This window comes from Anaerobacillus sp. 63XJN7_4_ISO-PGPR-S23-413 (assembly GCF_056173725.1).
Window position 1 is genome coordinate 2,184,897 of record NZ_CM149688.1, and the last position, 230,686, is coordinate 2,415,582.

The 230,686-nt window shown below is 37.5% G+C and carries 211 protein-coding genes, 1 other RNA gene, 2 pseudogenes and 3 riboswitches (1 of these 217 running past the window's edge); of the genes and pseudogenes, 86 read left to right on the plus strand and 128 right to left on the minus strand.

Annotated features, from left to right (window positions below; genetic code table 11):
• Together nagA and AC0VYO_RS11660 are read left to right on the plus strand one after the other, a co-directional pair.
• On the plus strand, positions 1–690 hold the 3' portion of the coding sequence (gene nagA / locus AC0VYO_RS11655) for an N-acetylglucosamine-6-phosphate deacetylase (protein ID WP_194221734.1). It extends 498 nt beyond the left edge of the window; the window shows 690 of its 1,188 coding nt (coding positions 499–1,188); its start codon lies beyond the left edge, outside the window; the stop codon is at positions 688–690.
• A gap of 43 nt (positions 691–733) precedes the next feature.
• Positions 734–5,440 carry a carbohydrate binding domain-containing protein gene (locus AC0VYO_RS11660; RefSeq protein ID WP_475367568.1) on the plus strand — a complete coding sequence of 1,569 codons (4,707 nt, stop codon included), beginning with the start codon at positions 734–736 and terminating at the stop codon, positions 5,438–5,440.
• A gap of 65 nt (positions 5,441–5,505) precedes the next feature.
• Here the strand turns inward: AC0VYO_RS11660 and AC0VYO_RS11665 are convergent, their stop codons facing one another.
• The 3 genes from AC0VYO_RS11665 to AC0VYO_RS11675 all read right to left on the minus strand — a co-directional run bounded on the left by AC0VYO_RS11665 (position 5,506) and on the right by AC0VYO_RS11675 (position 8,762).
• Positions 5,506–6,807 carry a nucleobase:cation symporter-2 family protein gene (locus AC0VYO_RS11665; RefSeq protein WP_048309418.1) on the minus strand — a complete coding sequence of 434 codons (1,302 nt, stop codon included), beginning with the start codon at positions 6,805–6,807 and terminating at the stop codon, positions 5,506–5,508.
• Positions 6,804–7,391 (minus strand): xanthine phosphoribosyltransferase, encoded by a 588-nt coding sequence (locus AC0VYO_RS11670; protein ID WP_475365249.1) that lies wholly within the window; start codon positions 7,389–7,391, stop codon positions 6,804–6,806. The genes AC0VYO_RS11665 and AC0VYO_RS11670 overlap by 4 nt, the downstream gene beginning before the upstream one ends.
• 105 nt (positions 7,392–7,496) lie before the next feature.
• Positions 7,497–7,598, minus strand: a riboswitch (purine riboswitch).
• 150 nt (positions 7,599–7,748) lie between these two features.
• A complete protein-coding gene (locus AC0VYO_RS11675) occupies positions 7,749–8,762 on the minus strand; it encodes an LLM class flavin-dependent oxidoreductase (RefSeq protein WP_303533331.1) in 1,014 nt (337 codons plus the stop codon).
• Between the two features lie 201 nt (positions 8,763–8,963).
• On the opposite strand from AC0VYO_RS11675, the gene AC0VYO_RS11680 reads away from it, so the two are divergent.
• Both AC0VYO_RS11680 and AC0VYO_RS11685 read left to right on the plus strand, forming a co-directional pair.
• A complete protein-coding gene (locus AC0VYO_RS11680; RefSeq protein ID WP_475365250.1) occupies positions 8,964–9,221 on the plus strand; it encodes a hypothetical protein in 258 nt (85 codons plus the stop codon).
• 450 nt (positions 9,222–9,671) lie between these two features.
• The gene (locus tag AC0VYO_RS11685; protein ID WP_475367569.1) at positions 9,672–11,147 is read left to right on the plus strand and encodes an extracellular solute-binding protein; all 1,476 of its coding nucleotides are present in this window, start codon (positions 9,672–9,674) and stop codon (positions 11,145–11,147) included.
• Positions 11,148–11,210: 63 nt separating this feature from the next.
• Here AC0VYO_RS11685 and AC0VYO_RS11690 read toward each other — a convergent pair whose 3' ends face one another.
• A complete protein-coding gene (locus AC0VYO_RS11690; protein ID WP_475367570.1) occupies positions 11,211–12,854 on the minus strand; it encodes an L-lactate permease in 1,644 nt (547 codons plus the stop codon).
• Positions 12,855–13,018: 164 nt separating this feature from the next.
• Here AC0VYO_RS11690 and AC0VYO_RS11695 point away from each other — a divergent pair, with 164 nt between their 5' ends.
• The 4 genes from AC0VYO_RS11695 to AC0VYO_RS11710 all read left to right on the plus strand — a co-directional run bounded on the left by AC0VYO_RS11695 (position 13,019) and on the right by AC0VYO_RS11710 (position 15,797).
• Positions 13,019–13,249, plus strand: coding sequence for a hypothetical protein (locus tag AC0VYO_RS11695; RefSeq protein ID WP_194221742.1), 231 nt, complete (start codon positions 13,019–13,021; stop codon positions 13,247–13,249).
• Positions 13,250–13,389: 140 nt separating this feature from the next.
• Positions 13,390–13,992, plus strand: a complete 603-nt coding sequence (locus tag AC0VYO_RS11700; RefSeq protein ID WP_475367571.1) for a CPBP family intramembrane glutamic endopeptidase — start codon at positions 13,390–13,392, stop codon at positions 13,990–13,992.
• Positions 13,993–14,212: 220 nt separating this feature from the next.
• Positions 14,213–15,280 (plus strand): dual-specificity RNA methyltransferase RlmN, encoded by a 1,068-nt coding sequence (rlmN, locus tag AC0VYO_RS11705; protein WP_226613275.1) that lies wholly within the window; start codon positions 14,213–14,215, stop codon positions 15,278–15,280.
• Between the two features lie 136 nt (positions 15,281–15,416).
• Positions 15,417–15,797: a hypothetical protein gene (locus AC0VYO_RS11710; protein WP_475365253.1), complete on the plus strand. Its 381-nt coding sequence runs from the start codon at positions 15,417–15,419 to the stop codon at positions 15,795–15,797.
• A gap of 19 nt (positions 15,798–15,816) precedes the next feature.
• Here AC0VYO_RS11710 and AC0VYO_RS11715 read toward each other — a convergent pair whose 3' ends face one another.
• Both AC0VYO_RS11715 and AC0VYO_RS11720 read right to left on the minus strand, forming a co-directional pair.
• A complete protein-coding gene (locus tag AC0VYO_RS11715; protein ID WP_475365254.1) occupies positions 15,817–16,311 on the minus strand; it encodes an S-Ena type endospore appendage in 495 nt (164 codons plus the stop codon).
• 213 nt (positions 16,312–16,524) lie between these two features.
• The gene (locus AC0VYO_RS11720) at positions 16,525–16,962 is read right to left on the minus strand and encodes a hypothetical protein (protein WP_475365255.1); all 438 of its coding nucleotides are present in this window, start codon (positions 16,960–16,962) and stop codon (positions 16,525–16,527) included.
• A 264-nt stretch (positions 16,963–17,226) separates the two neighbouring features.
• On the opposite strand from AC0VYO_RS11720, the gene AC0VYO_RS11725 reads away from it, so the two are divergent.
• The 22 genes from AC0VYO_RS11725 to AC0VYO_RS11830 all read left to right on the plus strand — a co-directional run bounded on the left by AC0VYO_RS11725 (position 17,227) and on the right by AC0VYO_RS11830 (position 41,179).
• Positions 17,227–19,260, plus strand: coding sequence for a bifunctional 2',3'-cyclic-nucleotide 2'-phosphodiesterase/3'-nucleotidase (locus tag AC0VYO_RS11725; protein ID WP_283154196.1), 2,034 nt, complete (start codon positions 17,227–17,229; stop codon positions 19,258–19,260).
• Positions 19,261–19,381: 121 nt separating this feature from the next.
• Positions 19,382–20,371, plus strand: a complete 990-nt coding sequence (locus AC0VYO_RS11730) for a DUF3895 domain-containing protein (RefSeq protein WP_475365256.1) — start codon at positions 19,382–19,384, stop codon at positions 20,369–20,371.
• Positions 20,372–20,463: 92 nt separating this feature from the next.
• Positions 20,464–20,573: riboswitch (SAM riboswitch) on the plus strand.
• A gap of 79 nt (positions 20,574–20,652) precedes the next feature.
• Positions 20,653–21,702 carry a homocysteine S-methyltransferase family protein gene (locus AC0VYO_RS11735; protein ID WP_475365257.1) on the plus strand — a complete coding sequence of 350 codons (1,050 nt, stop codon included), beginning with the start codon at positions 20,653–20,655 and terminating at the stop codon, positions 21,700–21,702.
• Between the two features lie 440 nt (positions 21,703–22,142).
• Positions 22,143–23,066 (plus strand): UDP-N-acetylmuramate dehydrogenase, encoded by a 924-nt coding sequence (murB, locus tag AC0VYO_RS11740; RefSeq protein ID WP_194221750.1) that lies wholly within the window; start codon positions 22,143–22,145, stop codon positions 23,064–23,066.
• Positions 23,067–23,224: 158 nt separating this feature from the next.
• Positions 23,225–23,800, plus strand: coding sequence for a YdhK family protein (locus AC0VYO_RS11745; RefSeq protein ID WP_283154193.1), 576 nt, complete (start codon positions 23,225–23,227; stop codon positions 23,798–23,800).
• 124 nt (positions 23,801–23,924) lie between these two features.
• On the plus strand, positions 23,925–24,899 hold the full coding sequence (locus AC0VYO_RS11750; RefSeq protein WP_475365258.1) for a F510_1955 family glycosylhydrolase: 975 nt from the start codon (positions 23,925–23,927) through the stop codon (positions 24,897–24,899).
• 164 nt (positions 24,900–25,063) lie between these two features.
• Positions 25,064–25,393, plus strand: coding sequence for a four-helix bundle copper-binding protein (locus AC0VYO_RS11755; protein ID WP_194221753.1), 330 nt, complete (start codon positions 25,064–25,066; stop codon positions 25,391–25,393).
• 130 nt (positions 25,394–25,523) lie between these two features.
• Positions 25,524–26,909 carry a sensor histidine kinase gene (locus AC0VYO_RS11760; protein WP_430245384.1) on the plus strand — a complete coding sequence of 462 codons (1,386 nt, stop codon included), beginning with the start codon at positions 25,524–25,526 and terminating at the stop codon, positions 26,907–26,909.
• Position 26,910: 1 nt separating this feature from the next.
• On the plus strand, positions 26,911–27,594 hold the full coding sequence (locus AC0VYO_RS11765) for a response regulator transcription factor (RefSeq protein ID WP_475365259.1): 684 nt from the start codon (positions 26,911–26,913) through the stop codon (positions 27,592–27,594).
• 147 nt (positions 27,595–27,741) lie between these two features.
• Positions 27,742–29,742, plus strand: a complete 2,001-nt coding sequence (locus AC0VYO_RS11770; protein WP_475365260.1) for a heavy metal translocating P-type ATPase — start codon at positions 27,742–27,744, stop codon at positions 29,740–29,742.
• Positions 29,743–29,908: 166 nt separating this feature from the next.
• Positions 29,909–30,124, plus strand: coding sequence for an SHOCT domain-containing protein (locus AC0VYO_RS11775; RefSeq protein WP_475367572.1), 216 nt, complete (start codon positions 29,909–29,911; stop codon positions 30,122–30,124).
• Positions 30,125–30,201: 77 nt separating this feature from the next.
• The gene (locus AC0VYO_RS11780; protein ID WP_475365262.1) at positions 30,202–31,728 is read left to right on the plus strand and encodes a multicopper oxidase family protein; all 1,527 of its coding nucleotides are present in this window, start codon (positions 30,202–30,204) and stop codon (positions 31,726–31,728) included.
• Between the two features lie 136 nt (positions 31,729–31,864).
• Complete coding sequence (locus tag AC0VYO_RS11785; protein WP_475365263.1) at positions 31,865–32,146, plus strand: hypothetical protein; 282 nt, start codon at positions 31,865–31,867, stop codon at positions 32,144–32,146.
• 250 nt (positions 32,147–32,396) lie between these two features.
• Entirely contained in the window at positions 32,397–32,786 is a 390-nt protein-coding gene (locus tag AC0VYO_RS11790; protein WP_194221757.1) for a VOC family protein, read from the plus strand.
• A gap of 200 nt (positions 32,787–32,986) precedes the next feature.
• Positions 32,987–33,838, plus strand: a complete 852-nt coding sequence (locus AC0VYO_RS11795; protein ID WP_475367573.1) for a MurR/RpiR family transcriptional regulator — start codon at positions 32,987–32,989, stop codon at positions 33,836–33,838.
• 26 nt (positions 33,839–33,864) lie between these two features.
• Complete coding sequence (locus AC0VYO_RS11800; RefSeq protein WP_475365265.1) at positions 33,865–35,244, plus strand: YjiH family protein; 1,380 nt, start codon at positions 33,865–33,867, stop codon at positions 35,242–35,244.
• A gap of 18 nt (positions 35,245–35,262) precedes the next feature.
• On the plus strand, positions 35,263–36,381 hold the full coding sequence (locus AC0VYO_RS11805) for an amidohydrolase (RefSeq protein ID WP_475365266.1): 1,119 nt from the start codon (positions 35,263–35,265) through the stop codon (positions 36,379–36,381).
• A 17-nt stretch (positions 36,382–36,398) separates the two neighbouring features.
• Positions 36,399–37,220, plus strand: a complete 822-nt coding sequence (locus AC0VYO_RS11810) for a GNAT family N-acetyltransferase (RefSeq protein ID WP_475365267.1) — start codon at positions 36,399–36,401, stop codon at positions 37,218–37,220.
• On the plus strand, positions 37,210–38,322 hold the full coding sequence (gene menC, locus AC0VYO_RS11815; RefSeq protein ID WP_475365268.1) for an o-succinylbenzoate synthase: 1,113 nt from the start codon (positions 37,210–37,212) through the stop codon (positions 38,320–38,322). Before AC0VYO_RS11810 ends, menC begins: the two co-directional genes overlap by 11 nt.
• Before the next feature lie 539 nt (positions 38,323–38,861).
• Positions 38,862–39,080, plus strand: a complete 219-nt coding sequence (locus AC0VYO_RS11820) for an LAGLIDADG family homing endonuclease (protein ID WP_475369057.1) — start codon at positions 38,862–38,864, stop codon at positions 39,078–39,080.
• A gap of 92 nt (positions 39,081–39,172) precedes the next feature.
• Positions 39,173–39,403 (plus strand): hypothetical protein, encoded by a 231-nt coding sequence (locus AC0VYO_RS11825; protein ID WP_475365269.1) that lies wholly within the window; start codon positions 39,173–39,175, stop codon positions 39,401–39,403.
• A gap of 879 nt (positions 39,404–40,282) precedes the next feature.
• A complete protein-coding gene (locus tag AC0VYO_RS11830) occupies positions 40,283–41,179 on the plus strand; it encodes an alpha/beta fold hydrolase (RefSeq protein WP_475365792.1) in 897 nt (298 codons plus the stop codon).
• A 1,315-nt stretch (positions 41,180–42,494) separates the two neighbouring features.
• On the opposite strand, the gene AC0VYO_RS11835 is transcribed toward AC0VYO_RS11830, so the two are convergent.
• Positions 42,495–42,944: a DUF3888 domain-containing protein gene (locus tag AC0VYO_RS11835; RefSeq protein ID WP_475367574.1), complete on the minus strand. Its 450-nt coding sequence runs from the start codon at positions 42,942–42,944 to the stop codon at positions 42,495–42,497.
• A gap of 292 nt (positions 42,945–43,236) precedes the next feature.
• Between AC0VYO_RS11835 and AC0VYO_RS11840 the strand changes: the two genes are divergently transcribed.
• From AC0VYO_RS11840 to AC0VYO_RS11870, 7 genes are all read left to right on the plus strand, one after another.
• Positions 43,237–43,668 (plus strand): DUF1572 family protein, encoded by a 432-nt coding sequence (locus AC0VYO_RS11840; protein ID WP_475367575.1) that lies wholly within the window; start codon positions 43,237–43,239, stop codon positions 43,666–43,668.
• A 185-nt stretch (positions 43,669–43,853) separates the two neighbouring features.
• Positions 43,854–44,405 carry a GNAT family N-acetyltransferase gene (locus tag AC0VYO_RS11845; protein WP_475367576.1) on the plus strand — a complete coding sequence of 184 codons (552 nt, stop codon included), beginning with the start codon at positions 43,854–43,856 and terminating at the stop codon, positions 44,403–44,405.
• 471 nt (positions 44,406–44,876) lie between these two features.
• The gene (locus tag AC0VYO_RS11850; protein WP_475367577.1) at positions 44,877–45,545 is read left to right on the plus strand and encodes a Type 1 glutamine amidotransferase-like domain-containing protein; all 669 of its coding nucleotides are present in this window, start codon (positions 44,877–44,879) and stop codon (positions 45,543–45,545) included.
• 277 nt (positions 45,546–45,822) lie between these two features.
• On the plus strand, positions 45,823–46,197 hold the full coding sequence (locus AC0VYO_RS11855) for a DUF120 domain-containing protein (protein ID WP_475367578.1): 375 nt from the start codon (positions 45,823–45,825) through the stop codon (positions 46,195–46,197).
• Positions 46,198–46,665: 468 nt separating this feature from the next.
• The gene (locus AC0VYO_RS11860) at positions 46,666–47,202 is read left to right on the plus strand and encodes a GNAT family N-acetyltransferase (protein WP_475369058.1); all 537 of its coding nucleotides are present in this window, start codon (positions 46,666–46,668) and stop codon (positions 47,200–47,202) included.
• Between the two features lie 94 nt (positions 47,203–47,296).
• On the plus strand, positions 47,297–47,824 hold the full coding sequence (locus AC0VYO_RS11865) for a GNAT family N-acetyltransferase (protein ID WP_475367579.1): 528 nt from the start codon (positions 47,297–47,299) through the stop codon (positions 47,822–47,824).
• A 187-nt stretch (positions 47,825–48,011) separates the two neighbouring features.
• Complete coding sequence (locus AC0VYO_RS11870; protein WP_475367580.1) at positions 48,012–48,272, plus strand: hypothetical protein; 261 nt, start codon at positions 48,012–48,014, stop codon at positions 48,270–48,272.
• A gap of 53 nt (positions 48,273–48,325) precedes the next feature.
• On the opposite strand, the gene AC0VYO_RS11875 is transcribed toward AC0VYO_RS11870, so the two are convergent.
• Positions 48,326–49,522 carry an MFS transporter gene (locus AC0VYO_RS11875; protein ID WP_475367581.1) on the minus strand — a complete coding sequence of 399 codons (1,197 nt, stop codon included), beginning with the start codon at positions 49,520–49,522 and terminating at the stop codon, positions 48,326–48,328.
• Between the two features lie 428 nt (positions 49,523–49,950).
• Here AC0VYO_RS11875 and AC0VYO_RS11880 point away from each other — a divergent pair, with 428 nt between their 5' ends.
• The 3 genes from AC0VYO_RS11880 (at position 49,951) to AC0VYO_RS11890 (ending at position 51,630) form a co-directional block, all read left to right on the plus strand.
• The gene (locus AC0VYO_RS11880) at positions 49,951–50,430 is read left to right on the plus strand and encodes a VOC family protein (RefSeq protein WP_475367582.1); all 480 of its coding nucleotides are present in this window, start codon (positions 49,951–49,953) and stop codon (positions 50,428–50,430) included.
• Positions 50,427–51,110: a VOC family protein gene (locus AC0VYO_RS11885; protein ID WP_475367583.1), complete on the plus strand. Its 684-nt coding sequence runs from the start codon at positions 50,427–50,429 to the stop codon at positions 51,108–51,110. The genes AC0VYO_RS11880 and AC0VYO_RS11885 overlap by 4 nt, the downstream gene beginning before the upstream one ends.
• A gap of 172 nt (positions 51,111–51,282) precedes the next feature.
• A complete protein-coding gene (locus tag AC0VYO_RS11890) occupies positions 51,283–51,630 on the plus strand; it encodes a DUF4260 domain-containing protein (RefSeq protein ID WP_475367584.1) in 348 nt (115 codons plus the stop codon).
• A gap of 383 nt (positions 51,631–52,013) precedes the next feature.
• Here the strand turns inward: AC0VYO_RS11890 and AC0VYO_RS11895 are convergent, their stop codons facing one another.
• On the minus strand, positions 52,014–52,526 hold the full coding sequence (locus tag AC0VYO_RS11895; protein WP_475367585.1) for a hypothetical protein: 513 nt from the start codon (positions 52,524–52,526) through the stop codon (positions 52,014–52,016).
• 329 nt (positions 52,527–52,855) lie between these two features.
• Between AC0VYO_RS11895 and AC0VYO_RS11900 the strand changes: the two genes are divergently transcribed.
• The 5 genes from AC0VYO_RS11900 to AC0VYO_RS11920 all read left to right on the plus strand — a co-directional run bounded on the left by AC0VYO_RS11900 (position 52,856) and on the right by AC0VYO_RS11920 (position 55,896).
• Positions 52,856–53,206 (plus strand): hypothetical protein, encoded by a 351-nt coding sequence (locus tag AC0VYO_RS11900; RefSeq protein WP_475367586.1) that lies wholly within the window; start codon positions 52,856–52,858, stop codon positions 53,204–53,206.
• Positions 53,207–53,337: 131 nt separating this feature from the next.
• A complete protein-coding gene (locus AC0VYO_RS11905) occupies positions 53,338–53,904 on the plus strand; it encodes a hypothetical protein (RefSeq protein WP_283153682.1) in 567 nt (188 codons plus the stop codon).
• Positions 53,905–54,040: 136 nt separating this feature from the next.
• Complete coding sequence (locus tag AC0VYO_RS11910) at positions 54,041–54,493, plus strand: YoqH family protein (protein ID WP_475367587.1); 453 nt, start codon at positions 54,041–54,043, stop codon at positions 54,491–54,493.
• Positions 54,494–54,878: 385 nt separating this feature from the next.
• Positions 54,879–55,436, plus strand: a complete 558-nt coding sequence (locus AC0VYO_RS11915; RefSeq protein ID WP_475367588.1) for a cysteine hydrolase family protein — start codon at positions 54,879–54,881, stop codon at positions 55,434–55,436.
• A gap of 277 nt (positions 55,437–55,713) precedes the next feature.
• Positions 55,714–55,896, plus strand: coding sequence for a hypothetical protein (locus AC0VYO_RS11920; protein WP_273853259.1), 183 nt, complete (start codon positions 55,714–55,716; stop codon positions 55,894–55,896).
• 621 nt (positions 55,897–56,517) lie between these two features.
• Here the strand turns inward: AC0VYO_RS11920 and AC0VYO_RS11925 are convergent.
• A complete protein-coding gene (locus tag AC0VYO_RS11925) occupies positions 56,518–57,162 on the minus strand; it encodes a hypothetical protein (RefSeq protein ID WP_475367589.1) in 645 nt (214 codons plus the stop codon).
• Positions 57,163–57,343: 181 nt separating this feature from the next.
• Here AC0VYO_RS11925 and AC0VYO_RS11930 point away from each other — a divergent pair, with 181 nt between their 5' ends.
• The 10 genes from AC0VYO_RS11930 to AC0VYO_RS11975 all read left to right on the plus strand — a co-directional run bounded on the left by AC0VYO_RS11930 (position 57,344) and on the right by AC0VYO_RS11975 (position 71,817).
• Complete coding sequence (locus AC0VYO_RS11930) at positions 57,344–59,242, plus strand: ATP-dependent nuclease (RefSeq protein WP_475367590.1); 1,899 nt, start codon at positions 57,344–57,346, stop codon at positions 59,240–59,242.
• Positions 59,232–61,031, plus strand: a complete 1,800-nt coding sequence (locus tag AC0VYO_RS11935; RefSeq protein ID WP_475367591.1) for a UvrD-helicase domain-containing protein — start codon at positions 59,232–59,234, stop codon at positions 61,029–61,031. Before AC0VYO_RS11930 ends, AC0VYO_RS11935 begins: the two co-directional genes overlap by 11 nt.
• A gap of 110 nt (positions 61,032–61,141) precedes the next feature.
• Positions 61,142–61,795, plus strand: coding sequence for a Tn7 transposase TnsA N-terminal domain-containing protein (locus AC0VYO_RS11940; RefSeq protein ID WP_475367592.1), 654 nt, complete (start codon positions 61,142–61,144; stop codon positions 61,793–61,795).
• Positions 61,783–63,726 carry a hypothetical protein gene (locus AC0VYO_RS11945; protein ID WP_475367593.1) on the plus strand — a complete coding sequence of 648 codons (1,944 nt, stop codon included), beginning with the start codon at positions 61,783–61,785 and terminating at the stop codon, positions 63,724–63,726. Before AC0VYO_RS11940 ends, AC0VYO_RS11945 begins: the two co-directional genes overlap by 13 nt.
• Before the next feature lie 16 nt (positions 63,727–63,742).
• A complete protein-coding gene (locus tag AC0VYO_RS11950; protein ID WP_475367594.1) occupies positions 63,743–64,735 on the plus strand; it encodes an AAA family ATPase in 993 nt (330 codons plus the stop codon).
• Between the two features lie 128 nt (positions 64,736–64,863).
• On the plus strand, positions 64,864–66,255 hold the full coding sequence (locus AC0VYO_RS11955) for a hypothetical protein (RefSeq protein WP_475367595.1): 1,392 nt from the start codon (positions 64,864–64,866) through the stop codon (positions 66,253–66,255).
• A gap of 809 nt (positions 66,256–67,064) precedes the next feature.
• Entirely contained in the window at positions 67,065–67,931 is an 867-nt protein-coding gene (locus AC0VYO_RS11960; protein ID WP_475367596.1) for a hypothetical protein, read from the plus strand.
• Positions 67,932–68,262: 331 nt separating this feature from the next.
• Complete coding sequence (locus AC0VYO_RS11965) at positions 68,263–68,883, plus strand: YecA family protein (RefSeq protein WP_475367597.1); 621 nt, start codon at positions 68,263–68,265, stop codon at positions 68,881–68,883.
• A 176-nt stretch (positions 68,884–69,059) separates the two neighbouring features.
• Entirely contained in the window at positions 69,060–69,818 is a 759-nt protein-coding gene (locus tag AC0VYO_RS11970) for a hypothetical protein (protein WP_475367598.1), read from the plus strand.
• 781 nt (positions 69,819–70,599) lie between these two features.
• Positions 70,600–71,817, plus strand: a complete 1,218-nt coding sequence (locus AC0VYO_RS11975) for a hypothetical protein (RefSeq protein ID WP_475367599.1) — start codon at positions 70,600–70,602, stop codon at positions 71,815–71,817.
• A gap of 404 nt (positions 71,818–72,221) precedes the next feature.
• Here the strand turns inward: AC0VYO_RS11975 and AC0VYO_RS11980 are convergent, their stop codons facing one another.
• The gene (locus AC0VYO_RS11980) at positions 72,222–72,710 is read right to left on the minus strand and encodes a hypothetical protein (protein WP_283154184.1); all 489 of its coding nucleotides are present in this window, start codon (positions 72,708–72,710) and stop codon (positions 72,222–72,224) included.
• Between the two features lie 276 nt (positions 72,711–72,986).
• On the opposite strand from AC0VYO_RS11980, the gene AC0VYO_RS11985 reads away from it, so the two are divergent.
• Positions 72,987–73,526, plus strand: coding sequence for a 2'-5' RNA ligase family protein (locus tag AC0VYO_RS11985; RefSeq protein ID WP_475367600.1), 540 nt, complete (start codon positions 72,987–72,989; stop codon positions 73,524–73,526).
• A gap of 61 nt (positions 73,527–73,587) precedes the next feature.
• Here AC0VYO_RS11985 and AC0VYO_RS11990 read toward each other — a convergent pair whose 3' ends face one another.
• Positions 73,588–74,760, minus strand: coding sequence for a MalY/PatB family protein (locus AC0VYO_RS11990; protein ID WP_475367601.1), 1,173 nt, complete (start codon positions 74,758–74,760; stop codon positions 73,588–73,590).
• Positions 74,761–74,969: 209 nt separating this feature from the next.
• Between AC0VYO_RS11990 and AC0VYO_RS11995 the strand changes: the two genes are divergently transcribed.
• A complete protein-coding gene (locus AC0VYO_RS11995) occupies positions 74,970–75,548 on the plus strand; it encodes a hypothetical protein (protein ID WP_475367602.1) in 579 nt (192 codons plus the stop codon).
• 41 nt (positions 75,549–75,589) lie between these two features.
• Here AC0VYO_RS11995 and AC0VYO_RS12000 read toward each other — a convergent pair whose 3' ends face one another.
• The 5 genes from AC0VYO_RS12000 to AC0VYO_RS12020 form a co-directional block, all read right to left on the minus strand.
• On the minus strand, positions 75,590–76,255 hold the full coding sequence (locus tag AC0VYO_RS12000; RefSeq protein ID WP_475367603.1) for a TVP38/TMEM64 family protein: 666 nt from the start codon (positions 76,253–76,255) through the stop codon (positions 75,590–75,592).
• A gap of 70 nt (positions 76,256–76,325) precedes the next feature.
• Complete coding sequence (locus tag AC0VYO_RS12005; RefSeq protein WP_430245409.1) at positions 76,326–76,820, minus strand: metal-dependent hydrolase; 495 nt, start codon at positions 76,818–76,820, stop codon at positions 76,326–76,328.
• 157 nt (positions 76,821–76,977) lie between these two features.
• Positions 76,978–79,404: a DNA topoisomerase IV subunit A gene (gene parC, locus AC0VYO_RS12010; protein WP_475367604.1), complete on the minus strand. Its 2,427-nt coding sequence runs from the start codon at positions 79,402–79,404 to the stop codon at positions 76,978–76,980.
• 2 nt (positions 79,405–79,406) lie between these two features.
• On the minus strand, positions 79,407–81,377 hold the full coding sequence (parE, locus tag AC0VYO_RS12015; RefSeq protein ID WP_430245413.1) for a DNA topoisomerase IV subunit B: 1,971 nt from the start codon (positions 81,375–81,377) through the stop codon (positions 79,407–79,409).
• Between the two features lie 316 nt (positions 81,378–81,693).
• Positions 81,694–82,086 (minus strand): hypothetical protein, encoded by a 393-nt coding sequence (locus AC0VYO_RS12020; RefSeq protein ID WP_475367605.1) that lies wholly within the window; start codon positions 82,084–82,086, stop codon positions 81,694–81,696.
• Positions 82,087–82,451: 365 nt separating this feature from the next.
• Between AC0VYO_RS12020 and AC0VYO_RS12025 the strand changes: the two genes are divergently transcribed.
• A complete protein-coding gene (locus AC0VYO_RS12025; RefSeq protein WP_430245417.1) occupies positions 82,452–83,033 on the plus strand; it encodes a biotin transporter BioY in 582 nt (193 codons plus the stop codon).
• 81 nt (positions 83,034–83,114) lie between these two features.
• On the opposite strand, the gene AC0VYO_RS12030 is transcribed toward AC0VYO_RS12025, so the two are convergent.
• Positions 83,115–84,290, minus strand: coding sequence for an MFS transporter (locus tag AC0VYO_RS12030; RefSeq protein ID WP_475367606.1), 1,176 nt, complete (start codon positions 84,288–84,290; stop codon positions 83,115–83,117).
• A 164-nt stretch (positions 84,291–84,454) separates the two neighbouring features.
• On the minus strand, positions 84,455–85,444 hold the full coding sequence (locus AC0VYO_RS12035; protein ID WP_430245421.1) for a sodium:calcium antiporter: 990 nt from the start codon (positions 85,442–85,444) through the stop codon (positions 84,455–84,457).
• Between the two features lie 148 nt (positions 85,445–85,592).
• Positions 85,593–85,697, plus strand: a riboswitch (TPP riboswitch).
• A 149-nt stretch (positions 85,698–85,846) separates the two neighbouring features.
• Between AC0VYO_RS12035 and AC0VYO_RS12040 the strand changes: the two genes are divergently transcribed.
• Entirely contained in the window at positions 85,847–87,121 is a 1,275-nt protein-coding gene (locus AC0VYO_RS12040) for an acetylornithine deacetylase (protein WP_475367607.1), read from the plus strand.
• 230 nt (positions 87,122–87,351) lie between these two features.
• Here AC0VYO_RS12040 and AC0VYO_RS12045 read toward each other — a convergent pair whose 3' ends face one another.
• The 3 genes from AC0VYO_RS12045 to AC0VYO_RS12055 all read right to left on the minus strand — a co-directional run bounded on the left by AC0VYO_RS12045 (position 87,352) and on the right by AC0VYO_RS12055 (position 92,271).
• Positions 87,352–89,634, minus strand: coding sequence for an ATP-dependent DNA helicase (locus AC0VYO_RS12045; RefSeq protein ID WP_475367608.1), 2,283 nt, complete (start codon positions 89,632–89,634; stop codon positions 87,352–87,354).
• An 8-nt stretch (positions 89,635–89,642) separates the two neighbouring features.
• Positions 89,643–90,923 carry a cytochrome P450 gene (locus tag AC0VYO_RS12050; RefSeq protein ID WP_475367609.1) on the minus strand — a complete coding sequence of 427 codons (1,281 nt, stop codon included), beginning with the start codon at positions 90,921–90,923 and terminating at the stop codon, positions 89,643–89,645.
• Between the two features lie 124 nt (positions 90,924–91,047).
• Positions 91,048–92,271 carry an aminopeptidase gene (locus AC0VYO_RS12055; RefSeq protein WP_475369059.1) on the minus strand — a complete coding sequence of 408 codons (1,224 nt, stop codon included), beginning with the start codon at positions 92,269–92,271 and terminating at the stop codon, positions 91,048–91,050.
• Between the two features lie 126 nt (positions 92,272–92,397).
• On the opposite strand from AC0VYO_RS12055, the gene AC0VYO_RS12060 reads away from it, so the two are divergent.
• Positions 92,398–93,045 carry an SIMPL domain-containing protein gene (locus tag AC0VYO_RS12060; RefSeq protein WP_475367610.1) on the plus strand — a complete coding sequence of 216 codons (648 nt, stop codon included), beginning with the start codon at positions 92,398–92,400 and terminating at the stop codon, positions 93,043–93,045.
• 20 nt (positions 93,046–93,065) lie between these two features.
• Here the strand turns inward: AC0VYO_RS12060 and AC0VYO_RS12065 are convergent, their stop codons facing one another.
• Together AC0VYO_RS12065 and AC0VYO_RS12070 are read right to left on the minus strand one after the other, a co-directional pair.
• Positions 93,066–93,479 carry a CoA-binding protein gene (locus AC0VYO_RS12065; protein WP_194221780.1) on the minus strand — a complete coding sequence of 138 codons (414 nt, stop codon included), beginning with the start codon at positions 93,477–93,479 and terminating at the stop codon, positions 93,066–93,068.
• Between the two features lie 73 nt (positions 93,480–93,552).
• The gene (locus tag AC0VYO_RS12070) at positions 93,553–93,981 is read right to left on the minus strand and encodes a hypothetical protein (protein ID WP_475367611.1); all 429 of its coding nucleotides are present in this window, start codon (positions 93,979–93,981) and stop codon (positions 93,553–93,555) included.
• Positions 93,982–94,218: 237 nt separating this feature from the next.
• Here AC0VYO_RS12070 and AC0VYO_RS12075 point away from each other — a divergent pair, with 237 nt between their 5' ends.
• Positions 94,219–95,430, plus strand: a complete 1,212-nt coding sequence (locus tag AC0VYO_RS12075; RefSeq protein ID WP_475367612.1) for an MFS transporter — start codon at positions 94,219–94,221, stop codon at positions 95,428–95,430.
• Between the two features lie 224 nt (positions 95,431–95,654).
• A complete protein-coding gene (gene cspD / locus AC0VYO_RS12080) occupies positions 95,655–95,855 on the plus strand; it encodes a cold-shock protein CspD (RefSeq protein ID WP_048309367.1) in 201 nt (66 codons plus the stop codon).
• A gap of 42 nt (positions 95,856–95,897) precedes the next feature.
• Here cspD and AC0VYO_RS12085 read toward each other — a convergent pair whose 3' ends face one another.
• From AC0VYO_RS12085 to AC0VYO_RS12095, 3 genes are read right to left on the minus strand one after another with little or no spacing between them, the layout of a single operon-like run.
• Positions 95,898–96,209 carry a hypothetical protein gene (locus AC0VYO_RS12085; RefSeq protein ID WP_475367613.1) on the minus strand — a complete coding sequence of 104 codons (312 nt, stop codon included), beginning with the start codon at positions 96,207–96,209 and terminating at the stop codon, positions 95,898–95,900.
• Positions 96,210–96,266: 57 nt separating this feature from the next.
• Entirely contained in the window at positions 96,267–96,800 is a 534-nt protein-coding gene (locus AC0VYO_RS12090; RefSeq protein ID WP_475367614.1) for a hypothetical protein, read from the minus strand.
• 30 nt (positions 96,801–96,830) lie between these two features.
• A complete protein-coding gene (locus AC0VYO_RS12095; protein WP_475367615.1) occupies positions 96,831–97,856 on the minus strand; it encodes a GNAT family N-acetyltransferase in 1,026 nt (341 codons plus the stop codon).
• A 260-nt stretch (positions 97,857–98,116) separates the two neighbouring features.
• Here AC0VYO_RS12095 and AC0VYO_RS12100 point away from each other — a divergent pair, with 260 nt between their 5' ends.
• Together AC0VYO_RS12100 and AC0VYO_RS12105 are read left to right on the plus strand one after the other, a co-directional pair.
• Positions 98,117–98,335: a hypothetical protein gene (locus AC0VYO_RS12100; protein WP_475367616.1), complete on the plus strand. Its 219-nt coding sequence runs from the start codon at positions 98,117–98,119 to the stop codon at positions 98,333–98,335.
• A gap of 351 nt (positions 98,336–98,686) precedes the next feature.
• Complete coding sequence (locus AC0VYO_RS12105) at positions 98,687–100,054, plus strand: YjiH family protein (RefSeq protein ID WP_475365285.1); 1,368 nt, start codon at positions 98,687–98,689, stop codon at positions 100,052–100,054.
• Positions 100,055–100,219: 165 nt separating this feature from the next.
• Here AC0VYO_RS12105 and AC0VYO_RS12110 read toward each other — a convergent pair whose 3' ends face one another.
• Positions 100,220–101,161, minus strand: coding sequence for an NADP-dependent oxidoreductase (locus AC0VYO_RS12110; protein WP_475367617.1), 942 nt, complete (start codon positions 101,159–101,161; stop codon positions 100,220–100,222).
• 67 nt (positions 101,162–101,228) lie between these two features.
• Positions 101,229–102,122 (minus strand): hypothetical protein, encoded by an 894-nt coding sequence (locus tag AC0VYO_RS12115; RefSeq protein ID WP_475367618.1) that lies wholly within the window; start codon positions 102,120–102,122, stop codon positions 101,229–101,231.
• A gap of 142 nt (positions 102,123–102,264) precedes the next feature.
• Here AC0VYO_RS12115 and AC0VYO_RS12120 point away from each other — a divergent pair, with 142 nt between their 5' ends.
• Positions 102,265–103,185 (plus strand): ketopantoate reductase family protein, encoded by a 921-nt coding sequence (locus AC0VYO_RS12120; RefSeq protein ID WP_475367619.1) that lies wholly within the window; start codon positions 102,265–102,267, stop codon positions 103,183–103,185.
• Positions 103,186–103,226: 41 nt separating this feature from the next.
• On the opposite strand, the gene AC0VYO_RS12125 is transcribed toward AC0VYO_RS12120, so the two are convergent.
• The 23 genes from AC0VYO_RS12125 to AC0VYO_RS12235 all read right to left on the minus strand — a co-directional run bounded on the left by AC0VYO_RS12125 (position 103,227) and on the right by AC0VYO_RS12235 (position 127,533).
• Entirely contained in the window at positions 103,227–104,225 is a 999-nt protein-coding gene (locus AC0VYO_RS12125) for a phosphotriesterase family protein (RefSeq protein ID WP_475367620.1), read from the minus strand.
• A gap of 1 nt (position 104,226) precedes the next feature.
• A complete protein-coding gene (locus AC0VYO_RS12130) occupies positions 104,227–105,894 on the minus strand; it encodes a long-chain fatty acid--CoA ligase (RefSeq protein ID WP_475367621.1) in 1,668 nt (555 codons plus the stop codon).
• Positions 105,895–105,919: 25 nt separating this feature from the next.
• On the minus strand, positions 105,920–107,158 hold the full coding sequence (locus AC0VYO_RS12135; protein WP_430242841.1) for an ABC transporter substrate-binding protein: 1,239 nt from the start codon (positions 107,156–107,158) through the stop codon (positions 105,920–105,922).
• Positions 107,159–107,187: 29 nt separating this feature from the next.
• Entirely contained in the window at positions 107,188–107,895 is a 708-nt protein-coding gene (locus tag AC0VYO_RS12140; RefSeq protein ID WP_194221791.1) for an ABC transporter ATP-binding protein, read from the minus strand.
• Entirely contained in the window at positions 107,873–108,652 is a 780-nt protein-coding gene (locus AC0VYO_RS12145) for an ABC transporter ATP-binding protein (protein WP_430242845.1), read from the minus strand. Before AC0VYO_RS12145 ends, AC0VYO_RS12140 begins: the two co-directional genes overlap by 23 nt.
• On the minus strand, positions 108,652–109,659 hold the full coding sequence (locus tag AC0VYO_RS12150; protein ID WP_283154167.1) for a branched-chain amino acid ABC transporter permease: 1,008 nt from the start codon (positions 109,657–109,659) through the stop codon (positions 108,652–108,654). Before AC0VYO_RS12150 ends, AC0VYO_RS12145 begins: the two co-directional genes overlap by 1 nt.
• A complete protein-coding gene (locus AC0VYO_RS12155) occupies positions 109,659–110,522 on the minus strand; it encodes a branched-chain amino acid ABC transporter permease (RefSeq protein WP_194221794.1) in 864 nt (287 codons plus the stop codon). Before AC0VYO_RS12155 ends, AC0VYO_RS12150 begins: the two co-directional genes overlap by 1 nt.
• A gap of 116 nt (positions 110,523–110,638) precedes the next feature.
• A complete protein-coding gene (locus AC0VYO_RS12160; protein WP_194221795.1) occupies positions 110,639–111,430 on the minus strand; it encodes an enoyl-CoA hydratase/isomerase family protein in 792 nt (263 codons plus the stop codon).
• A 22-nt stretch (positions 111,431–111,452) separates the two neighbouring features.
• Positions 111,453–112,223, minus strand: a complete 771-nt coding sequence (locus tag AC0VYO_RS12165) for an SDR family NAD(P)-dependent oxidoreductase (protein WP_475367622.1) — start codon at positions 112,221–112,223, stop codon at positions 111,453–111,455.
• A gap of 15 nt (positions 112,224–112,238) precedes the next feature.
• Positions 112,239–113,987 (minus strand): acyl-CoA dehydrogenase family protein, encoded by a 1,749-nt coding sequence (locus tag AC0VYO_RS12170; RefSeq protein WP_475367623.1) that lies wholly within the window; start codon positions 113,985–113,987, stop codon positions 112,239–112,241.
• On the minus strand, positions 113,968–114,720 hold the full coding sequence (locus AC0VYO_RS12175) for a 2-phosphosulfolactate phosphatase (RefSeq protein ID WP_226613382.1): 753 nt from the start codon (positions 114,718–114,720) through the stop codon (positions 113,968–113,970). Before AC0VYO_RS12175 ends, AC0VYO_RS12170 begins: the two co-directional genes overlap by 20 nt.
• A gap of 8 nt (positions 114,721–114,728) precedes the next feature.
• On the minus strand, positions 114,729–115,793 hold the full coding sequence (locus tag AC0VYO_RS12180; protein WP_475367624.1) for a phosphotransferase family protein: 1,065 nt from the start codon (positions 115,791–115,793) through the stop codon (positions 114,729–114,731).
• Between the two features lie 56 nt (positions 115,794–115,849).
• Positions 115,850–116,254 carry an acyl-CoA thioesterase gene (locus AC0VYO_RS12185; protein WP_475367625.1) on the minus strand — a complete coding sequence of 135 codons (405 nt, stop codon included), beginning with the start codon at positions 116,252–116,254 and terminating at the stop codon, positions 115,850–115,852.
• Between the two features lie 18 nt (positions 116,255–116,272).
• Complete coding sequence (locus AC0VYO_RS12190; protein WP_194221801.1) at positions 116,273–117,049, minus strand: enoyl-CoA hydratase; 777 nt, start codon at positions 117,047–117,049, stop codon at positions 116,273–116,275.
• The gene (locus AC0VYO_RS12195) at positions 117,049–117,933 is read right to left on the minus strand and encodes a 3-hydroxyacyl-CoA dehydrogenase family protein (RefSeq protein ID WP_475367626.1); all 885 of its coding nucleotides are present in this window, start codon (positions 117,931–117,933) and stop codon (positions 117,049–117,051) included. Before AC0VYO_RS12195 ends, AC0VYO_RS12190 begins: the two co-directional genes overlap by 1 nt.
• An 82-nt stretch (positions 117,934–118,015) precedes the next feature.
• Positions 118,016–118,585 carry a TetR/AcrR family transcriptional regulator gene (locus tag AC0VYO_RS12200; protein ID WP_475367627.1) on the minus strand — a complete coding sequence of 190 codons (570 nt, stop codon included), beginning with the start codon at positions 118,583–118,585 and terminating at the stop codon, positions 118,016–118,018.
• A gap of 76 nt (positions 118,586–118,661) precedes the next feature.
• On the minus strand, positions 118,662–120,278 hold the full coding sequence (locus AC0VYO_RS12205) for a long-chain-fatty-acid--CoA ligase (protein ID WP_475367628.1): 1,617 nt from the start codon (positions 120,276–120,278) through the stop codon (positions 118,662–118,664).
• Between the two features lie 18 nt (positions 120,279–120,296).
• The gene (locus AC0VYO_RS12210) at positions 120,297–121,049 is read right to left on the minus strand and encodes an SDR family NAD(P)-dependent oxidoreductase (protein ID WP_475367629.1); all 753 of its coding nucleotides are present in this window, start codon (positions 121,047–121,049) and stop codon (positions 120,297–120,299) included.
• A gap of 12 nt (positions 121,050–121,061) precedes the next feature.
• Positions 121,062–122,231 (minus strand): thiolase family protein, encoded by a 1,170-nt coding sequence (locus AC0VYO_RS12215; protein WP_475365296.1) that lies wholly within the window; start codon positions 122,229–122,231, stop codon positions 121,062–121,064.
• 18 nt (positions 122,232–122,249) lie between these two features.
• The gene (locus tag AC0VYO_RS12220) at positions 122,250–123,023 is read right to left on the minus strand and encodes an SDR family oxidoreductase (protein WP_194221807.1); all 774 of its coding nucleotides are present in this window, start codon (positions 123,021–123,023) and stop codon (positions 122,250–122,252) included.
• 15 nt (positions 123,024–123,038) lie between these two features.
• The gene (locus AC0VYO_RS12225) at positions 123,039–124,247 is read right to left on the minus strand and encodes an acyl-CoA dehydrogenase family protein (protein ID WP_475367630.1); all 1,209 of its coding nucleotides are present in this window, start codon (positions 124,245–124,247) and stop codon (positions 123,039–123,041) included.
• A gap of 102 nt (positions 124,248–124,349) precedes the next feature.
• Positions 124,350–125,888 (minus strand): acyl-CoA carboxylase subunit beta, encoded by a 1,539-nt coding sequence (locus AC0VYO_RS12230; RefSeq protein ID WP_475365297.1) that lies wholly within the window; start codon positions 125,886–125,888, stop codon positions 124,350–124,352.
• Between the two features lie 13 nt (positions 125,889–125,901).
• Entirely contained in the window at positions 125,902–127,533 is a 1,632-nt protein-coding gene (locus AC0VYO_RS12235) for a class I adenylate-forming enzyme family protein (RefSeq protein ID WP_475365298.1), read from the minus strand.
• Positions 127,534–127,675: 142 nt separating this feature from the next.
• On the opposite strand from AC0VYO_RS12235, the gene AC0VYO_RS12240 reads away from it, so the two are divergent.
• Positions 127,676–128,122, plus strand: a complete 447-nt coding sequence (locus AC0VYO_RS12240; RefSeq protein ID WP_430242888.1) for a hypothetical protein — start codon at positions 127,676–127,678, stop codon at positions 128,120–128,122.
• A gap of 40 nt (positions 128,123–128,162) precedes the next feature.
• On the opposite strand, the gene AC0VYO_RS12245 is transcribed toward AC0VYO_RS12240, so the two are convergent.
• Positions 128,163–129,686, minus strand: a complete 1,524-nt coding sequence (locus tag AC0VYO_RS12245; protein WP_475367631.1) for a carboxypeptidase M32 — start codon at positions 129,684–129,686, stop codon at positions 128,163–128,165.
• 164 nt (positions 129,687–129,850) lie between these two features.
• Between AC0VYO_RS12245 and yppF the strand changes: the two genes are divergently transcribed.
• Complete coding sequence (yppF, locus tag AC0VYO_RS12250) at positions 129,851–130,057, plus strand: YppF family protein (RefSeq protein ID WP_475365300.1); 207 nt, start codon at positions 129,851–129,853, stop codon at positions 130,055–130,057.
• Between the two features lie 96 nt (positions 130,058–130,153).
• Here the strand turns inward: yppF and AC0VYO_RS12255 are convergent, their stop codons facing one another.
• Both AC0VYO_RS12255 and AC0VYO_RS12260 read right to left on the minus strand, forming a co-directional pair.
• On the minus strand, positions 130,154–130,429 hold the full coding sequence (locus AC0VYO_RS12255; RefSeq protein WP_283154157.1) for a hypothetical protein: 276 nt from the start codon (positions 130,427–130,429) through the stop codon (positions 130,154–130,156).
• Between the two features lie 28 nt (positions 130,430–130,457).
• The gene (locus AC0VYO_RS12260) at positions 130,458–130,766 is read right to left on the minus strand and encodes a hypothetical protein (RefSeq protein WP_475367632.1); all 309 of its coding nucleotides are present in this window, start codon (positions 130,764–130,766) and stop codon (positions 130,458–130,460) included.
• 116 nt (positions 130,767–130,882) lie between these two features.
• On the opposite strand from AC0VYO_RS12260, the gene AC0VYO_RS12265 reads away from it, so the two are divergent.
• Positions 130,883–131,128, plus strand: coding sequence for a hypothetical protein (locus tag AC0VYO_RS12265; protein ID WP_371017220.1), 246 nt, complete (start codon positions 130,883–130,885; stop codon positions 131,126–131,128).
• Positions 131,129–131,217: 89 nt separating this feature from the next.
• Here AC0VYO_RS12265 and AC0VYO_RS12270 read toward each other — a convergent pair whose 3' ends face one another.
• The 12 genes and pseudogenes from AC0VYO_RS12270 to AC0VYO_RS12325 form a co-directional block, all read right to left on the minus strand.
• Positions 131,218–132,360 carry a THUMP domain-containing class I SAM-dependent RNA methyltransferase gene (locus AC0VYO_RS12270; RefSeq protein WP_194221817.1) on the minus strand — a complete coding sequence of 381 codons (1,143 nt, stop codon included), beginning with the start codon at positions 132,358–132,360 and terminating at the stop codon, positions 131,218–131,220.
• Positions 132,361–132,568: 208 nt separating this feature from the next.
• Positions 132,569–132,964, minus strand: an RNA gene (gene rnpB / locus AC0VYO_RS12275) — RNase P RNA component class B.
• Between the two features lie 147 nt (positions 132,965–133,111).
• Positions 133,112–133,432 carry a cell division regulator GpsB gene (gene gpsB, locus AC0VYO_RS12280; protein ID WP_048309322.1) on the minus strand — a complete coding sequence of 107 codons (321 nt, stop codon included), beginning with the start codon at positions 133,430–133,432 and terminating at the stop codon, positions 133,112–133,114.
• A 90-nt stretch (positions 133,433–133,522) separates the two neighbouring features.
• A complete protein-coding gene (locus tag AC0VYO_RS12285; RefSeq protein WP_430242902.1) occupies positions 133,523–134,098 on the minus strand; it encodes an SLOG family protein in 576 nt (191 codons plus the stop codon).
• 55 nt (positions 134,099–134,153) lie between these two features.
• Entirely contained in the window at positions 134,154–134,684 is a 531-nt protein-coding gene (locus AC0VYO_RS12290) for a CotD family spore coat protein (protein WP_194221819.1), read from the minus strand.
• A gap of 417 nt (positions 134,685–135,101) precedes the next feature.
• Positions 135,102–135,809 (minus strand): 3'-5' exonuclease, encoded by a 708-nt coding sequence (locus tag AC0VYO_RS12295; RefSeq protein WP_475367633.1) that lies wholly within the window; start codon positions 135,807–135,809, stop codon positions 135,102–135,104.
• Positions 135,810–135,826: 17 nt separating this feature from the next.
• Positions 135,827–137,731: a DUF294 nucleotidyltransferase-like domain-containing protein gene (locus tag AC0VYO_RS12300; RefSeq protein ID WP_475367634.1), complete on the minus strand. Its 1,905-nt coding sequence runs from the start codon at positions 137,729–137,731 to the stop codon at positions 135,827–135,829.
• A gap of 15 nt (positions 137,732–137,746) precedes the next feature.
• Positions 137,747–138,988 (minus strand): ribonuclease H-like domain-containing protein, encoded by a 1,242-nt coding sequence (locus tag AC0VYO_RS12305; protein WP_475365305.1) that lies wholly within the window; start codon positions 138,986–138,988, stop codon positions 137,747–137,749.
• Positions 138,972–141,269, minus strand: a complete 2,298-nt coding sequence (locus AC0VYO_RS12310; protein WP_475367635.1) for a DEAD/DEAH box helicase — start codon at positions 141,267–141,269, stop codon at positions 138,972–138,974. Before AC0VYO_RS12310 ends, AC0VYO_RS12305 begins: the two co-directional genes overlap by 17 nt.
• Positions 141,270–141,603: 334 nt before the next feature.
• Positions 141,604–143,478 (minus strand): thioredoxin domain-containing protein, encoded by a 1,875-nt coding sequence (locus AC0VYO_RS12315; protein WP_475367636.1) that lies wholly within the window; start codon positions 143,476–143,478, stop codon positions 141,604–141,606.
• A 40-nt stretch (positions 143,479–143,518) separates the two neighbouring features.
• Positions 143,519–143,677: pseudogene (locus tag AC0VYO_RS12320) on the minus strand (DUF255 domain-containing protein); the annotation flags it as partial.
• Positions 143,678–143,806: 129 nt separating this feature from the next.
• On the minus strand, positions 143,807–144,874 hold the full coding sequence (locus AC0VYO_RS12325) for a hypothetical protein (RefSeq protein ID WP_475367637.1): 1,068 nt from the start codon (positions 144,872–144,874) through the stop codon (positions 143,807–143,809).
• 137 nt (positions 144,875–145,011) lie between these two features.
• On the opposite strand from AC0VYO_RS12325, the gene AC0VYO_RS12330 reads away from it, so the two are divergent.
• The gene (locus AC0VYO_RS12330) at positions 145,012–145,950 is read left to right on the plus strand and encodes a restriction endonuclease (RefSeq protein ID WP_475367638.1); all 939 of its coding nucleotides are present in this window, start codon (positions 145,012–145,014) and stop codon (positions 145,948–145,950) included.
• Positions 145,951–146,084: 134 nt separating this feature from the next.
• On the opposite strand, the gene AC0VYO_RS12335 is transcribed toward AC0VYO_RS12330, so the two are convergent.
• The 6 genes from AC0VYO_RS12335 to AC0VYO_RS12360 all read right to left on the minus strand — a co-directional run bounded on the left by AC0VYO_RS12335 (position 146,085) and on the right by AC0VYO_RS12360 (position 151,793).
• Positions 146,085–146,759, minus strand: coding sequence for a hypothetical protein (locus AC0VYO_RS12335; RefSeq protein ID WP_475367639.1), 675 nt, complete (start codon positions 146,757–146,759; stop codon positions 146,085–146,087).
• Complete coding sequence (locus tag AC0VYO_RS12340; protein WP_475367640.1) at positions 146,759–146,992, minus strand: hypothetical protein; 234 nt, start codon at positions 146,990–146,992, stop codon at positions 146,759–146,761. Before AC0VYO_RS12340 ends, AC0VYO_RS12335 begins: the two co-directional genes overlap by 1 nt.
• A gap of 6 nt (positions 146,993–146,998) precedes the next feature.
• Positions 146,999–147,478: a hypothetical protein gene (locus AC0VYO_RS12345; RefSeq protein ID WP_475367641.1), complete on the minus strand. Its 480-nt coding sequence runs from the start codon at positions 147,476–147,478 to the stop codon at positions 146,999–147,001.
• Between the two features lie 16 nt (positions 147,479–147,494).
• Positions 147,495–147,893, minus strand: a complete 399-nt coding sequence (locus AC0VYO_RS12350) for a hypothetical protein (protein WP_475367642.1) — start codon at positions 147,891–147,893, stop codon at positions 147,495–147,497.
• Between the two features lie 15 nt (positions 147,894–147,908).
• Positions 147,909–148,136: a helix-turn-helix transcriptional regulator gene (locus AC0VYO_RS12355; RefSeq protein WP_475367643.1), complete on the minus strand. Its 228-nt coding sequence runs from the start codon at positions 148,134–148,136 to the stop codon at positions 147,909–147,911.
• 2,235 nt (positions 148,137–150,371) lie between these two features.
• Positions 150,372–151,793: an ApeA N-terminal domain 1-containing protein gene (locus AC0VYO_RS12360; RefSeq protein ID WP_475369060.1), complete on the minus strand. Its 1,422-nt coding sequence runs from the start codon at positions 151,791–151,793 to the stop codon at positions 150,372–150,374.
• A gap of 703 nt (positions 151,794–152,496) precedes the next feature.
• On the opposite strand from AC0VYO_RS12360, the gene AC0VYO_RS12365 reads away from it, so the two are divergent.
• Entirely contained in the window at positions 152,497–153,399 is a 903-nt protein-coding gene (locus AC0VYO_RS12365; RefSeq protein ID WP_475367644.1) for a hypothetical protein, read from the plus strand.
• Positions 153,400–154,015: 616 nt separating this feature from the next.
• Here AC0VYO_RS12365 and AC0VYO_RS12370 read toward each other — a convergent pair.
• The 10 genes and pseudogenes from AC0VYO_RS12370 to hutU all read right to left on the minus strand — a co-directional run bounded on the left by AC0VYO_RS12370 (position 154,016) and on the right by hutU (position 164,602).
• Positions 154,016–155,311 carry a hypothetical protein gene (locus tag AC0VYO_RS12370; protein ID WP_475367645.1) on the minus strand — a complete coding sequence of 432 codons (1,296 nt, stop codon included), beginning with the start codon at positions 155,309–155,311 and terminating at the stop codon, positions 154,016–154,018.
• 186 nt (positions 155,312–155,497) lie between these two features.
• Positions 155,498–157,009, minus strand: coding sequence for a recombinase family protein (locus AC0VYO_RS12375; RefSeq protein WP_475367646.1), 1,512 nt, complete (start codon positions 157,007–157,009; stop codon positions 155,498–155,500).
• Between the two features lie 85 nt (positions 157,010–157,094).
• A pseudogene (locus AC0VYO_RS12380) lies at positions 157,095–157,271 on the minus strand (DUF255 domain-containing protein); the annotation flags it as partial.
• Between the two features lie 82 nt (positions 157,272–157,353).
• On the minus strand, positions 157,354–157,917 hold the full coding sequence (locus tag AC0VYO_RS12385; protein ID WP_430242915.1) for a DUF6241 domain-containing protein: 564 nt from the start codon (positions 157,915–157,917) through the stop codon (positions 157,354–157,356).
• A 163-nt stretch (positions 157,918–158,080) separates the two neighbouring features.
• Entirely contained in the window at positions 158,081–158,347 is a 267-nt protein-coding gene (locus tag AC0VYO_RS12390) for a hypothetical protein (protein WP_475367647.1), read from the minus strand.
• Between the two features lie 151 nt (positions 158,348–158,498).
• Complete coding sequence (hutH, locus tag AC0VYO_RS12395; protein ID WP_475367648.1) at positions 158,499–160,016, minus strand: histidine ammonia-lyase; 1,518 nt, start codon at positions 160,014–160,016, stop codon at positions 158,499–158,501.
• Positions 160,017–160,121: 105 nt separating this feature from the next.
• Positions 160,122–160,547, minus strand: a complete 426-nt coding sequence (hutP, locus tag AC0VYO_RS12400) for a hut operon transcriptional regulator HutP (protein ID WP_475367649.1) — start codon at positions 160,545–160,547, stop codon at positions 160,122–160,124.
• A 116-nt stretch (positions 160,548–160,663) separates the two neighbouring features.
• Entirely contained in the window at positions 160,664–161,650 is a 987-nt protein-coding gene (locus AC0VYO_RS12405; protein ID WP_430242923.1) for an agmatinase family protein, read from the minus strand.
• Positions 161,647–162,921: an imidazolonepropionase gene (hutI, locus tag AC0VYO_RS12410; protein ID WP_475367650.1), complete on the minus strand. Its 1,275-nt coding sequence runs from the start codon at positions 162,919–162,921 to the stop codon at positions 161,647–161,649. Before hutI ends, AC0VYO_RS12405 begins: the two co-directional genes overlap by 4 nt.
• 13 nt (positions 162,922–162,934) lie before the next feature.
• Positions 162,935–164,602 (minus strand): urocanate hydratase, encoded by a 1,668-nt coding sequence (gene hutU / locus AC0VYO_RS12415; protein WP_475367651.1) that lies wholly within the window; start codon positions 164,600–164,602, stop codon positions 162,935–162,937.
• A gap of 387 nt (positions 164,603–164,989) precedes the next feature.
• On the opposite strand from hutU, the gene AC0VYO_RS12420 reads away from it, so the two are divergent.
• On the plus strand, positions 164,990–165,880 hold the full coding sequence (locus AC0VYO_RS12420; protein ID WP_475367652.1) for a fructose bisphosphate aldolase: 891 nt from the start codon (positions 164,990–164,992) through the stop codon (positions 165,878–165,880).
• Between the two features lie 79 nt (positions 165,881–165,959).
• On the opposite strand, the gene AC0VYO_RS12425 is transcribed toward AC0VYO_RS12420, so the two are convergent.
• From AC0VYO_RS12425 to xylA, 7 genes are all read right to left on the minus strand, one after another.
• A complete protein-coding gene (locus tag AC0VYO_RS12425) occupies positions 165,960–167,450 on the minus strand; it encodes a helix-turn-helix domain-containing protein (RefSeq protein WP_475365312.1) in 1,491 nt (496 codons plus the stop codon).
• Between the two features lie 241 nt (positions 167,451–167,691).
• Complete coding sequence (locus tag AC0VYO_RS12430; RefSeq protein WP_475365313.1) at positions 167,692–168,228, minus strand: hypothetical protein; 537 nt, start codon at positions 168,226–168,228, stop codon at positions 167,692–167,694.
• A 114-nt stretch (positions 168,229–168,342) separates the two neighbouring features.
• Entirely contained in the window at positions 168,343–168,831 is a 489-nt protein-coding gene (locus tag AC0VYO_RS12435; protein WP_194221835.1) for a hypothetical protein, read from the minus strand.
• A gap of 45 nt (positions 168,832–168,876) precedes the next feature.
• Entirely contained in the window at positions 168,877–169,569 is a 693-nt protein-coding gene (locus AC0VYO_RS12440; protein ID WP_194221836.1) for a MerR family transcriptional regulator, read from the minus strand.
• 514 nt (positions 169,570–170,083) lie between these two features.
• Positions 170,084–170,248: a hypothetical protein gene (locus AC0VYO_RS12445; protein WP_475367653.1), complete on the minus strand. Its 165-nt coding sequence runs from the start codon at positions 170,246–170,248 to the stop codon at positions 170,084–170,086.
• 494 nt (positions 170,249–170,742) lie between these two features.
• Positions 170,743–172,230, minus strand: coding sequence for a xylulokinase (xylB, locus tag AC0VYO_RS12450; protein WP_475365314.1), 1,488 nt, complete (start codon positions 172,228–172,230; stop codon positions 170,743–170,745).
• A 50-nt stretch (positions 172,231–172,280) separates the two neighbouring features.
• Entirely contained in the window at positions 172,281–173,612 is a 1,332-nt protein-coding gene (gene xylA / locus AC0VYO_RS12455; protein WP_475365315.1) for a xylose isomerase, read from the minus strand.
• 754 nt (positions 173,613–174,366) lie between these two features.
• On the opposite strand from xylA, the gene AC0VYO_RS12460 reads away from it, so the two are divergent.
• Both AC0VYO_RS12460 and xylE read left to right on the plus strand, forming a co-directional pair.
• Complete coding sequence (locus AC0VYO_RS12460; protein WP_475365316.1) at positions 174,367–174,987, plus strand: YesL family protein; 621 nt, start codon at positions 174,367–174,369, stop codon at positions 174,985–174,987.
• 161 nt (positions 174,988–175,148) lie between these two features.
• Complete coding sequence (gene xylE, locus AC0VYO_RS12465; RefSeq protein ID WP_475367654.1) at positions 175,149–176,558, plus strand: D-xylose transporter XylE; 1,410 nt, start codon at positions 175,149–175,151, stop codon at positions 176,556–176,558.
• A 105-nt stretch (positions 176,559–176,663) separates the two neighbouring features.
• On the opposite strand, the gene AC0VYO_RS12470 is transcribed toward xylE, so the two are convergent.
• From AC0VYO_RS12470 to AC0VYO_RS12485, 4 genes are all read right to left on the minus strand, one after another.
• The gene (locus tag AC0VYO_RS12470; RefSeq protein ID WP_475365318.1) at positions 176,664–178,775 is read right to left on the minus strand and encodes a glycoside hydrolase family 52 protein; all 2,112 of its coding nucleotides are present in this window, start codon (positions 178,773–178,775) and stop codon (positions 176,664–176,666) included.
• A 28-nt stretch (positions 178,776–178,803) separates the two neighbouring features.
• Positions 178,804–179,625, minus strand: coding sequence for a carbohydrate ABC transporter permease (locus AC0VYO_RS12475; protein ID WP_475365319.1), 822 nt, complete (start codon positions 179,623–179,625; stop codon positions 178,804–178,806).
• A gap of 13 nt (positions 179,626–179,638) precedes the next feature.
• Positions 179,639–180,517 carry a carbohydrate ABC transporter permease gene (locus AC0VYO_RS12480; protein WP_430242945.1) on the minus strand — a complete coding sequence of 293 codons (879 nt, stop codon included), beginning with the start codon at positions 180,515–180,517 and terminating at the stop codon, positions 179,639–179,641.
• A 204-nt stretch (positions 180,518–180,721) separates the two neighbouring features.
• A complete protein-coding gene (locus AC0VYO_RS12485; protein WP_475365320.1) occupies positions 180,722–182,023 on the minus strand; it encodes an extracellular solute-binding protein in 1,302 nt (433 codons plus the stop codon).
• Between the two features lie 138 nt (positions 182,024–182,161).
• Here AC0VYO_RS12485 and AC0VYO_RS12490 point away from each other — a divergent pair, with 138 nt between their 5' ends.
• Complete coding sequence (locus tag AC0VYO_RS12490; RefSeq protein WP_475367487.1) at positions 182,162–183,343, plus strand: ROK family protein; 1,182 nt, start codon at positions 182,162–182,164, stop codon at positions 183,341–183,343.
• 469 nt (positions 183,344–183,812) lie between these two features.
• Here the strand turns inward: AC0VYO_RS12490 and AC0VYO_RS12495 are convergent, their stop codons facing one another.
• The 5 genes from AC0VYO_RS12495 to AC0VYO_RS12515 all read right to left on the minus strand — a co-directional run bounded on the left by AC0VYO_RS12495 (position 183,813) and on the right by AC0VYO_RS12515 (position 188,686).
• Positions 183,813–184,133 (minus strand): hypothetical protein, encoded by a 321-nt coding sequence (locus tag AC0VYO_RS12495; protein WP_475367655.1) that lies wholly within the window; start codon positions 184,131–184,133, stop codon positions 183,813–183,815.
• 624 nt (positions 184,134–184,757) lie between these two features.
• A complete protein-coding gene (locus AC0VYO_RS12500) occupies positions 184,758–186,251 on the minus strand; it encodes a peptide MFS transporter (RefSeq protein ID WP_475365322.1) in 1,494 nt (497 codons plus the stop codon).
• A gap of 661 nt (positions 186,252–186,912) precedes the next feature.
• Entirely contained in the window at positions 186,913–187,095 is a 183-nt protein-coding gene (locus AC0VYO_RS12505) for a hypothetical protein (protein ID WP_430242953.1), read from the minus strand.
• A gap of 244 nt (positions 187,096–187,339) precedes the next feature.
• A complete protein-coding gene (locus AC0VYO_RS12510; protein WP_475367656.1) occupies positions 187,340–187,798 on the minus strand; it encodes a nucleoside deaminase in 459 nt (152 codons plus the stop codon).
• 312 nt (positions 187,799–188,110) lie between these two features.
• Positions 188,111–188,686 (minus strand): hypothetical protein, encoded by a 576-nt coding sequence (locus tag AC0VYO_RS12515; protein WP_475365323.1) that lies wholly within the window; start codon positions 188,684–188,686, stop codon positions 188,111–188,113.
• 798 nt (positions 188,687–189,484) lie between these two features.
• Between AC0VYO_RS12515 and AC0VYO_RS12520 the strand changes: the two genes are divergently transcribed.
• Positions 189,485–189,934, plus strand: coding sequence for a DUF1569 domain-containing protein (locus AC0VYO_RS12520; protein WP_475365324.1), 450 nt, complete (start codon positions 189,485–189,487; stop codon positions 189,932–189,934).
• A 221-nt stretch (positions 189,935–190,155) separates the two neighbouring features.
• Here the strand turns inward: AC0VYO_RS12520 and ytxJ are convergent, their stop codons facing one another.
• The 10 genes from ytxJ to AC0VYO_RS12570 all read right to left on the minus strand — a co-directional run bounded on the left by ytxJ (position 190,156) and on the right by AC0VYO_RS12570 (position 197,194).
• The gene (gene ytxJ / locus AC0VYO_RS12525) at positions 190,156–190,500 is read right to left on the minus strand and encodes a bacillithiol system redox-active protein YtxJ (RefSeq protein WP_475365325.1); all 345 of its coding nucleotides are present in this window, start codon (positions 190,498–190,500) and stop codon (positions 190,156–190,158) included.
• 31 nt (positions 190,501–190,531) lie between these two features.
• Positions 190,532–190,642 carry a glycine zipper domain-containing protein gene (locus tag AC0VYO_RS12530; protein WP_475365326.1) on the minus strand — a complete coding sequence of 37 codons (111 nt, stop codon included), beginning with the start codon at positions 190,640–190,642 and terminating at the stop codon, positions 190,532–190,534.
• A 237-nt stretch (positions 190,643–190,879) separates the two neighbouring features.
• On the minus strand, positions 190,880–191,428 hold the full coding sequence (locus tag AC0VYO_RS12535) for a GNAT family N-acetyltransferase (RefSeq protein ID WP_475367657.1): 549 nt from the start codon (positions 191,426–191,428) through the stop codon (positions 190,880–190,882).
• A 527-nt stretch (positions 191,429–191,955) separates the two neighbouring features.
• Positions 191,956–192,699, minus strand: a complete 744-nt coding sequence (gene map, locus AC0VYO_RS12540) for a type I methionyl aminopeptidase (RefSeq protein WP_475365328.1) — start codon at positions 192,697–192,699, stop codon at positions 191,956–191,958.
• Positions 192,700–193,097: 398 nt separating this feature from the next.
• Positions 193,098–193,595 carry a P-loop nucleotide/nucleoside kinase family protein gene (locus AC0VYO_RS12545; protein WP_430242963.1) on the minus strand — a complete coding sequence of 166 codons (498 nt, stop codon included), beginning with the start codon at positions 193,593–193,595 and terminating at the stop codon, positions 193,098–193,100.
• Positions 193,596–193,940: 345 nt separating this feature from the next.
• Positions 193,941–194,147 (minus strand): helix-turn-helix transcriptional regulator, encoded by a 207-nt coding sequence (locus AC0VYO_RS12550; RefSeq protein WP_430242964.1) that lies wholly within the window; start codon positions 194,145–194,147, stop codon positions 193,941–193,943.
• Positions 194,147–194,548 carry a hypothetical protein gene (locus AC0VYO_RS12555; RefSeq protein WP_430242966.1) on the minus strand — a complete coding sequence of 134 codons (402 nt, stop codon included), beginning with the start codon at positions 194,546–194,548 and terminating at the stop codon, positions 194,147–194,149. Before AC0VYO_RS12555 ends, AC0VYO_RS12550 begins: the two co-directional genes overlap by 1 nt.
• 795 nt (positions 194,549–195,343) lie before the next feature.
• The gene (locus tag AC0VYO_RS12560; protein ID WP_475365329.1) at positions 195,344–195,955 is read right to left on the minus strand and encodes an ABC-2 transporter permease; all 612 of its coding nucleotides are present in this window, start codon (positions 195,953–195,955) and stop codon (positions 195,344–195,346) included.
• The gene (locus tag AC0VYO_RS12565) at positions 195,936–196,817 is read right to left on the minus strand and encodes an ABC transporter ATP-binding protein (protein WP_430242969.1); all 882 of its coding nucleotides are present in this window, start codon (positions 196,815–196,817) and stop codon (positions 195,936–195,938) included. Before AC0VYO_RS12565 ends, AC0VYO_RS12560 begins: the two co-directional genes overlap by 20 nt.
• Positions 196,817–197,194, minus strand: coding sequence for a GntR family transcriptional regulator (locus tag AC0VYO_RS12570; protein ID WP_206894689.1), 378 nt, complete (start codon positions 197,192–197,194; stop codon positions 196,817–196,819). The genes AC0VYO_RS12565 and AC0VYO_RS12570 overlap by 1 nt, the downstream gene beginning before the upstream one ends.
• Positions 197,195–197,772: 578 nt before the next feature.
• Between AC0VYO_RS12570 and AC0VYO_RS12575 the strand changes: the two genes are divergently transcribed.
• Complete coding sequence (locus AC0VYO_RS12575; protein ID WP_475367658.1) at positions 197,773–198,228, plus strand: hypothetical protein; 456 nt, start codon at positions 197,773–197,775, stop codon at positions 198,226–198,228.
• A 470-nt stretch (positions 198,229–198,698) separates the two neighbouring features.
• Here AC0VYO_RS12575 and AC0VYO_RS12580 read toward each other — a convergent pair whose 3' ends face one another.
• The gene (locus tag AC0VYO_RS12580) at positions 198,699–199,985 is read right to left on the minus strand and encodes an IS110 family RNA-guided transposase (protein WP_475365330.1); all 1,287 of its coding nucleotides are present in this window, start codon (positions 199,983–199,985) and stop codon (positions 198,699–198,701) included.
• Positions 199,986–200,450: 465 nt separating this feature from the next.
• Here AC0VYO_RS12580 and AC0VYO_RS12585 point away from each other — a divergent pair, with 465 nt between their 5' ends.
• Entirely contained in the window at positions 200,451–202,835 is a 2,385-nt protein-coding gene (locus tag AC0VYO_RS12585; protein ID WP_475365331.1) for a penicillin acylase family protein, read from the plus strand.
• Positions 202,836–202,876: 41 nt separating this feature from the next.
• Here AC0VYO_RS12585 and AC0VYO_RS12590 read toward each other — a convergent pair whose 3' ends face one another.
• Positions 202,877–203,944 carry a branched-chain amino acid aminotransferase gene (locus tag AC0VYO_RS12590; protein WP_475365332.1) on the minus strand — a complete coding sequence of 356 codons (1,068 nt, stop codon included), beginning with the start codon at positions 203,942–203,944 and terminating at the stop codon, positions 202,877–202,879.
• A 379-nt stretch (positions 203,945–204,323) separates the two neighbouring features.
• Here AC0VYO_RS12590 and AC0VYO_RS12595 point away from each other — a divergent pair, with 379 nt between their 5' ends.
• Positions 204,324–204,947, plus strand: coding sequence for an acetate uptake transporter (locus AC0VYO_RS12595; protein ID WP_255622575.1), 624 nt, complete (start codon positions 204,324–204,326; stop codon positions 204,945–204,947).
• Between the two features lie 607 nt (positions 204,948–205,554).
• On the opposite strand, the gene AC0VYO_RS12600 is transcribed toward AC0VYO_RS12595, so the two are convergent.
• From AC0VYO_RS12600 to AC0VYO_RS12625, 6 genes are all read right to left on the minus strand, one after another.
• Complete coding sequence (locus AC0VYO_RS12600; RefSeq protein WP_475365333.1) at positions 205,555–206,085, minus strand: RNA polymerase sigma factor; 531 nt, start codon at positions 206,083–206,085, stop codon at positions 205,555–205,557.
• Positions 206,082–208,097, minus strand: a complete 2,016-nt coding sequence (locus AC0VYO_RS12605) for a DUF6449 domain-containing protein (protein ID WP_475365334.1) — start codon at positions 208,095–208,097, stop codon at positions 206,082–206,084. The genes AC0VYO_RS12600 and AC0VYO_RS12605 overlap by 4 nt, the downstream gene beginning before the upstream one ends.
• A complete protein-coding gene (locus tag AC0VYO_RS12610) occupies positions 208,072–208,974 on the minus strand; it encodes an ABC transporter ATP-binding protein (RefSeq protein ID WP_430242983.1) in 903 nt (300 codons plus the stop codon). The genes AC0VYO_RS12605 and AC0VYO_RS12610 overlap by 26 nt, the downstream gene beginning before the upstream one ends.
• On the minus strand, positions 208,967–209,341 hold the full coding sequence (locus AC0VYO_RS12615; protein ID WP_194221853.1) for a GntR family transcriptional regulator: 375 nt from the start codon (positions 209,339–209,341) through the stop codon (positions 208,967–208,969). The genes AC0VYO_RS12610 and AC0VYO_RS12615 overlap by 8 nt, the downstream gene beginning before the upstream one ends.
• Before the next feature lie 275 nt (positions 209,342–209,616).
• Entirely contained in the window at positions 209,617–209,967 is a 351-nt protein-coding gene (locus AC0VYO_RS12620) for a DUF2200 domain-containing protein (RefSeq protein ID WP_475365335.1), read from the minus strand.
• Between the two features lie 96 nt (positions 209,968–210,063).
• Positions 210,064–210,429: a nuclear transport factor 2 family protein gene (locus AC0VYO_RS12625; RefSeq protein ID WP_475365336.1), complete on the minus strand. Its 366-nt coding sequence runs from the start codon at positions 210,427–210,429 to the stop codon at positions 210,064–210,066.
• 318 nt (positions 210,430–210,747) lie between these two features.
• Here AC0VYO_RS12625 and AC0VYO_RS12630 point away from each other — a divergent pair, with 318 nt between their 5' ends.
• A complete protein-coding gene (locus tag AC0VYO_RS12630) occupies positions 210,748–211,179 on the plus strand; it encodes a helical membrane plugin domain-containing protein (RefSeq protein WP_430242989.1) in 432 nt (143 codons plus the stop codon).
• A gap of 30 nt (positions 211,180–211,209) precedes the next feature.
• A complete protein-coding gene (locus AC0VYO_RS12635; RefSeq protein WP_283154090.1) occupies positions 211,210–212,391 on the plus strand; it encodes an NAD(P)/FAD-dependent oxidoreductase in 1,182 nt (393 codons plus the stop codon).
• Positions 212,392–212,572: 181 nt separating this feature from the next.
• Here the strand turns inward: AC0VYO_RS12635 and AC0VYO_RS12640 are convergent, their stop codons facing one another.
• Complete coding sequence (locus tag AC0VYO_RS12640; protein ID WP_475367659.1) at positions 212,573–213,628, minus strand: PQQ-dependent sugar dehydrogenase; 1,056 nt, start codon at positions 213,626–213,628, stop codon at positions 212,573–212,575.
• A gap of 39 nt (positions 213,629–213,667) precedes the next feature.
• Positions 213,668–214,015 (minus strand): VOC family protein, encoded by a 348-nt coding sequence (locus tag AC0VYO_RS12645; protein ID WP_475365340.1) that lies wholly within the window; start codon positions 214,013–214,015, stop codon positions 213,668–213,670.
• 190 nt (positions 214,016–214,205) lie between these two features.
• Here AC0VYO_RS12645 and AC0VYO_RS12650 point away from each other — a divergent pair, with 190 nt between their 5' ends.
• On the plus strand, positions 214,206–214,520 hold the full coding sequence (locus tag AC0VYO_RS12650; protein ID WP_475367660.1) for a hypothetical protein: 315 nt from the start codon (positions 214,206–214,208) through the stop codon (positions 214,518–214,520).
• 156 nt (positions 214,521–214,676) lie between these two features.
• Here the strand turns inward: AC0VYO_RS12650 and AC0VYO_RS12655 are convergent, their stop codons facing one another.
• Together AC0VYO_RS12655 and AC0VYO_RS12660 are read right to left on the minus strand one after the other, a co-directional pair.
• Positions 214,677–215,264, minus strand: coding sequence for a YdeI/OmpD-associated family protein (locus AC0VYO_RS12655; protein WP_475369061.1), 588 nt, complete (start codon positions 215,262–215,264; stop codon positions 214,677–214,679).
• 265 nt (positions 215,265–215,529) lie between these two features.
• Entirely contained in the window at positions 215,530–216,657 is a 1,128-nt protein-coding gene (locus AC0VYO_RS12660; RefSeq protein ID WP_475367661.1) for an NAD(P)/FAD-dependent oxidoreductase, read from the minus strand.
• Between the two features lie 184 nt (positions 216,658–216,841).
• Between AC0VYO_RS12660 and AC0VYO_RS12665 the strand changes: the two genes are divergently transcribed.
• Both AC0VYO_RS12665 and AC0VYO_RS12670 read left to right on the plus strand, forming a co-directional pair.
• A complete protein-coding gene (locus AC0VYO_RS12665) occupies positions 216,842–217,276 on the plus strand; it encodes a VOC family protein (protein WP_475367662.1) in 435 nt (144 codons plus the stop codon).
• 152 nt (positions 217,277–217,428) lie between these two features.
• The gene (locus AC0VYO_RS12670; RefSeq protein ID WP_475367663.1) at positions 217,429–218,220 is read left to right on the plus strand and encodes a DUF817 domain-containing protein; all 792 of its coding nucleotides are present in this window, start codon (positions 217,429–217,431) and stop codon (positions 218,218–218,220) included.
• Positions 218,221–218,307: 87 nt separating this feature from the next.
• Here the strand turns inward: AC0VYO_RS12670 and AC0VYO_RS12675 are convergent, their stop codons facing one another.
• From AC0VYO_RS12675 to AC0VYO_RS12685, 3 genes are all read right to left on the minus strand, one after another.
• Positions 218,308–218,916, minus strand: coding sequence for a trimeric intracellular cation channel family protein (locus AC0VYO_RS12675; protein ID WP_194221863.1), 609 nt, complete (start codon positions 218,914–218,916; stop codon positions 218,308–218,310).
• A 110-nt stretch (positions 218,917–219,026) separates the two neighbouring features.
• Positions 219,027–220,514, minus strand: a complete 1,488-nt coding sequence (locus AC0VYO_RS12680) for a UDP-N-acetylmuramoyl-L-alanyl-D-glutamate--2,6-diaminopimelate ligase (protein ID WP_475367664.1) — start codon at positions 220,512–220,514, stop codon at positions 219,027–219,029.
• Between the two features lie 196 nt (positions 220,515–220,710).
• Positions 220,711–222,012, minus strand: coding sequence for an acetamidase/formamidase family protein (locus AC0VYO_RS12685; RefSeq protein WP_475367665.1), 1,302 nt, complete (start codon positions 222,010–222,012; stop codon positions 220,711–220,713).
• 199 nt (positions 222,013–222,211) lie between these two features.
• Here AC0VYO_RS12685 and AC0VYO_RS12690 point away from each other — a divergent pair, with 199 nt between their 5' ends.
• Together AC0VYO_RS12690 and AC0VYO_RS12695 are read left to right on the plus strand one after the other, a co-directional pair.
• A complete protein-coding gene (locus AC0VYO_RS12690) occupies positions 222,212–223,285 on the plus strand; it encodes a DUF3900 domain-containing protein (protein ID WP_475367666.1) in 1,074 nt (357 codons plus the stop codon).
• Positions 223,286–223,647: 362 nt separating this feature from the next.
• Positions 223,648–224,643, plus strand: a complete 996-nt coding sequence (locus AC0VYO_RS12695) for an aldo/keto reductase (RefSeq protein ID WP_475367667.1) — start codon at positions 223,648–223,650, stop codon at positions 224,641–224,643.
• A gap of 170 nt (positions 224,644–224,813) precedes the next feature.
• Here the strand turns inward: AC0VYO_RS12695 and AC0VYO_RS12700 are convergent, their stop codons facing one another.
• From AC0VYO_RS12700 to AC0VYO_RS12710, 3 genes are all read right to left on the minus strand, one after another.
• A complete protein-coding gene (locus AC0VYO_RS12700) occupies positions 224,814–225,731 on the minus strand; it encodes an HNH endonuclease (protein ID WP_430243008.1) in 918 nt (305 codons plus the stop codon).
• 161 nt (positions 225,732–225,892) lie between these two features.
• Entirely contained in the window at positions 225,893–226,030 is a 138-nt protein-coding gene (locus AC0VYO_RS12705; RefSeq protein WP_475365348.1) for a hypothetical protein, read from the minus strand.
• A gap of 86 nt (positions 226,031–226,116) precedes the next feature.
• A complete protein-coding gene (locus AC0VYO_RS12710; protein WP_475367668.1) occupies positions 226,117–227,112 on the minus strand; it encodes an LCP family protein in 996 nt (331 codons plus the stop codon).
• Between the two features lie 458 nt (positions 227,113–227,570).
• Between AC0VYO_RS12710 and AC0VYO_RS12715 the strand changes: the two genes are divergently transcribed.
• A complete protein-coding gene (locus AC0VYO_RS12715) occupies positions 227,571–228,299 on the plus strand; it encodes a GH25 family lysozyme (RefSeq protein WP_475365350.1) in 729 nt (242 codons plus the stop codon).
• Positions 228,300–228,439: 140 nt separating this feature from the next.
• On the opposite strand, the gene fbp is transcribed toward AC0VYO_RS12715, so the two are convergent.
• Positions 228,440–230,371 (minus strand): fructose-1,6-bisphosphatase, encoded by a 1,932-nt coding sequence (gene fbp, locus AC0VYO_RS12720; RefSeq protein ID WP_475365351.1) that lies wholly within the window; start codon positions 230,369–230,371, stop codon positions 228,440–228,442.
• Positions 230,372–230,686 lie beyond the last annotated feature (315 nt).

Genomic DNA, 230,686 nt, shown 5'->3' on the forward strand with positions numbered 1-230,686 from the left:
GCAAATGATTTAATAAAGCTTGTCACACTTGCTCCTGAACTTGATGATCAAACAGAATTAACGAGGTATTTATATGAAAACGGGATGATCGCTTCAGTTGGTCATTCCGAAGCTAATTTTGTACAACTATCTCACGCTGTTAACTCAGGTATTCGTCACGCAACACACCTTTTTAATGGAATGAACGGTCTTCATCACCGGGACCCAGGTTCGGCTGGTGCCATTCTATTGAATCAAAACATCTTAGCTGAAATCATCGTAGATGGGATTCATGTTTCTAAAGAAATGGTTGATTTAACTTATCGGCTTAAGGGAGCAGAAGGACTTCTTCTAATAACAGACGCGATGAGGGCTAAATGCTTAAACGAGGGCATTTATGATTTAGGTGGTCAGGAAGTGGAAGTAAAAGATCATAAAGCCATACTAAAGAGCTCTGGTAGTTTAGCTGGAAGCATACTAAAAATGAACGAAGCTGCCCGAAACATGCTGGAATTTACTCATTGTTCCATGTATGACCTTATGAAGATGACATCTGAAAACGCAGCGAAAGAATTAGGGATTTGGGAGAGAAAAGGAAGTATAGAAGTGAATAAGGATGCAGACTTACTCGTACTTGATGAACATATGAATGTGCAATTAACGATATGTAGAGGACAAATAGCAAATCGATCACTTCAAGAGAGCAAATAGCATAAGTTGATCCGTCAACCAATCCACTAATTGGGAGGATATTATGCAGAAACCGTTTGGATACTCTTTACTAGCCGTCTTGACCTTAGTTATCTCCTTACTTGTTTCATCATCGCTTCATGCAGAAGAAAACAACATGATTCGTAATGGTAGCTTTGAAGATTCGAATGGTTCATTGAACAAATGGGGAGTATGGAAAGCCTCTGGAAACCCAACGATTGAAGCTATTACTGACTCGTCGATTGATGGAAGTCACGCACTATCCATTCAAAGCCCTGATGAAAATGCTCGCGCCTCGGTGTATCAAGATATTCTTGTGGAGCCAGGGGAAAGTTATCAAATTTCTGAATGGATTAAACTTAACAATGTTCAATCCTCTTCAAAGGGAGCCTATATAAGAGTATCCTTCTATAAAGCGGATGGGCAAAGAAGTAAAGAATTCACGCTGTTTGAAGGGAAGGGAACAACCGATTGGGAGCAAGCCTCCCTGACGCTTGATATCCCTTCAACCATCACAAAAATACGCATCGAGAATTTTCTTGAAAACGGGACAGGGCAAATATTGATCGATGACGTTCAAGTTGTACCAACTACTAATATACTTCCAACAAAACTAGAATTGAATACTTCTTATAAAGCAATGGAAATTGATGAAACATTCCAAGCTGAAGCCACTGTATTACCTGAGAACGCTACAAATAAGGAAGTTACATGGACTAGTTCTGACAACACTGTTGCAGAAGTTAATCAAACAGGACTAGTTAAAGGATTAAACAATGGTTTCGCAACGATTACAGCCACAACAGCATCTGGCGCGTTAACCGCCGCATTTACAGTAGAGATCGGTCAGGCTAATTATGTTCTTAATGGAGCATTTGAGGATGGTGATCCTGGCTCCGTCCCTCCCAAGTGGAGTACGTGGAAGCCGAAGGGAAATGGAGAAATTAAGCTTGTTACAGATCAGGTGAAGGAAGGAACACAATCTGCTTATCTACACAATACAAATCCTGATGATAGAACGTCACTCGTTCAAAGAGTTCCCATACAAGCGGAAACAACCTATGCACTATCTTATTGGATGAAGACGGAAGATATTAATGAAGGTACAGGGTCTATGGCCGTACGCATTCAATTCAAAAATGAAGCATGGCAAAATACGTCAGGTATGATTTTAGTTGGAGCAATGGAAGGTTCAAATGAATGGACAAAAATAACTAAACTCCTGAACGTCCCGAAAAACACGGTTACATTATCCATCGAACCAATGATGGATAGTCGAAATGGGGAAGCGTGGATTGATGATATGCAATTAGTAAAAGTGAACTATGATGAGCCACCTGAAATCAGTGCGTTTCAAGCAACGACAATCACAACAGGAGCTGTCAAGTTAAAATGGGATGTCCCTCCCGGATATAATGACCTTTTAACATATAACATTTATCGAAGCACAGAAGTTGAGTTTCCACTTGATGAGGAACATCTATTAAATAAGAGTGAAACAAACGAATGGATCGACTCGAGAACTTCCTTAGGTGCTACCTATTTTTATAAGATAGAAGCAATAATGAAAGCCACAAAGGAAAGTAGTCAATCCAATACTGCATCAGTTGAAATCACAAACGTCGAACCACCATCTAAGCCAGAGGCATTTAGCGTCCTTACTCATATAGAAAATGGCGCTGTAGGAACATGGGGATTATCTCCGGAATCGCGCCTTGAGTTCATCAGAATTTATTCTTCTCCAAATAAAATTGAAAATTTAAACGAGGCCACTCTTGTAGCCGAAGATCAAGCTCAGCATCCTTCACTTTGGATGGATGAAGACATTACTGATGAGTATTTCGCTATGACTGTCGTTGATGCGGAAGGAAATGAGAGCGATTTCATAACTGCTAAACAAAAAGATATTCTCCCTAAAGTCCAAGATGAACCAATAAGTCTTGATCATCCTTATTTGTATTTTAGTGAAAATGACATAGACGAACTAAAAGCTAAAATAGAAACAGAAGCATATGCAGAAGATGCATTTAAAGACTTACAGAAAAACGCAGATGAAGCAGTCCAACGAACCACAGGGGAATTTTCACTCCCGCCTACTAAGAATAACCTTCACTTGCATTTAGGAGAAATCGCAAGAGATGCCGGACTCGTTTATTGGATAACAGAGGATGATAAATACAAAGAAGCTGCCATTACGATAATGAAAGAATACGCAGATCATTACCCCGATTATCCCCTGACAGGAAGTTATGATGGGAGACTTACAGCACAAACTCTTGAAGAATCGGAATGGTTGATCAATATAGCTTGGGTATACGATATGATGCATCCTTTTCTAAATGATAATGAGAGATATAAAGTAGAAGAGAATGTATTGAAAAACGCAATAGAAGTAATTGATCGCTACCAACGAGGTCTCTCCAATTGGCAGGTCTGGCATAATGCTGCGATCGGTAATGCAGCACTCGTTTTGAAAGACATGTCACGTCTAGATCAAGTTATCAATGATCAAAAACATGGGGCGATTAGGCAGCTTTCGGAAGGAATCCGCCAAGATGGGCTATGGTGGGAAGGTCCAAGTACGTATCATGAATATGCCATTAAACCCCTTATGTATCTTTCTGTTCCACTCTATCAATCGAATCAAGACTTATTTCATGTAAAAAATGGTGAACAATATGCTATTAAAGAAATGCTCGATTCATTAATGAATTATACGTTTGGAAATATGGCTCGCCCTGCAATCGGGAACGCTGCATATAAAACATTACAATCAAAAATGATATATGAAATTGGCTTCCATTACTATCAAGACCCAAAATACGCCTGGCTGATTAAACAATCCGTTGGAGAAAATCGTGAAGGTTCACTCACAGAGCCTTGGGCGATATTATTTGCAGATAAAGATCTTTCTTCTGCTGATTTTTCTATTGGTACAAATGACTTTGCTCCAGAAGGGGAAAATAAGAACGGGAGCACCTTTTATCGAGATTCTGGTTTAACAATTATCCGTAATCATAAACCGGCTGAGGAAGCGATGAATGTTAGTCTTTTTTATAGTCCTCCCGGAACTCCCAACGGACACCTTCATGCAGATAAATTAGGCATTATGATGTATGCTGATTCGAAAATGTGGCTGAAAGATGCTGGCTCCCTTGGGTATGACAATCCTATGCATGTGAGCTGGGCGAAACAAACGCTAGCCCATAATACACTCGTTGTTGATCAAACGAGCCAGTATCCGCAGGGGGACTCAACATATTTATGGCAAGCTGATGAACCAGGAAACCCTTCTTCAGGTTACTTAGAACATGACTTCATTGGTCCAGTTGTGAAGCAAACCCGTGCAATAACTGAGGCAGTTTATGAAGGGGTTGCCATGGAACGCACCACTACGATGTTAGATGAGTATGTGCTAGATTGGTTTCATGCTGAAAGTGAAGACAATCATACGTACGATCTTCCTTTCCATATAGATGGAGACTTAAAGGATATCACTGTTGACGATCGAAGTAATGTCGATCAACTTCGAGATAAAGGCGGCTATCAACATTTGAATAGTTTGGAGAAGGGGATATCAGACGAGCTATGGGAAGCAACCTATCAAAAAGACGAACAGTTTTTTACCCTTACGATGCTAGGTGAAGAACAAACATCTATCTATACCGGAAATGTCTTCACTGAAATGTTGATGCCACGTAGATCGGCAAGAAAAACTGATTTTGTTTCTGTCATTCAACCTTACGAGGAAGAAAATGAAAAAGTAAATGTCATGGAAGCCCCTGTAGTGAGCGATCAATTTGCTAAAGGTGTTACTGTTTCTAGTTTGGATTTTGAAGATGCCATTATCATTGGAAACAAATTAGAACAAAAGAAAATGAACGAAATGGAATCCGACGGTGCTTTCGCTATGACAAGACATTCATTAAATGATCATAAACTAATAGGGCTTTCACTTCAGGAAGGAACTTATCTTAGTTTGGATGAAACCAATCTAACACTAGATCAAGAGGGAAGTATCGAACTTAGTAAGATAGAAGAAAACTTTCGAATCGACTATCAAGGTTCTGAGAATGTGATCACTCTTTCAGGTGATTTGATAAAGCCACAGACAAAAGTATGGATGTATGATGAAGAAAAAGAGAAAATGAAAAAGTTGAAAATGAATCAGAAAAACCAACTTACTATACCCGTTAAAAATAATGATCAATTTATTTTGACAGATGGCGGGAATCCGAAAGAAGTAGCACAGCTTTATTCACATGTAGAACCTATCTTTAAAGAGCAGCAAACAGAACCAGAAGTCACTGGAGAAGTTTCCATAACCTCTGCAGAAGAAGGAGTTATTGTTGAGGGGGAAGATTTTGTTGATCAGGGGGGTGGAGAGGTCGTCATCACTCCAAAAGCCGGAGCATCAGAAGGATTAGCTCTGAAAAACTGGGATCATGAGAACCACTGGTTGAAATGGAAAATCACGGTTTCAGATGGAGGAACTTACAAGGCGATTGTACGCTATTCCACTGATATGCCGAATGCTTATCGAGAATTTAAGGTAGACGAAGGCCAATCGAATAGCTTTCATTTTCCTTCCACATATGGATGGGAGAATTGGGAAGATGTACGATTGGATGCTTTAGATAACCAGCCGCTTCTATTTGAACTTGAAGCAGGTGAACATGTCATTTATATGAACAACTTACTTTCCCCTTTAAATATTGACTATATTAAATTAGTAAAGAAAAATAGCTAAAATTTCATCATTATCAAAAAGCAAGCCTGGATTCGAATGAGTTATTCGAATCCAGGCTTGTTGTTTTATGAGGCTTTGGATTGAACGAGAGCAGCGGAAATTGTTTTTTCTTTTCCAAATACGTGAAAAACAATATTTAATGTAATTGCCGTTAAACTACCTGCTACAATCCCATTATCTGTTAATATTTGGAGGCTTTGTGGCAGTTTTTCAAAAACAGATGGAGCCGCTGTAACACCTAGACCAACTCCAATCGAACAAGCAATGATAAAGAGGTTCTCTTGAGATTGAAAGTCTACGCGAGAAAGCATTTTAATGCCATAAGCCATTACCATACCAAACATAACAATCATAGCTCCACCAAGGACTGGTGGCGGGATAATAGTTGTGACAGCACCGATTTTTGGCACTAAACCGATCAAAATCAGCATTGAACCAACGAGATAAATAATTTGCTTCTTCTTGACACCAGATAGTTGAATTAACCCCACATTTTGTGAATAGGTAGTATAAGGAAATGCGTTAAACAATCCACCTAATACAATCGCTAGGCCTTCTGCTCTGTAGCCGTTTCTCACATCTTTCTCCGTCAGTTTTTCATCACAAATATCACTTAAAGCAAAGTATACACCTGTAGATTCTACAAGGCTTACAAGAACAACGAGAATCATCGTCAAGATAGCCGTCCATTCAAATGTAGGTACCCCAAAATAGAGCGGTTGAATTAAATGAAACCAGCTAGCTTCTTTAATAGGTGTTAGGTCAACCATCCCCATGAATCCGCCAACGATCGTACCAACTGCAAGTCCTATTAGGATGGCAACTGAACGGATAAACCCTTTAAAGAATCGAGTCAATAACACAATAAAGAGAAGCGTACCAAATCCAAGACTAATATTCTGTAATGATCCAAAATCAACCGAACCTTCCCCACCTGCTATATTCCCCATAGCAACGGGAATCAGGGTGATTCCGATGATGGTGACGACTGAACCAGTCACAACCGGTGGAAAGAATGCTATTAATTTGCTGAAAATAGGTGAGATTAAGATCACGAATAAACCTGCAGCGAGAATGGCTCCGTAAATGGCAGTAATACCATATGTTCCACCGATCGCAATCATTGGACCAACTGCGGTAAAGGTACAACCAAGTACTACCGGCAAGCCAATACCGAAGAAACGATTTTTCCATACTTGTAGAATACTAGCCATTCCACACATAAAAATATCAATCGAGACAAGATAAGTGAGTTCCTTTCCACTTAACCCCAGGGCACCTCCTACAATGAGTGGTACAACGACAGCTCCTGCATACATGGCAAGAACATGTTGAATGCCTAGAGACAAATATTTCAGGCTATTCATACGAAACTTTCCTCATTCACAAAGGTGACTTTTCCAGCTTCTAGTTTAGCGATTTTCGCTAACGATTCCACCCTAATCCCTTTTGAACGAAGGCTTTTCCCGCCATCTTGAAATGCCTTTTCAATAACAATACCAATTCCAGCTACCGAAGCACCTGACTTAGAAACAACTTCTATGAGACCTTCAGCAGCTTGGCCATTTGCAAGGAAGTCATCAATAACAAGAACGTGATCTTCTTCATTTAAAAATTTACTCGAAATGGTGATTGTATTCGTTTCTTCTTTAGTGAAAGAATATACATCTGCCGTTAACAAGTCCTCCTGTAATGTGAGCGACTTTCGCTTTCGAGCAAAAATAAGCGGTACATTAAGGGTGAGGGCAGCAAAAACAGCTGGTGCAATACCAGATGATTCAAGTGTAACGACTTTTGTAATGGAGTCTCTTTGAAATTTACTCGCAAATGTCTCACCAATTTCCTTCATAAGTACTGGATCCACTTGATGATTTAAGAATGAATCTACTTTTAAGACAGCGTCAGATAAAGCTAAACCTTCCTGACTAATTTTGTTCATTAAATTTTCCATATAAATTCCTCCTTCAATACAAAAACCCGAAGAACATCGTTGCTCACAGAAGAGTGAGCAACATGCCTCCGGGAATATAGATAAAGAAAGAGTCTACAGTAATTAAACTGATGGTTGCTCACTCATAGTCGAATCATTTACGGTGATCCGGTAGAAACTTGCAAGCCATATTCTTGCGGTTATATGAGTGATGTTCTTATTCAGGTTATGATTGGTATTATAAACCAGCATTCAAATCAATGTAAAGACAAATCTTAACAATGACTTACTATTAATTAAACTTCGTTCGGGTTTCAAAGAAATAACGTTATTTGCAAACACCAGAACATTTTAACTCACGTGTTATAGGAGAATTGATTAATCAGTCGTTAATTCTGATAACAACTTATAGGACTTTTTCCGCTTTTCATAATCATATACAGAAGAGATCACCATCATTTCATCCGCTTGCGTTTCATCAAGAAATTCCTGCATTTTTCGTTTGACTGTTTCAGGACTACCAACAATAGAAGTAGCTAGCTGCTGATCAAGTGCCGCAAGCTCATATTCACTCGCATTTAGCTTTTCAACAGGCGGTTGAATAGGCGCTTCATGATTACGAATCAAATTTAAAAATTGCTGTTGTAAAGTCGTAGACAGATAATTTGCTTCTTCATCTGTATCTGCCACAATCACGTTTACACCTACCATCGTATAAGGTTTATCGAGTGCTTTCGAAGGCGTAAAACTTCGGTGATACGTTTGGAGCGCACTAACTGTATTTTTAGGAGAAAAGTGACTTGCGAAAGAATAGGGCAACCCTAGTTTTCCAGCAAGCTCTGCACTGTATAGGCTAGATCCTAATAACCATGTTGGTACGTTAAGACCTTTACCAGGAATAGCTCGTACTGGAGATGATCCCGGGCTCATAGAAGGATCAAAATATGAGCGAAGTTCAGCGACTTGTTCTGGGAAATCCTGAGCCATGCTTCCAGTGCCTCGTCTTAATGCAAATGCTGTACGCTGATCAGTTCCAGGAGCTCGTCCAAGTCCCAAATCAATCCGTCCAGGGAATAGCGATTCTAGTGTTCCAAACTGTTCAGCAATGACAAGAGGGGAATGGTTTGGAAGCATGACTCCACCAGATCCAACACGAATGGTTGAGGTACCCGCAGCAACATGTCCAATCACAACTGATGTAGCAGAGCTTGCGATGTAGGGCATATTGTGGTGCTCAGCTAGCCAGAAACGATTGTAGCCAAGTTTCTCTACGTGCTGAGCGAGATTTCTTGTTCGTTCTAAAGCATCGGATATAGTTTCTCCATCCATAACAGGAGCTAAATCTAGTACTGAGTATTTAATATCAGATAATTTTTTTTGACTAGTTGACATAATTTCATCTTCTTTCTCTATTCAGAGTGTAAAAGGGAGATTTTCTTTCAAGAAAAACCCATATTCAATTTTATCAGCAGGTATACTAATTGAAAAACAATATGCTCTAACACTCCTGTCTTGACTCGCTACTCGTAAAAGAGAGGTTTGCTTATCTACTATTTTGTACATACTGATAAAAAAATAGTAGGAGAGAATAATATGAGCGAAGCACGATATCGCATTATGTTTTCGTATCGAATGAGGAGCGTTGGATTTCTATGTATACACTGCTTCGATACACTTGATAAACAAATTGTGACTATTCCCATTTACTCGAGTTATGAAGGAATTGACGTCCATCACGAGACTTTTAAGAAGCTTCCGGAACTGTTGCAAAACACCCTATTAGAAGAGAAAAAAAAGCTTGATGCTGGATTCTATTCAATTCGTACTTGGAACATCGAAAACTTAGGATAATCCTTTAAACGTTCTCACAGAGAGAACGTTTTTTGTAAATTCAAAATTACAAATGGGGGGGTAAACTACTAAACTATCAATCCAAGAGTATCTCTATCCATATTTTGGTTGAAATAAAGTATAAATAAATGACTCTATATTCTATTCTCATAAGCTTGTATTATTTATATACTTAATTTAGAAAATTTAGAAAAATAAAAGCTAAACAGATTAAAGGGGGTAAAACACAAGTGGTTAAGGTGAGAAGTGAAGGCGCTAGTTTACCTTAAAAGCGAAGGTAGAAGAGGATTTAATTAAATAATCAGAGCTTTATTTTTCCGTTGAGTTGACCCGACAACCCTATCAATTCAAAGCAGAAATGATTCATTATTATGATAAACTAGAAAAGATTAGTTTCAGGAAAAAGTGAAATGAACTTCATCTATTACGATTGAAAAAGGAGAGGTTTTTATGAAAAGCAAAAAGTTGCGTAATGTCCTTATACCTGCGTTATCTCTTTCATTATTGCTTTCTGCTTGTAACTTATCGTCTGGAGCTGACAGCGAATCTGGTAGTGAGGAAGTAGAAGTCATTCGACAAGGGGTAAACTTACCTGACCCAGAAAATGACGTTATTAAGCAAGAACTAGATGAGGCACTTGGTTTTCCAGTGAATCTCTCCGTTAATCCTAATGACTATGAAAACAAATTAAACGTTCGTTTATCGGCAGGGGATTATCCTGATTTGTTTCAAGTTAGTCGAGCTGCTCTAGTAGAATATGCTAACAAAGGTTTACTACTAGACCTTGACCCTTATATGGACGACCTTAAGGAAGTTCAGGATTTTATTGGAGAAGATAATGTTGAAAAAGCGAAGGTAAATGATAAAGTTTATGCGGTGACTGTTCCTGCAAGCATACCTTTCTATACGTACTGGGTTAGGAAAGATTGGTTAGAAGCATTGAACATGGAAATGCCTAAAACAGTAGATGATTTATATGAAGTAGCAAAAGCCTTTCGAGAAGATGATCCAGATGGGAATGGGCAAAAAGATACTTATGGTCTTACCGGATCAGGAGTAAGCGCTTTCCAACCGATACTTGGTGCTTATGGTGTAGGAATGCCAAAAAGCTTTTATAAAGAAGACGGTGAATTAGTGAACTCATTTCATGATCCTGATATGAAAGAAGCTCTCACTGCTGTTACGAAGTTTGTTGAAAACGATGTAACGGACCCTGAAATTTTCAGTAATACAGGTAACGAGCCTCAACAAAAAGCGTTTCAAGGTAAATTTGGGATTTTATTTGATGGATGGGCGAATTTAACGAGTGATGCTTATATTGAACAATACAAAGCAGTAGATCCAGATGCTGAGTGGGTACAGCTTACGGCAATTGAAGGACCTGCAGGAAAATCAGCAGGTACGTGGGATATAGGTCAAGCTAATGGCTTTTATGCTATTCCGAAAGCACTTGAAGACCAACCAGAAAAGCTTGAAAAAATATTTAAACTTCTTAACTATGTAGCATCTGATGAGGGATCTAAACTCGTTCAATATGGTATAGAAGGAGAACATTATAACAAAGAAGACGGCAAGATTGTCCCAACGGACAAACTGGCTGAAGAAGGTGGCTACTTCTGGCTTTACCAATTCACTGGTCGACCTGAAATGGAGTACCTATCAACGAAATTCTCAAAACAAACGGAATATATCGAAGCTTCCGCAGATGCTCCGCGAATTGAATCTCTAAATGGGTATATTGATTATCCAGAGGGCTATAATTCGGCAGATGCTGATCGATTCTCTGAAGAAGAAATGATTAAATTCATAAGTGGACAACGTGACCTTAGTGAGTATGATGAATTCTTGAATAAATTAGATACAACATTTAATTATCAGATGATGCTTGATAAAGCAGAAGAAGATATTAAGAAACTAGATCAATAATTATACTACCAAAGAAACAGCGCCATCTCTATTAATTGAGAAGGCGCTGTTCTTTAGTGAGACTTAAAGCAGCATAATTGTAATCCATCCAATCACTCCTGTTGCAATAGCATAGAACAACATAGGACCAAGTGTCATTCGGATAATGGTTCCTTCTTTTCCAACCATGCCAACAACAGAAGCAGCTGCAACAACGTTTAATACACAAATCATATTTCCCGCGTTTGCTCCAAGTACTTGAAGTGAGAGAACGAGCTGTTCATTCATTTGAAGCTGATCCGCTACGCTAAATTGAAAAAGTGAAAACATCATGTTGCTAAATGTCGCACTACCAGAAATGAATGAACCGAGAGCACCGATAAACGGGGCAACAAGTGGCCACGCATCCCCTACGGCATTTGCAACAAGTGTCGCTAGCTCCATTGGCATACTCATGAGATCAGCACCATTAATTCCAGAGTTAATAAAAATCCGAACCATCGGAACAGCTGTCCCAAGTGCTACGACAGTCCCAATCATCGTTTTCAATGAATCCAGTACCGTTTTCTGGACAGCCGTTCCGCTCATTTTATGGAGAAATACTGTTATCACTATTACCACAATGAAGATGGTGCCAGGTAAATATAATGGTTCAAAGGAAGTGCTGATTTCTGTACCAAGAATTTGGTTCCAGCCAACTTTAACTGATCTTAGCCATCCCTTTACCGGAAGGAGGTCCAAACGCGTTAGCACTAATAATAACGCAACAAGTAAATAGGGAATCCAGGCCAGCCACAAAGGTAGGGTCATTTGAGTGTTTACATTAGGTTCGTTTGTCTTTTTAAAATCCCACGGCTCATTAGGAAGGAGAAAACCCCTTTTGGCTGCAGGGACGACAATCGAAAGTCCCACGAGACCTCCAATAATAGACGGGAATTCCGGGCCCAATAAGGTTGCTACGATAAAAGCCGGCAGTGTGAAGCTGAGTCCGGCAAATATAGCGAACTTCCATAAAGAAAGACCTTCCTTCCAAGAATGGTTTTCACCAAAAAAACGTGTTAACATCATGACTAAAATAAGCGGGATAAAAGTACCTACGAAAAGATCAATCATGACAGCACTTTGAGTGACTGCCTGCAAATATTCAGGCATCGATTGCTGTCCAATGGAAGCTGTTACTTGATCCGCGACAGCTGAACCCTGTCGGAGTCCTTGATCTACACCGACGATAATTGGTGTTCCAACGGCGCCAAAAGAAACAGGGCTGCTGTCAGCAATAAGGGCCATCGCAACCGCGGCAAGTGGAGGAAATCCTAATGCCACAAGAAGTGGCGCTCCAATTGCTGCTGGCGTTCCAAATCCTGCTGCCCCTTCAATAAATGCCCCAAATAACCAGGCGATAATAATTAGCTGAACCCTTCGATCCATGGATATTCCCATAAATCCCGTGCGAATTGCGTCAATCGCTCCGCTATTTCGTAGCGTGTTTAATAATAAAATCGCTCCGAATACAATCCAAATAATCGACAAAGCTATGATTAACCCTTCAATGAATGCTGCTGTCATTTGTATCATTGGTATTTTCCATATAGTATTGGCCATTAATGCGGTGAGGAGTAAACTTCCCGGCATAGCTTTCGTTGCAGGTAAACGCAAAAGAACAAGTAAGATAAACACCGCTAAAATAGGAGTTAATGCTGTAAAAAGTTGAAGTCCGTTCATTTTCATCACCTTTTCTCGTATATGCTTATATGTGACGTCTTTCACATATAAGCATATACGAAATACAGTTCCCCATATGTGATAAAAGTCACTCTTCTAGTAAACCATTAAACCTAACAATAAAAAATCTGGTAAAATAACTGTGAAGCAATAATGAAGGAGCTGCTAATATGCTAAAAAAGGTAGATTATTTTTTCTATCCAGTCGAAGTTACTCAGCCCACTGGAGCAGAGGTGACGTATTACTGGGAAATTAGCGTGGCGGAATACGAAGGCAAAATCTATGCTTATGCAAAGGCAGATGAATTCGGAAGAAAAATCCGCTGGCATCAGAGTGATCAGCCTGACAAAGAAAGTGCTCTTGCTGTCATTCAAGAAAAGTGCAAATCGCAAAGCAAATAGCCTAAAAGCTAACGAAGCATATTTCGTTAGCTTTTTACTTTTAGCACATCATTACATATTCAAGCTGTTCAATTTAACATGCGTTCGATACATTCAGGGTAGGATGATAAAAAGAGGCAACAAGATAGGGTGATGAAACTATGAATCAGAAAATCATAATCCTTAGCACACTTTTATTAGCTCATATTCTGCTTTTTTTAAGCTTTGTTCGGTTCCCAGGAACATTTTGGCCTGTTTTTACATTAACACTAGCTATCTTAATTTTCTTAAGTGTTAAAGCAGGCGCACTTAAGTTCAAAAAAATCACGTTCAAACATTGGCTTTATATCGTCATTAGTGCCCTATTTCTATATATACTTTCCTATGTTGGGATAGAGGGAATCAAGTGGGTTTATCCCTCTTTATTCGAAGAGATGGAGCGGTTTTATGATGTGGTCCAACCAGTTAAAGCCTGGCATTTCATTAGTCTTGTTCTGATCGTCATTCCTGGAGAAGAAATCTACTGGCGAGGATATATTCAGCAACAGTTAAAGAAGTACAAAGAGGGAGACACCATCCTTATAGCGACCATTTTATATGCGACGGCTCATCTTTATTCCGATGCGTATTTATTAGTACTAGCTGCAATCGGAGGTGGAATGGCCTGGGGATGGCTTTATGAAAAAACAAAGAACTTCTGGGTGCCATTATTATCACATATCCTCTTTGATTTACTCATTTTAGTTATTATTCCATTACTGTAAGTAACACGACTAAAGACTTTTCCAGAAGTGAGAGGTCTTTCTTTGTTTTATAAACGTAGTCACTATATGTTACAGTCTAATAGGTAAACGAGCGAAGCTTCTTGAAAACATACGCTATTTTAAACAATGCACTTCACTATTCTGGACTAAGCGGTTGCGACTTGGTTATACTTCTAGTAGTATTAGACTGAATGGCTAAGAATTGAAAAGAGGGTTATAAATGAAAGAATCTATATACGGATTAACGTTTGATCAGCTAACTGAATGGTTGCTAGAACGTGGTCACAAAAAATTCCGTGCCTCCCAAGTATGGGATTGGCTTTATAAAAAGCGTGTTAAAGAATTTTCTCAAATGAATAACGTAAACAAAGACTGTATCAAACTTTTGGAAGAAAACTTTGCGATCCAGACATTAACTCAAGAAATCAAGCAGGAATCTTCTGACGGTACGATTAAGTTCTTGTTCAAATTACAAGACGGGAACGTTATTGAAACGGTACTCATGCGTTTCCATTACGGTCAATCTGTCTGTGTAACGACACAAGTAGGGTGTAATATCGGTTGTTCTTTCTGTGCAAGTGGACTTCTTAAGAAGAGCCGTGACCTTACAAGCGGTGAGATTGTTGAGCAAATCATGAACGTGCAACACGCACTTGATGAAAAGGCGAAAGAAGAACGCGTAAGCCATATTGTTATTATGGGAATCGGTGAACCTTTCGATAACTATGATAATATGATGGACTTCCTTCACATCGTTAATTCTCAAAAAGGACTTTGTATTGGCGCGCGCCACATTACGGTTTCAACAAGTGGTCTTGCGAAGCAAATTTACGACTTTGCCAATGAAGATCTTCAGGTGAACCTTGCGATTTCTCTACATGCTCCTAATGATGAGCTGCGTACGAAGATTATGAAAATCAATAAGGCTTATCCACTTGGAAAATTAATGCCTGCGATTGATTACTATCTTGAGAAAACCAACCGCAGAATTACGTTTGAGTATATTATGTTGAGAGACGTCAATGATCACGTAGAAGAAGCGAAACAACTTGCGAATCTTCTCGCTGACAAACGTCATCTTTCTTACGTAAACTTGATTCCATACAATCCAGTTGATGACCACTCTTATCAGCGTAGTGAAAAAGAATCGATTCTTGCGTTCTATGATACGCTTAAGAAAAACGGTATTAACTGTGTGATCCGTCATGAGAACGGAACAGATATCGATGCTGCATGCGGTCAGCTTCGCAGTAAACAAGTAAAGAAACTTGAAAATGCAGGTAAATAATTCAATTAAGACGCACCTTTAACGGTGCGTCTTTTTTATGTATAGTAGGTGACACACTCTCAAACGGGGGAAGCATACACTGTAAACAAAAACGTTTATTTTTAGAAAATAGATGTTTATATATGGGAGATGAATTATGAAAGGATTTATTATTGTCCTTTGTTTTCTCTTTTTATGGATTACTTCAGGTATTTCTTCCGATTATAACCGCTCAAATCCACCTTTTGAATTAAGTGGTGAGGAAGCAAGCGTAAGATCTGGTTACAATTATCTTCACGTCATAATGACGAACGATCAATTATCAAGATTGGACGTTTATGATCAAAATGGTGATCTTGTGAAGGTTTATCATGAGGAAAGCTTAAAAGAGCTCTATCCATCTGCTACCTATCTCAATGCAGAAATTGATGATGATAAATTGTATCTCATTTTTGAAGAAGAGAACGGTCAAATCATTTCAAAAAGGATTGTCGTGGGGGCGAGAGGATCTTTATCGTTTATGCCTGAAAGAAAATAGAAAGGGCTGATAGAATAGATCAGCACCCTCCATGACACTCTTTGTTCACACAGTCTTGTTTCTTATGTGACTTCTTTTTATATCCATTTACATGGTAATAAATAGTTAGACAATAGCGTCCCGTACAGACGGAGTGCTTCTTATGTCCATGGGAGTGGTGAATAGAACCGGTTTCTTTTCGACGATCTCTTGCAACAATCGTTACTTGACACAGTTGTTGATATGTTCTCGTTCTCGTATTCCCCTCTGGCACATAAAATGCGGGTTCATGACAGTGATCTATTAATACCTCGACTTCCTCACAAACCCCACCATCGTAATAAATTGATAGAGTTCCTGATACTGGTCCTATATCTCCAACCGCCTCCCATATTGGGGCATAAGGGTTGAGAAGTGGATCAATTCGAAAGACACCACAGATATTTTCTTCCACCAGCTCTCCCTTTGATTGATGGGGGCGACGCTTTTCACATAAGGGGTGATCTTCTTTAAACAACGATTTACTTCTTGACATAAGAGCACATCCTTAAACTTCCTTTTATATAGTAAATGCATGGACATTTGTTTTGTATAGATAAGCGTCCAAGTCCATCTAAAAATAAGTATGACAGAAATCATTATTCCTTTTTATTGAAATAGCCAATTTAGCTTACGTTGTTCATTTTTAAACGAAATTAACGAAATAAAAAAGCACTCTCCATCGTGAGACTTCATTGAGTGCAATATATTATAGTCCTGCAGTATATTGAAGATCCATTTCAACAGTAGCTGTACAAAAAACATCTGGAGTTGGAGGTGCAGCTGAAGTACACTGAATTTGAATCAACGTTACGTTCGTTAGTTCTAATACTAAAGAAGATTGTGCATCAATCGTATACTCCGTTGCAGCGCCAGTATCGTCCGTTACAATAAGAGTCATAACGCAATCATTTGCTACTGAACTAGTGTTTATAATTGATAAAAATCCACTAGCTAGTGAAGGTGCTGGAGTGCCTATTGGAGCAACTAACAGATCAACTGGAACTGGTGCTGCCTCATCTTGACATATAGTACGAATTGGAAGACATCTTTTAATAGCCATTAACGTTGGGTTGTTACCAAAGAAGTTCGGAGTGGAACAAGGGGCAGGACAGCAAAATGATGAAGATGAACTTGAATTACACATAAAGTATTTCCTCCTGAAGATTTTTATTTTTTCTTTACATCCTCAATGTATGTCCCAGGATATGTACATGTATAAACGGATGTCCAAGTTTTACGAATTAAGTTGATTAAACTTGAAAAAATGTTTAATTAGGTCCATTCACCCGTGTCTCCTGAAGCATTTTCTACTATTTTCAAACTTTTTATTTGAATTCCAAACATTTATTAACAATTGTAGGTAAACTAATATTGGGTAAAATGCTTCAATACTTAAGGGGGAATACATATGAATAACAACAAGTTTCGTAAAACACTTATTGCTGCGCTATCAATCGGTTTAATTGCCGTACCTATTGTTCAAACTCCAGCTCAAGCAGAAGCCTCAAATGCGAATGTTCACCTACGCCTCATGGAAACGACTGATATTCATACGAATATCGTAAATTATGATTATTATAAGGATCAGCTTACGAATGAGTTTGGACTCGCCAAAACAGCCACATTAATTAACAAAGCTCGTGGTGAAGTTGAGAACAGTTTATTATTCGATAACGGCGATTTACTACAGGGAAATCCGCTTGGTGACTACGTTGCAAAAATCAACCCTCTAAAGAAAGGGGAAACTCACCCTGTATACAAAGCCATGAACCTTCTGAATTATGATGCAGGGAACATTGGAAATCACGAATTTAATTTTGGTCTCGATTTCCTTCAGACAAGCCTAGCCGGCGCAAACTTCCCATACATAAATGCGAACGTGTATGTAGATGACCACGATGATGATCCATCAAATGATCAAAACTATTTCACTCCTTATCAAATTCTTGATAAATCCGTGAAAGATGACTCAGGAACGGAACATCAACTGAAAGTAGGCGTGATCGGATTCGTTCCACCACAGGTGATGCAGTGGGATAAGGCTAATCTTGAAGGGAATGTGATCGTAAAGGATATTGTTGCAACAGCTAATAAATACGTGCCAGAAATGAAGGCAAAAGGGGCCGATATTATTGTCGCCATACCTCATTCTGGCTTTGAGAAGGCAGCACCACAGGGAAATGACGAGAATGCCGTTTACTACTTAAGCGAAGTGGAAGGCATCGATGCCATTTTATTTGGACATGCCCACAAAGTATTCCCTGGAGATAACACCTTTCAAGGAGTTGATGGAGTGGATAATACAAAAGGAACCATTAATGGAGTCGCTTCCGTCGAGCCAGGTTACTGGGGAGATCACCTAGGGGTAATCGACCTATCTTTAACGGAAGATAACGGGGAATGGTCAGTGAAGGATTCCAAATCTGAAGCTCGTCCAATCTATGATAAAGTAACGAAAACACCACTTGTTGAAGCAGACATTGATATCGTCAATGCAGTGAAAGAGGATCATGAAGCGACAATTGATTATGTGCGAACAGCTGTCGGTGAAACAACAGCTCCCATTAACAGTTACTTTGCGCTCGTTAATGATGATCCGTCCATCCAGATTGTAACCAATGCACAAAAATGGTATGTAGAAAACAATATTCAAGGTACCGAATATGAAGGTATTCCAGTCCTATCCGCTGGGGCTCCATTTAAAGCGGGTGGTCGAGGAGGTTCGTCCTACTATACAGATATTCCTGCTGGGGACATCGCGATTAAAAACACAGCTGATCTTTACGTTTATCCCAATACACTGAAAGCGGTTCTGTTAAATGGTGACGAACTGAAGGATTGGCTTGAAATGTCAGCAGGCCAATTTAATGTAATCAACAAAAAAGATAAACAGGAACAGCCTTTAATTAATCCTGATTTTCCTTCTTATAACTACGATGTTATTGATGGCGTTACCTATCAAATCGATGTTACAGAATCTGCGAAATATGATATGAGTGGGAGTGTAGTAAATGCTGATGCTAATCGAATTAAATCGCTAAAATACAACGGAGAAAAGGTAACGAAAGACATGTCCTTTATCGTTGCTACAAATAATTACAGAGCGACAGGCGGAGGGCACTTTCCGCACTTAGATGGTTCTAATATTGTTATTGATTCCCCTGATGAAAATAGACAAATTTTAATTGACTATATTCTTGAAAACAAAACAATTAATCCAACAGCTGATCAGAACTGGTCATTTCACACAGTTAATAAGAAGAAACTGAACGTCACTTTTGAATCCTCGTTACAAGCCAAAACCTATGCGGAAAGCATTAAAACGATTCATTTTGTTGATGAAACAGAAAATGGTTTCGCTAAATATACACTCGACTTAACGAAACAGAAAAAAGAAAAGCATCATCATAATCATAAGAGCGAGCACGGCCGCCATCGTTAAGAACGAATTCACGCCAATTCATCAGAATTGGCGTTTCTTATTTTAAGAATTTATCCGATGCAAACAATATTGGAATATTTACTGATATAATGGCATTACTATCGTACAGAAAGGGATTTATATGACACAAAGCCTGACAAGCACCCAAAGAGATGAGCTTTTTTCAGATCTGACAATTGAGCAACAAACGTATGTAATGAATTTTCTTAAACGCGGTAAAAAAACGGCTTTTGCGAATGTAATTGCTAGAAGTAAAGGGCGGATGATTCCAAGTGGGGCAACGGATGAAGAAATCAGGATGCTGCTTGATGATTGGATACTAGAAGATTACATCGATGCGGGCTTCGTTTCAGATGATTTAAAATGTGAGTGCGGTCGCTCTTTACGGTATCAGTATGTTGTTCGACATGCAAAAACAGGAGAAACACGGCGTTTCGGGATAAATCATTTCGAAGAGCATACCGGATTACCCGCTTCCATTGTGAGAGAAGTTGTGAAGGGATTTATGGAAATAGATTATGAGTTGGATGAGCTACTGTTGAAAAGACAGAACGGCTATCCTACATACGACATTCCTGAAGGATTGAACCTTCCACTAGACATTGAACAGCCACTTTCATTAAATCTTCCATTACTAGATCTACAAGAAAAAAGGCTAAACAGTTTAATCAGATCTTATCGTGAAGAAAAAGAAGCTCTTCAAAGAGGAAGCAACACTGTAGAACAAGTAGTCAACCCGAAAAGCAACCAGGAAGAACCGAAACCAGAAGAGGAATTACAAGGCGCTTTTGATTTGTTCGCGGAAGATGTTCAAGAACCTTTACAAGAAAAGACAAGCGAGAAACCTAAGGAAACCTATTTTGTAGGGGACCTTTCATTTACAACACAGGAAGAGGTAGACTCTTATATTCAGCAAGGTATGGAAAGTGCTCTGATGATTTGTGAGCTTTTGATTAAGGAAGGAAAGGTACAAGACAAGAGATACTCCACAAAGAAACCAAAAATTTATTATGCTGTTTGTACCTACCTCGATTCATTTGTTGCATCTGGATCAATGTCAGTCGAGCCGATAGGGCGTGAAGATCGCATCTATCGATTGAAAAGCAAGTGATTATCCTAACATTTCGTAATTATCAGATAAGTGATTGACATTTCCAGTTAACCGGTCTATAATTTCACACATGTTCAAAAATTAAATCAACACTCTTATCAAGAGCGGCGGAGGGAATAGGCCCTATGATGCCCGGCAACCTTTCAACTACAGTTGAAGCTGGTGCCAAATCCTACAGGTGATATCACCTGGAAGATAAGAGGAGGATTATGTTAGCAAACCCTCTTCTTATTGTTTAAGAAGAGGGTTTTTTATTTTATCCAGAAAAGGAGCTGTTACACATGAAAAGAACACTTGAAGAACGATTGCAAGATGGTCCAGTTATTTGCGGGGAAGGTTATCTATTTGAACTAGAGCGTCGTGGTTATTTACAAGCAGGATCATTCGTACCCGAAGTTGCCCTAGACAACCCTGAAGCGCTAAAACAAACGTATCGTGATTATATGCTTGCAGGTTCAGATGTCGTACTTGCTTTTACGTATAATGGTCATCGAGAGAAAATGAGGATTATTGGAAAAGAAGATTTGTTAGAACCGCTCAATAGACAAGCCATCCGCCTGGCTAAAGAAGTCGCGAAGGAACACCCTGAAGAAGAAGCGCTAGTTGCTGGAAACATTTCAAATACAAACTTATTTGATCCTGAAGATGAGGAAAGTAAGGAACAAATTCGGTCAATTTTTGCTGAAATGGTGAAATGGAGCAAAGAAGAAGGCGTAGATTTCATCAACGGCGAAACCTTCTACTTCTATGAAGAAGCAAAAATAGCGCTAGAAGAGATTCAAAAGCAGGATCTTCAAGCTGTAATTACACTCGGACTTATGAGTGAGAACATTTTAAGGGACGGCTATACCGTTGAGGAAGCTTGCCGTTTATTAGAAGAGCAAGGTGCACTAGTTGTTGGCATGAATTGTTTTAGAGGACCTGCCACAATGCAGCCTTACATTGAAAAAATTAGACAGTCTGTTAACGGCTATGTTGGTGCTCTTCCAATCCCTTATCGTACAACAGAAGAACACCCAACATTCTTTAACTTACCAGACGGTGGCTGTGCGTGTACATTGCCAACAGAGACGACCTTTCCAACCTCTTTAGACCCGCTTTATTGCAATCGCTATGAACTAGCGGAATGGGCTAAGAAAGCAAAGCAGGTTGGCGTCAATTACTTCGGACTCTGTTGCGGGGCTTCTCCAAGTATGCTGCGAGAGGTGGCTGAAACAGTTGGCAGAACAACTGTAAACTCGGTATATTCTCCAAATATGGAAAAGCACTTTTTATTTGGAACTGATGAGACATTGAAAGATAACAATACGGCTTATCGAACAAAAGCTTAATTCATAACAACAACCGGAGAACTTAATTTCTCCGGTTGTTGTTTTTTTACCAAAAACCCTATCTGTACACCTGTACTACAGTATTAAAATACATTTTTACATAGGATATTATATCTACTACATTTTTTCTATAAGCTGATTATTTTTGATAACGTTGGCGATGATTAGTAACAGTATCTGTAGAAGAGTAACGAATACAATGATTTATGCATTTGATAGGATAACAGCATTTTTCCAATCACGAAGTCTGAGATTGATTTTTCCGCTATATAAGTTGCTTTCCAAGTAACATTCTTTTCGAATTAAAGGCTTCTTTTATGAAAAACATCATATTTATCAAGTAGTTGTGTTATTATTTTAAATGTGTTTGAATATGTCCATGAAACATTATTGAACTCAAACCACAATGAAAACGAACTGTTTTATAAGCGAGGTAGCCTATGAATAATCAAAATGTATTAAATGAACTCCGCTCCATTTTACCCAGTGCGGAACTGAAGATAAATGAGCCATTAAATGCACATACGTATACAAGAATGGGTGGATGTGCGGATGTCCTTGTGTTTCCTAACACGCTAGAGGACGCACGAGCAGCAGTTGAGTACGCCTATCAATCTAACTATCCATTAACCATTTTAGGAAAAGGCTCTAATGTTATTATTCAAGATGGAGGCATTAGAGGAATTGTCCTGAATCTTTCGTCACTAAAAGCCATTCAAAAAGAAGAAGAAAAAGTTATTGCTCAAGCTGGTGCACGTATTATTGATGCTTCTGAATTTGCTCGTGACAGCAAACTAAGTGGGCTCGAATTCGCATGCGGAATCCCAGGATCTGTCGGCGGAGCTGTTTATATGAACGCAGGAGCATACGGTGGAGAAATCGCGGATTGTCTCGAAAGCGTTCTTGCTGTAACAAAGGAAGGAAAGCTCGTTAAATTGACAGCTGATGAACTTGATTTATCTTACCGTCATAGTAATGTAGAAGAAAATGGTCTTCTTGTCCTTGAAGCTACTTTCAAGCTTAAAGTTGGAGAGTATGAGGATATTAAAGCAATCATGGATGACTTAACGGAAAAACGTGAAACAAAGCAACCGCTAGAATACCCTTCATGTGGCAGTGTGTTTAAACGTCCTCCTGGCCTTTTTGCTGGTAAGCTCATTCAGGACTCACAGCTTCAGGGTACACGAATCGGTGGAGCTGAAGTCTCCAAAAAGCATGCTGGCTTTATTGTAAATATCGATAATGCGACAGCGACTGACTATCTGGACGTGATTCATCATGTGCAGCAAACAGTAAAAGAAAAGTTTGATGTCGATCTTGAACGTGAAGTTCGCGTCATAGGGGAACCACCTGAAAAACCATAATTCACATGACAGCCGCTCTTACAGAAAGAGCGGCCTTTTAGTGTTCTTTCACCGATATTCGATAAATCTGTGAACAAATGAAATCTGCACAATAAGTGCATACTTTACGGATAAAGTAGATATTGGCATACAATTCCAAAGACTAGAGGAGGACTATCATGAAAAGTAAAACTCAATTGATTGGTGTAATAACATTATCAATGGCGCTCATTCTTGCTGCTTGTGCAAACAACAATGAACAAGTAAATGAAAACTCTAATAACACAGAGGCAAACTCTGAAAGTAATATGGAAGGGATGAATCATTCAGGCTCTGCTGAGGTACCTGAAGAGCTACAAAAGTCTGAAGATCCGACTTATCCAGAAGGTAGCACGGCGATCATTGAAGCGAACCATATGAAAGGAATGGAAGGTGCAGAAGCAACTATTGTGGGGGCATATGATACGACAGCTTATGTTGTAACTTACACCCCTGAAGATGGCGGAGAACCCGTAGAAAATCATAAATGGGTCATTCATGAAGAACTGGAAGATCCAGATGAAGCTCCACTTCCATCAGGAACTGAAGTAACATTAATGGCTTCTCATATGGAAGGAATGGAAGGTGCGATTGCAACGGTCGAATCCGCTACAGAAACTACCGTATATATGATCGACTACACACCAACAACTGGTGGCGAAAAAGTAACGAATCATAAATGGGTAACGGAAGACGAATTAACCCTAACTGAATAATTGACCCTTCATAACCCGAACTGGTTAGGTTCGGGTTATTTTAAAGAGGTTCACTAATATCTGCCGTTCTTCCACTAGATTTTCTAACGCTATCGTCACATACAAGTAGAAAGGATGAAAAGTTTTGAAGAAAATATCGCTCTATACAATAGGTTTAATTCTCACTGTAATAATATCTGCTTGTCAAAATGATCAATCGTCACTAAATGAAAATCAATCAAATGATACAGGACAAAAACAAGCAAATCTCGCATCCATCAGTAACTCTGCCATTTATAAAGAAGCTGATAGAAACCAAATCGATCATGTCCACGGGATCGGTTATCCCGGTAACCGTAATGAACTGCTAGTGGCTACTCACGACGGTCCTCTAATTTATCATAATCAAATCTGGTACGAAGCCACAACAAACAAAAATGATTATATGGGATTCCAAGCTGTAGCTGATGGATTTTATAGTAGTGGACACCCTGGAGAAGGATCTGCGTTACCAAATCCACTTGGATTAATCAAAAGTACAGACCGAGGCAAGACATTAGAAAAGCTAGGTTTTCAAGGCGAATCTGATTTTCATTATTTAGCTGTGGGATATGAAACGAACGCCATGTATGCAGTAAATCAACAAAGAAATAGCGAAATGGAAATAGGCGTCTATTATAGTGAGGATGCTAAAAAGTGGGTGGATGTGGCGTTAAAAGGAACTCCCGATCAAATAAGTGGGTTATTCACTCATCCAAGTAACTCGAACCTTGTTGCTATAACCTCTCCTTCCGGGTTATATCTCTCTCGTAATCAAGGTGAGTCGTTTACTCGAATCACGAAAGAAGTAGCTGTTAGCACAATGGTTTTTCTAGAGGATCGCTTTATTTATGCAGTGCAGGAACCTAGGAATCAGCTCATTGTTCAATCATTGCAAGACGGTGAAGAGGAAGAAGTGACTATGCCTAATCAAACTTTAGACACCATTGATTATGTTACAGTTAATCCACAAAATAAGGATGAGATTGTCTTTCATTCAATAAGTGGTAGTCTTTATCAAACAACTGACAATGGGAAATCTTGGACTATTTTAATCAATGAAGGGAAAATCAAGAAATAAGTTGATTTCAGAGAAGAATCCGTATTCTATTCCCTTCTTTTATCAAGAATTTGTGCAGAAATAATGAAATTTCCTATCCTGCAACTTTATTTGCTAATGACGTTTAATCTGGATCAAATAGGAAAATATGACAGTGTACTTAACTTTTAAGGAGGAATGAACGAATGTCACATGAAAATTATGGATCGGTTATTCAAACACTTCATGAATGTATGACAGCCTGTAATCACTGCTACGATTCTTGTTTAAAAGAAGACGATGTCAATATGATGGCGGAATGTATTCGCATGGACAGAGAATGCTCTGATATTTGCGGTTACCTCGAACAAGCTCTCGTGAGAGGAACACCATTTGTTGCTGAACTCGCCACAGCATGTGCGACCATTTGTGAAGCTTGTGGTAATGAATGTAAGAAGCATGATCACAAACATTGTCAAGATTGCGCTGAAGCTTGTTTCAAATGTGCAGAAGAATGCAAGAAATTAGCATCATAATCAAGATAGTGAGGAAGTCTGTTTACTAAGACAGGCTTCTTTTTTATGCAGCTGTTTTGTACAATGCAGACACCCTGCACACTTTCTCGATATAATACTGTTACACTAGCTGTTCATAAAGGAGAAAGACATGAGAATAAAGAGGAAAAGTAAATTAGCGACAAAATTAGGTCTGTTTTTTCTCATAAGCATCTTATTACTCGAAGGTATTTTGTTCATGGTGCTGTACTTCGGTTTTTTAAACGAACGCATTATGGCAGAAACAGATGCCCTTCTAGCAAGAGGGAATAGCCATAGAGATGTACTAGCGAAGCATTTCGATCGTGAGACAATGGAACACGTTGCACTTATGGAATCTGAAGCTGAGACGCAGGTAGTCATAACAGATGAAAAGAATACCATCCTTGTTCATTCCAATAAAGTCATGCCTACTATTGAAGAAAACATTGCTTCCTCAAATACACTCCCTGTAACAGGAGCTATTGTGGAAGGAGATTGGGGTAAAGAACCTTTTGTTACAACTGGTTCTCCGATTTTTGTTGATGATGAGCTTGTTGGAAACGTGTATATGATTCTTGATACACAAGGTATTCGCGACGTACGAGACCACTTAACGACCCAATTTTTGATTATTAGTGGACTAGCACTCTTCCTTACCATTATTACAATTATTTACCTTTCAAGAATCATTACACGCCCATTGATTGATATGAAAATAGCCACACAGAAAATGAGTACAGGGAATCATGATGTCTCATTAAAAGTAGATCGAAACGACGAATTAGGAGAATTAGCCAAAGCGATCCAGAGCTTGTCCGACGATTTGCTACGATTAAAAAACGACCGCAGTGATTTTTTAGCTAATATTGCACATGAGCTCAGAACACCATTAACTTATCTTAACGGCTACGCTGACATTGCTCAGCGAGAAGCGTTATCATCCGACGAGAGAAACACTTATCTAGCCGTTATTAAGGAAGAATCCGAAAACTTAACCTCGCTCGTTCGAGATTTATTTGATATGGCCCAAATGGATCAACAAGGGTTTTCGATTGATCGTGAATCAGTCGATTTATGTCCATTAATTCATCAGATTAGAGAGAAAGTGAAGCCTGCTTTTGATCGAAAAGGAATTGATTTGATAGTATCCTGTCAGAACGATATTCGCTTAACGATTGACCCTGCGAGGTTTTCTCAAGTGATGTTAAATCTGTTAGATAATGCTTTACACTATAGTGAACAAGGAAAACATGTATTAATCGATGTCAGCGTCTCTCAAAAGACAGTCATCATAAAAGTAGTCGACGAAGGAGAGGGGATTCCTGAGAAGGATTTACCTTTCATCTTTGAACGCCTTTATCGTGTTGATAAATCCCGATCAAGAAAATATGGTGGCTCCGGACTCGGTCTTGCTATTGCCAAAGAAATTGTTGAAAGACACGGTGGGAGCATATCTGCTAAAAGTGAAGAAGGGAAAGGCACGACAATGACAATCGCCATAGCAGGAGTTGAATAAAATGAAGTATGTTTTAGCTGTAGATGACGAAGAAAGAATGGTTGAGTTAATCTCTCTCTACCTAAAGCCACATGGGTATCGAATATATAAAGCAAACACAGGCTTTGATGCACTTAATAAGCTAAATGAAAATCATGTGGATATGGTCTTGTTAGATATCATGATGCCAGATATGGATGGTTGGAAAACATGTGAAGAGATCAGAAAGCAGTCAGATGTTCCAATTATTATGCTAACAGCACGTGAACAATCAGAAGACATTGTAAAAGGACTAAAGCTAGGTGCGGATGATTACATCACTAAACCTTTCGATGAACGAGTTCTCCTTGCTAGAATGGAGGCAGTCGCTCGACGCTTAAAGCAGGTTGATTTAAACCAATTGGTGTTTAAAGGACTCACGTGGGATGCAGATAAACATCTTGTTTCTTACAACGATTCCCTTATCCCTGTAACTCCCATTGAATTTAAGCTTCTTGGACTTTTCTTGAAAAATCCTGAAAAAGTTTTTAGTCGTGATCACCTGATTCAAATAATTTGGGGATTTGAATCAAGTACAGAAGGACGCACGATTGACTCACATATACGTAATTTACGGGATAAATGTCGATCTGTTAACTTCCAGATCGACGAATATTTAGTGACCATCTGGGGTGTAGGGTATAAGTGGAAAAACGCATCTCATTAATCAGAGCTTTTAGCCACTAACATGACTACCAAAACGGTAGTCATGTTTTATTTATTCACACCTTCTCGATCAATTCTGGATATTCCTTGGGAACAATAAAAACAGATGATGATCTTCTATTAATTTATTGGTATTAAGGAGGACAGTATGGATCATTCAACACATTCTACTCAAGAACAACACCATTCTGATCATGGACAAGATCACACCTCTCACCACGCTCATATGGTAGAGGATTTTAAAAAGAGGTTTTATCTTTCAATACTTATTACATTACCCATACTCGTTTTGTCACCAATGTTGCAAAACCTCGTCAATCTAAATATGAGATTTATGGGAGATCTCTACATCTTATTTTCTCTATCATCGTTTATCTTTTTTTATGGAGGCTGGCCGTTTCTTACAGGAGCATGGAGTGAACTAAAAGAGAAAACCCCAGGGATGATGACTCTTATTGCACTTGCCATTGTCGTTGCTTACGTCTATAGTTCATTAACCGTTTTCGGATTATCGGGGAAAAATTTCTTTTGGGAACTGGCCACGTTGATTGACATTATGCTGCTTGGTCATTGGATTGAAATGAAGTCAGTGATAGGGGCTTCAAAAGCACTAGAAGAACTAGTGAAACTTATGCCATCAGAAGCACATCGAATCAGTCAAGATGGATCAATAGAAGATCTTCCTACCTCTGAACTAAGCGAAGGTGATCACGTTCTCATAAAGCCAGGTGAAAAGGTTCCTGTTGATGGCCTTATTGTGAAAGGACAATCTTCAATTGATGAATCGATGTTAACTGGAGAATCAGTACCAGTTGAAAAAGAAAAAGATGATGAAGTGATAGGAGCTTCAATCAATGGTGAAGGTTCATTAACAGTAAAAGTCGAAAAAACAGGTGAAGACAGTTACCTTTCTCAGGTTGTCACAATGGTAAAAGAAGCTCAAGAGTCGAAATCTAAAACTCAGAATTTTTCGAATCGCGCTGCCAAATGGCTTTTCTATCTAGCTCTTGTAGTGGGAATAACCACACTGCTCACATGGATTTTATTAGGATATGATTTTATTTTTGCACTTGAACGTATGGTAACCGTAATGGTTATTGCCTGTCCTCACGCTCTAGGGCTTGCAGCTCCTCTTGTCGTTGCAAGATCCACAGCCTTATCAGCAAAAAAAGGACTGCTCATCCGAAATCGAACTAGTTTTGAGGAAGCAAGAAAGTTAGAAGCCGTCGTTTTTGACAAGACAGGGACTCTTACAGAAGGCAAGTTCGGTGTTACTGATATTATGACCGAGAAAGATGAAGATCACATTATTCAAATTTCCGCTTCTGTTGAGTCTGAATCTGAGCACCCAATTGCTCGCGGGATTGTTGAAGAAGCTAAGAAACGAAATCTTTCAGTGAATCAAGTTGAGAATTTCAAATCAATTACTGGTAAAGGATTAGAAGGTACAATAGATGGTCAAAAGGTAATGGTCGTGAGTCCCGGTTATATGAGAGATGAAAAAATCGACTATGGTACAGAGCGATACAATGAACTTGCTAAAGAAGGAAAAACGGTTGTTTTTCTTCTGATAAATCATGAATTAGTAGCCATGATCGCCCTTGCAGATATCATTCGAGATAGTGCTAAAACTGCGATTGAGCAATTAAAGAAATTAAAGATCTCGTCTATGATGCTGACAGGAGATAATCAACAAGTCGCTACATGGGTCGGAAAACAACTTGATTTAACAGAAATTTATTCAGAAGTACTACCTCACGAAAAAGCCGAACAAATTCAGAAGATCAAACAAAAAGGCTTAAAAGTGGCGATGACCGGTGATGGTGTAAATGATGCGCCAGCCTTAGCGAATGCGGACCTCGGTATCGCAATTGGTGCAGGAACTGACGTCGCGATGGATACAGCAGATATTGTTCTAGTAAAGAGCAATCCAGAAGACGTTGTTTCAATCATTGAATTATCTAATGCAACGTATAAGAAAATGATTCAAAACCTTTGGTGGGCAGCCGGTTACAACATTATAGCGATACCACTTGCAGCTGGTATTCTTTATCCAATAGGAATTGTTCTTAGTCCGGCAATTGGTGCGGTACTGATGTCTTTAAGTACAGTCATTGTAGCGATTAATGCAAAATTATTAAAAGCGTAATCAAGATAAGTTAGAAGCGGTTTTGATCGCTTCTAACTGTTTTATAATTAAAATAGCCAAAAACTATTTTCTAAAAAAACCCTTGCAAATAATATAAGATGATAAACCACGATTAACCATATACCTATACGGGTATATGCATATTCAGAAAGGGAGGCGACATATTATGATGAGCGGCGGTGGAATGAACGGTGGATTCTGGGGATTTGGTTTTTTTGGCATTCTCATTGTCTTAGCCATTATTGCAATTATTGTATGGATGGTTAAGCCTGAAAAGAAATCCAGTGGTGCAAATTCACTCGAAACTTTAAAAGAACGGCTAGCTAGAGGAGAAATTTCTGAAGAAGAATATGATCGTTTAAAAAAGAAAATAGAAAAATAATTAAGATCAATGAAACGGCCGACTCCGTTCAACCTTTTCATTGATTCAATACTACTTTAGCGTTGAGGTGAAAAAGAATGAGGAGAAAAATAATCGGTTCATCTATGATTGCCATTCTATTGATTGTAGGAGGATGGCTTCTTTTTAAGTCGCCTTTACTAACTGACAATTCCTTTCCTGAAAGCGTAAAACAAGATGGGACTAGTATATTAGAAGTAAATGCTGAAGAAGCTGGTGATCGACCTGTCAAAACATTCAATCTAACTGCAGAGAAAAATGAATGGCAAATTAGCAAAGAAAAGAAAGTGAATGCCTGGACTTACAACGGAACAGTTCCTGGAGAGGAGATACGCGTGACACAGGGAGATTATGTAAAAGTAAATTTAAAGAATGACCTGGATGTCCCAGTCACTATTCACTGGCATGGTGTATTATTACCTAATCAAATGGATGGTGTTCCAGGCCTCACACAGAATGCTGTTCAACCAGGAGAATCGTTTACGTATGAATTCATCGCAGAAGATGCCGGAACGTACTGGTATCACTCTCATCAGCATAGCTCATTACAAGTAGACAAAGGCCTTTATGGATCGCTTGTAGTTGAAGAGAAGGAACCTAAATACGATAAAGATGAATACTTTATGCTTGATGAATGGGCAGTGAATCAAGATAAACAGAACTTATCCAATATGGGCGGTATGATGATGGGTAGCATGTCTGGAGACGGAGAAGCAGACACAAAGCAAATGTACGATACGTTGACAGTCAACGGGAAATCAGGTACTTCCATCGAGCCTTTGATTGTAAAAGAAGGGAAAACAGCCAGATTACGCTTCGTTAATGCCGGGTATCAAGTGCATCGTTTAGTATTTCCTAAAAACTCCATTAGAATAATTGAAACAGATGGAGAAGAAGTGATGGATAAAACGAACTCTTCAAACGTTGTAGAGATTGCTCCGGGGGAAAGAATTGATGTTGCTTTCACCAAACAAGACGGGGACCCAGCTGTCATAGGACAAGCAAACAGTCTTGAGAACGCAGATGATATGAGAATTCCGATTGTTTCAGAGAAAAGTGATACTTCTTCTGCAGTGAAAACGTCTCTCGCTTCCACTACATCAGTTGTAGACGGAACCACTTATGGAAGTGAAAATTTGATTTTTGATGAAGCACAAACTGATCCAGATGTGAAGTATAAGATGGATTTAAGCATGGGAATGGATATGGGAGAAGGGATGGCGTTTCAGATTAACAATGAAACCTTTCCAAATACTCCACCTATACAAGTTGAAAGCGGCGATATTGTTCAAGTTGAAATCACGAACTCAGGTAGAATGAATCATCCAATGCACCTGCATGGACATCGGTTTCAAGTCACATCAAAAAACGGGAAAGAACTCGATTCTCCGCTAGTGAAAGATTTAATTCATGTTAAGCCTGGTGAAGCATACACCATTTACTTTGAAGCAAACAATCAAGGAGAATGGTTGTTTCACTGTCATGATAATAATCATGCAGATCGTGGTATGGTAACGATTGTTGATTATAAAGGAGTTTACTCCCCCTTTGAGTTAGGAGGAGAAAACAACAACTCACCGAATTAATCAAGCTATATGTCGTTCTTTTATTTATGGGAATACGCACCAGTATATTAAAGCCGAGTTGACTTAAACTAACTTGTGTGACTAACAATTGATTAGAAACACACCTTTAAACTTTTATCTAAGGAAGTGACCTGAAGTGTACAATAAAAAGCGTAATCAAAAAGGGAAAGGGAAAACCGCTACCGTCATGGCATTAAGTGCATTAGGAGGAGCGGCTGCATACGCACTAACTAGTCGGATGCAGGACGGGTTTATGGGCATGCAACAGCATCATTCTCAACAAAATTCTTCCAATCAACCTCAATCGCACTCTCAACACCAGGATCCAGAATCTTTGAAGCAAATGGCTTTCGCTCAAGGAATTGATAATGATGCCATTGCCCAATTCACAAACGCAATAAAAGACGATTTGCGCTAATTTAAGCACTCCCACTTGGGGGTGCTTTTCTTACGAATTACCTATGTTAGCTTAAACTGTTGAATAAAGAGAACGGATCAGCTGAATCCCCTATAATTAGTTGGGATTACCCTTACCTTTTACGTTAAGAAGAATAGAAATTTCAAGAGACGGCAAACCGTTCTTTTATCAATTACTGAAGGTCAGTCACTTCTTTTGTAGAATAGATAGAATAGTACGAGATTTCCCTTAAACAAAAAGGAGTGTTTAAATGATTAATCAAATCGGTCAAATCATGCTCTACGTGGACAATCAGGAAGAAGCACTAACATTTTGGACGGAAAAAATCGGTTTTCACTTAGTTTCGAAAGAAGATAACGATAGTCCAATGAAATGGATGGAGATTGCGCCTACTTTGGAAGGGGGAGCGACGAGTATCGTCCTTCATGATAGAGCGTTTATTGCGAAGATGGAACCCGAGTTAAATCTCGGAACACCATCGCTTATGTTTTTCACTGAAGATATCGATCGGCTATATGAAGATTTTAAAGGCAAGGAAATAACTGTTGGAGAGATCGTATCGATGCCTTCAGGACGAATCTTTAACTTTGCCGATCCAGAAAATCACTATTTCGCGGTTATGGAGAGAAACAAAGCATAAAAGAAAGACCTTCTCCTCACATGATTTTATGACGAACACTATCGACTACTCGATGGTGTTTTTTTTGATGTAATGAAACAGAATCTTATATAGGACGGTGATTAAAATCAGAATAATCGAAAATAAACTAGCTTTGAAGTATTTAATGCATTATAATAACTTCCAAGAAGGATATACTTCACAAAATCAAAGGAGTAGTTATGAAGCATTTATCAATCAATCAAATGGTTAAAAAACACTATTCATCACTTTCTCCAGGTCAGAAGAAAGTTGCAGAATGGATCACTCAAAATGATGAGGAAGGAGCATTGCTTACTGCTTTTCAAATGGGGAGGAAAGTAGGTGTAAGTGAAACAACTGTCATTCGATTCGCCTATGCACTAGGATTTAAAGGATATTCTGAAATGCAAGAAGCCGTGCGGCGTCATTGGTTAGAGGAAAAGCAAGATCATGAAGAATTTCCTTCACACGTACAAGAACCAACAGAGCAGACTCTTTTCAAACAGGTGATAGAAAAAGAAACATCTGTCCTAAAGCAATTATTAGCACAATTGGATGTAGAAGAGGTCTGGAAGGTAGTCGATCATTTCATTGAGGCAAAAAGTGTATACATTGCAGGGTTTGGGAGTTCCTATGGAGCGGCTTACTGGTTGTATTATAACTTAAAGCAATTCAGAGCAGGTGTATTTCTATCTGAATCAATGGCTTTTTCTCCTGAAGATCTTTGTGACCTTACGCAAGATTCAGTCGTTGTTATTCTTTCATTCCCGCGTTATCACAAAGAAGCGATCGAACTTGCTACATTTACTCAAAGGCTAGGAATTCCTGTCGTATCCATTACAAATCGGCATTTATCTCCAATTGGTCCGCTTTCTACAATAACGTTAACAACCGAAGAGAAGATGGACTCAGGACACCATTCCATTGCCTCTGTCATTAGCTTTCTAGAAGTGATCATTCAAGGGGTACAATTCAAAGATCGAGAACGAATAAGTCTTCGCCAACAAACGTTGGAACAACTTTATAGTGAGCGTAATTGGTTTGTGGAATAAACTTTGAGAATAAAGGTGGAATGGGAATGAATGAATTATCAAAACGTAACGAAACAGTTAAGGTTTCACATTTTTCTACAAAAGATATCTTAACCTTTTTAATTCCGTCGTTAATAGGGATCCTCTTATTTATTGTGCCGATAACACAGGATGGAGGTATCACGATCCCTGTGGCGTTTCTAGCGGGACAAATTAACGCTTCAATCGGCGAACTCATACCTGCTATAACGGTTTTTATTATGGTGGTAGCGACAGTAGGATCATTTGTAGCAGTAACGATTAAACCTCAATTTTTAGCAAGAAACCCAGCTTTACATACGTTATTACACGTTCGTCCATTCTGGTTAATTGCGCGTTTACTCGGAACAATATTTGCTGTCATGACGCTATACCAACTAGGACCAGAAATGATTTACTCTGAAAATACTGGTGGGCTTTTAATTTATGACTTAATCCCAATCTTATTTTCAACATTTTTACTAGCTGGGCTATTGTTGCCGCTTCTTCTCAACTTTGGACTTCTTGAGTTTTTTGGGGCATTGCTTATTAAAATCATGAGACCGCTCTTCAAATTGCCTGGTCGATCATCTCTTGATTGTCTTGCATCATGGGTAGGAGACGGAACAATCGGTGTTCTTCTCACAACAAAGCAATACGAAGATGGGTATTACACAAAAAGAGAAGCCGCTGTTATTGCGACCACTTTTTCAGTTGTTTCCATTACATTTACAATCGTCATTATTTCCTATTTGAATTTGGAGCAGTATTTTCTACATTACTATGCAACCATCATTTTTGCTGGACTTGTAGCGGCACTCATCATGCCACGCATTCCACCATTGTCTCGAAAGTCAAATAAAGGATATGAACATACAGAATTAAAGAAAGAAACGGGGATTCCAGAACAATTTTCACCCGCTAAATGGGGCTTTCATCAAGCGGTTTCAAAAGCCCAAAAGAATAAAGGACCGATGAGCGTAATAAAAGAAGGTGTACAGAACGTATTAGACATGTGGTTAGGCGTTTTACCAATCGTAATGGCTATAGGTACCATTGCTTTGATTACAGCAGAATTCACCCCATTCTTTACGATTCTAGGGAAGCCGTTTGAACCGATCCTAACATGGATGCAAGTGCCAGAAGCTGGTGAAGCCGCTCAAACAATGGTTGTCGGATTTGCGGATATGTTTCTACCAGCTGTGATTGGTAGTGGCATTGAAAGTGAATTAACCCGCTTCGTCATTGCCTGTGTATCTGTAACACAATTAATATACATGTCTGAAATGGGTGGATTACTCCTCGGATCTAAACTTCCTATCAGCATTGTCGATTTAATCATCATTTTCTTAATTCGCACATGTATTACACTGCCGATCGTTGTTGCTATCGCTCACCTTATCTTTTAAAAGAAAGGAAGTTCGAATGTGAATTTCGTAGAAGAAAACCATGATAAGATTTTAAAAACATATCATGAGCTACATCTACTTGCTGAGCCAAGCTGGCAAGAAGAGAAAACAGCTCATTACTTAAAGGAAAAGTTAGCGGAAGTCGGTTATCACATCCAAACCTTTCAGGGGCACTTCGGATTTGTTGCAGAGTTTAAAGGAAAAAAGGCTAATGTGATCGCTCTTCGTGCAGATATGGATGCGCTTGTTCAAGAGGTAGAGGGGGGTGTTAAGCCCAATCACTCCTGCGGTCATGATGCGCATAGCACAATGGTGCTATTTGCAGCATTATCACTTATAAAAGAGCCGATGCAGCATACCATTCGCTTTATCTTTCAACCTGCGGAAGAAATGGCTGAAGGAGCACTAAAAATGATAGAAGAGAATGTGCTAAAAGACGTTATGTTTCTAGCCGGGATTCATTTGCGTCCATCGATGGAGATTTCTTACGGCAAAGCCGCACCGATTATTTCGCACGGCTCAACCACCAGTATAAAAGGTTGGATCAAAGGCGTGCCTTCACACGCGGCTAGACCTGAGACAGGTAATAACCCGCTTGAAGCAGCAGCGGTTTTAATTCAGGAAATCCAGCGTATTCGGTTAAATGTTCCTGATCCTTTTTCAGTGAAGATTACTGAGCTTCATGGCGGGGAAGCATCTAATTCGATTCCCGCTAAAGCTCGCTTCACACTGGACTTAAGGTCAAGGTCCAACGAAACAATGAAGAAACTGATCGACCAAACGAAATACATCATTTCTAAAGTAGGAGAGCTAACAGAAACAGAAATAGCGTCTGAAATAGCCGAATATTCTCCAGCCGCTGTTAAGAACGATTTGGCCATTACCCTCGCTAGAAAGGCAATTGCTTCTTCTTTAGGTGCTAACAATGTAGTGGATGAGTGTGTATCACCAGGAGCGGAGGATTTTCATTTCTATTCATTAAAGTATCCTCATCTTACTGCAACCATGATTGGGCTAGGATGTGATTTAACGCCTGGATTACATCATCCTGATATGCAATTCAACAAGGAAGCATTGATCGATGGCACGAAAATCCTCACTCAATTGTTGTTAGAAGCCGATCAAAATGAATGGTAAGAAAGAAGGGATACGAGTTGAAAGCAAACGTACTTAAATCATTAACGATCCGTACCCTTCATTCGGTTGAAGAGCTTGAGGAAGTGAGACGATTAGAAACAATCGTATGGAGCTTTAATGATTCCGTACCAGTGAATCAAAGTATGGCCGTTGTCAAAAACGGTGGATTTATATTAGGAGCCTATTATCAAGACAGACTTATCGCTTTTCAATATAGCTTTCCAGGATTTAATGGTGAGAAAGTGTATCTTGTTTCTCAAAGTTTAGGCATTCATCCAGATTATCGAAGACTAGGAATTGGTGAAAGACTGAAAATCGAACAAAGAAAAACAGCGTCAAACATGGGATACGATTTCATTACGTGGACGTATGATCCGCTAGAGACGGTTAACGGCACGCTAAACTTACACAAGTTAGGGGCCGTCGTGAGCACGTACCTTCCAAATGTCTACGGTCTCATGGATGATAATCTCAATGCAGGGATACCAACTGATCGCTTTTTAGTTGAGTGGGATACGAATGAGATGAAGCGAAGTACTGAAACGAATCCAACGATACCTTATGCTCTTATACCAGGTGGAGAGAACCTTTTTAGCAAGCCTGAAAAACTAGACCTTTCCCTTAATGCTAGTAAGATATTTGTACCTGTTCCAGGAAACTTTCAAGAAATCAAAAAGTTCGATCTATCACTAGCTATTGACTGGAGAGAACAAACAGGACTTGTTTTTTCTAACTACCTAAAGAGAGGGTGGAAAGTGACTGATTTACTAAAAAGGGAAGAGTATCCACATCATTATGTATACCTCTTAGAGAAAGGTGATCAAAACAATGAAAATTAGTAGCATTATCTTAAGACAAATCAAGATGGACCTACTTCATCCTTTTACAACAAGTGTTGGAACCGAGCGAGACAAAGATATTATACTAGTTGAAGCGAGATCTCATTCTGGCCAATCAGGATGGGGCGAATCGGTCGCCATTATGGAACCAATTTATAACGAAGAAACCGTTCGTACCAATTGGCACATGATGAATGACCATTTAATTCCGCTGCTTCATCAACAAGACATCACTCACCCTGATGAGGTATCAGAACGTTTCAAGAAAATTCGCGGCAATTATAACGCCAAAGCGGCGATTGAATGTGCGATATGGGATCTTTATGCTAAAGAAAACAACCTTCCGTTAGCTCAAGCACTTGGCGGGGTGAAGAATAAAATAGAAGTTGGCGTCAGCGTAGGAATTCAATCTTCACATGAAAACATCTTAAAGCAAATAGATGAATATCTCCAGAGCGGGTACAAACGCATTAAGATTAAAATCATGCCTGGTTGGGATATTGAGATTCTAGCTATGATACGCAAAAAATTCCCAACGATCGAGTTAATGGCCGATGCGAACTGCGCTTATACACTCGATGACATTGAACACCTTAAGAAGCTAGATCAGTTCCATTTAATGATGATTGAACAGCCTCTTGCTCACGACGACATCATTGATCATGCCAAACTTCAAGCTCAATTGGATACACCTATTTGTTTGGATGAAAGCATTCATACTTATGAAGATGCGAGAAAAGCCATTGAACTTGGAAGTTGTCGAATCATTAACCTTAAAATCGGTCGCGTTGGAGGCTTAACTGAATCTAAGAAAATCCATGACCTATGTACAAAGCATCATATTCCTATGTGGTGTGGCGGGATGTTGGAAGCAGGGATTGGCCGAGCCCATAACCTCGCCATCACTTCACTCAGTCAATTTACATTGCCAGGAGATACAGCTCCATCAGCTCATTACTGGAAGCGGGATATTATTAAACCAGAAGTAGCAATGAACAATGGTTATATCGACATCCCTGAAGGTCCGGGTATAGGATTTGAGCCTGATCTAGAATATATTAACGAATTGACGGTACATAAACATGTAGCAGTGTTGAAATAGAAATTAATAAATGCGGAAGTCACTTATTTTAATAGAGATAAATGACTTTTTTGTTTTCTAAGTACCTTTTTTGGAAAAAGAACTGTAATTCATAACAAATATGAAGATTATAAGATCAAAAAGTGCCAATTTTACGACCACGGAACATTTGTTCTCCGTCAAATTTGTTTAGTATTTTGTGTAGGTGAGCTATTTTACTAAAATCAACTAAAAGTGAGTGGAATTTAGTAAAATATGACGTTCTAGATACAAAAGTGCCAATTTTACGAGGTGGCGAACATTTGTTCTATCTTGTGTTTATAATATAAAATAGATGAAAAGGAGGTTATAAAATGTCTAAAATGAAACTCAGTATGAATGAAGTGATATCTCTCTAAGAGAGCGGTTCTAGTACTAGCGAAATAAGCTTATTAGCAGGAGTTTCTGACAGACACATTCGGCAGCTACTGACCACTAATGGCGTTGAAAAGCGAGCAAGAGGGAGCTGGAAAAGGAAATACTCCTTTAATGAAGATTATTTTAAGCATTGGACGAACGACATAGCTTATTTACTTGGATTTTTTATTGCTGATGGATATATTGCCTCTCAATCACAACCTAATGCTTTTACGCAGAAAGATCCAACTATTCTGGAAGAAATCAAGAACGTTTTCGATTCAAATCAACCTTTATATAAAAATATCGGGGTATACACTTTGCTTTTTCACAGCAAAATTATGAAAAACGATCTTCGAACGCTATTTAATATTACATCTTAGAAAAGTTACAATATCACGTTTCCGATTGTATCAGAACAATATATTCATTATTTTATAAGAGGATATTTTGACGGCGATGGTCACGTAAATATATGGAGACTTTGCTAACAACGCTAACGCAGTATGGATTTGATCCATATATGAGTGAAAATGGAAAACACTACCGAGTTTTTATTACTAGCAGGAAATCAATTAAACAATTCGCCGATTGGATTTATCATGACAAGTCACTTTATTTAAAACGTAAATATGAAGCTTTTGCTCAGGAAACATTTACAGCTGATGAACTGCATGATCGAAAACGAAACCGAGATCGCAAGTAAGTGTTCAATGAATTGATATGAATCCAAATGAAGCAAGTAGAGGAGTACACTGTCGATTCGCACAAAAGTATAAACTATGTTTTCACCCTAGTTGTTGACATTCATGCAGTTTAGTACATACTTTTGTGCATTTAGAACATGCACAAAAGTATGTACTAAGTTGTAAAAATGCACAAAAGTCTAAACTATAATGCAATAATTCTCAAAATCAGTTATATGAGAGATCAGTTTTTCGACATTAAAAAAGTTGGAGTAAACTAACGGGTTCGGTTTTGGAGTACAAAATGTCAAATAACAGCACTATTCACTATCCGATTAGCTATATAATTTTCATTAAATTCACACTAAAAGCGCACAGTGATTGGTTATCTGTGCGTTTTTTATTCAAAGAGGATTTCCAAAGGTTTTATGGGATTTTATGTTAATATATAGAAAGTGGGATTGTTCCATTAAAGGGCAGGATTGTGGAAGACTTGAATTCAAGATAATTAGCGTTATGAAACTAAATTCAGTCTAAATCGTATGTTTAATATGAGGGTTTCAGGCAGATGAGAATGAGGAATTCGTTGAACTTCTATATTGGAGATGCAATACGTCTGTGAGTAATGGAAACCAAAATAAAACGTTCAATAATGCTATAGCCTCTAAACAATATATGGAATATTATACTGAAAATGGGATAGGAATTACCCATGCATATTAAGCTGGTTGGGTATTTGCTGTTTGGAAGCTTTATTTTAATGCTTCTAATTGGATTAATTGGAAACATAATTTTCAACTAAAGGGTTCACTTGTAGAATCTGACCCAAAAGGATATTCATTTAAATTATTACTGACTTAATTATATAATTATCAGTTTAATAAGGAAGGAGAAAGTGTGTGTCTGACTATTTAACGGTTAATAATAAGAAAATCTATTATGAGGTTCATGGTGATGACCATCTACCTGTATTTTTGTATTTACATGGCGGACCTGGAGTTGGTTCCTATGATTTCATAGAACATCAAGGTAAACGACTTTCAAAATTTATGAGGGTCATTGCAATAGATCAAAGAGGGGTGCTTCGATCGGATCCAATCGAAAACGAAGAGTCTTTCGGAATTCGTGATCTGGTAGAGGACTGTGAAGCTATTCGTAACCAACTGGGTATAGAAAAGTGGGGTCTCATTGGTCATTCATTTGGCGGGTATTGGGCTGTTCAATATCAATTGGATTATCCGGAGAAGGTAACATATCTATTGTTGGAATGCCCGACGCTTGACCTGGAGAGCTCTGCTCGCTCACTAATTACGGGAGCAGTTGAGGAGTATAAAAGATTAGAAAAATATGAAAAGGTCAATGAGTACCTTGCTGCTTCAAAGATAAGAGAAACTGAAAAGGTTTGGGAAAAATGTATAGAGGCTCTTATTGACTTGGGGGAACATAAGGACAATTTGTATGTCCATGGGGAAGACAAACAATTCTTTGATCGTCTTGTTGAAAACTCCGGTATTCCACAGGAAAATTGGGAACGGGCAGCGAATCATCAACAAAAGTTATATCAAGAAGGGAAAGTATTTGAATCATTGTTACCGCAACTCGATTCGATTACTTGTCCGATGATATTGATGAAAGGTAAATATGATTGGGTGACCAGTAATGATCAACTGACTGCATTTGCGAATGGAGAGACCAACCGTAAAATATCTATATTTAATGAAAGTGGGCATTTTCCGAGGTACGAGGAACCAGAAACGTATGCAAAAGTAATAAAAGAATTCATATCAACTCACTGAAAAATCATAAATACTGATCCTGACTAATCGGGGTGTTTGTCAAGTTAGAAAAGAAAGATTTTCGCACAACATTAAGTTTATATCTTGACTTCAAGTCTTACGGAATCTCGGAGCTTATCTGTAATAAGATAGGGTCTTTTTAGTGAAAAAGATGGATTTATTAGCTCTGATTTGAAATAATTGGTATTAAGCATTTTGATTAAAATTAGATGTTAATCGAACTACTTTATGCTCTAGGAGGATTATTATTTGAATACCAAAAAACTTGATTTGATCATCTTATTAACCCTGACCGTTGCAGTTCCGTTATGTATAATTCTACCTTACCTGGGAATAGTTCCGGACCTTTTACTATTCATCATCTTGCCAGTAGGAATTATCTTTTGCCTCATAGGGGTAATGGCTTCTGTTCTAAGGATACAAACCAGTGGTTGGAAACAATCATAACAAATATTAATGTTCCATAATCTCGGAGCTTTTTCTGAAACATCTATGAAAACATTTATTTTGATCTAGAACGATATTCCAGCTTCGGGGAGATTAGCCTATTAGTAAGAGTTGTATATGTCAATTGAGGTGATGTTGTGAGTAATAAAAGCAATAAAGAAAATAATACATCGTTGAAAATTGTTTCATATTGGTTTTCTATACCCAGGATATGGCGTAGAAGTCTATTTTGGGTCATTATGTTCTTTTTAGCAATATTGGGATGGATAAAAATAATAAATAAATATTTCTAAGCAGGCTTTATTTATTCAATTAAATCGGAGCGATTGCACAATAAAAGGTGAGCGATCTGTAAGTATTTAGAGCAGTTTAATGACTTGGGGGCATTAGTAATGTCAAAGAAGACCTCTTCTATCTTATCAGTTTTGTTTTTCATACTAGCCGTTTTCCCGTTGATATTTGGACTAACCAAAGGCGGCAATGAAATCTAGCTTGCAGTAATCAATGTAAGTATATTTATTCCGTTGTTTTTTAGTGTTTTAGAATTAGTATATGGGTTGAAAGGAGTAAAGGGTAAAGTCAAAGTTGAACTTGTTATGGTAAATCTTTTAGGAATTTGCCTTTCGATTTTCCTGCTAGTTATTGCGATCTATGGTTTCAAACAAGCATAAGAGTCTTCTTCAATTAAATCGAAGCGATTATAGGTTGATGTTGATTAAGATTCTACTGCGGGACATTAGGGGTTCATTCAGGATAGAGGTGCAAGAAGTTTTAAAGATATTGATTTTATTGTAGATATATAGTGAATCACATCTATATTCGCAAAAGGAAACGCTGTTGATTTTTAAATCAACAGCGTTTAACTATGTTACTTAGATGGTTCAACGTGAGAATAGTTCAATAACTCCACTTTGGTGGCAGCTAGATTTTTTTCATCCATTTCCTTGTTAAACTGAATAGGAGATACTCCGAAGGTAATCGTATCCGTTCCTAATTGCGCTTTTTGGTTACCGTCGTAGGTAAGAATAGTAAATTTGATTACATAGGGATGACTAAGGTCATTTCCTTTTTCCGATTGGTCTAATTCAACAACGTCATATTTTTCGTCCCACCAGTTATATTGAAACCTAATTGAATCCTTTTTATAAAAACCCTTTACTGCTTGTTTTAATTCATCGCTAAACTGATCCAATATAAAATGATCGATAGCTTGTTCCATTCCTTTTGAATCGTGTTTATGCTGTTCTTCAGCACTAACTGGTATGTCATATAAGGACAATGCCACCATAAATATTGCGAATACTAGTACTTTTTTCATCGAATCAACTCCTTTTCGAATATCATTTCAAAAGGAAGTTGATATTATTCAATTACAAATTAAGTATTAGGTCAATGGTAGGCTATTTCACGCCTGTATATTATTTGATAAAGAAGTTCAGTTACGATCAATCCCTGATACAATAAATATCTATATTGAAAAAAGATTCCTTAGATTTTACAAAGACGGATCAGATTTTCATATTCCATTAAATGGGAGCTTATCTGTAATAGTCAGTCTGTGTATTGTACAAATATAGAAACCAAAATAACTGATAGCGGGGGGAAAGCAGTTGAATTCGCCAACTGAAGAATCTAACAGCATTGCAATCATTATTAAACATTTAAGCGGAAATATGCACTCTAGATGGGTGGATTTTTTGACTTCTGATGGAGAAAAACCTGATAGAAACAGAGATTTGGAATTTGTTGATTGTAATGAAACAAAGGAAGATCTAATGCAAAACTGGGATAACGGATGGAAGCTGCTTTTTGAGACAATTAAGAACCTTAAAACAAGCGATTTAAACAAAACTGTTTGTCTCAGAAAACAATCCTTTAGTGTTCTTCAAGCAATTCAAACTGAATTAGCTCATATTAGTTATCACCTAGGACAGATTCTGTATATTGGCAAACAAATTAGGGGCAAAGACTGGATTATTTTAAGCATTCCAAAGAACGGTTCGGAAGAGTTTAATCAGAAAGCATCAATGAAAAAGCTTTAACAGTAAATTATCAAATTGTAGTATTTATTGGACTTAATTCTCTTTTTTCTGCTACCAATAGAAGTTGTCCATAAATAGTATTCTTCAACAATCTTGGAGCTTTACTGAAATATAGGCGCTCAATGCACAGGGGTTGTGGAAGAAGTAAAAAGGATGGAAAGTATCATTTTTGGGGGATTTAGAATATGGACTTTGAAGATTATCTAAAGGAAATGGCTGAATTTGAAACGGAACGATTAAAACTTAGAAAATTAACTTATGTTGACTTAGACGATGTTTATGAGTTTTGCTCTAATCCCAAAGTAGCTCACCCAATGACATGGGAAGTAAATACTTCACGAGAAATAACGAATGATTTCTTAAAAGCAGTAATTACTGGTTACGAAGATGGAGAGTCTGGTGAATGGGCAATAGAATGGAAAGAAACAGGTAAAGTCATTGGAGTTGCAGCGTTTATTGAATGGAGCAATAATCATAAGTGCATAGAAATAGGTTATTTTCTTTCAGAGAATTTTTGGGGAAGGGGAATTGTTACCGAAGCACTCCAAGAACTAATTCGCTATGGATTTAATGAACTTAATTCTAATAGGATTGAGGGTAGATGTGATACTGACAACATTGGCTCCCAGAAGGTAATGAGAAAATTAGGTATGGAATATGAAGGTACTTTACGAAAAAATGAATTTATCAAGGGGGAATTTAGAGATACTCAAGTATATTCAATTCTAAGTAGTTAAACAGATGAAAAATATTATGACCAGAAAATAGAGTTACATAACTAAGTGGGGTTTTGTTTGTCCATTAAGCGAGGAGCTAATCCGTAATTACGGATCAGCTTCTGGTTTCAAGAAATAATGATTGAGTGATTGAGTTAGTCATTAGTATTTGAAATATATAGGATTAACATATTCGGACTATGAAGAGGAGATATTTGTGCCAAACAAATATCTTGATATCTAGTCTTCCACAATCTCGGAGCTTATCTATAATAAGATAGGCTCCTTTTAATGTGAAATAAAAGATTGAGTTGTTCTTAATTATTTGAAATAATTGGTACTAAAGATATGAAAAGGTAAATTGAAGAGTGTTGTGTAACTTGTATTCAATAATTCGGACTTTATTGAGATTATTTTGTTAGCGATGAGAAAGCAGAATGAGTGACGCAAGGAATAAATGTTTGTTTTATACACTTGGCTACGGGGGTACTTATGAAAACTCACTATTATTTAGGTTGGTTTAACAATTTCTTTCCAGAGACTCTGGGCAGGTTGTTACAGGAGGATATAACTGATAGAAAATCGATTGCTATGATAAGCTCGAATCCATCTATTTATGAAGATGATGGTGCTACTGAGCGCTCATGGCTTGACCAGGCTGGCATTATGTTCGATGAATATCATTTAATTAATTATTGCTTACAGAAGGAAGAAGCCCAAACGAAAATTCAAAATGCTTCCGTCATTTTTTTGTTGGGTGGAAATATTCTGGAGCAAAATGGTTTTTTGATGGAATATGAATTATCTAATCCTATAAAAGAAAGCAGTGCCGTTGTGATGGGAGCAAGCGCTGGTGCAATCAACATGTCCGCTAAATGGTTATGCTCGAAATCATTTGGAGATGAAGTTGATAAGAGCTCTGTTTACAACGGAATCGGTCTTGATAATTTCTCCGTCCTATCTCATTTTGATCTTGAAAATAATATTCCACTGGTTCAGAGCGAACTATCTCCCCTATCGGAAGAAATTAATATTTATGCATCGAACAAAGATTGCGCTGTACGTGTAAAAGGAGCCAAAATCGACGTTTTTGGCACTGTTTTTTTAATTTCCCACTCAAAGATTCGAAAATTGGATGATACTTTAAGGCCTATATATTAAATTTATTGAAGGAAAACGATGTAAAATACGATCGTCACCAAAGCATAGACGTTCAGAAAGGTCTACTGGAATCGGACACGAGTGTTGAATGTGCGTCTCTTTTTTCTTCTTCAACTAACTCGGAGCGATAGCTGCACAGTGGGGGGATCGCTTTTTGTGGTAACGGAGCAGTTTAGTTCAAAAAGAACTGGTAGTTGGGAAAGGATTTAAAAGATAACTAAGAATTGGTATTGACAATAAATACTAAGAATTTCTTGAAATAAGGGGTGTTTTATAATTGATAAAACTCTCAGGGAAAGTAGTGAGTGGGTTAGGCAATTATTCATATTGGATTGAAAAATATCAGGACATTTATAAAGAGAAGACAGGGGTAGTTTTGTTTCCTGGAACATTGAATGTAGAACTAAATGAACCATATAATCTCCCTTATGATGTTATACGTTTGGAAAAAGAAGAATATGGTGGAGCAGTATCTGTCAGTATACTCCCTTGTGAAATATTTGGAAGGAATTCATTTATTTTAAGAACTGATGCCAATGAGAGTGGAAATGGCGACCATCCAAAGACAATTATTGAAATTGCCACCGATATAAAGCTTCGTGATAAATTCATCTTAAAAAATGGAGATGTAGTTGAGGTAGTTATCTCTTAAACAAGAACCTTGTACCATTAACGAAGAGCTTTAATTTAAGAACTGCTCCAACATATCCACGAAACCAAGTCTTCCATTATCTCGGAGCTATTGAAGGACAAGGCGATAGTGCTTTGCTGAAAAGATTAAGTATACACTGTGAGAAAAGCGAATATACCAATTTAAACACTCTTTAAGGAGGGGCTTGGTATTCGCTTAATATCATCCATTTTCAAAAATCCGAGTGAGCCATCTTTCTGTGTCGGAGGAGAATTGTGTGCATCCATAGAAAACTTGATAGTTACTTTTATAGCATTACTGATTATTTACTTTGGTTATAAGTTCATCTATAAACAGTAATAATTAAATTCTCCATACATTTAATGAGTAGTTACTTGTTCCATAATCTCGGAGCAATTCTGGAATATCATAGCAACATAAGTGTTGAAGAACGATCTTCAAGAATACAGGAGTGAGTTAAGAGTGCTGATGAAATTAATTCCAAGTGTGTGGGAAACAGCAAGGCTTACAATTCAAGATCTTAGTGAAAATGAAATTCATATTGTTCAAAAGTTATATGAACAAGGGAGATACATACACCAATGGGACGGCGGTAGCCTAGATTATGAATATGCTTATCGCTGTTTTACTGATGGCGACTTACCTCCCAATGGAACCAAAGACAAGTTTAAAATCCAGGTGATTAGAGTGAAGGAAACGGATACTATTGTTGGAATACTTACCACCTATCAAGGATATCCGAAGAATGAAACCTATTATATTAACTATCTATACATCGACAAGGAATATCACAAACAAGGACTAGGGAAAGAAGTCATTAGTGAATTCTTAAGTATTTTAAGAGAGTATAAATTTGGAGAGGTCCGAGCAAGTGTAGCAATAAAAAATTGGCCGGCTATTAGATTTTGGACTGGACTTGGATTAGATACGATTAATGGATTTTATGGAGATAATGAATATAGAGCTGATCATTACGCTGACATAGAATTAATTAAGAAGTTTTAATTAATTCTATGTCAGCGATTAAATCGGAGCAATTGTTCAATAAGATACTTGATTTATTTTCACAATAAATGATTGTCCGGAGGCTAAATCTAAAATGATAAAAGGTCATTATGTGTATTTAAGATCTATTAAAGATGAAGATATGGAAAGCATCTTTCAGTCAACTCAGGATAAAGAGTTTCTATATATGACCGGCACTCGAAAGTCTTTCGAACTGAATGAAATTATTGAAAGTTACAAACAGTTTAGTGAAGATTCTACGCGCTATGATTTTGCTATTTGTACCTTGGATCATAATATAGTAGTAGGTGACTTAGCAGTGTTAGATATAGACCTAGAAAATAAAAAGGCTGGCTTTAGAATATCACTTCACGATAAAAAAGTATTAAACAAAGGTTATGGTACTGAAGCAACTAAACTTGCACTTAAATTTACTTTTGAAGAACTTAGACTCAATCGTTTGGAATTAGAAGTATATTCGCATAACCTTCGAGGAATTAAAGCATACGAAAAAGCAGGCTTTAAAAAAGAAGGAGTCTTAAGGCAATCCCTATATATGAACAATACATATTCAGATGAGATCCTTATGAGCATACTTCAAGAAGAGTATTATAATAATTAACGACTCGTTTAAAAAAGTACTTTGAACTCAAGTCTTCTACTAACTCGGAGCTTATCTGTAGTAAGATAGACTCCTTTTAATGTGAAAGAAAAGATTGAGTTGTTCCCAATAATTTGAAATAATTGGTACTAAAGGTATGGGTAGCTTAACGGAAGACTCAGTTTCTAGATAAAGAAAGGTGGATGTTGTGAACAAAGAAAATCTTTTAAATATACTGGCTATATCTAGCCTGATTTTGAGTGTGAGTGTTTGGATTCCAAACGTAATATTTCAAGTTGCTAGTCCTTTTTGGCTTATAACATTTATTATAGCTCCAGTTGGTATAGTTTCTGCAGCGTTGATAAGAAACTATTGGCTAATTGTATCTAACACACTTATGTTGTTTAGTTTTTTTATTCTGATGTTTACTGGTAATATTGTGAATTACATAACTGGTGGGAATCACTAAAAACTTTGAATATATATGAAAAACACTCGATGAATACGAGTGTTTTTCAGTAGTTATTCTAAGTTTATAGCTTTTCTAGGTACCACTGGAATTAGTGTGCCTATTAGAGCAATTCCTGCACATACAACAAACATCATTGAAAATCCAGTTAGTGCTAAACTACTCACAGTTAGAAAAATAAGAATGTCAAATCCTGAATCTAAAATGGATAGAAGAGAGATCGTAGTTGCCCTAACATTCGATGGAATGATTTCATTAGAAAGTTGAGAGTAAACAGGGTATCTAATTGCACTTACAAGTTTAAGAACTAATAACACTCCTAATACCGTTCCCAGATAGGAGGTGAATGTTGCAACTCCTATAAGACCCAAAACAGCTAAAAGACCTGTTATAAATAAGAGATGTACACGACTTATCCTCTTTGTCATCCAACCTATTGACCTTGATGCTGTAAATCCTAAAAGAGCAGCACCAGCATAGACAATACCAATAAGGTAAACAGGAAGACCTGCATCAACTAATAACTTTTGATCAAACTCTCCAAAAATTGCAGTCGCGGGAATGAATACGAGAGTAATATTCATAAACATCCATAAAACTTGAGGATGCTTCTTTATTACAAAGAATCCCTCTTTAAGTTGTGATCGAATATCATTGGTATATGTTCCTTGGTTTGTTGGATTTTTTATATACAATAACAAAACGAATTCAATGGACATAAAAAACAAACTTAAAACAATTAACCGTTTAAATTGTCCATCAGATAAATCTTTTGCTAGAATCGCACCTATAATAACAACAATAATTGTAACTAAAAATTTTGCGGAACCAATTTGACCCATCGCCTTATCCATCTTATTCTCTTCGTTTGATAAGATTAACGACTCATAAATTAAAGCCTCATCTGCGCCACTAAAGAAGGTTGCAGCAATTCCGGTTAATAAGCTACTTAAAAAGAAAACCCAAGGATCATAAGCCCAAAGTAATAAAGCGTGACTACCAATACCTAATAATGAGCCTACTAAAAAAGAGGTCTTTGCTCCGTAACGATCTGCAAATATACCAGTAGGTACTTCACCTATTAGAACTCCGAGACTAAAGAAAGTCATGACTAAAAGAATAAGTGTTTCATCTAATCCTCGAGAAAAATAAAACAAAGTTAGCACTGGTGTGATAAATCGAATACTTCCAAAGATTTGCGACCAAAATAAGAAATTAATATTGTGTGCGGCTAGTGTATATTTCTTCATTAGTGTTCCTCCTGCTATAAATGAAATTACATTCAAATGGTGTATTAGCAGGAGTTAAAGCACGTCAGGTTATTGGATTTTTAACTTGCTCTCACTCCTGCTACTTTTGTGGAGTTAACAGCTAAAGTTTTTGACATAAAAAATACCTCCTTAAAATATTCCAACATTAATTGTACAATAATTCTAAAGAGTAAGTAACTAATATTAGTAAAAAAGTTAATTTAAGTTATTCCATAAAATCGGAGCTTATCTTTAATAAGATAGGCTCTTTTAAATGCTGGGATTATAATCTCTAGTAAGATTATCTGGCTCATGTATAAGTCTCCTTCTAAAGTTGTAGCTTATTTAATGCTCGCAGCCGAGGCGTCATATTAAATTCCTATATACACTTAATTCATAGAAAATATGAAAAGAGGAAGTGGATAAATATGATTGAAGGACTTTACGAAGCTCATTTACCAGTTAAAGATCTAAGATGTTCTATTCAATTTTATCAAAGCTTGGGGTTAGAGCTTGCTTGGGAAGGAGTTGGAATTGCTTTTATCTGGATTGAGAGGCATAAAAGTTGGCTAGGGCTCTGGGAAGGAGAAGAATATTTAACCGCATACCACCCATCACTAAGACATGTGGCTTTTAGAATTCCATTTGAAGAGATGAAGAACTCTGTGAATTGGTTGCATAGTAAAGGAATAGAAGCTGTACCTTTCGGAAACAGGACATCAGTGCAGCCATTTGTAAGGCCTAATCAGGGGAATGCTTCTGTCTATTTTAAAGATCCAGATGGAAACAGTTTGGAGTTCATGAGTTTTGTTTCTGTTCCGGACGAACTCAAACAAGAAAGTGGGAAATTTGAAATGACAAAGTGGATGGAAATAGTACGCCTAAGAGGAGAAGAGAATACCTTGTGAGGATAAGGCGGCTTACTTTAAAAACAAAACATCTTGATAAAATGAAAATTTTTTATACAGAAACTTTAGGTATGCCATTAACAAAAGAATGCCAAGAAAGTTTTCAGGTATCAATTGGTTCAAGTCAATTGAAATTCACATCAAGAAATGTAAAAGGCGATCCTTATTACCACTTTGCTTTCAATATCCCTTCAAATAAATTTAAAGAGGCTAAAGCATGGTTAGAAGGTAAAGTTGAACTGAATGAAGAAGAAGGAAAAGATGAGGCGGATTTCCCAAACCTTCCTGGCCATTCACTATACTTTTATGACCCTTCTGAAAATGTAGTTGAGTTTATCTCCAGACATTCTATAACCAAAGCTAGTGATGAACCATTTTCACAAAGTAGCATTCTAAGTATTAGTGAAATTAGCCTTACTGTGGATGATGCAATAAAAACTGGAAGACAATTAATGGACCTTGGGATTAACGAGCGTGATAACAAACAAATAAGCGACGAATCACTTAATTTTATGGGGAATCGTGCAATTGGCGTCTTTATTTTGTTAGTTCAACCAGGTAGAAGATGGATATTTTCTGATAAGGTTTCTGCTATTTATCCAATTGATCTAGAGGTAAATACGAATGATCAAATAGTAGTAAATGAGAACCATGCAGTAACAATTAATTCCACTAGCTAATAGATTTTAGGTGGTTATTCAAGTATCTCGGAGCGATTGAGGAATAGCATTCCAGTTTATGTGTTGGGACGATATTCTTGGATTATTAGTATTAATCGGAGAAATTAACGATTTGTGAAACCTAATCTGTTAGAATACAAAAATTAGTGAGAATTGGAATGAGGGGTCTAAAATGAGTAAATCATTATTACATATTGAAGGATTGATTGTCTTACTTGTTTCAGTGTATTTTTATGCCAGTATAGACGGGAGTTGGTGGCTATTCTTCCTTTGTTTACTTGTACCAGATCTATCTATGTTGGGGTACGTGATTAATAATTCAATAGGTTCAACTATTTATAATTTTGGACATACGTATGTCATTCCGTTAATACTCATCATTCTTAGTGTTATTTTACATCAAGATTTGATGTTGGCATTAAGTATTATTTGGGTCGCACATATTGGAATGGATCGGACAATCGGCTACGGTTTAAAGTATCCAAGTAACTTTAAGGCTACGCACTTACAAAAAGTTTAGATACCATTTGAACTGTAAGGTGTGATTGTGATGTCAAACCTTTCTTCAACAATCTCGGAGCATTTCTTGAATAATTTCATTTAATGCCAAGGAGTTAGTTTTAAATAGAAGAAGCTTTTAAGACTGTTAACTTTGTTACTATTATTAATAGGCGGGATCTTGGGTTGGTTATTTACATATCTAGTTGACATAGGTACAGGTTGGCCGGGGCTAGGTACTAGCATTTTAATCGGAAGTTCACTTGCTCTATTATTAAAAATAAGTAGCCAACTAAGTAAAATAGAAAAAAGAGAAAAGAAAAAATGATTAACACAGCTAAAAAAATAACTACATAATATCGGTGCGATTATGGAAAAATAGTTGCCCTCGTGTAAATAGCTTTATTAGTGCGAGTAATATTCTTTCTTTTCTTTAAGGTAATTATTTTCGCATTTTAATCTCTTGAATTCAATTTTGTTCCCACTCTTATTCTTTGTATCAATTACTTCCCATTTAGAATTTTTGAGCTTCAAATGAACCATTACATCAGAGTTGTCGAGTTTTTTATATAACACATAAGCTTCCTGTGGTTTGATAAACAAACGAGGTCCACCAAAAGATTCAACGTAAAACTGTTGTTTGAGGGAATCATAGTAGGTATCTTTTTCCTTTCCACCATAAATCATATTTGCAGCATCTAAATCATCAGAAGTGACTTCTGCGTAGCTCTGCTCATCAATCTCAAGATTGAAATTAGAAATAATATCTTTCATAATTTGAGAGGTGAATTGCTGATTACGCCATTCAATTTTCTGATTGCATTGTTGGGATAATTTTGGTACCTCAGCATGGATATTTAAAGTAACTAGGTTAAAGCAGATTAACAGTCCACAAACAAATAGGAATATCTTCTTCATTTATATAACCTCCAATAATGGTTTATGATATTATTTAGCATGAACTGAATACTTATTCTAATTTATTACCATATGAAAATCAGCTATCTGAAAATTTATAGCTTATAAAACGTTAAAGCTTCTTCCAAATAACTGTGGAACTTAAAACAAAAAAGCACCTTAAGAAAGAATTTAGAATGAACCAGATTGAATTATAGAATAAAGCGATTAATGTTGCATCTTCCATAATCTCGGAGCATTTGGGGGTTAAGCGCGGTGTAAATGAGGACAGGATTCTGGAGTAAGTAGTTTTGAAATTTCATAATTGGCTTATAGAAGGGGCTGACATATTGAAGAGTTTCATTCCTTTACTTCTCATCATTACTATCATACTAGCCTCTTGTAGCAAGGAGCCGTTAATTATAAAGCAATATACTGAAGCAAAAGTGGTTAACAATGATTCGGGGGAGACCTTGTATGAAACAAACGATCAGAATCAAGTTAAAGAAATAATTGACCAGATAAACACTTCTAAGAGAACTGACACCTGGGATGCCATCGGTTCAAGTTATATACTTGTTTTGAAAGATGGTGAAGATACTTTAGAAGTTACGTACTATAATGGAAAAAAACAGAATGGTGAAGTCACAGTAAAGGGTTACCACTTATATACGGATTTTAAGTTTATTGATGGGTTCTAGCTATTTAACAATCTCGGAGCGATAGTGTATTAACCAAATAGATTAAGTAATTGTCTAATTTAAGTATTGAGTAGGAATACGAAGAGATAATGTAGATTTGGATTATGAAAAGGAATAGGATGAGATAGAAAATGGAATTCAAATACTACCTTAATGAAACTGGCTGGGCAACTTGTGTTGTGGAATTAAATTCACAAAAACTGGAGTTCTCAGCTAGTTATCTTACTGACTGTTTAGGTGATTTAGTAGAATCATTATTTTGTTTAAATCCATTACGAAGCGCCAAAGGTGAAAGAGTGTCTTTTGAATGGGAAGGTGAACCAGAAGGGATTCTTTGGACTCTTGAATTAAAAGAGAGCAACATCCTATTCATAGAGGCAACCTATTATGAGGACTTGGAAAACAAAGATATCGGTAACAAAGTAATACAAACGGAGTATTCCTATGATGATTTTTTAAAGGTAGTGTTAATTGAATTTGATTCTTTAATCAAGAGACACGGGATTATTGGATACAGGGAACAATGGGTTACTGCTGATTTCCCATTGCGTACTTTCTTGGAATTAAAGCATTATCTCTTTAAAAAGGAGAATTATCCAATATCAGAGGTTAAGGGAGAGATAATGGGAGAAACGACGGAAGAGGTTAGAAGTTCACTAAAATATGACCTGGAATTATTGATGGAAAGTATCCAGTAATATTGAAACTAAAACAACTAATAATGTAAATTTGATATTCCACAATCTCGGAGCGTTTGCTGAAGAATATCAAGCAGCTAATTCTTATATTGAGTAGTCATTAGGGAAAGCTAATCAAAAAAAGAGAGGTATACATATGAAAAAAACTCTATTGATTACATCCCTTCTGGCTTCAGTAGTTCTTTTTCCTAAAGAATCAAATGCTATCTCAATGCCTTGCAGTATGGTGTTAGCCCCAATCGATGAAGGTCTTACTAATGCAAGAGGAAGTGCACTAATTTATAAAGTTCAATTGATTCCACCAAGCTTTTCCAGAACTAATATCAGTATCTTAAGTGTTCATCTACCTGAACCCTCTACATACGGCGAATATGATATTTATGAGGGATTTGCTTTTATACCTGGTGAAATAAGCTGGAGGTTCAGACTTTATCCTACTCCAGAAGAAGATAGTCCTACCTGGTCGGGAAGGTTTGACTTGATCACCGCGAAATTAAACAATGCTAAAGTTCAAGTGAGAGCTTCCAATTCTAAAACTGGAAAGTTGGGACCAGTGGTTCTGAATAATGATATTCTAAGCTGTAAATAGCTTACTCCATAATTTCGGAGCAATTCTGTAATATCATAACAGCGCAAACGTTGAAGAACAATCTTCATTTATCGGGCGTAATTCCGCACTAAGGAATTACGTCTTTTCTTTCAAGTTAAGGTTGAGTAAGTGGATGAGTTTTGAAATAATTGGAATTAAGCAATAGATCAGTTTAGTAAAATAACTAATTTACGATATGAGATGTTATTCCAACTATAATATGTTAATGTATAAATGTCTGAAAATTTCAACACTCAATTAGATGACAATCTCAGTGTAGGAGGTAGATATTATGAAAATGAAAAATTATATCGACGTTAAAAACATTAAGGGGAAAACGTCAAATTAAAAAAACGTTTCCCCAAATTTGAGAGGGGAAAATTATTTGAACCAAATATTGTTAATCATTGATGCCCAACAGGAGTTAATTGAAGGGAATCAAGAAGAAAGTGCTGTTTACAAAAAGGAACAACTTATCACAAATATCAATGCAGTGATTGAAAAAGCAAAAAATTCTAATGTACCTATTGTCTTTGTAAGGGACTTGGATGTTGCAGAAGGAATAGGTAAAGGTTTTCAAGTTCATGAAAAAATTAATGTACCTATAAATGCAAATTTCTTTGAAAAAACTGCAACGAATTCTTTCCATGGTACAGGACTTTTAAATCACTTAAAATCTCAAGAGGTTGGACATGTTGTTGTAATGGGATGTGCAACCCAACATTGCATAGATAGTGCAGTCCGAACTGCAACTATTAATGGAATGGATGTCACCTTAGTTGGAGATGGACATTCAACAACAGACGGTGATGTTTTAAGTGCAGAACAAATTATAAATCATCATAACGAAACTCTTCATGGACATTACAATGTTGAAAATTTTTCCATTGTAAGAAATACAGAAGAAGAGTTATTCTATCCAACACATAATTCATATAGGTAATAATTGAGTAGTAAAACAATATCCCAATTTCTTAGTTCTATTTAAGAAATTGGGATTTAAAATGTTAACGTATGTGAACTATTACACTTAAAGTAAAGGGGGCTTATCTGTAATAAGATAAGCTTCTTTTAGTATGAAAGAAAAGATTGAGTTGTTTGCACTAATTTGAAATAATTGGTATTACATATGTGTTGGTGATTGCTAAATAGAATCTTGAATTTCCATTTAAAGCATTAAATTTTTGAAAGGGAAGATAACTTATTTAGGAGGAGTGAAAATGACGAATAGAATAGTTGTTGCACTAATAGGTAGTTTTCTTATTTTTGCGGTTGGTTTGTTTAGATTATTTACTGAAACGCTATCCTCAACACCTTTGTTCATTACCTATGTATTTATTATTACAGGGTCAATTGGTGTTGTTGTTAATGGGGTAAGATTAGGGAAAAGCCATAATACCTAATTATCACAGGATTATAATATCTCGGAATTAAGTTTTCCGGAATCTCGGAGCTTTAATTGAATAAGGCAATATAGAATGAGAAGACCGATTGCTTAATCGGTCTTTGAATTATTTCGTTTATTGCATATTTTTTTTTCAACAGTGAGACGCTGAACAGGCGTTTTCTACCCCTATTCCACATGAGTATTTGCATACGTTTTAACACGCCAATTCGCAGGAGTATGTTAGCCAACAGACTGTTGAGAATTAGCGTGCGAATTTCGTTGTGATTTAGTATGTTAAATAACAATAAACCCTTTAATAACAACAAAAACAAGAGGTCCAATTCATATGCGAATTGGACCTCCATTTTTATTTCTTTTTTATTGTTTGTACTCCAAAACCGAACCCGTTAGGAGTAAACACCAACTTTTTTTAATGTCGTTTTTAAGTACTACTCTTCATCTAAAGGATAACTTTCTCTAAGTGAATTAAAAGTAGTTAAATATATAGATAATCCAATTATAATTGTAACGATTGAGAATATAATATTAGTCGTTATTTTTGCTCTTTTCTTAGCAATAGTCTTTATTTTACTTTCTTTATGTTTTGCTGAAGCAGCTACTTCAGTCTCTGCAAGTTTTATTGATTTTTTAATTCTCCAATTTCCTTTTCTTTTGATTCTTCTACTTCGTTTACCCTTTGTTGTTCTCTTCCTCTTTCAGCATATAATATATCAGCAATTGTTCCTGTTGAAATAATATCTTCATCACCAAGTGTAAGATCCATAAGTAATTCTCTTGCAGATTGTGAATATCGCAAAAACACAATTGATTCACTGCTTATCTGATGATTGTTTTCATAAATATTTAGGGTTTCAATATACCGCCTCCATAAATGTTCAGGAGGTTGTGTAGCAGCAAAAGTTTCAGCAATAAGTCTTTTTCGAGGTAAATCGGGTGCTTCAGACGGATCTTTTAGCCACATTAAATTCGTAAGATTTGAATTTTTGAGTTTATCATAATTAGGAACCAGTTTATGGTTTTGTTTTAAAATAATGCGCTGCGGTAATAACTTTCTTTTAAGTATTGTATTCACAACACTGATGGGTAAGTGTATTTTAAAATATTTTGATATATTATCCTTTAACTCATTAGCAGAGATTATCTCTACTCCTGAGCGCAATAATGCTTCTTTTACAAAAGGAACGAAATGGTCAAATCGATCAACGTTTTTACCTTCGTTTACATTCATAATCGCATATGATATTAACTCAGTCTCTTTCATATTTTCCTCCATATGTAATGGTCTGCAACTTCATCACCTTAATATAATACTACAAAATTACCATTTACCCTCTAATTTTAAGCAAATTCTCCATAATTAAACACACTCAAACGAATGTAAATGTTAAAATAGCAATTAAATACAATAAATTGGAAAAATAAATTTTGAATTGAGGAATAATATGCATATATCTAACGTGACAATATTGAATTATAGAAATTTCAAAGAATTTAATGTGAATTTAAATGAAGGTTTATCTATTATCATTGGTGAAAATAACGTAGGAAAATCAAATTTCTTAGAAGCAATAAGTTTAATATTTAACAATAATTATTCTTTAAGAAAAAGGATTCTGCAACAAGATGACTTTTGGGATGGTCTAATTATTAAAGATCAGTGGCCAGAAATATGTATAGAGGTTAGATTACAAGGAATCAAATCAGAAGACGAGCTAGCAATTACAAGTAGATGGTTAACTAGAGAACCTGGTGAAGCAAAACTTACATATAAATTTAGACCAAAAGCTAATATTTCAGTTTCACCTCCTACTGAATCTATTCCTGTAAATAAAATTCGTCTCCCATTACACGAATATGAGTGGATATTGTACGGTGGTGAACGTGAAACTTTGGATCAATTTGATTTTAATATGCTTTCAAAGTTTGGAATTGAGTATGTAGGAGCACTTAGAGATGCAACTGCAGAAATGAAAAAATCATCTGGACAGTTACAAAGTATACTAAAAAATTACGACTTACAAGATATAGAACTCCAAAAAGTTGCAGACAAAATTGATGCCTTAAATGATCAAATACTTCAAGGCAAAGAGATTAATAAAGTACAAAGTGATATAAATAATTTCTTGAACAGTATAACCGGGGCTTCGAGACAGGAAGTAAGAATTAATATGAGTGAAAGTAATTATGACTCATTAATAAAAAACCTAAAATTATTAATTGGATCAGGAGAAAGAAGTGCCCATTCTGTTGATACGAATGGGCTAGGATATAATAATTTACTTTATATAAGTTTATTACTAACTCAGTTTACAGCAATAAAGGCAAAACGCTTTGAGAATAATGATTATGTATATCCTATTTTAATTGTAGAGGAACCTGAAGCACACCTGCATAGTAATTTACAAAAATATCTAGCTAATTATTTCTTCGATCAAAAAGTAGCAGGACAAGTTATCATGACTTCTCACTCTTCTCATGTAAGTTCTCATGCTAATTTGGACAGTTTAATTATATTTTATAGGAGATTAAACAATAACTTTTCAACAAGGATTGGAAACGTTTTCGATACTACTAAGCAAGAGCAGCTTAATTATAAAAAGTATTTAGAAAGATGGCTAGATGCCACCAAATCGGATATATTCTTCGGGAGCAAAGTGTTATTAGTTGAGGGAATTGCTGAACGGTTATTAATACCAAGGTTTTTTTCTATGCTATACAAGGAAGCAATAAATGAAAATGGGGCTGAGATTAAAAAGGAAAGAACATTAGAAGGTGAAGGAATATCTATTATTTCCGTTGATGGTGTAGCATTCAGACCATTTTTGCAGTTATTTGGATCAAATGGGTTAAATCTGAAATGTGCTGTCTTAACTGATAGTGACCCTGAATCTGAACCTATAAAAGATGAGAATGGCAACAATATTGTTGGAACTGATAACAAGGTTATTAAGGAAGCTGTCTATCCTATTAAACCAAACGTTTATGCAAACTGTTCCCGAACTGATGGGTTAATAAATGACTATCATTCTAACCAAAATATAAAAATCTCAAATAACCTCAAGACCTTTGAATATGATTTGATTTTGGAAGATAATGTTTCATTTTTCAAAGAATTAATAAATGATTATAGTATTGGCACCAGAGAAAACCGTGAAAATATTGCTCCGTTAAAGGGACATGAATTTGCTAAAGAAGCATATAAAATTATTTCTAAAGAAAAAGGACAATTTTCTCAGTTCGTACTAGATGAGCTGAATAAAGGAAAAATAATTAACATACCTAGCTATATAAAAGAAGTATTTAATTATCTAATGGAGGAGGTCGAGCAAAATGATCGATAATGACGATTTTCGTAATAGGATAGCATGTTCTCCTCTTACTGATTCAATAGCTGTACAAGCAGGCCCTGGTAGTGGAAAAACTAGATTATTAATTAATCGATTACAATATATCATAGAGAACCGTACTGAATCATTTACTAGCATAGCATGTATTACCTATACAAATGCTGCTAAAGATGAAATCATAATGCGATTAGAAGACCAAGGTGTTCAATTACCTCCGGAATTATTTATAGGAACAATCCATTCACTTTTATTAGAATATATTATAAAGCCATATTCACACCTTGCAAGAAAAAATAAAGAACCATTTAAACTTGCCTCAATTGGTTTTTCAAGAGGATATAAGCGTGAAATTAGTCAAATTTTAAATTCTGAAGTTCACTTTATTAATGAGAGTACTTTGAAAGCTTTTGAAAGTTTAGGACGTGATGTAGAAGGGGAACCCACCTGTTTCGGAAATAAAATAACTGTTGAAGCTGCAGCCAAGTGGAAGAAGCTAATTATAGACAAAGGATATATTGATCAGCAAGACGTTATATTTTTATCTTATCTCATCTTAAAAAATAAAAAACATATTCGAGAGGCATTTAGTTCTCGTTTTCCATATTTCCTTATAGATGAATTTCAAGATATTACATTTTATCAAGATGAAATCTTTAAGTTACTAGAACATTCTTCTTTCTTTTGTGTGGGTGATTTTAACCAATCAATTTTTAGCTTCAATGGTTCTAAACCAGAGTTATTTCTATCCAAGTGGAAAAATGAAAAATTTAAATGTTACACCCTAAGTAACAATTTTAGAAGCACGTCCAATATTGTGAAATTCTCTAATAACAAAACAAATATTGTTCAAAAAGAATCCAGAGTTAACTCACTAACTCCTGAAAAAGTGATAATCATTAAAGGAATAACGGAACCTGCTAAGGTAATCCAACTTTTCCATCAAATACGTGAAAATATTGTAAGTGAAGAACATCACAAACCCTATATGATCTTAGCTAGACAAAATGATTATGTAAAGCATTTAAGTAATTTGCTACAGGAGAGAGAAGTAATATCAGATCCATTTCTTGACAAGCTAAGAAAAGAGCATTATCGTCGTTATACTATTTTACTTAATTTTTTACTCGCCATTTCTTACAAAAGAAAAAATGAATTCGACAAAGCCATAGAAAGAATTTCTGAGGCTTTTAGTTATTTGTTTTTTAATGAACATCCCAATTTTATTTCATTGAAGGAGATTAAATATGATAGCTTCATGTGGAAAAAACTGCAGATTTTCACTCTTCAGTTTATAGATAGTCTAATACTAAAAGACACTACAGTTAAATCATTTTTCACTCTAATAAAGGAATTTTTGGGAGAACAATCAAAAAATCTGTATGGTATATCTATTGGTAGAAAAATACAAATGCTGAATTATAATTGGAAGAACCAGATTAACACATCGAAAAAAACTTTTTTATCCGATCTTATAGAGCAAATAGACATTCTAACGCACTCTACTATGAATGATGAAGCTATTTTAAATATACATAATGCAAAAGGAAAAGAAGCTGAATCTGTATTAGTAATGGCTGAATCAGAATCCCAACTTGCTAATTGGCTTGCAGAAAATGACAAAGACGAAGAAGCACGTGTTGGTTATGTTGCTTTTACTAGAGCTATGAAATTATTATGCATTTGGGCACCAGCTATGCAAGAAGTTAAAAATGAAAATATAGAGCCTTTTGTACAAATTATAGAGAATATAGATGCTTATCAATCGAGCATGCCAATAACCTAATATCATATTTGGAAATAGGACACTTAACTTTGAAAAGTATGTGTCCTTTTCTATACAAACCAAGGTATAAAGTCAGAAAATTCGGGTAAATTGTTATTGGAGGTGATTATATGTATACACCAATAAAGCAAAGTAAAGTAAGTCACTTCGGTAGTAATTTTTGGGATGCTTACAGTTATAAATTGGACAGAGATGTTTTCTTTTATAGTGAATTAGAGTATCATCAGTGGATTTTAGTGGAATGTAACATGAACGTTAAATCATTTTGTGAGCAGCCCAAGAAGATCAAAGGTTTTATAGAACAGGAGTATAAAGAGTCCATATTTGACATGTGGATTCAATGGGAAAATGGTTTTGAAGAATTTGTAGAGGTCAAATATTCCAATGAGTTAAAAAATATCCATATAAAAGGCACTAGAGTTTTCAACCAAATCCAATTACAACAAAATTGGTGCAGAGAAAATAATTTCAATTATAGGATTGCTACAGAAGAACACATACGAGTTTATCCATTATTGCAAAATTATAAATCCATACTACCTTTTGCAAAAATGATAGGGAAGCCACTAAGCATTATTGATCACAGAGTACTTAAGATATTACATGAAAAAGATCATACTATAGAGAGTTTATCGTACGAACTTAAATCAATAAAAAAACCAGAATTATATCAAAGTATATTCACTTTATATTTTAATAATAAACTTTTTTTAGATTTAGAAACAAGAATTTTTGATAAGAAGACAAGGCTGTGGCTAATATGATTATAAACGGTGAAGTGATTGATACTGAAAGTTGGCCAACTGTTCATAAGGAAAATTTAACAGACATAAAGAAAAGAATTTTTATTAATCGAAAGAACGCGATCGATGCATTGATTGAAGGTAAATTAACAATTGATGAAATTGAAGAGCAATATAAAATACATCGTTCAAACTTATATAGGTTATTACGAAGATGTTTAGAAACAAATAATAAAGGTATCCCCTGGGGTTATATAGCATTGATACCATATCTAAGAATTGAAAGTTTTACAAGAAGAGAAACCATAAATGGTTTTAGTAGTGATTCTAACGAATCAAAAAAGAAAACAGGTGCATTTAAAAGACTTCTTACTTTGTATCCAGAGTTAGATTCCGTAATCAAGGACCTGGTGTTTAAAAAAAAGAAAAACAATCCGCAGAGTAACATTTATAGGCCAAAGGATATCCATAGAAAATTCATTGAAAAGTGCAAAGAAGTTGGATTATCACCTGAAAAAGGGGATTATCCATTTAACACTAAAAGTATGGCCGGGTCCTCTGTTTATAGGTACGTTAAAAGTTTAATTGAAAATAACCCTGAAAAATCGGTGAAAAATTTTGGGAACTCATCTCAAATGTTGTTGAATAGCACTGGTAAAGGTGATCAAATGAATCATGTTATAAGACCATTTGAAAGAGTAGAATTTGACGGCCATAAAATAGATGTGTCCCTTGCGGTGAAATACACGACTCTTGAAGGAGACGAAGTAGTTGACACAATCCATAGAATTTGGCTTCTAGCAATAATTGATTGTGCTACTAGAGTAACCCTAGGCTATCACATATGTTTAAATAGAGAATATTCATCAATTGATGTCTTATATTGTATCAAAAACTCAATCTTACCTCATAAGGCTCCTGAAATAACTATTCCAGGTTTAAATGTCCCTTCTCAAGCCTATCACTCACAAGCCATAACAGAAACTCAATTTGCCGTTTGGGATGAAATGTCCTTAGATAATGCAAAAGCCAACCTAGCTAAAATAGTTAAAGAAAAATGCAAAAAAATATTCAACGCAAGCGTTAATTCTGGGCCTGTTGCAACTCCTACTAGAAGACCATTCATTGAAAAGTTCTTTGATCTTTTAGAGTCACATATTCATCGTCTCACAAATACAACAGGTAGCAATTGTACAGATGCTAGAAAACAGAACCCAGAAGAGAAAGCTATAAAATATGAGATTACTCCGGATGAAATTGAGCAATTAATTGAAGTTTTAATCGCAGATAGAAACATAACCCCATTAAAAAGTTTAAATAACTTAACTCCATTAGAGACCATGGCACAGAGAATTAACCGTTTTTCCCCATATAGGACCCTAAAAGAGGAATATAGGGATGGAAATGAGTTCTTGGAAATCATTGAACAAAGAGTGATCAGAGGCAACTTGCAACTTGGTCGGCGACCATACGTTCATTATGAAGGAGTAGTTTATAGAAGCGATATATTAGCTGAGAGTTTCCAACTTGTTAGCACCAAAATCACCTTAATAGTTAACATTGAAGACTTAAGGTATTTGAAAGCATTTTTACCAGATGGGAGTGAACTAGGGTTATTGAAAGCAAATGGAAAATGGGGTGTCAGAAAACATTCTCTAAAACTAAGAAAAACCATAAATGGTTTAGTCTTTAGAGGTGAATTAAAATTCCTAAACAATGAAGATCCAATTGAAATATACCATAATTATCTTAAAAACAAAGCTCCAAAGAAAAAAGCAAATAGAAATAAAATAGCTCAACTTCAAAAAGAGATTGAAAAAGAAACGAAATCGAGTATTGAATCAAAAACTCAGGATAGTAACCAAATTGAAAAAGTAAACAATGTCTTACCAATTACAAATAAGTCTTTAAAGTCCAAATCGAAAAGAGAGCGCTATTCTTTTAATTCTTAAATTCGGAGGGTGTAAAATGGAGGTAAGAAGCACTGACCCAATAAGACGGCCAAGTGTACCAGTAGGTGGTCATCCAGTTGAAACAGGTGACTACATTATTGACACTATAGCAATAAATAATATATCTGAATCAATGTTAAATTGGATTCATTTAAGGACTACCGGTGCAATTATCTATGGTGCTCCCAGATTAGGCAAAACTCGAGCGATAAAGTATCTAATGAATGTTTTTGAGTACCAATATAGTAATCAGTGGTTAAATATTAAAGTCCTTGCAAGGAAAAGAAAAACATCAAGTGAAGACCATTTCTTCGAGTATTTCTTAAAAGATGTTGGTCATGTATATTTTTCGCAAGGCAAAGCAAGTGCTAAAAGACATAGACTTATTAATTTTCTATTAGATAAAGGTAGGCAAACTTCTAGAAATCAAATTGTATTATTTATAGACGATGCCCAAAGACTTACAACCATAGAATATGAATGGCTAATGGATATTTATAACGAATTAGAAAATTATGGAGTGACTTTAACAACGATGTTATTTGGACAAACAGAACTTTCTCAAAGAAGAAACATTTATCTTAAAACTGATAAGCAAATTGTAGGAAGGTTCATGATTCATGAAAGTAGGTTTTATGGTTTAAAAAAGCAAGAAGAACTTGCCTATTTACTTGCGTCTTATGATGAAGTGACAGAGTACCCAGAAGGTAGTAGTTGGAGTTATACTCGTTTCTTCTTTCCAGAAGGATTCATAAAAGGATTTAGATTAGAAAAAGAAACGCCAAACATTTGGGAATGTCTTAATGAACTCCGTGCTGAATATGGGGTGAATAAAAAAATAGAATTACCGATGCATTATGTGGTTTCAATTATTAACTATGTATTATTGAAGTTTGGATCTAACGAAGAATCTTTAGAATGGCCGACTAAAGCAATATGGAAAGAAGCAATTTTTATCTCAGGGTATTTGAATGCTGAGGTGCTTCAATCATCGGAAAAAAACCATTAACATACCCAAACTCAACTATAATAACTCCTCAAACTCTAACTTGGAAAGTAGAATGGATCAAAAGTTTTGAGTCTCCTTGGAGTATCTTAAAAAAATTCAGCTATATAAACTCGCTAACATTTAGAGAAATGTTCAATATATACGGAATCAATGAAGTTAGAAAACGAAAGGGTAAGTTAGGTGACATTTATAAGTCAATTTACAGTTTATCCGGTTTCGAGGAACAGTCTATATTTGCAGCTATTAATTACAATTTACACAAAGAAAACAACCTCTTGCTCCGGAAACTTTTATATCCTTTTTCAACCAAGAAAAATGATATCGATTTAAGACATATGGATAGAAATTTAAGATATTGCCCAATATGCATTACTAATAAGTTTCATTCAACCTTCCATCAGTTTATCTTTTTAAATGACTGTCCTTTTCACAAAACTAAAATAATGACTGTTTGTCCAAGTTGTAATCAATCCTATCGATACCTTTTTGAGGATAAAAGTTTTAACTACAAATACCAATGTAAATGCGGTTTTCATTTTTCTAAAGACAATCATTTAGTCGAGACAAATTTCGAACCTTACTTAACAGATACCACCCTCAAAAAGTGGATAACCGTTCATTCAAATGAAAAAAAGGAGTCATTTAAGGCCTTGATTTTCGATGAACAATTTTTATCACCAGATACCTATAACAAACCAACACAACAATGTTATCATATGAATTTTTTATCAAAGGCTATAAATAAAGAAAAACCTTATGTGAAAATAAGTAAGAATCATACTAATCTAGATCTAAAAATTGTAAGTAATCGCATGAAAGATGACTCCGATATCGAATCAATAGCTAACTATATTAAATGTTTTTCTGAAGAAGACATAAAAGCATTGTACTCAATGGGCAATAAGATTTTCTCAAGCATAGCTAGACATTTACGAAATAATCAATTAAAGCAGCATATAGGTTGTATTAAAGAATTAACACGGTTTAAGGGGAAACTTACCAATAATGAAATTTGTCCATACTCATTAGCTTATGTAATTTGGAGGTCAAGGCTTCAGAGGTTTAAAGACTTTACAGACGTAGACAACTACGGCCAATATCCTCTATACAGAGCCCATTACTTAGATTACGGCTTTCCAATAAGAAGAAATTATTACTTTCGAGATTGGATAGATTTCCTAAAGACGACAGGTGAAATTCTGCCAAGACACTACTCAACAACTAAATCTACTAGCATTTGGTTATTCCAACATTTAATTAGTGAAATGATCTTAGCTGAATTTCGCCTTTGCTTAGAATATGCATTCAACAACAGCTCCTATAAAATTGATAGTATTTATCCTTTTAAATACATGCCTTTACTAATGATAATAAAATCAAAAGATGGAATTTATAAATATAAAGAAAATAAAAAATCATTAGAAAAACTAACAAACATGTTAAATCAAATCGATAGTGGTCATTTAAAGAATGTGAAACGGAATGATTTGCAAAAGAAATCGTACAAAAAATCTGAATAATTTTATTTTCAGTTATGTAAAATAACTCTGTTGATATTAGTATGTTAGGAACAATTCGATCCTCCAGTTTGCACTTTCCGAATTTAAAATAATGAAATACGTCTCATCGACTTAAAATAAATGTTTAAATAAAGTATTTAAGATACCTGCTATATTAAAATTGTAAATAGGTACTACAGCCGTCTAAAAGTCTGGATATAAGAATCATTGCCATGGCAATCAAATACCTCTCCACTATTTAATTTGGTTAATTCTCCTCTACCTGATCAGACATCGGAATAATGATATGACTGTAAGGAAAATGATTGTTGATGATTAGCTGTTCTCGACGGATTCCACCTATGATAAACTTAAATTATCATAATTTCCCAAGTGATGAGGCTTTGTTTGTTCAGCAAATGGGCAGTAAGATTGAAGCCTGAGTTTCGAGATATCAATATGTGACAGTTCTTCTGCGACTAGCGAAATAAAAATAGTACTTACGTTTGAAAAAGTGAAGGGAGGTAGTTTTGAGAACGAAAATAATTTTTGAATTAGTTATGAAGATGATAAACTCGTGGCACCAGGTTACAAGAAGGCTGATTGAAAGACATTGCTTATGAGCATTCAGGAACTAGAATATAGTGAATATCGTCCCTATTGAGATAGATTAATTACAGGTAAAAATAAGGAGAATACACGATTAGATATATATGATGAGGACGTAACTTTAGAAGTTACGTCTCCTTTCTGGAATAGATTAAGTAAATATAAGTGTTTTGAAATAATTGTTAGTAATATCGAAAGTAACATTATGAAGTGGGGATATAATGAATTTAGAAACTCTATTAACTACGGTGATAACTTCCACAGCTGCACTGGTTGCTATCATCGGAGGTTTTTTGGTTAGTCGAGTAATTTCGATTTCTAGTGAACAGAGTAGTGTGAAAAGAAAGCTACGAGAAATAAGTAATGACATACGTACAAAAGAGACAATGAGCAAAAAACTAAATGAATACTTATTTGAGGACGATTTAAAGGATTTTGCAGAGGATCATGGAATTATTAGAGGGTTGTTTGCTGGGAAAAGCCTTGAACAAATTATTAAAGAAGAAGAGTTCAATTTACTAAGCATTGAAGAATTAAGGCCCTACTTTATACAATTGCAGGAAATCCTAGTGGAGATACGTGAAAATGGAGAAGCTACACTGGAGGATTTAAAGGAAAAAAAGGAATTGAAGTATCCATATAGAGAGTCTTGGTATAAACGGATTTATGAAGAAATTGAAGAATTTCTCGAAGAACAAAGCACTATTCAACCAACTCTGATGCCTAATTTGCCTAATATGAATTTCGGACCACCACCTAGAATTAATTCAGAATACAATGAAAAAAAGAAAGAGCTTGACCAAATAGAAGTGGAAGTGACCATTCTACGTACCCAAAAAGAAGAACAGGAAAGGATTCTAAAGGAATTTGGTAATCCAAAATATGTTATGAGTGGTCTAGTTGTTCTTGCTTATGCTTCTGCAGTAGGAATGATTTATCCAAGTACTTTGCTCCCTTATCCTGATAATACTTATGATGATGCTCTGACTAGATGGTGGATACTTAGTTTGTTTTTCAGTCATATCATTGCAATTTTTACATATCTATTTGTAGCAATGAAAAGATTAGGAAGTATAGAAGAGGATTAAAAAAATAGAAAATGGAAAGAGGACCAGCAAAAGAATTATAGTGAAATTGAAGCTTAGGAGGTTGAAATCAAATCTTCAAGAAAATCGGTGCTTATCTGTAATAGGATAAGCCTCTTTTATATGTGAAATAAAGATTGAGTTATGCCTACAGTTTTGAAATAATTGGTATTGCAGGCTTGAGCAGTTAGACGCAAAAAGAGATTTTTAAATTACCCACACAAAGGCAATGATTTTTGCATGTGTGAGGCTAAAAAAAGTAATTTGTACTGCTCTTATATAGATTATGCTTCTATAATTAGAGAGAACTCAATTTAGATAGGAGATGTGAAAATTGAAGATAAGTAGAAACGACATTTGTACATGTGGAAGTGGTAAAAAATATAAGAAGTGTTGTTTGAATTGGCGTAAAAACTGGGCGATAGGTATTGATAATTATGAGTGCGATCAGCAAGTTAAAGATATTTTTAGAGGCGCTTATGATTTCATAGCTGAGCATGATTACCAAGGGGGTTGTCATTTAGTTTCTGCAATAGTGTATATCCTACTAACTGAGAAAGGTTATAATCCAATAGTAAGGCTTGGTGAAGTTCAAGCTGATGACTATGTTTTTGATCATTCATGGATTGAGTTAGATGGTGAGATTATAGATATAGCGATTATGAACACACTACAAGATGGATTTAAATTTCCACCTGTGCTCTATGGCAAGTCAGTAGCGACAGGACAGCAAGTCGAACATCAATATGGAGTATCATTAAATATAGATGCTACTGCTCAGTTAGTTCTTAGTAAATCTATAGGTCAATATATTATGGAGGGTGTAACACATGGCTCACTTGAGATAATGAAACTGATTGCGCAACACTCAGGTATCGTACTTGATAATACTGATGATATTGTTAGAAAATATTTTACCACCTACAGATTGAAATCTGTTGCCCAATCAGTTTAAACAGGGTCTAATGTTCAAGAGAGTAGTTGCATTGAAATATTTTGATGGCATTTCAGCTTTAGAAATAGTAAAGCAATATACTGCATGATTGAACAGTTAAATCAAAGAATATAGAAGCAATTTAAGAAATTAAATATTATAGAACTCCGAGTTGTAGTTTGTGAAAGGGAGATTTTTTGTTAGCTAATTATGGTATAACACTTGAATTACTAGATATTAATGATGATAGCATTATCTTAAAATTAACTAAGAATACATTCTTTAAGGTATTGAATGGAGCAATAAATTATAATTGGGATTCTCAATCTGGGGAACTATTTTTGGAAATAAATGTATATGGGGAAAATGAAGATGAAGCAGAGCATAAGATTGCTGATATCATCAACTTCTTATCTTTCTTATATGGATATGATTTATTAGCTACCAATACTCTAAAAGATATTTATGAATTTCCTAAACCTATAGAGATAGAACATGTTACAAATTCAAATAAGAACTTTCAGAAGTTAAAAGTTGTTGAAGCCGTAATTAATGATCTTAAGAAAGAGGATCAGAAGAAAGTTATCAGTTCTATAAAGTACTTTGCTCGGGGTTTAAGATTAACAGATTTAGAATTATATGAAGAAGCATATTTAACATTCTACAAAGGAATAGAACTGATTGTAAATCATATATATACCAAAGTTTATGCTCATCAGTTTGAACAAGAAATAGAAAATATTATGAATATCTTTTTAACTAATACTTTTAATGAATCTTATCAGGGGAAAAATAATGATTTAGAAATTTATAAATCCATTCATAAGTCTTTTTTAGGAGCAGTTACAGCTAGAAGGAAATTAATTAAGATTATTTCTCATCTAAATATTTCTGAACTGGAGACAGTAGCCGGGGAAGTAGTACAAAAAAGAAATAAAATTGCAAGCCCACGCTAATACAAAAAAGAATATATTAGATATCAATGATGTAGTGCAGTGTGGGCACTTGGCAAGCAGAATCATATCAGGATACTTGCTAGGAAAAAACTATAACAAAGCTTTTCTTAATGGTGAAAAGAAATAAATGAGATATACCATCCCACTAAATAAAGCCAATTTACTACCAACACAATAAAGTAATAATGAGTAGATCCTTTTTATAAACGATCTACTCATTTTCGTTTATCCATACAAATTAAGTGTATGAATATTAAGAAATCAATCCCGATTCAAGATTATTGAATCGCATCCATTGTTTTGTTAAACCGTAGTGATTGTTAAATCCATTTAGAAAGAAGTAACTTGTGGTTATCAAGTTAACAGTAATAATTGTAAATTAAATGTTTGAGGCTGAGTATTCTATTATGAGTATGTTGAAATGTGTAATTCAGAATCAACAATAATATTTGATTTTGATTATGGTGGGCATTAGATAATAGGCAACCGATTAGAGAAGAAGTTACGAGTTTTGCAAAGATGTTTTTTTTATGATCGAGACGTTGTAATACCAAAGTAATGGCTAAAAGGATGGTTTTTAAAAAGATTTGTTCTATATGTCGACAACGAGCAGTCACATCAATGTTACAGCTGAACACGCTATTCAAATTGACAGTGCATACCAGGTAATAAATGCATTTAAAGTTATGGCAAATCTGAATATTTTGACTTATTTTTTCATTATTGAATACAAAAGAGATTTATTGTCCTTACTGTTAATAAAAAGTGAGGACTATAATAGATGCACACATGGGATAAAAGCTGGGTCAGCCCTTATGAATCGACCATCAGTATAATTGAAAAATACAAATACCTAAATCAAATTTCATATTCAGAAGTTATTCAAAACAATTATTTGCAGCATGAAAATGAACTAGATACATGGGAAAGTGTTTTGGAGATGCCTTTAGACCAAATTAAAAACGATGAAGTTCAAAACATCTCATATTTATCAGCAGAGGGATGGAAATCATTCATAATCCGTAGTGTTAGATATTGTCCTAGGTGTATTGAAATGGGGTTACACAGCTATTTACACCAGTTTTCGTTAATTGAAGAATGTCCTTTTCATAAATTGAAATTGTATAGCAAATGTCCAAGGTGCAATAGAGAAATTAACTATTTTAAGTATTCAACTAAAAATAATTCTATTTTCAACTGTGCTTGTAAATTTCAACATGTTGATAAGTTACAGTTTCTAGAAAATGCTTTTAACCCTGAGCAGATACCGTTTTCTAGTGAATTATTACAATGGTTGAATTCTCCCATTAGAAAAAGTGGAATGGTGGAATTAATTGAGGTTCGTGGAAGCGTTCCATTAACAATTTTTAATGTAATTGAAAATCAAGATAATGGTAATAAGAATTTTTCTATTTCTGAGCATAAGTTAAAGTATTGCAACAAAAATAAATGTAATTATGATATAGATTTTCACTCCTTATATATGGACTCATTATCAATTTATAAGTCATTAAAAAGACATTTTAGATATAGGTTGGGAAGAAAATGTACATCGTATTTAAAAGAAATAGCAAGAGGCTCAATTACTGAACAGTTTTCATTAAATGTAGAAACTGAAACATATTATCTATGGAATATGTTTGTAAATTATACAAAAGATTATAGATGCTTTGAAAATGGTATTAAAATAAAACCAACAATATGGGGTGAACCAAAACTAGGATCATCTCGTTATGATATGATCTTTACAAAGTTAAACCGAGAATTCGAAAAATTTAATATTGATAAGTGTCAAACTAGGCAATTACTATTAGATGTTTATACAAGGGTACTGGCGTTTGATTATAATCGAATTAGGAAAACTCTAGAGGATTCTAGTGTATACTTAGATATTTATAATCCTAACTGGGACTTATTAAATAATCAGCTTTTTCAAGGAATGGTAATAGACCTACAGCAAGATAAACTGTATTTAATAGAGCAAAATTCCAATTTTTAATAATAACTTAGCGATACAGGAGTTTTGAATTTTAGTAATAGCTGTGAAAGCGTGAAATTTTATGATAAGTGTAATAAAATGATTATACAAAATCTGCTTAAAATATTGTGTAGATTTTAAAAGTGAATTTGAGAGAAAAACACCCGAATATTGGAACCAATATTCGGGTGTTAACGTTACTTCATAATGATTATGCAAAAAAGAGAGGAGTACAGGAGTTTATACTTTTGTGCAATTTTAGTTTATACTTTTGTGCAACTCGTCATACACAAAAGTTCATTTGTACTCCTTTGCTGAATTTTTATTTTAGTTTACATATTATATATTATAGGAAGTCGATATAAAATAGTGAATTCCGTCTCATTCGTTAAGTAAACTTAAGATAGTGAGACGGAATTGAAATTTTATCCGATTTTTAAAATACGCGCTAGATCATCATTTAAATCATAGCTATTAATTAAATAAGAATGAAATTCCTTATTCTCATTATCGTTTCTAGAAATAATAACAGTATCTTCATCTAAGTTGATTCTAAGTTCTTTTCCAGTTTTTAAATAAATAATGAAATCAGCATCTTTAACTTGAACACGATGATTCGGTAACTGTGTTAAATCATTGTTATCTAGTTTATTAACCCAGCTAACTAATGTTGATTCATCCTCATTTGACGTGATAACTTCACTTTCTTGCTGATCGCTTCTATGTACCTGTATTTCATAGATGTTCTGTTCATCGATCTTTTGATGCAAGCTGCTTTCAAGACTTGTGGCACTTGCAGTATGCGCATATTTATCATTCTTGTAGTCTATATAAACTTCAGCTGTTTTTAGATATCCAAATGCGAGAACAGAGAAAAGTAGGATGGTTAGAAGTCCTTTTGTTGCTTTTTTCATACAAATCACCCGCTTTCCTTTTCCAGCTAATGCTGTGGTTAAATGCCTAAACACTTCACCTCTTTCATCATAACAAATTTTTATTATATTTCATTCAATTATGGGAGTTTTTTTATAATTTTCTTAGCGTTTTAATAGTACTTTTGTTTTATTTTCGTAATCATCTTATCCTATTAAAGGGGTGAAACATTGGATAGCGAATTAGTGCATAGTACATCTATTCTTGTTAAATCGGTATAGCACTTCTATTCATCTACTTATGAAGGAGATTATTCCATGCCATTTTTTATTGCAGTCCTCCCTCCTCACCAAATTATCGAGAGAATTCATTCCTTTCGAAAGAAATGGGATTATCATGAACCTTCGCCACCCCATATCACCGTAAAAGCTCAAAGTGGTTTAACAGCAACCGATGATTGGGTTGAAAAAATTGAGCGTATTTGTCGGAACTTTTCCGCTTTTGAATTGAAGCTAGGTGCCCCAGCTACATTCGGCTCTAATGTCTTGTTTAGTAGCGTCTTATCTAAAGAGATTATCTCACTCCACTTACTTCTAGTTGATGCTATTAAACCTTCACTTCAAGAACAAAAAATGTATTATGAAGTAACTGATTTTATTCCTCATTTAACGATTACTCAGCAACATGAACCAATAGATCCCATTCAAATCAATAAGATAAAACGAGATGCAGAACAAACACTAGACGAATTCGAGCCCTTTTTGGTTCAATCCATTCATATTTTTTCAATGAATGCCTCCAAAACTTATACACCTGTTCTTGAACTTCCTTTACGTCCAGTAAACAAACTGTATTAAGGTTAGCCGATCCCTCTAAATCAAAAAACGCCCGTGATGTTCCAGGGCGTTTTTTGAATCATTATTTTGATTTCAAGGCTTTCTCCAAACGTTCTAAGCCTTCTTGCAATACTGAACGTGGACAGGCAATATTAATGCGCTCAAAGCCTTTTCCACCTTCCCCAAATATATAACCTTCATCAAGAGCCAACTTAGCTTCTTCCTGAACGAATTGTTCAAGTTCTTCATGTGTCATCGACAGGTTACTGAAATCCAACCATACAAGGTAAGTACCCTCTGGTTCAATCACTTCTATTTCTGGTAGACGCTCATTAATAAATTGAGTAAGATACGACAGGTTACCTTGTAAGTACTCCATCAACTCTTCAAGCCATTTCTCGCCATGAGTGTATGCCGCTTCTACAGCAATAATACCAAATGGACTTGGTGCAAACAGACCCAATTTCCCCATATAGGCGTTAAATTGCTCCCGCTTCTTCTCATCTGGAATAATGATCGTCGATAGCTGCATGCCTGCAAGATTAAATGTTTTGCTTGGTGCGATACACGTAATCGTATTTGCTTCGATTTCCTCTGAAAGAGTTGATAGAAGCGTGTGCTCATACCCTTTGAAAATAAGATCAAAATGAATATCGTCTGAAACGACTAGCACATCGTTCGCTAAACAAAGCTCAGCAAGCTTTCTAAGCTCATCTTTCTTCCACACTCTTCCTACAGGATTATGTGGATTACATAGTAGTAACATGGTCACTTCAGGATCTTTAAGCTTTGTTTCGAGGTCATCAAAGTCCATCGCATACTTGCCATTTTCTTGGATGAGAGGATTATCAACGACTTCCCGCTCGCTTTTCTCAACCATATCACGAAACGGATAGTAAACAGGCGATTGAATAACCACTTTCTCCCCCTTGTTCGTATACGTGTTAACAGCAGCGGATAGCGCTGGAACAACTCCTGGCGTGAAAACGATCCAATCCTGTTCAATCGACCAATTATGACGTCGACTAAGCCAGCTTTGCACCGCTCCCTTTGTGCCTTCTGTCGGCATAGAGTAACCAAATATCCCATGCTGAATTCGCTTTGTAAGAGCATCAATTACTGCCTGTGGAGCGCGAAAATCCATATCGGCTACCCACATTGGCAGCAAGTTTTCCTTTTCAAATATGGTATCGGTGTGATCCCACTTTACTGAATGTGTATCAAATCGGTTAATTCGTTCATCAAATACGCTCATAGTGTGCCTCCATTTGTTCAATAGTCCATCTTTAACTTTATCAAAACTTATCCGATCTGTCAGAGACGGCGCTTCTCTCTATCTTCTCGTACATTTAATTTAATAAGACAGTATCCTAGGTTGATGGTAGAATGAATATACTTATAGCTTATATCCATTTCAATAAGGTATACCTGAGATACTATGTTTAAAGCGAGGGTTAATTCATTATGAATACATTACACCATGCCTTTTGGAGCTATTTTTTCTTTCGGAAAAAAAGTAGGCGTACCGTTAAGTATCTTGTTATAGGTGGCATTGCACCTGATATCATTTATTATGTGATGTTTTTATACTTATTAGCTGAACGAAGTATCGAGAAAATCATCAATCCAGAAATAGAACTTTCCCTCCATTATTTTATCCACGGCTTATTTGAACATCCTGTCGTTGATGTATTGCGGAAACTTGGTCATTCTATTGTGATCTGGTTCATTGCCTTTATTCTTCTCATGATCATTCATCGAGGTTTTAAGCTAACCGCTCTGTCTGGGTTTATATGGGGATGGTTTTTACATGTTTTCGTGGACTTTTTAACACATGTGAGTGATGCTGTGCCGATCTTCTATCCTATTAACAATACTGTAATCCCTGGAGTTGTTTCTTATTGGAATCGTGATTACTATGGTACTGAGTTTGGTATTACCCATGGTATTGTTCTCGTATCAACGATCATCTATCTTATCCTGGAACGGCGTCGTACAAAGAAAATGTTAAATGAAGCTCGAAGTAAAGAATTTCAATCATAATAAAAAAGGAGCATGCGTCGGTTAACGCCCTGCTCCTTTTATTATTTCGAATTCTCGTCAAGCGCCGGATCCTTTTTGGTTACTCGATTCCGAATGAGGATTGGAATAACCGAAAGTAAAATAAAAACGCCTACCGCAATGGCAATAATCTTTGGATCACCTGAGACTAGGCTACTACCTAAAAAGTTGTATGCAAATGTCCCTGGAATGATACCAATAAGCGTACCAAAAAAGAATGATGCAAAACGAATTTTAGATAGTCCTGCTGAATAACTAATTAAGTCAAAGTTAAAAAGAGGAACGAACCGAAAGAATAACACATAAAAGAATCCGTTCTTCTCAAGCTGTTCTTGTAATTTACGTCCTTTTCCTTGCCAATCTTTATTTGCGATCGATTTACCTAGCTTTCTTGCTACAATAAATGATAACACCGCTCCTCCTGTTGCCCCAATCACTGTATAAAAGGTTCCAAACAAAGAGCCAAATGCTAGCCCCCCTGCAATGGATAAGACAGAGGCTGGGAAAAAAATAAGAGGACGAATGGTGTAAATCACCATATAAACAATCGGCGCAAGTATGCCAAACGATAATATCCAATCTCTGATCTCTTCTACTTTAAAATCAAGGTACAAACGGCTGAACCAAATTAATAAACCAACAACAATGACTATTGCAAACCACTTAAACCATACCTTTGGATGCTTCATCTCCCCATCCTCTCTCAACACTTCTCATGTCTATATTAACTGAATGACATGAAATTTGCTGTAACATGGCTTACATCATTTGTTTGTATACTAGAAAAAGCGTTAGGATGATCAAACTACTTGATACGACACCTTCGCCCTTCGATGCCGTTTTCAAATAAAGCGGGAATCGTACGCGAAGAGGGATGGGATAAAACAATTGAATACCTCTTACTGTCATGGCATCCAGCGCAATATGACTAACGATGCCAACGAGAAGTCCAATTTGAATCAAGTGGTCGAATTGAAAGCTGAATGTTGACATCAACCAGTAGATTAGAATGATAAAAAGAATACTGTGAGTGATAGTACGATGTCCAAAAAATCTGCTTATCCCTTTGGATAATGTCCTTGCTCTGCGTCCCGTCCATGATCCCGGATGACATATGTCCGGAAGAAGTGAACCAAAAAGGCACGCTCCGTAAAAGACGATCATTTCTGGTGCATCTAATTTATTTGTTATGTAGTAGCTTTGAGCGGCTACGCCAAGGCATATACCACCAATGGCGTGTGTTTTCCCCTCCATTTTATTCCTCCTTCTTGTGTGTTTTCTTGTTCGTATTGTTGGAAAGTGCCATTTTAGAGGGGGTGCAATCATATGTTCGCATATCATTAAGTATAACACAAATCGATTACCACAAATACTAAAAAAAGACCCGCTCTGAAGCGGATCTTTTGGTTGGTTATTCGAGTTTGTCGATTTTTTTGATTTCGATGGCATCGCCAGTTTCACTTACATCTAGAACGAAAGAACCATTACTATAGCGATCATTAGGTCTGTACGTAGATGGATCGACTTCTACCGGCTCACCTTTTTTCGTTCGTACGATGATCAAGTCTTGTTTTGTTGTCGCGGCAACACCCACGACACGATGAGGATTTGATTTTAATTCTCTTAGCATCACGACACCACGCTTGGCCCTTGTGGTAATCTCAAATTCACTTAACTGCATTTTCTTGACTGCCCCTCTATGAGTGACAAGGAAAATGTCATGCTTAGCTGTTGGTTCATAAATAATTCCACTCACAACGTAATCATCTTCTTTTAAATTAATGCCCTTCACTCCGCTTGCCCGTTGCCCGACAAGACTGATCTCTTCTTCTTTAAACCGAAGGCCGTATCCGAAGTGCGTTGCTAGAAAGACTTCTTTACTTCCGTTTGTCCGGTATATATCAATCAATTCATCTTCTTTTTTTAACTTTAGAGCCATGAGAGGCTTTGAATAACGCTGAGCTTTGTATTGAGAAAGCTCTGTTTTCTTAATCATTCCTTGCTTTGTCACGAAGACGAGGAATTGATCATCTTTAAACTCTTTAACTTCCATAGCTTCAATAATTCGTTCGTCAGATTCAATGGACACAATGTTTGCAACGTGCTGCCCTAAATCTTTCCACCTGATTTCTGGTAGCTCATGGACAGGCAAGTAAAGATAGCTTCCTTTATTCGTAAATAGCAATATCGTATGAGTCGTATTGCTATCGAATTGCCGTAGCAGCGTATCCGTTTCTTTCATTCCGAAGTCTTTTCCATTCGATGCCGCGTAAGAACGAGGGCTTGTCCTCTTAACATAGCCATCTTCTGTCACGGTTACAATCACGTCTTCAGATGGAACCATTACTTCAAGATTAACTTTGATATCTTCAATTTCATCTTCGATCACAGTCATACGACCATCTGCATATTTCTTACGGATTTCTAATAATTCTTTTTTGATAAGATTGACAAGTCTTTTCTCACTTCCAAGAATCGTTTCAAGCTTGTTAATAAGCTGACTAAGCTCTTCAGATTCCTTTTGAAGCGTTGTGATATCCGTATTTGTTAAGCGATATAGCTGTAAGTTTACAATCGCTTCGGCCTGAGCGTCTGTAAATTCGTATTGAACCATTAAATTGTTTTTAGCATCACGCTTATCCTTTGATGAACGAATCGTCGCAATCACTTCATCCAAAATAGAAATGGCACGAATGAGGCCTTCTACAACGTGTTGACGGTCTTTCGCACGTTTTAAGTCATATTCTGAGCGACGAATAACAACTTCCTTCTGATGTTCAATATAGGCCTTTAGAATTTGTTTTAAGCCCATTTGCTTCGGTGTTTTGTTGTAAATGGCTACCATATTGTAGTTATACGTAATTTGAAGGTCAGTCGCTTTGTATAAATATTTCAAAATACCGTTAGCATCTGCTTCTTTTTTTAACTCAATGACGAATCGAAGACCAGTACGATCTGTTTCATCACGGACCTCTGAGATCCCTTCAATTTTTCGATCTACTCTTAGTTCATCAATTTTCTTCACAAGGTTCGCTTTATTAATTTCATATGGAATTTCCGTCACAACAATTTGTTGACGTCCTCCACGAACTTCTTCAATCTCTGCCTTGCCACGTAAAATGAATTTTCCTTTGCCTGTTTCAAATGCTTTCCGAATCCCTTCTGTTCCCTGAGCAATGCCACCAGTTGGGAAGTCAGGTCCTTTAATAACACCCATTAGCTCTTGTAGTGTTACGTCAGGATTCTCCATTTGCATAACGGCAGCATCGATAACTTCTCCAAGGTTATGTGGAGGAATGTCTGTTGCATACCCGGCTGAAATACCCGTTGAGCCGTTAACGAGCAAGTTAGGAAAACGTGCTGGTAAAACAATAGGCTCATTTTGTGTATCGTCAAAGTTTGGAGCAAACTCAACTGTATCTTTATCAATATCTCGTAGAAGTTCTGATGAAATGGCCGCAAGACGAGCTTCTGTATAACGCATCGCAGCAGGTGGATCTCCATCGACACTACCATTATTACCATGCATCTCAACCAGGATGTTCCTTACTTTCCAATCCTGCGTCATTCTGACCATTGCATCATACACTGATGTATCTCCGTGTGGATGGTAGTTACCAATAACATTACCGACCGTTTTAGCTGATTTTCTAAATGCTTTCTCTGCTGTGTTACCTTCATGGTGCATCGCATAAAGAATACGACGTTGCACAGGCTTCAGACCGTCCCTTGCATCGGGCAGGGCACGGTCCTGAATAATGTATTTACTATAGCGACCGAAAGCGTCTCCAAGGACATCTTCCAGTGGGAGATCTAAGAATTTTTCTGCGTTAGCCAATGTTACGCCTCCTCTTCAATAATGGAAATGTTCTCATTTTCGATGATATTTGTTTCTTCATTTAATCCGAATGCCACATTGGATTCAATCCACTGTCTTCGCGGTTCGACTTTATCTCCCATAAGAACGGAGACGCGTCGTTCTGCACGAGCAATGTCTTCAATCTTTACGCGAATCAATGTGCGGCTCTCAGGATTCATCGTTGTTTCCCATAATTGATCGGCGTTCATTTCACCTAGACCCTTATAGCGTTGAATCGTATAGCCTTTACCAACCTTTTTCATAGCCTCTTTCATACCATCTTCATCCCAGGCGTATTCCACAACTTCCTTCTTGCCTTTACCCTTACTAATTTTATATAGCGGTGGAAGAGCAAGGAATACCTTTCCATGTTCAACTAACTGCTTCATATAGCGGTAGAAGAAAGTTAATAGAAGCACCTGAATATGAGCGCCGTCGGTGTCGGCATCCGTCATGATAATTACTTTATCGTAATTTGAATCTTCTATAGTAAAATCAGGTCCGACTCCCGCTCCAATAGCATGAATAATCGTATTGATTTCTTCGTTCTTAAAAATATCCTGCAACTTCGCTTTCTCCGTGTTGATAACTTTCCCTCGTAGCGGAAGGATTGCTTGTGTACGACGATCGCGTCCTTGTTTAGCTGAGCCTCCTGCTGAGTCTCCCTCAACTAAGTAAAGCTCATTCTTTTTTGGATTACGCGAAGTCGCTGGAGTCAGTTTTCCACTTAGAATGGTTTCCTTGCGTTTTCCTTTCTTACCAGACCTTGCATCTTCTCTTGCTCTTCTGGCAGCTTCCCGAGCTTGAGCGGCTTTAATGGATTTTTTTATTAGCATTTCACTAATGGACGGATTCTCTTCTAAGAAATAAGAAATCTGACCGGATACGATCGCATCAATCGCTGAGCGCGCTTCACTTGTCCCTAGCTTGCTTTTCGTTTGCCCCTCGAACTGCAGCAATTCTTCAGGAATACGAACAGAAACAATGGCCGTAAATCCTTCGCGAATATCGTTCCCCTCAAGATTCTTATCCTTTTCTTTCAGAAGGTTCACTTTCTTAGCATAATCATTGATCACGCGCGTAATGGCTGTTTTCATTCCAGATTCGTGTGTTCCACCGTCCTTCGTTCGGACATTGTTTACGAATGAGAGAACATTCTCTGAAAATCCATCATTGTATTGGAAGGAGAAATCTAGTTCAATACCATTGCTCTCACCGGTAAAGGTGACAACTGGATGAAGCGTCTCTTTGTCTTCGTTTAGATAATTGATAAATGCCTCGATACCGGTTTCATAATAGAAGACTTCTTTACGGTCATGACGCTTATCATTCAGTTCAATCTTTAGTCCTTTAAGCAAAAATGCAGCTTCACGCAAACGTTCACTAAGGGTATCGTAGTTATAATTTAGCGTGCTAAACATCGATGTATCCGGCTTAAAATGTATCGTTGTTCCCGTTTTGCGCGTTTTCCCAATATTTTCGAGAGTTGTGGCGGGCTTACCCCCATTTTCGAAACGTTGTTTGAAGATGAATCCATCGCGATGAATGGTTACTTCAAGCCATTCAGAGAGAGCATTTACTACAGATGCACCTACACCGTGTAGTCCACCGCTCGTTTTATAACCACCCTGTCCAAATTTACCACCAGCGTGGAGAATCGTAAGGATAATTTCTGGTGTTGGTTTGCCAAGTTTGTGCATTCCAACTGGCATACCTCGACCGTTATCTTCTATACTGACACTATTATCTTCATATAAAGTAACGTTGATTTCATCCCCATGTCCTGCAAGAGCTTCATCAACTGAATTATCAACGATTTCATAAACTAGATGATGCAAACCTCTTGAGTCCGTGCTTCCTATATACATACCTGGACGCTTTCTAACCGCTTCAAGGCCTTCAAGAACCTGGATTGAATCGTCACTATACTCTTGCTTTTGTTTTGTTACCATGTTTTTCCCCTTTCAACTTGCTGTATAGACTAGCCTACCATATGAGAACGGGTGTTTCTATCTTTTCTTATACCCTATCCTTTTTTTAAAGCATTGCCACATCGCAGTCATTTTAATAGCCAGGCAGTGTTTTACAGCTTCTTACTAAATGCGTCTCAATAGAAAAGAAATGATGCCTCTAAGCTTTTTATTAGCAAAAGACTTTCTTTGTTCCTGAAAGTTTTCCCACTATGAGAACGACGATTATTTCCATATTAAAAAATCCTGCACAGTGGCAGGAGAGAAAAAAACATCGAACCGTATTGTACCTTATTGTCTATTCTTCAACAATTGTTTTTACGACATGCACGTTACCTTCTTCATAACCAAGCGTAACGATATGACCTTCTTCAACCGACTCCCAATCAGTTTTATCGGCTAAATAAGGAGTTTCGTTAACAATAAGATAATAATAAGGTTTTTCAACTGGCGTATTTGTCGCCTCTTCTGCATCTTCACTTGTTACATCTGCTTCATTTTCAGCATTGCTTTCATCTTTTTGATCCGTCGCATTCGTAAGTTTTGGTTCTTCATAGCGGATCATCTTTTTTTGAACCTCACCTGTTACATTTTCAAGCTGTTCATCCTGTCCATTTGCGAAAGCAGTGCTAACGGCAAGTACGAAACAGAGCAATAAAATAGACAGGAGAGTTCCTCTTAACAAGTTCATTCAGAGGCTCCTTTCAACATACTTTCGCTCTTAGTTTACCATAGATTTTTTGTTGAGTAGTGCGTTTTCTCATAATCGTCTTCATTCCTCCGCAAAAAACATTTCGTTAAAATAACAATTCATTGACCGCACTTGGAGAGATCTTGACTGAAGCTTTCGTTTCCACAAACAAAAATATGTTAACTTTATATAAATAAAGGGTGTCGTTTAAATGTATATCAACTAATTAAATACTATATCCCATTAAAACCAATTAATTTTATTCACTTACTAACATTAATGTTAACTAAATATAAATTTATGTTGACACAATTTGATTTTTCTTTTACGATTCATTATAGTGATAACGAAAGTGAGGATCAGTCATGAGGAAAATGAAAACAATTGATTTAGTTTACGCAGGTATGTTCGCAGCATTAATGGCCGTTGGAGCAAATATTGCTCAATTCCTTGTTGTCGGTGGCGTGCCTATTACACTCCAAACTTTTTTCGCTATTTTAGCTGGCCTTTTACTCGGCAGTCGACTTGGCGCTATTTCATTGTCTGTTTACGCATTCGTTGGTCTTGCCGGTGCACCAGTGTTTGCACAGTTTACTGGTGGTCCTGCCGTCTTATTTAAACCAACATTTGGATTTATTCTATCTTATATTTTAGTTGCTTATGTTGCAGGGAAAATCGTAGAATCAAAATCTAAACCAACTATGAGAACATTCATGATCGCAAGCTTTACTGGATTTATTTTGAATTATGTTCTAGGTACAAACTATATGTACTACGCATACAAATTTTGGGCTGAAGCGCCTGAAGGATTTACTTATGGAATGGCATGGATGTGGATGGTTGCTCCATTGCCGAAAGACGTAATTTTATCAATTGTAGCTGCTCTAATCTCACCGCGCATCTACAGTGCTGTTACGAAAACAGCAAAGCGAGCGCAAGTAGCTTAACACTGCATTCCTCTATTCCCAATAGATGAATATAAATTTACCGCCGGTAGTTATACCGGCGGCTTTTTTTACGTGTGAGTATTATTCATTTGCAGTTTGCTTTGTCTTATTTGAATTTAAGAATAGAGAAACGATAAACATTAATGCAAGGAAAACAATGACGAGACCAAATCCACCTTTCTCTCCGAAAGCTTCTGAAACAATCCCAATGATGTATCCTGCGATACCACCACCAATACCAGATGCTACATAGATTAGACCTAGTGCAGTACCTGGATTTTTTGAAATTGTCGTTCCAAATGCCGTAGCGGTTGGAAATAATGTAGAGAAGAAAAGCCCAGCTCCAGCAAATAAATAAGGTACCTGGTTCGCAAAGAAGAAGCTGATTGCTACGATAATGACGGATCCTAATGAGAAAGAAATCATAATCAATCGCTCGTTGATTTTATTCGCAAGATAAGCCACTCCTAGGCGCCCAATCATAAAGAATACTGAGAAGAGTGATAGAATCGTTGCGACCATATCCGATTTTGCTTCGGTAGATATTCCTCCTAACTCAAGAGATTTTAAGTAAGGCGGGAAGAAATTAGTAAACGAAACTTCTGCAGATACTTCGAAAATTAAGAAGAACATTAAGAAAATCATTTGTGCATCTTTTAACATTGGTATAAATGCTTTTAAATTGATTTTTTCTGCTTTACCATCAGGGAATTTAACCGATGTGACATAAAAAATAACGAGAATATTTAAGATGGCAATAGCCAGATAGAAATATCGCCATGATGCAAATTGGAACATGTAGTTAAGGATTTGTGGAAAGACAATCATCCCAAGTCCATAGATCCCCATCGCTAAATTGAACATTTGATTTTGTTTCTCTGGATATGCAGCCGGTACAATCGCATTGGAAGCAACACCAAGTGCTCCAAGCCCGAACCCAATTAACATATAGAAACCTAAGAAGAATGTAATGTTCGGTGCAAATCCGGTACCTGCAAAACCAAGTCCCATGACAATCGTTGCAAAGATCACCATTATTCTTAACCCTTTTTTATCTGTTAAATAACCGAAAATCAAACTCGCGAGCGTAAAGCCTAGTTGGAATATCAAGACAACTAATCCGAATTGGCTCATATCAAGTCCAATATCCGTTTCAACTTTATCAAGTACAATCCCCTTTGTATTCGTCACCCCTCCAGAAACGAACTGGGTAAATAATAAAATAATTAACGCATGAATACTTTTCCCTTTTGACATTGATCTTACCTCCATAAATTAATCTATCACAGGGGATTCCACGGTGTATTTAACTTAAAACTTGCGATTATTTTCGGACTATTTTTCGGTAGCGTTACCATCTCCGTCACATCGAGTATTCTAGATAAGAAAAAAAGTTGCAGAGAGTATTAACTCTCTGCAACTTACTTCATCTGATAGACGAAATACGTAGCGACAAAATAGATCAAGACAATTAAAGTGGATGGCACCATATAAAAAAGCGTGCTACGTTTTTGTTTTCTTGTAATACTATATAAAATGACGAGCACCACCACAATTGATGATACAGTTGTCACAATATTAGACATGCTAGCATGCCTAAATAAGTTTGTTTTAAGATAAATAGCATCTGTAAACGAAAGTAGCATGATATTAAAGGCGTTACTTCCTAGAAGCGAGGTTATTCCCATACTGTAATTCTTAAGTTTCAACGCTGTTGCAACACTTACAGCATCAGGCAAAGAAGTACTCGCTCCTACAAGGAAAGATCCAACAAATGAAGCTCCTAATCCTGTGCTTTCCGCAATTCGATCGGCAGTTAATGTTAACACCGTTCCGACAATCATAATACCGACAGCGGATAAGATGAACATCGTTAGAACTTTTTGGTATGAAAACTCACCGTATTTTTCATTCTTTCGACTTCTTCGTTTCACTTTCTCTTCTGTTAATTTGTTAATCCATTTCACACCAGCAAAATACACAAGAACAAGAATGATCGAACTATATCCGATATGATAAATGCTCGCTGGTAGTGTTAAGGATAAACCTCCTACAACGATTAACGTCATCACGATAACAAGATAGATGTATAGCTTACTTCCTACATCTGTTTGTCCCATAATCTGTTCGCGACGGTAGACCATATCAAGAACGGCAAGGGCTAATAGATTAAATAAATTACTCCCAAGCAAATTCCCGATTGCAAGATCTGGACTATCAATAGCAATTGCGGTCACGCTTGATGTTAGTTCGGGCAATGATATAGCAGCACCAATGATAATTCCCATAAACGCTGAAGACGTTTTTGTTTTCTCACTAATGGCATCACCATACATAGCAAGTCGAGTAGCAACGAAATAGGTGGCAATCGCAGCTAGAATAAATAGTAGAATTGTAAATATTAAATTCATAGATGATCTCCTTAATACGTTCGATTTCCTTGATGACTATTTCCTTCCTAGGTTAATACTAAACCATAATGAAAAGAATGACTCGAAAATGTAATGTTCCATAATTGTAAATGATTCACAAGTAAGCTATTGTTAAATTAATTCAATCGAATACTTCTAGGGGTGCTGCGAAATCAGCTGAGAGGGACATTTGTCTCGACCCTCACTACCTGATCCGGATCATACTGGCGTAGGAAAGAAGTGTATGTAATTGTGACAGGTCTACTCTGTCTAGTATGCATCGCTTCTTTTATAGGAGCGATGCTTTTTTAAATTCAGGTCTATATGCATGGGTTTTGTTGGTTTTCCTTTTGTTTAAAGGTGAGAAATACCAACAATATAAGCTAAAAAGGATGTGGTGTGATGGTAAAGAAAGAAATCTTTAATCTAGTAGACGAGAGAAAACAAGAATTAATCAATCTTACAAATCAGTTAATCCAATACGCAACCCCAGCCCCACCAGCCAGAAATACCCAGGAAATTCAAGACTTCATTGCGTCCTACCTCACTGACATCGGGTTCAAGATTGACAAGTGGGATATGCATCCTGGTGATCCAATCATTGTAGGGATTCTTAATGAAGAAGTAACAGAATACCAAAGTTTGATTTTAAATGGACACGTTGATGTGGCAGAAGTGGGTGAAGATGAAAATTGGAGTTTTCCTCCTTTTGAACCCACAATATCAGATAATAAGGTATACGGCAGAGGTGCCGCAGATATGAAAGCAGGTATTGCAGCTAACTTATTCGCACTTAAACTATTAAAAGAAAACAATCTTCCTCTTAAGGGGAAAGTTCTTTTTCAATCGGTTACTGGAGAAGAAATTGGAGAAGCGGGTACATCACAGTGTTGCGAGCGGGGTTATACCGCTGATTTCGCCGTAGTAGCGGATACGAGTGATTTGAGAATAGAGGGACAAGGGGGCGTGGTCACTGGTTGGATCACAGTAAAAGATTCAAAGACACACCATGATGCACTGCGCCAAAATATGATTCATGCAGGTGGTGGGCTTCACGGGGCTAGTGCCATCGAAAAAATGATGAAAATTATCCAAGCATTACAGGATCTAGAGCGGCATTGGTCCATCGTAAAAAGCTACCCTGGTGTGAAACCAGGAATGACAACAATTAATCCGGCCGTTATCGAAGGTGGTCGGCATGCTGCATTCATTGCAGACGAATGCAAGTTATGGATTACCGTTCATTACTATCCAAATGAAACTTATCAAGACGTTATGGATGAAATTGAGGATCATATCAGATTAACTGCGAATGCAGATATCTGGCTTAGAGACCACCCACCGACGTTTCAGTGGGGTGGCACTTCTATGATGATCGACAAGGGAGAGATCTTCCCTTCTTTAGAAGTTGACCAACATCATCCCGCTGTCAAGTTGTTATCAGATTTGCATGAGCATATTCATTTTCGTCGACCTGAAATAGGTACTTCTCAAACTGTGACAGACGGCGGTTGGCTCGGTGATGCTGGAATACCAACCGTCATCTATGGTCCCGGAAAGCTAGCACAAGCTCACTCAACAAACGAATATGTATCTATCCATCAGCTAATCAATTATACACAATCGATGATGCACTTTATTCTTGATTGGGTAAATACAAAAAAGGGAGCGCATTAACATGAGCTTTAGTGAGCATTTACATGAAAAACTTCAACCTATCTGAAGAAGAACTCACCGATCTAGAAGTAATTTTACTAATCACAACAAGGTATGACTATATGTTTTGGAAAATGAGTTATTCCGAAGCAATGTGGAGATGAGTAAAGAAAAATTCCCCCACTTTTTAAGAGGGGGAATTTTAGTAAATGAATAGTGGTAAGATAGCAATCCAAAACCCTAGTAAAGACCTATGGTACCTGAATTAGTTCAAAGTGTTGCCACTCATACGGTATTAATTGCTGGTAGCGTTTTTCTAAATAACGACTATCAATTAGTAATAAAAGACCTCGATCGGTTTCTGTTCGAATGAGTCGACCGCCTGCTTGTTGAACACGGTTCATGCCTGGATAAACGTAAGTATACTCAAAACCATTTCTTCCAGCTTGATCAAAGTAAGATTTCATTAGCTGCCGCTCGGTATCAAAATTAGGGAGCCCTACTCCAACGACCACTACTCCTGTAAGACGATTCCCTTTTAAGTCTATCCCTTCTGAGAAGATGCCACCTACAACAGCAAACCCAACTAAGCTACCCTTTCGATTAGATGTGAATTTTTTTAAAAACGACTCTCTTTCTTCTTCCGTCATCCCGCTTTGTTGAATGATCGTTTCCACTTCGTCTGGAGAAGTGAACGCCTCAAAAACTTGTTCCATATAGCCATATGATGGGAAAAAGAACAAGTAATTACCGGGTTTTTCATGAAGCACTTTTTGAAGAAGTGTAACCAGTCTTGGTAGCGTGCGCTCACGATCGCGGTACTTCGTCGAAAGTGGAGCAATATAAATATTCGCATGTTCACGTGGAAAAGGAGAAGGTATTTTCACAGCGTAATCTTCTTCTTTCCAACCTAGCATGTTTTGATAATATGAGAAAGGTGTAAAAGTAGCTGAGAAAAAAACATTCGATCGAAACCCTTTCCGCATCTTTTGAAGGAGATGTGAAGGATCGAAACAAAAGAGCTTGATTTTCACCTCGGACTTTCCTGCCTCTACATACGTCATATATCGCTGATCATAAAGTTTGGCAATCCGAATAAAGTTCTGTGCTAAAAAATACGTTTCAAGTAGAAGCTCATCGCTTCCTTCCTGAAGCAACTCGACTTCACTCACTTGCACAAACGTATCAAGCTGAACAATAAGCTCTTCATCAATTTCGGATAGAACTAGCGAACCATTCTGCGTCGATTTTCTGTACGTAATAAACGTGTTATTTATCGATGCTGCTGCGCTCGATACTTCGCTATTTTGTCTTTTGTAATTCCGCTTCAACTCAAGAAAGGGTGACTTCATTAATTCGGCAGAATACATTTCTCTCGCCCGATCAACGAGATTATGCGCCTCATCTATAAGAACCGTCGTTTGTTTCTTTTGCTCCTCAATAAGTCGCTTTAAAGAAACGCGAGGATCAAATAAGTAATTGTAATCGCATATAACCGCATCAGCCATGTAGGACAAATCTAGAGATAGCTCAAACGGGCATAGTCGGTGCTTATGAGCATATTTTTCAATAACCTCTCGAGTGATACGCGTCTCATGATGCAAAATATCAAGCATTCCATCATTAATTCGATCGTAATAGCCATTGGCATATTCACAATACTCTTTCTCGCAAATGGTTTTTTCCTTGAAGCAAATTTTATCTCTTGCGGTAATGGTCACTGATGAAGCATGTAGTCCTTTCGTTTCCATTAATTCAAAAGCTTCTTGAGCGGTTTCTCTCGTTATCGTTTTGGCTGTAAGATAGAAAATTTTATTACCATAGCCTTCTCCCATTGCTTTAACAACTGGAAATAGCGTACTAATCGTTTTTCCTATTCCTGTGGGCGCCGTAGCGAACAACGTCTCTTCATCTTGAACTGTTTTATAGACGCTTGCTGCTAACTTCCGCTGACCTTCTCGATAGGAATCAAAAGGAAAAGTGAGTGCTTTGCTGCTCTCATCACGCATGGTTAGATGCTTTTGCTTCCACCTGGCAAATGGAGCATACTGTTCGACAACCCATTTCATAAACTCATTTAACTCAGAGGCAGTTGTTTCCTGTTGATATCGTATAATCTCATTTGTTTCTGACTGGATATATGTTAACTGAATCGTGATTTTCTCTAAGTTGTATTCCTCAACAGCCATGTATCCATAACATTTCGCTTGCGCCCAATAAACTGGGTGTGTCCCTTCATCCACTTCAGTAAGCGGGAGTGACGTGGATTTAATCTCATCGATAATAAATTGTTCATCGTTTTTAAGTAAGCCATCACATCGACCTTCAATATGAAAAGTCATCTCTTCATAAATCAAATTTGTTTCAAACGGTACTTCTTTTTTGTCATGTTCTCCATAAGTCTTCTGAATCATCTGGTGCAATCGAGTTCCTTCCGTCATCGTTGTGGCTGTACGGAAACGAGCATCGATACTTCCCCTTCGAAACGCATACTCGACAAGAGGTCGAACGGACACATTAATCATTTCATTCATCTTATCACCTAATATTTTCGTTTATGCACATTCATTAATAGCCCATTCTTAATTCGTAAAGAAACAAGCGGCTCGGCTTCCACTCGTTGATCGCTCGAAGCCTGTTGAAGGTGAAACCTTTCTCCAATTGTAGCGAAAATGAGTTGAGCCTCATATGTTGCAAACTGACTACCAATACAGCTTCTCGGACCGCCGCCAAACGGGATGTATGTGAACGGAACTTGTTTTCTTTTCATTCGATCAATAGAGAACTGCTCGGGGTTTTCAAAAAAAGCAGGATTACGATGCATGATATAAGGACTGATTAAAAACGACGATCCAGATTTGAACGGATGGCCCATTATCTCAACAGGTTCTAACGCTTCTCTTAATAATACCCATGCTGCAGGATAAAGTCTTAAAGTTTCTTTAAAAAACTGGTCTGTTAATGGTCGATTCTTAAGGTCGTGATCGTTTATAGAGCGCCATTCAGTCACTAATTGTTTTTCTAATTCGGAATGTACAGAGAGTTCATACCACATCCATGACATGACATTGGCTGTTGTTTCATGTCCCGCGATTAACATCGTCAAAATCTGACTTCTTATTTCTTCTCTTGAAATCTGCGAGCCATCTGAATACGTGGTTTCTTGAAGGAGAGCTAATAAATGATCACCTTTTGGAGTCTGGGCAATAAGTTGATCAGCCAATTCGTTTAATCGCTCTTTCCCAGCTTGGTAGCGTCTATTACGTTCTGAAGGAATAAACGATGGAATAGGAAAAGGTAAGAATAAATCCCCGGCTGATTTTTCAATAATATGGGTTACTGCTTTAACTAGCTTAGCACTTTCTGGTTTTGAGACATCTTGTCCAAACATTGTTTTCGTAATAATTCGTAATGTTAACTTCATCATCTCGGAGCTAATACAGATAACATCTCCGTCATTCCATTCTTTGATAAACTGATTTGTTTCACCTAGAATAATTTCTACATATTGCGCCATTTTCTCTTTATGAAAAGCAGGCATAATCAATCTTCGTTGGCGTTCATGAGTTTGCCCTTCAGAAGTAAGCAAGCCTCTTCCGATCGTTTGACTGAGTAATGAAGCGGAGTTTCCTTTATGAAAAGATGCTGCGTTTGTAACTAGTATTTGCTTAATCGCCTCTGGTTGATGAACAACAAAAGAGGAAGCTCCTAATTCTACAAAATCAGCTACTTCCCTCGTCTTCAATAAGAAATCTAATGGAGCTTTACGAAAATCAAGGTAATTTTTCAAACGAATGCCAGATAGCTTCTCAACAGTTCCCATCATATATCACCACTCACTGTTTTTCTTTATTATAGAAAGATCTTCATAAGACTTTCAATTTTCAACAGGTTAAACTAGATAAAAAACGCTCTATCTGATTAAACCAGATAGAGCGTTTTTTTCGTTAGTTCACATCAATTGCCCAATTTCCATCACGGAAAATCGCTTCTGTGGATCCATCTTCCTTCACACCATCAATATCCAGTTCTCCAGAACCCATCATAAAATCAACATGAGTTACGCTGTTATTTACCCCATTTTGATCTAATGCTTCATCGTCCATGTTAGCTCCACCTTTTACGCTGCTTGGATAAGCTTTACCCAGAGCAAGATGGCAGGAAGCATTCTCATCATACAGGGTATTAAAGAAAATAAGTCCTGATTGAGAGATAGGAGATTGATGTGGCACAATGGCGACTTCACCGAGTCGACGAGAGCCTTCATCCATGTTCAATAAATTCTCAAGGGTTTCATATCCTTCTTTTGCAGAGAATTCTACCACTTTACCTTCTTTAAAAGTAAGTGAGAAATCATTGATTAAGTTACCACCATAGCTTAGTGGCTTTGTACTTGAAACGGTACCATTCACGCCATATTTGTGCGGTAATGTAAACACTTCTTCTGTTGGCATGTTGGCATTAAATTCGATGCCCTGCTCAGAAATAGATGAACCACCTTTCCAAATATGCCCTTCAGGCAATTCAATTTCAAGATCCGTCCCTAGAGCCTTATAGAGGAGCTTTTTATAATGTCTGTCATTCAATACTTTTCTTGCTTTTGCAAGAGTGGCATTATGTTCATTCCAGGCTGCTACTGGATTTTCTTGATCAACACGAGTAATTTTAAAGATTTGCTCCCAGAGCTTTTCAACAGCTTGTTCCTCTGATGAATCAAGGAAGATTTTTTTCGCCCATTCATCATTTGGAATAGCTACAATTGACCACGTAATTTTGTCATTCATCGTATATTTACGGAAGTTCTTCATCGCTTCTCCGCTCGCTTTATTCGAGGCTGAGATACGAGAAGATTCAATTCCTTTTAGTAGATCAGGGTTTGTAGAGCGGATTGATAGTATCGCTGCCCCTTCACTTGCGAAATGATCAAACATTTTCACACGCCATTCTGGTACGTTTTCAAGCACATCCTGGGCTGCGTTTTCATACCATAAACGGTCAAGATCATCATCGCTCCAATTGATATGTACAGTCTTAGCGCCTATTTCGTAGGCTTTTTTTACGACGATTCGTGCGAAATCAGCTCCTTCAATAGAAGCGTTTACAACTAGCATTTGATCATTTTGTAAATTAACTCCACGTTTAAGAGCAAGTTCTGCATACTTTTCTAACATGATTTTTTCTGGCAACATGCATTCCTCCTTAGTATCGAAACGACTACTAAAATTTTAACAAAAGAGAAGCTTTCTGTCCTCTTAATCGCAATGATTTGTTTAGAATAATAGAAAGAAGTGTGAAAAATGACAAAATCGAATGTAAGTATAAATAGTGAGTGTCAATGCGACAATACAATAACAGTATTTGGAACGGGTGAAGTGAGTGCTACTCCTAATATCGCCACTATCATTACAGGTGCTACCACAACTTCTAAGCAGGTTACGGAAGCTCAAGAAGAAAACGCAGAATTAATCGCTGCGATTGTATCGTCTTTGCGATCAATCGGAATACCGACAGAAAGCATTCAAACGTCTGATTACAGGATCGAAGAAAACGTCCGGTATGAAGACAACACTAAAATCTTTCTCGGATACAAAGTTACACACTTACTGACAGTTACAGTTGAGCCAGTGAAGAAAGCAGGAGCAGTCATTGACGTTGCGGTAGATTCTGGCGCTAATGTCGTCTCAGATATTCGTTTCGAAATAAAAGACCCAGATATTTACTATCAAAAAGCGTTAAGTGCCGCTATGGAAAAAGCCAATCAAAAAGCTCAAACAATCGCTCAGTCTCTCCACATCTCTCTACCACATACACCACACCGAATCATTGAAACCGGTTCTGCAGCGCCATCACCTCGCATGTTTAGCGAAATGCAAAGTACGCAAATACAACCTGGGCAGTTAACAATTGGTGCGCAGGTGACATTAATTTTTCTTCTTACCTCATAAAAAAAGGGCGTACCAACGCCCTATTTCGTCATAGCATGTTCAACTTTAATGCAGCGATCCATAATCATTTTCATATTATGCTTTTTCCCATATTCATAAGCTTCTTCATTCATTACGCCAAGCTGTGCCCAGAAAACGTCCGCACCAATTTCTACGGTTTCTTTCATAATATCAGGAAGAAATTCGCTTCTTCTAAATACATTCACGATGTCTACGTGACCTTTAATATCTTTCAATGAATCTACCGCTTTTATGCCGAGCGCTTCATCAATTGTCGGATTAACCGGGATGATTTCATAACCTGCATCCATCATAGCCTGCGAGATCATAAATGAAGTACGTCCTGGATTATTTGATAAACCAACGACGGCAATTCGCTTATTTGTTTTTAGAATCTTGCCGATTTCTTCTCGAGTCGGGTTTTCAATTGCCATGTAGTTCTCCCCTTTGCAATTTATGGTATATCTCTATTATAGAAGATGTATGAGCATAGAAAAACTATTTCGCTCAAAGCTCTTGTGAGAGCCGTCTCATCTCCATTATTACAAGCTCAGGGCAGTCATAAGGAATATTATGCCCCGATCCTTTTGCCTTTATGTATCGTAAACCAGTAGCGAGTTTCGCTTGTTCGAAATTCAGTTCCTTCCAAATTTGCTCCAAAGTGACAGCTTCATTTGCAGGAGTCCCTGCTTTTATCTGCTGTTTGGAATCATGTTCTCCATCTCTTCCAATGACAGTAAGAGGAAGATTTGGGAAATTCGATTTCTCTAATTGATTGGCACTAGAAACCATGTTGCGAATCTCGCTTCCGACAGCACGATACAAATCAGGACATGTATTATAATCGAACAAACCAGTTTGAATATCATCCTCCCATCTACGGAATAGTTCCGGCAACTCTGGTTGAAGTTCTGCGATCAATTCTTCTTTCGTCATTTTTGCGTAATTGGTCTATTTCTTTTAACCTGCTCTAGATTTACATATTTTGTTTATTAATAGTCTCGCTTCTGTTTTATCTATTTGTTATAATTTTCTTAATTAACTGAAGGGAGATTTCAATATGTCAAAAATCCTACGATTAATCTCATCAAACGGGAGGGACGTATAACGAAAATCTAACTGTACCCCTCCTATCTTTCTATTGTCGGAACTTATATTGAAAGTTGGAGGAACATGTCATCTCATTCAACACGAAATCTTACCCTTTTATTCTGGGTGAACTTTTTTGGTACCATCAGTTTTTTGCAACCGGTTCTTACACTTTTTTATGTAAAAAACGGCTTAAACGAAGCTGATATCCTCATCATCTTGATGTGCTGGAGCGGCGCTGTCTTCATCGGTGAAATCCCAACTGGAGTTTTCGCGGATGCATATGGAGCTAGAAATGCATTTCTAATAGGAGCCATCATCAAGATAAGCAGTATAGGTATTCTTTTAATGGCAGATAGCTTAACAATGTTTATGCTGTTTAGCATCTTAAATGGATTATCGGTCACCTTTTTTTCTGGTGCAGACGAAGCATTAATTTATGAGTCATTAAAGAAAGATAAAAACCATCACAAAATGGATGAAGTCATGGGGAAAATTAAATCAGCGGGATTTATAGCTATGATGATTGCTGTTCTAGTTGGATCATTTCTTGCTAAAGATTTACAGAGCGAACAATTTCAGCTACTTATTCTCTTCAGCCTCATTTCTTATATTATTGAATTCATTCTCTTGTTATTCATCCGTGAACCATCAGGCAAAGTAGAAGTTAAAGGGACATCTTTACAAAATGTAATTGAAGGGATTCAGGTGATTAAGAAAGCACCTCAACTGTTATTCCTGTTCCTCAACCTCACGCTCGTCTTTATTCCTACCGTTGCGGTGTTTCAAAAATTTGATCAGCCATTGTTGATTAATGCTGGTCTGCCTGTCTACATCATTGGGCCTATTTATGCTGTTGGTGCATTACTTGCATTCTTTTCATCTAGAAGTATCAATATGCTTCATAGGAATTTCTCTTATAAGGTGCTTATGTACTTTTCTGGTTTTCTTTCAGCATGCGGGCTAGTCGTCGCTGCAATTTTTCAAAATCAGCTCTGGGTTATTTTGTTTGTAGTCTTGTTTCTAAGATGGGTAGGCGCCATTAGATATCCGATTTATTCCAAGTTGAGCAATGACCTCATCCCTTCTCACATAAGAGCAACTACGATCTCTTTGCTATCCATATTAGATTCTGTATTTGATTTAGTTGTCTTTACCTTATTAACTTTGTTTGCAACGAGCGGCATTCAGGGTATTCTCATCGGATCTGCTATTGTCGCACTGATAGGATCAACTCTTCCAATTCAAATCAACGAAAGGCGAGCAAAACTGGGATCCAGTCTAATGAATCGGTAAATAAATTTCCAGAATGATTTGCAATTTATAAGAGGCGGTGCTATTATATATTTAAACCATTTTACTATTAATATATTTAGGATTTAAATTAGCTGTAGCTTCGAAAGAGGGTAACAAAGTTAAATCCTCTTAAAAAGCTGCAGTTTTTTAATGTAAACGTATTACAATGGTAAATGGTGAATTTTAAATTATGTACGATGAGGTACATTAGGAGGCAATTTTTTATGCAAAACGGTAAAGTAAAATGGTTCAACGCTGAAAAAGGTTTCGGTTTCATCGAAGTTGAAGGTGGAGACGACGTATTCGTACACTTCTCTGCAATCAATGGTGAAGGTTTCAAAACACTTGACGAAGGCCAAGAAGTTAACTTCGAAATCGTAGAAGGTAACCGCGGACCACAAGCAGCTAACGTAACAAAAGCATAAATCGCTTTACAAGCCCCAGACGATCTTTCGTCCGGGGCTTGTTTATTTTCTATAAATGATTAGCTTTAATCCTTTATTAGACCAATCATCCAATACATGATGCACAGACTGACATTGATAAGGATGGAACATCGTTTGACCATTTTTATTTAACAAAACCCTCTCATTAATCGCATAACAGCCATGAACAGGCGTGTCATTATTGAACCACACAAATACATCCTCAGAATTCACGGTATTTCGACTGCTCACTTTTTTATATCCATACGATTCTAAAGAGGAAAGAAACTCATCGCCCACTACCCACGATTGTGCTAAGTGTTTTCTTCGAACAGCTTCCTTTTCAAGATTCATCAATGTAAAAGCAAAACAATTCGGTCCGTTGCATCCCATAAAGGTATTAATCAAGGCTCAATTTGTTGTTACTTCTTCGTTTGTTTGTATCGAAACAGATGCAGATGAAATAAAACTTTTTGAGATGCTTTCTAGTAGCTTAAACCTAAAGGAAATAGGTAGCAGGTTCCAACTCCAACCTTGAAACACTACGATTTCTTCTCCTTCATAGTTTAGTGAAATTTCCTCCAAAATGGCTAAAGCACTTGGTTCAGGATTAATCTCTAAGAGCTCCCGAAATCTAAAATGAAAACCACGTCCATTTTCTACTTGGTCGAGAAGAAGTTCTAATTGCACGGCTTTATGAAGTGATAAAAATGATCCATTCGATACCTTTGCAATCCACTTGCATTTAGGATGAACATTCCATGTTAAGAAAGACGTTCGCTCATCAAGACTTAATTGGGAGTATCCATCTTCTCTAGAAACAGCTGTGAATTTCTTCGGTTTATTTTCAAAGAATAAGAGATCATAATTAGGTACAAATTTAGCGTCCCATTCTTCAAGAACTTCTTCTGATAATCGGTTATTTTTCACTTGTTTTATTTCCAATTCTCACCCGCCCTTTCAATCAAAGTCTTATCAATTACGTTGCTTATTAGAAGAGAGCTTTTTACTAAGGAGTATTTCGTCATGAATAGGTATGTTTTGATGACCGGTTAATGGAATCTCGGGCTTTACTTGACGAACTAAATCAACCGCTCCCCTAGCAACATCTTTCATTCTGTATCGCTTTCGCTGATAAAATTTAAGAGCGCTAAGGTTATCGTTGGTTGTGATTACCTTTATTTCTGAACATTCATTCTCGACTGCCACAAGCTCTATTCTCATCAATAATCGACCGCCAATCCCTTCCTTTTCGATCAAACTATCAAGAGAAATAATTTCAACATGATCTTCATACAATCGATAGGTCGCAACACCTATTATCTCTCCAGCTGAATCATAAGCTAAGAATCCATCTAATTCATGTAAATTATACGTTCCGGTAGAGATCACCATTTCTGTGCTGCCCCACAATTGAACAAATAATGGGGACAACGTCTTTCTATTACAATAATTAATGGGCACAATACGGTATCCAGCAAAATCATAAGCCATTAGGGTGCAGTCGTTCCAAGAACCTTCATGCAATTCATGTTTAGGAAGGATACCTAAATTCGCAAAACCTACCTGCTGATAACATCGTATCGCCCTCTTATTCCAGTGCTGTGGATCCATGACTATAAGAGAACCTTTTAAAGTTCTTTCAATATAATACACAACTGATCGAATGAGCTTTTTCCCAATATTTTTATTCCAATATGAGGTTTCCCCGATAAACTGGTCCATGCCATATGACTGATCAGGGAGCTTGATCCCCTCTACCTCTGCTAACAAATAAAACTGTATGTATCCGATCGGAATATCATGAAACAACACAAGGCACCTTACTTCATCGTCTTCTATAAAATAATCTTCCAAAACTTTTTCTCTTGTATATGGCCGGTCTCTTCCTTCGTAATAAGCAAGAACTTGTTGATCTGTTAACCATTTTAATAGAAAGAGCTCATCCCCTTCTTGAAGATAACGAATACTTAACTCATCATGTTGGATAATGAAATTCATTTTTTAACCTCCACCACACGCTTCATTTTATAACTTATGTAAACTCCTAACCCTACTACTATCGGTACTTTTCGCATTAGAGTGAATGCCTGATTGTTGATCATTCAAAAAAAATTAAAAAAAATACGCATAAACAGTAATACTTCTCCTCGTTTTAGGGTATACTAGTAAGTTTAGGTTGTATCAATACAAAGATGAGTGTGTTACACTTAGAGGAACTTATTAGAGATGGGACTTGATAAACATATATGGGAAAATACATGATTGACCACCAAAAACAAATTGTCCATAGGACAGCCTACGCTGGTGATGAATGTCATTTACCCGAGACGCCGATCAAAGATCGTTCTGAAGCCAACCATGAAGAAGAACTTCTCGTTTTTCTTAGACAAAAAGGCTATAGCAAATGTGCATCCTGTTTCTTTGGCTCAACTTTTGAAGAACATTATGAATTTGACACTCCTCCAAGATACGTATAAACGTTCATTGACTATATAAAGCAAATAAATTAATAGATAAATTTGTCAAAGACAAGGATCAGCTGATCCCTGTCTTTTTATTTTGGAATAGTTAGATATGATCGTTCATTTCTCAAGTTTAAGGTTGATTAATTTGAAAGAAGCGTTATATATCTGTTTCACCCTTTTATTGTGAGCGTTTTCAAGATATAATGCAATTGGTCGCTCTTTTCTGAACACTTTTTCTATTCAAGAGTTTGTATTTTCATGTTACATAAAAGGGGTTGATATGTTATATTCATAACTATGTTTTTATAAAAATACGTTTTAGTTGATAGAAAATCCGTTGCAAAACGACAGAGGTGACACTACGTGAACAGTACTCATCAAAGAAAAGTAACTTCAGAAGGATTATTAAAATTTATTATCCCATCTCTCATTGGTATTTTCTTATTCATGATTCCCATACCAAATGATGAAGGTGTTACGATTCCAATAGCAAAACTAGCTGGTTGGCTCCAGGGCCTATTTGGGACAGCTATCCCTTTCTCTCTTCCCGCAATTATGACCATTGTTATTACAATTACAGCAGTACTTAGTTTCCTAGCAGTAGTAGCTAAACCTGATTGGATTACGAAGAGTTCATTCCTGACAAGTCTATTACAAGTATCAGGTATTTGGTTGCTTGCTCGTATTCTGGGTATGATTTTCGCGATATTAACACTATTTAAAATTGGTCCAGAATGGGTTTGGTCAGACGCGACTGGAGGATTATTACTAAATGATCTTATTCCTATTCTTTTTTCTGTATTTTTATTTGCGGGGCTTTTCTTACCTCTTCTACTAAACTTCGGTTTGTTGGAATTTTGCGGGACCCTTCTTACGAAAATCATGCGTCCGATTTTCACTCTACCAGGTCGTTCTTCAATTGACTGTCTTGCTTCCTGGATGGGCGATGGTACAATCGGTGTTCTTCTAACGAGTAAACAATATGAAGATGGTTATTATACGAAACGAGAAGCAGCCGTCATTGGCACAACATTCTCGGTAGTATCCATCACTTTCAGTATTGTTGTACTTCAACAAATGAAACTTGAGGAATACTTCTTACAATATTATTTAACGATTGTGTTAGCTGGAGTTGTGGCAGCTGTTATTATGCCGAGAATCCCCCCCCTCTCGAGGAAACCCGATACTACTTACGAAACAGAAGCAGATGCGCCTGATGATACGATACCTGAAGGCAAATCTCGTTTTCAGTGGGGAGTAATCCAAGCAACAAGAACAGCGGTAGATAATCGTGCCTCGAACGTTATCAAAGGCGGATTTCAAAATGTACTCGACATGTGGATGGGCGTTATTCCAATTGTTATGGCGATCGGGACCATTGCTTTAATTATTGCTGAAACAACACCACTATTCAGTTACCTTGGTGCTCCGTTCGTTCCTATTCTAAATTTAATGCAAGTTCCTGAAGCCGCTGAAGCAGCTCAAACTATGGTAATAGGTTTTGCAGATATGTTCTTACCAGCCATAATTGGTGCAGATATCGAAAGCGATCTTACTCGATTTGTTATCGCGAGTCTGTCTGTTACTCAGTTAATTTATATGTCTGAAGTTGGTGGCTTGCTCTTAGGATCAAAAGTTCCTGTACGTTTTATTGACCTATTTATTATTTTCATTGAACGTACGATTATTTCTTTACCTATTATTGTAGTCATGGCACATATTATTTTTTAAATTAGTAAATCCGGGACAAATAGTTCCGGATTTTTTATTTTGTTTCTTGCTATTATTTATATAATTGATACTTTTATAAACCATCTATATATTTTTTATTATAAATACGGTATATGAAATTTTTTGTTTGCGTAAAAAAACAGCGGCATATTAGCCGCTGTTCCCTTATTCTTTATCAAACAAAATAACAATTTTCCCTTTAGCATGATGTGATTCACTTAGTTCGTGTGCTTCCTGAATGCCTTCTTGACTAAATGGGAAACGGTGACCGATCGTCGCTTTAATATGACCATTTTCCATCAATGAAGAAATTTCATTTAACTGTTCTCCATTTGGTTCAAGCCATACATTTCCTGAGCGAATGCCTTTTTCCTTGGCTTTCTCTTTATCAGGCTCTCCTACAATCGAAACCAATCGACCTCCGCCACGGAGAACTGTAAAGCTTTTTTCTTGGATTTCGCCACCCATCGTATCAAGAACTACATCATATTCTTCTAATTCTTCTGAAAAGTCCTCTTCACGATAATTAATAACTCGATCTGCTCCAAGTGACTTTAGATAGGCTTCGTTTTTGCCACTCGCTGTTGTCGCAACATATGCCCCTTTGTGTTTTGCAAGCTGGATGGCAAAACTACCGACACCACCGGACCCAGCATGAATTAACACCTTTTCATCTTTTTGAAGATCAGCGAAATCAATTAAGCACTGCCATGCGGTTAAACCTACAAGCGGAACCGATGCTGCTTCTTCATAAGAAATATTATCTGGAATGAAGGCAAGCAAATGATCATCTACCACGACTTCTTCTGCATATGTACCATTTGCAGTTGTTGCTGGCCTTGCAAATACTCGATCTCCTTCTTTGAAACCTTCTACGGCTGAGCCTACTTCTTTTATGACACCTGCAATATCCCAACCAAGGATAATTGGAAATTTAAAAGGTAGCATTTCTTTCAAGTAGCCTTCCCTCAATTTCCAATCAATTGGATTGATCGACGTTGCATAACTCTCAACAACAACCTGGTTTTCTCCTGGAGAAGGTGAGGCTACCTCTTTTTCAACTAACTGATCTTTTCCTCCATACTGTTCAATAACAACTGCTTTCATAGTAGAAAACTCCTCTCAATCATTGATTCTCTACTATGTTCCCGTTATATCCCTCATTCTAAACAGACTAACTTTCAATACGACCGAATTTTGACAGTGTTATTAAGTTCTGAACTGTTAAAAATCCCTGCCATTCTTTTTTTGCGCCTTCCCAACTGTCTTCGTATTGTCCCCATGACCAACTTGGTTCCCAACTGCCATTAGAAAGTTGTTTTTGAATTAAATAATCCAAATTCACTTGAAGCTCTTGATTGAGCTCTTTAGCAAAAGGAGATTGATCAGACTCAACAAGAACAACGGGTTGTACACCATAATGATCCCATTTTTCAGGACGATCTATGATATATGGCAATTTCTGCTTAATTTTCTCGTGAATTTTTTTGTTAATCTCACCACCAGCTAACTGAGCTAAACGAAGATAGCACTGTACCTCATGAATTTCGTATTCATTTAGGCTATCCAGGTGATTCATCACTTTAGCCAATGATTCTGAAGTGATCGAATAATTACTCCCATAGTGTAAAAAATACCCTACAATTTCTGCATCGGGATTGGCAGAATAAGCGACATCTCCTTCCGTTACCTTCCACCACGGAGCGTGTGGCACTGAATTCACTGAATGAGGTACAGCTTGCCAACTCTGCTTTTCAACTTGATATGTACTTCTCAAATAGTGAAGACCATCCTTAACAAACGGGTGATCAGAATCGAGGTCAAGCTGAGTCATGTATTGAAAAGCAACTGAGGTTGCCATAGGAGAAGACTCTTTCAGGCGAAAATCAGGTTCAAGATTGTTCCCAAATCCCCCATCTTTATTTCGGAATTCTTCCAGTTCTTTCAGCACACTTTCTTTGTCGCCATTTCCTTTCCAAAAAGCAAAATACTCTCGATCAACCGGCCTCGCATGATTACGAACAAAGGAACACGCTGCTTCAAAACGTTCTTGTGATAATATCTTCACATTAATCAACCCTTTCTACTTTTTCGGTCACTTATAGCTAATTTCTGGACAACGTTGTCATTTCCTTTTATCCCTACTTGAATTTATTTGTAAGAATAAGTAGAGTGTTATTAGAAAGAAGATTTCGACAAGGAGGATACTTATGAATATTATAATTTTTGGTGCTGGTGCACTTGGTACATATTTCGGGTCAAGATGGTCTGAAACTGGTGAAAACGTCTCCTTTTATGTTCGTGAAGGAAGAAAAGCGCAAATTGAACAAGAAGGGCTACAAGTAATAAGTATAAAAGGTAATACGAAGGTGCGCTCTCCTAAACTCATCACAAATGCGTCTGAAGTATCTTCCGTTGACCTTGTTCTTCTGGGCGTTAAAGGGTATCATCTTGAAGATAGTCTTCCAGTTCTCAAGGAGCTTGTTGCGAAAGGAGCAAAGGTTCTTCCTATACTAAATGGAATTGAACATATTTCCATCCTCAAAGATGAACTCGGGGAAGAAGCAGTACTCGGTGGATTATCGTACATTATTGCTACTCTTGATGACCATGGACACGTACAACACACGAGTGAACTACATGAACTAATCTTCGGTCCGCTCCACCCTTCTCAAGAAGAAATCTGTGCTTCATTAAGCAAAATAAATGAGCATGCGAATTTTAATTCTCAATTAACTTCAAACATCGAAGAAGAGATGTGGAAAAAGTATATGTTCATTTCAGCGATGTCTGGTGTAACTACGGCTGGAGATTTTCACACGGGCATCATAAGAGATGTACCCGAAACCCTCAAACTAGTTGAAAATGTGATGAGTGAGATCAGAACACTTGCATCACAGTATGACATACACATCAATCAAGAAGATATTGATCGCCGCATGAAGTCATTCCAATCCCTTCCTTACGAAGCGACTTCCTCCATGCATCAAGATAAAAGAAAAAAGAACAAGCTAGAAGTCGAGCATCTTCAAGGAGGGGCACTTCGTCTTGCTGAGCAGGTGCAGATGAAACTTCCTTATACAGAGACGCTATATCGTTTAATGAAACCGTACGAAAATCAAATGAAATAAAACAGCATAAGAAAAAGCGAGGATTCACCCTCGCTTTTTTCTTATGCTTTTACTTTTGCTTCTGAGGAAAATAATTTCTTTGGATTTTCTTCAAACAAAATCGTCAACGTTTCGTCAGATATTCCAGCTGCCTTCAATTTAGGAATGATTTCTTCAAAAATATACGCTGGTTGCCAATTAGCCATGATTTTTTCCACTGCCTCTGGAAGAACTGGTGGGCGGCCCATCCAATAGTTTACGGTATCATGTGAGAGCATGACTTGGTTTTCAAATCCGCTATTCAATAACCCAATTAATGTAATAAGACGTTCTTTATCATAAGGAGCACCAACGAGTCCCTGTATGCCAAAGCGCTCAAAACCGATATTTACCCCCATTTCTAATGTCTTCAAATGATAAGCAGCATCTGTATTTCCACACATATGACCAATGATGATGGATTGTGGGTGGACACCTTCTTCAATCAAAAGCTGTGCTTGCTCTGGCCCCATTGTCCCCTCTTGTGTATGCGTTAAAATTGAAATGCCCGTTTCTTTATGAACACGTGCAGCGGCTTTAAAAAACATCATTTCATAATCTGTGATTTGATCTTTACTAGAGGCTAGTTTAATAACCCCTGGTTTAATTCCAGTTGTTCCAATCCCATCCGAAATTTCCTTGCTAAACATCTCATAAATATCTTCTTCTGCCGTTCCAAGACCCTGTCTAAATTTGAAATAAGGGGTCGCACCTTCCCCTTCATAGTAGTATCCGGTCGCACAAATTATTTGTAGTCCTGTTTCAGTTGATATTGTTCGAAGAAGTTCCGGATTTCTACCACACTCGTTCGGCGTAGGATCCACTACCGTTTTCACACCGTGTGCCATGACACTTTCGGCAACTGATATACCTACCTGAAGTGCTTCTTGAAAATCAAATGCGCCAAGAGAAACATCCCCACTAAAACCTGGATAACCAAATGCAAAATGCTCATGAACTAGCGTTTTCCCGAGCTGCTCTACCGGAATTGGACCCGTCACTGTTTCTACTGTTTTCCCCATATTATTTCACTCCTTCTGCTTTTTGGCGCTCGTTATCCTGGAGTTTTCTCCATAAAATCTTTCCACTACTCGTAGTTGGAAATGCATCCATAAACTCAATCATTCTTGGATATTTATAAGCTGCCATTTGTTCTTTTGACCATTCGATAATCTCTTCTTCCGTGACTTTTCCTTTATCACCCTCATTTAGAATGACAAAAGCTTTAACTGTTTCACCTCGACGAGGATCAGGAACACCGACAACGCAAGCTTGCTGAACAGCTGGGTGCTTATATAAGATTGACTCGACTTCTGTTGGCCACACTTTAAAGCCCGAAGCATTGACCATTCGCTTTACGCGATCAATCATAAAAAAGTATCCTTCTTCATCATAGCGTCCTATATCACCCGTTCGGAAGAAAGACTTCCCATCAAGGTCTATAAACGAATTGCGATTTTCATCCTCTCGATTATAGTATCCATCAAACACTTGTGGGCCGTTCACTACGATTTCACCTGGCTCACCTGGTCCAAGCTCTTTCATTGTATTAGGATCGATTACACGAGCATCCACGTCGAATGAAGGAACGCCTAAGCATTGAAGTTTTGGAAAATCAGGTGGATTGAAATGAGTGTGAGATATCGTTTCAGATAAACCATACCCTTCTATAAATCGTAAGCCTGTTAAGTTATATAATTTCTCCCCAACAGCTGCTGGTAATGGAGCACCGCCCCCAGCTAGTATTTTTAGGGATGAAATTGAATAGTTTGGTAGATTAGGGTTTGATAGAAAATCAATTAGCATTGTACTAATATTAACCCAGTTAGCAACCTCATATTTTTCAATGTATTTAGCAGCCAAATCCCGATCCCAACGTGTCATGACTACCATTGGAGCCCCGCTATAAATGGGGGCATGCATGCTGTGAAGCATACCTGTCACATGAAATAAAGGTAGCGTTACAAGATGCATGCCATCTGCTGTGATATTCATCCATTGAGATGCTCCTACAGCATTTGCTTGAAGCGTGCGGTTTGGATGAATGCATCCTTTTGGAAGACCCGTTGTACCAGATGTATAAGGCATGACCGCAACGTCATGAATAGATCTTACATATTCTCCGGGTGAATGTTGGTGATTGACGGCATCTTCCCACGTATAACGATTCGGCTTGTCCACTCTTTTAGCTTCTAGTGAAACTTCTGCTGGTATATCGCTTTCGTTACCGGCATAGTGAGAATAAGCTGCCGTGATAACATTAGTAAGTGTGGTTGACCCTACTAAAGGTTCTACCTTTTCATAGAGCTCCTGACCTACGATTGCGGTTTTAATATCGCAATCCTTAATATAGAAAGAAAGTTCCTCTGCTGTTAACATCGGATTAATGGGAACAACGACAGCATTCGCTCTTAGGATCGCATAATAGGAAATGATAAACTGTGCAGAATTTTGCATGAAAAGAAGAAGGTTTTCACCCTCAGTGACCTTCAGCTGCTCAAGAAAAGCAGCCGTACGATCAACTTCCGCTAGTAGCTCTTTGTATGTTAGTGTTGCTCCGTAATAAATTATTGCTTCTTTATTCGGATATCTTTTGGCAGAAACAGCGAGGTTATCATAGATAGTCGTTTCAGGAACGGTAAGTGAATATGGTACTCGTTTAGGCCAGAATTTAAAATGATTTGTTTGCATTTTTTCGATCCCCTTTCAAGTCCACTTAATTTTCTATCTTAACTACTTTTCCGTCTTCAACAGCTCCGATAGCTGGTTTCCAGTCAAATGCACCACCGTTATAAATGCCAGTTAAATGCCAAACCATTTGCTCGTCGGGAAGTGATTGAACGCCTGCATCCATGCTTTCCATGATTTTGGCTGGATCGTCAACTGACCCGGCTTCTTTCATCGCATTTACGATGACATGCATCGCTTGATAGTTAAATGCACCTTCAGCAGTAGGAATCCGCTCGAATCGTTCTTTGTATTGACTAATAAAATTCTCTGCCCCTGGAGCATCACTATCAATAATTGGAAGAGCACCTATCGTACCTTCTAACTGATCAAGCCCGCCTAGTACAGGCTCAATTTCTTCAATTTTTGACTGATCCATCAGCATGAAACCGCCTTCAAAACCAAGCTCTCTTGCTTGTTTAATCACGAGCGCTGTAGGCTGCGAAGGTCCTCCTACAAACATTACGTCAGGATTGTTGCTTAATGCTTTTGTAACGATAGAGAAGAAATCGGTATCCTTACTAAAATCAATAGAGCCTTCAAATACAACTTCTCCGCCATTTTCTTCCCATACCGGCTTTAATGCTTCTGTCCAATCTTTACCGTATTGAGAGGAAGTAGGCAGAAGAGCTATTTTCTTTCCAAATCGCTCCATTTGATAGTCTGTAAAAGGCTCAGGATAAGCATTGTAAGCTGGCGGAATCCCTAATGTCAGCGAATTATTTTGTTCCATAATTTTCGGTTCACTCGTATAGCCTGCAATAAGAAAGTCTTCTTGTTCGTTAAATACTTGAGTAGCGAATACGCCTCCACTATGAGGAACGAAAATAATTGGTGTATCATTTTCTTGTACAAGTCTTCTCGCATTTGTACCTGTTTCATTCGGTAGATATTGATCGTCTAGTGTCACAAGGTTAATGCCATATTGTTTGCCATTCACTTCGAAACCTTCTTGATTAATCTCATCTACGGCCATTTCTAATCCGCTCAACGTATTTTCCCCATAATATGCTGCAGGTCCACTTAGTGGGCCACTAAACCCAATGTTGACCGTGTTCTCTGCAGAAGATGTTGCATCTGCATTTGTACTAGTGTCTTTTGATTTATTTTCATTAGAAGATCCTTCTGAATTACTGGAGTTACTAACGGACCCCGCCGCACAACCGCCCACAACCATCAGTCCAATTAACACCATCATGAATACAAAAAGCTTCATCCCAATTTTCATCGTTATCCCCCTATACTAATCGATTCCAATTATGCTCCAATATAAGCTTTTCGAATCTCATCATTAGACAAAAGTTCTTCCTTGCTTCCTTCTAGTACAATTTTGCCACTCTCAATGACATAACCCCGATCAGAAATCTGGAGTGCTGCATTTGCATTCTGCTCTGCCAGCAGAATCGTTGTTCCCTGCTCATTGATATCCTCGATAATGTGGAACATTTGCTCAACGATCAATGGTGCTAGACCTAATGATGGTTCATCAAGGAGAAGGACTTTCGGCTTGGCCATTAATGCGCGACCTATGGCAAGCATCTGCTGTTGACCACCACTAAGAGATCCAGCTGCTTGATGGCGCTTATCGTATAAGATAGGAAAAAGAGAATACACCTCCTTTAACTGATTTTCCATTTCCTTTCGATGCTTTCGATGAACATAACTACCCATCTTCAGATTTTCATAGACAGACATTTGTGGAAATAACTTTCTCCCTTCAGGACACTGGACTATGCCTTCCTTCACAAGAGAGTGAGGCGGTTTTCCCGTTACCTTGCGATCCATAAATAGAACATCACCAGATACTGGCTTCATCAAACCACTGATCGTTCTAAATATAGTGCTCTTTCCTGCCCCGTTAGCTCCAAGTAAAACAACCGTTTCTCCTTTGTTAACATTTAAGGAAATCTGGTGAAGAACGTTCGATGCACCGTAGTTGACGTTAATTGTGGATAGCTGGAGCATGCGCTGCACCCCCTAGATAGGCTTGAATCACAGCTTCATTTTGGCGAATTTCCTCTGGTCGCCCTTCTGCAATTTTCTTCCCGTGATTCAAGACCACAATTTGATCAGCTAGACTCATAATCATCGGCATCTTATGCTCAATAAGACAAACCGTAATGCCGTGGTCAGCCATCTTCCTCATTAAATACGCAAGTCCATCTGTTTCATCTGGATTCACTCCGGCAGCTGGTTCATCAAGAAGAACCATTTCGGGATCAGTCGCTAAAGCTAGAGCAAAAGCGAGTCTCTTTTTTTCTTCCTGTGATATAAGGGTTACAGGATGTTCAACAACATGCATCATTTCAACAAACTTTAGCGCTTCTAATGCCTTTTCGTAGGACTTTTTTTCTTCATCTTTTTCTCTTTTCGTACGGAAAAGCGCATCCCATATTCCGGATTTGGTACGAAGCCTATGGCCGATCAGCACATTATCTAGAACAGTCGATTGCTCAAATAAGTTTGTTGTTTGAAAAGTTCTTCCTATTCCTAGTCTTGCAATTTGCTGTGGAGGTAACTTTGTAATCTCTTTTCCTTTGAAATTAATTCTTCCAGATGTCAGTGGGTGTATCCCACTAATCAAGTTAAAAAAAGTTGACTTCCCGGCGCCGTTAGGTCCAATGATTGCTGTAATGGTCCCTTTTTCTATAGACACATTCACATCTTCAACAGCAGCTAGTCCCCCGAAGCGCTTCGTGATTCCTTCTGTTGAAAAAAACATTATCCTGCCTCCCCTACGTTCCTTTTAACATCACGCTCTTCCTTAGCGGTTTTCACCTTTTTCTGCCGCTTTTTTTGCATATACGCTTGAATACTACCTGTTATTCCACGAGGGTAGTATAAGACTAATAAAACAACTACAGGACCGAAAATGAGCATTCGATACTCTTCAAGAAACTGCAAGGATTGCGTAAGAGAGATGACAATGAGTGTGCCAACAATCGGACCTGCTAGAGTTCCAATCCCTCCCACAAGAAGGTACATCAACATCTCGAACGTAACGGTAATAGCTGAGATTTGTGGGCCGATAAACCGAATAAAAGACGCGTACAAAGCCCCAGATAATCCAGCAAATAATGCTGATAGGGTAAAAGCAAGCAACTGATTTTTCATGATTGAAATACCAATCGTTTTCGCAAGCTCTTCACTATTACGGATCGCAATAAATGTCCTACCAAGTAATGAATGTACGATGCGATAACAAAGAAAAATCGTAAATGATAGAAAAAATAGAGCCAGATAATACTGAGATGTTAACGTATCAAAAGTGATGGGACCGATACTCCCAGGAGCGGGAATTCCAATTAACCCTCGAACTCCTCCAGTTAAACTATCCCATTTATCTATTAGGAGATAGATGATAACGCCTACACACATCGTATAAATTGCAAAGAAATGAGATTTCGTTCGAAGAGCAACCACACCGACAATAGCGCCTGCTATAGAGGTGATCGCGACAGCAAGAAATAAAGCCATCCAATAAGGCATTCCAGCTTTTGTTGTCAGTAATCCAAGTCCATATGCTCCTATTGCAAAAAATCCTGCATGAGCGAGAGATAAATAACCCACATAGCCCGAAATGATGTTAAAACCGTAGACTGCAATGGACCAAATAAACACAAGTGTCAGTAATTGCAGCACATACATATTTGGGAAAACTAGCGGAAAAAGAACAGCAACACACGCTATCAAAAGTAAAAGGGTTCGTTTTGAGAGAACATTTAGCATTACTGAACCCCCTTAGTAAACAACCCGGTCGGCTTGGCTGTGAGAATCACAACGAGTAAGAGAAACGCAATCACATCTTTATAGTCAGAGGATATGTACGTTGCTCCAATGCTCTCCGTTAATCCAAGTAAATAACCTCCAAGTATGGCACCAGGGATACTCCCCATTCCGCCAATGATAATGATGACAAATGCTTTCATGATGACGAGGTTTCCCATAGTCGGGAATACGAGATTAATTGGCGAAGCAAGTGAAGCTGCTGCAGCCGCTAAACCACCAGCAATCGCGAACGTGAGCCATGCTACCTGATTTGCATTAATTCCTACTAGAAAGGCCCCTTCTCTATTTTGAGCCATGGCAATAATAGCTGCCCCAATCATTGTTTTGGTTAAGAAAAAATGAAGCGCAAGCATAAGGATCACGGCTGCCACGATAATTAAGAGTCTTTGCAGAGTTACCGTTAAACCGAATAAGTTAACGACAGAACCATATGGGGTGTCCATTCTGTGGTATTCTGTTCCCCACATAAATTGACCAAATGCTTCTAGAAAAAGAAGGATACCAATGGCCGCAACCATCATTCTCATCCCATCAGCGCCTTCTAACTTTTTGAAAATAAGCTGTTGCGTCACTACTCCAAGAAGAGCAACGACAGTAATCGATGCAATGATAGCGATCCAATAGTGAAAACCAAAACCTACCATCATCATTAAGGTAACGTAAGCACCCACCATATAAAAAGCACCATGAGCAAAATTGGGAACATGTAAAATACCGAAAACCAGTGTTAAACCAAGGGCGACAAGCGTGTAAACGCTTCCAATTGTAAGTCCGTTAAAAATCTGCTGGAAAAGGAGCTCCATGTTATTCCTCCTCTATTAGATAGGATCCAGACTAAGGGGACGGCGGACTTATGAAGAGAATTCAAGATGTGGGAATTAATCTGGATTGAAGAAATCTTCAATCCAGATTAACAATTTTATTTACCTTTAAATTGAGGAGCACGTTTTTCTTTAAACGCATTTGCGCCTTCTTTGTGATCTTCTGTCGTTACCATTAAAGCCTGAGTAATACGTTCTTGTTCAAGCACTTCAGATAAAGATGAAGTGAGTGAAGCATCGGCAATCTTTTTAATAAAACCATATGCTTTACCAGGGCCTCTAGAAAGCTTATCAGCATATGCCATTGCTTCTTCCTCTAAGCTAGCTAAAGGATAAGTTTGATTTACAATATTTAATTGTTTCGCTTCTTTTGCAGTAATAGGCTGGGCAGAGAAGAAAAGCTCTTTCGCCTTATAAGGACCGATTAAACGTGGAAGGAAAGATAGTCCCCCACCATCTGAAATTAATCCGACCTGAGAGAAACTTAATACGAAACTACTATCTTCTGCTGCTAGAATAATGTCACTAGCGAGCGCTAGATTAAATCCTGCTCCAGCAGCAAAACCATGAATAACTGAAATAATCGGCTTCTCAAGGTCCCTCATCGTAAGAACCAGTTCATTTAACTTACCAATATGTTCATAAACTTCTGTTGAAGAAGTATCCCCCATCGTTTTTACATCACCACCGGCACTGAAAGAACGGCCGGCACCTGAAAGCATAACAACTCGAATGTCGTCGTTTTCTTTGGCATCTTGAATCGCTTTTGTTAGTCCTAAGATCATTTCGGGACTAAACGCATTTAGCGCTTCAGGTCGATTAAGTGTAAGATGAAGCACAGCACCATGTACATTTACTTTAAGATGATCCGTTTTTACTGTTGTTTCCATTTTTAAACACTCTCCTTATTTTTTATACGATGAGCCAGCCACCGTCGGCTAATAGATCAGATCCAGTCATATAACTCGCTTCAGGTGAAGCAGCAAATGAAATAACGTTTGCAATTTCTTCAGCCTGTCCCACTCGATTCAAAGCGGTATTTCGCTTAATTGACGCCTCAAACCTTTCATTCTTCAAACCGTCTTCTGTTAACGGAGTTTCAACAAATCCAGGGGAAACTGAATTCACTCGAATGTATGGGGAAAGTTCTACCGCCAGTGCTCTTGTAAAATTAATAACGGCTGCTTTCGCTGCACTATAATGAGGAATTTGTGCACCAGCCTTATGCCCTGATAACGAGGCTACGTTCACGATAGAGAAATCTACCATTTCTTCCTCTTTCTTTGCGGTTTCTAGCATTAATTTCCCCAGCGCCTTCGAAACGAGAAAAACACTTTTTAAATTCACATTTTGTGCATGATCCCAATTTTCTTCCGTCATTTCAAGAATGGGGGAACCTTGAGACCCTCCAGCATTATTAATTAATACATGAAGAGTTTCAGTACTTTCTTTAACGAATGTTGTTAGGTGATCAATTTTTTCCTGCTTTGTTACGTCAGCTACAAAAGTAAGAACTTTTCCTTCAAGTTCTTTAAGCTCGTTAGCCGTTTGCAACAGCTTAGCCTCTGTACGGCCAACAAGAATAACCGTTCCTCCTTCACTCGCTATCCGCTTTGCAGTCATGGCACCGATTCCGCTGCCACCCCCGGTTATCACTGCCGTTCGTCCTGAAAACCTTCCCATTTCTTTCACCGCTTTCTAAACTTCGTACTTTAATTTATTGTAGCTTTGTTTTGCAATTAGTCGATTTCGTTCTAGCGAACTTCCAAAGTCATATTTCGAAAGTTCTTGAATAATTAATCCTAATGTTTGTTCCTTTTCATCTTGAGAGAGTACGCTCATAACCAGTTTGCGAGCTGACGTTTCTACTTGCAAAAGAGCTTCTTCAAGGAAGGTTCTAGCTAGCATCTGCTTCAAATCACCGACTGATTCATCATTCTTAAATGCTCGGAGAACTGCAGCTTCACTTGCATAAAGCATAATCGCTATATTCGCAAGCTTCATAAGGGATTCTTGATGCTCCATCAGTTCTTTACCATGCTCTTTGTAGGCTACACCTGCACATACAAGAAATACATTTCGTATGCTTTGAATAGCCGCTTCTTCATTTAATAAACGATTGTTCGGCTGCATTAATGCCTGCTTCGCTTTTTCAATGTGCTCTTCAAGAAGAATTTCGCCTTTCATCGCTTTCTTAAATAAATTTCCTGGTATTAACAAACGATTCACTTCATTCGTTCCTTCAAAAATTCGGTTGATTCTGGAATCGCGGTACATCTGCTCAATTGGGTATTCCTGAATAAATCCTGCCCCGCCATGAAGTTGTAATGACTCATCAACAACTTGATCGAGCGTTTCAGATCCAAATACTTTACAAATAGCGCACTCCACGGCATACTCCATCATTTGCTTTCCAACAATCCTGTGGTCTTCTTCGTCATATAAACCTTCCATCGCACCTTCAAGTAGAGAGGCTGTCCGATATTGTAGTGATTCTGAAGCATAAATTTTAGCCATCATCATCGCTACTTTTTCTTGAGTAGCTGAAAAACCGGCAATGGTTCGACCAAATTGTTTACGCTCACTTGTATGTTGTAACGCCAGTCCTAGAGCATGTTTTGCTCCTCCAGTACAAGCAGATCCCAGATTAAACCTTCCCAAATTCAAGACATTAAGAGCAATAACGTGACCTTTCCCTTTATCACCAAGAAGGTTATCAATTGGAACTAGGCAATCTTCTAAAATAACCGATCTTGTCGATGATCCTTTTATACCCATCTTCTTTTCTTCTGGCCCAAGAGAAATACCTGGAAAATTCTTTTCTACGATAAATGCCGAGAAGTGCTTTCCGTCTATTTTGGCATAAATAATAAAAGTATCTGAAAAGACCGCATTCGTGATATAAAGCTTTGTCCCATTTAAAATATAATGAGTGCCTTCCTCATTTAAAATAGCCGTGGTTTGGGATGCAAGGGCATCAGAGCCTGCGTTAGGTTCAGTTAAACAGTAAGCACCAATGTATTCGCCTGAAGCGAGTTTCGGTAAATAATGATTCTTTTGTTCCTTCGTTCCAAAATGTGTAATTGGAAGCGTAGCGATGCAGGTGTGGTTGGATTGAGCAACGCCATAACTACCTGTCCGGCCAACCACTTCTCCTACAATCCCTTTGGAAACTTTATCTAGTCCAAGACCACCATATTTCTCAGGAATGCTATGACCGAGAAGACCAAGATCACCAGCTTTTTTTATCAAAGTTACAACCTTGTCAAACTGTTGATTTTCAATCGATTCTCTATGCGGTATAACCTCTTTAGTAATAAACTGGTGAGCTGTTTTTGCAATCATTTTATGTTCATCGGTAAAATCTTCTGGTGTGAATATTTCTTCTGAACTAGAATGTTGAAACATAAAATCCGCACCAGAACGACTAGACTTGGTTTGTGTCATGATGAACCTCCTCTCGAACCACCGTTTTTTGCGCCTTCACATAAGGGACGATTGAGAAAATCCCTTCGGAAGCAACAAAACTTACTTCTTCTTCAAATCCGTACCTCTTAATCATTTCACCGACTCGCGAGGAAAGTAACACGTCCTCACCGCTTTTCGAACTACCTTCATAAAATGAAACAGCAGCACGTGAGGAATCAGTAAGCTCCCAATCGTGAGTAGTAAGCATTTGATGTATAAGATATCCAGCACCGTAGAAGTCCTCCAAGGCAAATTCGCCGGATGAACCCGAGCAAACAATCACAATCGTTTCCTCTCGGTGACTATCATTGAGCTTTTTTGCGATGGCATGACCGTTCAGTAACGAAGCCACATACACTCGTTTAGCTTCTCTCGTTCGTTTAATTGCTACGGTTCCATTTGTAGTTGATAAAATTAACGTTTTTCCTTTAACAGCTTTCTTTAATTGCAATGGATTAGGATCTAGAAACCCTTCAATTGTTCGCCCTTCATACTCACCTGAAAGCAAATAACTTCCTTCAGGTAACGTTTTCGCTTCTTGCAATGCTTCGTGTTGATCTAGAACAGGAATAACCCGTTCTGCACCAAATTCAAGTGCTGAGGTTATGGTTGATGTTGCTAGAAGAATATCAAGCACAACCGCAATTTTTTCTTCACTAATTTTTGCCTGATCAATATCTTCCTTTTTTAAAACGACATGTATTTTTCCCATATGAACTCCTAACGCTTTACTTTGGCATTGTCACGAGCATGCGCAATTAAACTCGCTACGAACTGATTAAGATGACGAAAGCGTTCATCCGATGTTTGACCCATTTTCCAACGATAATAGATTTGCTGACAAATGACAGCAAGTTTGAAATAAGCAAATGTTAAATAGAAGTTCATTTGCGAGACATCACGCCCTGATTTAGTAGCATAAGACGCAATAAATTCTTCTCTCGTCATAAATCCATTCATAACAGTTACCGGTGCTTTACCCATGCCCTTTTTTAAGATTTCTGGGTCATCTTGTTGCAACCAGTACCCCATTGCGGCACCAAGATCAGCCAGAGGATCACCAACAGTTGTCATTTCCCAATCGAATAAACCTACCATTTTGCTATAGTCTTCCTGATCAAACATCGCATTGTTTAATTTATAGTCGTAGTGAATCACAGTAGGGCTTTGTGATTTAGGGATATTCGAAGCCATCCATGTCGTCAATTCATCAATACCAGGAATATCATCTGTTTTCGAGCGGTTATATCGTTTGATCCAGCCGTGCACCTGACGTTCCATGAAACCATCAGGGTGAGTTACTTTACTTAAATTTGTCCGCTTATAATCAACACTGTGCAAATCAACTAGCGTATCTACCATCGTTTCTGAGATCCTTCTGCACAACTCTTCAGTAGGTTGAACGCCATCAGGAAACGAGGTGTCAAGCACAATTCCCCTTCTTCTTTCCATAAGAAAGAATGGGGCATCAAGTAAAGTTTCATTATAGATGTATGGTTTTGGTGCTAGTGGGAAAACGGGATGTAATTCTCTTAAAATCGTATACTCTCGTTCCATGTCATGCGCTTTTGGAGCAACTGGACCAAGAGGCGGTCTTCTGAGAACTGCTTCCCACTCACCAATCGATAGCTGATACGTCAAATTTGAGTGACCTGTTCCAAACTGTTCAACTTTGAGAGGATCATCACTCAGATGTTCAATGTTTTCCTTAATATACCTCTCTAGTTTCTTTAGATCGAGCTGTTCTCCATCTCGGACAGGTATCGTATCGTGTGAATAGGTCATACGCCACTCTCCTGATTACGTAATATTCAGTCATTTACCCTTAAAAAACACCACGCTTATAGCAGTTGATAAGATTCCTCAAGCTTACTTCGCAATTCATCCGGTATAACTTCGCTTACTTGTTTCTTAAAATCATAATAGACGACAGTCGCTTCACCTTCAGCTACTACACCATCACTTTCCGTATCCTTTATATAGTGCATGAGCGTAAAGCTTTTTGTGCCAATTCGCTTAACAGTCGTTTCTACATGAAGTGACTGTTTAAAATAAGCTTGTTTTAGAAAATCACATTTCGTAGAAACGAGAATAAATGGCCAATCATCTGTTCTAGAACGTTTACCTAGATAATCAAAAAATTGTACACGTGCTTCCTCGAGGTATATAAAGTAGCTTGTGTTATTAACATGGCCAAGCGCATCCGTTTCACAAAATCTTACTCTCACACTTGTATGAACGCTCATATCGATTCCTCTTTTCTATTACTTATGAGTAAAAGCAGGCTTTCTCTTTTCGATAAATGCTTGAACGCCTTCTTTAATGTCATCTGTTTGGAAAACTTCCTCGAACAATTCCGCCTCAAGCTCAACAGCTGATTCAATTGGAAGATGAGCTCCTTTATTCACAGCGTGTTTAATTCGTGATAAAGCCTGTAGGGATTGTCCGGTTATTTTGGCAGCAAGCCCCTGCGCATAAGCCATTCCCTGGCCCGACGGTACAACGTGATTTACTAGGCCATATCGATCGGCTTCTTCTGCAGAAATCGGTTCTCCTGTAAACATCATTTCTTTTGCTTTTGCTTCTCCAATCAGTCTAGGGAGCCGCTGAGTTCCCCCACCACCTGGGAAAAGACCTAGCTTTATTTCAGGAAGTCCAAGTTGAGCATGCTCTTCAGCAATACGCATATCGCATGTCATCGCAAGTTCACATCCACCGCCGAATGTTAAACCATTAAGAACCGCAATTGTTGGCTTAGGAAAGTGATCAAGATAGTTTAATACCTGATGAGTTTCCATCACGATATCTTTAAACCCTGTATGTCCAATCCACTCAGGAAATTCCTTAATATCTGCACCAGCCATGAATGCTTTATTACCAGCACCTGTTAAAATCACTGCAACAGCATCTTGATTGGCTTCTAACTCTGTAAATACTTCAAAAAGTTCTGTAGATACTTGCTTACTCATCACATTTAAAGGGGGATTATTAATCGTCACAACCGCTGTTTTCTCATGAATTTCATACGTTACCATTTTCATTAATTCTTCACTCCTTCTTTTGTATAGTCATACCAGCCTTTACCTGTTTTTCTTCCTAATGTTCCAGCTTTCACTTTATCTTCTATCGCCTTTGAAGGTTTATCCTCTGGATTACCTGTTTCATTATAGCGTTGCTGCATCACGTAATAACCTACATCAATTCCTGATAAATCCATCAATTCAAACGGACCGATCGGATGATTTAAGGCTTTTCTACAGATGAGGTCAATATCTTCAAAATCAGCGATGCCTTCCTCATATAAATACATCGCTTCTTTTTGTAAGGCACCAAGAATACGATTCGCAACAAAACCGGAAATCTCTTTCTTTAACAATACACCTGTTCGATTAATTTGCTCACAAACAGCCATTGTAAGCTTAGCTGTTTCTTCCGACGTTGCATCGCTCATAACAACTTCCACACAATCCATCACTAGTGGTGGGAAGAAAAAGTGCATATTCACTACTTTATCTTTACGATTCGTTGCGGACGCAATTAACGAGTTCACAATCGTTGAACTATTCGTAGCAAGAATTGCATTCGGATCTGCTAGTTGATCGAGCTTTTCAAATACCTCTCGTTTCACATCTAACTTCTCTACAATTGCTTCAATGATAAAATCAGCTCGAACAGCAGCTTCTTCAAGACTAGTCGTGAATTGCAGGCGTTCAAATGCTGCTGATTTTTGTTCTTCGGTTATCTTCCCTTTTGAAACCCACTTTGACATAATTCCTTCAAGCTTTTCTCCAGCTTCTTTTAGTGCTTTTTCATTGATATCTTGAATGGTTGTTTCATAGCCACCAAGTGCGCAAAGCATCCCAATTTGGTGACCCATTGAACCTGCTCCCAATACTGTAATGTTCTTGACTTCATCGATTTTCATACCTTTTCCTCCTTAATTAACTAACCGGTTAGAATGTTTTGATCGAAAGCGTTTACATTATAGTGAAATGAGAAAGGAAAGCTTATTCGCTTTCCTCTATTCCGTTTAGTACCATATCAACAAAAATGCTAGCTACTTCCTTATCTGAAACTGGTCCGTTTGGTTTATACCACTGATACGTCCAGTTTGTAATGCCAAGAATGGCAAACGTCACAATCCCAATATTGAGATCACTTTTGAATTCTCCGTTTTCAACACCTTGTTTTAATAGATCCTGAAAGTAATAGCGAATTTGATCACGCTTTGGAAGAATTTCGGCTAAGTTTTCTTCTTTCAAGTTTTTCATCTCACGGAAGAAAACTCGTGCACTATGACCTTCTAATTCGACGTTGTGAATTAACATGTACACCATATCGTATAGCTTAGTTTTACAATCTTTCAACACATCTTCTAAAATTTCCTTTTGTTGCTTAATCATTCCGTCGATATAAGAAGAGTGAATATCCATCAGCAATTCTTCTTTACTCTTAAAATAGTAATAAAATGTGCCCTTCGTTACGCCAATGGCATCGACAATATCTTGAATTGACGTTTCACTAAAGCCTTGCTTCTCAAAAAGCTCAATACTTTTGACAGTCAGTTTGTGTTTCATGCTAGTACCCTCTCAATCTATCAATGTTCATTGATTAAGATTATATCATATGGAGGCTACTCAGAAGCATCCTTAGCTATACTTGACGTGCTTCATCGCGAATGGATCTTCTTAAAATTTTCCCTACGCTAGTTTTAGGGAGCTCGCTACGGAATTCGACGATCTTTGGCACTTTGTATGGAGCCATTTCATCCTGACAATAAGAAACAACTTCTTGCTCTGTTAATTCAGCTCCTGGCTTCTTAACAATAACCGCTTTGACAGTTTCACCACGATAAGGATCCGGAACACCTACTATGACAGCTTCCATAACAGCAGGGTGTTCATAAAGAACCTCTTCAATATCACGCGGATAAATATTATATCCACTAGCAATAATAAGGTCCTTTTTGCGATCAATAATGGAAATATACCCATCGCTGTCCATCTTTGCAATATCGCCTGTATATAGCCAACCATCTCTCAATGTATTAGCCGTTTCTTCTGGCATGTTCCAGTACCCTTTCATAATTTGTGGTCCTTTAATCACCAGCTCCCCTGACTCACCAAACGGAAGCTCTGTTTTCCCTTCACCTAGATCGACAACCTTATAATCCGTTGAAGGAAAACCAATTCCAACACTACCAGGCTTACGATCACCGAATGGGGGATTTACATGAGTCGTCGGTGAAGCTTCACTCAATCCATATCCTTCGAGTATTTTAGCCCCAGTTTTCCTCTCAAATTCCTTCATTAATCCAACGGGCATTGGGGCGCTTCCGCTATTACAGGTCCGAATGCTACCGAGATTATACTTTTCTGCATCAGGATGATTTGTAAGTCCTACATACATCGTTGGGACGCCTGGAAACATTGTTGGTTTTTCGGTTTCGATCGTCTTCAATACTTCATCAACATCGAATCTTGGTAAAATCACGCTCTCCGCACCAATTCGAATTGACAAATTCATACAAGACGTCATTCCAAAAACGTGAAATAACGGAATGACCGTTAGGCACTTCTCTTCACCAAAGATAAACTCTCCTTTAAAGAATTCAAGGCTTTGCTCTACATTTGCAATTAGATTACGATGAGTGAGCATTGCTCCTTTTGATCTCCCAGTTGTCCCACCAGTATATTGAAGTACGGCGATTTCTTCCTTTGGATCGACAGAAATTTCGTTTAGTTGCTGAGTTGAGCTTTGAATAAATTGGTCAAAGGTCATATCTGGAGCGAAAGATACCTCAGTAGGCTGAAGGGAAACAACAATAACGTTTTTCACATTCGTTTCATTCTGTATCGCTTTTAATCTTGGATAAAGGGCATCATAGATCACAATCGTTTCCGCACCTGAATCCGCTAATATGTACTGAAGTTCGCGTTCAACGAGCATTGGATTAATTTGTGTAATGGTTCCTCCTGCTCTTAATACACCATAGTAGCTAATAGCAAACTGTGGACAGTTAGGCAGCATGAGGGCGACACGATCTTTTGGTTGCATTTGAGAGGTATTCTGAAGCGCAGAACCAAATGCTGAAGAAAAGTGCCCCAGCTCACGGTACGTTATTTTTTTCTGATAGAAAGATAGCGCAACATGATCTGGATAATCGTTCACTGTTTTCATTAACATATCTTGAAGTGAAATGTTCGGAATATCAATCGTACTGGAAATCGATTCAGGGTAATGCTTAAACCAACTCTTTTGCTCGTTCATGCTTACACCTCCGAATAATTAAAACGTTAATCCTCCTCCGTCAACAAGAAGGCTAGTTCCTGTTACGTATGAGGCCTCATCCGAGACTAGAAACAGCACGGCGCTTGCAATTTCTTCTGGTTGTCCTACCCTTTTTAGCGCATTGGCTTTTGAGATAATGGGCCATTTACGATCGTCTTCCTTCCATGGTGTAACAATATTCGTATCGATAACACCTGGACACACAGCATTCACTCGAATATTCTTACCTCCGTATTCAAGTGCAGCATTTTTCGTTAATGTAATCACCCCGCCTTTAGAGGCATTGTAAGGGGCCATGAATTTTTTCCCCTTTAGTCCTAGAAGGCTAGATGTATTAACAATGGAACCACCATTTCTTTTTTCCATTAACGGAATACTGAATTTCATTCCTAGAAAAACGCCTCGTAAATTAATCGACACGACACGGTCCCATTCATCAACGGACATATCAGCTAACTTTACTTCTTCATTACTAACACCAGCATTATTAAAAAGAATGTCGAGTCCACCATAATGCTTTCCACATTCTTCTACAAGCGCTTTCATATCTCCTTCATTTGCTGTGTCTGTTTTTACAAAAATGGCATCACCTCCCATTTTCTTCACTTGTTCGACAGTTTCCTCTCCAGTTTCAGAGTGAATATCTGAGATAACTACTTTCGCCCCTTCATTTGCAAAGCGAATGGCAGTCGCTCTTCCAATTCCTCCTCCGCCTCCAGTAACAATCGCGATTTTATCCTGCAGCCTCATTTTACGCCTCCCTTATTCTCTTTCAAGTATTGTAGCGATCCCCTGACCTCCACCAATACAAGCTGTAATCAGCGCATATTTTCCATCTCTACGATCAAGCTCATAAACTGCCTTTGTGGCTAAAATCGCTCCTGTTGCCCCTAATGGGTGACCATGAGCAATAGCGCCTCCATTGACGTTCAGTACATCATGGTTCATGTTAAGTTCTCGATCACATGCAAGTACCTGTGCAGCAAACGCTTCATTAATTTCAATTAAATCCATTTCCTCAAGAGATAATCCAGTTTGCTGCATAACTTTATTTGTAGCAGGAACAGGTCCAATTCCCATAATATTAGGATCTACTCCGCTTACAGCATATCCTTTAACTACGGCAAGTGGTTTCAAACCGAGCTGCTCTGCTTTTTCACGCGACATGACAATGAGAGTGGATGCCGCATCATTTAAGCCTGAGCTAGATCCAGCTGTCACCGATCCTCCCTTCTTGAAGACAGGTGCCAAGGAAGAAAGCCGTTCCAAAGTAGTTTCGGGTCTAGGATGTTCATCCTTTTTCACTTCAATTGGGTCACCCTTACGAACAGGAACATGAACAGAAGCAATCTGCGAGTCAAAATATCCCTCTACCATAGCTTTACCCATTCGTTCCTGACTTCTTAGTGCAAACTCATCTTGTTCTTCTCTAGAAATTTGATATTTCTCTGCTAAATTCTCGGCTGTAATTCCCATTGGAGGATCTCCAATTTCATGAGGGGAAAGCCTGGATTTCATAAAGCGTGGTGGCATTGTACTATATGGTTTTGAAGGCTTTTCCATTAAATAAGGCGCTTGACTCATACTTTCTGCCCCTCCGACAATATAAACGTCTCCGTCTCCCGATTTAATCGCCTGTGCAGCAAGATTAATCGCATTCAGTCCGGATCCGCACTGTCGATCGATTGTTAAACCTGGTATAGAAAGCGGAAGACCAGCCTGCAATGCTGTCAGTCTAGCGATATTTCCGCCACCTCCAATAACATTTCCAAAGATCACATCATCGATTGATTCAACCTCCAAATTGATTCGAGCAACGGCTTCCTTAAGAGCGATTGCCCCAAGCTCGTGTGCTTGAATCCCAGCAAACGCTCCTCCTTGCCTACCAATAGGTGTTCTTACGCTTGAGACAATAACTGCATCACGTTTCATATTAGCTTCCTCCCCCCATTACATTGCATGTTGTCCACCATCAACAATTAAAATATCTCCTGTTACATAATTAGAAGCATTTGATGCTAAAAATAGTGCTGCCCCTTTTAGATCATCATCTGAACCAAAGCGATTAAGTGGAGTCGTTTCTAACATTTTTTCGCCACCTGCATCAATCAATCCCTTCGACATTTTTGTAGGGAAGAATCCTGGTGCAATCGCATTAACATTTATGTTATAGCCACCCCACTTTACAGCAAGGTCTTTTGTAAATGTGATAACGGCTCCTTTACTCGTGTTATAACCAATCGCGTCCATATAGCGTGGATCAGCACCACCAAGACCTGCGACAGAAGCAATGTTAATGATTTTTCCACTTTTTTGGTTAATCATTTCTTTTCCAACGGCCTGTGCAAAGAGAAATGTCCCAGTTACATTAACTTCCATAACTTTATGCCATGCTTGAAGTGGCATTTCAACGACTGGCGCACCCCATGATGCACCGCTGTTATTGACAAGAATATCAATACGACCAAATTCTTTCATTGTTTCATCTACAACATGCTGAACTTGCTCTTGATTCGTTACATCACATTCAAAAGCTAGAGACTTTACTCCGGCTTTCTGTAGCTCCTCACTAACAGCTTCACAAGCCTCTCGTTTCCTTGAACAAATAACTACATTAGCTCCAGCTTCTGCAAATCCTTCTGCGATTTGCTTACCAAGTCCTCTTCCACCTCCTGTAACAATCGCAGTCTTACCAGTTAAGTCAAACAGTTGCATAACGTTCATCCTATATCCCCCTCGTTATCTATACTTCTTCAATTCTTGTCTTGCTACTGCGCTACGATGCACTTCATCCGGACCATCAGCCAGTCTTAGCGTTCTCGCATTAGCCCAGTGAGCAGCTAGCGTATAATCATCACTAACTCCAGCACCGCCAAAAGCTTGGATGGCGCGATCAATAACACGAAGCGCCATATTAGGAGCCACTACTTTGATCATCGCAATTTCTGCTTTCGCTTCTTTGTTCCCAACTGTATCCATCATATATGCCGCTTTTAAGGTAAGAAGTCTTGCCTGTTCAATTTCAATACGAGAATCAGCGATCCATTCTCGAACAACACCTTGCTCAGATATTTTCTTCCCGAACGCTTCTCTTTCTTGTACGCGCTTACATAAATCTTCAAGTGCGCGCTCTGCCGTACCGATTAATCTCATACAGTGATGAATTCGACCAGGACCTAGTCGCCCTTGAGCAATTGCAAAACCTTTTCCTTCTTCCCATAGCATGTTTGTAGCTGGTACTCGAACATCTTTATATTCAATTTCAGCATGTCCGTGCGGTGCGTGGTCATACCCAAAGACAGGAAGAACACGTTTTATTGTCACCCCTTTCGTATCAAGAGGAACAAGAATCATCGACTGCTGTTCGTGCTTTGATGCGTTCGGATCGTTTTTGCCCATTACAATAGCAATTTTGCACCTAGGGTCACCTGCACCTGACGACCACCACTTTGTTCCGTTGATAACGTACTCATCACCATCACGTTCAATTCGTGCTTGAATATTTGTAGCATCAGATGACGCAACATCAGGTTCTGTCATTGAGAAACAGGAGCGGATGTCCCCAGAAAGAAGAGATTCAAGCCATTGTTCTTTTTGCTCGACTGTTCCGTAACGGACTAATACTTCCATATTTCCAGTGTCAGGTGCCGCACAGTTAAATACTTCAGGCCCAATCATAGAACGCCCCATTACTTCACAAAGAGGAGCATATTCAGCATTGGTAAGACCTGCGCCATACTCACTATCTGGAAGAAAAAGATTCCATAATCCAGCATCTTTCGCTTTCTGTTTTAACTCTTCCATAATTGGTGGAATGGCAGACCACCTACTATCTTGCGCTGAAAGCTGTTCTTCATAGACTTTTTCATTAGGGTATACATTCTCATCCATAAATGCCGTTAATTTTTCAAGATACGATAAGCAACGCTCTGAATAGTCGAAATTCATCATTTGTTGGCTCCTTTTACCAGTTATCTAACTAACCGGTTGGTATGTTCTTGTAATAATTATAAATTTATTATTCAAAATATTCAATACAAATGTTAAAATTTAAAATCCTGTTGGCCAATTAGCTAAATTTCTATTGCTTTTTGAACCGTTTTTATAACACGCCAGTTCAAGGGTTCTGGCAAGAAACACCCGCGTTTCGCCTGGATCAATGACATCATCGATTAAATGCTTCGCGGCTGCTTTATAAGGAGAACTATCAAAGCTCCATTCCTCTAAAAGCTTCTCTCGATCCTGTTTCGGATTTTCAGATTGCATTAATTCTCTGCCATAAACGACATTCACACCAACTTCTGGTCCAGTAAAATTAATTTCTGCTGATGGCCAGGCGACGACAAAATCCGCTCCCATTGTTGGGCCACACATATTCCCGTAAGCTGCCCCTACACTTTTTCTGATGACTACGGAAAGTTTCGGAACCGTGGACTGCGCTAGAGCCTGATTCCACATCATAATTTTCGTCGGGATTTTTCCCTTTTCTGCTTCGGAACTTACTCGGAACCCTGGAATGTCGTGAAGGAAAATCAAAGGTATATGAAATGAATCACACATACAGATAAAATCAGTCGCCTTTTCACATTCCTGTACACCAGCAGCACCTGCATATTTCATCGGTTGATTTGCAATAATCCCTACTGTCCTTCCTCCTATTCTTGATAGAACAGTTAAGAGAGCAGGTCCAAACTCGGGTTTAAGTTCAAAGAACTCCCCGTTATCGACTAACTCTTTCAACACCTTTTTCATGTTATACGCACGATTCCGTTTCTCTGGAACAATTGAAAGTAGCTGATCAACTCGCCTTTCGAGCGAATCCTCATTGTGACATAATGGTGGTTCCTCTTCACTATGCGAAGGAAGATAGCTTAAGAATAACTTCAATTGATCAATGCATTCCTCTTCCGAGTCTGCAGATTGATCAATCTGACCTGTGTGCTTATGATGAATTTCAACACCTCCTAGCTGATTCTCTGTTATTTTCTCTCCAGTTGCAATCTCAAGCATTCTTGGACCAGCTACCCCCATGCACGTCCCATTCAGCTGTGTCACAAAATCCGAAGACACCGCTAGCCATGTTGGTCCTCCGAAACTATCACCTAAAATCGCTGTGACCATCGGAACTTCACGATGATGCATTAACATTTCTTGAGGGAAAAGCTTATCACTAATACCATCAGAGCCCATTCCATCTGGCATTCGGAGACCTCCCCCTTCACTTAAATTAACTAATGGTAAACCTCTCTTTAATGCATACGCGTGAGCAGCTTTTGTTTTTCGAATATGGACAGCACCTTCTGTACCTGCAAATACTGTTTTATCACCAGCTTGAACTACTATCGGGCGTCCATCTACCCGAGCAACTCCACAGATCACACCGTCACCTGGACTTTTTTCCTCTAGTCCTGGAATATCAGACGAGGTTAATTTACCAAGTTCAAGAAAGGACCCTTCATCAACTAGTAGGGCAATTCGCTCCCTAGCTGTCTTTTTACCTTTTGCATGAAGCGCGTCGATTTTATGTTGTCCCCCCATACGCTCTGCAAAAACTCTACGATTCTTTAACTCTTCTACAATATTCTCCATAATCTCACTCTCCTTATCTATCTTTTAACAGTCTTCTCAATACTTTACCTGAAGATGTTGCGGGTAAGCTCTTTCGAATTTCAATCACTTTTGGTGCTTTATAAGCTGCCATATGAGCTTTCGCCCATGCTAATAATTCTTCTATAGATCGATTTGAATCGTTAGGGTCAAGGACAATGACAGCTTTAATGATTTCTCCTTTTTGCTGATCAGGTATTCCGATAACAGCTGTTTGCATAATGGCTGGATGTTCATTCATTAGTGCTTCTACATCTTCTGGAAAAACGCTATATCCTGAGCTCTTTATCATTTCTTTTACTCGACCTTTAAAATACAAATATCCTTCTTCATCAAGGTGACCAATGTCGCCTGTATGAACCCATCCGTTTTTAAGCGTAGCCGCAGTCTCTTCGGGTCGATTGTAGTACCCTTTAAACACACCAGGGCTTTGAATAATAATTTCTCCTTCTTCATAAGGTGGTAGCTCATCCCCACTCTCAAGACCGACGATTTTAATGGTAGTATGATGAATCGGAATGCCACAACTCCCATACTTAATGTTTTCTTTTGGCATAAAAGTGTCACATGTATGCGTCTCACTCAATCCATAAGAAGCTTCATAAAGCAAACCGCCCGTTATTTCTTTCCATTGATTTGCTAGTTTTTCAGTTACTTGGAGCCCGAAACTCGTCGCTAGGTTTAGTCGAAGGGAAGTAAAATCACGCTGTTCAATATTTGGTATTTGCATGATCGCTCCATTCATTGGAGCAATGCTATACCACATTGTAATACGATGATCCTCAATTGTACGAACTACGGTTTCTGGGTCAAATCGACTTAGTAACACCGTTTCATTGCCACTATAAACTGGAAGATTGACGCCCATAACCATTCCAGCAATATGACATAACGGGGCATTGGCCAGTAGCTTTTCACCTTCCCCTACTTGATTACATGTCATTGTTGCAGCGGTTTTATATAAAGCGTTTTCATAAGTTAACATAGCTGCTTTCGGTCTTCCTGTTGTGCCAGATGTAAACACCATCAGAGAAACGTCATCTAATTGAACTTTAGCAGACTGAAATAGATTCGATTCTGTTTCAAAAAGTGATTCAAGAGTCGTAAACCTTGAGGCTTCCTCGGAGTTAAGTAATTCTTGCGGTACGAGAGAGAGATTTTCCTGCTGAATAAGTGATTGATAAGAAACCGTAACAATAAAGGAGAGACTATCTTCCATTTCGTGAAGCATTGGCAATAGTTCTAGGCCGGATACTATACCTTTGATATCTCCTTCGCTTATTAAATATGAAAGCTCTGATGATTTATACATTGGGTTTAATGGTACAACAACTGCCCCGAGCTTTTGGATCGCATAATGGGAAATAAGATATTGCGGACAGTTTTGCATAAATACTGCCACGTGATCGCCTTTCGTTACCCCGATCCTTGCCAAATAATTAGCCAATTGATTTGATCGCTCACTCCATTCCTTCCATGTCAATTCGTAACCATAGTAATGGATTGCTGTTTGATTTGGTGAAACTTCGGCATTTAATGCAAGATATTCATGAAGCGGCTTTTTCCCATTTAAGTATTCTAACGTTACTGGAACAGCTTCTGGCCAACTCGTTTTCATTTTTTTCATAATAGCCTCCTTCATACTGACCGTATGGTATGTCTTTCGTTTATCATACATGTAGCCGTTCTCACTATTCAATATAAAATTCATGTTTTACATAGATAAAATTGGGAAATAGTGTTTTATCACTTTGAAAGGAAGAATGAAGATGAATAAAAACTTATACCAGCTCACACAAGAATATGAAAAATTCACCGATGACTGCAAAGGTGAAACCGTTCCAGAATTTGTAGAGAATTTCATATATGGCTCAATGGACTACAACGAACAGAACCTTCCTAAACTAACGGAAGAAATGGGGAAACAAGCTCAGAATCAAGAACCAGAAGAATTTAAAAGAGCTTTTGACGAAATGCTCCTATATCTAAGAGATCGATTTATGGCGCTCGATCCAGATAAAGAATATTGGCCACTTCACTACCGTGAAGGCGTTAGCGCATTTGTAGCGATGATTGATGGGTTAATCGTTCAATATTTCTCAGGACTATATACAGTAGAAGAATTGAAAGAGCGTACTCCACTATTTGCTGCGGTCATTCTTAATGGATTCGTTGGTGTTAACGAAAACGAATATGAAGCTCTATCGACAGATTAATTGAAAAAAATCCTGCCTTGCCGGCAGGATTTTTAATCTATTATCTTTGCAGGCGATAAACTTGTGAATACTTCTCTTCAAGATATTGAATCAAATATTCAGCATTTAGCCCTTCGCCAGTAATGTCTTTAATAATATCAATTGGTTGCTTTAGCTTACCGTACTGATGGATGTTTTCTGTTAACCATTCTTTAATAGGCACCAAGTCACCCTGTTCTAATAGCTCATCAAATTGTGGGATGTCTTTTAACATAGCATTCTTAATTTGAGCCGCATAAATGTACCCTAGCGCATAGGAAGGGAAATAACCAAATGAGCCACCTGACCAGTGGACATCCTGAAGAACGCCGACCGCATCGTTATCTGGAGTAATGCCTAAATACTCCTCCATTTTTTCGTTCCAGATCGTTGGCAAATCCTTCACTTCAATTTCTCCATTAATCAATCCTTTTTCAATTTCGTAACGAACCATGATATGCAGCGCATACGTCATTTCATCTGCTTCAATTCGAATCAAAGAAGGACCCGCAACGTTAATGGCACGGTAATAATCTTCTAATGAAACATCATCAAACTGTCCAGTTGAATAGCTTTTAAGCTTGTCGTAATTGTTTTTCCAAAATGATTGATGACGACCCACGAAGTTTTCCCAGAAAAGAGACTGTGATTCGTGAATCCCCATAGACGTACCAGTACATAAAGGCGTGCCAATCAATTTGGGTGATAAATTCTGTTCGTATAAAGCATGACCGCCCTCATGAATCGTACCAAATACTGCTGTGCGAAAATCACCTTCATCATACTTCGTCGTAACACGCACATCACCAGGATTCAGTCCAGTTGCAAATGGATGAACCGTCGTATCAAGACGACCAGCGTCAAAGTCATACCCCATTTTCCTCAATACTTCCATACTGAAGGCTTGTTGCTTATCTTGTGGGAAATGTTCAAACAAAAAGTCAGTTTTGGGCTGATCACTCGCATTAACAACTTGTTGTACAAGTGGCACAATATGTTCTCTAAGTTGGTTAAATACGCGATCAATCATTTTCACTGTTACACCTGGTTCAAATAGGTCAAGCAGCGTATCATATTTATTTTCTTCGTATCCCCAATATTCGACAAATTTCTGATTGAATGCAACAAGCTTTTCGAGATACGGTCTAAACAATTCGAAGTCAGCTTTTTCCTTCGCTTCTTCCCAGATCGTCTCTGCTTTCGAACTTAAAATGACATATTCAGAGTACTCTTCTGCAGGAATTTTTATGTTCCGATCGTAGTCTTTACGGCACTCTTCTACCGTTTTACGAGTGATTTCACTTAATTCAGTTTGCTGGTCTTCCTTTGTAAGCTCATCAAGATACCCCTTCATTTCAGGAGATACCGACATTTCAAAAACTTCAGAAGACATCATTCCAATAACCTCAGAGCGCTGTTCAGCACCTTTTTTTGGTGCGCCAGTGCGGAGATCCCAATACATAACCCCAATCGCTTCATTAAAACTCGTCATTTTCTTTACATAATTTAAAAATTCCTGCTCGGTTTGTTTGATTTCTGTTGCCAAATCGTTCAACTCCTTAAAAAGTAATTTCCTTCATAACAATAAATTCGACATATCTCGTTTAACTATGTAAGGATTTGTCGGAAGTTAAAAAATTCTAAAATAATGAATATAAACTTTCTCATGTTATCCTTTGGATAAGCTCAATAGTTCAAGGAGGGATTCAGATGTCATTGCAAAATCTGATAAACACATTTGATCAGGAAAAAGGAAGAAAGCCTGCTAGTGCAGACGAACTACTCGACTTTATCCAGGTGAATTATTTACAAGGTTCGATTTCTTTATATGAGTATCAAACCTATTTTAAAGAGCTCCACTCACAAGGCGCAAAGAAACCAGAGTACTTCACGCATGAAGAAATGAAAGCCTTTTAATCCCTCTTGTTCTATCCTACCATAAGTTACTAATGATACGTACATGAAAAGCCATGGGCAATGCTGCCCATGGCTTTTCTACATTTCCAAACTTCTTTATACGGCATTCATAATAATTGCAATCACCAGACCAATAAGGGCAATTGTTGCAATAATTGATAATATAGAAAGCGCTATAAAAATCCACCCAGCCACTTTACGTCCCGTTTTAAGTAGATAAATTCCAAGTGTAAGAAATGTAAATAGGAATCCTAATACTCCCCATAACCAGGGATTCTTATCATGCTTTGGAGCGTCCATTATTAGAAATATGGCGACTGCAATAGGTACAATAAGACCAATAAACTCGATTGTAAACCCTCCTTCCGTCATTCCCGACCCGGAAAGAATACACGATATTTTATGATTCGTCTATAATAATTTCTAATTTTTCTTTATTTATGTAAAAATGATGAAATAATCCATAAGCTACTATTTCTTTATCATTCCATAACTTTGTTCGATATACAGAAAACACGTACATATTCGTTCTAGTGGTATTTGCTTCAACATATGGAATGACAGCCAAATCGACGCCTATTTCCATAAGCGCATTTTGGTCTTTTTTAAGTTGATCCCCTACCCACCTACTATAATCAGTCTGATTAGGATTTGTATGAAACATTACGAACCCTAATACGACGATGATAATAGACATAGTTTTTTTCATTCATTTCACCCCTCTCTTGTTTCTTTAGCTCTTTTATACCATATACATATTATTCCGTTTAAATGTCTATTAGACGTGGGAACAAATAAGTACATCATAAGTTAAGGGGAGGAAAAATGAAAATGAGACAACATCGAATCAATACGCTAAAACCAGGTGAACACTATACCGCCAAAGAACTGGATAGCTTTGTATCAACGACGGATGTTCTTTTACTTTCAAGTAATGCTTCACAACTTTTTTCTGATCCGGAACGTGAGTATAAGGTGACCCATGAAGTGGAAGGTTTTTTTGAACATTCTTCTGATGAAGGTGAGAAGTACTTTCGGGATAAACGTGCTTATGTTGTTGAAAAAGTATAATGACCTGTTATAAAAGATAATTACTATCAAAAAATCCAAATTAAAACACCTCTCGTCACTAGAGAGGTGTTTTTTACAGTCTTATTATATTAATCTTTCTTTGGCGGTCTCGGTCCAAAGTATTGATAGTAATGCGTTTTGATATCACCATTGTAGAGTTTGCGGTTCTTTGTTGATCTCTTTCCATAAACTTCTTGGAAGCGAGGATGTGAAGTTAGAATATAAACAGACCATGTATCAAGACGCTCACGGAAGGCTTTTCCCATCTTTCGATACATGTCTTCCACTTCTTCTCTTTCACCAAGACGCTCACCATACGGTGGGTTTCCGATGAGAGTACCATACTCAAACTTAGAGCTAACATCCGTAACTTGCATCTGCTTAAATTGAATCATATCTCCAAATCCAGCTTCAAGAGCATTATTCTTAGAAAGGTCGACCATTTTAGGGTCAAGGTCGCTACCAAAAATGTGAAGAGGTTGATCGTAATTTGCAAGGTCCTCCGCTTCAATCATAGCTTCTTCCCAGCGCTTCTTCCCGATCCACTCCCAATCTTCAGAAGCAAATTCTCGATTAAAACCGGGTGCGATGTTTTGGCCGATCATAGCTGCTTCAATTGGAAGAGTTCCTGATCCACAGAATGGATCCATGAATGGTTTATCTGCATTCCAATTCGTTAGCATCACCATTGCTGCTGCCATAGTTTCCTTAAGTGGAGCTGCACTATGGAGGTACCTGTACCCTCTACGGTGCAAGCCTTTGCCACTCGTATCAATTGTAAGAATAGCCGTATCCTTGTGAATCGCAACTTCGATTTTAAATAGTGGTCCATCTTCATCAAACCACGAAACGTTATATTTTTCCTTCATGCTCTCTACGATCGCTTTTTTGACAATCGCCTGGCAGTCCGGAACACTATATAATGTCGACTTTACAGATCGACCACTTACGGGAAACTCAGCATTTTCGGGTAGTAAATCTCCCCACGGGAGTGCTTTCGTTGCTTCGAAAAGCTCATCAAATGTCGTTACTTTGAATTCCCCGACTTTAAGCTTAACCCTGTCAGCTGTTCTTAACCAGTAGTTCGATCGACAGATTCCAATTTCATCACTTTCATAAGTGACTTTTCCGTTATCGACACGTACATTTTCAAAACCAAGATCCTTTACTTCACGAGCAACCAATGATTCGAGCCCCATGGTGGCCGTTGCAATTAGTTCCATTTTCGCCATTTTACCCACTCCAATCTTTTGCTCTTTTATGTAACGTAGGTTTACCCTATTATCATACAAAAATAAATTGTTTCATGTTAGACCTATTTCGCGTGGAGGAGAGAATGTATTCTTTTAAGTCTTTTTATTATGCTTTCCAATCCATGCGCATTCATAGCCTTAACGTACAAAAAAGCCCCTTAAGGGCTTTTCATCAAAGATGATAACGTTCTGTAAGCCATGTTCTGTTCCATCGTACTGCGAACGGGTCTCCCCTCGTACTCAGGTGGTAATCATCTATCTCCAGACGCGTCCTCACCGCCTGGCTTTCTCTCCGTTCAATTCCTTCAAGAAAGCTCCCCTACCATAATTTGGGTTTCTCGCTCGTGGGGTTTACCTCGTTCCACTCTTAATGTTTCCATTAAGACTTCGTCACTGTGGCACTTTCAGAGTATTCGGGCCTTATCCGTGAAGAACTTAGGCCGTTTCCCCGCCGTTAGCCCAATTGGACTACCCTGACTTATTGTTTCATCAGGCACGAACACTACGATCATCTCAGATCGTGCGAGCATGGACTTTCCTCTACATGCCACTTAATTGCGACATACAGCGACTACCCGAACGTTATCATTGTTAGGACAGCAAAAGCAATTATATCTTATATTCTACAATGATGCAAGGTTGCTTAAAGAATTGTTATGTTTATTTATATTAGTATAGTACGGTAATTGAAATTTTTATAACTGTAAAAAATAAACCGCCGTTTGGTGGTTTATTCGTACAACTTACTACCGAAAACGTGTTTCTCTAGGTTTGATAGTCGTTTTAGGATATCATAATTGGTATTTCCAGGCTGCGTTTGAGAACGCGTCTGCTGTCTCTTTTGTTGCTCAGACATACGATCCATCTCTCTTCTAAGACGCGTATTTTCTTGTCTCAGCTGTTCAATGTCATTTTCAAAACGCTCATAATCTTTAATTACTACGTCCAAAAACTTGTCGACATCATCCTGATCATAACCGCGAAATCCGCTTTTAAAATCTTTTTCAAGAATATCTTTAGCTGTTAATTGAGTCGGTTGTTGCTCTGCCATTTTATCACCTCTGTATGTATGCAGTTATTGTCTTTATTTTATTCTTCCAAAAGAGCTTCCTCTTGTCAATCGGAATCTCTTCTATTCTCCTTATTGACTGTAGAAATCGGGATTACTTTCACGTAAATCCTGCTCTAATAAATCAAGGTCAATAGGTGTGATGGTAAAAACTTCGTAACCTTCATCCGTTCTCTGTCTGTTCTTTGCTTCTTTCAAGTAATAATCAGGAGAACCAGGCGTATCTTCGTCATATAATACGAGCATAGCATGACTCTTACGAACGAGAAATTCATTCTTTGCTTTCAATTGCCCTGGATTTTCGTAAGGTCGACTTGTGATTGATTCAACAAAGTCAGCTTCTCCCATGATCATTTGATAGAATTCTTGAGTAGGCTCTTTCCATTTACTTTCTTGATCTAGGAATGGCGTTAAAACGGCTAGCTTTAAATCGGGATACATTTCTCTTAAATCAAGTGCAACTTCAGCAGCCCAGAGCTCAACACCAGTTTGCCCACTGATTAGTATCCACTCAAAATCTCTCTCTTCGATAAGCTGAGACATGCGACTCTGAAGGGCTGCCTTTATAATTGGAAGTCCAGGATGATCGTCGTTAAATATTCCTAGTTCGTGTGCCTTATAGCCAGTAACAAGTAAAACGTTTGCCACTTAGACACCTCCTATGTAAAAACGAACTGGAAGACCAGTTCGTTTCATTATTTCGTTATTTTCTTCTCTTTTGAGCAGGACTTACTTGACCTGGCATACCATTGCCATTTGGTCCTTGCATAGCTCCTGCTACTTGGGAAGGATTAGTAGGTGCGTATCCAGCCGGCATTGCGCCTGTCGGGCGTGGTGGCGGATAATTGTTCATGTGTGAAGCTAGCACTTCCTCTGACTCTGTTAAAGGATAACTATGATTGTGCTCATACATGTGATGATGGACGTTTTTAATATGCGTAGGATGAATATGATCTACGTTGTGCTTATAATAGTGATTTTTGACACAACATTTTGTCGGATATACAACAGGACTTGTCGGACATGGACCTCCAGGACCTTGCATTGCTGGACTTACCTGACCTGGCATGCCGCCTTTCATGGCCGGACTCACCTGGTTTGGCATATTCGCATTTGGACCCTGCATTGCTGGACTTACTTGATTTGGCATATTCGCATTAGGTCCCTGCATTGCTGGACTTACCTGATTTGGCATATTCCCATTCGGGCCCATGCGATGATGTCTATGAAACATAGTGTAGGTTCCCCCTTCTTAAATTGGTGAATTCCCTACTAGCCTATGTTGATCACGATGTACATGTACTGTGTATTCGTCCTTATTTCCTCAATACAAACGCAATTTCCACGCCTATTTTTGTACGACTACTTCATTGTCACTATAAATCTGGGCCGACTCACTAATTTGACTCATAACGACCACTGTTAACGCAATTACCATAAAAAACATTACCATAATGACCTGCTTCAATTACCATCTCTCCATTACATCAAATCTGAATCCTTTTCTTAAAAAAACAGAAACTTCAATATACTACTCAAAGTTACAACAAGAGACGACAATTGTAAACGGTGTTTCTACATGTTTTCTAAAAGAAATCGTCGAATATCATCTCTTTGTGCGCTTGCCCGGGGAATAATTAGGAAAATGAAGCTATTTCCTACCAAATACGAGATTATCTCTAGCAATTCGCCGTCTTATTTCTTGTTCATGACCGTCCTTCATGTCCAATTTGTGAAACATTTTCAAACAAAGCTCCGCTGTCATTCTTGCGTCGTTTAGGGCATGATGACGTTCATGACGTTCAATATTTAATTTCCTTATCAACGAATCAAGCTGCGGATTACTGCGAGGAAATAATTCCTTCGCCAGTGCTTCCGAATCCAAATAAGGTGGTAAATAATCTGGCAACCCCCATTTTTGAACGAGTGTTTGTAGAAAATAAACATCAAATTTAACTGGATGAGCAATAAGGGTCGTCCCTTTACTAAACGCCATAAATTCTTCAAATGCTTCAATAAATGTCCATCCCGCTCTTATTTCATCAATGGATAGACCCGTTAGATGTCTAACAACTCGCGGTACTTTATGAATAGGGCGAACAATTCGATAGAAAGTTTCCTCGAGAATCCTTCCTTCAACAAGATCGATTTTAACCGCACCGATCGAAATAACTTCATCTCCGATAGCTGGATAAAAACCCGTCGTTTCGAGATCGTAAACGGTAAAATATCGACTGCTTGATTCTTGATATAATAACAGAGACTCCTGTAAGCGATCATAAACTGGTAAATCCTTGTCCCTTTTGATCTTTTTCTGCCATTTCACACGATCATATAGATAATAGCGCAATAATTTCAAACCTATGGACGACATTGTTAAATACTCCGATTCCTTCGAAAGCTTAATTCACTTACCTGCTGCATCCGTTTTGCTACAAGCAATGCTTCCCTCATTTTCCTTCTCTCTTCTTTTTCCCATTCGATTGGCCTTACTTGATTCGAAATCTCTACCCCTTTTTCTAGTTGATAAAGGTTTTGCCTAACACGGAACGTATAAAGGTAATGAAGAGATGTTTCGATATTGATCACATCACGATGATGAAAAATTTCTTTTTTCTTTAACTCATGAAGCCTTTTGATTGTATTAACTTCTTCCACTCCATATTTCATTGCAAAAATTCGAATACCGTTCACGATTTGCATAATAGCAGCTTTTTTCAAATCAAGCGTTTTTTCTTTCCCACGAAGTTGAAGCTTTCCAAGAGGATTTAACGGCACGCGAAAACGAATCGTATCCTTCATTAACAGCATTTGAAGCGTTTGAGCTTTCTTAATTCGCGCAGTAATGCGACTTCTTAATGTTCGTGCGAGATCAAAATCTCCGTAAACAGGACGAAAATCCATAAAAATTGTAAAATTCCGGATCTCTTCAGCATCTGTTTCAGTAATCCAACGATTTACTTCTGTTTGCCAATTAGAAAGAGAGCGTCTCCATTTCTCATTTTTCGCCATTATGCCACCCTCACACTCAGGGAGACCACATGTCGTAAGCATCGTATTGATTTTCTTTGCAAATATCGAGAAATACGTTTCAATTTCCTGTTTATGCTCGAGGTGTTCATAATCATCAATAATAAGTCCGTTGTCTTGATCTGTACTAAAAGCCTGTTCTTTGCGCCCTTCGCTCCCCATAACGATGAAGCAAAAGTTCACTGGCGCCCGTCCATATCCCTCACTGATCATTTCCTTCTCTGCAAGTAAAATAATGCGTCGATGTATTTCATCATTATAATTGGACATCATCTCACATATTTCATAACCCAACGTATTTGCGTCAAGTAACTCTTGAATAAATGAGCGGAATTCTTCATGTATTGGTGGTGAAAGATTCATTATTTCATTAAGCTCTTTAGCTCGTGATAGTCGATAAGACAGATCTAAATAGGCCGATTCCTGAATCCCTAAGAAAGATTTGGCTGAAACCATACCGACAATACGATCTCGCTTTACAACAGGTAGCAAAGAGACTTTGTGAAATTTTAAGTACGCCAATGCTTCATAACTAAAGGCATCCTCTTCTACCATATTAGGTTTTTGATACATCCACTTATGAATAGGATCTTGAAATTGTCCCATTGTAAGTGCATTTATGACCTCTAGCGGTGTTATTGTACCAAGAACACTTTCACGATCTTCACTTACTATCACACCGTCATAATTTTTCGTTCGAAAGAGCTCAGCTGTTTCTAATACCGTATAAGTTGGTGGGATCGTCACCTTCGTATCCATAATCGCGCTCACTCGTGTTCTATACAAGGCAATGTTTTCACCATCGGCCTCCCGATCTCGCTCTTGCTTAATTTCATCATAGAGGCTTCTCATACGTTCACCAATGGTATCGAGAACATTATGTGAAAAGGCAGGGTTTTCTGTCATGATCTTTAGCATGACTTCTTTTTTGATTCGAATCACCTGGCAATCTTCATTAGCTTGAACAGAAAACGTCATAGACGCATCTGTAAGCATAATCATGAGCCCAACTAGATCTCCGGGATAGTAGAAACGCATTGTCGTTTGTTGCCCATTCGCTTTGTGTACGATGTTTTTAGCAATACCTGAGACGAGGAGATAAAGCGTATTCGTATCTTCATCTTCGTGATATAAAAATTCACCCTTCTGATAAGTTGCGAAATGTGCTGATTCCATTAGACTTTCGATTTCAGCATCGCTCAAAGAATGAAATGGTTCCTTTTTCTTCAACACTTCATAGAAATCCTGCATAACAACCTCCTATCGTTAGCGAGCTGCTTTTTGCTCAATTCTCTCGATTCGCTTCATATATTGCAGCCGCTCGTTCTCTTCTTTATCTTTAAGAATCCGTTTCTTCTCTTTCCACTTTTGGTATGCAGACAGAGCATAGTGAAGGGCTTTCTCATAGTCTTTCGCTTTATGCTCATAATATTTAGCTAATTCAATATCGCACTCTTCATCATTTGTGGATTGTGATAGCGTCAGCCAAATCTCGATGGCTTCTTGAACGTTATCCTGCTTCTTATATATCCGTGCAAGCGCCTTTTTTGCGTCCTGTTCATGACGACCAGTTGTCTTTTCATATAGTAAAGCCGCATGATCCTCTTCACCAACAGCTTCCCACCATCGAGCAGACTGGTATTGTTCACCAGCTGTTAAGGACTTTCCTTCCACATCAAGAAGGAGATTAGACAAACGAGTATATAGCGTGATTAAAGATAAGATATCTTCTTCATTGTGTTTCATCACGCCTGCGATCAGCTCTGGATCTGGATCTTTTACAAACTCGAAATAAAGCATAGGAGCTAAATAGCCTGGAATATCTTCTTCCCGTTCAAAACCTAGCTGCTGTTCTTCTACGTTCGCGAGTCTAACAGACTCCATATCATTTTTCCAGAATCGCCTCGCTCCGTGCAACAGATCGAAATGACCAAATTGCGGTAACTTAGGGACTTGTTCACGAATAAGCGTATGACGTGTTTTCACCTGTGGCCAATCAAACGCTTTGCCATTGTAGGTAACTAGGTTCTTCAATTCTTTTACATCTTCTAAAAAAGCTTGATACATCGGAACTTCTGCACCTGGGCCAGGCAAGAAATACTGATTTACAGAAATTCCTTCTTCTGTATACTGGCTATATCCAAGTAGAAAGATAGTATTTCCAACCCCACCTCCTAAGCCAGTTGTTTCTGTATCAAAAAACAATAAATCGGATGGCTGAAGGTGTTTTGAGGAGAGTGGATGTGCACGATAGTGACGATTCCAGCGTTCGACAACTTGCTCAAGTTCTTGGAAAGTGTAACGTCCATGCTGATAGGAAGTTGGATACTGTTTTTTTCTCACTAGCGCATATTCTCCGTCAAAGAAAAACGGGTGAGCATCTAAATCACGCCACTTGTTCAAATGAGGCACTTCGTGAATCGGCTGCTCTACTTTCGCTTCCACTTCTTCTCCTTCGTTCAAGTTCATATGCTTTTTCATTCGATTTAATTTAGCTTTCAGTGACATCAGAATGTTCACCTCTTAAATATTTAAGTAAATAAATGGCTGTTTGCTTACTATTTTCACCCGTTTCACCGGAAACGCCCACACATGAAGGACAGCCACTTTCACATTCACAATTAACAACAATGGATTCGGCTTCTTTTAATATAACCCCTAGCTCTTTGTAAACTCGCTCCGATAGCCCAATGCCACCAGGGTAGCGATCATAGAAGAAAACGGTAGGCTTGTTTGAATGGACAGCTTTGATTTGTGGTGTCACATGGAGATCCGATACATCGCACATGACAAACAGCGGAGCAACGTTACGAAGAACGTTACCAAGTCCTAACAATCCTTCCTCTAAGCGATTTTCTCCCATTGTTTGAACGAAGCTTTCAGGAAAGTCAAACCAGCAAGCATTCGTGTGAAGCTCTTCCTCGGGTAAGTGAATCGGACCTGATCCAATATTTTCGTGAGTTTCAAATTTAATTTTCTTAAAAATAGTTGCCATAGCATTTACCATAACTTCTCCATACGTTGCGGTTGTGTGTGGGAGCGGTTCATGCTTGTCTTCTTCTAGAACCTTCAGTTGAACAGCAAGATTAGCATCCGTATAGTAATCCACATCAACTTCCCTTACCCAAGCTTTTTTCTCGTCATAGTCAAGAAGCTCCACTTGATATTGCACACCCTGGTGAAGGTAAATCGCTTCTTCATGAAGAAGCGTCATGGCACTAAATCTGTCCATTTCTCCAATGACTTTTACATTAGCAGCCGTTGTTTGATCAATAATAACGACATTTTCCTGCGAAGCAGAACGAAGGCTTACGTTGTGAGCCGGGAATGCATCGTTCATCCAGAACCAGCGATTTGCCCGATGATGAAGCAGCTGTTCGTCTGTTAAAAACTCAAGAACATCCTCGATGTCTTCCCCACCAAACGTATCCCCTTGTTGAAATGGAAGCTCATACGCTGCACATTTAACATGATCTACAAGAATAATTAAGTTATTGGGGTTCACTCGCGCCTCTTCTGGGTTCCGTTCAAAAAAGTAATCCGGATGTGTAATCATATATTGATCAAGCGGACTAGAACTAGCGACGACAAATACAACAGACTCATCTTGACGGCGACCCGCACGTCCAGCCTGCTGCCACGTGCTCGCAATGGTGCCTGGATAGCCTGTCAGCACGCACGCTTGAAGCTGTCCAATGTCCACACCAAGTTCGAGGGCGTTCGTGCTTACCACGCCTTTAATGTCTCCATTTCGAAGTCCTCTTTCAATTTCCCTTCGCTGCTTCGGTAAATAACCACCCCGATATCCCATAATGGAACGCGGTCCTAATTCACGCTGTTCTAGCTGCTGTAAGTATGTGAGAAGGATCTCAACCCGAACACGACTACGCGCGAAAACAATTGTTTGAATGTTGTTTTTTAATAGTTCCGCCGCTAAGTTTCGTGCTTCAAGCGTAGCCGATCGTCTAATGTTCAAGGCTTGATTTACAACAGGGGGATTATAAAGAACAAAATGCTTTCGTCCAGTAGGAGCCCCATTGTTATTAATTAACGTAATTCCTTCACCAGTAAGCTCCTCTGCAAGCTCTTTTGGATTCGCAATCGTAGCCGAAGTACAAATAAATATGGGATTACTTCCGTAGAATTGACAAATCCTTTTCAATCTTCGAATCACATTGGCTACGTGACTCCCGAAAACACCACGATACGTATGTAGCTCATCGATGACAATCACTTTAAGGTTCTCAAAAAGAGAAACCCACTTCGTATGGTGTGGGAGAATAGCAGAATGCAGCATATCTGGATTCGTCATCACAATGTGCCCTGCTTTTCGAACGATTTGTCTAATGGTTGGAGAAGTGTCCCCATCATACGTATACCCTTTTAAATCCACTTCCATTTCATCAATCAATTCATTTATTTCACTTTTTTGATCTTGCGCAAGGGCTTTTGTTGGAAATAAATACAGTGCCCGACTTGACGGATCCTTCAAGATCGTATCCAAAACAGGCAAGTTATAGCACAAAGTTTTCCCAGAGGCGGTTGGTGTAACAGCGACAAAACTGTTCCCCTTTGAAGCTTCTTCATATGCTGTAGCCTGATGAGTATATAGCTGTTGCACTCCTCTATCTTCAAGTGCTTTCTTTAACTCAGGCTGCAATTCTGCAGGATATGGCGCTGTTTTAGCTTCTTTCGGTTCAATCGTTTTCCAATTAACAATATTGGATCGATACTTTTCCTCCTGCTGAAACATCTCCAGTAGCTGGGGCAGTTTCTTTTTTCTTTCCATCCGATCACCTCAAAAATTATTCTATTTCTATTGTAGCGAATATGCGTTCGAATGGATACCGTTTTGATTTGAAAGTAAAGCTTTTCCATTACCTACTAACTAATAATCGAAAACCTTCGTCAATGCTATTACAATCGAGCTCATTTCTTTCTTTAAGAGAACACGCTTTTCTCTTAAGGTACACGTATTCATCTTCAAAATAGAAACATATCAAATCAGGGTGCAATAGAGGCTTTCTATCGAGAATTTATCATCACCATACTTTTTCTCGTCCGACAACTTTACTAGTGACAAAGAAGCTACCATGGTCTCACAACCTGGGTAGCTTCTTTGTTTAATTATCCAATTCTTTTATTACCTTCTCTACATTCGTCTCAGGAAGCGAACAACTAAAATTCTCACAAACATAGATCGTTGTCGTATCTGTCTTTTCAAATTCAGCTACAAATGGAACTGCTTCTTTTAACAAGGTAGGATCTTCAGTACTAATCACTGTAAGTTCAGGGAAAAAGTTCTGCTGTAAAAACTCTGCAATCTTTTCTTTGCTTGTATCACCATTTTTCCCAATAATAACAACTTCTTTTGGAGAGGATAAAGTATAAAGCTTGCTCATTAAGAAATAAGCGTGTCCACTGGAATACGAAGATACATCACCTGAAAAAGCGGTAAACATCTTGTTAGCCCACACATCATACTTTGCCTCCCCCGTTAACTTCGACAAACGAAGCAGTTGAAGAACAGCTACACTATTTCCAGACGGTAGCGCCCCATCATGCACATCCTTAGGTCGTGCAATTAATTCATCTGCATCATGGCCGTAAAGATAGAAACCTCCAGCGCTATCGTCCCAGAATAAATCGTGCATCTCATCTGACAGTTTTTTCGCTTTGACGAGGTATTCTGACTTAAACGTAGCTTCATACAATTCGTTTAATGCCCATAATCCATAAGCATAATCATCATGGTATGCTTTAAATTTCACTTCACCATCGCGGTAACGAGCCATTAATCTACCGTCTATGACGAGATTTTCTTCGATGAATCTGAATGATTGCTCAGCAGTTTGTGTGTAGGTATGTTGAGCGAACACCCTTCCTGCCTTAGCGAAAGCTGCAATCATAAGCATATTCCAGCTTGTAAGGATCTTATCATCCTTATAGGGGTGAATCCGTTTTTCACGAACCTCATACAGCTTCTTTCTAGCCTCTTTTAACTGCTTATTAACATCTTTTTCTGTCATGCTAAATGATTTAGCAACCTTTGAAAGATCGGTTTGAATCAAGTTAGGAATGTTTTTCCCTTCAAAGTTCCCTTTTGACGTGATGTCATAAGCTTTGCAATATAGGGAGCCTAGCTTATCGCCAAGGATGTCGTGGACCTCACTCTCTGTCCAAACATAAAACTTCCCCTCTTCTCCTTCTGAGTCAGCGTCTTCAGCGGAATAAAAGCCACCTTGCTCACTAGTCATATCTCGCGTCACATACTCGAGAACATCACAAGCGACTTTCTTATAGTGTTCTTCTCCCGTTACTTGATAAGCTTCCGTGTAGGTAAGGGCAAGCATGGCGTTATCATACAACATCTTCTCAAAGTGAGGCACTAGCCATTCCTGATCTACCGCATATCTTGCGAAGCCATAGCCAACATGATCATAGATCCCGCCCTTTGCCATCGCGTCAAGCGTTCGTGTAACCATTGTTAATGCGAGATCATTATCGTATTGTCGATAATATCTAAGTAAATACATCAGCATATGAGGTGATGGGAATTTTGGAGACTGACCAAAACCACCAAAGATGGTATCAAAGGAATTTTGCATCTGCTCAAAAGCTTTATGTAAAGGTTCCTCTGTTAATTCCCCACCTTCTGCATTCATCCGCTCTTGCAAGGAGGCTGTAATTTTCTCCCCGATTCCTGTAATTCGATCAGGGTTTTCCTTATATTGCTGATAAAGCTGCATAATAGCATCTTTAAACCCAGGAATATTGTATCTGCTTTCTTTCGGGAAGTACGTTCCTGCGTAGAATGGTTTTTGATCAGAAGTTAGAAAAACGTTCAATGGCCACCCACCCTGACCCGTTAATCCCTGACAAACTTTCATATATATTGAATCAATATCTGGACGCTCTTCGCGATCGACCTTAATCGCTACAAATCGATCGTTTAAAAGCTTTGCTGTTTCCTCATCCTCAAAGCTTTCTCTTTCCATTACATGACACCAATGACAAGTGCGTTAGAATGACCACCTAACTATACCCAATAGATACAAGAACAGGTTTGTTCTCGCGTTTCGCTTTTGCAAATGCTTCATCACACCATGGAAACCAGTCCACTGGATTATACGCATGTTGCTGTAAGTATGGAGACTTCTCAGCGATTAATCTATTGGGTATCTTTTTAGATGTCATAGGGCACCACCACCTTTCGTTCAAATAATTAGTCATGTTTATTCTTAATGAACACCTTACCATTTAAGATATCAGAAATACACCATTCAATAGCTTTAATGATATTTAACATTCTCTTTTAATTATGTGTTATTCATAGTTAAGAAACTCATTCAAAACATGTAACTTTAATTGATGTTGTGCATTTTTAGGAAGTAAGTATTTCTTCATATCATTAAAAACTTTATCTGTATCTATCAAATCAGAATCTGTATAAATAAGAGTAAACAATCCATGTTTTCTAAAATAATCTTTGTGTTTTTTCATTTCCTTCTCAAAGTTTCCTAAAGCTTCTGCATTAATATCTTTTTGCAACTTATCTTTTGTTTTAGTCAATGCACCATGTGTAGACCAAGGGGAGAGTTCAAATCCGTACTTCTGCAAAGTATATGGGTCAATTATAGTAAAATCTAATCTATATAAGTGCTTTTTTTCTATGCCACCATAACGAAATTCAGGGATTAGAAGTGGCACTTTATTAGGATCTACAGAACTCATAACAAACTCACAATACTTTCTTGCAATCTCCATTTCATATTTAGACCCTGAATTTCTTACCAATACATTCTTAAAGAAATTTAAGTATTCTGTTACATCAGCGAATTTCATAGTTTCATCTTCAAATGGTATTACTAAGCCTGTTTCAAGTATATGTCCAATTGTCCAGTAAGCAGGCTTGAAATGTCGAATTTCACTTTTGTCATTCTCCCAATTATCTCCCCTAAATGTTGGAGTAATTAAAATACCATATGAAGCATTTTGCTGACCAATCCACATAATTGCATCTTCAACTTTTGGCCTTTCTTTTGATAATGCATCGAAATTCCTTAAATATAATCTTTCTAAAAAAGTAAAAGCATAATCACGAACAACTTCGTAGTTTTTCATAAAAGTATAAAGTTCATATACTTTACTATTTTCTTTGTTTCCTAGTCCATCTAGGTAAGACATCATCCCTTGCATCCATAATGTTACGAAATGGTCTTGTGATGAAATAACATCATTTTTAATATCAAAAAACTGGGCGTTTTTCCCACCTAATTTTGCATTTATAGAGAGGTTAGTGTATCCAGTTATCTTATGTACCTCTGGAAACATATTATTTAAAGCTTTAGTTTTTCTTGATTTCTCCTTATCAATTGGTGACATCTTAGGCATGTACATCCCCCGTTCTTTTTTCCAATCCTAGTATTTAGCATTGTTCTTTTTCTTTCTATTAATTATATTATAGAAAATATTGTAATTATAATAGTTATTTTGTAAATTAAAGTAAAGAGTGAAAGTGGGAGACTTATATGACAAATGATGGTTTTAGTATTATCTATGATGAATTTGTTGCTAATGAAAAACTTAAAAATGGAACTAAGTACGAAAAGATTGCAGCTATTGTCTTTCAAACTCTGAATCAGAATGATGTTGTTATTCATGATATGAAATTGCGAGGTAGCGGGAAGAAAACTGCACATCAAATCGATATAACTATAGAAAAAGCTAATGTTTCAAAGAGAGTACTAGTTGAATGTAAACAATATAATAAAACAGTAGGAATAGGTGTTGTTAGAGATTTTTTCGGGGCAGTTTCACAAATAAAACCAGATGAAGCTTTTGTAGTAACAACAATGGGATATACAAAAGGGGCAGTTAGTTTTGCTGAAGAAGAAGATATAAAACTAGCAGTACTGAGAGAATTTAATGATGATGATTGGGAAGGAAGAATAAAAAGGATAATCGTCACATCAAAAATCCCTTTCCCTAATACTCCTGAAATTTCGTGGATATTTAGTAAAGAAGAACCTCTTCACTTAAACAGGGAAAATTCTACAGATAATGAATCGCCTTTAGTTGAACGTCAGTCACCTTTTTTTTATAACCATTCTGGGGAACGCACCTTAAGTTTCGATGAAGAATTAACTCCATTTTTCCAGTCATTATCCGGTTTCCTTTTTAAACAAGAACCTAATAAACCTATAACTGGTCAACATAGATTTGATGATATTAGATTTATTAAATTAAATGATAAACTCATACCTGTTGATGGATTTGAATATAAGATATCTTATTCAGTATTAATAAATCAATCAGAAACGAATGAAGGGGAGAGAATTTCATTACTTCTTTTTACAGTTCTTGATGGTTCGTTTGATAAAATCATTTTTGATCAAGACATCATAAAATGGACTTTTAATGATGATGGTAAGGTGATACCTAATCAGCAAAATAATACCAATAATTAATTTACCCTCTCTGGAATTAACCTAATATACTCAATCATAGTTATTACTAACAACAGCCCAATAAAAAAAGACCCCTAACAAAAGGCAAGTTTGTCAGGGGTTTCTTTATATTAAGGGGTTCTTTACTAATAACTTTATTTCGCTTTCTTCTTGCCTTCTACATAGCTTTTCAGGTGTGAATCAACTAAACCATATTGCAAAGCATTGTTTGCTTCGTCTATATTAACTTCTACTGGTACAGTAACATTTCTTCCTGTGTGAATTACTCCTAATATATCATAAGTACTACCTTGAAAACTTGTCATTTTACCGCCTAATTTTTCGCTAAATCGGTCAATTGTAGCTTGAACACCATTAACTTTTTTGTGTCTTTTTCCTAATTCAGATAGTTTAGTTAGATAAGCAAGTTTTGCTTCAGCTACTTCATTTTTAATTTCTCTTTCTTCTTTGCTTTCTTCTTCCTTCAATTCCTTCTCACGATAAGATTCAAGTTCATCAAGAATTAGTTCAGCATCTTCCTGTCGATACTGCTGAATCAGTTTCATATCTTCTTGAATTGTAGCTTTCTTTTCAATCATTTCATCAAGTTCAGCTTTAGCTTCAAGATAGCTGAGTTCTTTAATTTGATCTAAAAGATAACTTTTTCTAAGATCCCTTACAAGGGTTTCTTGGTCCTGAATATCGCTATCTAGTTGAATCAGTTCACCCTGCTTTTGTTCAAGTTTTACTTCAATTTTTTTATCACTTTCATCTTTACCACGATAGATATTTAAAAACTTATCTAGCTTCTGTGTAAACTTATTCGCCATTATTCAGCACCAACTTTTTTTTCTTCTTTGTCCTGATCTGCATTAACTTTTTCATGAAGTTCTAAGACAGCTTGTGACAATAATTCCACTTGTTCACGAAGGGAAGGTTCTTCTTCATCTTCTTCCTGTCCTTCCTGATCAGTGTTTGCTTTACCAGCTTTCTGTTCAACTTCTTTTTCTTCCTCGTCCTTCAACTGCTGATAACCTTTTGCTAATTCATTTAAAACACTCATTATTTACTACCACCTTAATTTACTTAATAGATTTTCTTTACGTTCTTGATGTGATTTACCTGAAGCTGTTCCTTTGCCTTTGCCATTTTCATCAGTCAAACCTAATGCTTCCATTCTTTGTTTCTTATCATCAGCTACAACGTAACCGAATGTATCCATAAAAAGATCATATTCCTTAACTGATGGATCACTCTTATAAGCAATTTTTTTAATTTTTTTCTTTAGTTCCTGCCACGCTTCTCGTTCATCATCAGGAATAATTGCACCCTGAATTTCTTCTACATAATTTCTAAAATCAGGATTCTCCATCCAGCCGTACCAAGTCTTAGAACTCAAATTGTTACTACGGCAAAATTCACTTATAGTAAAGCCTTCTTCCATCTTTGATCTAACAAATTGCTTTGCTAGTGTTACCTGTCTTTCTGTTAATCCTTTAGGCACTGTTACGGCATCAATTAGTTCTTTTGCTTTTAAATTTGCACTCAAACTATCATCCCCTTTCTTATTTCGCTGTTAGAATCGTTCCATGCTTACTTTTGGCACGTGAAGCAAATGTTCTAATAGTTGCAGTCACCTCTTTCTGATGTAAATCGGTACTGATCAATTTATTAATAATTGCATTGGCACGTAAAACGTTTGTTTCTTCCTTTGAAAGTTCGTGCTTTAGTTCGTATAAGTCAGATAAGGTTTTATATTTACCTGCACGAACCCATGCACGATATACAGGAAGATGTGCTTGTACGTCATTGTCATAGCGAACTTCTCTATGCGTATATTTTTTGTTTCTTACTTCACTTTCGATACTCTCAACCTTTTTGATAAGTTTTTCTTTCTGATTCATGTAAGTTCCATTGTCTAGCTTCTTTTGAATCTGTTCTAATTTGATGATGATTCCTCTCATGATTTAAACTCCTTTCTATGTCTTGCTTTTATTTAAAAAGTCACTGATTAATGCTATTTCTTGTCCACCAATACCAGCAGAACCGAATACTTCATACAACTTTCTTTCAAGGTTTGAATTCAGTTTTCTATCACCTGTTTCAATTAGTGCGATCAGCGTTTGACTAACACCAGCACTCGAAGCTAATTCTCTTTGATTGAAACCAGCTAAAACTCGTAATTGCTTCACCATTTCTTTTGTCATGTACCAACCCCCCTTTTAAAACTAGTGATTATTTATTACTCTTAACCAAATAAAAAAGCACTGATGATAAACACCAGCACCTTTACACACTTTAGGAAAATTTACTTTCCCATCTGCAAATGAAATAAGGTAATTAAATGTAAAGTAGAAACATCGTGAAAGGGAATTATGCCGTTTCCATGTCCTTACCTTTAAGTTAATGAGAACCCCCTAAAGTACGACTTGTGCCTGATATTTATATAAAATGAAATGGTTTCTTCAGTTATATTTGAAAGAAACGCTTTAACATCTAAATCCCTAACATGAAACTGATCAAATACAGACACTTATTTACTAAATGCTTTCTGATCAATATTTCATGTCATGTTATGTCAGGGTACTTTATCAGGTAGTTCTGTCTCTTTATTTATAAAGAATAAATCTAGTTATAAAAGAAAGTTCTAGTTAGTATTAAGTTTTTTAACCCTGAACAATTAAGAAACTTATATCAGCGAAAGAGACTAACTTAAATTTTTTAAGTAGGTATAAAGCATTTTGGCCTTATATCCTGCAATATCAGATTAACTAACTTAAATTTTTTAAGTCTGTCTCTAATATCCGAATAATATTTACTCCTAGTTCAGCTGTATTTGGTTAAAAACCGAATGAACTTGCCTTGCTGCTTAACTTATTCTGAACAGAAAACGAACAATTACATAAATCTTTTCTAGTTATATCTGAACAGTTCTCTTTTCAACTTAATCAGGTAAATCTTAATCATGGGTATCATCATAGAAAGCCACACAATGGACTGTGCAGACTGTTTAACATTAGAAGGGTTTTAATACTGAAGATATATAGAAGAATACAGTGAAGCAGTGTGGAAGAATGTGAAGGTGCTGAAGGAAATAGATGGAGAAGATAAAATTCTTCTTATAATTACTGAAGTACTTTTTAATTCACTGGTATTAGTAAAACTTGTTACCCCCTGCATGGTACTGGAAGGAAGGGAAGGCATGAAAATCACTTTCTACATATTGATTTGGTAGGAGTCAGGGATATCCCCCCCCCTGTGCCCCCATATGGTGGGGTTATGCCTTTCATAGTGCCTTTTCATAAGCATTTATCTAGTTATTGCTATGTATTTGTATATTAATATTCAAAACCTCTTTAAACGCTTTGTGTGAACTTCTAAAGGCATTCAATTAATAGTGTTTGCTGATCAAACTGAATGAAATAGAATTAAACTAAATAACAATAACAATCAATGAAGAATGAACTGCAATAACTGCACCAACAAAGGGAACACGCTGTTTTTTATCTATTGTTTTTGAAAGGAACACTTAATAAATACGCTGTTTATCAACTGATATTAAACAATAAACTTCGTATTCCTTTATGGAACACAACCTTTATAACTCTTTAATACTAATGATGCTGGTGCTGTCTCACTGCATTTATCAGCATAGTATCAGTGTAGCCTGTGCAGTATGCTTATATATCCACTGTGTAGCCTGTCAGTAGCTTACCAGTGCTATCTGATTCATATATGGTAGGTACTGCACTAAAAACAGCACACACCCCCCTTGTGTTTAATTGTACCCCTATCCCTTGCTATTTCTAACTGCACCCCCACTCCTTTATTAAAATAGTGCTGGTGTACCCCTATTAAACTAATCAAGTGCTGGTACAGCTTAATAGAATAAGGTGAAGGCATAACCTGTTTAAATACTGCACTCTTAACCTGATGCTATCACCAGTCTATGTTCTGTCTTGTTTGTGCTGATCAGAATAGAATAACAGTGCTTCAGTATAGCAACGCTTTGACTGTATACCTATGTATTGTATACTCATTTTTAGTTTACATATTGTTGACTATATGAAGTCGATCTAATGCATAAACACTGTTAAAACAACATTCAATAATCTTCAAATATTATTAGATATGCAGTATTTTATACACCCTTGATATAATAGGCTTTTGAACTAAAAGTCTTTCGGTATTCTGATTCTGAACAAGGGAAAAATGCATAAAATAACTAGACTGTTTTGTGCTGTTTTATAGAGACATCAGTCTACTTCAGAGTTAAACAAACATGAGAAGTAAAGAAAATAATTTAACACTTAATTTCTTTTCCACCTGCCAGCCACTTCACATGGAATTTCCCCAATATAATTTATATGTTTCTATTCAATTTCCTGTCACAATTTAAAAAAAGGATAGTTTAATACCTACCCTAATTAGTTAATAACGATTTAGTTAAAGTTAAGTTCTTTCTTTGATATTGCTATTAATTGCGAAAGACTATGGTTTGTCTTTGCCTTATTTAATGCAATTGATTCATCGATGCCCAATTCTTTAAGTAAAAGTATGCCTGACAATGCTTTGAGAAGTTTTGTCGCATAAAACATCTCTACACCTACAAATCTCTTCTCCTGACTAGTTTCATCATAATGAGTTAAATAATTCCTTGTATTTGCAGATTTAAAGATAAATGAACCTGCTTTAGTATTACTTTTAAACAGATATTCTTTTGTGTCATTGTTTAGCTTATCTTTAACGATATCTTCAAGGCGTTTTACTAACGAATAATCATTATAATATTTTAACCTACTATTGATTGCAGCTAGTTTATCATCAGGAATTAAACCAGTTAACGCTTCATTGATAATATTTAAATCTTTGTCTTTTTCTTCATCACTAAACACCTTACCATAACCTAAATTCCTATGATAAACCTCTAAGGTTTGGACAGCATTTAAAAACTTCGTCTCTAAATCTACATTGCCATTATAAATATCACCAAAATATAAATTAAGGACGTTATTTAAATAAGATTCTTTTTCAAACCAATTATCAAAGATAACCCCTAAATTCTGTTTAACCTCTGGATATGTAAACAACATTTTACCAGAGATAAGCTTTTCATTAACCTTAACTTCTCTTTGACTAAAATAGACATGATATTTCTTTGTTCCGTTAAAACCTTCGCCAAATCCAGTATCCTCAATTTCACCTTCCAATACCATTCTTTCTAGGTATACTGGTTCACCTACAAACAAAGATAACAGTCTATTTAACTTATTAATATTCTTTCTATACCAATCAAAATCTTGCCACTCATCAGGGGTTATTTTCAAAAATTCTCGATATTTAAGATTCATCTTAGTAACTGAATCACTTTTTTGATTAAAGTTATAGTTGTTACAAATTTCAGAATCGATACTTTTCACATAAACTGAATGAACTTCTGGTGCAATAAAAGTGTTTGATTGATTAATTAGATTTGATTCTTCATCCAATTTATCTTCTGTATGAAACGGTCTATTGTTAAACCACTTTGTTAGATAAGTACTAGAAATGTTGACTGACCTGAACTTCATTTCATCTATATCTGTTATATGATCTCCTACAATAAAATACATAGCCATAAACTCTTGAGAAGGGAATCCAGGCATATTATATGTTCCATTAGCTAGCTTATTATTAAACAGTGTTATTTCTTCGCCCTTAATAGTAATACCATGAATGTAATCATGTTCAATAATCTCATTTGAGAAACTACCTAAAACATGAAGGTTTATTTTTTGATTTTCATAGTATAAATTTCCTGCTAATTGATTTTCTTTTTGATCAGGTAGCCACCAGTAACCTTGAACTTCAAAATCATCTAACATAGACAAGTTATTTATCTTCGCATTCCGTTCCATTCAATCCCACCTTTTAACGTAGTATGTTACAAGGTACATAATTCCACACTCAATTTCCAATTCCTTGAATTTATAGGAAATATTTAAATTCAATACTACGTTCGCTTACACTCACTTCGTCTTCTCGAAGCTAAAGCTTCTCCAAATCACAAAACAAGAATAATAAATTCGTTGTTAATCTGATAATTTGTCAGAATAACTATATCAAGTGTTTATGGTTTTATTTATTATCGAATTACGAACGATAGTGAGTAATAATGTTTAAGGTTTCATGGGTTATAGTTAGTACAATGTCAGTCACCTAAAAAGAAAAGAAGAACAGGTATTTAAGTGAGTGCATAAAAACAACTACATATATGCAATAACAACGATATAAATGCATATAAATACTATATATGGACTAAAACGCATAAAGTTGAATAATGAAAGCATGGTAATAATCACGTCAAATTGACACCTTTGTGGTTAATAAACTTCGTAAATGACGTCTAATATGTCATGCTACCTCTAAAATGAAACTCTTTCACCACCCTGATAACCACCAGATGCATAAAAACTTGAATATCCCCTTCCCCTATAGAAGTCTTAAACAGCACTATATCTTGTTATGGATGTAGAAGTCTTTTTAATGAACCTTCTAATACAAGACATAGAAAGGATTAGTTATGGCATGTCAAAACAGATTGAACTAGTCAACGCATTGAACTTAGATACTGGCGAACTATTTAATGGAGTAGATTATAGATCACTTCAAGGTAAAACGATCTCAACACCTGAAGGTAAACAGAAACAAACTCAATACAAGTTAGATCGTGAGAATAAAACTGAATTTGATGAGATCGCTGGTGGTTCTTTCGTATTCGTTTTAGCTGATACGCTTCAGGCATTGCTTGAAGATTTTACTTTTACACCAGCAGACAAAACTCGAATCATTTTGTTAGGAACTTATGTCACCTATAAAGAACAAGGTGGATATTTGCGACACGATAACGGTAACTATATTTTAAAAAACAAACTCATGAAGGTATTAGAATTTAAAAGTAAGAAACAGTTTTATGCTTTCTATGACAAACTGATCAGGACTGAAATTATCCAGCCTGAAGAATACACGAAACAAAAAGTGTATTTAAAGTTCAACAGCAATCTCATTTTTAAAGGTTCACCATCGGTTACTAATCAAAATGAAAATAATCTGATCAAACTGTATTGTAAACAGTTCAGGGAACTATACAGAGAAAATACAGCTACTAGTGTTTACTCATGTGTTCAGTTACTTCCTTACATTCACCCTGTAACAAATACAGTATGTTTATTCCCCAAAGAAGAGATAAACCACTGCTATCCTTTGACAATGCAGGAAACAGCTAAATTAGTAGGTGTTAATAGACCCCATGATTTAAAAAAGAAACTCATGAAACTAACTCTGCATAACACACCATTGATTTATCAACATGATTCAACACACTCACCATTTATAATGGTTAACCCCTTCTTGGTTTATCGTTCAAACAAGCCACCGCATAAAGGTACAGTTCTTGCATTCCGTGATACTGGTAAAATGCTAATAAAATAATATGAAAACCTGTCATACTTTTTATGCAGCTTAAACACTTAAAGGTGTAGAGGTGACATTCTACAACCCCTTTCAGGTAAGGAAAACTAATGCTTTAATTCGTGTTTACTTTCTTACTTTGTTTAAAAAATACTTCCTTTCATGAACGAAAAGCACCTGTTAATTTGTTCAACCTCATTTAGCTGATGATGGTTATTCAAATTGCAGGTGCTTTTTTTTATTTAATGTACTTTGTTTCTATGTAGTTGTGCAAAGAAAAAAGAGTAATTACTTTGATAAATAACCCTTAATTACTTCTTTAGTAAAACAAATTACTTTGTTTGATCTTGTCTGAAAATCAACCTTTCACTGTTTAGGATTTGTAACAGAAAAAACAGTTGAAGGCAGGTAAACTAAATGGAATCGAAAAATGTAACAAAGACGATTAATGGTAAATCAATCTCAATAGTAGTAAAACATAGAAACCAACCAGATATTAAATTGATTACAAAAGGTATCATACAAGCTACCAAATAAATAATTAAAAAAATTCCCATCAAGTTTAAGATAAGCATAAAAAAGTAAAAGTCAATTCCCTAGTGAGAAACTTGCATTTAAAATCATGGAACAAAATGGTCTAAAGTTGAAGTAATAAGTCTTTATATTTTTGTTCAATTATATCTACTGGGTTTTGACCTTTATTTAATAAATTCAGCATTTCTATCATATCTTCCTGATCAAGAACAATTAACTTTAGTTTTTGAGTTAATAGCAACTTAGTGCGGTGATCCTCAGCATTTTGTTTTAAACCATGCCTCGATAAAATCACCCCAAAATTCCCAAAATACTCATTCTCTCTCATATAACTAAAAAAAGTATCTAAGTCATTTGTACTTAATTCACCGGAATAATTTTTCGCATCAAAAAGTAAAAAATCAGAACCCTTCCCTTCTAATTTTTTGAAGAATACACTTTTAGAATTGGTGTTATCTATAATAAAATCTCTTCTTCTTATTCCGCCCTTGTCAGCATGTTGTGTCCTAAGATTAAAATCTTCATATAGATCTGAAAAACAATATGTTAAAAATTCAGAGACATAATCTTCTAAAGCATCCCCTTTTGATTCAGGAAGGTTTAATAACCTTTTCTGTAAGTCATAAACTTCATTCTTCACTTTAGTATTTAATACATCAAATATCGCAAAAATTTCCTTGGTATTTAATTTAGTGGCTTCTTTGTAAAAATTAATATTATCTATAAAACCAAACTCGGAAATATGAATTAAGATATCATCAAAATCAATTATTTGATCAAAACCTACAAAGTGTTCTTCTTGGTTATCGAAAATTTTATTTGTAATTAGAATTTTCTTGTTATCGGCGGAAGTATCTATAATTGTACTAGCATCCAGGAAGTCATACTTTGGAAAGATTAGATTAATACGATTCGCAGTAAAAGCAAATATCCCTTTTTCAAAATTCCAATTGTATAGTTCGAATTTTTTATATTCCCCTAGGTCTTCCAAGTGTAAATTAGGGTAGAATTTTTTAAACATATCATAAAAATATATAGCTATATTATTAGGCTTGGAATTCTCCACTACCTCATTTGTAAAATGTTTCCTTGTTTTATCAACAATACTATTTAATATGTATTTAAGGTCATTTTCTCCTTTAGATAACAGGTTGGTGCCCGAGGTTACTTTTAGATTATGTTTTTCTATATCATTCTTTATATAAACGCTATATTGAATAAAATCCTTATCACTTTCCCCCATGTAGTCACCATCAAAAAGCAACTCTAATTTCAATGAAGAAAAGTATTGTTTCCATAACGATTTTTGATTAATATTTTCATTAATTTTATTTAATACCGATTCGAAAAATGGCACAATTTCGCTATTGAATGTCTTTTGTATATCGGTTATTTTCATTTCAATTCTCCAATTCTATTAATGTAATTTATTATCTTAACAAATCCAAACTTAATCATACATCTAAATATCATCATATAAAACATTAAAATGTGCTATTAATAATAATGCCTATAATTAAAAAAGCAGTCCTACTAGAGTAATTCCTACTCGAAATAGAACTGTTAATAACTAATCTACATAGATTTAATTTGCTTGTTTCCAAACTATCTCTAGCTGTGGTGCATCAATTCCTTTAGGATAATACCAGTCTACTTTTTCAATAAAGCTAGATAAACCCTCGTTTAACTTTTCATCTTCTAGTGAATACCACTTATTTAGAAATACATCCAGCCGTTCTAAATAATCTTTCTTATAATCTAGCTGATCTTGTTCAGTAGTATCCGACAAGTTAGCATACTCATCTTTTAATTGTTTTAATTCATCATTACGTGCCCTATTACGTTCTTTGAAGCGAGGAATAGTGATCAAATCCTCTTCAAGTTGATACTGTAAGGTATCTAATGCTTTTTCAACCTTAATAATACGTGCGTTTATTTGTTCCAATTTTAAGGTTTTAGCATTCAGTGCATTAGGGTCTTCTTTGAAAGTGGATACTTCTTCAGCTATTTCTTGTTTATGTTCAGCGACTTCTGAAATGATCAATTCTAGCATTGTATTATAATTAAACCCTCTATTACCGCACGTATTCCCTAATGTGTCTTTTTTCTTGCAAGGTTGAATTACCTTCTGGTTGTTTCTATCTTTGCGATAACTTACTGCATGTGCTTTACCACAATTAGCACATTTAATTAAACTAGATAAACCATGCCTTCTTTGTTTAGCACGTGGGAACAATCTCTTTCTTTCTTGAAGTTTCTCGTTTGCTAAATCCCATGTTTCTTTTTCAATGATACAAGGCTTTACAGCATCTTCTATAACAATCCATTCTTCTTCAGGTCTAACCTTACCAGCATTAATATTTCTACCCTTTAACTTATTAGAAACCAATGTACCTTTATAAATCGGTGCTTCAATAATTCTTTTAATACTATGACCATGAAAATAATTCCCTTTGTTAGTTCGATAACCAAGTTTATTTAATTCAATAGCTATATTATCAACACCCATTCCATCTATAACCAGTTGATAAGCTAGTTTAACAGCTTTTGCTTTTTCCTGATCAACTTCAAGTGTCCTATCAAGTCTATTGTAAACATATCCATAGTTTGGCTTACCATTAGACCATTTCCCCGCTTTTGCACTATCCAACTTACCTTTTCTTAACTGTCGTTTTATATTCTCGTACTCAACATTTCCTAAAAAGCCTGAAACCTTCAAATTAAACCAATCATCTTGGTTTTCAAGATCAAATATCTTTTCATTGTCATTAATAAATAGTATCTCTTTTCTTCTTAATAGCTTCATGAACTTAGGTGCTTCTTCATCATCTCTGGTTACCCGTGCAAGGTTAACCGATAAAACAGCATCAAATAATCCGCTGTTCAAATCGTCTAGCATCCTTATATATTCAGGTCTATTTTCATTCATAGAACTTCCAACTTCTTGGAACAGTTCATATTTCCAATTATTCTTTTCAGCAATATCTGATAAACGGTTTCTATGCTTTTGAAGAGTTTCTTCCGTTTCTTCGCCTTCATTATTTCGTGACTTTCTCAAATAAATTGCTACTCGTTTAATTCTATCTATGTATTCCATTACCTAAAAGCAACCCCTTTAAATACTGTTAAACAGCTAAAATACTAACATATTAAAGGTGGTTAGTCTAACAAACTACGCATCAATGGCAGGTCGAATACCCGATCGAAACGAGAACAGGCTTATCCTCCCGCTTCGCTTTTTCAAACGCTTCTTCTCCCCATGGATACCAGTCTACTGGATTGTGAGCATGCTGAAGCAAATAGGGCGATTTTTCATGAATTAACTTATTTTCGTATGGCTGATTGGCTTGATTTTTCACGTTACACCCTCCGTCTCTTGGTTTATCTATCTTCAGTGTATCAAAATGTGCTCCATAATCCTAAAAACAAAAATAAGCGGGATTACCGCTTATCATATGTCTGATCAATATATTTTTGCTCTTCTTCGGTTGTCATTAATCTTTTTGCTTTTCCAATTGTTCCTCCATTTAAATCCCATATGTAATTATGAACTTCTACCGCATTAGAAAAATCTCCCTCGTCCCATTCTTCTAATGTTTCAACGTAAAAATCTTGATATTTGTATTCTTCATTCGTACCCTGTACTTTCTCTAATACTTCTAACATATTATCGATGCGTTCTTCTGAAATTTGATAGATTCCCCATTTATCTTTAGCAACCACTTTTTGATGAGTCATGCCGTGAATGTAATCCTGAAATTTGCTTTCCTTTGGTATGCCTTCAGCGCTAATCGGTTCTTCATTGTCACTTACATAGCGCGCAGGGTCAACAGATGATCCAGTCGCTTCATCAACGGTATCCGCTTCATTCGTTGTTTCTTTTAAATCCCAACCTAAATCAGAAATAAACCAGTAAGTGAATCCAAATATGAAGACCAAAATAGTAGAAATGGAAATGATTAATGTTTTTGTAGATGGCATTGACTGTTCCAACTCCTTAAACAAATCGATCCCTCTCAAATCGGGAAGGGATTGTTTAGATTTAACGTTCCGCAAGTCCAAAAAGGACATTTATACCTATTTTTACATACATTTCTAAAAATACAAGGTTAATAAACTATTTTCTGAAAATTTATTCGAAACTTGAATATTTGCATGTTTTATTAGGCTAATGGATAAGCATGTCCAGCTCTTTCGACATAAAGTATTGAGAGACAGGAGGTGTTAAAATGGGAAACCGCCGTAATGCAAGTAACCCTAGAACATATGTTAAACGAAACAACCAAACAGAAGGTGAAGCAACTGGTCGTAGATCTAGAGGATGTGGACCAAGAGATAGTGACACAAGAGGTCGCCAAACTGGTCCGAGCTGTTCTAGATACTGCTCTAACGTTTGTCGTCGTTTATTTCCTTTAGACTTCACACGATGCTTCAATGACTGTGTATCCTGTCAGGAAGAAGTTCTCTTTGAAACGGACCACGAATTTTACGAAGATTAAGAGATGACGTTGAAAAGGACAATCCTATTTAATAGGCATTGTCCTTTTTAGCTTATTTCACTATTTTCTCCTCTGATTAGCTACGCCTTATCCTGGAATTAACTGACGATTAATGGACCAATCAAACTGATCTGTCTTTAACCATTTTGTAAGAGCTTCGATATCCTCGGAGAAAACACGATCTTCCTTGATGGAAGGGACAACTAATCGACCTTCTTCATAAAGCTTCTGAGCTGATACAGAAGCTAACGAGATTCCGCGAATTTCTAATGCTTGCATCCCGCAAATCATTTCAATGCCGACTACCTTTTGGGCATTCAATATAATTTGATAAGCATGACGAGCCCCTATTGTCCCCATACTTACGTGGTCTTCCTGATTTGCTGAAGATGGAATGCTATCAACACTTGCTGGGTGTGCTAACGTTTTATTTTCTGATACAAGAGAAGCAGCCGCATATTGCATGAGCATGGCGCCAGACTGCAAACCAGGGTCCGGACTTAGAAATGCTGGGAGATCATTTAGGTGAGGATTAACGAGCCTCTCCACTCGTCGTTCCGAAATATTAGCCATTTCGGCTACAGCTATTTTTAAGAAGTCCATCGCAATTGCAATGGGCTGACCGTGAAAATTCCCTCCGGACACAACCGTTTGTCCATCCTCTAAGATGAGTGGATTATCTGTTGCAGCATTCATTTCGATTTCAAGTTTTTCTTTAATATACGCTAAGCTTTGTCTAGAAGCTCCATGTACTTGCGGGATACAGCGCAGCGAGTAAGCATCCTGTACTCGTTTCTCTCCTTGATGTGTCACGAGTTTGCTATCGTTTGTGAGCGTTCGTATTCGCTCTGCAACTTCCATTTGTTCTGGATACCCACGCGCTTCATGTATCGCTGGATGGAAGGCATCTACTATACCTTCAAGCGCTTCAAACGTCATTGCTCCAATCCAATCACACTGATTTATTAAGCGCTCTGCTTCAATATAGTTAATGACTCCCATCGCCGTCATCGCCTGTGTACCGTTAATTAGTGCAAGCCCTTCTTTTGCCTTTAAGGAAAGAGCAGGAAAAGAGAGAGCATCATACACACTTTTTGTAGGAACGATGCTGCCCTTATAGTGCACTTTTCCTTCCCCTACCAGAACTAGCGCAAGGTGAGATAGGGGTGCTAGATCCCCGGAAGCACCAAGAGAACCTTGACTTGGTATAACTGGAATGATATTTTCATTCGCAAGATGGCAAAGGCGCTCCACAATACAAGGACGCACGCCAGAATATCCTTTGAGTAAAGCGTTCAATCTTAATACAACCATTGCTTTACTCACTGATTCTGGGAAGTATTCACCTATCCCGCACGCATGAGAACGAATGAGATGGAGCTGAAGTGTATCAACATCTTTATCCTGTATACGAACATCGCTAAATTTACCGAAGCCTGTATTGATCCCATATACAGTCTTTCCACTAGCGACAATCCGTTCTACAGCCTCTCTGCTCCGCTTCACTTTATTCATGCTGACTGGATCAATCGTAATCTGTTCTCCACCATAAATAAGTTGTTTCATTTCGATTAATGTTAAATTAGTTCCGTTTAATTGAATCATGTCGATCCCCTTCTTTCAGTAATTTGATCGCCATAAAAAAAGAGACGACAATGGAACAGACTGTTCCATTGCCGCCTCCTCATCGCTAATGACTTTAGGCAGCTTTTAACCTATATGATTTATTCCTAGTCCAAACGTTTCATGTTCAAGACCTTTCACCGGAGCACCAATTGTTCCATAGAAAGCTACCGCAAGCCACTCACCTTCGTCATAATGCTCATAAGGAGAGCCGCGTACTATTGCAAAACGCAAGCCTACAGTCCTCATCATGTCACCTGCTCCAATTTGCCCCCGCATGACCCCTTCTAATGCTTCTAAGATGGCGTGATACAACGCATGCGTTTCTCGATAGAGGTCTTCCGAAATAATATTATTCCTTTTTGCGGATGTTTCGACAGCTGATATTACTTTTTGCATGCTCATAGATCCTGACTTTCCCTGACAGTAATCAACATCTTTTAGCTGAGCTAAAAATGGTTCTAACTCTTCAGGAGTTAAAGAAGCTACAAGCATCGCTAATTTTCCAATCAAAATTTTTTGTACCAATACTCTCACCTGTCTATCATTCTACTATTCACTAATATCTCACTTAATTGTAAGCGCTACCAACACGTGCGGTCAAGATGATTTAGTTTGGATCATATTCCTTATCTTCTGCAAACGCCTGTTAAAAATGAGAGCATCGTATGAACGGCGCTTTTCACCCCCATCTCCCCTACATCTTTTCTGGGATCAAGGCACACAATGTCCATTGCTTTTACTTTCGAATGCTCACCAGCTAACTGAACAGCCTCAAACAGCTCTTCCGTACTCATACCACCAGGCGTTGCTGCTGGTGCTGCCGGGTTATAAGCGATATCAAGGACGTCCATATCAACCGTTAAATAAATCGTATCAACCACTTTTTCTAATTGAGCTAAGGCATCCGTCACAATGTGGCGAATCCCGTTTTTTCTTACCTTCTTCATCGTAGTGTAGTGAACGCCGTGTTGATCAGCATAATTCTTCAACTCGTGACTATTAAAAAAACCATGCAATCCGATCGTATGAACATGCTTTCCTTCAACTGTGTGACTTTCTACTAATTGACGAATCGGCGTTCCATTTGCTGGACCGATATGTGCTAAATCACGTAAATCAAAGTGCGTATCCAATTGTAAAATGCCAATCGTTTCGTTGTTATGAACTTGCTTCCAGCCTTTAATTAACATAGCAGTAATCGAATGATCCCCACCCATCATTAACGGTATAGTATGTGGATGGTGTTCTCTCATAGCTACCATCGCTTGCTGAATTTGCTGGTGTGTGTACCTGATATCCGTCACATGCTGCTTGACATCTCCAAGGTCTATTGCTTTTATACGAGCTAGATCAACCTCTTCGTCAAGGTTATAAGTGCCAAATGCCCGCCAAGCTCTTCGCATGGCATCAGGATTTTCACTAGCAGCAGACGTACTAATAGACGATTTAGATAAAGGTACCCCGAGAATGGTAACGTCATATTCCTCCCAATGTGGTTTCCTCTCCCCTATTGTCTCAATCCATTCATGGACTTTTAGATCAACTCGTTTATCTGTTTGCTTAGACCAAATCATACTAGGGCGATTTAACATTGGATATGGATAATCGTTCATTGCAGGTAGCCTCCTACTACGAGTGGCACTCCCCCTTTAATGACGGTATCGACATGATTCATTCCATATTGATAGGAGAGAGTTAGATAATTCGGAACATCAAATATTGTGAAATCTGCTTTTTTTCCAAACTCAAGACTTCCAGCCACATCTGCACAACCAATTGCATGGGCTGCATTGATTGTAGTCGCAGTCAACACTTCTTCAGGTGTCAATCCCATTTTCAAACAGCCTAAGTTCATAATAAATGGGAGAGAAAGTGTGGGAGATGACCCTGGATTCGCATCAGTAGATAACGCAATGGCTATTCCTGCATCAATCATTTTTCTCCCCTCTGCAAAATCAGCCATTAAGAAAAATGCTGTTCCTGGAAGTAATACGCCAATTACTCCAGCGTCTGTCATGTCCTTTATCCCCTGATCCGATGCTCTGAGAAGGTGATCTGCTGAAATGGCCCCAACGGATGCAGCTAGTTCCGCTCCGCCATAAGGTTCAATTTCATCTGCATGAATTTTGGGAATTAGTCCATGAGCTTTACCTGCTTCAAGGATTCGCTTTGATTGATCCGGTGTGAAAACACCCCGTTCACAAAAAACATCATTAAAAGTAGCCAACTTCCGCTTTGCTATTTCAGGGATCATTTCAGTGATCACTTTCGAGACGAATTTTTCAGGATCGCTTTTCTCTGATAAAGGAACAGCATGAGCACCCATAAAGGTTGAAACGATATCTATAGGATGCGACTCATTTAATAGTTTAGCTACCTCTAATTGCTTTATTTCATGATCTAGCGTTAGCCCGTAACCACTTTTGGCCTCAAGTGTTGTCACACCGTGTAACAAAAATTTGTTCAAGCGTTTTTTAGACTGTTCGAAAAGTTCTTCATGACTCGCTTCTTGGGTCGCGCGAGTTGTTGCATGAATCCCCCCGCCTGCTTCCATGATTTCCATATACGTCTTCCCATGTAATCGCATCGCATATTCATTTTCTCTCGTCCCTGCATGAACTAAATGCGTATGAGGGTCTATCAGCCCTGGCGTTACCACTTTCCCTGTTGCATCGATGATCTCTGACGCATGAATAGAATCTTGATACTTATTAACTATGTCGGCGCTTGGTCCTACTTCAATAATAATTCCATTTTCCATATAAACCGCACCTTCTTCAATCATTCCAATTTGCGACATTTCTTCTTTTCTAGCAGGATGATTGGAATAACCTTCCATCGTAATTAGCTGGGCCGCATTCTTTATTAATAGTCGCTTTGTCATTACCATCCACCTCCTATTTCTTTCGTAGCATCGGGACTTGAATCCCTTTCTCTTCTGCTGTTTTCCTTGCTAGTTCATACCCCGCGTCAACGTGTCGAATGACACCCATACCAGGATCAGTTGTTAACACACGTTCAAGACGTTTTTCCGCTTCTTTTGTGCCATCTGCTACAATGACCATCCCTGCATGGAGAGAATATCCCATTCCAACACCGCCACCGTGGTGAACGCTGACCCAGCTTGCTCCACCTACACTATTAATCATGGCATTCAAAATGGGCCAGTCGGCTACAGCATCGCTTCCATCTTTCATGGCTTCTGTTTCTCGATTTGGTGAAGCTACAGAGCCAGAGTCAAGATGATCACGTCCAATCACAATTGGTGCACTCAATTCTCCGCTCGCTACCATATCATTTATAATTTTTCCGAATTTAGCTCGTTCTCCATAGCCGAGCCAACAAATACGTGAGGGAAGTCCCTGGAAACTAATTTTCTTCCTTGCCATTCGAATCCAATTGCACAAGTGTTCATTATGACTAAACTCTTTTAAAATCACTTCATCTGTTTTATAAATATCTTCTGGATTTCCCGACAAAGCTACCCAGCGAAATGGACCCTTTCCTTCACAAAATTGCGGGCGAATATAAGCCGGTACAAAACCTGGAAAATCGAATGCACTTTGAATCCCTTCGTCTTTTGCCACTTGACGAATGTTATTTCCATAATCAAAGGTGATGGCTCCGAGTTTTTGCATATCAAGCATAGCTTGAACGTGTGTAGCGATACTTTTCTTTGCCAGCTTATTATATTGGACTGGATTTTCTATCCTTAACCTATTCGCTTCTATTAGATCTAATTTCACTGGAATATATCCATTAAGGGGATCATGTGCCGAAGTCTGATCTGTTAGAATATCTGGAATAAAACCCTTTTCGATCATTTTAGGTAACATCTCTGCTGCATTACCAAGTAAACCAATCGAAAGCGCTTCTCCTTTGTCACTTGCATTCTTCGCCATTTCAATCGCTTTAGCAAGACTATTAGTAGAAGTATCAAGATAGTTTGTTTCAATTCTCCGCTCCATTCGCTTTGGATCCATTTCTATCGCAATACAAACGCCACCATTAAGAGTTACAGCTAGCGGTTGAGCAGCCCCCATCCCGCCTAAGCCAGCTGTTAGGGTAATCGTATTCTTTAAAGTTCCATTGAAATGCTGTTTGGCGCATTCACCAAACGTCTCATATGTCCCCTGTACAATTCCCTGACTTCCAATGTAGATCCAGCTGCCAGCCGTCATCTGGCCATACATCATTAACCCTTTTCGATCAAGCTCATGAAAGTGCTCCCAATTGGCCCATGCCGGAACTAAATTAGAGTTAGCAATTAATACCTTCGGAGCATATTTATGAGTTCTGAAAACAGCTACCGGCTTTCCAGACTGTATTAACAACGTTTCATCATTTTCCAACACTTTTAACGAATTCACGATCGCCTCATAACAATCCCAGTTACGTGCCGCTTTTCCTATTCCTCCATATACAACAAGTTCATCTGGATTTTCTGCCACATCAGAATGTAGATTATTACTAAGCATCCGTAAAGCTGCCTCCTGAACCCAGCCTTTTGTATGAAGCTCTGTGCCTCTATACTGCGTCACTCTTTTTGATTTGATATCCGACATACTCCCCATCCTTTCGAAATGCGTTCATATTGAAATCGTAGCATGACAATCACTATGGAAATAGATGACCAATTTTCGAATAATAGCACATTATTTATAAAAAACGATATCAGTTTAAGCTGCTATCAAAACGAATAGTAATTATTTTATAAAGAGTAATTAAGCTATTTCCATCACATGATTAAAAGTAAGCCGAGTCGGGTAAGTTTCATGAATGTAGGGAACCATCTGTTTAAGAACGTCTATGAAAATAGAAAAAGCGATATTTTATATCGGTTTTATTAGTATTCTGTTATCTAAGAAATTCCGTGTTATGTATGACGTAATATTGGGAAGAGTATAGGTGGTTGCTTTATTAAAGTTTAGAATCAAAAAGGAGTGGAGAACATGAATAACAGTCAATTTGACAAAATCAAGAACGGAAAAGGATTTATCGCAGCGTTAGACCAAAGTGGTGGTAGTACTCCTAAGGCGCTCGCAGAATATGGCGTTCCTGAAGATTCCTACTCTAACGAAGATGAAATGTTTGACCGAGTACATCAGATGCGTACAAGAATTATTACTTCACCCGCTTTTAGTGGAGACCAAATTCTAGGCGCTATCTTATTCGAACAAACAATGGACCGCGAAATCGAAGGAAAGTATACAGCAGACTTTCTTGCAGACAAAGGGATCGTTCCTTTCCTAAAAGTGGATAAAGGACTAGCAGATCAAGAGAATGGCGTACAGCTTATGAAACCAATTCATGATTTAGATGAGACGCTAGGTCGTGCATCTGAGCGAAAGATTTTTGGAACTAAAATGCGCTCTGTCATCCATGAGCCTAATCCAAGTGGCATTAAAGCAGTCGTAGATCAGCAGTTTGAAATCGCCAAACGAATTTTAGCGACTGATATTATGCCAATTATTGAACCAGAAGTTAATATTCATAGTGAAAGCAAAGAGAAATCTGAAGAGATTTTGCGAGATGAAATTTTGAAGCAACTCAATGATTTATCTGAAGATCAAAATGTCATGCTAAAGCTTTCAATTCCAACGCGAGCAAATGCTTACAAAGAATTGATTGAACATCCACGCGTTCTTCGCGTTGTAGCACTTTCAGGCGGCTATTCTCGTGATGAAGCCAATGAAAAACTGAAAGAAAATGATGGTCTGATTGCAAGCTTTTCGAGAGCATTAGCAGCTGATTTAAATGCGAATCAGTCTGATGCAGAATTTAATGAAGCGTTGCAAAGTGCGGTTGATTCCATTTATGATGCTTCAGTTAATAAAAAATAGTAACAAGAAGATATAGTAGTGTATTTCTTTTATCAATATGAAACGGGTGCGAATACGAGAATGTATTCGCACCCGTTTGTTATGTGGAGAATTTCTTGACTTTCGGTTCATTCGACTGAAACCGTCGATACTCTCCTGGAGTTTGCCCTGCGACTTCTTTAAAAACTCGACTAAAATAGTTCGGGCTCTTAAATCCTGATTCACGCGCAATGAATTGAATAGTTTCTTGTGTAGTCATGAGCAACTCTTTTGCTTTTTGAATACGGGTATACGTTAATATTTCACGAAACGACCGTCCATATTTTTGTGTTAATGTATGGCTTAGGTAAGCTGGATTGCGAAGGACATGATTAGCTACTTCTTCTAATGATAGATTAGGATCATTGGAATGATCATCAATGTAAGCGAGCGTTTCCTCAATGATATTTCTTTTTAAAGGTGGGTTATCGGCTAATTGATGAAGAAGTTGTGTGATGAATAATATTAAGTCCTGTACAATTCGGTAGAGTACAGAACTATATAATATCGATTCAAACACTTCTTTATACAAAGTTTCATTACGGACATCCGTCAACCCTTTTCGAACCATAAATCTTCGAATTTGAGCAAGAATGCTTGTTAAACGTGTTCGAAGCAATCCTGGGTCTGGATATGGAGGTTCCATTCCATAAAATTGCTCATACATCCACTTTTTCATTTCATCTACACAAGATTCATCAAGCATGAAAACCCACTTCCGCTGTTCTGTAATCGTCAAAAATGGATCTATCTCCTCCCAGGCTTCATCTTGATCAGCACGAAGAATTTGTTGGTAGCCAGTGAAGAACACCATTTCCATAACTTTCTTTAACTTCATATAAATTTGGTGTAGTGACAGATCTGACTTCCCATGATGCACCGCTATTACGAGGGACGATTCATTCAACTGCTCCCACTCCCGTAAGAAGCGCTGTGCCTGACTATTTGAATCTGGAATGGCATTCTCAAATACAACCACGATTCGATCACTGGTTGAAAAGACAAGGGGCTTGTTATAAAAATCAAATTGATCTATAAACTGACGCAACTCCTCAAGATAATCGCTTTTTTCTAACTTCATTAAATATACTGGAAAGTGATGGTTTACTTGATCATCAATAAACAATGATTTATACCAAACTCTTTCGTATGCCTCTCCTCCTAACAGTGTCTTATTTACCGCTTTAGCATTACGAAAGGCTTTTTGCAGAGATGTTTTCACCTCTAGGGGAGAAAGCGGTTTCACGATTAAGTCTATTGCACCGATTTCAATCGCTTCTTTTGCCCGTTCAAACGTTGGTTCTGCCGTCACAGCAATAACTTCACCTGCATACCGGTTAATAAAAGTTTTCATAAGACCCCACTTCCCCCTGGGGATCATATCTAATTCAATGAAAACCACATCTGGTAATTCCCTTTCTAACATAGTCATCACTTCTGTTAGATGGTTCGCAGTTATGAATAAGGAAATAGGAAAGGAATACTTTGAAATTAACCATTCTAATCCGCTCAGTTCTCGTGAATCACGGTCTGAAATTAATAGTTTGTACATAGATCTTTCTCACCTACTTTTTACTTACCATTTCGTTTAATCTACCTTACATCATCAGCGGATTATCCTTTGTTAAAAAATTCACTTATTTCAACTTTCTTTATCATTCATTTTGTCAAAATAATGCACATATCACAATGTTTTTTCATCATTCATATAAACTCTTTTATGACAAAACAAAAAAGGACATGCTAGTCATTTAGCAATCCTTCTTATTCTTCATTATAAGTTTAAGACTTCTTCATTCACCTTTACCAAGTACAGCAGTAACACCCCATACTTTATCGTATGCTCCGTAGCCATTTAACCCAATATCGAGGTCATGGAAATAGCGATGTAGCATTTGCACATCCTTTTGACTTGCATGCTCAACGTAACGAAGCGCGATGGATTTGATCTCCTGAAGGTCTCTTTCAAGATCCTTGTCCTCATTGTTTGCATAGAAATTTATATAAGAAACGATTTCAATAGCTTTATCGGTTTGATCATTTATATTCAAATTTGATATTTCTCCAAATCCTGTTGTCTGATTGTAATAGGCATGATTCGCTGCAATAAATGCATTCACGTTTTCCAAATCTGTCTTTTCAGGAAGAAGAGAGGCAATATCCTTCATTTCTTCCTTCGAATAAACTTGTCTATCCTCCAAAACCGACGATACAAGTTCCTTACTTGAAGTTTGCACATTTTCGTTTATGGAAAATAGGGCATAAATGGTAAGGGCCAAGCTACCTAGTGTCGCTAGACCAAGTATGATGAATCTTAGTCTGGTATTCATCAAGACATAGCCTCCCTTATTATTATGAAACTGATCTTTAACGCAACAAAAGCGATATCTCATAAGCTAATCGATATCGCTTTTGGCTATACGGCATGAGTGGAATGGTTCATCTTATTGATCTCCTAAAGTAACGGTGACACCAAAGGTATCTTCGTGGTCGTAGTTGTTCAGCGCTTTATCAAGATCATGAAAATACCTATGAATTTCTCGAACCTCTGACGTCGTAATCTCTATACTAGCAAGAGCCTTAATCGCCATTAAGTCCTTCTTAAGATCGTCATGATCTACACCAATTTCTAAAAACACATTAATATAAGCTACAGCAGCATCCGCTTGAACTTGTTGGGCTTCTATGTCCATCGGACGATCAATCATGCCATAGCCTGTTGTTCGATTGTAAAAAGCATGAAAATCTCCGACAAACTCTTCCACTTGTTTATATTCGGCCGGGAATGATGCAGCAGATACCACTTGATCATTCGCTTTCACTTTTGTACCATTCACTTCGGTATGCAGTGAGAAAATATAAATATAGAGAGCCGCAAATGTAGCAGCGACGAGGAGACTGAGTATGGAAAACATCACCTTAACCTGATCCATTTCATCTTCCCCCATTCGGATTTCTCTCTACTCTATTACAATTCCTTATTTCGCAAATCCGAATATATTTTTAATTTTCGTTACGCCCCATTTAGGATCATGTGATCTACTTTCATCACGGAAGCGATCCTGCACCACCGCCATCAGTCTTTCTTCTCGAGCTGACATATGATCTTCAGCAATTTTTCTTTCTTTTGTCACCTCAAATTGATAAAACTCACGCTCATCGACTGAAATATCAGCAAGATTATCGATTTTTTTACCGATAGAATTGAGTTCCATTTGATTAATAGTTGCATGAGCATCTGATGCAGTCGCTATTTCTTCATGAACAATTTCATGAACCTGATGGACAATATCCTTCTCCAACCGTTTAACCGTTTCATCGATTTTCAGTAGTTTCTTCACTTCATCAGATTCAACAAAGGAGACAATTTTTGAGAGAGATGATTGAATATCAGTCTGATCAGCAGGATTGTTAATCGGTTCAGGAGTATTTTCAATTCCTTTTCCTTGTTGATCCAATGCATTAATAATGACCTCATCTTCGGCATGGCTTTCCTTCATATTTTTAATTAATTGAAGCACTTCAATATCGCCAATTGTATACGTCCGAGCGTTGTTTTCATCACGTGGTATAGTTAAAAACGGAGCAAATTGCTCTTCCCATAATTTCAGTGTATGACGAGACACGTTCAACATGGAAGCCACCCTGGAAATCATCAAAGTATTATTCATCTTCATCATTCCTCCCCGTTGATTTTATAATGAGTTATTCCATACCTCTACACCAGTTTTCCTGCCAGATGACAAAGGTTCTTATCAACAGACAGAGACTCTTAAATATAGCGCTAATCTACCAAACCCTCCCCGTTTGTTGTAATGTTTTGAAACGGTTTAACAGCATTGGACGAATCATGACACCATTTTTCCTTCAGAGAAAGATATCGACATTAAGTTTGTTTTGTTAGTTGCTTAAATTCGTTGTATATGATGTAGCAGAATTGACTAGTGGACCTTATCCAAAAGAAAGACGACACTTAAATCCTTAGTGGATCAGGTGTCGTCTTTCATAAATAATAGGTTGATTTTATACTCGTGTAAAAAAGATGAAGGTACTAAGAAACCCTTAGTAGACATTTTAGGCAGAGTTCTGAAGAATATCTTTTATATCATTCAAGTGTCCAATTAATGATAATGCTGGAACAAGAACATATAGGAAACCTTGGAACAGAACTCTCTTCTGTGATTTTTATCTAAGAAGCTCGAATCCTCCCCAGAATATCGCCACCATGATAGGGATGAAGAAGAAGGGGTATTGAGTCTGTTGTTGATTGACCAGATCTTTAAGAAGTTCAACCTTCCATTCCTCACCTTTTTGTGGTTCATAGGTAATTCTATCCTCTTTCAGCCCCAAGACGTTATGAGATTGTAGAACTAGCGTATCCTCTTTTGCTTCTAGCCCTGCGTAACCGAGCGGTGAATATCCCAGCGGATATGCGATTAAATAAGACTAGACAGATGCAATCATTAGAAGGGGGCTATAGACAAGGATACGCCTCACTTTCCTCAAAACTTTTTCATAATCTTTCAACTAAAAGTAAATAGCTTGCGAGTATTTTTATGTCCTATTTTCTTAAACCACAACAAATATGATAGAGCTCCTAAAATACAATTTGAACGATAAATAGCCAATTGGTGTTGGAATTGTATTTATTAGAAATGGGTTCCTAGCTTATCTTCACCTAGATAATCCCTAAAGTTCCACTTTCTTAAATCCACCAGCATAATTCCCAAAAAGCTAACTAGAATAGGAACAAACTCTGCAAAAAAAGGGCCCGTTTATCCAATACTGATGAACGGGCCCTTTTTTTTATTCAATTCAAGCTAATGTTTACTCATACTCATTTTTTATTGACGAATTGATTTTAACTGCTCACTCAAATCTTTTGTCTGAACATATACGGATTGATAAATCGAAAACATTTTTTTATATGCTTTTACATTAGCTTGATTCGGAGTGAAACGTTCTTTCACTTTTATAAAGGAATCACTGCAGGATTCAAGTGTAGAAAACCAGTTACAACCCACAGCTGCTAGCATCGCCGCCCCAAGGGCTGGCCCCTCTTCACTCTCATGCTTAACAACAGTAGCATCAAAAATGTCCGCCTGCATTTGTAGCCAGGAATCATTCTTTGCCCCACCACCAATAGAAACAATTTCTTGAATGTCTTTTCCATTTTCTCTAAAAATAGAAAGTGACTCCTTCAACGAAAAAGTGACCCCTTCTAATACTGCTTTTACAAAATGAGTTCTAGTGTGTGAAGCATCCATTCCGATAAAACTGCCTCGTATGGATGAATCCGCATGCGGCGTTCTCTCTCCGGCCAAATATGGCGTAAAGAGCAATCCATTCGCACCTGCAGGGATATTGTCGATAGAAGAAAGCAATTCATCGAATGGCACTCCTTCGGCAAATTGGTCTCGAAACCAGTTCAGACTCTGACCTGCGGAAAGCGTGACCCCCATTGTATAATAAGCACCCGGCTTACTATGATTAAAAAAGTGAACCTTGCCGTTAAAATCAAGCTGATTGCGATCTTCATATGACAAAATGATGCCAGAAGTTCCAATACTACAGAGTGTTTTACCATTTCTAAGAATCCCAGCTCCAATAGCCCCGCATGCATTGTCAGCACCACCAGCAAAGATTTCTACATTATCCAAGCCTTTCACTAATCCCTTTGTTATATTACCGACTTTGGCAGTAGATTCAATCAACGGTGGGCATAGGGATAGACTGATGTTAGTCTTGGAAGTGACTTCTTCACTCCATTTATGCCCACTAATATCCATCATCAAGGTCCCGGCTGCATCGGAATACTCCATCTGGAGCTCGCCTGTTAAACGATAACGTACATAATCTTTTGGAAGGAGGAAAACCTTAGTTCTAGCGTATAAATCTGGTTCATTCTCTTTCACCCAAAGTAATTTAGGAAGTGTAAATCCTTCGAGCGCAGGGTTATGGGTGATTTCAAGCAACCTCTTTTCCCCCACAAGTTTCTCAATCGTTCGGCATTGTTCAGTAGTTCTTGTATCATTCCAGAGAATGGCCTGCCGAAGAGGCTTATTATCTTGATCCAGTAATACAAGCCCATGCATTTGCCCAGAGAAACTCATTCCTTCAATAATTGCCGAGGAAGGAAGTTGTCGGGTAATCTCCTCCAAAGCATGAAGGGTTTGTTCCACCCAATCGTCAGGGTTTTGCTCGCTGTATCCAGACTTCGGTTGATGAAGCGGATATGTCTTTGATACTTCTGCTTGAACTTGCCCAGTTCGATCTACAGCGATGACTTTGACTGCACTTGTGCCTAGATCGACTCCAATAACATAGCTCATGGTGCTTCCTCCTTTCCCTCAACCATTTACTATAAGTTTCATTCTTTAACTTATACACGAACATTTGAAAAAGCATTTAGTAAATATGAGTTAATCTCACCTTTTAGTTTTTCCATACGTCCTGATTTTGTCTCAATTTCATTAAGTCCTAAAGCATATTTCTCGAGCTTATGAAAGTCCGTCTTTCCTTCGATAATTTCTTTCCCAATACCTTCTGAGAAACTACGATAGCGATCCGAAATAAAATTCTCAAGAATTCGATCCTCTAACATTTGATGAGCCGCCTTTAATCCAATTGCAAAGCTATCCATCCCAGCAATATGGGCGTGGAAAAGATCGTCAGGATCGAAGGAGTTCCGACGAACCTTAGCATCAAAGTTCAAGCCACCTTTTCCAAGTCCATCATTTTTTAATATCTCATACATTGCGAGAGTAGTAGCGTACAAATCCGTTGGGAATTCATCAGTATCCCACCCAAGAAGCGTATCACCTTGATTAGCATCCACAGATCCTAGCATGCCATTTATTCGAGCGGTATGGAGTTCGTGTTCAAACGTGTGACCTGCCAACGTCGCATGATTCGCTTCGATATTGAATTTAAAATGGTTCTGCAAATCATATTTTTGAAGAAATGATAGAGATGTAGCTACATCAAAATCATATTGATGCTTTGATGGTTCTTTTGGTTTCGGTTCAATAAGAAATTGTCCGGTAAAATTAATTTCGTTTGCATAATCAAGCGCCATGTGGAAAAAGCGTGCTAGGTTGTCTAGTTCAAGCTTCATATCTGTGTTAAGCAAAGTTTCATATCCTTCACGTCCACCCCAGAATACATAATTCTCTGCGCCAAGCTCTTTCCCAACTTCCAGTCCTTTCTTCACTTTTGCTGCTGCATAAGCAAACACGTCTGCTTCAGAGGTGGTCGCAGCTCCGTGAGTGAATCGCGGATGGGTGAACATGTTTGCCGTATTCCACAACAGCTTTGTAGAGCTTGTTTTCATGTAGTCTTTTATCATCTTAACGATGGTATCGAGGTTATTATATGACTCTTTAAGTGTTTCTCCTTCAGGAGCTATATCTACGTCATGAAAACAGAAAAATGGCGCATCTAGCTTATCAAACAGTTCAAATGCAGCTTCGACCCTTGCTTTTGCTTGATCCATACCGCTGTATTCACTCCATGGACGTATCATCGTGCCGGCACCAAATGGATCAGCACCATCTGCAGTGAATGTATGCCAGTAAGCAACCGAAAAACGAAGATGTTCTTTCATCGTTTTATGACCAATTTTTTCATTCGGGTTGTAATATTTGAATGCAAACGGGTTTGTGGATTGTGCTCCCTCATACTGAATACGATTAATGTTGTTAAAATAACCCAAAATAATCTCCTCCTCAAATAAAATTAGCTAACCAATGCGTACACTTACCCTACCTGTTACTGGATAAGAACTTCATGATGTAAAGCAGAGAACATGGTGTCACCTACAGTAAAAAAATCCTTTAAACTTATCTAGTTTCTAATGACTTTATGTAACTGCTTTCACCCAAAAGTATAGCACCCCTACATTAGTTTGTCTATTAGATAAACTAAGTTTAAAATTACTAAAGTGAACAATATTAATAATTTAGTCAAATAGATACTAGTTGTAGAGGCAGTTATATCATTAATAGTTGATTTGGAAAAATAAGACTCCATCACTAGTAAGAGATTACTCATCCAATGGTATTTCTCTTTCACGAATGCACTTACAGTCAACTTAATTTTCTGCTTCTACCGATCTTCTTTACTTAAAAAAATGGGGTACGATCCGCCCCCCCTCTGTAAGTCATTTATATTGCTAGCCATATATACTCCTCCAAATATTGCTTCTGCTTGCCTCAACGTTCTTATATTGATCGGATTTCATTATATCCCTCCCCCCAAATTAGGAAGTCGTAAATGCTGCTATATTAACTTAGACGACAATATAACATTCATCTATCCTACTCAAATTCATAGAAAATTCATTTCAAACACTACGATAGCAGTTAACAAATAACGAGGAGTATCAGGCTATTGTGATATACTTTTTTTAGTTTATAGTAATCTAAACACATAAGCTAATAGCTATGTTTTAAGACGGGGGTATAGAAATGACAAATACATTTAATGCTTTTTATAGTACCTTTGAGTGGATTACGAAACTAGCTCTTCTCAATTTGCTTTGGTTACTATTTTCATTAGGAGGAGGGATTCTACTTGGGATCTTCCCTTCTACGCTTGCTATGTTTGCTGTTATTAGACAATGGTTAAAAGGAAATACACAGTTATCAATCAGTAAATCATTCTGGCATTATTATAAAGCAGATTTTTGGAAAGGAAATATTCTAGGAGCAATTTTATATTTCTTGATTGGCTTTATCTGTCTTGATTTGTTTTACATCAAGCAGATACATCCAGTTCAATGGACTTATATTCCTTTGTTCGCTTTTATTCTATTGATTGGACTACTATTCTTATACATTTTCCCTACTTTTGTTCATTTCGAAATTAAGCTGAGCACTGTCTTCAAAAATACTTTCTTTATAATGTTGCTTAGCCCCTTAACTACGATAATGATGGTTATTTGTCTAACGTCTATCTATTTTATAATTAAACTACTACCTGCACTAGCGTTTATCTTCGGAGGAAGTGCAACAGCTTTCATTCTTATGTGGCTATCTCTTCATGCATTTTCTAAAGTAACCAGTAAAAACTCGATTCAACATCTATGAGAACTTACAAACATGCTCCAGTGATTTCTAACATAAATAAAAATAAACCTATAGTTAGTTTATCCACTATACAAACTAAGAAACCTCTGATAAAATGAAAACATTGCAAGCGATTTCATTTGAAGGGAGGAAAGAGTAGATATTCTCTACTCTGTAAAAAAATGGAACTAAGACGGAGCATTTACATTATGTTAATCACCCTTGTTGCAACTTTAGGAGGACTTTTATTCGGTTACGATACGGCAGTAATTTCTGGGGCAGAAGGGTCACTACAGACATACTTCTCAGATCATTTACAGCTTAGCTCGCTGGTTCACGGACTTACTGTATCAAGTGCGTTAATTGGCTGTATCATCGGTGGGGTTTTATCAGGTTACTTTTCCAAAAAGATTGGCAGAAAATATTCTCTTATACTAGCTGCTGTACTCTTTTTACTATCAGCTCTCGGCTCAGCTTATCCCGAATTTTTGTTTTTTGGCTATGGTGAGGAGCCGACTTACTCTTTGTTAATTATGTTTAATCTTTATAGAATCATAGGTGGGATCGGGGTTGGATTAGCCTCAGCTGTTTCTCCAATGTACATTGGAGAAATCGCTCCATCTAATATAAGAGGAACGTTAGTATCTCTTAACCAATTCGCTATTATTTTCGGGATGCTCGTCGTCTATTTCGTTAACTGGGGCATCGCTAAGGGGCACCCCCTAGAATGGATGAATGATATAGGCTGGAGGTATATGTTTGCTTCTGAAGCTATCCCAGCTCTATTATTCTTGTTGCTATTGTTTACGGTGCCTAAGACACCAAGGTACCTCGTATCTATCAATAAAAATGAAGAAGCGTTTGCTATCCTTTCAAAAATTCATGATCAAACGATGGCTAAGGCAACCCTATATGAGATAAAAAATTCATTTGACACGAATAAAGCAAAACTCTTTGCTTTTGGGAAAACCATCGTATTTATAGGTATTTTGCTATCTATTTTCCAACAGTTTGTAGGGATAAATGTCGCTCTCTATTATGCACCACGAATCTTTGAAAGCATGGGAGCAGCACGAGACGCCTCAATGGTTCAGACGATTATCATGGGATTAGTCAATGTGATCTTTACGATTATCGCCATCTTAACGGTTGACAAATGGGGCAGAAAACCCCTTCTCATTGTCGGCTCAATCGGTATGACAATCGGAATGTTCGGCGTAGCTGGAATGGCTTTCTCTGGCATTATCGGTATTGCCACTTTAGTTTTCATTATTATTTATACAGCTTCCTTTATGATGTCCTGGGGACCGATCGTTTGGGTATTAATTTCAGAAATTTTCCCGAACAAAATCCGAGGACAAGCCGTCGCAATCGCAGTTGCTGCTCAATGGGCGGCTAACTACTTAATCTCTTCTACTTATCCTATGATGATGGAAGTAAGCGGTGGTCTTACATACTCTTTTTATGGAATTATGAGTATTCTATCAGCCATTTTTGTTTGGAAGTTTGTTCCTGAAACAAAAGGTAAATCATTAGAAGAATTAGAAATGCTTTTACGAAAAAAAGGTAATAAGGAAAAGAAATTGGCCTAATCTCATGAAAGCTCCTCGCTTCTCGGGGAGCTTGTTCATTGTAATGTTCCCACACTTAGCAAAACAAAAGGACGAAACCTAATCGGTTTCGTCCTTTTGTCAGTATTATTTCTTTTCTTCTAACCATAGAATACTTGTAACTCCTCGGGGATAATATTTACTTCCTGTTATTTCACCAGAGATAATCTGGTCACTCCAGCTCCAAACTGACAATTCTGGATGTGTCAGCCATTTCACATGCGCCGCATCCGCTTTTGCTCCGTTTTCATCAACGTGATGCAATATTTCACGAGCAATAAATTGAGAAAGATACACTTTACTAAGCCAGGAGTTGTTACTAGTAGAGGAAATTTTCCACCCTCCATCTTCAAACTTACACACGCCTTCTTTTAGAACCGTATCAAGATGTGCTTTTAAAACCCTAATGTACTCCCCAAATCTTCCTTCCGGATCAAGAGCTTCTTTACAATTCGTATAATATGGAAAGATTAGCCCTTCAATTGCAGGAATAATTCTAGAATCATTATTCTCCCCAATCACAGCAGGGATATAGCCTGAATCCGTCAAATGACTTGCCATCGTATGAGCACTTTTCTCTGCTTGTTTTCCAGCTAATGTAGCCAGCTCTTTTTCCCTTTGTTCTGAAAAAATCTTTTCTAGCGCGACATAGGCCGCCCACATTTTCCCTCCAAGGTAAATATTATTCCTAGCCTGCCCTAAGGAAACGTCCAAACTATCATACGTCGTAATTTCTGCTCCGCCCATAACACGACTTGAATCCAGCCCCAGCAATCCGTTGCGCTGAACTGGGTCTGGATGGTCGCGATTTAACATACTCTCGAAACAGCTTTTAAAAATAGTTAAGTTTTCTAATAACCATTGTTCGTCATGGGTTTGTTCAATATAAACTGACGCAGTGAGTACCCAGTTAACCAGCTGCTCCCCTGTCATATGAGAGAAACATCCATCAATCCCGTAAACTTCATAAGAAGAGTAGTGTGGACGACTAATCGTATTCGCTACGCCCATATCATGAGTGAAACTGATTCCACCTGGATACAGTTCTTCTTCATTTGGAAAACGAACTTGATCTTCATAACTGAATCTATCAATGAACATATCCAATTCATTCTTCACTGTCCAAGGATTCATTTTCATCTCAAAAAACAACTGATCCACTGTTAAATCAAATGTATTCATCATGCGATATTCGCCTTCATTAACTACCCAGAAAGGCTTCCCTTCATGTTCAAGTAATTGAGTATTTCCATAATAACTACGGACCGCATGGGCCATCATGAACTTCTGATCGTTCGATAAATTTGCTTCACTAATCATCGCATTGCTTTGCAGTGCCCGTTGTTTCAGCTCATCAAAGTTTCCAATGGCGAAGTTTGCTACGCTTTCTATGTTTGAAAAGTATTTTGTGTAGAAATAAGAAGTATCCATACCAGCTGTCACAATTCCACCTCGATAGAAGCAGATGGCAAATTTATACGTCGCTTTTTCCCCTGGTGGAACATCAGCAATAAGCGTACCTACTGGTCCGAGACCAAACGTCCAATTTTCCTCGAAAGGAGTAGTTAGGATATTTTCCATACTAAAGTGCATAGCTGACTTCGTTTCAGCCTTCTTACTTGCTATAGCCGTTATTCTTCCTTCACCGATACCTGCCAATTCTTCTGCCGTATCATCCAATCGCCGCATCGAAGAATAGGGGTCGCTCCCTTCGTATCCAAAAAAGGCTCGACGCTTTCTCTCTCCCTTTGTATTATCAATGGTTAATTCTGCTAGAACTGCTGGGACAAGCGTTCGTTTCAATTCCTCTTCGCTTGCTGTTTCTGGATTCTCTACTGTATGAACCTGTGAATACACCGTAAATGTTAAATCACCTGCTTTCCAGGTATCCGTACATAGTTGAAAATCTCGTTCAACTTGGTCTTTGGGAAAGGAAATAATGATGTTAGGATTGTCTGGGTTAGGATCCGGGTTCTCAATATCATACCGCTTACTCTCATCGTCATTCGCATCAAAGAATGGAAGAGCATCATAATGACCTTCTTGCTTCAGTGATTCCAGTCCAACGTATATGTTCTTCCTCGGTGAACGCCCTAGTTCTAAATCGAGTCCACCACCATTACCCCCATAACCAAATGTAAAACTTGAGAAAGCACCAATCGGTGAATGATGAGCATTAAAAAAATTGTTTTCTGGCATAACTATCCCTCTCTTTTCCTATAATAGGCTATCCTTTAACTGCACTAGATGATATTCCTTCTACAACCTTGTTACTGAAAAAAATAAATGCAATTAAAATCGGTAGCACACTAATGATCAAAGTAGCTCCGATTGCCCCCCAATCCGTCATGTACTGACCAATGAAATTCTGAATACCAACCGTTAACGTCTTGTACTTATCTGAGCTAATAAACGTGTTAACAAATACAAACTCATTCCAGTTATAAATCATATTAATAATTACGGTTGTAGACATAACTGGAATCGTCATTGGCAAAATAATTCTAAAAAACAATCTATGAATAGAACAACCGTCAATAATCGCTGCTTCTTCGATCTCACGGGGCAACGTATAATAGAATCCTAGTAAAATCATCATTGTGATCGGTAAGTTATATGCCGTATAAGTGATAACAATAGACAATGGATGATCAATCAAATTCACATTTAAAAACATATTAAACAATGGAATGAGAGCTGAATGAATCGGAATCATCAAACCAATCATAAATAAGCCCAGTACTAGTTTGCTGAATTTCCAATTCATTCTTGTTATCGCGAAAGTAGTCATACTTGCTAATAGCACTGTTAATAGGATGGCTACCGCTGTAATCCATACACTATTGAAGAAATATAGGGCAATCCCTCCATCCCAAACCTTCTGGTAGTTTTCCCAATTAAACTTGCTGGGAAAGGAAAAAGGAGATCCCGAAAAAATCTCTTGATTATCTTTCAGAGAGAATAAGAACAACCAAATGATTGGATATATTTGAAATAAACCTAATATCCCTAAGCAGAGATAGAGCAAGACATAACCTAAACGATTCATAAAAGAAGCCCTCCTAGTACTGGATATTTTCATCCGATTCCGTCAGTTTACGAATGATGAGTGTCACGACCAACGTTATTAGAAGAAGCATAAAACCTACCGCGCTTCCATAGCCAAACTCATAATTTGAAAAAGCTAGCTTATACATATAGGAAGCCATAACTTCACTAGCCCCGTTCGGCCCTCCGCCAGTCATAACGTAAATGAGATCAAAATATTTTAAAGAACCTACAATGGCAAGTACGACAGTCACTTTTACGACGCCCATAATAAGAGGAAGTTTTATTTTATAAGCGATTTGCAGAGCTGATGCCCCATCAATCCTTGCAGCTTCAATAATCGAATCTGGAATATTCTTAAGCGCAGCATAATAGATCAATATGTAAAACCCTGCATACTGCCATAGAATTGGGATAAAAATGGCGTATAATACAAGCGTAGGCTCCGCTAACCATGAAGGCGGATTATCAATTCCAATCCCTATAAGAATACTATTCAGTATCCCATTATTTGGATTGTAGACTTTAATCCATAGCTGTGCGATCGCAACAGAAGATAAAAGCATAGGGATCAAATAGATTTTCCTCAATAGATCGGCACCTTTTATCTTCGATACGAGGATAAGAGAAATGGCCAGATAGATAATCAAACTGAGTGTTGAAAACAATGCAAGAAGAAAAGAATGTAGAGCACTATCCCAAAACTTATCATCCTGAATAACATTGATATAATTATCCATTCCAATAAATTTCATCGCACTTATACCATCCCAATCCATTAACCCATAATAACCACTCAATAGTAACGGAATGAAGATGAGGATCCCTATTAATAACAGAGATGGTAGAACGTATAACGCAATGACAAACTTATTCGACATAACTTTATTCATAACCACAACTCCATACTGTTCAGATTAGAAAATGCTACCTACTCGCTCGAGAGGACGACCACATTATTTTCATTGAAAAAATTAATATGTTTAAACAAAATACAAAGTAAATTTGAGACGCCTCTTTATTAACTATTTTTGTTATTAGAAAGGAAAGAAACTGGCCTCACTTACAATAGAGGCCAGCTATACTTTTATTTCCCATTACTCAGAATCTGAGAGTGCTTTCTCGTGCAACTTCGCAAACTCTTTCGGTGTAATTTCTCCTCCGAAAAGCGCCTGAATGGCATCAAGGTGAATCTGGGCCACCTCTGGCTTCATTTGCACATCTGCGAACAAAGTGATATTACTAGATTCATTTAATTCATTCAGTACATCGTTGTACATATCTGGAAGCTCTAGATTTTCACTATTCACTTTGGTTGCAGGGATTACGCCAGCTTCTTCTACAGACTTCTCTCCCCACTTCTCTACGAAGAATTTAACGAATTCCTTCGATTCCTCTTTCACATCCGAATTTTCCGCTACAAAAAGCCCAACACCTGGACCACCAACGAAACTATTCTCAACACCACTACCTTCAACTGTTGGAAATTTAAAGAAATCAACTGAATCTCTAAACTCCTGAGGAACATCTTCATTCGTCGTGTAGTTTGGTAGATCCCAAGTTGCAATTAAATACATAGCAGCTTGTCCGTTCATAAACATACTTTTGGCTTCTTCATCTGACAGGCCATTAAACCCCTTCTCAAACGCTCCCATGTCTACAAGGTTTTGAACCTTTTCTGCTGCTGACACTAAGGCCGGGTCTTCAAAAGTGCCAGAACGATCAATAGCTTTAGTTAACACGTCTGATCCACCAATTCGATCTGCAAGATACATGTACCACAATGAGCCAGTCCATCTATCTTTATTTCCTAGTGCGATTGGTTCCACATTATTTTCATTCAATGTTTTTACTACGTTTTTTAATTCTTCATACGTTTTAGGCGCCTTAAGACCATACTTCTCAAAAATCGCTTTGTTATAGAAGACAGTTGCAATATTTAATTCAAGTGGAAGTCCGTACGTCTTTCCATCAATCCCATATGCCTCAGTTGTACCTGAGACAAATTGATCTTTTAATCCATCATCCAGAACATCATCTAGCGGTGTAAACATCTCACCATCCACATAAGGTTCCAAAAATCCTGCCGGCCAAGTCATTCCTACATCGGGTAGCTGTTCTGACGTAGATAATACTTTTAACTTATCTTTATATTGTTCATTACTAAGCACTTCAAGGTTAACGTTCACATCCGGGTTTTCTTTTTCAAAATCCGAAATGATTTCGCTTACAATTCTATTGTGATCTTTAGAACTCCCTTCAGGCCAAAGGTGCATGAAATCAATCGTTTTCGTATCACCACTCGATTCTTCATTACTACTTGAAGAAGCACAACCTGTAGCTAGTAAGACCGTGAATATAACCATCACAAAAAATGTAACCGCTTTCTTATAACCCATCTAAAATCCCCCTCATAATTAATAAACCGCTTTCCGTAAATTCAGAATAGCAAATGTATTTATGTTTGTCTACTGGATAAACTAAGTTTATGTTAGAATACTGGTAAGAAGTTAATCGAAAAGGGGAACAAAATGAAAATGACACTAAACCACACTTGGAATCAACACGTTGTAAAAAGAGGGAATAAATCGATCGTACTACAAGTAATAAAAGACAATACTCCGATTTCACGAGCGGATATAGCGAAAATGACCGGGCTTAATAAAAGTACTGTTTCCTCTCTTGTCAGCGAGCTCCTTCTCGAAGATTTGATATATGAATCTGGCCCTGGAAAATCGAGTGGTGGCAGAAGACCCGTTATGCTTCTGTTCAACGAGCTTGCCGGTTTTTCAATTGGAATTGATCTAGGTGTAAACTACATGTTAGGCATCTTAACAGATTTAAATGGCAACATTGTCAAAGAGGAAAAGTTGAATTTCTATGATTTAACATATAAAAAAATTGAGTCTCAACTCATTGCCATGATCAAGAGTCTTTCAATGAACACTCCTTCATGCAAATATGGTGTAATAGGAATTGGAATTGGCGTACCAGGAATTGTGAATAAAGACGGCGAAATTTTATTAGCTCCAAACCTGGGGTGGAAGAACATTAGGTTAAAAACCATTATTGAAGATGAGTTTGCCATTCCAGTTATCATCGAAAATGAAGCAAATGCTGGAGCATATGGCGAAAAGAAATTCGGAGTTGGTCAGGCATTTGATAATATTGTATATGTTAGTGCTGGAATTGGAATTGGCGTTGGTTTACTCTTGAACGGTAAACTTTATCAGGGTCATGAGGGTTTTTCAGGAGAGATGGGCCACATGACAATTGATGTGAATGGCCTCGAATGTCGCTGCGGGAATAAGGGGTGCTGGGAATTATATGCTTCCGAGAATACTTTGCTTAAAAAAGCTAAAGAATTAAAGTTAAACCCACACAAAGGAAAAGAACTTTGTTTAGATGCATTAATTAAACTGGCTAATACGGATCAGCGTTCTGCTGATTTGTTTGAAGAAATAGGAACTTACCTTGGAATCGGCATTAACAATATCATAAATATATTCAATCCGGAACAAGTTATCATAGGAAATCGTCTCGCTTCAGCCAAAAAATGGCTAAAAAAACCAATAAACAAACATATCAAGGATCATACACAAAGATTTCAACAAAAAGGACTTAGGATTGATTTTTCTGAGCATTCAACTCATTCTTCTGCCCTAGGCGTAGTAGCCTTTACAGTTGAAAACTTTCTTCAGATCGATTTAGTTAATTAAAAGAGAGCACCGCTTTACTTGCTACCTAGTATGTTACTTATCGGAAAAGAGAAACAGTCAATAGTTGTTCTTTTTTCCGATTTTTAATGGATAATCAATTCGATAAATACATGCATGTGAGTGCTATTATCATAACAAATGTTCAAACATTTTAGCTCTTCTATTGTCATTTGATCTCCCGCTCAATAAAACTCACCTTTAATCGCCTAATGTAAAAGTTATATTATCTTTCCTCTCTTGAGTAAACAGTATTTACATCACCCTTCCCCATTCTTACAAATGCAAGTGATTCTTCCCCATACATTTCAATTATTCCTTCATCATAAAGAATCTGATCATTCGGCTACATCGACAGCTTGCAATCTTCTCACCGTTCATACCCCTTGCTGACGTTTCTTTTACAATCCTTTTAAATCGGTGATGTTAAAAATCGCTGACTGTGGAATAATTATTACACTCCTAAAGTTAGTTAATTAAATAACAAAATGATAAGTAGAATGATAGTTAAAATTAACAAACAAAAGATGGTATTCCTCAGAATTTGATTCTCTTTTTGCCTTTCTTTCTTTCCTGGTGAACCGTAAAAATGAGGAAAAAACAGAATAATAATCCATTGTGGTATCGATAGTCCAAGCATTAATGGCAACTCAGCTTTTAACCGAAACGGCTCGCCTTCAATCAGTGTAATAATATAAATAACAATTCCTACTACAACAGGGCAGAGTATGATATAAATCAACTTTTGCAATTTTGTTTTTAATATAGATTTTTCATTGTTGTATTCTCCCATAATTCCCCTCCCATGCCTTAGTTTTCTCTTCTCAAACCCAAACTAATTGCCACTAACACGGACTTGTCTATGAACTTTATTCCAGATAACCCCGAGTTTACGGAACATCGATATGTGTTAACGGTGTTTTCAACTACTGGTTTGTATCCGTAGGACAGAAGCCATTACTCCTATGAGGCAAGATGAAAAATAGTGAAAGATCCGGAATTATTCCAAGATACGGTAGAATTGTACATTCCGGAGCTGCAGTGATCATGGTTAATAAGATAACCTTATCTAGTCTTACGGTATTCAAATATAATCCTCTTAAAGCAAATCAATACTTTTATTAGCGTCTTATTATTTAACGCTATTTCAATCTTACTGAACGTTGGATTAATACCAATTATTTCAAAAGAATCCACATAACTCAATCTTTAATTCCAGTTAAAAGGAGCCTATCTTTTTAAAGATAATCGTAGAAGAAGTCGTAAAAGAACATGTGAATGTGACTTTTTCTAATTGTTAGATTAGAACTCCGTTATATAGCGGAATTCTTTTCTACTTTACTGGCATTGAAGAAGCCACTCCATTCCCCTTCAAGTATATAAAAACCCTCTGAAAACATTCAGAGGGTTAAATGAATTATTTTACACCTTTCATCAATTTCTGGATCTTAGGTGAAAGTAGGAATAGTGCAATACTCAATATGATTGCCATACCTCCGATTGCCCCGAAGTACAGCGTTTCTGTTTCTGGTGTATAGAAACGAACAAGTTGTGCATTCAATGCTTGTGCGGCAGCTGAAGCTAAGAACCATAGACTCATAGTTTGAGCAGAGAAAGCTTCTGGAGCTAATTTGGTTGTGGCAGAAAGACCTACTGGTGATAAGCATAGCTCACCAAGCACAACGATAAAATAGCTAAGCACAAGCCATAATGGACTTACTAGTGAATCCTCTCCTCCCAAATATACAGGCAGTAGTATCACTAAGAATGATAAACCAGCAAACAATAGACCAAATGAAAACTTCTTAGGAATCGATGGTTGACGATTGCCAAGTTTCACCCACATCCAAGCAAATACTGGAGCTAATAGAATGATAAATAACGGGTTTAACGATTGGAACCAAGCTGGGGATATACTGATTCCCATGAATTCCAGTTCAGTTCGTTTATCTGCGTAAACTGCAAGGATGGTTGAACCCTGTTCTTGAATTGCCCAGAACATAACAGCTGCAATAAATAATGGAATGTAAGCGATGACTCTGGAACGTTCAGTTTGCGTTGTTTTCGGACTATAATACATCACGATAAAGTAAATGGTTGGAACGACGATACCGAAGATGCCTACTAAATTAATAAATACGTTTAATGTAAATAAGCCAGCAGGAATCGTAATACCTAAAATAATAGTAAGACCAACCACAACTAACCCTGCGATTAATCCATATTTCTTCTTCTCAGATGGCGCAAGCGGGTTTGGAACATAAGTACCAGCTAGACCAAGATTCTTTTTCTTAGTTAACATGAATACAACAAGACCTACGAACATACCGACAGCTGCAACTGCAAATCCCCAATGGAATCCTTTTGTTTCCATAAGCTTACCAACGATTAGCGGGGCAATGAATGCACCAAGGTTGATACCCATATAGAAAATACTGAAAGCTGCATCGCGGCGCGTGTCACTTTCGCTGTACATTTCTCCAACCACAGTTGAAACATTCGGTTTTAATAGTCCTGTTCCCACAACGATCAATACCATGGAAACAAAGAACATAGCTAAACTTCCTGGAAATGATAATGCAATATGACCAAACATGATGAATATTCCACCGTAGAAAACGGCTTTCGAAGTTCCGAATATCCTATCTGCCAACCAGCCTCCGATTACTCCGGACATATATACAAGTGAACCATAAATCGACATGATTGCTAAAGCTGTGTTTTGCTCTAGACCCAGACCGCCTTTTGAAACCTCATAGTACATGTAGAATACAAGGATGGCACGCATTCCGTAATAGGAAAAGCGCTCCCAAAATTCTGTGAAGAATAAAGTGAATAATCCCTTCGGATGTCCAAAGAAACCTTTTTGAGGGACGCTATCCACAATTTTCTGTTTATTCAATGATGACATGTTACTACCTCCCTTATTCCTTTACTATAATATTTTAATATTTTAATAAAGTCAAAAATAGTTTGAAACCCTTTAATATAAACAAAAACATTTTTTGTTTTTCGAATATTAAGTTATTTTAAGATAATTAAAAATTTATTAAGGTACTGTAATAAATATGAAAATAAGCCCGCCATCCAATTTGAACGGCAGACTTATTCTCATTTTCATTACTTTATTATGTTTAAGTACACATGATAACATTTCAATCTCTTGATCTAGGTTTGTCACGTTAACATTTGACTCGTTTAAAATTTTTTTAGGGATGGTGCAGATACTTCCTCTCCAGTTACCTTTGCTTGATCATTATGTGAATGAATTAACGCTGTTTTTCATGATTGCTCATCGAGCGATACAAGTATGAGTATGCGGATACCAACATCATCCATTTTATTTATCATAAATATTCCTTGTTCCTTCTCATAATAATCATCATCAGGTTTTAATACAACTTTTACGATATCATATATAGTAGAAAGTATCCTTATCACCAGAAAGAGAGGTTAATGTTTTCTTTAAGTTGATCTGATATGTAAAAAAACGTTGAGCGTACGATTAATGAAGATCGGTCTTCAACCTCTACTGTGCTCCTTTATGACAGCATTTTTCCGAATTAACGGAACTAAAACGACAGACTTTGAAAAAGAGTAAGGGTTATAACTAATGTAGATAAAGAACCAGCAGACAGTAATGTTATCATTTTCCACCAGTTTATTTCCTTTGAAGGTTTTACAGCCTCTTTAGACACCGTAACCCATATAGCCATAGATACTATAACTAAGATAAAAATAACTTCTTTAGACATATTTGACACCTCCATAATTTTTCTTAAGTAAACTTCCCTGGGTATTAATTCCAATTATTTCAAATCAGGAAGCATAACTCAATCTTTATTTCAGATAAATGGAGCTTATCTTAATACAAGTAAGCTCCGAGTTTATTGGAAACTATGATACTACTTTACAATCCTTTCTTCTAATTCGCTCCCTTGCTGCTAAAAAAACCAGACAAAAGATTTTTTGCCTGGGGTTACTTACTATCATACTGTTTTATCCAAACGTGTATCCATCAAATACCTTCAAACCTTCGTCATTCAATACTTGTTCTACCACTGAAGGTTTAAGTGGGCTTTTAGTAAATACATCTTTACAGGAAATCATTATGTTGTCACCTGCTATTTGTGCTAATTGATCGTGTGTAACGCTATATACTAATTTACCTAGATTTGACCAAACCATTGCACCTGAACACATTACACAAGGCTCGCAGCTAGTGTACAGAGTGTATTCCTCCAAATCAAATAGCTGATTCTCTGAACAAAAATCTCTGATTAGACCTATTTCTGCATGGTAGGTAGGATCTGAGTGGGTATGTACTTTATTCTCAGCAACTTTTACAATTTCATTGCCTTTAACCAGGATTGCACCAAAAGGTTCGTTTCCTTCTGCTCTTGATTTTAAAGCTTGTTGGATAGCTATTTTCATGTAATATTCATCGTTGTACGTCATAGAAGCTCTCCATTCCCTGTTGAATTATCCCTCATTATAAAGGAAGTACATCTCACTTGCCATCCTTCTCTAAACAAACGCCTCAAATCTCCCATGTCATAAATGAATGAAAGAAATTCCGATGAATTACTATCAATTGGTAGGCTAGTATCCCAAGTCTTAACCTTATCTCCAATAACAAATTGACTACCTGTATATTCGTTGAAGATTGTATTATTTGTGTACTACAAATCTATTTATAGATAAGCTCCGATTTTACTGGAAAATTTGAATTCAAGAAATTCTCAGATTTTGAGCTAAGCCACCTGTAGTTTAAGAATTTTTTTTTACTTCATTCTCAACGACCTTGAATACCTTAGAGTATATTCCTTTTACATTATCTTGTTGAACTTCACTGTTTTTAATTGGGTATGCAAGTTTCCAACCACGATAGCCTTTTTCTTCTCCCTCATACAAAATTCCTGATATAAAATTTTGCGTACCATTAATCCTTTCCGCTTCTTCTTCATAAGACACGGGATTTTCTAAATCTTGAAAAGGTATAGTATTTGCTCGCGAGCCTACAAAGAAGAATGGAATGTTTTTACTCTTATACATTTCTACATATTTTGATTTTGAAGCATCAGATAAATGGTCTTCCATAATGAATACTGCATCATACTTTCTTAAGTTTGAATGATGTAACTCACTTAGAGATAATTCATTAAAATTTATCTGTTCCTCTCTAACATTAGGTTGTTCACCAACAACTGCAATCTTTAACAGCACGCCATCATATGGCTCTTCTTTTACATTATTCGTTTGACAAGCACTCAAAAGAAATAACATCAATGTTAAAATAGTTAAAAGTAATTTTTTTGATTTTATAATAACTACCCATCCTCTCATCTTCTACACACCAACATATCATTTTGACTTTACTGAACTCTACTATCCAATTTGTTTGAGAACTTCAGAATCCATATACACCTCCCATTAACTGACCTTTTACTAGCTAAAACAAAATAGAGCGTAATCCTTTTAGATTAACGCTCCTATATAATAGAAGAGTGTTTATGTATTTATTTCTTCAAGAACGCTCTAATAATATAAATAACAGCTACGATAGGTATTACCGTAACAAAAATCAACATTATAGAAGCAGCACCCATATCCATATAATCCCCCTATTTCATTACCATTTAAATGATTGAGACACTACTAAATTAAATGTAACAAGCACTAGCCTATCCGTTAGCTAAAGAAAAATCACAAAACATAAAGATATAATTGCTGCTATCTTTGCGTCCTTCCTGACTGTGGTTCTTATTGTGGGTACCCATCTTATATTTCCAGACAGGCTAATCAATCTTGCAATCAAAAACAAAATGAGAAAATACATAAAAAAATAAACCAATCATAAAATCACCCTTACTGCATTGTAGATAAAATTAATTCAAACGGCTCCGTGAGCACAATAAGTGATACCAAAATTTTAGCTATCGCTTCGATTTAACGGAACAATGGATTAATTTCCATATTCTTGAGTTTCCCGCTAATCTGAAGACTTGATTCCAAGGTATATCTTGAAGCAGATTTTAAATTAAAGCACCCGTTAGTTTAAAGGATTAACAACGGTGACGGTGACGGTGAACTCTATAATAATTAATGGGATTTTTTAGTTTTAAAAACTAAAGGAGGATTCTAATGAAAAACATTTTCGAGATCAAGCATACAGATGAAATATTAATTCGTATCGATGACTTAAATGTAAATTCACAACCAATATGGGGTAAAATGAATGTTTCTCAAATGTTAGCTCATTGCTCATCTTTCCAAGATATCGCATTGGGAGATTCTTTCCCTAAAAGAGGTTTGTTAGGAATATTAGTAGGTAGATTTGCAAAACCCATCTTTTATAATGACAAACCTTTAGAGCACAATATGCCAACTATTCCAACCATTTTAATTACATCTAAAAGAGATTTTGAAGTTGAAAAAGAAAAACTAAAACAAAAAATAATAACATTTCAAAAGAATGGACCAGAGTCTTGTACAGATCATCCACATCCTTTTTTTGGAAAACTTTCTTCCCACCAATGGGGAAAAGGTATCTACAAACATCTTGACCACCATTTAAAACAATTTGGAGTTTAGTAGCAGGAGTTTAAATATACCGGACCATCTTAAACTATTCTGCTTTGCCAATAGCCCTGATATTCCTTATGCTTAATAAAAAAGAGCTAGGACTCTATTGATCAATCGCTACGATATAATGGAAGGCTTGATTTCAAGGCCTTTTGTTAAAATCATTGTCTTAGAGTTAAGGTGCGCCTCTAATCTGCTTTAACTTTTTAACAACCCCTTGCACTCGAGTATTAACAAATTGCTTTCTGTATACGTTTTTTTGTAATCTTCCAATGAGATGTATGCCAAATAATTTGTTGTTTATCTATGAGGAGTAGTTGTGGTGATTTGTGAGGTATGTTTGTAACCTTTGCAATCTCATTAGAAATTCTTCTGTTTTCAACAACCTTTACCATATAACAATCCACTATTCCTCCCCCTACCTTTTGGAAGTTCCTCAAGTGTTTGAAGGATCTAGAACTAATCATACAAGATGTGCTATGTTTAAAGACTAATACCGGCGAATGGATCGATTGTCTCCACAGGGCCCACCAATCTTCAAGAGATGTCAATTCATGAATAGAGTTCATTTTCATTCCACCAAAAAGTTAATCATTCCTACTAATTCTATCGATTACTCCTATTATCAATCATGGAACCAAGGACCAAACCTAATAGGATACCCAACATAAGACTAATCGCTAGTTGATTCACAGCTATCCCTATGCTGGTGCCCATGATAAACCAAGAGCAATTCCTAACCCACGGTACTTTGATTTCGTTTTCACATTATTCTCCCTACAGCTTTATTCATTGAACTAAAAGCTACATTACATTAGATACGATTTCATGCTGGAAACGTTTCAAAAATTTGTTCCGTCATAAAAATTAAGTGATAGCCGCTTTACAGCTATCGCTCCGAGATTAATTAAGGCGCAGTATCAAGATACCTTCCTTAAAACCATTACGGTTCTATTACTTGATAAGATCTCTTTTAATAATTGAATACATATATAAATCATCAAACTTACAAAGAGTATATTCATAGCTCCTGAGTAAACCTTCTTTTGTAAAACCTAGTTTGCTAACCAATCTATGGGATTGAATATTAGTAGGGTCTATTAAAGCCTCTATCCGTTCTAAATGGTAGTGATTAAATCCATACTTAATAATAGTTTCTAGCGCTTCTGAGGCAATGCCTTTCCCCCAATAATTTTTATTTAATTCAAATCCAACTTCAGCTTTATAATGTTTGGGCTGCATATTTAAATACCCGCAACTACCTATAACCTTACCTGAGTCTTTTAAAGTAACGCCCCACCTAATGCCTGTTCCTTCTTTTATTATTGAATGATACCAGTCGATTTCATCCATTACTTCTTCAACACTTTGGGCAGGCGGTAACCCCATATGTTTTACGACTTCTTCATCGGACAAATAGTGATACATATCCAAAGCATCCTCTGCGACTACCTCTCTTAGTACTAATCTATCTGTTTCAATTATTGGATTGTGTTTTTCCATTCATGTTCCTTCCCTTAACATTGTTTTTCTATTTTCATGTTTAGCTTACAGATATAAAGAGGATACGAATCTATGTATCGATCTTCAGCTCTTGCTCCGAGATTGTGGAACATTGATATTTGTTATGATTGTTTCCAACTACTAGTTTGTATCCTTAGAACAGAAGCCATTACTCCTATGAGGCAAAAGATAATTCCTACTGGCAAGATGAAGAATAGTAAAAAGTCTGGAATTATTCCAAGGTACGGTAGAATTGTACATACCGGAACTGCAACGGTCAGAGTTAATAAGATAATCAAATCAAGTTTTTTGGTATTCAAATAAAAATCCTCCTAAAAGCAATACAATAGTTTTATTAGCATCTAATCTAAGTCAAAATGCTTAATACCAATTATTTCAAAATAGAACTAATAAATCCATCTTTTTCCCCAAAAGAGCCTATCTAATTAAAGATAAGCTCCGATTTAATAGAACAATGGACTAAATTCAATATTCTTGAGTTGCGCTCGATTGCCGAGTTGTGCTTTTTATAATGTCGTAATAAGAGGTCCTTCATTTGTAAGAATAACCGTATGTTCGTATTGAGCCACAAAGCTTTCATTGGTTAAGAAAGTCCATCCATCTTCAGATTCGAAAACTTCCTCTTCGAATGTAGAGATCATAGGCTCAAAGGCAATTACCGCACCATCTTTCAAGATTTCATCATCCCAACTAGCGAAATAATTAAAAATATGTTTAGGTTCTTCATGAAGCGAAAGTCCAATACCGTGCCCAGTAAGATTTTTTATTACTGTTAAGCCATGGCGTTTCGCTACATTGTGGGCAGCCTTTCCGAGAGCACTTTTTTTTGAACCTGGCTTTGCCTGCTTAAGTCCAGCATGGAATGCCTCTTTAGAAACGTCACATATTTTTTGTAATGCCGCGTCTCCTTTCCCTACTACAAATGAAATTCCAGTATCTGCGTAATATCCGTTTTTTGAACCTGAAACGTCTATATTCACTAAATCTCCTTCATGGATGACCCGTTTTCTCTTCGGAATCCCATGCGCCACTTCATTATTTATACTAATACACGTATACCCAGGAAAATCGTATTCTCTTTTTGGCGCAGATTGAGCTTCTGCCTTTTCAAACATCTCTCTTGCAATTTCATCGAGTTCTTTTGTCGTAATTCCGGGTTTCGTACTATGGACCAATTCATCACGAATCGCTCCACAAATTTCACCAATTATTTTCAATCCATCAAAATCCTTTTTAGTTTTTGCAACCATTGATTTCCCCACTTTTTAATGTATTTTATGATTAGTATTCCATTTAGTTTCTAGCATAAACTGAACAGGTTTTTCTTCAACAATCTCTGGCCCTTTTATGGATTGAATATGACAACCTCTTTTTCCGTTAAATTGCCCTGTTATTAACTTAAACAAAAAGGAGCGTAATCCTTTTTAGATTAACGCTCCGAGATTGTTGCATACCCCTTTAATGCTTATCCATTCAGCTCATCTTGATTAGTTTCTAAATACCAAAGGACGATATTGAAGAGTTGCTCTGATTATACGGTAGACTTGATTTCAAGATAGTTTAAAGTAGATTTTAAACTATCGCATCCGCTACCACCCGTTGCAAACGATTTTGTTCTGTTCCTTATTAAGCTGTGTTACATTACTTATTATTCTTTTCCACTAAATTCTAAGATATTTAAACCCTCAGATGCTTCTGGTGTTTCAAAAAATTTAGTAACATGGATAAACCCCTCTTTCGTGTCAAAAGCTGCTCTTTCGGGCTGTTCGTTACGCCTTTGAGCAATTTGACTTAAGCATTGCTCATTATTTACATTAATGAAAATTAGTTGATGGCTTGCATGTACTTCTGACGCCATATCTAAAAACCACTTCCGCTGTTTTTGAGTGTTAGCTGGAAAATCCATCACTACATCTGAACCGACACTTAATATGTTTTGGACATGCTTTTTTAACAACGGCTTGAGTTGCGCCGAGAATTTTAGATAGTCCTCAAATGATACAATCTGATTCGGATAAAGAGATGAAAGCCATTCATCTTCAGACAATAGTACCGCATGTTTATCGAGCGCCAATTGTTTTGATTTAGTTGTTTTTCCTGCGCCCATTTTTCCACAGAAAAAGTATAGCGTGCCTAATTGTTTCATATTTTCTAACCCCCGCGCTTAATCTAGTGGTTGTTGACCCACCTTACTTCGTTTGTCCAACAAAATATAGCGTTTTTGCAGCAATAGCTCCCGTTTATTGAACAACTTCAATATTGTATCCTAAAACATTTTTACCACATTTAACCAAAAAGCAATCAATAAGTTCCCTACAATCTCAATCCGGATATTTGTGTAACAAGGATCAAAACAAAAATAGAGCGCACGAATCGGTAGAAATTCGTCGCTCATTTGAATTGGGTCTTATTGGTCAGGGTAGATAAATAACCTTATAAGAGAGCTACCGTTTCTACGATACATTTTCAAAAAGTTGTTCTATTAAGGCACTTATCTCAAATCATCTTCGTCTAGAATAAACACATCCTCAATCCTTGAATTTAACTGTCTTGCGATTTTGACTGCTAGTTTAAGTGATGGGTTGTATTCCCCTTTTTCGAGAAACACGATCGTTTCTCTTCGAACGTTCACGCGTTTTGCGAGATCTGCCTGTGTTAGTTTAAGAGCTGCTCGCAATTCTTTCATTCTTGTGTTCATTACTGAAATCCTTTCCTTCTAACTAATAACCAATTGATTCCAAAGCTGAAGATCATTCCGGAGAGTCCTAACATCAGTAGATCATCCTGTTGAATGTGCTTGTGGAAAGCAAAGAGGGCGAGCCAGATAATAAGCGAAGAAAAATAAGAATATCCTGCTGCGAACATTTTCATCTTCTGAGAAAGTTCATCATCGTGAGGGATACCCTCTTTAATATTTTTCCATAACCGTAGAAAGATGGGTATAAGTAGGAGCATGACCACCATGGTCGTGATCGTTAAAATTAACTCAGAAGTCGTCATCGCATCGTTACTGAATACCGTGAACATCTGAAATAGGAGTCCTGCAGCAATCGAAGCTGACAGAATAGAAACAAGAATCAACGCAGTCTTTGAATTCAACTCTCTTACCTCCTTTTGTTAGAAATAATTAACCTTATGTTATAAATATATAACATAATATTGGTTTTGTGCATTATTTTTTAATTTTTCCGAAAATATACGTAATAGCTCATTATTATTAAAGCAAAAAAAGAGAACGCCATCAGAGTGGTGTTCCCGTATTTATTCAACAATTGCTCCGAGATTGTTGAACACTTTAAGTAAAACATTTACGAGCGCAATTTTAGTTAAGTAAACTTCCAAAAAGTAAAATCCCACTCAGAAGAACCGCCAAACTAAGGGATATTATCATTGTGAATAGACTTCTCGTCATACCTTTCCAGTCTCTAATACCAGACAAACCAAATACTCCAGCAAGAAATGTAAATAACGAAATAAATAAAACTATTGTTAAAGGGTGAATTCCGATTATGGAATTACTGAACCAACCTGAGAATGAAACTATTAAAAATAATAACACGCAAATAAATGAACAGATAAATGAACAAATGTTGATCTTCTCCTGCATCCCTCTCTCCTCCAAAAATAACATCTTAAATTCCATCTACTGCATTCTGTGAAAAAGGTCAAATTCATTTTGCTCCGTTACATATGTTATAGAGGCTTGCACTCAATTGAGCAATTGCTCCGATTTAATGGAACAACTTAGATTTAAACTTGAGTTTATATCAAAAAACAAGTCCGATGATGGTGAGAAGTAAATTCTTTAGGATTCACTGATGCTAGTGGTTTAGTTGACTTCCTGGTGATGCCAACATTCAACGCCTCCCCCTTCTCCTCCTAGTTATTAAACCACTAAAACACTTTACGCTGATATATGCGAATAGAGAGAAGCCAAGAAAAGCCATATAAAACTACAACATAGATTCCTATCCCTATAAATAAGGAAGGGCTTGATGTTGTCAGGATAAGGTGAACGACCTGCCTAATCCGATCATGTAAATTCGGAATTAGGAAATTAATTGTCAGTAAATAAAGACCAAATAATCCAATAAAGCCCACGTAAAGATATTGGGTCTTAAATTGATAACTAAACGGCAATAAAAAAGAGGCTGTTGTGAGAACAATCGTGAACATGAGCAGAAAGTCCTTCCATAAGGTGAATTCACCGTGAAAAACAAGTTTTCCAACTAATAACGCCAGCGCCACCATACATGTAAACAATACGAAGACCACATACTTCGAACCAACGATTTGTTTCCTAGTGTACGGTAAAGAGTTTAGAAACATATGTATGTTCGATTTCTCATCCAAAAAGATAGCACTCATAAAGATCGAGAGGCAGAATATAAGTCCTGGATAGATAATTGAAGAAACCCCAAGAGCTGAATATCCACATAACATTAGCATAAGAAGCGCCAACAAGTTCTTTTGCATCACAATATCTTTACGAACTAAGTTGAGCATGTGATGGTTCCCCCTTCTTCGTAAAAAACATAATATCTTCAAGCGTCGGTTTTTCAATAAGGACCGTTTCCCCGAACATCTCTTCCACCTCGCATTTATGATCGGTTAAAGCCACAAACCCAAATGATGATTTCTGAATGGCTACAAATGCTCCTTCAGTTTCCTGATCAAGTAGCTCAAGTCCGCCTTTGACAATGGCATACTCCTCGCTTATTTCATTAAGATCCTTCGTAAAGATATGTTCACCGTTATGAATAAAGGTAATATAATCCGCAATCGTATCTAAATCTGTTGTGATATGAGTTGAGAAGAAAATCGTCTTTTCTCCATCCATCATCAGTTGTTGCAGAATCTCAAGCAGCTCTCTTCTGAAAATTGGGTCGAGTCCTGATGTGGGCTCATCCATTATAATGAGCTCTGCATGGTGGGATAAAGCGAAGGCTAAAGAAGCTTTCATCATCATGCCTTTAGAAAAAGTTTTGATCGGCTTTTTAAGTGGAAGTTGAAAGGTTTTTACATACTTATAAAACAGATCATCATCCCACATATTGTACGCCCTTTTAACTATATCCTTCATTTGAGCTAAAGTAAGTTGTTCATAGAAGACGTTTTCATCGTAAACAAAACCGATTCGCTGTTTAATTTCTTTCTCTCGTTCCTTATAAGATGACCCAAACACAGATACATTCCCACTATCTGGCTCGAGTAAGTTCATCATCATCTTAATCGTAGTGGACTTCCCAACCCCGTTTCCACCGATAAATCCATGCACAAACCCTTTTTTAACGGTCAGCGAAAAATTCTTCAGTGTAAATCCATCAAATGATTTAGTCACATTGTTCAGTTCTACCACAGGTTCCATTATTCTTCCTCCCTGTACAAAATAGTAAGCAATTCCTGTAACTCAGTAAGTGGAAGACCAATATCTTTGCTGTTTTGTACCGCTGCTGATAGCTGCTCTTCAATCCCTCTCATCTTACCTTCCTTAATCATCTCGTCATTTTGATCCGACACAAATGAACCTCTTCCTACAACGGAAAAAATAAAACCGTCCTTCTCAAGCTCTTCATAGGCCCGTTTAGTCGTAATGAGACTGACGTTCAACTCTTTCGCCAACTGTCGCATTGATGGCAGTAAATATCCCACCTTAACTTCATTAGAGAGAATCTGATTTTTGATTTGGTTGTAGATTTGTACATACATGGATTGTTTCTCTCGATTTGAAAGTATAATTTTCATTCCATAACCTTCCTTAAATTGTATATAAGTCATTATATATAATATATACAATATACACAATGATTTCATGTAAAAATAATTGTTAGGTAAGAGGGTATTTTTCAATTAGTGTGAAATTGACTCTTTTACCTTATTCAATAAAGTATCCTCATTCAAATGGAAGAAAATATTGAGTCCATCCTTGAGTTGAAATATAAAAAAATGCCAGGTTTCAAAAGTCATATAACTCTTCAATAGCATTGGCTTAATTTTTCTGAATATCTAATCATTACCAATTACCCAGACCGTTTAAGAGAACTCAACCTTTTCTTCAACAAAAAGAAGCCTATCTTATTACAGATAAGCTCCGAGATAGAGGAATAACCAAAGATCATTTCTCCTTCTTTAATAAATGTCCCCGTTGAAGAATAGCGTAAACACTTAGCTCAATATTAATAACAATTAACACTTAGGGAAAAATAACGTCACTAGAACTTTTAAGAGGGGCGTGTACGATATTAAAACGTTTGTAGTATTCTCTTTATTAACATCTTTTTGGTTACAATTAACAGCCATAGATGTTGAAGCAAATTATACTAATGAACAATTTGAAAATTCCTTATATGATATTGGCTTTAAAGAAGTGCATAAGGCTGTTGACGATGCTGAAAAGTTTTATCGAAAAAAAATCGAATTACCTGTACAATTCCCCCCCTATCACGTTTACGCATAGTTTCGGTCGATTTGATGATTTAGAGGGGGATATTAATGACGAATTAGAGATCACGTATATTAATAAAGATGCAACAAAAAATCATTATATAATTTCAATTAAACCATCCAGATATAAGCTAACTTTAAATCCTAACCTAATTGATAGGACAATTCCATTAAAAGATGGGACAAGTGCTTTATTAAGTAACAAAAAACTAGGAAGATTTATCGTTTTATTTTTTGAAGATGAAGGCTGGCAATATAGATTGAGTTTAGATAGTGCAAGTCCTGAAAAAGTATCTCCTGATATGCTTGTTGATATTGCAAATTCATTAAAATAGCCATCAAAGAGATGGCTATTTTTACTTTTTCTAACCAGTTTTTATTCCACAATCCTCCCTCCCTCTATAAAGAAAGGACAATCTTACGATTTCTCTAGTTTTCTTAGATTTTCATAGTCATTCATATTTAGTGGACATTAGAATCATGGAATTATGTTGTATTTATGTCTAATTATGGACTTTAGGAGCCTGAGAATCTATATCCTACTTCGTACAATTTTTAAATAGGATGTATGATTATTTATGATCGCACTAGAGGATGTCCACAGATCTCATGGAGGTGAACCCTCCCATGTCTCACAGAGTCAATGCTCTAAAATTCCTTCGTACAATCTTTCCATGAGGTGGATGTCAGTCATGCTGCCCGACAGGATCATTGTCCGTATTATTGTTGGTTTTACTGATTAATCCGTGCTTCAAATGTCTACTATAAAATGAGCTAGACTATAATTTATTCCGAAAAAGAAACCCTAAGCTGCTGGTTGTAAGTCGGCTAAATGAGGAATGTCACTCAACATTCTTGCTTCACTAAATTCAAATTTCTTTCTACCGATGGCGAACAAAATCCTTATGAGCTTGTTACATAAAGCAATCATAGATTGCATCTTCTTCAATGGATTATTGGTACGTCTTGTATAATACTCATGTAACGATTTAAATGCCGAGTTTTTAGCGACAAGGGGCATAGCTACTTTAAACAAAAGGGCTCTCAATTTCTTTCTGCCTCTCTTTGTAATCTTCGTCTGACCCTTGTGCTTACCTGATGTATTCTCTTTTAAGTTTAAGCCTGCGAGCTTAATAATTTGGCGTGGATGAGAATAATAGCTAAGGTCTCTGACCTCTGCGAAGAAGCCAACAACAGTGTCCCTTCCAATGCCCGTGATACCAAGCATTTGGTCCACACCTGGGATATGTTCAAATAGGGAATCCATATTGGATTCAACTTTTTCGAACTTTTGTTTGATCAAGTCATACTTGTCTAACAGTGTTTGAATCTCTAGTTTAGCCATTTCAGCACCTTGTCGTATGCCTATCGAAAGATTGGCTACTTGTTTTAACTCCTGCATCTTTCCTAAGCCTACGCCGCGTTTAACAGCTTGTCTAAGATGCACCATTAACTCTTCATCAGAGAGGTTCACTAACTCATATGGCATTAAATTTAACTTCAATATTTGTAGCGCTGCTTTGCCTTCCCAGTCCTTAAAAACCGTTAAAAATTCAGGGAAATACCGGTCAATCCAGTTATGAATTTGACCTTGTACGACTTGAAGATCAACAGATAAGAGATCACGAATTTTCCTAGCCCCGCAGAGTTCTGCATACACTCCTTGTGGAATATTTGGTTCAGCGTATCTCCCATCCTTTACTAGTTGTGCAATGACCTTCGCATCTTTTATATCATTCTTCGTAGGTGAATTATCATCTAACTCTTTCGATTTCTTCACGTGTGAAGGATTTACTACAACGAATTTAATATTATGTTCTTTAAGAAAATGGGCTAAATTGAGCCAGTAATGTCCTGTAGGCTCCATGCCTATCAACACTTGGTTCATTTGATGATCATTCAAAAGACTTTGAATCCACTCTAACAATCTCTCAAAACCATTTTTGGTGTTCTCAATCGGAAGCGATGTTCCAAACTCAACACCTCTATAATCTTGAGCACGCGCTACATGGTTGAATTTCGCAATATCAACACCTACAATTAACGTTTGATAAGTAATTTGAGCGAGTTTGTTATTTTGGTTATAATTCATTGTATAAGCTTCCTGGTATTCTGTTTTTATGCTGGCCAGCTAAAACAATCATACCAAGGGGCTTGTTTTATTCTCAAATAGCATTTTACTTCATAACAGGAATGCTGCCCGATTGTCGAACATCACTCAATTACTATCCAACGCTAAAATTAACATATTTTGGATTTTTTCTCCGCCATACTCAGTACTTTTCTATCTTATTCATTTTAATCAAACCAAAGATTCAATTCGTATCATACACACTGATTCGAAATCATCAACAGTAATTGTTATGTAACTAAGGGGTCTAATTATTTAGGTTTATACATAAATTTATTATTTTGATTTGGTTCGGGAACGGTTCAATCAAACCTCTATTACCTATCTTTAGTCTATCGTCTTAATACCCTTACACTCCAAAAAAAGAAAGCGTTATCACTAAAGATAATTATGGTAATATATAGTTAAAACGAAATGGGGGACGTTATGAGCACGGTTGTTACACCTGAAAAGCACGTTAAGATCCAGAGAAGGAAGTGGCCATATTATCTACTTGGGGGAATTTCACTTTTACTGATCATTGCTATCGCTATAAGCTTCTGGTTTGTTCAAAGAACAGCTCCTGAGACAAAGGGGGAAATGATCCTATCAGGCTTGGAGGAATCTGTATCCATTTATCGAGATGATTCAGGTATTCCTCATATTGAAGCCTCTTCTACTAAAGATCTATTTATGGCTCAGGGATTCGTCACAGCTCAGGACCGCATGTTTCAAATGGACTTAAGTCGTCGGCAAGCTTCTGGAACTCTCAGTGAAGTCATTGGTGAATCGACAATTGATAAGGACAAATTCTTTCGAACGCTTGGTTTAAGAAGAGCTGCAGAAGATTCATTTAATGCCTACTCTCAAGAAGCGAAACAAATTCTTCAATGGTATGCTGATGGTGTGAATGCCTATATGACTCAAGCAAAAGAAGAAAACTCATTATCGCTTGAATTTACACTTGCGGGTTATGAGCCTAATGAGTGGGATCCAATCGATTCTCTTACAATCGGAAAATATATGGCTTTTGATCTAGGAGGACATTGGGAAGGTCAAGCCTTTCGTTATTATCTTCTGCAGAATTTCTCAGAAGAAGAAGCCGTGGACTTGTTCCCAAGTTACCCTGAAGAAGGCTCAACTGTGATTCAAGAAATCAAGGAAAGTAACCTTGATATGTCAAAAAGCTTTGCGAAATCAGTAATCCCAGATCAATATAATGGGAGTAACAATTGGGTCGTTTCTGGAGATAAAACCGCTTCGGGACAACCGCTTCTAGCCAATGATCCTCACCTGGGTCTTGGTACCCCACCGATATGGTATGAAACTCACTTAAATTCACCTGAATATAATGTAAGTGGCGTTATCTTTGCTGGTGTGCCAGGTATTATCGTTGGACGAAATGACTCCATTTCCTGGGGCGTTACCAATGTTGGTCCTGATGTTCAAGATCTTTATATTGAGAAAAGAAATCCAGATAATCCTACTGAATTTCAATATAATGATGAATGGGAGAAAGCAGAAGTTATTGATGAAAGCATTCCTGTAAAAGAAAGTGAACCTCTTCCATATGAAGTCGTTATTACACGCCACGGCCCGATTCTCTCTGAATTTGCTTATGACGACCAACCAGATACTGCATTGTCTTTAAGATGGACAGCCCTTGACCCATCTAGGGAGCTTGAGGCCGTTCTAATGATGGATAAAGCATCTAACTGGGAAGAATTCAAAAGTGCCTTAACCTCTTTTCATACACCCGCTCAGAATTTCGTTTTTGCTTCTACTGACGGCACGATTGCCTACCGGGCGAATGGATTAATTCCTATTCGCAAAAATGGTGACAGCATGGTGCCAGTCCCTGGATGGAACGATGAATATGAATGGGAAGGTTATATCCCATGGGAAGATCTCCCAACAATTGTTAATCCTGAAGAAGGCTTCATTTCTACTGCAAATAATAAAATCACAACAGAAGACTACCCCTATCACATTACACATACATGGGCACAACCGTATCGTCAAGATCGCATTCGAGAAGTTTTGCTTGAAAGCGATGAACTTGAACCAAAAGACATGATGGCGCTACAAAATGATTTCGTGAATTTACAGGGAAAAGAATTTACTCCTCTTCTCATAAAGGAACTTAACAGTGAAAACTTAACTTCAGTTGAAAAAGAAGCGCTATCTGTTCTTAATGAATGGAATTATATTGATGGTAGAGATGAAGCTGCTCCCCTACTCTTTCATCTCTGGTTAGTAGAAATGGAGAAAGTTCTATTTGAGGGAGAAATTGAAAAAGAAATGATGCCGCTTTTTGATGGTAAAAGCCAGGTGGTTGACCAGCTCATAAGACGAGCTGCAAGCGGGGATGAAGGGCCATGGATAAAGAAGTCTGGAGGATTTACATCCGTAGTCACTGAATCTTATCAGGCTGCAGTTTCGAGAGCAGTTGATTTACAAGGGCGTACACCAGAAAAATGGGCATGGGGTACGTTCCATTCGGTTCCATTTGAACACCCGCTAGGTGCGATTAAACCGTTAAACCTCCTGTTTAACCCTGATGTAAATGCAATGGGTGGCAGCCGCGTTACGGTAGGTGCTGCTGGGTGGAACACGACAACTGGACTTGTAACCCATGGTGCACCATGGAGAGGCGTTACTGATTTATCAAATATCCAAACAAGCTACAATGTCATTTCACCAGGTCAGTCCGGCTACGTTTTTAGTAAGTGGTATGATAATCAAATTACGGATTGGGTTGAAGGAGAATATCATGAAACAAAGATGAATGATTACGAAGAAAATGCTCAGCACCTCATTCTAAAACCATAACAAAAGGCTCTCTCAGTCAATGAGAGAGCCTTTTGGCATTCTTACTTTACAGAAACGGTCCAATTCTGCGTATCTTCTAATTTTCCAGTTTGAATTCCTGTGATTGTATCATAAAGCTTTTGAGACAGTTCCCCAATTTCATGATCATTGATGACCATTTTCTTACCAGCCCAGTTTAATTCACCTACAGGGGAGATAACAGCGGCCGTTCCTGTTCCAAATGCTTCTTCGAGCTGCCCTTTTTGAGATAGCTCATACAGCTCTTCAATGGAAACTTTTCTTTCAGTAACAGGGATATCCCATTTCTTTAACAATTCAATAACCGACATTCTCGTAATGCCGTGGAGAATGCTACCGTTTAATTCAGGTGTCACAACTTCCCCATTGATTTTAAAGAAGATGTTCATGCTTCCCACTTCTTCGATGTAACGCTTCTCTACCCCGTCCAACCAGAGAACATCAGCATTTCCATCTTTATATGCTTTCGCTTGCGCTTGATATGCAGATGAGTAGTTACCAGCCGTTTTGGCCATACCCGTTCCACCTTTAACAGCTCTTGTAAATTTATCCTCTACGCTAATTTTCACTGGAGTTAACCCTCCTGAGAAATACGACCCTACTGGTGAGAGAATAATCATCAATTTGTATGTGTGGGAAGGGGCAACAGATAGATTCGGTTCCGTTGCAATAATATAAGGACGTACATAAAGAGACGTTCCAGGTGTTGAAGGAACCCAATCTTGCTCCAAGCTAATTAATTCCTTAAGATAGCCCATTACACGCTCTTCATCAATATGTGGAATGCTTAAACGTTCACTTGAAAGGTTCAGTCTCTGTAAATTTTTTTCAGGTCTAAACAATAAAATTCGATTATCAGCACGATAGGCTTTTAACCCTTCAAAAACGGTTTGACCGTAATGAAAAATCATTGCAGCAGGATCAAGAGTGATTGGCTCATATGGAATGATGCGAGGTTCATACCACCCTTTTTCAGTTTCATAATCCATTACAAACATGTGATCTGTGAACGTTCTTCCAAAAGGAATTTGATCCTTCTCAGGCTTCGCTTTCAAATTAGTGCTTTTCACAATTTCTAAATCTGTACTCATGGCCAGGACTCCTTACTCTCTTGAAAGTGGTTATGATAATGAATTCATACTCCTTCCACATGAAGGCAGTAGATTAACTATTCATCTATTGTACTGCCAAACTCTACTGAATTAAAGCTTTATAGTGCAGAAAGGTAAAAAAATTCAGTTTTTAACACCTATCTCTATCATTTCATACAAATTCTAGATTTCAGGTCCTACTGGTCAACATTTGAAGCACACTTTTTTCACTTTTTACTGTAAGCGATTTCGAGTGAACAGTAACAATGTTTTTAACCAATATAACAACCAGTTCAGGTAACGCCTTTTAATATTTGCTATTGCAAGAGAGGCGATTTTTATGTAAATTAGTCAAGTATGTTTATTAGGAGGTCTCATCATGAATCAAACACAAAATACTCAACGCGTGCAAATGGTTACAGCTGATCCATCCGCTATTGGATTATTCGGTCTTGCTATGGTAACGCTTGTTGCATCATCAGCCAAGCTTGGTTGGACAGATGGCGTCTCATTTGTACTCCCTTGGGCGATTTTTCTAGGGGGCATTGCACAGCTGATCGCTAGTTTTCTAGATGCAAAGCACAATAATACATTTGGTACGACAGCCTTCGCAGCTTTTGGACTGTTTTGGCTTGGAGTAGGAACGTCATGGTTAATCGAATTCGGTGTTTTTGGAGACGCTGCAGCTGCCGCTGTGGATCCAAAGCAATTAGGCATTGCATACATCGGCTATTTGATCTTCAGTGTCTTCATGACAGTTGGAGCTATGGAAACTCATAAAGTACTTTTCTTTATTTTTGTCTTTATTGATTTCTTATTTATCGGACTCACATTTTCCACTTTAGGTATTTTCCCTGAAGGCATGCACTTCTTAGCCGCCATTGCTGAGTTCTGCATTGCGATTTTAAGCTTCTATGGCTCAGCTGCGAGTGTTTTGAATACTCACTTTGGCAAAGTCACACTCCCGATTGGCAAACCATTCGGTATTTTCAAACAAGCTTAGTATCACGTAAAGAGACAGATGAATCTAGATTCATCTGTCTCTTTTATAATTTATAAAGATTTATGAAGATCATGGAGCCTTTGAATTGCCTTAATGCGAATCAAGTTCTAATCAAATGAGTTGTATCACCTATCTCCTTCACTGCGAACTTCCCCCATATCACGCTTATATATTTCAACCATAATATCATTATGTAAACTTAATTAGTGATTAACTATAAAAACACTCTTTAATCTCTTTTCAACTCAGCCAGATTAAGTGAATTGATTCTCTCCAAATCATTTTAATACAACATGTAGATCATATATTTTCAATTAATTGTGAAATGCTAAAATGAAATACAAGGCTAACCTCGTATCTCCCATTAAAATTCATTATCCTTATTTACTCAACTGTTTAATATGATTGATGATATAATTTATCTCAGCTAATTTTTGAAAAGGTTCTGTATTTTCGACAATCGAAAAATCTAAATTCCTATTTTTTATGTTCGTAAGACCCAATCACCTTTGAAGATTAGTTCATATACAATTCAGAAAAATTCAATTTTATTAGCCCTCTTATCATCAAGTAAAAACGCCCTTACCTAAGTAAGGACGCTTTTTGATTATGCCGAATGATTTTGTGTTAATTCATCACTTAGTTTTGTTCTCATAGCCATTCGCCCACGATGTAGACGAGACTTCACTGCCCCCGGTGATAGCTGCAGTTTATATGCTATTTCACTTTCCTTTAAATGATCATAGTAGTGAAGTTTCATCACCACTCTTAATCTCGGGGATAACAAATGGATCTTTTTTTTCACAGATTCTTCAAAAAGAAGAATCTCACAGTCTTCTTCTACGTTACAATCGTGATCCGCTTGATTCATGAGAGTATCTTCCGTATTAAACAGAGTCACTTTTTTTTGCTTTCTTAATTGATCAATCGATTTTCGAGCGGCAATAGTTGAAAGCCAGGATCCTAGCTTCCTTTCACTTTGCACTTCGTCTAATCGATCATACGCCTTTAAAAAGGTTTCTTGAAGCACATCTTCGGCAAGTCCGTGATCTTTCAAGACTCTTAATGCAGTATAGTAAACGCGGTTATAGTGTTTTGTAAAGATGTCATTAAAACAAATTGTTCTCGAGTCTATCATTGTTGTTGGTCCTTAAAGTAATCTTGCACAAAGCCTGGAGCATTTGAAGAATCAAAGGTTAACACTTCATAATACCCACCTTTTATATCCTCATAATGAATGCCAACTAAATAATCCCCTTCCTCTTCTTCTTTGCTGCTTAATAATATCATTTCGATTTGCTTCTTATCCTTTATCTCAAAAGGTTCAACGGACTCATTCTCTACAATTTGATCATAAGCTTCTCTCGGGTATTGATTTTGTGCTTCATCCCATGGATAAATGCTTACATGATCGATTTCACCTTCGTCAATAAATGCATCCTCATAGAAGCCTTCTTCTTTCAACCAATTAACAGTATTTTTATAGGAATTATAGATCGAATTGTCTTGCGCATAGTAGTATTCCTCTTTCCAATCGGAACCTTCTCTTACTTCAGATACACGAGATCGAATCCCTTTTGGATGAATCAATTGATCATAGGATAAACTGTAAATGTCCTCTCTTACATGTTGATAGAATTCTTGAATTTGAAGCGGATCAAGTATGGAAACTTCTTTATTGACGGGCCCTCCCGGTTGAAGAGTGACTTTTTGAATTTTTGAAGGGTCACTATTTAAGACAGGGTAAGTTAATTCTTTGTATTCCTTAGTTTCCATTACACGTTTAAGGGTTTCCTGGACGTTCTTTCGATCGACTTGATATGAACGTTGCACGCGATCACCGTTTTTTAATTCATAAGAGATGAAATACATCATTCCTGTAGAATTAAACTGATCGTTCTGGTTAATCATCTCTTTTTGTAATTGTATAACTGCATTAATTGCACCTTCTGATTCTATTAAATCAGGTGAAGTATTTTCGATATGTTCTTCTAACTGATAGATATTGTCACCTATATAAACATTTTTAATTTCACTCGTTTCTGGAACGTAACTTTCATAGTTTAACCAGAACAATGGCAAAATCCCTATAATTAAACCAGCTGTTGCTCCGTAAACGAACAAGCCTTTAAAGTGCTTCCAGTGAAACACACGCCAGCTTTTATCTAACACCATTGAAGAAAGGAAATATCCGACGATCCCACCTATAACGTACCCAAAAATCAACCACGATAACATTAGTTGAGTTTCTCCAAAATAGGTACCACCGACTAGAGCAAAGCAAAAGGTCATTCCAAACTGAAAGACTGGCTTTAACACGTTAATGGCAATCGTCTGTGTAGCTACTTCTAATGGACGTTTCTTATAGATAGCTTTTCCACCAAAGTAGAATACTATTGAAGCGATAAAATAGATACCCAACATTATATACTGAACGGGGAGATACCCCTCCTGTGGGTCATTAGGGTAATATTGAAAAACGTTGACAAGGGGTGAATAGTTACCTACCGTATGATCGATTACCACCAAGTCTGAAAAACCAGCAATAAAGAAGCTAAGATGTACCGCTACAAGAACATAAATTCCTGCCGGAAGAAGCAGAAGGATATAAGTCAAAACAGCTTGAACGGTTGATAATCCAGTTAATGTACCAGCAAAGACACAAATCATAAACGTTAGAATGCTTACAATGATCATCATCAACGTCCAATAACCAAGCTGGCTAATTGAATAAAAAGCTGACACGTCAGTAAACAAAAAGAACATGAATAGAATAAGACTAGTCAACAAAATAGGCGCAATGAGCAAAATCACTCCTGATAAAGCGTGATGGCGAAATAAATGCTCTCTGCTAATTGGTAAACTGTGAATAAAGTCTGAAGCACCTTTCACGTGAATGTAACGAAAAAGAAATACAGCCATTAAAACGGGCATAAGAAATAGCAGCATAAATTGTATTTCAAACATAAATATCGGATCAAAAAGCCCAGCTCCGCTTGCTTCTATCCTATATTCATCGTTAAACGCCATGAGTAATTGGAGCGGCAAAGTAAAGGCAAGACCACAAAAGAACAAAATACTAATCCAACCAACATTTCTAAAATCTCTTTTGAACATTTCTCTTCTAAACAAGGACGTTTTCGATAGCATATCCAACACCCTCCATTTCATAGATGAATATTTCTTCTAATGTAAGTGGTAATCGATCCATTAAGACTGGACCAATTTTCTCGATTTCAGTCATCACTTTCTTTTCTTCTCCTTTTACGATCAAGAGAATAACACTTCCCCGTTTTTCCTTATAGAGAATATCAAGATCGCTAGAAGTCAAATCGTGTTCTCCTGAATCTTTAAATGCGACTTGAACTTTATGTACGTCTTCCTTTAATGCATCTAAATCACGTTCAAGAAGAATTTCACCATGGTGAAGAATCCCGACATGATCACAAATCTCCTCAACTTCTCTTAAATTATGTGACGAGAGCAACACAGACATTTCTCTTTCAGCCACATCCTGAATGATCATGCTTCTTACTTTTTTTCTCATAACCGCATCCAAACCATCAAAAGGCTCATCTAAAATAAGCACATCCGGCTTAACTGACATAGATAAGATGAAAGCCACTTGTCTTTGAAGACCTTTAGAAAACTGACTTACTTTCTTGTTCTCATCGAGCTTAAACAAATTCGTTAGATTTGTGTAGCGCTCCTCATCCCACTGTTCATATAAACTAGCGTAATAATTGGCTAGCTGCCTCATTGTATATTGTGGTAAAAAATAGAGGGCATCTGGAATAAACACCACTCGTTGCTTCGTAGAGACATTTTCATAAATGGGATGGTCCAGTACGAGAATTTCTCCTGAATCTTGTCTCAGAATACCGGCAATCATTCGCATGAGTGTTGTTTTTCCTGCGCCATTTGAACCAAGCAAACCATATATTGATCCAGGCTGCACTGCAAAACTAACTTGATGGATGATTTTGTTAGTCCCAAAAGACTTTTCAACACCGTTTACTTCAATCATCCTTTTTCCCCCCTTCAATTTCAGTTAATAGTGACTCAATTTCCTCTACTGTCATTCCAAGATAAATGGCTTCAGCTAGTAGCTTCTTTAACTGATCTCGCACGTTTTTTAGCTCCTCACTCTCAAGTTTTTTTGAAGGATTAACAAAACTCCCCTTCCCTTTCACTGAATAAATGTATCCTTGAGACTCAAGCTCTCTATATGCCTTTTGGATGGTATTCGGATTAATTGTCAGCTGATGCGCAAGTTCACGGACAGAAGGAAGTTTCTCATCGTCTTTCATAACATCTTTAATGATCAGCTGCTTCAAACGATCAACTAACTGTTCATAGATCGGCTTTCGACTTCTAAAGTCCAATTCAAACATCAATTCACCTCCACTCTCACTAGCTATAACTGTATTAACTGTATTAATATATGTAGTACAGTTAAAGTATATCGAAAGCCAATTGATTTGAGAAGTCTTTTTTTGTAATTTTTTCTATTAATGATCAAAAATGACTTTATCAAAATAAAAATAAGCCGTATCTCAATTCCATATTTGGGAATGAGTTACGGCTATTAGTTAGTTTTCAATAGACTCCCTTGTCTAAAGGTTTATGTAAATTCGCAAATAAATCAGAACATTTTCTTTCCAAGATATTATTTACGCAAAATCTTTTCCATCGCTTTTCCTTTTGCTAACTCATCGATCATCTTATCCAAATAGCGAATTTCCTGCATAGTTGGTTCTTCAATGTTTTCTACTCGCACACCACAGACCACTCCTTTGATCATCTTGCGTGAAGGATTCATTTGGGGAGCTTCCATAAAGAAGGTCTCAAAGTCTGTCTTTTTTTCTAATTGAGTTTCAAATTCATTTTGGCTATACCCTGTCAACCAACGAATGATTTCGTCCACTTCTGCTTTTGTACGCCCCTTTTTTTCCGCTTTCGTCACATAATGGGGATAGACGCTTGAGAAGCTCATTGTATAAATTTTATGTTTTGTCATAAAAAGGCCTCCTTTGATTACTAAAGTAAAGATTTGCAACGGCTTACCTATTCGTCTTCACATCATACTGTCCCTGAACCTTTAATGTTATGCAATTTAATCAGTCAACGTACCCTGATGAAAAATCATTTTCCACGTTCCATTATTGTTTCTCCATATAGAACTTCTTAAGGTCTTTTGTGATCTTGTTTTATCATGGATGCGATATGTTGCAAGAACGGCAGCCTCTGATAAAAAGCGTATCTCGAATTCACTTAGAATCATTTCTCTATTGGAAAGACCATTATTGTAATCCCCCTCTTTATGCCACACTTTCCCTGAACTTCCAAACTCAAAGAAATCATCTGCAAGTATCTGATTTAATCTATCTGGATGAGAACGTACTTCAGGCTTTAATAGTTCTTCTTCTAATTTCATTAAATGATGTTTTAACTCTATTTCATCGATGATAATTACTCCCACTTTTTACTTATTCATCCATATTATACTCTTTAAAAACGACAGAACGTGATATTCTTCACGAAATTATTGATGTAAGCGGTTAAGTATGAGGCTATGCATTGAAATTCGCTCAAGGATAATTTAACCTATTAGAGTAGGTATAAAAGATGACTGGATGATAGACACTTTATAGGGAAAAATAAACAGAGTGAAGTCCAACTTTTCTTCTATCTCTTGATTAGTAACTTCGTTTCTAATCAGGTATAAAAATACCTTAACATGGTTTTGCCTTACTATATAACAAATAAGCGTAACTGCTTACAAGAAGGAGAAGTGACTATGTCAGAATCAATCACAACCGAAACAGGCGAAAAACGCGTCCCTACTCAAGACGAACGCGAACTGCTTGATCAGCTTTTGGATCCTAAAGTTCAAGAGTCACTAAGCGTGCTTGTAAAGGAACTTCCTAAAGTAACGGAACTTGTTAATATGATGTCTAAATCATATGATACGGTCCAAGGTCTTGCAACAGATGATGTATTGAAGAATGATACAGTAGAATTTATGTCTGAAATCCTTCATCCTGTTACAAACTCCGTAAAAGACGTGGCAGCAAATGCAATTGAAGCAAAAGATGAAGCTGAAAAGAGCTCAGAAGTTATTGGGTTATTTGGTCTTTTAAAAATGTTGAAGGATCCTCAAGCTCAGAAGCTTTTCAGATTCGTGAATGCTTATCTTAAAGTTTCAGGAGAAAAAAGTAACCAAAAATAATACTGATCTGCTAGAAATGGAGGAACAATCATGTCAAAACAAATAGTCATTTTGGGCGCAGGTTATGGTGGGCTTCTTTCTGCTTTATCCGTACGTCAATACTTAAATGAATCAGAAGCTACTGTTACATTAATTAATAAAACACCTACTCATCAAATCATTACAGAGTTGCACCGTCTAGCTGCTGGTAACATCTCAACGGAAGCTGCGGCACTTCCACTGGATAAGTTATTAAAAGGAAATGACATTAATCTTAAAGTAGCATCGGTTGATTCATTTTCTGTTGATAATAAAGAAGTTAAGTTATCTGATGGCTCTACACTTTCTTACGACGCATTAGTCGTAGCACTAGGTAGTAAAACAGCGTACTTCGGTATCCCAGGACTTGAAGAAAACAGCATGGTACTGAAATCGGCTGAAGATGCAAACCGCATCCACGCTCATGTTGAAGAACGCATCAAGAGCTTTGCAGCATCAGGTGACGAAGCAGATGCTACAATCCTCATCGGCGGTGGCGGTCTTACAGGGACTGAACTCGTAGGAGAACTAGCTGATGAAACACCAAAGCTTGCTCGTAAATATGGCGTAGATCCTGCCAAGATCAAATTGAAGCTTGTTGAAGCGATGCCTAAAATTCTTCCAATGCTTCCTGATGAGTTAATCAACCGAGCGATGACTAGCCTTGAAAAACGCGGCGTTGAATTCCTAACAAACCTTCCTGTAACGAATGTAGAAGGAAATGTCGTGGAATTGAAAGATGGCCAAAAGATTGTTACAAACACATTTGTTTGGACAGGCGGCGTTCAAGGTAATCCACTTGTTGGAGAATGCGGTATCGAAGTCAATCGAGGCCGTGCAACAGTGAACAATTACCTGCAATCCACTTCTCATGAGGATGTATTCGTTGCTGGTGACAGTGCCGTTTACTTCAAACCAGGTGACGAACGTCCACAGCCTCCAACTGCTCAAATCGCTTGGCAAATGGGTGACCTTATTGGTTACAACTTGTATGCTTACCTTTATGACAAAGACTACAAAGAATTCGAACCAGTTAACTCTGGAACATTAGCAAGTCTTGGTCGTAAGGATGCCGTTGCTCAAATCGGTGGCAACGCAACATCCCTTAAAGGCCTTCCTGCATCTGTGATGAAAGAAGCAAGTAACGTCCGTTACCTTTCACACATTAAAGGATTGTTTGCATTAGCATATTAGGATATTGAATATGATTAAGGGTACTGTGTAGATAACACAGTACCCTTTTTTTAGTGCCTTATCTATTTAATAAGGCCATTCTATTCAAAAAAACACAAACAAAGCAGTCATAAAAGCAGAGAACGATTTCCTTCTAAAATCGCTCTTACTTCTTCATTAACTTCTAACTTTTGCTATAGCGCTATTCTCCTAAACGTATCTTCACCATACGATCATCCTCTTTAACCGGGTCTCCCCGACCATCTTTATTGTTTGTTATCGCAAATAATGTGTCCTCGTCCAATAATAAGGAGCGAACTCGTCCAATATCTTCTGTCTCCACAGTAGTACCCTGGCCCTTCAGTTCAAACGACCGAATTTCCTCGCCTCTTAAGCAAGCAACGTAAAGTTTGTCATCTTGAAAAACCATTCCTGACGGAGCCCATGTATCATCTCCAGAGTGATAGAGCGGCTGCACCATGCCATCAGCAATTTCATCTCCTTCAATCACTGGCCACCCATAATTGTTTCCTGCTTCAATTTGATTGATTTCATCATGAGCAGACTGCCCATGCTCTGAACTAAAAAGCTGTCCTTCTTCATTCCACGCAAGACCCTGAGGGTTTCGATGTCCATAAGAATAAACATAAGAATCATTAAATGGATTATCTTCTGGTACGTTTCCTTCTAAATCCATACGTAAAATTTTGCCTGCTAAACTACCTTTATCCTGTGCAAGCTCCGGTTCTCCAGCATCACCTGTTGTGATATAAAGCATATCGTCTGGTCCGATTTTCAGTCTTCCTCCGTTATGAAACTGAGAGCCAGGAATATTCGCTAGAAGCTCATCCGTTTCTTCCCAGGTGCTTTCTATAAGTTCAACCTTCACGACCCTATTCAGAGTCTTCTCACCTTCTACATAAGTGTGGTAGAGAAACGCAATTTGGGACTGAGGAAAATCTTCAGCTAGTGCCATCCCCAAAAGCCCGCCCTCACCTTCACTATGCACAGGTTTAGTAAGGTGGATCGTTTGTCTTTTCAGGGAATTATCGAATTTCGCTACCTTACCTGCTCGTTCTGTGAGATAAAACGTTTCTTCTGTTTGGACGATCTCCCATGGAACATTTAAATTTTCAATATAGGCTGACTCTCTTTTAATCTCCTCATCTGCACCATCGCTAGAACTTGAGTTTGGATCATTACTTGAGCAGGCTGTTACGAGGAGTAACGCACAAAGCACACCCCCTATTTTCACCATGTCTTCCTCCATTTCATCCAGATCTTATTTTAAACAGTGCTACTCACAAATCATGAGTACATTTCCATCAAGATCTTTAAAATTAAACCAATGACCATTCTCAATATCAGTGATAAGCTCAATTCTTTTTTCTTTCATAAAAGAAAAAGCGACTTCAATGTCTTTCGTATTGAAATGAAGAGGTGGAGTTTTATAAAGGTTATGCTCAGAATAAATTTTGCTATCCAATACAAGGCGGTTACCTTTCATTGGCACGACATACAAATGTCCTGCTACTATGTCGCCATGGGCAGGAATCCCTAGTAAATCACAATACCAATTTTTTGCATTTTCAATATTTTTTACGGGAATAAAAACAGCACCAATTTCATTTAAAATCGGATTCATTTGAATGACCTTCCCTCCCAAATTAATTTTCAGTACTTACTCCTTCTTTCTTATTTGATCCGATCCTTCCAAAACCCACTAAAAATATATACACCACATTTTTGAGGAAGAAATAATAAACATGTATGATATGCTTGATTTAACAAATATCCCCATAATAAATCACTCTACAAAAAAGGAGGGGACTAGCATGAGTACCATTAAGAATATTCTCTTAATCGTTTTTTCAAGTGACCACTCTCAAAACGATCTTGCAGAGCTTCTGGTAATGCCTTTAGGACTATTTTCCCTACTATCGATTCATCATTTTTTTCATTTTGTTCCGCTAAACTGGTACTCGTTACGATCAGCTGTCATTTTCATAGCTATTTTTGCACTCTTCTATTCTTTTATAAAACTAATTAGAAAAAAACTAGGAACCAAAAACAATAAACTCTCACCTTTTGTCATTTACATGGCCTATTTTGTTGCCATCCTTGGAGGATCAGTGATCATGGCCTCATGAACAAAACCGCACTTCCCCTTTACTAACCCCTCCCAAAAAGCTCGAAGCAGTAATGCTCCGGGCTTTCACTTCAGGCATGAAGAATATCAAATCTAAAAATCTCATCCACAGCCAGTGAAGTTACCTGCGGCTGGATCAGGAAGTATTATTATTATCTCAATCATTTAATCCCTTTCCCCGTAGAATTTGCTGCATATATTTCTCGATCCTTGCTTCTCGTGTTTTGGATTGTTTAGCTTTAGAAAAGTAAAGGACATATGCTCTTTGCCTTCCTGGTGTTAAAGCTTCAAATGCAGAATGTAATGCAGGAACTTCATTGAATTTATTTTGAAGTTCTTCAGGGATTTCTATATTCTTCTTAATATTCACTTCTAAACCAGCTTTTTCAACAGCAATGGCGTTATAAATATATTCTTTCAATATGTTTTCCTTATCCACTATTTCTTCTATATGGGTGAATCTTATCTGACGGCTAGACTGTACATTTTCCGTTTGTTGAATAAGCATGTCATGCGTATCTTGTAACAAGACACCTTTAAAAAATAATAGTGCACAGTATTCTTTAAATCCATGTATTAAAACGATATTTTTTCCTTGGAATGTGTAACATGGGACCCCCCACTTCAATTCTTCAGTCAGCTCACAGTCAAGAATGATCATTCTCAATTCCTTGAATTCTTCCTGCCACTTTTTGGATTTATTGATAATGCCATCAACTTTAGGATTCATTCTACTATTTGCCATTAAAGCACTTCCTTTCGCAGTTTTTTGATCAGCCGAAAGTTTTAAATCACTATTTGCAATTGCCCCATCCATCCATTTTCAATTACAATACTTTCATATTCACTTCTAAATAATACCACAATCCTATCTATTATCTTGAGTAGATTTAGTCTCATTCACGATACCCTTCCGTATTAGATTTATCGTTCAAATACAAAAAGCAGTTCAATGTAGTTACAAATCAATCTTTGCACGCTACACTGAACTGCTTCATTTTCATGTTATCTTAAGTTTCTTGTTTAGTTATGGCTACTTCAATGTCATAATCTGCCGGGTCAAGTTCTGTTTTCGTTCCGAGCGCAAGTCTAGCTAGCTCCAAGCCGAGATACGGGCCAACTGTGAGTCCAGAAGCCCCCAGACCATTAGCAGCAAGTAAATTCTTACTACCAGGCACATAACCAAACACTGGTAAAAACCCTGGTGTGAAAGGACGGAACCCTACTTTCGCTCCTAAAAACGTACTACCCGCTAATCCAGGGGCGACGGATAGGGCTTTAGTAAAGATTTCCTGCAGTCCTCCAGCAGTCACACGCTGATCCATACCAGCTTCATTTTCATGAGTTGCCCCAACAACGACGCGTCCATCATCAAAGCTTAATAAGTACTGATCGTTAGGTGGCATCACGACTGGCCACTCATTCGTTACCGAATTATTCATTTCAAGGTGGACGATCTGAGCTTTCTGAGAAGTAACATTAAAGTGGAGGCCCATTGGAGATAAAAGCTCTTCCGCCCAGGCTCCAGCTGTCAGAATTACTTTGTCCGCTATAAAGGTCTCACTACCTACAGTAACACCAGTCACTTCGTCTTCTGACAAATAAAGCTTAGCATCACCATACATGATGGTAGCTCCGTGTTTTTCAGCTGAGCGAAGTAGCGCATTACGAAGAGCTGAACCGTTCACTCTTGCCGCGCCACTAACAAATACAGACTGGTAATCTCCAGCTATAGGGGGGAATATTTCTCTTGTTTCCTCAGAAGATAGCTTCTTGATGTCCCCGATTTCTGGTGCATCTTCTCGTCGCTTTTTAGCACGCTCGATCATTTTATCTAATTTTGTTTCATCAGTATGGAGGCTGATTGCCCCTACTTTCTTATAACCCGTTTCTGTTTCTCCATCCTTTATTAATTGGTCAATCAAGTCTGGATAATATTTTGCTCCCCCTTTAGCAAGTCGATACCAGACTTTATTCCGACGTTGGGAAAGCCATGGACAAACAATACCAGCTGCCGCTTCTGTCGCTTGTCCAGGTTCACTACGATCGATAATCGTAACGTCTATTCCTTCTTTTGCAAGATGATAAGCCGTTGAAGCTCCAAGGATACCGGAGCCGACAATAATTGTTGAATTCATATGTAACACCTTTTTCATTGATTTCGATTCTTTGTCCATTTTACATAAATTCAGTTAAGCACACAAACCGACTGTATTGACTAATATTCTTTTAATGAAAACGCACCTTTTTTCAACCTATTTCTTCAGGTGAAGTCTTTCATTATGCTAAAATAACACCATTACACGAAGAAGGAGTCTCACTATGAAAAAAACATTAGACCACATTGGAATTGCAGTCAGACGTTTAGATGAAGGAGTTCAGTTTTATACAGAAGTATTAGGTGGCAATCTTTTCGACCGTTACCGTAGTGAAGCAACAGGTGTAGAAAGCGAAATTGCCGTTATAGATCTTGATGGCAGTCGTATTGAACTACTGATGCCTACGAATAATTCCACTTCCCCAATCGCACGTTTTATGAAACAAAAAGGGAAAGGCGTCCACCATGTTGCCTATGTTGTCGATAACCTTGATGAGGCGATAAAGGAATTAGCTCAACAGAATATTCGTGTAATGGAAGATACGCGACGAGTGAACAAACACGGTAGAAGATTAATTTATTTAAATCCAGCTGATACAGAAGGAACAATCATTGAATACTGTGATTATCCTGAATCAGGTAAAACTACAATTGAATAACTGCCAGTCGAATGACAAGGATCATAAACAACAAGAATGTGAGTACAAGTAGTACATTCAATCTTGTCGGTAGGTCATTATTCCGATTATTTTTATCGCTCATATGATTTCTCCTTCCTTATATGTTAACTACGTTCAAAAAGGCGGTGCTTATGAAGCATATCTATAATCTTTTTTACTTCGGTTACTTGCAAGCCATTTCTTGTCTGTTTCCATTAATTATTTTTGTAACGCTAGCATTAAGCGAAAGAATGACGCTTTTTTTTCTACCAAGGTATGATTTTATTCTTATCGTTTGCATTTTAGCACAAATCTTCTTATTAATAACCAAATTTGAGACAATTGATGAAATGAAAGTGATTCTTGTTTTTCACATTATTGGTTTGGCACTCGAGATATATAAAGTTCATATGGGTTCCTGGTCTTATCCAGAGGAAGCTATCTTCAAAATAGCGGGCGTTCCACTGTATAGCGGATTCATGTATGCAAGTGTTGCTAGTTACATGTGCCAGGCATGGCGACGACTGAATTTACAATTAGTGATTTGGCCTACATCTTGGATGACGATCGGTTTAGGAATTGCCATCTATGGAAACTTTTTCACCCATCATTTTCTATATGATTTTCGCTGGGTGTTGAAGATCCTTGTTGTGGTTCTCTTCTTTCGAACGATGGTGTACTTTACTGTCCACCAGACAATTTACAGGATGTCTCTCCCTATATCTTTCGTACTCATTGGTTTTTTCATATGGATTGCTGAAAATATTGCGACGTTTTTCGGAGCATGGGCGTATCCAAATCAGCAAAGTGATTGGGAAATCGTACATATTGGTAAAATTAGCTCGTGGCTTTTATTAGTCATTGTGAGCTTTATGATCGTAGCTCAGTTAAAGCATACAAAATACGAAAAATTAGCTCATAACAAAAAAAAAATTAGCTCATAACAAAAATGCAGCTCTTTAAGAGAGCTGCATTTTATATTCCACTTATTTCTAAGGCAATGTTCATCTCCTGACGAACATTACCTTTTCCTATGAACTATGAATGCTACGATATGGCAATTTCCATCCATAACGGAGGGACAGCATTCTTAGAAAGACGATGGCACCAAATAAGAACATGAGCTGAGGCAGTTCTTGTGGATAACCAAGACCAATTAACAACCCTGCCATCATGGCCCACACAGCATAAACCTCTTTTTGTAAAACGGTCGGTTTCCTTCTCGCTAATAAATCACGAATAATTCCACCACCAGTTCCCGTCATGGCTGCAGCAACCATGGCAGCAATAAAAGGATGACCCATTTCTTCTGCGAATAGCGCGCCCTGAATCGCAAATGCAGCAAGCCCAATTGCATCAAAGAAGCTCCCCCACTTCTCCCAATAGTAGTTAATCCAGCTTGCAGGAAAAACAAAAATGATCAGGATTGTGCCGATCGCAATCATAATAAGCACATCCTGGTCCCAAATCGAAGCGACAGGCACCCCTATTAATAAATTCCGTATAATTCCACCACCAAATGCTGTAGCAAGTCCAAGAACAATCACACCGAGAAAATCAAACTCTTCCTCTAATGCAACGAGTGCTCCACTTGCAGCAAAGGCAATTGTACCAATGATATTTAATATTTCCCAAGTCACACCATTACGTCCTTTCACGATCTATTGAAAGTTAAAGTGTACGTCAGCTTTCATCTGTTATCAACCCTTATTTTTTGGTTAAAAGAATTAAAAAACCTCCTAGTGGAGGTTTAAGAAGAAAGATGATAATACATTTCGATGATGTCCTCATCTGAATGAGGAATTTCATTTCCTTTTACAATTTGAGCACCGTTGATACATCCACTTGTTAAAAGGATAATATCTTGTTCGCTGCCAAGTTGTAAAGATTTCAAGACGCCCTCTCTTCTTGTGTTCGTTCGATAAATATTAGGATCATTAGGATTCGAAAATCCTGACATAACCTTGTCGACAATGAGAGATGGCTCATGATAGCCGGGATGATCAACTGTGACGATAATTTCATCCGCTCTACCTTCAATTGCTTTCGCCATTTTAGGCATCTTCTCAAAATCCCTGATCCCAATTCCAGCAATCATAACAATGAGCTTGCGATGATCCATCTTTTTCACTTCATCTACAAGACGTGTTAAAGCTACTGGAGTATGCGCGTAATCCAGGATGATCGTTTCCCGGTTAGGCCCACTAATTACTTGAAAACGACCTTCAGGGCTTTCTAATTGTGGCAGCACTTTAATAATCGTTTGCAGTCGGTATCCAAGTAATAAAGCTGTCCCTACAGCAGAAAGCACGTTTGCAACATTATAATCTGCAAAAACTGGTACAAAAACATCGTATGCTTCACCATGTGAGAGCAATTTGAATGAGGTACCATCTAGTCTATATTCCAACTCAGTGGCTATGAGATCCGCTTCTGCATGTGGGTTTAAGCTATAAGTCACTTTACGATGTTCATAAGCTCGGCTAAGCTCAACGCCCATTTCATCGTCTACATTGACTACAGCCGCTTTTGCTTGATTGAAGAGTTTTTCTTTACAAGCTTTGTAATGTTCAAAAGTATGGTGATATTCCAGGTGTTCTGGAGAAATGTTAGTGTGAATAGCGACATCAAATTCAATTCCTTCTACCCGCTTTTGATCAAGAGCAATAGAAGAAACCTCCATCGCTACTCCCCCATCTCCTTCGTTTATCAAATCCTTGAAGATGCGATGAAGATCAAGTGACTCAGGAGTCGTTGGCGTGCTTTTCTCATAGGGAATTTTCTTTTTGGAGGACCAAATACCTGTTGTTCCAATAGATCCTGTTGGCAATCCTAGCAGTGTAAGTAACGAGCGCACATAAGCTGCAACGGTTGTTTTACCATTTGTACCTGTAACGCCAACCGTCTTTAATTTCTCGTCTGAAGAGCCATAATATTGTTTCGAAAAGGATGCCATTGCGTTTCTAACATCATCAACAAGAATAAAAGTACAATGAGGATAACTGTGAGCAAGACTTGTAATGAGATCATCTTGATCTGCTACTACGGCTACTGATCCATTCTTAATCGCATCTTCTATGTATTTATGTCCATCGTGATTCTCGCCTTTAATTGCAAAAAAAACAGAAGAAGACCCTGACATTTTTGAATGAAATGTAAGGCACTTAATCGTTTGAATGTCTGGTCCATATATATGGGTGATCGGAGTGTATTGAAGTTGGTTAAAATTAATCTTCATGGTGAATTCCTCGCTTCAGTGGTATCATTTACTTTTATTGGAAAATTTTTATAACGAAAGTAAATAATATATTTTTACTTAAATTCCCCATTTTTCCTTACTTAAAACAACATCGTTACATTTAGCATACTCAATTAGTACCATGCTTCATTCATGTGAAATCAACAGACAGCTAATGAGCTGTCTGTTATGGTAATTATTTTGCCGCGTTGTAATGATTGCGAACTAGGTCTGTTAAACTCAGTTCATCTAATAAGTGTACAGGTACTAATAATGTAATCGTGACAACACCAGGATGCCTCCCTATTTCAATCGAACCAGTGATCGTTGCTCTATTCATAACTTCTGGAACTGATATTCCCAGAGTTTCTGCTGCACGATTAAGGCCGTTATCTGTTGCCTCATTAAGGTTTGCTCCTGTGCCTATAAAAGAAAGAGGTAAAGATTCTTCTATTTTTGCAACCCCGTACATATCTGCTACTTGTTTAGCTGATGCTTTTTCCTTATCGGTGAAAGGTTTAGCTAAATGAGGTAGATCTTCTAGTACCGGGAGTAAAATAGGGCCTTCAATGTTAAGATTCTTGATTACCTTTGCTTGAAGGTTTACGATACCAGATACGTCAGCAGTATGGCCGGCGATTTCTCCATTCCCCTGCATGGCATGCATATCCCCAATATAAATGCCTCCACCTGGGACCTTTACAGGACAAATGAGAACCGCACCTTCTCTAACGCGATTAATATCCATATGACCATCTGTACGATCTTCTAATTCCTCTTTCGTTACGCCATAATCATGCGGAGCATCAATGAGAAATTGACCGAAGTCTCCTGCATTATGAGAATCGGGCAATGGGCGTGAAGGTGTTGTTCCGAGCTGCCCTAAAAATGGACGGAGCCTAGCCATTGTTCCAACGAGATCACTTGGCGCAAAAGTAACAACTGGATTTTGTACAGAGTTCTCGGGAGTAGCCATAAATGATTTTCCATGTTCTGCTATGTACTTCGCAGCTGCCTCATCCACTGTCACACCTATTGTTCGATTCGAATCAAATGCCATTGTATACCCATTCGTAAACACAAATGGCGTCACATCTTCTCCACAATTTGAACACCGAATAGCTTCTGGTCCTGTACCTTCAATCTTAGTCTCTGGATATAGTTCACCGCAGCCAGGACACTTGACAGCAACGAAAGGATCACCGACAAATCTTCCATCAACGGGACGATCATTTCCTGAAGCAGTAGCCATAGATGTAACTTGAACGGATTTAATTCGAATCGCTATGGCGTCACCAACTTCAGCCCCTTCCACAAAAACAGGTTTTGTTACTTCATGGCCGCCTCTTAAGCAGGGGGTGATCATGGGTCCCCAACAGCCAGGTGCAGTATTTGCAATAATATGACCGCCGTCCTTCAATGGTCCTATCATCTCTTCCTTTGGATCCAAAATACCATTCGTAAACTCATTTACAAAAACGGTTTGCTTCGCTTCCATTGCCTCTCCCCTTTTCATCATTATTCCTACCTACATTATAAGAGTAATGTCGATTCATGTAAAAATTTAATTGGCTAAATACAAAAAAACTTTGAATTCAAAGAAATATTCCTTCTCTAAATCACTTCTTTTCAGTGATTGACGAAATGCAAAACCTTGCCTATACTGAATAAACGCAAACGTAAAGACAGGTGATGAAATGGAATTTAAAATGCAGTATCTTTCCTTTTATTTAATACAAGTAGAAGGAAGCGGAGAAAGTGAAGAACGACGTTACAAGCATTATCAAACTCTTGACGCAGATGCCTATGAGGAAAGCTCACTAAAAGACTTTCTAAACGGTGAGTTAACGAAAATCATGAAACGTAAAGTCGATCGTCACGCGAAGTCAGAAGGAGCACCTACGAAAATTGGGCGCTTCATTGTTGAGCAAGGTCATGATTTAACATCGAATCCAAATTATAATTTATTCGATCGGACACGTTATGCTGAATCAGCAGATGATTTCGAAACTTCATCCGATCAAATTGTTCAAATGTATTTGGATACAAGCGCTATCAGAGGTGGCGTGTTAATTGTGGCCACGTCAAAGCTTACAAAACTCTTTGATGATCCTTTTCTCTTTATCTTGAAGTGCGACTTTGAACCGAAAGTAGCAACAATTACTGATGAAGATACACTGATTCAGAATGTGGAAATGGCGATCACAACAAAAAGCATGAAATCCGTCCAATACCCCTACATGCCAGAAGAAGGCATGATTGACAGTGCTGAGATTAAAGTCCATCAGTCCTCTCACGCCCGTTACTTCGAAGACTTCTTAAAATGGGTCGAATACGAAAAGTCGATGCCTGAAATCGTTAAGACTCAGACGATGGGTATGGTACAAGAGCATATCCAAGAAACGTATCAGGAAGAAAGCGAAGAAAAAGAAGAGTTCGAACAAGCGATAGAGGAATGGTCTCAGAGTCCTAAGCGAGAGCTACAGGAGCGCTTTACGACCGAACAAGTCGTGGAAGCTACTTCACAAATCGTGGAACACTCCCCTGACGTTGAGTTGAAGCTGAAGCTTGACCACGTGTCCGTCAAAGCGATGCTGTCTGACTTCGGCGAATCGATTCATCTTGCGAAGGTAAACGGCAAGTATGTGCTTGCGATTGAAGCCGATTCGATTACGTTCGAGAAAGGCTTTTCTCCTGTCGAGTTTCATAAGCCTGATACGCTTCAGGAAGTGGTGGAGCGGATTTATAAGAAGAATGAGAATGAATCATAATTAAAGCGTTTTGGTCTCCCGAAAGTCCTGATAAAGAAGAATCCATTTAATTTCTTAAATAAGGTGCCTCGCAAATGGAAAGAACATTTTGCGGGGTATTTTCATTTTCGTATTGCTCAGTTAAACGAACAAATTAGTAAATAGACGATCAGAAAGCAAAACCGATTTCCAACTCTCACCAAATGCCGTTATCGATTTCTCACTACTTAAGACGGAATAACTCCTTAATGGATGATAAAACTAGTAATCTATTTTGATATAGTGACTGCATCTTCTCTTGCCATTTCTTATTCTATCGCGTTTATTTTTCCCTTTTTCTGGGTAGAAAATTATATCATTTAATTAAAGGTGGAATTGAACTTATGACATCCTTTGATAATGCATTAAAACATCAAGTAGGATTAGGCACTGCTCCTTTAGGTAATATGTTCAGGGAAGTTCCAGAAGAAGAAGCACGCAAAACGATTCAAACCGCGTGGGATCAAGGAGTACGTTATTTTGATACTGCCCCTTTCTACGGTGCAGGTTTGGCAGAGATGCGCCTTGGTAACGTACTATCGCAATATAACCGGGATGACTACTTATTAAGTACAAAAGTCGGCCGTTATATCACTGACGATACAGAAAACAAGGAAGGTTTATTCCAACATGCCCGGAATAATAAAGTGATTACGGACTACACGGAAGATGCAACGAAACGATCTATTGAACAAAGCTTGGAGCGATTAAAAACAGATCGATTAGACTTTGTCTTTGTTCATGACGTTTCCCCTGATTTTCACGGGGATGAGTGGCTAGCCAAATTTGATGAAGCTCGTGAAGGAGCTTTTCGTGTGTTGACACGCCTGCGCAAAGAAGGAGTAATCAAGTCGTGGGGCCTTGGTGTTAATACGACAGAACCGATTGAAAAAGCAATGGAACTTGAAGAAACTCAACCGGATGTATGCTTGTCGGCTACCCAATATACATTGCTACAGCATGAACAGGCTTTACAAAAAATGTTGAAAAAAGCTGTAGAAAATAATGTTGACATCGTCATTGGATCACCTTATAACTCCGGTGTATTGCTGGGCGGGGATTATTACAATTATGAGAAGGCGGATGCTGATATTATTGCCAGAGTCAATCAGCTAAACGAAATAGGTCAGAAATATGATGTCCCATTAAAAGCAGCAGCCCTTCAATTTTCAACTTCTCATCCTGCCGTAAAATCAGTCATTCCGGGATCAACACGTCCAGATCGAATTAAGGAAGATCTCAATATGATTCAACGTGATATACCGAAAGCGTTCTGGGATGAATTGCTCAGCAGAGGATTCATTTCATCAAATGCCCCTTTGCCTAGCAATGTTAGATAGATTATTTTTCTTGGTAAGTTTCGCTTAACTAAAAGAGCAATAATTAAAGCTCAAAGAAAGAATGGACTTCTCTTCATGAGAAGTCCATTCTTTCTTATATATTTTCCAATGGCACTGTAACCCTAAACAGATACTTTATTGAGTTCAACCCCATAGCCAAACTGTAACAATTACTTTCTAAATATCTTTCGCTTATGCCACTTGAAATAGACTTTATTTTCCTGATGAATGCTGATTTTTGCTCGCTCCACTAATCCGTAAATTTCGTAGTCTTTTTCTTGCATAATCGAAGAAATATGCAAGCGACCCTGGCCATCAAACGCAATTAGCCCTTCCTCATATAAACCTGCATGGTTTCGACAAAGTAACAACCCGTTATAAGGATCCAATCGCTCATCATTGGAGCAATCCTTCCACGGTTTAGAGTGACTAGCCTTCAATAATTCCGGCAAGTTAATTGCACATAATGCACATTGTTCTTTCCATAACGGGGCTACTTCATTTCTAAATTTAAGCTTGCCCCACCTCATTTTCGTTTTTGCTTCTGATTCCGTTTCTGTAATCACCGGAACGAGCGTATTCCGATCGGTTCGTCTTACTTCATCGACTGTAAGTTCTAATTGCTCTTCATTTACGCGATAAAAATTCGACTCACTAATAAGCTCAAGCAATTTAATCGTTAATGCTTCATTACAAGGATATAAGTATCCAGGATTCCCGCTAGCATCATTTTGAAACGGCGAATATTTAAGAGGTAATAAAGGAGAAATTTCTTGAAACTTCTCTTTCACATTCACCGGAACATCCAATTCTTGATATTCTAACTTCACTAAATACCCCTGTTTAGATTCAGTTTGATTCCACAACGTTGACGGTTGCATTTCTTCGCTACAATCAACCTTTGCAATACTAACGGCAACAATATCTCCCTTAACATAGTGGAAAATAGGATCTCCTTGTCTCACTTCTTTCAGCCTTTTCCAAGAATGAGGTACCTGACCTCCCCTGTCCTCTTTAGGAGACCAAATCACTCCCGATTCTTTTTCCTCATGGTATGTATCTCCTTGCATGACAATAAAACTATTCATCTTTCTTCCCCCACCTGACGAGCATATTCCTCTAGTTGTTATTCTACATGAATCACAAGGGTTTTTCCCTTTTAAAACGTTATTCCTTGTATTAGTATGAGTATATGGTGGATGAAAGAATCATTCAAGTAAAGTCTACGCAATTTTTCTGACAAAAAACCTTATAAGATAGTTTCTATTGCATCATTTGCATGACCACATACAAATAATCCTACCACCACACGAGCAATATCATCTGCGTAAAGAGCTTTAGTATGAACGAGGTCAGAAAGTCTTTCTTGAAGTTGTCTAATAGTCATGAATTAAATTCATACGCGAACTCAAAAGAGACCAACAAAGTTTCCTTTGTTGGTCTCTTTCTTAGTATATGGATGTCGTTTAAATTCTATAAATTGAGAGCTTCTCTTAATTGGCTCTTCAATAATTCTAGCTGATCGAGATCTGGAATAAAGTAAGAAGGACCACTTACATCTGGTGTCGTACCCCTGATTTCTTTCGTTTCAATTGCAGTTGAACTAAGTGATGGAAATTCTCTCTGCAGAGCGAGAATCTCTCCTGGTGTAATATTTGTTTCCACATTATTTTTTAATACATTTGAAATTTTATTAATCTCAAAGATCGTGTCTCCAGACTTCATTTCGTCGACCGTTGCTTTAATAAATTCCCTTTGACGCTCTTCTCTTGAATACACCGTATTTATATCACGTTTCCTCATTCTTACAAAGGCTAGTGCCTCTTCACCATTCATTTCGGTTAAGCCTTCATCGAAATAGATGCGATCATTTGAATAGTAGTTTTTTTCCCAGAAAGGGTATTTAACATCAACTTCCACTCCGCCGATAGCGTCAACAATATCATGAAAACCATCAAAATCAACAGCTACATACCGATCTATCGGAATATTCAATAGATCTTCCACCGTTTCTACAGCTAATTTCTTTGCCCCATAATCACTAAGATATCCGTATGTATAAGCAGCGTTTATTTTATGACTACCATCATATTCCTCTCCTACTTTCTCTATAGGAACTTCTACCTTCGTATCTCTTGGAATACTTGTCATAGTAACATTCTTTGAACCAGGATCAAGTGTGAGAACAATTTGGGTATCAGCTCTTCCACCCTTTCCATCTGAAGAGTAGTTTTCAATTCCAAGAAGGAGAATCGAAATCGGTTCTTCTCCAATGTCCACTTCTGTCTCTCTCAATTCTGAAATATCATTCTCCCGATCAAGCTCACTATAAGATTGCTTCGCCGTGTTATAAACCTGATAGCCTAGATAGCTACCAATACCAACGATAACTAGTAATAGAAATGAGACACTGAGCAATATTTTCTTTTTACGCTTCTTTTTCCTTCTATGCGCTAATCTATTTTTCATATCTTTCACCGCTAATTATTCCTTTCTTTCACTTGTTCTGTGTTAATGACTATCGATACTTTTGGCTTATTTACGCTCTATGTTGAAAAAGGATTGAAGTAAATGTTTCACTCGAATTTAGCAAAAATCATACTATCCACAATATAAGCTCATATCGTTAATTGCATAAAAATTTTTCTAAAACAAACTCATCTACTACATGAGCCACTTTCTAAAGCTATCATCAGAATACCACTATTTATCGTAACATTAATTTACCAATTATTTCATGATTTTTTAATAGGTTATATTCACTTTTTTATTTCGTTCATCTGAAAAATAGTTAAAAATCCTTGTGAACCTTTTATAAATAAAATGTATTTTCAACTATTAAGGGGGTCTTTCCGTAATTTGGTATACTTTGAAACGATAACCTTTCTAGATGTTATACTGTAAAGAAAAAATGAAATGGGGAAAAGATGAGAAAAATTGTTGCTTCTCTTATTATAGCTTTGATAAGCCTCCTGCTTATATCCGTTTTTTTGTGGTACGAAGGAATCATTATCCCTAACGCTTCTAATATAAAACCTTTTCCTGTGAAAGGTGTCGATTTTTCATCTTATCAGGGGGAGATTGAGTGGACCAAAATACAGGACCAAGGTATGTCCTTCGCTTTTATTAAAGCGACAGAAGGAAGCTCATTTATCGATCCATATTATCAAACGAATTGGAAAAATGCTCAAAAGACTAACTTACGAATCGGCGCCTATCATTTCTTCAGTTTTGATAGTAAAGGAGCGACGCAAGCCAAGCATTTTATCGAAACCGTGCCGATTGATAAGTATGGATTACCACCTGTTATTGATGTTGAATTTTATGCTGATAAAGAAAAAAATCCTCCTGATAGAAGCGAAGTAGAGTCAGAGCTTCAGACGATGATAACGCTGCTGGAAGAACACTATGAAAAAAAGGTCATTCTTTATACCACTCACAAGGCATATGAGCTCTATATCAAAGATAGCTTTAATCAGTGTGATCTTTGGATAAGAGATGTTTTAACTAAACCAACCTTACCTGATAATCAATCTTGGACTTTTTGGCAATATACTGACAGAGAGCAGTTAAATGGGTATAACGGAGAAGAAAAGTTCATAGATGTTAACGTATTTCATGGTAATAAGAAGGAGTTTGAAAAGTATGGTTATTAATTTCGAACCTTTTAAAAACTCAAATGAGCTAGAGTTGTTATTTACAGAATACCCCTTATAAAAACAGCCCACATTTCTGTGGGCTGTTTTTATAGTAAACCGCAATTGTAAATTCGTTTATACCCTGGCATGTGATTCCTTTAATTTACATAACGATATTCCATTAAACTATTTAAAAAATAGACTTCCTGTAACAATTCTTCTCCAACGTTCGTTTCGCGAACCTTTTTCCTCTCTAACTCCTTATCTACCAACCTTTTTACTGATAAAACATCTGCTCCATTTAGTAAAACCTCATCTTTGGAATTAAAATGTTTATGTGCGACAAGTTGCATGCCGTATGAATTAAATAATAACGTGTATCCTGCAATACCTGTGGTTGATTGATAAGCCTTAGAGAAGCCTCCATCTATCACTATCATTTTACCATTTGCCTTAATTGGGTTCTCTCCGTCTATTTCTTTTACTGGTGTATGCCCGTTAATAATATGACCTTGATCTGGATTAAGATCAAATTCTTCAAGAATATCTCGGCAGGTATTCTCGTTTTCACGTAAATAGTAATATGGGTTCTTTCTTTCTTTATGAGTTGCTTTAATCTTAATAAAATAACGTTCAAAAGTGGTCATTTCTCTTTTACCAAAAAGTGATGAATATTGTCCGGTCCACAAATACCAAACCATATCCGTTGCTAGATCGTCTGTTTCATCAGGATGTGCAAACGCATGTCGAAGATAATTTTCAAAAACGTCAAGCAGTTCACGACCTCCATAAGATTTATTTTCAATCATCATTTCTTCCAAATTACCTTTTTCATCTAAAGGAATACATCCATGTATTAATAAATTCCCGTTGTACTTCAAATATAGAGAACCTTTTTTCATCAAGAAATTCATATGCCTTGCCAGCTTTTCAGAGTGTTGGAGAGAAAAAAGCAGCTTATCGATTACTTCTTCCTCTTCTTCTAATAACTGATCCGGTCGCTCTGGATTAACGGTCGCAAAACAAGTGTTATCAAGCGGATACGTTTTACCGTGAAGTGTAATGTTATTCTGCTCAAAGTCTATTTTCTCAAGCAACAGCCTTTCCGACATATTAAAATATGAGCGCCTCTTTATAATCGGACTTTCAAGTTTGAACTGAATCATAGTTATCGCCTGATGAATTTTGGTGATTTGACATTTTTCATGATTCGATTGCTTCTCATCCGAATCAATTTTAGGCGTAAACGCTGAATTGTCATGATAGTATTTTTCTGCAAGATTTAAAAGAGGTCTAAGATTGATTCCATACACATCTTCAATAATCTCCAGATTGTTATACCTTGCGCATATACGAATAATGTTAGCGAGACATACCTTTGAACCAGCAAATGCACCTATCCATAGAACATCATGGTTTCCCCACTGGATATCAACTGAGTGATAATTAATCAGTGTTTCCATAATTTTGTCAGGCTCTGGACCTCGATCATAGATATCCCCTACTACGTGAAGGTGGTCAACGACTAATCTCTGAGTCGTATATGCGAGACCAATGATGAGTTTATCAGCTTGTCCGAGAGAAATAATTTGCTGGAGAATTTTTTGGTAATACGTCTCCTTATTTGTAAGATCGTCCGTTTTGTATAGTAGTTCTTCAATCACATAAACAAACTGAGCAGGTAAAGCTTTTCGTAATTTCGAACGTGTATATTTGGAGGACGCATAAGAGATGAGCTTAAGCATCCGCTCTATGATTTCTGCGTACCATTGGAATAATTCTGTTTCATTGTCAAAAGCATTTTTAATTAACTTTATTTTTTCTTCAGGATAATAAACTAATGTGGCAAATTCATTAATCTCATTCTCTGGTAGTATCTCATCAAAAAGATCAGTTATTTTCTCCTTCACTTTCCCAGAACCGTTTCTTAAAACATGTTGAAAGGCTTGATATTCTCCATGTAAATCACTCACAAAATGCTCCGTACCCTTTGGTAAGTTAAGAATGGATTTAAGGTTGATTATTTCAGTGACTACCTTTTCTTCACTATCATATTTTTGAGCTAATAAATCTAAGTATTTCGTGTTCATGATTATGTATCCCCTTTCAATATTAATGACTATGTAAGTTAAATTACCGTCTTTGTATAATCTATTCTATTAGGTGATAGCATGTTTCTTGATTTCCATGCTCATTTATTACTGCTGAAAGGAAAAGGCACTCACTACTCATCACTTCTGTGTGAAGCGATGAATAAACGATTCATTATCTATGATAGTATCACATTTTTATCTACTGAAATAAGAGACTATTATAAAAACTATGTTCGTTCGTATAATTGATCACCTTACATAATTCCACTATGTTCATAACCAAGGTGGTATGATCGAATTTAAAAAGCAGCT

Bases quoted from the DNA above. Each gene is read 5' to 3' on its own strand.
- AC0VYO_RS11930 (WP_475367590.1), top strand. From the start codon at position 57,344: ATGCATATATCTAACGTGACAATATTGAATTATAGAAATTTCAAAGAA.
- AC0VYO_RS11955 (WP_475367595.1), top strand. From the start codon at position 64,864: ATGTTCAATATATACGGAATCAATGAAGTTAGAAAACGAAAGGGTAAG.
- AC0VYO_RS12145 (WP_430242845.1), bottom strand. From the start codon at position 108,652: ATGTTTTTTTCAACAGAAGGAATCACGAAGCGCTTCGGGGGACTAGCT.
- AC0VYO_RS12260 (WP_475367632.1), bottom strand. From the start codon at position 130,766: ATGAAAAAAACTATGTCTATTATCATCGTCGTATTAGGGTTCGTAATG.
- AC0VYO_RS12605 (WP_475365334.1), bottom strand. From the start codon at position 208,097: ATGCTATCGAAAACGTCCTTGTTTAGAAGAGAAATGTTCAAAAGAGAT.
- AC0VYO_RS12595 (WP_255622575.1), top strand. From the start codon at position 204,324: ATGAATCAAACACAAAATACTCAACGCGTGCAAATGGTTACAGCTGAT.
- AC0VYO_RS11935 (WP_475367591.1), top strand. From the start codon at position 59,232: ATGATCGATAATGACGATTTTCGTAATAGGATAGCATGTTCTCCTCTT.
- AC0VYO_RS12225 (WP_475367630.1), bottom strand. From the start codon at position 124,247: ATGAATTTCGACTATTCAGAGCGTTGCTTATCGTATCTTGAAAAATTA.
- AC0VYO_RS12660 (WP_475367661.1), bottom strand. From the start codon at position 216,657: ATGAATTCAACAATTATTGTCGGCTCCGGTATCCTTGGAGCTTCAACG.
- AC0VYO_RS12710 (WP_475367668.1), bottom strand. From the start codon at position 227,112: ATGAAAAATAGATTAGCGCATAGAAGGAAAAAGAAGCGTAAAAAGAAA.
- AC0VYO_RS12700 (WP_430243008.1), bottom strand. From the start codon at position 225,731: ATGAATAGTTTTATTGTCATGCAAGGAGATACATACCATGAGGAAAAA.
- AC0VYO_RS11710 (WP_475365253.1), top strand. From the start codon at position 15,417: ATGAAAGGATTTATTATTGTCCTTTGTTTTCTCTTTTTATGGATTACT.
- menC (WP_475365268.1), top strand. From the start codon at position 37,210: ATGAAAATTAGTAGCATTATCTTAAGACAAATCAAGATGGACCTACTT.
- AC0VYO_RS12475 (WP_475365319.1), bottom strand. From the start codon at position 179,625: ATGAATCGTTTAGGTTATGTCTTGCTCTATCTCTGCTTAGGGATATTA.
- AC0VYO_RS12665 (WP_475367662.1), top strand. From the start codon at position 216,842: ATGAAAAAAACATTAGACCACATTGGAATTGCAGTCAGACGTTTAGAT.
- AC0VYO_RS12690 (WP_475367666.1), top strand. From the start codon at position 222,212: ATGGAATTTAAAATGCAGTATCTTTCCTTTTATTTAATACAAGTAGAA.
- AC0VYO_RS12005 (WP_430245409.1), bottom strand. From the start codon at position 76,820: ATGGAGGGGAAAACACACGCCATTGGTGGTATATGCCTTGGCGTAGCC.
- AC0VYO_RS12060 (WP_475367610.1), top strand. From the start codon at position 92,398: ATGACAAAATCGAATGTAAGTATAAATAGTGAGTGTCAATGCGACAAT.
- AC0VYO_RS12140 (WP_194221791.1), bottom strand. From the start codon at position 107,895: ATGCTCCAGCTATCCACAATTAACGTCAACTACGGTGCATCGAACGTT.
- AC0VYO_RS12560 (WP_475365329.1), bottom strand. From the start codon at position 195,955: ATGCTCAACTTAGTTCGTAAAGATATTGTGATGCAAAAGAACTTGTTG.
- AC0VYO_RS11725 (WP_283154196.1), top strand. From the start codon at position 17,227: ATGAATAACAACAAGTTTCGTAAAACACTTATTGCTGCGCTATCAATC.
- AC0VYO_RS11875 (WP_475367581.1), bottom strand. From the start codon at position 49,522: ATGAAGAAATATACACTAGCCGCACACAATATTAATTTCTTATTTTGG.
- AC0VYO_RS11990 (WP_475367601.1), bottom strand. From the start codon at position 74,760: ATGAGCGTATTTGATGAACGAATTAACCGATTTGATACACATTCAGTA.
- AC0VYO_RS12235 (WP_475365298.1), bottom strand. From the start codon at position 127,533: ATGAAAAAAATGAAAACGAGTTGGCCAGAAGCTGTTCCAGTAACGTTA.
- AC0VYO_RS12135 (WP_430242841.1), bottom strand. From the start codon at position 107,158: ATGAAAATTGGGATGAAGCTTTTTGTATTCATGATGGTGTTAATTGGA.
- AC0VYO_RS12590 (WP_475365332.1), bottom strand. From the start codon at position 203,944: ATGAGTACAGATTTAGAAATTGTGAAAAGCACTAATTTGAAAGCGAAG.
- AC0VYO_RS11895 (WP_475367585.1), bottom strand. From the start codon at position 52,526: ATGAAGAAGATATTCCTATTTGTTTGTGGACTGTTAATCTGCTTTAAC.
- AC0VYO_RS12055 (WP_475369059.1), bottom strand. From the start codon at position 92,271: ATGTTAGAAAAGTATGCAGAACTTGCTCTTAAACGTGGAGTTAATTTA.
- AC0VYO_RS12270 (WP_194221817.1), bottom strand. From the start codon at position 132,360: ATGGCGAAAATGGAACTAATTGCAACGGCCACCATGGGGCTCGAATCA.
- AC0VYO_RS12630 (WP_430242989.1), top strand. From the start codon at position 210,748: ATGTCAGAATCAATCACAACCGAAACAGGCGAAAAACGCGTCCCTACT.
- AC0VYO_RS12715 (WP_475365350.1), top strand. From the start codon at position 227,571: ATGAGAAAAATTGTTGCTTCTCTTATTATAGCTTTGATAAGCCTCCTG.
- AC0VYO_RS12500 (WP_475365322.1), bottom strand. From the start codon at position 186,251: ATGTCATCATTGAATAAACAGAAAATTGTGGATAGCGTCCCTCAAAAA.
- AC0VYO_RS11865 (WP_475367579.1), top strand. From the start codon at position 47,297: ATGATAAAAGGTCATTATGTGTATTTAAGATCTATTAAAGATGAAGAT.
- AC0VYO_RS12035 (WP_430245421.1), bottom strand. From the start codon at position 85,444: ATGAATTTAATATTTACAATTCTACTATTTATTCTAGCTGCGATTGCC.
- AC0VYO_RS11720 (WP_475365255.1), bottom strand. From the start codon at position 16,962: ATGTGTAATTCAAGTTCATCTTCATCATTTTGCTGTCCTGCCCCTTGT.
- AC0VYO_RS12175 (WP_226613382.1), bottom strand. From the start codon at position 114,720: ATGGGAAAAATACATGTCGTTTTAAAAAAGGAAGATATTGATCAGGCA.
- AC0VYO_RS12375 (WP_475367646.1), bottom strand. From the start codon at position 157,009: ATGGAATACATAGATAGAATTAAACGAGTAGCAATTTATTTGAGAAAG.
- fbp (WP_475365351.1), bottom strand. From the start codon at position 230,371: ATGAACACGAAATACTTAGATTTATTAGCTCAAAAATATGATAGTGAA.
- AC0VYO_RS12585 (WP_475365331.1), top strand. From the start codon at position 200,451: ATGAGCACGGTTGTTACACCTGAAAAGCACGTTAAGATCCAGAGAAGG.
- AC0VYO_RS12680 (WP_475367664.1), bottom strand. From the start codon at position 220,514: ATGAAGATTAATTTTAACCAACTTCAATACACTCCGATCACCCATATA.
- AC0VYO_RS12650 (WP_475367660.1), top strand. From the start codon at position 214,206: ATGAGTACCATTAAGAATATTCTCTTAATCGTTTTTTCAAGTGACCAC.
- AC0VYO_RS12460 (WP_475365316.1), top strand. From the start codon at position 174,367: ATGACAAATACATTTAATGCTTTTTATAGTACCTTTGAGTGGATTACG.
- AC0VYO_RS12160 (WP_194221795.1), bottom strand. From the start codon at position 111,430: ATGGAAACAACAGTAAAAACGGATCATCTTAAAGTAAATGTACATGGT.
- AC0VYO_RS12620 (WP_475365335.1), bottom strand. From the start codon at position 209,967: ATGACAAAACATAAAATTTATACAATGAGCTTCTCAAGCGTCTATCCC.
- AC0VYO_RS12120 (WP_475367619.1), top strand. From the start codon at position 102,265: ATGAATATTATAATTTTTGGTGCTGGTGCACTTGGTACATATTTCGGG.
- AC0VYO_RS12350 (WP_475367642.1), bottom strand. From the start codon at position 147,893: ATGAGAGGAATCATCATCAAATTAGAACAGATTCAAAAGAAGCTAGAC.
- AC0VYO_RS11850 (WP_475367577.1), top strand. From the start codon at position 44,877: ATGAAAACTCACTATTATTTAGGTTGGTTTAACAATTTCTTTCCAGAG.
- AC0VYO_RS11790 (WP_194221757.1), top strand. From the start codon at position 32,397: ATGATTAATCAAATCGGTCAAATCATGCTCTACGTGGACAATCAGGAA.
- murB (WP_194221750.1), top strand. From the start codon at position 22,143: ATGAATAATCAAAATGTATTAAATGAACTCCGCTCCATTTTACCCAGT.
- AC0VYO_RS11960 (WP_475367596.1), top strand. From the start codon at position 67,065: ATGAATTTAGAAACTCTATTAACTACGGTGATAACTTCCACAGCTGCA.
- cspD (WP_048309367.1), top strand. From the start codon at position 95,655: ATGCAAAACGGTAAAGTAAAATGGTTCAACGCTGAAAAAGGTTTCGGT.
- AC0VYO_RS11905 (WP_283153682.1), top strand. From the start codon at position 53,338: ATGGAATTCAAATACTACCTTAATGAAACTGGCTGGGCAACTTGTGTT.
- AC0VYO_RS12705 (WP_475365348.1), bottom strand. From the start codon at position 226,030: ATGACTATTAGACAACTTCAAGAAAGACTTTCTGACCTCGTTCATACT.
- map (WP_475365328.1), bottom strand. From the start codon at position 192,699: ATGGTTGCAAAAACTAAAAAGGATTTTGATGGATTGAAAATAATTGGT.
- AC0VYO_RS11700 (WP_475367571.1), top strand. From the start codon at position 13,390: ATGAATCAGAAAATCATAATCCTTAGCACACTTTTATTAGCTCATATT.
- hutH (WP_475367648.1), bottom strand. From the start codon at position 160,016: ATGATTCAATTAAACGGAACTAATTTAACATTAATCGAAATGAAACAA.
- AC0VYO_RS12185 (WP_475367625.1), bottom strand. From the start codon at position 116,254: ATGAGCGTTCATACAAGTGTGAGAGTAAGATTTTGTGAAACGGATGCG.
- AC0VYO_RS11695 (WP_194221742.1), top strand. From the start codon at position 13,019: ATGCTAAAAAAGGTAGATTATTTTTTCTATCCAGTCGAAGTTACTCAG.
- AC0VYO_RS11780 (WP_475365262.1), top strand. From the start codon at position 30,202: ATGAGGAGAAAAATAATCGGTTCATCTATGATTGCCATTCTATTGATT.
- AC0VYO_RS12335 (WP_475367639.1), bottom strand. From the start codon at position 146,759: ATGGCGAATAAGTTTACACAGAAGCTAGATAAGTTTTTAAATATCTAT.
- AC0VYO_RS11760 (WP_430245384.1), top strand. From the start codon at position 25,524: ATGAGAATAAAGAGGAAAAGTAAATTAGCGACAAAATTAGGTCTGTTT.
- AC0VYO_RS12530 (WP_475365326.1), bottom strand. From the start codon at position 190,642: ATGGGCACCAGCATAGGGATAGCTGTGAATCAACTAGCGATTAGTCTT.
- AC0VYO_RS12065 (WP_194221780.1), bottom strand. From the start codon at position 93,479: ATGGCAATTGAAAACCCGACTCGAGAAGAAATCGGCAAGATTCTAAAA.
- AC0VYO_RS11775 (WP_475367572.1), top strand. From the start codon at position 29,909: ATGATGAGCGGCGGTGGAATGAACGGTGGATTCTGGGGATTTGGTTTT.
- AC0VYO_RS12510 (WP_475367656.1), bottom strand. From the start codon at position 187,798: ATGACGTACAACGATGAATATTACATGAAAATAGCTATCCAACAAGCT.
- AC0VYO_RS11985 (WP_475367600.1), top strand. From the start codon at position 72,987: ATGCCATTTTTTATTGCAGTCCTCCCTCCTCACCAAATTATCGAGAGA.
- AC0VYO_RS12220 (WP_194221807.1), bottom strand. From the start codon at position 123,023: ATGAACGTTATGCAACTGTTTGACTTAACTGGTAAGACTGCGATTGTT.
- AC0VYO_RS12420 (WP_475367652.1), top strand. From the start codon at position 164,990: ATGAATAACAGTCAATTTGACAAAATCAAGAACGGAAAAGGATTTATC.
- AC0VYO_RS12205 (WP_475367628.1), bottom strand. From the start codon at position 120,278: ATGAACGAGCAAAAGAGTTGGTTTAAGCATTACCCTGAATCGATTTCC.
- AC0VYO_RS12695 (WP_475367667.1), top strand. From the start codon at position 223,648: ATGACATCCTTTGATAATGCATTAAAACATCAAGTAGGATTAGGCACT.
- AC0VYO_RS12485 (WP_475365320.1), bottom strand. From the start codon at position 182,023: ATGGGTTATAAGAAAGCGGTTACATTTTTTGTGATGGTTATATTCACG.
- AC0VYO_RS11835 (WP_475367574.1), bottom strand. From the start codon at position 42,944: ATGAAAAAAGTACTAGTATTCGCAATATTTATGGTGGCATTGTCCTTA.
- AC0VYO_RS12085 (WP_475367613.1), bottom strand. From the start codon at position 96,209: ATGAATCTTGAAAAGGAAGCTGTTCGAAGAAAACACTTAGCACAATCG.
- xylE (WP_475367654.1), top strand. From the start codon at position 175,149: ATGGAACTAAGACGGAGCATTTACATTATGTTAATCACCCTTGTTGCA.
- yppF (WP_475365300.1), top strand. From the start codon at position 129,851: ATGTCATTGCAAAATCTGATAAACACATTTGATCAGGAAAAAGGAAGA.
- AC0VYO_RS12685 (WP_475367665.1), bottom strand. From the start codon at position 222,012: ATGGAAGCGAAGCAAACCGTTTTTGTAAATGAGTTTACGAATGGTATT.
- AC0VYO_RS12645 (WP_475365340.1), bottom strand. From the start codon at position 214,015: ATGAATCCGATTTTAAATGAAATTGGTGCTGTTTTTATTCCCGTAAAA.
- AC0VYO_RS12125 (WP_475367620.1), bottom strand. From the start codon at position 104,225: ATGGGGAAAACAGTAGAAACAGTGACGGGTCCAATTCCGGTAGAGCAG.
- AC0VYO_RS12330 (WP_475367638.1), top strand. From the start codon at position 145,012: ATGACAAATGATGGTTTTAGTATTATCTATGATGAATTTGTTGCTAAT.
- hutU (WP_475367651.1), bottom strand. From the start codon at position 164,602: ATGTCGGATATCAAATCAAAAAGAGTGACGCAGTATAGAGGCACAGAG.
- AC0VYO_RS11660 (WP_475367568.1), top strand. From the start codon at position 734: ATGCAGAAACCGTTTGGATACTCTTTACTAGCCGTCTTGACCTTAGTT.
- AC0VYO_RS12545 (WP_430242963.1), bottom strand. From the start codon at position 193,595: ATGAAACAATTAGGCACGCTATACTTTTTCTGTGGAAAAATGGGCGCA.
- AC0VYO_RS12440 (WP_194221836.1), bottom strand. From the start codon at position 169,569: ATGAATAATACTTTGATGATTTCCAGGGTGGCTTCCATGTTGAACGTG.
- AC0VYO_RS11890 (WP_475367584.1), top strand. From the start codon at position 51,283: ATGAGTAAATCATTATTACATATTGAAGGATTGATTGTCTTACTTGTT.
- AC0VYO_RS12110 (WP_475367617.1), bottom strand. From the start codon at position 101,161: ATGAAAGCAGTTGTTATTGAACAGTATGGAGGAAAAGATCAGTTAGTT.
- AC0VYO_RS11995 (WP_475367602.1), top strand. From the start codon at position 74,970: ATGAATACATTACACCATGCCTTTTGGAGCTATTTTTTCTTTCGGAAA.
- AC0VYO_RS12290 (WP_194221819.1), bottom strand. From the start codon at position 134,684: ATGTTTCATAGACATCATCGCATGGGCCCGAATGGGAATATGCCAAAT.
- AC0VYO_RS12480 (WP_430242945.1), bottom strand. From the start codon at position 180,517: ATGAATAAAGTTATGTCGAATAAGTTTGTCATTGCGTTATACGTTCTA.
- AC0VYO_RS12000 (WP_475367603.1), bottom strand. From the start codon at position 76,255: ATGAAGCATCCAAAGGTATGGTTTAAGTGGTTTGCAATAGTCATTGTT.
- AC0VYO_RS11975 (WP_475367599.1), top strand. From the start codon at position 70,600: ATGCACACATGGGATAAAAGCTGGGTCAGCCCTTATGAATCGACCATC.
- parE (WP_430245413.1), bottom strand. From the start codon at position 81,377: ATGGTAACAAAACAAAAGCAAGAGTATAGTGACGATTCAATCCAGGTT.
- AC0VYO_RS12030 (WP_475367606.1), bottom strand. From the start codon at position 84,290: ATGTCAAAAGGGAAAAGTATTCATGCGTTAATTATTTTATTATTTACC.
- AC0VYO_RS12575 (WP_475367658.1), top strand. From the start codon at position 197,773: ATGAACAATTTGAAAATTCCTTATATGATATTGGCTTTAAAGAAGTGC.
- AC0VYO_RS12405 (WP_430242923.1), bottom strand. From the start codon at position 161,650: ATGAACGATTATCCATATCCAATGTTAAATCGCCCTAGTATGATTTGG.
- AC0VYO_RS12570 (WP_206894689.1), bottom strand. From the start codon at position 197,194: ATGAAAATTATACTTTCAAATCGAGAGAAACAATCCATGTATGTACAA.
- AC0VYO_RS12020 (WP_475367605.1), bottom strand. From the start codon at position 82,086: ATGAACTTGTTAAGAGGAACTCTCCTGTCTATTTTATTGCTCTGTTTC.
- AC0VYO_RS12200 (WP_475367627.1), bottom strand. From the start codon at position 118,585: ATGAAACACAAACTGACTGTCAAAAGTATTGAGCTTTTTGAGAAGCAA.
- AC0VYO_RS11950 (WP_475367594.1), top strand. From the start codon at position 63,743: ATGGAGGTAAGAAGCACTGACCCAATAAGACGGCCAAGTGTACCAGTA.
- AC0VYO_RS12470 (WP_475365318.1), bottom strand. From the start codon at position 178,775: ATGCCAGAAAACAATTTTTTTAATGCTCATCATTCACCGATTGGTGCT.
- AC0VYO_RS12565 (WP_430242969.1), bottom strand. From the start codon at position 196,817: ATGGAACCTGTGGTAGAACTGAACAATGTGACTAAATCATTTGATGGA.
- AC0VYO_RS11920 (WP_273853259.1), top strand. From the start codon at position 55,714: ATGACGAATAGAATAGTTGTTGCACTAATAGGTAGTTTTCTTATTTTT.
- AC0VYO_RS11940 (WP_475367592.1), top strand. From the start codon at position 61,142: ATGTATACACCAATAAAGCAAAGTAAAGTAAGTCACTTCGGTAGTAAT.
- AC0VYO_RS12300 (WP_475367634.1), bottom strand. From the start codon at position 137,731: ATGCAGGATTTCTATGAAGTGTTGAAGAAAAAGGAACCATTTCATTCT.
- AC0VYO_RS12070 (WP_475367611.1), bottom strand. From the start codon at position 93,981: ATGACGAAAGAAGAATTGATCGCAGAACTTCAACCAGAGTTGCCGGAA.
- AC0VYO_RS12355 (WP_475367643.1), bottom strand. From the start codon at position 148,136: ATGACAAAAGAAATGGTGAAGCAATTACGAGTTTTAGCTGGTTTCAAT.
- AC0VYO_RS11795 (WP_475367573.1), top strand. From the start codon at position 32,987: ATGAAGCATTTATCAATCAATCAAATGGTTAAAAAACACTATTCATCA.
- AC0VYO_RS12310 (WP_475367635.1), bottom strand. From the start codon at position 141,269: ATGGAAAGAAAAAAGAAACTGCCCCAGCTACTGGAGATGTTTCAGCAG.
- AC0VYO_RS12520 (WP_475365324.1), top strand. From the start codon at position 189,485: ATGAAAAACATTTTCGAGATCAAGCATACAGATGAAATATTAATTCGT.
- AC0VYO_RS12670 (WP_475367663.1), top strand. From the start codon at position 217,429: ATGAAGCATATCTATAATCTTTTTTACTTCGGTTACTTGCAAGCCATT.
- AC0VYO_RS11685 (WP_475367569.1), top strand. From the start codon at position 9,672: ATGAAAAGCAAAAAGTTGCGTAATGTCCTTATACCTGCGTTATCTCTT.
- AC0VYO_RS12635 (WP_283154090.1), top strand. From the start codon at position 211,210: ATGTCAAAACAAATAGTCATTTTGGGCGCAGGTTATGGTGGGCTTCTT.
- AC0VYO_RS11665 (WP_048309418.1), bottom strand. From the start codon at position 6,807: ATGAATAGCCTGAAATATTTGTCTCTAGGCATTCAACATGTTCTTGCC.
- AC0VYO_RS12610 (WP_430242983.1), bottom strand. From the start codon at position 208,974: ATGATTGAAGTAAACGGTGTTGAAAAGTCTTTTGGGACTAACAAAATC.
- hutI (WP_475367650.1), bottom strand. From the start codon at position 162,921: ATGACAAAGCGACTATTAATAAAGAATGCGGCCCAGCTAATTACGATG.
- AC0VYO_RS12255 (WP_283154157.1), bottom strand. From the start codon at position 130,429: ATGACGGAAGGAGGGTTTACAATCGAGTTTATTGGTCTTATTGTACCT.
- AC0VYO_RS12315 (WP_475367636.1), bottom strand. From the start codon at position 143,478: ATGGAAAGAGAAAGCTTTGAGGATGAGGAAACAGCAAAGCTTTTAAAC.
- AC0VYO_RS12360 (WP_475369060.1), bottom strand. From the start codon at position 151,793: ATGTTAGATGATTTTGAAGTTCAAGGTTACTGGTGGCTACCTGATCAA.
- AC0VYO_RS12370 (WP_475367645.1), bottom strand. From the start codon at position 155,311: ATGAAAATAACCGATATACAAAAGACATTCAATAGCGAAATTGTGCCA.
- AC0VYO_RS12305 (WP_475365305.1), bottom strand. From the start codon at position 138,988: ATGTCACTGAAAGCTAAATTAAATCGAATGAAAAAGCATATGAACTTG.
- AC0VYO_RS12040 (WP_475367607.1), top strand. From the start codon at position 85,847: ATGGTAAAGAAAGAAATCTTTAATCTAGTAGACGAGAGAAAACAAGAA.
- AC0VYO_RS11715 (WP_475365254.1), bottom strand. From the start codon at position 16,311: ATGTCAAGAAGTAAATCGTTGTTTAAAGAAGATCACCCCTTATGTGAA.
- AC0VYO_RS12425 (WP_475365312.1), bottom strand. From the start codon at position 167,450: ATGTACAAACTATTAATTTCAGACCGTGATTCACGAGAACTGAGCGGA.
- AC0VYO_RS12325 (WP_475367637.1), bottom strand. From the start codon at position 144,874: ATGCCTAAGATGTCACCAATTGATAAGGAGAAATCAAGAAAAACTAAA.
- AC0VYO_RS11765 (WP_475365259.1), top strand. From the start codon at position 26,911: ATGAAGTATGTTTTAGCTGTAGATGACGAAGAAAGAATGGTTGAGTTA.
- AC0VYO_RS11825 (WP_475365269.1), top strand. From the start codon at position 39,173: ATGGAGACTTTGCTAACAACGCTAACGCAGTATGGATTTGATCCATAT.
- AC0VYO_RS12495 (WP_475367655.1), bottom strand. From the start codon at position 184,133: ATGGGAGAATACAACAATGAAAAATCTATATTAAAAACAAAATTGCAA.
- AC0VYO_RS12580 (WP_475365330.1), bottom strand. From the start codon at position 199,985: ATGAATTATAACCAAAATAACAAACTCGCTCAAATTACTTATCAAACG.
- AC0VYO_RS12075 (WP_475367612.1), top strand. From the start codon at position 94,219: ATGTCATCTCATTCAACACGAAATCTTACCCTTTTATTCTGGGTGAAC.
- AC0VYO_RS11745 (WP_283154193.1), top strand. From the start codon at position 23,225: ATGAAAAGTAAAACTCAATTGATTGGTGTAATAACATTATCAATGGCG.
- AC0VYO_RS11735 (WP_475365257.1), top strand. From the start codon at position 20,653: ATGAAAAGAACACTTGAAGAACGATTGCAAGATGGTCCAGTTATTTGC.
- AC0VYO_RS12190 (WP_194221801.1), bottom strand. From the start codon at position 117,049: ATGAAAATGGTAACGTATGAAATTCATGAGAAAACAGCGGTTGTGACG.
- AC0VYO_RS12240 (WP_430242888.1), top strand. From the start codon at position 127,676: ATGAATAAAAACTTATACCAGCTCACACAAGAATATGAAAAATTCACC.
- AC0VYO_RS12210 (WP_475367629.1), bottom strand. From the start codon at position 121,049: ATGAGGCTGCAGGATAAAATCGCGATTGTTACTGGAGGCGGAGGAGGA.
- AC0VYO_RS12025 (WP_430245417.1), top strand. From the start codon at position 82,452: ATGAGGAAAATGAAAACAATTGATTTAGTTTACGCAGGTATGTTCGCA.
- AC0VYO_RS12365 (WP_475367644.1), top strand. From the start codon at position 152,497: ATGTCAAAACAGATTGAACTAGTCAACGCATTGAACTTAGATACTGGC.
- AC0VYO_RS12340 (WP_475367640.1), bottom strand. From the start codon at position 146,992: ATGAGTGTTTTAAATGAATTAGCAAAAGGTTATCAGCAGTTGAAGGAC.
- AC0VYO_RS12265 (WP_371017220.1), top strand. From the start codon at position 130,883: ATGAAAATGAGACAACATCGAATCAATACGCTAAAACCAGGTGAACAC.
- ytxJ (WP_475365325.1), bottom strand. From the start codon at position 190,500: ATGAAAATGAACTCTATTCATGAATTGACATCTCTTGAAGATTGGTGG.
- AC0VYO_RS12150 (WP_283154167.1), bottom strand. From the start codon at position 109,659: ATGCTAAATGTTCTCTCAAAACGAACCCTTTTACTTTTGATAGCGTGT.
- AC0VYO_RS12515 (WP_475365323.1), bottom strand. From the start codon at position 188,686: ATGAGAGGATGGGTAGTTATTATAAAATCAAAAAAATTACTTTTAACT.
- AC0VYO_RS12550 (WP_430242964.1), bottom strand. From the start codon at position 194,147: ATGAACACAAGAATGAAAGAATTGCGAGCAGCTCTTAAACTAACACAG.
- AC0VYO_RS12490 (WP_475367487.1), top strand. From the start codon at position 182,162: ATGACACTAAACCACACTTGGAATCAACACGTTGTAAAAAGAGGGAAT.
- AC0VYO_RS12180 (WP_475367624.1), bottom strand. From the start codon at position 115,793: ATGACCTATTCACACGATACGATACCTGTCCGAGATGGAGAACAGCTC.
- AC0VYO_RS12430 (WP_475365313.1), bottom strand. From the start codon at position 168,228: ATGAATACCAGACTAAGATTCATCATACTTGGTCTAGCGACACTAGGT.
- AC0VYO_RS11800 (WP_475365265.1), top strand. From the start codon at position 33,865: ATGAATGAATTATCAAAACGTAACGAAACAGTTAAGGTTTCACATTTT.
- AC0VYO_RS12155 (WP_194221794.1), bottom strand. From the start codon at position 110,522: ATGGAGCTCCTTTTCCAGCAGATTTTTAACGGACTTACAATTGGAAGC.
- AC0VYO_RS11880 (WP_475367582.1), top strand. From the start codon at position 49,951: ATGATTGAAGGACTTTACGAAGCTCATTTACCAGTTAAAGATCTAAGA.
- xylB (WP_475365314.1), bottom strand. From the start codon at position 172,230: ATGAGCTATGTTATTGGAGTCGATCTAGGCACAAGTGCAGTCAAAGTC.
- AC0VYO_RS12435 (WP_194221835.1), bottom strand. From the start codon at position 168,831: ATGGATCAGGTTAAGGTGATGTTTTCCATACTCAGTCTCCTCGTCGCT.
- AC0VYO_RS11675 (WP_303533331.1), bottom strand. From the start codon at position 8,762: ATGTCAACTAGTCAAAAAAAATTATCTGATATTAAATACTCAGTACTA.
- gpsB (WP_048309322.1), bottom strand. From the start codon at position 133,432: ATGGCAGAGCAACAACCGACTCAATTAACAGCTAAAGATATTCTTGAA.
- AC0VYO_RS11980 (WP_283154184.1), bottom strand. From the start codon at position 72,710: ATGAAAAAAGCAACAAAAGGACTTCTAACCATCCTACTTTTCTCTGTT.
- AC0VYO_RS11910 (WP_475367587.1), top strand. From the start codon at position 54,041: ATGAAAAAAACTCTATTGATTACATCCCTTCTGGCTTCAGTAGTTCTT.
- AC0VYO_RS11925 (WP_475367589.1), bottom strand. From the start codon at position 57,162: ATGAAAGAGACTGAGTTAATATCATATGCGATTATGAATGTAAACGAA.
- AC0VYO_RS11730 (WP_475365256.1), top strand. From the start codon at position 19,382: ATGACACAAAGCCTGACAAGCACCCAAAGAGATGAGCTTTTTTCAGAT.
- AC0VYO_RS11670 (WP_475365249.1), bottom strand. From the start codon at position 7,391: ATGGAAAATTTAATGAACAAAATTAGTCAGGAAGGTTTAGCTTTATCT.
- AC0VYO_RS12505 (WP_430242953.1), bottom strand. From the start codon at position 187,095: ATGTCTAAAGAAGTTATTTTTATCTTAGTTATAGTATCTATGGCTATA.
- AC0VYO_RS12045 (WP_475367608.1), bottom strand. From the start codon at position 89,634: ATGAATGAAATGATTAATGTGTCCGTTCGACCTCTTGTCGAGTATGCG.
- AC0VYO_RS12655 (WP_475369061.1), bottom strand. From the start codon at position 215,264: ATGGCAAATAGTAGAATGAATCCTAAAGTTGATGGCATTATCAATAAA.
- AC0VYO_RS12615 (WP_194221853.1), bottom strand. From the start codon at position 209,341: ATGTTTGAATTGGACTTTAGAAGTCGAAAGCCGATCTATGAACAGTTA.
- AC0VYO_RS12165 (WP_475367622.1), bottom strand. From the start codon at position 112,223: ATGGGAAGGTTTTCAGGACGAACGGCAGTGATAACCGGGGGTGGCAGC.
- AC0VYO_RS12230 (WP_475365297.1), bottom strand. From the start codon at position 125,888: ATGGAGAATATTGTAGAAGAGTTAAAGAATCGTAGAGTTTTTGCAGAG.
- AC0VYO_RS12535 (WP_475367657.1), bottom strand. From the start codon at position 191,428: ATGGAAAAACACAATCCAATAATTGAAACAGATAGATTAGTACTAAGA.
- AC0VYO_RS12215 (WP_475365296.1), bottom strand. From the start codon at position 122,231: ATGAAACGTGATGCAGTTATTGTCTCAAGCGTAAGAACACCTATTGGT.
- AC0VYO_RS11680 (WP_475365250.1), top strand. From the start codon at position 8,964: ATGAGCGAAGCACGATATCGCATTATGTTTTCGTATCGAATGAGGAGC.
- AC0VYO_RS12130 (WP_475367621.1), bottom strand. From the start codon at position 105,894: ATGCAAACAAATCATTTTAAATTCTGGCCTAAACGAGTACCATATTCA.
- AC0VYO_RS12170 (WP_475367623.1), bottom strand. From the start codon at position 113,987: ATGACACAAACCAAGTCTAGTCGTTCTGGTGCGGATTTTATGTTTCAA.
- AC0VYO_RS11690 (WP_475367570.1), bottom strand. From the start codon at position 12,854: ATGAAAATGAACGGACTTCAACTTTTTACAGCATTAACTCCTATTTTA.
- AC0VYO_RS11770 (WP_475365260.1), top strand. From the start codon at position 27,742: ATGGATCATTCAACACATTCTACTCAAGAACAACACCATTCTGATCAT.
- AC0VYO_RS11860 (WP_475369058.1), top strand. From the start codon at position 46,666: ATGAAATTAATTCCAAGTGTGTGGGAAACAGCAAGGCTTACAATTCAA.
- AC0VYO_RS12600 (WP_475365333.1), bottom strand. From the start codon at position 206,085: ATGATAGACTCGAGAACAATTTGTTTTAATGACATCTTTACAAAACAC.
- AC0VYO_RS12640 (WP_475367659.1), bottom strand. From the start codon at position 213,628: ATGGTGAAAATAGGGGGTGTGCTTTGTGCGTTACTCCTCGTAACAGCC.
- rlmN (WP_226613275.1), top strand. From the start codon at position 14,213: ATGAAAGAATCTATATACGGATTAACGTTTGATCAGCTAACTGAATGG.
- AC0VYO_RS12095 (WP_475367615.1), bottom strand. From the start codon at position 97,856: ATGAATTTCATTATCCAACATGATGAGTTAAGTATTCGTTATCTTCAA.
- AC0VYO_RS12195 (WP_475367626.1), bottom strand. From the start codon at position 117,933: ATGAAAATCGATGAAGTCAAGAACATTACAGTATTGGGAGCAGGTTCA.
- AC0VYO_RS11755 (WP_194221753.1), top strand. From the start codon at position 25,064: ATGTCACATGAAAATTATGGATCGGTTATTCAAACACTTCATGAATGT.
- AC0VYO_RS12050 (WP_475367609.1), bottom strand. From the start codon at position 90,923: ATGGGAACTGTTGAGAAGCTATCTGGCATTCGTTTGAAAAATTACCTT.
- AC0VYO_RS11845 (WP_475367576.1), top strand. From the start codon at position 43,854: ATGGACTTTGAAGATTATCTAAAGGAAATGGCTGAATTTGAAACGGAA.
- AC0VYO_RS12100 (WP_475367616.1), top strand. From the start codon at position 98,117: ATGATTGACCACCAAAAACAAATTGTCCATAGGACAGCCTACGCTGGT.